209 protein-coding genes and 1 tRNA gene (2 of these 210 cut by a window edge) are annotated in these 227,533 nt (G+C 68.7%); 118 read left to right on the top strand and 92 right to left on the bottom strand.

Annotated features, from left to right (window positions below):
• From ABB55_RS03265 to ABB55_RS29510, 4 genes are all read left to right on the top strand, one after another.
• Positions 1-60 carry the 3' portion of an ATP-dependent nuclease gene (locus ABB55_RS03265; protein WP_054357528.1) on the top strand. It extends 1,965 nt beyond the left edge of the window, so the window shows 60 of its 2,025 coding nt (coding positions 1,966-2,025); its start codon lies beyond the left edge, outside the window; its stop codon occupies positions 58-60.
• Positions 57-2,375 (top strand): nSTAND3 domain-containing NTPase, encoded by a 2,319-nt coding sequence (locus tag ABB55_RS03260; protein WP_244471958.1) that lies wholly within the window; start codon positions 57-59, stop codon positions 2,373-2,375. Before ABB55_RS03265 ends, ABB55_RS03260 begins: the two co-directional genes overlap by 4 nt.
• Positions 2,376-2,902: 527 nt before the next feature.
• Positions 2,903-3,193: a hypothetical protein gene (locus tag ABB55_RS29515; protein ID WP_152981905.1), complete on the top strand. Its 291-nt coding sequence runs from the start codon at positions 2,903-2,905 to the stop codon at positions 3,191-3,193.
• Between the two features lie 554 nt (positions 3,194-3,747).
• Positions 3,748-5,106 carry a TolB family protein gene (locus ABB55_RS29510; protein WP_152981904.1) on the top strand — a complete coding sequence of 453 codons (1,359 nt, stop codon included), beginning with the start codon at positions 3,748-3,750 and terminating at the stop codon, positions 5,104-5,106.
• A 126-nt stretch (positions 5,107-5,232) separates the two neighbouring features.
• Here ABB55_RS29510 and ABB55_RS30180 read toward each other — a convergent pair whose 3' ends face one another.
• The 3 genes from ABB55_RS30180 to ABB55_RS03250 form a co-directional block, all read right to left on the bottom strand.
• Positions 5,233-5,397, bottom strand: coding sequence for a hypothetical protein (locus ABB55_RS30180; RefSeq protein ID WP_160321148.1), 165 nt, complete (start codon positions 5,395-5,397; stop codon positions 5,233-5,235).
• Positions 5,398-5,438: 41 nt separating this feature from the next.
• Positions 5,439-9,518 carry a bifunctional DNA primase/polymerase gene (locus tag ABB55_RS03255; RefSeq protein ID WP_160321147.1) on the bottom strand — a complete coding sequence of 1,360 codons (4,080 nt, stop codon included), beginning with the start codon at positions 9,516-9,518 and terminating at the stop codon, positions 5,439-5,441.
• Between the two features lie 267 nt (positions 9,519-9,785).
• Entirely contained in the window at positions 9,786-10,328 is a 543-nt protein-coding gene (locus tag ABB55_RS03250) for a hypothetical protein (protein WP_054357526.1), read from the bottom strand.
• A 529-nt stretch (positions 10,329-10,857) separates the two neighbouring features.
• Here ABB55_RS03250 and ABB55_RS03245 point away from each other — a divergent pair.
• From ABB55_RS03245 to ABB55_RS03210, 8 genes are all read left to right on the top strand, one after another.
• Positions 10,858-11,109, top strand: coding sequence for a hypothetical protein (locus tag ABB55_RS03245; protein ID WP_054357525.1), 252 nt, complete (start codon positions 10,858-10,860; stop codon positions 11,107-11,109).
• A gap of 87 nt (positions 11,110-11,196) precedes the next feature.
• Positions 11,197-11,484, top strand: coding sequence for a hypothetical protein (locus ABB55_RS03240; RefSeq protein WP_152981903.1), 288 nt, complete (start codon positions 11,197-11,199; stop codon positions 11,482-11,484).
• A 12-nt stretch (positions 11,485-11,496) separates the two neighbouring features.
• Positions 11,497-11,871: a hypothetical protein gene (locus tag ABB55_RS03235; RefSeq protein WP_054357523.1), complete on the top strand. Its 375-nt coding sequence runs from the start codon at positions 11,497-11,499 to the stop codon at positions 11,869-11,871.
• Positions 11,868-12,272 (top strand): hypothetical protein, encoded by a 405-nt coding sequence (locus tag ABB55_RS03230; protein WP_054357522.1) that lies wholly within the window; start codon positions 11,868-11,870, stop codon positions 12,270-12,272. The genes ABB55_RS03235 and ABB55_RS03230 overlap by 4 nt, the downstream gene beginning before the upstream one ends.
• Entirely contained in the window at positions 12,266-12,709 is a 444-nt protein-coding gene (locus ABB55_RS03225) for a hypothetical protein (protein ID WP_054357521.1), read from the top strand. Before ABB55_RS03230 ends, ABB55_RS03225 begins: the two co-directional genes overlap by 7 nt.
• Before the next feature lie 15 nt (positions 12,710-12,724).
• Positions 12,725-13,084: a hypothetical protein gene (locus ABB55_RS03220; protein ID WP_054357520.1), complete on the top strand. Its 360-nt coding sequence runs from the start codon at positions 12,725-12,727 to the stop codon at positions 13,082-13,084.
• Positions 13,081-13,767 carry a hypothetical protein gene (locus tag ABB55_RS03215; protein ID WP_054357519.1) on the top strand — a complete coding sequence of 229 codons (687 nt, stop codon included), beginning with the start codon at positions 13,081-13,083 and terminating at the stop codon, positions 13,765-13,767. The genes ABB55_RS03220 and ABB55_RS03215 overlap by 4 nt, the downstream gene beginning before the upstream one ends.
• Positions 13,755-14,294, top strand: coding sequence for a hypothetical protein (locus ABB55_RS03210; protein WP_054357518.1), 540 nt, complete (start codon positions 13,755-13,757; stop codon positions 14,292-14,294). The genes ABB55_RS03215 and ABB55_RS03210 overlap by 13 nt, the downstream gene beginning before the upstream one ends.
• 89 nt (positions 14,295-14,383) lie before the next feature.
• Here the strand turns inward: ABB55_RS03210 and ABB55_RS03205 are convergent.
• The 6 genes from ABB55_RS03205 to ABB55_RS03180 form a co-directional block, all read right to left on the bottom strand.
• Positions 14,384-14,458, bottom strand: a tRNA-Lys gene (locus ABB55_RS03205).
• A gap of 304 nt (positions 14,459-14,762) precedes the next feature.
• Complete coding sequence (locus ABB55_RS03200; protein WP_083463309.1) at positions 14,763-15,050, bottom strand: formate dehydrogenase subunit delta; 288 nt, start codon at positions 15,048-15,050, stop codon at positions 14,763-14,765.
• A gap of 8 nt (positions 15,051-15,058) precedes the next feature.
• Positions 15,059-17,917 carry a formate dehydrogenase subunit alpha gene (fdhF, locus tag ABB55_RS03195; protein ID WP_054357516.1) on the bottom strand — a complete coding sequence of 953 codons (2,859 nt, stop codon included), beginning with the start codon at positions 17,915-17,917 and terminating at the stop codon, positions 15,059-15,061.
• A gap of 245 nt (positions 17,918-18,162) precedes the next feature.
• The gene (locus ABB55_RS03190) at positions 18,163-19,719 is read right to left on the bottom strand and encodes a formate dehydrogenase beta subunit (protein WP_054357515.1); all 1,557 of its coding nucleotides are present in this window, start codon (positions 19,717-19,719) and stop codon (positions 18,163-18,165) included.
• A complete protein-coding gene (locus tag ABB55_RS03185) occupies positions 19,716-20,207 on the bottom strand; it encodes a formate dehydrogenase subunit gamma (RefSeq protein WP_054357514.1) in 492 nt (163 codons plus the stop codon). The genes ABB55_RS03190 and ABB55_RS03185 overlap by 4 nt, the downstream gene beginning before the upstream one ends.
• 143 nt (positions 20,208-20,350) lie before the next feature.
• A complete protein-coding gene (locus tag ABB55_RS03180; RefSeq protein ID WP_244471957.1) occupies positions 20,351-21,268 on the bottom strand; it encodes a LysR family transcriptional regulator in 918 nt (305 codons plus the stop codon).
• Positions 21,269-21,522: 254 nt separating this feature from the next.
• On the opposite strand from ABB55_RS03180, the gene ABB55_RS03175 reads away from it, so the two are divergent.
• From ABB55_RS03175 to ABB55_RS31085, 3 genes are read left to right on the top strand one after another with little or no spacing between them, the layout of a single operon-like run.
• The gene (locus ABB55_RS03175) at positions 21,523-22,563 is read left to right on the top strand and encodes a phosphotransferase family protein (protein WP_054361809.1); all 1,041 of its coding nucleotides are present in this window, start codon (positions 21,523-21,525) and stop codon (positions 22,561-22,563) included.
• 41 nt (positions 22,564-22,604) lie between these two features.
• On the top strand, positions 22,605-23,864 hold the full coding sequence (locus ABB55_RS03170; protein ID WP_054357513.1) for an acyl-CoA dehydrogenase family protein: 1,260 nt from the start codon (positions 22,605-22,607) through the stop codon (positions 23,862-23,864).
• Positions 23,864-24,592, top strand: a complete 729-nt coding sequence (locus tag ABB55_RS31085; protein ID WP_054357512.1) for a FadR/GntR family transcriptional regulator — start codon at positions 23,864-23,866, stop codon at positions 24,590-24,592. Before ABB55_RS03170 ends, ABB55_RS31085 begins: the two co-directional genes overlap by 1 nt.
• Before the next feature lie 108 nt (positions 24,593-24,700).
• On the opposite strand, the gene ABB55_RS03160 is transcribed toward ABB55_RS31085, so the two are convergent.
• Positions 24,701-25,471 carry an SDR family NAD(P)-dependent oxidoreductase gene (locus ABB55_RS03160; protein WP_054357511.1) on the bottom strand — a complete coding sequence of 257 codons (771 nt, stop codon included), beginning with the start codon at positions 25,469-25,471 and terminating at the stop codon, positions 24,701-24,703.
• Positions 25,472-25,742: 271 nt separating this feature from the next.
• Between ABB55_RS03160 and ABB55_RS03155 the strand changes: the two genes are divergently transcribed.
• The 13 genes from ABB55_RS03155 to ABB55_RS03100 all read left to right on the top strand — a co-directional run bounded on the left by ABB55_RS03155 (position 25,743) and on the right by ABB55_RS03100 (position 35,702).
• Positions 25,743-26,081, top strand: coding sequence for an FtsB family cell division protein (locus tag ABB55_RS03155; RefSeq protein WP_054357510.1), 339 nt, complete (start codon positions 25,743-25,745; stop codon positions 26,079-26,081).
• A gap of 222 nt (positions 26,082-26,303) precedes the next feature.
• A complete protein-coding gene (pdhA, locus tag ABB55_RS03150) occupies positions 26,304-27,308 on the top strand; it encodes a pyruvate dehydrogenase (acetyl-transferring) E1 component subunit alpha (protein WP_054357509.1) in 1,005 nt (334 codons plus the stop codon).
• 17 nt (positions 27,309-27,325) lie between these two features.
• Positions 27,326-28,702, top strand: a complete 1,377-nt coding sequence (locus ABB55_RS03145; protein WP_054357508.1) for a pyruvate dehydrogenase complex E1 component subunit beta — start codon at positions 27,326-27,328, stop codon at positions 28,700-28,702.
• Between the two features lie 95 nt (positions 28,703-28,797).
• Complete coding sequence (locus ABB55_RS03140) at positions 28,798-30,198, top strand: pyruvate dehydrogenase complex dihydrolipoamide acetyltransferase (RefSeq protein ID WP_054357507.1); 1,401 nt, start codon at positions 28,798-28,800, stop codon at positions 30,196-30,198.
• Between the two features lie 50 nt (positions 30,199-30,248).
• A complete protein-coding gene (locus tag ABB55_RS03135; protein WP_054357506.1) occupies positions 30,249-30,509 on the top strand; it encodes a hypothetical protein in 261 nt (86 codons plus the stop codon).
• A gap of 31 nt (positions 30,510-30,540) precedes the next feature.
• Positions 30,541-31,032: a hypothetical protein gene (locus tag ABB55_RS03130; protein ID WP_054357505.1), complete on the top strand. Its 492-nt coding sequence runs from the start codon at positions 30,541-30,543 to the stop codon at positions 31,030-31,032.
• Between the two features lie 31 nt (positions 31,033-31,063).
• Positions 31,064-32,500 carry a dihydrolipoyl dehydrogenase gene (gene lpdA, locus ABB55_RS03125; protein ID WP_054357504.1) on the top strand — a complete coding sequence of 479 codons (1,437 nt, stop codon included), beginning with the start codon at positions 31,064-31,066 and terminating at the stop codon, positions 32,498-32,500.
• Positions 32,501-32,588: 88 nt separating this feature from the next.
• Complete coding sequence (locus ABB55_RS30175) at positions 32,589-32,747, top strand: hypothetical protein (protein ID WP_160321146.1); 159 nt, start codon at positions 32,589-32,591, stop codon at positions 32,745-32,747.
• A gap of 7 nt (positions 32,748-32,754) precedes the next feature.
• Positions 32,755-33,003: a GlsB/YeaQ/YmgE family stress response membrane protein gene (locus ABB55_RS03120; RefSeq protein ID WP_054357503.1), complete on the top strand. Its 249-nt coding sequence runs from the start codon at positions 32,755-32,757 to the stop codon at positions 33,001-33,003.
• Positions 33,004-33,062: 59 nt separating this feature from the next.
• A complete protein-coding gene (locus tag ABB55_RS03115; protein WP_054357502.1) occupies positions 33,063-33,572 on the top strand; it encodes a hypothetical protein in 510 nt (169 codons plus the stop codon).
• Positions 33,573-33,822: 250 nt separating this feature from the next.
• Entirely contained in the window at positions 33,823-34,776 is a 954-nt protein-coding gene (gene lipA / locus ABB55_RS03110) for a lipoyl synthase (RefSeq protein ID WP_054357501.1), read from the top strand.
• A 22-nt stretch (positions 34,777-34,798) separates the two neighbouring features.
• Positions 34,799-35,251, top strand: coding sequence for a type II toxin-antitoxin system RatA family toxin (locus ABB55_RS03105; protein ID WP_054357500.1), 453 nt, complete (start codon positions 34,799-34,801; stop codon positions 35,249-35,251).
• Entirely contained in the window at positions 35,244-35,702 is a 459-nt protein-coding gene (locus ABB55_RS03100) for a GNAT family acetyltransferase (protein ID WP_054357499.1), read from the top strand. Before ABB55_RS03105 ends, ABB55_RS03100 begins: the two co-directional genes overlap by 8 nt.
• 84 nt (positions 35,703-35,786) lie before the next feature.
• Here the strand turns inward: ABB55_RS03100 and ABB55_RS03095 are convergent, their stop codons facing one another.
• Positions 35,787-37,043 (bottom strand): M23 family metallopeptidase, encoded by a 1,257-nt coding sequence (locus tag ABB55_RS03095; RefSeq protein WP_054357498.1) that lies wholly within the window; start codon positions 37,041-37,043, stop codon positions 35,787-35,789.
• Positions 37,044-37,237: 194 nt separating this feature from the next.
• The gene (locus ABB55_RS03090; RefSeq protein ID WP_054357497.1) at positions 37,238-37,702 is read right to left on the bottom strand and encodes a peroxiredoxin; all 465 of its coding nucleotides are present in this window, start codon (positions 37,700-37,702) and stop codon (positions 37,238-37,240) included.
• A gap of 195 nt (positions 37,703-37,897) precedes the next feature.
• On the opposite strand from ABB55_RS03090, the gene ABB55_RS03085 reads away from it, so the two are divergent.
• From ABB55_RS03085 to ABB55_RS03075, 3 genes are all read left to right on the top strand, one after another.
• Positions 37,898-41,320, top strand: a complete 3,423-nt coding sequence (locus ABB55_RS03085) for an AsmA-like C-terminal domain-containing protein (protein ID WP_054357496.1) — start codon at positions 37,898-37,900, stop codon at positions 41,318-41,320.
• Between the two features lie 338 nt (positions 41,321-41,658).
• On the top strand, positions 41,659-42,984 hold the full coding sequence (locus ABB55_RS03080; RefSeq protein WP_054357495.1) for a dicarboxylate/amino acid:cation symporter: 1,326 nt from the start codon (positions 41,659-41,661) through the stop codon (positions 42,982-42,984).
• A 123-nt stretch (positions 42,985-43,107) separates the two neighbouring features.
• On the top strand, positions 43,108-43,932 hold the full coding sequence (locus ABB55_RS03075) for a cytochrome c (RefSeq protein ID WP_054357494.1): 825 nt from the start codon (positions 43,108-43,110) through the stop codon (positions 43,930-43,932).
• 187 nt (positions 43,933-44,119) lie between these two features.
• Here the strand turns inward: ABB55_RS03075 and hppD are convergent, their stop codons facing one another.
• A complete protein-coding gene (hppD, locus tag ABB55_RS03070; RefSeq protein WP_054357493.1) occupies positions 44,120-45,232 on the bottom strand; it encodes a 4-hydroxyphenylpyruvate dioxygenase in 1,113 nt (370 codons plus the stop codon).
• Between the two features lie 128 nt (positions 45,233-45,360).
• Here hppD and ABB55_RS03065 point away from each other — a divergent pair, with 128 nt between their 5' ends.
• Positions 45,361-45,840, top strand: a complete 480-nt coding sequence (locus ABB55_RS03065; RefSeq protein WP_054357492.1) for an Lrp/AsnC family transcriptional regulator — start codon at positions 45,361-45,363, stop codon at positions 45,838-45,840.
• Positions 45,841-45,927: 87 nt separating this feature from the next.
• On the opposite strand, the gene ABB55_RS03060 is transcribed toward ABB55_RS03065, so the two are convergent.
• Entirely contained in the window at positions 45,928-47,670 is a 1,743-nt protein-coding gene (locus ABB55_RS03060; protein WP_054357491.1) for a SulP family inorganic anion transporter, read from the bottom strand.
• Positions 47,671-47,899: 229 nt separating this feature from the next.
• On the opposite strand from ABB55_RS03060, the gene ABB55_RS03055 reads away from it, so the two are divergent.
• The gene (locus tag ABB55_RS03055; protein WP_054357490.1) at positions 47,900-50,002 is read left to right on the top strand and encodes a 3-hydroxyacyl-CoA dehydrogenase NAD-binding domain-containing protein; all 2,103 of its coding nucleotides are present in this window, start codon (positions 47,900-47,902) and stop codon (positions 50,000-50,002) included.
• A gap of 34 nt (positions 50,003-50,036) precedes the next feature.
• On the opposite strand, the gene ABB55_RS03050 is transcribed toward ABB55_RS03055, so the two are convergent.
• Both ABB55_RS03050 and ABB55_RS03045 read right to left on the bottom strand, forming a co-directional pair.
• A complete protein-coding gene (locus ABB55_RS03050; RefSeq protein WP_054357489.1) occupies positions 50,037-50,528 on the bottom strand; it encodes a CinA family protein in 492 nt (163 codons plus the stop codon).
• 30 nt (positions 50,529-50,558) lie between these two features.
• A complete protein-coding gene (locus tag ABB55_RS03045; protein ID WP_054357488.1) occupies positions 50,559-51,764 on the bottom strand; it encodes a bifunctional 2-C-methyl-D-erythritol 4-phosphate cytidylyltransferase/2-C-methyl-D-erythritol 2,4-cyclodiphosphate synthase in 1,206 nt (401 codons plus the stop codon).
• 147 nt (positions 51,765-51,911) lie between these two features.
• Between ABB55_RS03045 and dusB the strand changes: the two genes are divergently transcribed.
• The 6 genes from dusB (at position 51,912) to ABB55_RS03015 (ending at position 58,724) form a co-directional block, all read left to right on the top strand.
• Entirely contained in the window at positions 51,912-52,967 is a 1,056-nt protein-coding gene (gene dusB / locus ABB55_RS03040) for a tRNA dihydrouridine synthase DusB (protein WP_420848222.1), read from the top strand.
• Positions 52,964-54,100, top strand: coding sequence for a two-component system sensor histidine kinase NtrB (locus ABB55_RS03035; RefSeq protein ID WP_083463306.1), 1,137 nt, complete (start codon positions 52,964-52,966; stop codon positions 54,098-54,100). The genes dusB and ABB55_RS03035 overlap by 4 nt, the downstream gene beginning before the upstream one ends.
• Before the next feature lie 53 nt (positions 54,101-54,153).
• Entirely contained in the window at positions 54,154-55,593 is a 1,440-nt protein-coding gene (ntrC, locus tag ABB55_RS03030) for a nitrogen regulation protein NR(I) (protein WP_054357486.1), read from the top strand.
• Positions 55,594-56,355: 762 nt separating this feature from the next.
• On the top strand, positions 56,356-57,126 hold the full coding sequence (locus tag ABB55_RS03025) for a motility protein A (protein WP_054357485.1): 771 nt from the start codon (positions 56,356-56,358) through the stop codon (positions 57,124-57,126).
• Positions 57,127-57,136: 10 nt separating this feature from the next.
• Positions 57,137-57,994: an OmpA/MotB family protein gene (locus ABB55_RS03020; RefSeq protein ID WP_054357484.1), complete on the top strand. Its 858-nt coding sequence runs from the start codon at positions 57,137-57,139 to the stop codon at positions 57,992-57,994.
• A 229-nt stretch (positions 57,995-58,223) separates the two neighbouring features.
• Entirely contained in the window at positions 58,224-58,724 is a 501-nt protein-coding gene (locus tag ABB55_RS03015) for a GNAT family N-acetyltransferase (protein WP_054357483.1), read from the top strand.
• 179 nt (positions 58,725-58,903) lie between these two features.
• On the opposite strand, the gene ABB55_RS03010 is transcribed toward ABB55_RS03015, so the two are convergent.
• Positions 58,904-59,335 carry a hypothetical protein gene (locus ABB55_RS03010; protein WP_054357482.1) on the bottom strand — a complete coding sequence of 144 codons (432 nt, stop codon included), beginning with the start codon at positions 59,333-59,335 and terminating at the stop codon, positions 58,904-58,906.
• Between the two features lie 232 nt (positions 59,336-59,567).
• Positions 59,568-59,849 carry a hypothetical protein gene (locus ABB55_RS30170; protein WP_054357481.1) on the bottom strand — a complete coding sequence of 94 codons (282 nt, stop codon included), beginning with the start codon at positions 59,847-59,849 and terminating at the stop codon, positions 59,568-59,570.
• A gap of 532 nt (positions 59,850-60,381) precedes the next feature.
• Here ABB55_RS30170 and ABB55_RS03000 point away from each other — a divergent pair.
• Complete coding sequence (locus ABB55_RS03000) at positions 60,382-60,651, top strand: SEL1-like repeat protein (protein WP_054357480.1); 270 nt, start codon at positions 60,382-60,384, stop codon at positions 60,649-60,651.
• 69 nt (positions 60,652-60,720) lie between these two features.
• Here the strand turns inward: ABB55_RS03000 and ABB55_RS02995 are convergent, their stop codons facing one another.
• Positions 60,721-61,248 (bottom strand): peroxiredoxin, encoded by a 528-nt coding sequence (locus ABB55_RS02995; protein WP_054357479.1) that lies wholly within the window; start codon positions 61,246-61,248, stop codon positions 60,721-60,723.
• 382 nt (positions 61,249-61,630) lie between these two features.
• Here ABB55_RS02995 and ABB55_RS02990 point away from each other — a divergent pair, with 382 nt between their 5' ends.
• The 5 genes from ABB55_RS02990 to ABB55_RS02970 are packed head-to-tail and all read left to right on the top strand — an operon-like array spanning position 61,631 to position 65,643.
• Positions 61,631-62,452: an IclR family transcriptional regulator gene (locus ABB55_RS02990; RefSeq protein ID WP_054357478.1), complete on the top strand. Its 822-nt coding sequence runs from the start codon at positions 61,631-61,633 to the stop codon at positions 62,450-62,452.
• A 1-nt stretch (position 62,453) separates the two neighbouring features.
• A complete protein-coding gene (locus ABB55_RS02985; protein WP_054357477.1) occupies positions 62,454-63,230 on the top strand; it encodes an ABC transporter permease in 777 nt (258 codons plus the stop codon).
• 38 nt (positions 63,231-63,268) lie between these two features.
• Entirely contained in the window at positions 63,269-64,246 is a 978-nt protein-coding gene (locus tag ABB55_RS02980; RefSeq protein ID WP_054357476.1) for an ABC transporter substrate-binding protein, read from the top strand.
• A 6-nt stretch (positions 64,247-64,252) separates the two neighbouring features.
• Positions 64,253-65,044, top strand: a complete 792-nt coding sequence (locus ABB55_RS02975) for an ABC transporter ATP-binding protein (RefSeq protein ID WP_054357475.1) — start codon at positions 64,253-64,255, stop codon at positions 65,042-65,044.
• 17 nt (positions 65,045-65,061) lie between these two features.
• Positions 65,062-65,643, top strand: a complete 582-nt coding sequence (locus ABB55_RS02970) for a DJ-1/PfpI family protein (protein ID WP_054361807.1) — start codon at positions 65,062-65,064, stop codon at positions 65,641-65,643.
• Between the two features lie 119 nt (positions 65,644-65,762).
• Here the strand turns inward: ABB55_RS02970 and ABB55_RS02965 are convergent, their stop codons facing one another.
• Together ABB55_RS02965 and ABB55_RS02960 are read right to left on the bottom strand one after the other, a co-directional pair.
• On the bottom strand, positions 65,763-66,050 hold the full coding sequence (locus tag ABB55_RS02965; protein ID WP_054357474.1) for a YciI family protein: 288 nt from the start codon (positions 66,048-66,050) through the stop codon (positions 65,763-65,765).
• Positions 66,051-66,082: 32 nt separating this feature from the next.
• On the bottom strand, positions 66,083-66,664 hold the full coding sequence (locus ABB55_RS02960; protein WP_054357473.1) for a TetR/AcrR family transcriptional regulator: 582 nt from the start codon (positions 66,662-66,664) through the stop codon (positions 66,083-66,085).
• Between the two features lie 422 nt (positions 66,665-67,086).
• Here ABB55_RS02960 and ABB55_RS02955 point away from each other — a divergent pair, with 422 nt between their 5' ends.
• The 6 genes from ABB55_RS02955 (at position 67,087) to ABB55_RS02930 (ending at position 73,622) form a co-directional block, all read left to right on the top strand.
• Complete coding sequence (locus ABB55_RS02955) at positions 67,087-67,806, top strand: LuxR family transcriptional regulator (protein ID WP_083463303.1); 720 nt, start codon at positions 67,087-67,089, stop codon at positions 67,804-67,806.
• A 76-nt stretch (positions 67,807-67,882) separates the two neighbouring features.
• Complete coding sequence (locus ABB55_RS02950) at positions 67,883-68,503, top strand: acyl-homoserine-lactone synthase (protein WP_054357471.1); 621 nt, start codon at positions 67,883-67,885, stop codon at positions 68,501-68,503.
• 272 nt (positions 68,504-68,775) lie between these two features.
• Positions 68,776-69,213 (top strand): hypothetical protein, encoded by a 438-nt coding sequence (locus ABB55_RS02945; protein ID WP_054357470.1) that lies wholly within the window; start codon positions 68,776-68,778, stop codon positions 69,211-69,213.
• Between the two features lie 161 nt (positions 69,214-69,374).
• Positions 69,375-71,513: a TonB-dependent siderophore receptor gene (locus ABB55_RS02940; RefSeq protein ID WP_054357469.1), complete on the top strand. Its 2,139-nt coding sequence runs from the start codon at positions 69,375-69,377 to the stop codon at positions 71,511-71,513.
• Positions 71,514-71,520: 7 nt separating this feature from the next.
• A complete protein-coding gene (locus ABB55_RS02935; RefSeq protein ID WP_054357468.1) occupies positions 71,521-72,354 on the top strand; it encodes a DJ-1/PfpI family protein in 834 nt (277 codons plus the stop codon).
• A gap of 275 nt (positions 72,355-72,629) precedes the next feature.
• The gene (locus tag ABB55_RS02930) at positions 72,630-73,622 is read left to right on the top strand and encodes an energy transducer TonB (RefSeq protein ID WP_152981901.1); all 993 of its coding nucleotides are present in this window, start codon (positions 72,630-72,632) and stop codon (positions 73,620-73,622) included.
• A gap of 105 nt (positions 73,623-73,727) precedes the next feature.
• Here ABB55_RS02930 and ABB55_RS02925 read toward each other — a convergent pair whose 3' ends face one another.
• Positions 73,728-75,137: an FAD-dependent oxidoreductase gene (locus tag ABB55_RS02925; protein ID WP_054357466.1), complete on the bottom strand. Its 1,410-nt coding sequence runs from the start codon at positions 75,135-75,137 to the stop codon at positions 73,728-73,730.
• A gap of 178 nt (positions 75,138-75,315) precedes the next feature.
• On the opposite strand from ABB55_RS02925, the gene ABB55_RS02920 reads away from it, so the two are divergent.
• The 14 genes from ABB55_RS02920 to ABB55_RS02855 all read left to right on the top strand — a co-directional run bounded on the left by ABB55_RS02920 (position 75,316) and on the right by ABB55_RS02855 (position 90,095).
• A complete protein-coding gene (locus ABB55_RS02920; protein WP_244471956.1) occupies positions 75,316-76,158 on the top strand; it encodes a GntR family transcriptional regulator in 843 nt (280 codons plus the stop codon).
• Complete coding sequence (locus ABB55_RS02915; RefSeq protein WP_054357465.1) at positions 76,155-77,360, top strand: ABC transporter substrate-binding protein; 1,206 nt, start codon at positions 76,155-76,157, stop codon at positions 77,358-77,360. The genes ABB55_RS02920 and ABB55_RS02915 overlap by 4 nt, the downstream gene beginning before the upstream one ends.
• A 102-nt stretch (positions 77,361-77,462) precedes the next feature.
• Positions 77,463-78,335 carry a branched-chain amino acid ABC transporter permease gene (locus tag ABB55_RS02910; protein ID WP_054361806.1) on the top strand — a complete coding sequence of 291 codons (873 nt, stop codon included), beginning with the start codon at positions 77,463-77,465 and terminating at the stop codon, positions 78,333-78,335.
• Positions 78,332-79,327 (top strand): branched-chain amino acid ABC transporter permease, encoded by a 996-nt coding sequence (locus ABB55_RS02905; RefSeq protein ID WP_054357464.1) that lies wholly within the window; start codon positions 78,332-78,334, stop codon positions 79,325-79,327. Before ABB55_RS02910 ends, ABB55_RS02905 begins: the two co-directional genes overlap by 4 nt.
• A complete protein-coding gene (locus tag ABB55_RS02900; RefSeq protein WP_054357463.1) occupies positions 79,324-80,097 on the top strand; it encodes an ABC transporter ATP-binding protein in 774 nt (257 codons plus the stop codon). The genes ABB55_RS02905 and ABB55_RS02900 overlap by 4 nt, the downstream gene beginning before the upstream one ends.
• Positions 80,090-80,791, top strand: coding sequence for an ABC transporter ATP-binding protein (locus tag ABB55_RS02895; protein ID WP_054361805.1), 702 nt, complete (start codon positions 80,090-80,092; stop codon positions 80,789-80,791). The genes ABB55_RS02900 and ABB55_RS02895 overlap by 8 nt, the downstream gene beginning before the upstream one ends.
• 5 nt (positions 80,792-80,796) lie before the next feature.
• Positions 80,797-82,170 carry an MmgE/PrpD family protein gene (locus tag ABB55_RS02890; protein WP_054357462.1) on the top strand — a complete coding sequence of 458 codons (1,374 nt, stop codon included), beginning with the start codon at positions 80,797-80,799 and terminating at the stop codon, positions 82,168-82,170.
• A complete protein-coding gene (locus tag ABB55_RS02885) occupies positions 82,167-83,036 on the top strand; it encodes an isocitrate lyase/PEP mutase family protein (RefSeq protein ID WP_054357461.1) in 870 nt (289 codons plus the stop codon). Before ABB55_RS02890 ends, ABB55_RS02885 begins: the two co-directional genes overlap by 4 nt.
• A complete protein-coding gene (locus ABB55_RS02880) occupies positions 83,033-84,787 on the top strand; it encodes a hydantoinase B/oxoprolinase family protein (RefSeq protein ID WP_054357460.1) in 1,755 nt (584 codons plus the stop codon). Before ABB55_RS02885 ends, ABB55_RS02880 begins: the two co-directional genes overlap by 4 nt.
• Positions 84,784-86,871, top strand: a complete 2,088-nt coding sequence (locus ABB55_RS02875) for a hydantoinase/oxoprolinase family protein (RefSeq protein WP_054357459.1) — start codon at positions 84,784-84,786, stop codon at positions 86,869-86,871. Before ABB55_RS02880 ends, ABB55_RS02875 begins: the two co-directional genes overlap by 4 nt.
• 1 nt (position 86,872) lies before the next feature.
• Complete coding sequence (locus ABB55_RS02870; protein ID WP_054357458.1) at positions 86,873-87,487, top strand: cysteine hydrolase family protein; 615 nt, start codon at positions 86,873-86,875, stop codon at positions 87,485-87,487.
• A complete protein-coding gene (leuC, locus tag ABB55_RS02865) occupies positions 87,484-88,893 on the top strand; it encodes a 3-isopropylmalate dehydratase large subunit (protein ID WP_054357457.1) in 1,410 nt (469 codons plus the stop codon). The genes ABB55_RS02870 and leuC overlap by 4 nt, the downstream gene beginning before the upstream one ends.
• A gap of 1 nt (position 88,894) precedes the next feature.
• Positions 88,895-89,515 (top strand): 3-isopropylmalate dehydratase small subunit, encoded by a 621-nt coding sequence (gene leuD, locus ABB55_RS02860; protein ID WP_054357456.1) that lies wholly within the window; start codon positions 88,895-88,897, stop codon positions 89,513-89,515.
• Positions 89,516-89,678: 163 nt separating this feature from the next.
• Positions 89,679-90,095 (top strand): DUF2267 domain-containing protein, encoded by a 417-nt coding sequence (locus ABB55_RS02855; RefSeq protein ID WP_054357455.1) that lies wholly within the window; start codon positions 89,679-89,681, stop codon positions 90,093-90,095.
• Positions 90,096-90,174: 79 nt separating this feature from the next.
• Here ABB55_RS02855 and ABB55_RS02850 read toward each other — a convergent pair whose 3' ends face one another.
• The 10 genes from ABB55_RS02850 to ABB55_RS02805 all read right to left on the bottom strand — a co-directional run bounded on the left by ABB55_RS02850 (position 90,175) and on the right by ABB55_RS02805 (position 99,136).
• A complete protein-coding gene (locus ABB55_RS02850) occupies positions 90,175-91,581 on the bottom strand; it encodes an FAD-binding oxidoreductase (RefSeq protein ID WP_054357454.1) in 1,407 nt (468 codons plus the stop codon).
• 14 nt (positions 91,582-91,595) lie between these two features.
• Positions 91,596-92,906, bottom strand: a complete 1,311-nt coding sequence (locus tag ABB55_RS02845) for a TRAP transporter large permease (protein ID WP_054357453.1) — start codon at positions 92,904-92,906, stop codon at positions 91,596-91,598.
• Between the two features lie 3 nt (positions 92,907-92,909).
• The gene (locus ABB55_RS02840) at positions 92,910-93,419 is read right to left on the bottom strand and encodes a TRAP transporter small permease (RefSeq protein WP_054357452.1); all 510 of its coding nucleotides are present in this window, start codon (positions 93,417-93,419) and stop codon (positions 92,910-92,912) included.
• A gap of 125 nt (positions 93,420-93,544) precedes the next feature.
• Positions 93,545-94,534, bottom strand: coding sequence for a TRAP transporter substrate-binding protein DctP (dctP, locus tag ABB55_RS02835; RefSeq protein ID WP_054357451.1), 990 nt, complete (start codon positions 94,532-94,534; stop codon positions 93,545-93,547).
• A gap of 38 nt (positions 94,535-94,572) precedes the next feature.
• Entirely contained in the window at positions 94,573-95,367 is a 795-nt protein-coding gene (locus ABB55_RS02830) for a cyclase family protein (RefSeq protein ID WP_054357450.1), read from the bottom strand.
• 25 nt (positions 95,368-95,392) lie between these two features.
• Positions 95,393-95,911, bottom strand: a complete 519-nt coding sequence (locus ABB55_RS02825; RefSeq protein WP_054357449.1) for a V4R domain-containing protein — start codon at positions 95,909-95,911, stop codon at positions 95,393-95,395.
• Positions 95,908-96,756 carry an HpcH/HpaI aldolase family protein gene (locus ABB55_RS02820; protein ID WP_054357448.1) on the bottom strand — a complete coding sequence of 283 codons (849 nt, stop codon included), beginning with the start codon at positions 96,754-96,756 and terminating at the stop codon, positions 95,908-95,910. The genes ABB55_RS02825 and ABB55_RS02820 overlap by 4 nt, the downstream gene beginning before the upstream one ends.
• Before the next feature lie 4 nt (positions 96,757-96,760).
• Complete coding sequence (locus ABB55_RS02815; RefSeq protein WP_054357447.1) at positions 96,761-97,300, bottom strand: flavin reductase family protein; 540 nt, start codon at positions 97,298-97,300, stop codon at positions 96,761-96,763.
• A 10-nt stretch (positions 97,301-97,310) separates the two neighbouring features.
• Positions 97,311-98,405 carry an LLM class flavin-dependent oxidoreductase gene (locus ABB55_RS02810; RefSeq protein WP_054357446.1) on the bottom strand — a complete coding sequence of 365 codons (1,095 nt, stop codon included), beginning with the start codon at positions 98,403-98,405 and terminating at the stop codon, positions 97,311-97,313.
• Positions 98,406-98,431: 26 nt separating this feature from the next.
• Positions 98,432-99,136, bottom strand: coding sequence for a GntR family transcriptional regulator (locus ABB55_RS02805; RefSeq protein ID WP_054357445.1), 705 nt, complete (start codon positions 99,134-99,136; stop codon positions 98,432-98,434).
• Between the two features lie 321 nt (positions 99,137-99,457).
• Here ABB55_RS02805 and ABB55_RS02800 point away from each other — a divergent pair, with 321 nt between their 5' ends.
• The 7 genes from ABB55_RS02800 (at position 99,458) to ABB55_RS02770 (ending at position 107,578) form a co-directional block, all read left to right on the top strand.
• Entirely contained in the window at positions 99,458-101,110 is a 1,653-nt protein-coding gene (locus ABB55_RS02800) for an ABC transporter substrate-binding protein (RefSeq protein WP_160321145.1), read from the top strand.
• The gene (locus ABB55_RS02795; protein ID WP_054357443.1) at positions 101,103-102,095 is read left to right on the top strand and encodes an ABC transporter permease; all 993 of its coding nucleotides are present in this window, start codon (positions 101,103-101,105) and stop codon (positions 102,093-102,095) included. The genes ABB55_RS02800 and ABB55_RS02795 overlap by 8 nt, the downstream gene beginning before the upstream one ends.
• Entirely contained in the window at positions 102,092-103,105 is a 1,014-nt protein-coding gene (locus ABB55_RS02790; protein ID WP_054361804.1) for an ABC transporter permease, read from the top strand. Before ABB55_RS02795 ends, ABB55_RS02790 begins: the two co-directional genes overlap by 4 nt.
• Positions 103,106-103,116: 11 nt before the next feature.
• Entirely contained in the window at positions 103,117-103,611 is a 495-nt protein-coding gene (locus ABB55_RS02785) for a GlcG/HbpS family heme-binding protein (protein WP_083463296.1), read from the top strand.
• Entirely contained in the window at positions 103,604-105,076 is a 1,473-nt protein-coding gene (locus ABB55_RS02780) for an amidase (RefSeq protein ID WP_054357442.1), read from the top strand. The genes ABB55_RS02785 and ABB55_RS02780 overlap by 8 nt, the downstream gene beginning before the upstream one ends.
• A 104-nt stretch (positions 105,077-105,180) precedes the next feature.
• Entirely contained in the window at positions 105,181-105,771 is a 591-nt protein-coding gene (locus ABB55_RS02775; protein ID WP_054357441.1) for a cupin domain-containing protein, read from the top strand.
• A gap of 37 nt (positions 105,772-105,808) precedes the next feature.
• The gene (locus ABB55_RS02770; RefSeq protein WP_054357440.1) at positions 105,809-107,578 is read left to right on the top strand and encodes a dipeptide ABC transporter ATP-binding protein; all 1,770 of its coding nucleotides are present in this window, start codon (positions 105,809-105,811) and stop codon (positions 107,576-107,578) included.
• Positions 107,579-107,644: 66 nt separating this feature from the next.
• Here ABB55_RS02770 and ABB55_RS02765 read toward each other — a convergent pair whose 3' ends face one another.
• The 10 genes from ABB55_RS02765 to ABB55_RS02720 all read right to left on the bottom strand — a co-directional run bounded on the left by ABB55_RS02765 (position 107,645) and on the right by ABB55_RS02720 (position 117,028).
• On the bottom strand, positions 107,645-108,244 hold the full coding sequence (locus tag ABB55_RS02765; protein WP_054357439.1) for a glutathione S-transferase: 600 nt from the start codon (positions 108,242-108,244) through the stop codon (positions 107,645-107,647).
• A 19-nt stretch (positions 108,245-108,263) separates the two neighbouring features.
• The gene (locus tag ABB55_RS02760; protein ID WP_054357438.1) at positions 108,264-109,976 is read right to left on the bottom strand and encodes an FAD-dependent oxidoreductase; all 1,713 of its coding nucleotides are present in this window, start codon (positions 109,974-109,976) and stop codon (positions 108,264-108,266) included.
• A gap of 2 nt (positions 109,977-109,978) precedes the next feature.
• Complete coding sequence (locus ABB55_RS02755; RefSeq protein WP_054357437.1) at positions 109,979-110,725, bottom strand: SDR family NAD(P)-dependent oxidoreductase; 747 nt, start codon at positions 110,723-110,725, stop codon at positions 109,979-109,981.
• On the bottom strand, positions 110,722-111,573 hold the full coding sequence (locus tag ABB55_RS02750; RefSeq protein ID WP_054357436.1) for an SDR family NAD(P)-dependent oxidoreductase: 852 nt from the start codon (positions 111,571-111,573) through the stop codon (positions 110,722-110,724). The genes ABB55_RS02755 and ABB55_RS02750 overlap by 4 nt, the downstream gene beginning before the upstream one ends.
• Positions 111,570-112,280, bottom strand: a complete 711-nt coding sequence (locus ABB55_RS02745) for an ABC transporter ATP-binding protein (RefSeq protein WP_140942442.1) — start codon at positions 112,278-112,280, stop codon at positions 111,570-111,572. The genes ABB55_RS02750 and ABB55_RS02745 overlap by 4 nt, the downstream gene beginning before the upstream one ends.
• Positions 112,273-113,046: an ABC transporter ATP-binding protein gene (locus tag ABB55_RS02740; RefSeq protein WP_054357435.1), complete on the bottom strand. Its 774-nt coding sequence runs from the start codon at positions 113,044-113,046 to the stop codon at positions 112,273-112,275. The genes ABB55_RS02745 and ABB55_RS02740 overlap by 8 nt, the downstream gene beginning before the upstream one ends.
• Positions 113,039-113,965, bottom strand: a complete 927-nt coding sequence (locus ABB55_RS02735) for a branched-chain amino acid ABC transporter permease (RefSeq protein ID WP_054357434.1) — start codon at positions 113,963-113,965, stop codon at positions 113,039-113,041. The genes ABB55_RS02740 and ABB55_RS02735 overlap by 8 nt, the downstream gene beginning before the upstream one ends.
• 4 nt (positions 113,966-113,969) lie before the next feature.
• On the bottom strand, positions 113,970-114,872 hold the full coding sequence (locus tag ABB55_RS02730) for a branched-chain amino acid ABC transporter permease (RefSeq protein ID WP_054357433.1): 903 nt from the start codon (positions 114,870-114,872) through the stop codon (positions 113,970-113,972).
• Between the two features lie 126 nt (positions 114,873-114,998).
• Entirely contained in the window at positions 114,999-116,213 is a 1,215-nt protein-coding gene (locus ABB55_RS02725; RefSeq protein ID WP_054357432.1) for an ABC transporter substrate-binding protein, read from the bottom strand.
• A gap of 47 nt (positions 116,214-116,260) precedes the next feature.
• The gene (locus ABB55_RS02720) at positions 116,261-117,028 is read right to left on the bottom strand and encodes an SDR family NAD(P)-dependent oxidoreductase (protein ID WP_054357431.1); all 768 of its coding nucleotides are present in this window, start codon (positions 117,026-117,028) and stop codon (positions 116,261-116,263) included.
• A gap of 113 nt (positions 117,029-117,141) precedes the next feature.
• Between ABB55_RS02720 and ABB55_RS02715 the strand changes: the two genes are divergently transcribed.
• Positions 117,142-117,837 carry a GntR family transcriptional regulator gene (locus tag ABB55_RS02715; RefSeq protein WP_200911995.1) on the top strand — a complete coding sequence of 232 codons (696 nt, stop codon included), beginning with the start codon at positions 117,142-117,144 and terminating at the stop codon, positions 117,835-117,837.
• A 178-nt stretch (positions 117,838-118,015) separates the two neighbouring features.
• Here the strand turns inward: ABB55_RS02715 and ABB55_RS02710 are convergent, their stop codons facing one another.
• Genes ABB55_RS02710 through ABB55_RS02690 form a run of 5 tightly spaced genes read right to left on the bottom strand, consistent with a single transcriptional unit; the run spans position 118,016 to position 122,921 of the window.
• Positions 118,016-119,695: a nucleotidyltransferase family protein gene (locus ABB55_RS02710; RefSeq protein ID WP_054357429.1), complete on the bottom strand. Its 1,680-nt coding sequence runs from the start codon at positions 119,693-119,695 to the stop codon at positions 118,016-118,018.
• On the bottom strand, positions 119,692-120,318 hold the full coding sequence (locus tag ABB55_RS02705) for a glycosyltransferase family 2 protein (RefSeq protein WP_160321144.1): 627 nt from the start codon (positions 120,316-120,318) through the stop codon (positions 119,692-119,694). Before ABB55_RS02705 ends, ABB55_RS02710 begins: the two co-directional genes overlap by 4 nt.
• A 26-nt stretch (positions 120,319-120,344) precedes the next feature.
• Complete coding sequence (locus ABB55_RS02700; RefSeq protein WP_054357427.1) at positions 120,345-121,361, bottom strand: phosphoenolpyruvate carboxykinase (ATP); 1,017 nt, start codon at positions 121,359-121,361, stop codon at positions 120,345-120,347.
• Positions 121,358-121,789, bottom strand: a complete 432-nt coding sequence (locus ABB55_RS02695) for a PqqD family protein (protein ID WP_054357426.1) — start codon at positions 121,787-121,789, stop codon at positions 121,358-121,360. Before ABB55_RS02695 ends, ABB55_RS02700 begins: the two co-directional genes overlap by 4 nt.
• Positions 121,779-122,921, bottom strand: a complete 1,143-nt coding sequence (locus ABB55_RS02690) for a glycosyltransferase family 4 protein (protein WP_054357425.1) — start codon at positions 122,919-122,921, stop codon at positions 121,779-121,781. Before ABB55_RS02690 ends, ABB55_RS02695 begins: the two co-directional genes overlap by 11 nt.
• A gap of 408 nt (positions 122,922-123,329) precedes the next feature.
• Between ABB55_RS02690 and ABB55_RS02685 the strand changes: the two genes are divergently transcribed.
• The 13 genes from ABB55_RS02685 to ABB55_RS02625 all read left to right on the top strand — a co-directional run bounded on the left by ABB55_RS02685 (position 123,330) and on the right by ABB55_RS02625 (position 139,607).
• On the top strand, positions 123,330-124,178 hold the full coding sequence (locus ABB55_RS02685; protein WP_054357424.1) for a fumarylacetoacetate hydrolase family protein: 849 nt from the start codon (positions 123,330-123,332) through the stop codon (positions 124,176-124,178).
• Entirely contained in the window at positions 124,178-126,265 is a 2,088-nt protein-coding gene (locus ABB55_RS02680) for a hydantoinase/oxoprolinase family protein (protein WP_054357423.1), read from the top strand. Before ABB55_RS02685 ends, ABB55_RS02680 begins: the two co-directional genes overlap by 1 nt.
• The gene (locus tag ABB55_RS02675) at positions 126,262-128,151 is read left to right on the top strand and encodes a hydantoinase B/oxoprolinase family protein (RefSeq protein WP_083463293.1); all 1,890 of its coding nucleotides are present in this window, start codon (positions 126,262-126,264) and stop codon (positions 128,149-128,151) included. The genes ABB55_RS02680 and ABB55_RS02675 overlap by 4 nt, the downstream gene beginning before the upstream one ends.
• 98 nt (positions 128,152-128,249) lie before the next feature.
• Positions 128,250-129,104, top strand: a complete 855-nt coding sequence (locus ABB55_RS02670; protein ID WP_054357422.1) for an IclR family transcriptional regulator — start codon at positions 128,250-128,252, stop codon at positions 129,102-129,104.
• A gap of 33 nt (positions 129,105-129,137) precedes the next feature.
• Positions 129,138-130,094 carry a dihydrodipicolinate synthase family protein gene (locus tag ABB55_RS02665; RefSeq protein WP_054357421.1) on the top strand — a complete coding sequence of 319 codons (957 nt, stop codon included), beginning with the start codon at positions 129,138-129,140 and terminating at the stop codon, positions 130,092-130,094.
• 71 nt (positions 130,095-130,165) lie between these two features.
• The gene (locus ABB55_RS02660) at positions 130,166-131,350 is read left to right on the top strand and encodes an ABC transporter substrate-binding protein (protein ID WP_054357420.1); all 1,185 of its coding nucleotides are present in this window, start codon (positions 130,166-130,168) and stop codon (positions 131,348-131,350) included.
• 147 nt (positions 131,351-131,497) lie between these two features.
• Entirely contained in the window at positions 131,498-132,373 is an 876-nt protein-coding gene (locus ABB55_RS02655; protein ID WP_054357419.1) for a branched-chain amino acid ABC transporter permease, read from the top strand.
• Entirely contained in the window at positions 132,370-133,350 is a 981-nt protein-coding gene (locus tag ABB55_RS02650) for a branched-chain amino acid ABC transporter permease (RefSeq protein ID WP_054357418.1), read from the top strand. The genes ABB55_RS02655 and ABB55_RS02650 overlap by 4 nt, the downstream gene beginning before the upstream one ends.
• Positions 133,347-134,069 (top strand): ABC transporter ATP-binding protein, encoded by a 723-nt coding sequence (locus tag ABB55_RS02645; RefSeq protein WP_054357417.1) that lies wholly within the window; start codon positions 133,347-133,349, stop codon positions 134,067-134,069. The genes ABB55_RS02650 and ABB55_RS02645 overlap by 4 nt, the downstream gene beginning before the upstream one ends.
• Entirely contained in the window at positions 134,062-134,757 is a 696-nt protein-coding gene (locus tag ABB55_RS02640; RefSeq protein ID WP_054357416.1) for an ABC transporter ATP-binding protein, read from the top strand. Before ABB55_RS02645 ends, ABB55_RS02640 begins: the two co-directional genes overlap by 8 nt.
• A 226-nt stretch (positions 134,758-134,983) precedes the next feature.
• Entirely contained in the window at positions 134,984-137,071 is a 2,088-nt protein-coding gene (locus tag ABB55_RS02635) for a hydantoinase/oxoprolinase family protein (protein ID WP_054357415.1), read from the top strand.
• A complete protein-coding gene (locus ABB55_RS02630; RefSeq protein ID WP_054357414.1) occupies positions 137,068-138,858 on the top strand; it encodes a hydantoinase B/oxoprolinase family protein in 1,791 nt (596 codons plus the stop codon). The genes ABB55_RS02635 and ABB55_RS02630 overlap by 4 nt, the downstream gene beginning before the upstream one ends.
• On the top strand, positions 138,855-139,607 hold the full coding sequence (locus ABB55_RS02625; RefSeq protein ID WP_054357413.1) for an SDR family NAD(P)-dependent oxidoreductase: 753 nt from the start codon (positions 138,855-138,857) through the stop codon (positions 139,605-139,607). Before ABB55_RS02630 ends, ABB55_RS02625 begins: the two co-directional genes overlap by 4 nt.
• Before the next feature lie 7 nt (positions 139,608-139,614).
• On the opposite strand, the gene ABB55_RS02620 is transcribed toward ABB55_RS02625, so the two are convergent.
• Positions 139,615-141,090, bottom strand: coding sequence for a 4-hydroxyphenylacetate 3-hydroxylase family protein (locus ABB55_RS02620; protein WP_054357412.1), 1,476 nt, complete (start codon positions 141,088-141,090; stop codon positions 139,615-139,617).
• Positions 141,091-141,341: 251 nt separating this feature from the next.
• On the opposite strand from ABB55_RS02620, the gene ABB55_RS02615 reads away from it, so the two are divergent.
• Positions 141,342-142,238, top strand: coding sequence for a polysaccharide deacetylase family protein (locus tag ABB55_RS02615; RefSeq protein WP_054357411.1), 897 nt, complete (start codon positions 141,342-141,344; stop codon positions 142,236-142,238).
• A 13-nt stretch (positions 142,239-142,251) separates the two neighbouring features.
• Complete coding sequence (locus tag ABB55_RS02610) at positions 142,252-143,142, top strand: NAD-dependent epimerase/dehydratase family protein (protein ID WP_054357410.1); 891 nt, start codon at positions 142,252-142,254, stop codon at positions 143,140-143,142.
• 34 nt (positions 143,143-143,176) lie between these two features.
• Here the strand turns inward: ABB55_RS02610 and ABB55_RS02605 are convergent, their stop codons facing one another.
• Both ABB55_RS02605 and ABB55_RS02600 read right to left on the bottom strand, forming a co-directional pair.
• Positions 143,177-144,655, bottom strand: coding sequence for a gamma-glutamyltransferase (locus tag ABB55_RS02605; RefSeq protein ID WP_054357409.1), 1,479 nt, complete (start codon positions 144,653-144,655; stop codon positions 143,177-143,179).
• Between the two features lie 39 nt (positions 144,656-144,694).
• A complete protein-coding gene (locus tag ABB55_RS02600) occupies positions 144,695-145,906 on the bottom strand; it encodes a M20/M25/M40 family metallo-hydrolase (protein WP_054357408.1) in 1,212 nt (403 codons plus the stop codon).
• Between the two features lie 98 nt (positions 145,907-146,004).
• Between ABB55_RS02600 and ABB55_RS02595 the strand changes: the two genes are divergently transcribed.
• Complete coding sequence (locus ABB55_RS02595; protein ID WP_054357407.1) at positions 146,005-146,781, top strand: SDR family NAD(P)-dependent oxidoreductase; 777 nt, start codon at positions 146,005-146,007, stop codon at positions 146,779-146,781.
• Positions 146,782-146,792: 11 nt separating this feature from the next.
• Here the strand turns inward: ABB55_RS02595 and ABB55_RS02590 are convergent, their stop codons facing one another.
• The 6 genes from ABB55_RS02590 to ABB55_RS02565 are packed head-to-tail and all read right to left on the bottom strand — an operon-like array spanning position 146,793 to position 152,542.
• Complete coding sequence (locus tag ABB55_RS02590) at positions 146,793-147,233, bottom strand: hypothetical protein (RefSeq protein ID WP_054357406.1); 441 nt, start codon at positions 147,231-147,233, stop codon at positions 146,793-146,795.
• The gene (locus ABB55_RS02585) at positions 147,230-148,834 is read right to left on the bottom strand and encodes a GMC family oxidoreductase (protein ID WP_054357405.1); all 1,605 of its coding nucleotides are present in this window, start codon (positions 148,832-148,834) and stop codon (positions 147,230-147,232) included. Before ABB55_RS02585 ends, ABB55_RS02590 begins: the two co-directional genes overlap by 4 nt.
• A 7-nt stretch (positions 148,835-148,841) precedes the next feature.
• Positions 148,842-149,396: a VOC family protein gene (locus ABB55_RS02580; protein WP_054357404.1), complete on the bottom strand. Its 555-nt coding sequence runs from the start codon at positions 149,394-149,396 to the stop codon at positions 148,842-148,844.
• 3 nt (positions 149,397-149,399) lie between these two features.
• Positions 149,400-150,533, bottom strand: a complete 1,134-nt coding sequence (locus ABB55_RS02575) for an acetoin dehydrogenase dihydrolipoyllysine-residue acetyltransferase subunit (protein ID WP_054361802.1) — start codon at positions 150,531-150,533, stop codon at positions 149,400-149,402.
• A complete protein-coding gene (locus tag ABB55_RS02570) occupies positions 150,530-151,543 on the bottom strand; it encodes an alpha-ketoacid dehydrogenase subunit beta (RefSeq protein ID WP_054357403.1) in 1,014 nt (337 codons plus the stop codon). Before ABB55_RS02570 ends, ABB55_RS02575 begins: the two co-directional genes overlap by 4 nt.
• 30 nt (positions 151,544-151,573) lie before the next feature.
• Complete coding sequence (locus ABB55_RS02565) at positions 151,574-152,542, bottom strand: thiamine pyrophosphate-dependent dehydrogenase E1 component subunit alpha (RefSeq protein ID WP_054357402.1); 969 nt, start codon at positions 152,540-152,542, stop codon at positions 151,574-151,576.
• 457 nt (positions 152,543-152,999) lie between these two features.
• Between ABB55_RS02565 and ABB55_RS02560 the strand changes: the two genes are divergently transcribed.
• Both ABB55_RS02560 and ABB55_RS31080 read left to right on the top strand, forming a co-directional pair.
• Complete coding sequence (locus tag ABB55_RS02560; RefSeq protein ID WP_054357401.1) at positions 153,000-153,860, top strand: ABC transporter substrate-binding protein; 861 nt, start codon at positions 153,000-153,002, stop codon at positions 153,858-153,860.
• Between the two features lie 168 nt (positions 153,861-154,028).
• Positions 154,029-155,843 (top strand): amino acid ABC transporter permease/ATP-binding protein, encoded by a 1,815-nt coding sequence (locus ABB55_RS31080; RefSeq protein ID WP_054357400.1) that lies wholly within the window; start codon positions 154,029-154,031, stop codon positions 155,841-155,843.
• Positions 155,844-155,866: 23 nt separating this feature from the next.
• Here the strand turns inward: ABB55_RS31080 and ABB55_RS02550 are convergent, their stop codons facing one another.
• Together ABB55_RS02550 and ABB55_RS02545 are read right to left on the bottom strand one after the other, a co-directional pair.
• A complete protein-coding gene (locus ABB55_RS02550) occupies positions 155,867-156,505 on the bottom strand; it encodes a helix-turn-helix domain-containing protein (RefSeq protein WP_054357399.1) in 639 nt (212 codons plus the stop codon).
• 95 nt (positions 156,506-156,600) lie between these two features.
• Entirely contained in the window at positions 156,601-156,996 is a 396-nt protein-coding gene (locus ABB55_RS02545; RefSeq protein WP_054357398.1) for a RidA family protein, read from the bottom strand.
• Positions 156,997-157,320: 324 nt separating this feature from the next.
• Here ABB55_RS02545 and ABB55_RS02540 point away from each other — a divergent pair, with 324 nt between their 5' ends.
• The 6 genes from ABB55_RS02540 (at position 157,321) to ABB55_RS02515 (ending at position 164,939) form a co-directional block, all read left to right on the top strand.
• Positions 157,321-159,378: a hydantoinase/oxoprolinase family protein gene (locus tag ABB55_RS02540; RefSeq protein WP_054357397.1), complete on the top strand. Its 2,058-nt coding sequence runs from the start codon at positions 157,321-157,323 to the stop codon at positions 159,376-159,378.
• 64 nt (positions 159,379-159,442) lie between these two features.
• On the top strand, positions 159,443-161,215 hold the full coding sequence (locus ABB55_RS02535; RefSeq protein WP_054357396.1) for a hydantoinase B/oxoprolinase family protein: 1,773 nt from the start codon (positions 159,443-159,445) through the stop codon (positions 161,213-161,215).
• Positions 161,216-161,236: 21 nt separating this feature from the next.
• On the top strand, positions 161,237-162,634 hold the full coding sequence (locus tag ABB55_RS02530; protein WP_054357395.1) for an aminotransferase: 1,398 nt from the start codon (positions 161,237-161,239) through the stop codon (positions 162,632-162,634).
• Between the two features lie 438 nt (positions 162,635-163,072).
• Positions 163,073-164,185: a mandelate racemase/muconate lactonizing enzyme family protein gene (locus tag ABB55_RS02525; protein WP_054357394.1), complete on the top strand. Its 1,113-nt coding sequence runs from the start codon at positions 163,073-163,075 to the stop codon at positions 164,183-164,185.
• A gap of 164 nt (positions 164,186-164,349) precedes the next feature.
• Positions 164,350-164,607, top strand: a complete 258-nt coding sequence (locus ABB55_RS02520; protein ID WP_054357393.1) for an AbrB/MazE/SpoVT family DNA-binding domain-containing protein — start codon at positions 164,350-164,352, stop codon at positions 164,605-164,607.
• On the top strand, positions 164,607-164,939 hold the full coding sequence (locus tag ABB55_RS02515) for a type II toxin-antitoxin system PemK/MazF family toxin (RefSeq protein ID WP_054357392.1): 333 nt from the start codon (positions 164,607-164,609) through the stop codon (positions 164,937-164,939). Before ABB55_RS02520 ends, ABB55_RS02515 begins: the two co-directional genes overlap by 1 nt.
• A gap of 60 nt (positions 164,940-164,999) precedes the next feature.
• On the opposite strand, the gene ABB55_RS02510 is transcribed toward ABB55_RS02515, so the two are convergent.
• The 3 genes from ABB55_RS02510 to ABB55_RS02500 all read right to left on the bottom strand — a co-directional run bounded on the left by ABB55_RS02510 (position 165,000) and on the right by ABB55_RS02500 (position 169,951).
• Positions 165,000-165,500, bottom strand: a complete 501-nt coding sequence (locus ABB55_RS02510) for an RES family NAD+ phosphorylase (protein WP_054357391.1) — start codon at positions 165,498-165,500, stop codon at positions 165,000-165,002.
• The gene (parS, locus tag ABB55_RS02505) at positions 165,497-165,970 is read right to left on the bottom strand and encodes a type II RES/Xre toxin-antitoxin system antitoxin (protein ID WP_054357390.1); all 474 of its coding nucleotides are present in this window, start codon (positions 165,968-165,970) and stop codon (positions 165,497-165,499) included. The genes ABB55_RS02510 and parS overlap by 4 nt, the downstream gene beginning before the upstream one ends.
• 273 nt (positions 165,971-166,243) lie before the next feature.
• Positions 166,244-169,951, bottom strand: coding sequence for a vitamin B12-dependent ribonucleotide reductase (locus ABB55_RS02500; RefSeq protein ID WP_054361801.1), 3,708 nt, complete (start codon positions 169,949-169,951; stop codon positions 166,244-166,246).
• A 707-nt stretch (positions 169,952-170,658) separates the two neighbouring features.
• Here ABB55_RS02500 and ABB55_RS02495 point away from each other — a divergent pair.
• Both ABB55_RS02495 and ABB55_RS02490 read left to right on the top strand, forming a co-directional pair.
• Entirely contained in the window at positions 170,659-171,402 is a 744-nt protein-coding gene (locus tag ABB55_RS02495) for a response regulator (RefSeq protein ID WP_054357389.1), read from the top strand.
• Between the two features lie 120 nt (positions 171,403-171,522).
• The gene (locus ABB55_RS02490; protein ID WP_054357388.1) at positions 171,523-171,930 is read left to right on the top strand and encodes an NADH:ubiquinone oxidoreductase subunit NDUFA12; all 408 of its coding nucleotides are present in this window, start codon (positions 171,523-171,525) and stop codon (positions 171,928-171,930) included.
• An 889-nt stretch (positions 171,931-172,819) separates the two neighbouring features.
• Here ABB55_RS02490 and ABB55_RS02485 read toward each other — a convergent pair.
• Positions 172,820-173,071 carry a hypothetical protein gene (locus ABB55_RS02485; RefSeq protein ID WP_054357387.1) on the bottom strand — a complete coding sequence of 84 codons (252 nt, stop codon included), beginning with the start codon at positions 173,069-173,071 and terminating at the stop codon, positions 172,820-172,822.
• Complete coding sequence (locus tag ABB55_RS29495) at positions 173,068-173,790, bottom strand: hypothetical protein (RefSeq protein ID WP_054357386.1); 723 nt, start codon at positions 173,788-173,790, stop codon at positions 173,068-173,070. Before ABB55_RS29495 ends, ABB55_RS02485 begins: the two co-directional genes overlap by 4 nt.
• A gap of 367 nt (positions 173,791-174,157) precedes the next feature.
• Between ABB55_RS29495 and ABB55_RS02475 the strand changes: the two genes are divergently transcribed.
• Positions 174,158-174,637, top strand: a complete 480-nt coding sequence (locus ABB55_RS02475; RefSeq protein ID WP_054357385.1) for a DUF2155 domain-containing protein — start codon at positions 174,158-174,160, stop codon at positions 174,635-174,637.
• Positions 174,638-174,661: 24 nt separating this feature from the next.
• Here ABB55_RS02475 and ABB55_RS29490 read toward each other — a convergent pair whose 3' ends face one another.
• The 5 genes from ABB55_RS29490 to ABB55_RS02455 form a co-directional block, all read right to left on the bottom strand.
• Positions 174,662-175,288 (bottom strand): hypothetical protein, encoded by a 627-nt coding sequence (locus ABB55_RS29490; protein ID WP_152981898.1) that lies wholly within the window; start codon positions 175,286-175,288, stop codon positions 174,662-174,664.
• Positions 175,289-175,411: 123 nt separating this feature from the next.
• Positions 175,412-176,083, bottom strand: coding sequence for a leucyl/phenylalanyl-tRNA--protein transferase (aat, locus tag ABB55_RS02470; RefSeq protein WP_054357384.1), 672 nt, complete (start codon positions 176,081-176,083; stop codon positions 175,412-175,414).
• 7 nt (positions 176,084-176,090) lie between these two features.
• Positions 176,091-177,449: an acetyl-CoA carboxylase biotin carboxylase subunit gene (gene accC / locus ABB55_RS02465; RefSeq protein WP_054357383.1), complete on the bottom strand. Its 1,359-nt coding sequence runs from the start codon at positions 177,447-177,449 to the stop codon at positions 176,091-176,093.
• 17 nt (positions 177,450-177,466) lie between these two features.
• Positions 177,467-177,934 carry an acetyl-CoA carboxylase biotin carboxyl carrier protein gene (accB, locus tag ABB55_RS02460; protein WP_054357382.1) on the bottom strand — a complete coding sequence of 156 codons (468 nt, stop codon included), beginning with the start codon at positions 177,932-177,934 and terminating at the stop codon, positions 177,467-177,469.
• Positions 177,935-178,341: 407 nt separating this feature from the next.
• Positions 178,342-179,115 (bottom strand): DsbA family protein, encoded by a 774-nt coding sequence (locus ABB55_RS02455; RefSeq protein WP_054357381.1) that lies wholly within the window; start codon positions 179,113-179,115, stop codon positions 178,342-178,344.
• Positions 179,116-179,389: 274 nt separating this feature from the next.
• On the opposite strand from ABB55_RS02455, the gene ABB55_RS02450 reads away from it, so the two are divergent.
• Positions 179,390-180,550, top strand: coding sequence for a pyridoxal phosphate-dependent aminotransferase (locus ABB55_RS02450; RefSeq protein WP_054357380.1), 1,161 nt, complete (start codon positions 179,390-179,392; stop codon positions 180,548-180,550).
• Positions 180,551-180,569: 19 nt separating this feature from the next.
• Here the strand turns inward: ABB55_RS02450 and ABB55_RS02445 are convergent, their stop codons facing one another.
• Positions 180,570-181,298, bottom strand: coding sequence for a GntR family transcriptional regulator (locus tag ABB55_RS02445; protein ID WP_244471954.1), 729 nt, complete (start codon positions 181,296-181,298; stop codon positions 180,570-180,572).
• Positions 181,295-182,545: an MFS transporter gene (locus ABB55_RS02440; RefSeq protein ID WP_083463288.1), complete on the bottom strand. Its 1,251-nt coding sequence runs from the start codon at positions 182,543-182,545 to the stop codon at positions 181,295-181,297. The genes ABB55_RS02445 and ABB55_RS02440 overlap by 4 nt, the downstream gene beginning before the upstream one ends.
• A 35-nt stretch (positions 182,546-182,580) precedes the next feature.
• On the opposite strand from ABB55_RS02440, the gene ABB55_RS02435 reads away from it, so the two are divergent.
• Positions 182,581-182,937 (top strand): hydroxyisourate hydrolase, encoded by a 357-nt coding sequence (locus tag ABB55_RS02435; RefSeq protein WP_054357379.1) that lies wholly within the window; start codon positions 182,581-182,583, stop codon positions 182,935-182,937.
• 93 nt (positions 182,938-183,030) lie between these two features.
• Here the strand turns inward: ABB55_RS02435 and ABB55_RS02430 are convergent, their stop codons facing one another.
• The 4 genes from ABB55_RS02430 to ABB55_RS02415 form a co-directional block, all read right to left on the bottom strand.
• Positions 183,031-183,834 carry an ABC transporter permease gene (locus tag ABB55_RS02430; RefSeq protein WP_054357378.1) on the bottom strand — a complete coding sequence of 268 codons (804 nt, stop codon included), beginning with the start codon at positions 183,832-183,834 and terminating at the stop codon, positions 183,031-183,033.
• A gap of 7 nt (positions 183,835-183,841) precedes the next feature.
• Positions 183,842-184,693 carry an ABC transporter permease gene (locus tag ABB55_RS02425; RefSeq protein WP_054357377.1) on the bottom strand — a complete coding sequence of 284 codons (852 nt, stop codon included), beginning with the start codon at positions 184,691-184,693 and terminating at the stop codon, positions 183,842-183,844.
• Positions 184,694-185,041: 348 nt separating this feature from the next.
• Positions 185,042-186,088 carry an ABC transporter substrate-binding protein gene (locus tag ABB55_RS02420; RefSeq protein WP_054357376.1) on the bottom strand — a complete coding sequence of 349 codons (1,047 nt, stop codon included), beginning with the start codon at positions 186,086-186,088 and terminating at the stop codon, positions 185,042-185,044.
• An 8-nt stretch (positions 186,089-186,096) separates the two neighbouring features.
• Entirely contained in the window at positions 186,097-187,197 is a 1,101-nt protein-coding gene (locus tag ABB55_RS02415; protein WP_054357375.1) for an ABC transporter ATP-binding protein, read from the bottom strand.
• Positions 187,198-187,351: 154 nt separating this feature from the next.
• Between ABB55_RS02415 and ABB55_RS02410 the strand changes: the two genes are divergently transcribed.
• The gene (locus ABB55_RS02410) at positions 187,352-188,791 is read left to right on the top strand and encodes an amidase (RefSeq protein WP_054357374.1); all 1,440 of its coding nucleotides are present in this window, start codon (positions 187,352-187,354) and stop codon (positions 188,789-188,791) included.
• Between the two features lie 20 nt (positions 188,792-188,811).
• On the opposite strand, the gene ABB55_RS02405 is transcribed toward ABB55_RS02410, so the two are convergent.
• Complete coding sequence (locus tag ABB55_RS02405; RefSeq protein WP_152981897.1) at positions 188,812-189,525, bottom strand: maleate cis-trans isomerase family protein; 714 nt, start codon at positions 189,523-189,525, stop codon at positions 188,812-188,814.
• Between the two features lie 164 nt (positions 189,526-189,689).
• On the opposite strand from ABB55_RS02405, the gene ABB55_RS02400 reads away from it, so the two are divergent.
• Together ABB55_RS02400 and ABB55_RS02395 are read left to right on the top strand one after the other, a co-directional pair.
• Positions 189,690-191,111, top strand: a complete 1,422-nt coding sequence (locus tag ABB55_RS02400) for an amidase (protein ID WP_054357373.1) — start codon at positions 189,690-189,692, stop codon at positions 191,109-191,111.
• On the top strand, positions 191,108-191,851 hold the full coding sequence (locus tag ABB55_RS02395) for an aspartate/glutamate racemase family protein (protein WP_054361798.1): 744 nt from the start codon (positions 191,108-191,110) through the stop codon (positions 191,849-191,851). Before ABB55_RS02400 ends, ABB55_RS02395 begins: the two co-directional genes overlap by 4 nt.
• Here ABB55_RS02395 and ABB55_RS02390 read toward each other — a convergent pair.
• The gene (locus ABB55_RS02390) at positions 191,779-192,864 is read right to left on the bottom strand and encodes a helix-turn-helix domain-containing protein (RefSeq protein WP_152981896.1); all 1,086 of its coding nucleotides are present in this window, start codon (positions 192,862-192,864) and stop codon (positions 191,779-191,781) included. The two genes, ABB55_RS02395 and ABB55_RS02390, sit on opposite strands and share 73 nt — an antisense overlap.
• Positions 192,865-193,167: 303 nt before the next feature.
• Here ABB55_RS02390 and ABB55_RS02385 point away from each other — a divergent pair, with 303 nt between their 5' ends.
• Together ABB55_RS02385 and acmB are read left to right on the top strand one after the other, a co-directional pair.
• On the top strand, positions 193,168-194,811 hold the full coding sequence (locus ABB55_RS02385) for a flavin-containing monooxygenase (protein WP_054357372.1): 1,644 nt from the start codon (positions 193,168-193,170) through the stop codon (positions 194,809-194,811).
• A gap of 126 nt (positions 194,812-194,937) precedes the next feature.
• Positions 194,938-196,131 carry a methyl acetate hydrolase AcmB gene (gene acmB / locus ABB55_RS02380; protein ID WP_054357371.1) on the top strand — a complete coding sequence of 398 codons (1,194 nt, stop codon included), beginning with the start codon at positions 194,938-194,940 and terminating at the stop codon, positions 196,129-196,131.
• A 79-nt stretch (positions 196,132-196,210) separates the two neighbouring features.
• Here the strand turns inward: acmB and ABB55_RS02375 are convergent, their stop codons facing one another.
• The 5 genes from ABB55_RS02375 to ABB55_RS02355 form a co-directional block, all read right to left on the bottom strand.
• Complete coding sequence (locus ABB55_RS02375; RefSeq protein ID WP_054357370.1) at positions 196,211-197,749, bottom strand: amidohydrolase family protein; 1,539 nt, start codon at positions 197,747-197,749, stop codon at positions 196,211-196,213.
• Entirely contained in the window at positions 197,737-198,648 is a 912-nt protein-coding gene (locus tag ABB55_RS02370; protein ID WP_054357369.1) for a carbon-nitrogen hydrolase family protein, read from the bottom strand. Before ABB55_RS02370 ends, ABB55_RS02375 begins: the two co-directional genes overlap by 13 nt.
• A 9-nt stretch (positions 198,649-198,657) precedes the next feature.
• Positions 198,658-199,461 (bottom strand): ABC transporter ATP-binding protein, encoded by an 804-nt coding sequence (locus tag ABB55_RS02365; RefSeq protein WP_054357368.1) that lies wholly within the window; start codon positions 199,459-199,461, stop codon positions 198,658-198,660.
• Positions 199,458-200,378 carry an ABC transporter permease gene (locus ABB55_RS02360; protein ID WP_054357367.1) on the bottom strand — a complete coding sequence of 307 codons (921 nt, stop codon included), beginning with the start codon at positions 200,376-200,378 and terminating at the stop codon, positions 199,458-199,460. The genes ABB55_RS02365 and ABB55_RS02360 overlap by 4 nt, the downstream gene beginning before the upstream one ends.
• Before the next feature lie 182 nt (positions 200,379-200,560).
• The gene (locus ABB55_RS02355; protein WP_054357366.1) at positions 200,561-201,613 is read right to left on the bottom strand and encodes an ABC transporter substrate-binding protein; all 1,053 of its coding nucleotides are present in this window, start codon (positions 201,611-201,613) and stop codon (positions 200,561-200,563) included.
• A gap of 405 nt (positions 201,614-202,018) precedes the next feature.
• On the opposite strand from ABB55_RS02355, the gene ABB55_RS02350 reads away from it, so the two are divergent.
• Entirely contained in the window at positions 202,019-203,560 is a 1,542-nt protein-coding gene (locus ABB55_RS02350) for an amidohydrolase family protein (RefSeq protein ID WP_244471953.1), read from the top strand.
• 1,278 nt (positions 203,561-204,838) lie between these two features.
• Here ABB55_RS02350 and ABB55_RS02345 read toward each other — a convergent pair.
• Complete coding sequence (locus tag ABB55_RS02345; RefSeq protein WP_054357365.1) at positions 204,839-205,957, bottom strand: mandelate racemase/muconate lactonizing enzyme family protein; 1,119 nt, start codon at positions 205,955-205,957, stop codon at positions 204,839-204,841.
• Positions 205,958-206,059: 102 nt separating this feature from the next.
• Between ABB55_RS02345 and ABB55_RS02340 the strand changes: the two genes are divergently transcribed.
• Both ABB55_RS02340 and ABB55_RS02335 read left to right on the top strand, forming a co-directional pair.
• Positions 206,060-206,740, top strand: a complete 681-nt coding sequence (locus ABB55_RS02340) for a GntR family transcriptional regulator (RefSeq protein WP_054357364.1) — start codon at positions 206,060-206,062, stop codon at positions 206,738-206,740.
• 106 nt (positions 206,741-206,846) lie between these two features.
• Positions 206,847-208,670, top strand: coding sequence for a M14 family metallopeptidase (locus ABB55_RS02335; RefSeq protein ID WP_054357363.1), 1,824 nt, complete (start codon positions 206,847-206,849; stop codon positions 208,668-208,670).
• Positions 208,671-208,734: 64 nt separating this feature from the next.
• On the opposite strand, the gene bktB is transcribed toward ABB55_RS02335, so the two are convergent.
• From bktB to ABB55_RS02295, 8 genes are read right to left on the bottom strand one after another with little or no spacing between them, the layout of a single operon-like run.
• Positions 208,735-209,916: a beta-ketothiolase BktB gene (bktB, locus tag ABB55_RS02330; RefSeq protein WP_054357362.1), complete on the bottom strand. Its 1,182-nt coding sequence runs from the start codon at positions 209,914-209,916 to the stop codon at positions 208,735-208,737.
• 37 nt (positions 209,917-209,953) lie between these two features.
• Positions 209,954-210,595 carry a transglutaminase domain-containing protein gene (locus ABB55_RS02325; RefSeq protein ID WP_054357361.1) on the bottom strand — a complete coding sequence of 214 codons (642 nt, stop codon included), beginning with the start codon at positions 210,593-210,595 and terminating at the stop codon, positions 209,954-209,956.
• A 14-nt stretch (positions 210,596-210,609) separates the two neighbouring features.
• Positions 210,610-211,218, bottom strand: a complete 609-nt coding sequence (locus ABB55_RS02320) for a 2-hydroxychromene-2-carboxylate isomerase (RefSeq protein WP_054357360.1) — start codon at positions 211,216-211,218, stop codon at positions 210,610-210,612.
• A 2-nt stretch (positions 211,219-211,220) separates the two neighbouring features.
• Positions 211,221-212,828, bottom strand: a complete 1,608-nt coding sequence (locus ABB55_RS02315) for an acyl-CoA carboxylase subunit beta (protein ID WP_054357359.1) — start codon at positions 212,826-212,828, stop codon at positions 211,221-211,223.
• 4 nt (positions 212,829-212,832) lie between these two features.
• On the bottom strand, positions 212,833-213,339 hold the full coding sequence (locus tag ABB55_RS02310) for an acyl-CoA carboxylase biotin carboxyl carrier protein subunit (protein WP_054357358.1): 507 nt from the start codon (positions 213,337-213,339) through the stop codon (positions 212,833-212,835).
• A 2-nt stretch (positions 213,340-213,341) separates the two neighbouring features.
• On the bottom strand, positions 213,342-214,862 hold the full coding sequence (locus ABB55_RS02305; protein ID WP_054357357.1) for an acetyl-CoA carboxylase biotin carboxylase subunit: 1,521 nt from the start codon (positions 214,860-214,862) through the stop codon (positions 213,342-213,344).
• Positions 214,859-216,685 carry an acyclic terpene utilization AtuA family protein gene (locus ABB55_RS02300; RefSeq protein WP_054357356.1) on the bottom strand — a complete coding sequence of 609 codons (1,827 nt, stop codon included), beginning with the start codon at positions 216,683-216,685 and terminating at the stop codon, positions 214,859-214,861. The genes ABB55_RS02305 and ABB55_RS02300 overlap by 4 nt, the downstream gene beginning before the upstream one ends.
• A gap of 8 nt (positions 216,686-216,693) precedes the next feature.
• Positions 216,694-217,476 (bottom strand): enoyl-CoA hydratase-related protein, encoded by a 783-nt coding sequence (locus tag ABB55_RS02295; protein WP_200911994.1) that lies wholly within the window; start codon positions 217,474-217,476, stop codon positions 216,694-216,696.
• 284 nt (positions 217,477-217,760) lie between these two features.
• On the opposite strand from ABB55_RS02295, the gene ABB55_RS02290 reads away from it, so the two are divergent.
• The 3 genes from ABB55_RS02290 to ABB55_RS02280 are packed head-to-tail and all read left to right on the top strand — an operon-like array spanning position 217,761 to position 220,310.
• Entirely contained in the window at positions 217,761-218,984 is a 1,224-nt protein-coding gene (locus tag ABB55_RS02290) for an acyl-CoA dehydrogenase family protein (RefSeq protein WP_054357354.1), read from the top strand.
• Positions 218,977-219,882 carry an SDR family NAD(P)-dependent oxidoreductase gene (locus ABB55_RS02285; protein ID WP_054357353.1) on the top strand — a complete coding sequence of 302 codons (906 nt, stop codon included), beginning with the start codon at positions 218,977-218,979 and terminating at the stop codon, positions 219,880-219,882. The genes ABB55_RS02290 and ABB55_RS02285 overlap by 8 nt, the downstream gene beginning before the upstream one ends.
• Positions 219,879-220,310 (top strand): MaoC/PaaZ C-terminal domain-containing protein, encoded by a 432-nt coding sequence (locus ABB55_RS02280; RefSeq protein WP_054357352.1) that lies wholly within the window; start codon positions 219,879-219,881, stop codon positions 220,308-220,310. Before ABB55_RS02285 ends, ABB55_RS02280 begins: the two co-directional genes overlap by 4 nt.
• Positions 220,311-220,468: 158 nt before the next feature.
• Here ABB55_RS02280 and ABB55_RS02275 read toward each other — a convergent pair whose 3' ends face one another.
• Together ABB55_RS02275 and ABB55_RS02270 are read right to left on the bottom strand one after the other, a co-directional pair.
• On the bottom strand, positions 220,469-221,197 hold the full coding sequence (locus ABB55_RS02275; protein ID WP_054357351.1) for a TetR/AcrR family transcriptional regulator: 729 nt from the start codon (positions 221,195-221,197) through the stop codon (positions 220,469-220,471).
• Positions 221,198-221,241: 44 nt separating this feature from the next.
• Positions 221,242-222,792, bottom strand: coding sequence for a class I adenylate-forming enzyme family protein (locus tag ABB55_RS02270; RefSeq protein ID WP_054357350.1), 1,551 nt, complete (start codon positions 222,790-222,792; stop codon positions 221,242-221,244).
• Between the two features lie 461 nt (positions 222,793-223,253).
• On the opposite strand from ABB55_RS02270, the gene ABB55_RS02265 reads away from it, so the two are divergent.
• The 5 genes in view from ABB55_RS02265 to ABB55_RS02245 are tightly spaced (at most 1 nt apart) and all read left to right on the top strand, a layout consistent with a single transcriptional unit that may run on beyond the window.
• The gene (locus ABB55_RS02265) at positions 223,254-224,042 is read left to right on the top strand and encodes an ABC transporter ATP-binding protein (RefSeq protein WP_054357349.1); all 789 of its coding nucleotides are present in this window, start codon (positions 223,254-223,256) and stop codon (positions 224,040-224,042) included.
• Complete coding sequence (locus ABB55_RS02260; protein ID WP_054357348.1) at positions 224,039-224,812, top strand: ABC transporter ATP-binding protein; 774 nt, start codon at positions 224,039-224,041, stop codon at positions 224,810-224,812. The genes ABB55_RS02265 and ABB55_RS02260 overlap by 4 nt, the downstream gene beginning before the upstream one ends.
• The gene (locus tag ABB55_RS02255; protein ID WP_054357347.1) at positions 224,809-226,653 is read left to right on the top strand and encodes an AMP-dependent synthetase/ligase; all 1,845 of its coding nucleotides are present in this window, start codon (positions 224,809-224,811) and stop codon (positions 226,651-226,653) included. Before ABB55_RS02260 ends, ABB55_RS02255 begins: the two co-directional genes overlap by 4 nt.
• Entirely contained in the window at positions 226,653-227,525 is an 873-nt protein-coding gene (locus ABB55_RS02250) for a branched-chain amino acid ABC transporter permease (RefSeq protein WP_054357346.1), read from the top strand. Before ABB55_RS02255 ends, ABB55_RS02250 begins: the two co-directional genes overlap by 1 nt.
• 1 nt (position 227,526) lies before the next feature.
• On the top strand, positions 227,527-227,533 hold the 5' end (the start) of the coding sequence (locus ABB55_RS02245; protein WP_054357345.1) for a branched-chain amino acid ABC transporter permease. Its footprint extends 1,040 nt past the window's final position; the window shows 7 of its 1,047 coding nt (coding positions 1-7); its start codon is at positions 227,527-227,529; its stop codon lies beyond the right edge, outside the window.

Raw genomic sequence — 227,533 nt, 5'->3', positions numbered from 1 at the left:
TTCCGCGACGAAGATCTTCCGAGCGAAGCCCCGCCGCAAGCGCCGGTAACTGCAGCATGAAAGTCGAGGAGGATTCCAGTGAGCGCGTGCCGGCGCATGACCGTCGCGCTCATGGCCCATGGAGCGATCTCGCGCTCCATACGATCGGGTGGCGAGCATTTCAGGACTTGTGTTCTCAGGTCTGTGAAGTCGTGCTGGGTCGTCCCGTTGAAATCTATCGGGAGGCCAAGGATGGCGGCCAGGACGCGGTATTCATTGTCCCTTCAGGATCGGATATGCCACCGATCGGCACGATTCAGTGCAAGCACTCGTCGGAGGCGGGAAAAGCGCTGAAGATTGGCGACCTCTCCGGCGAGATCCAAAACGTAGAGGAGTTGGTCAAGGCGGGTCAGGCCTACACCTACGCGTTCATGACGAACATGAGCGTGGATGCGCCTGTGGCCGCCGCGATGCGCGCGCGACTGCGCGCCCTTGGCGTGCGCAAGCCTCATATTCTGGGCCGCCAATACATTGTACGCGTGATCAGAAGCAGTGCACGTCTGCGCGCGCTCGTCCCACAGGTGTACGGCCTTGGCGATCTCACCTCGATCGTCGATGAGCGACTGAGCGAACAGAGCCGGGCGCTGCTTGACAGTTGGGTCCCCAAATTGCGGACCTATGTACCCACTAAGGCCCATCGCGACGCTGTCAACGCGATCTCGGAGCATGGAGTGGTGCTCCTCCTCGGCAATCCGGCGAGCGGCAAATCGGCGATTGGTGCCATCGTTTCCACGATCGCCTCAGAGAACCAAGACAATACCGTCCTCGCGCTGACGAGCCCGCGCGATTTTGAGGCTGGATGGAATCCGAACGATCCGGGCCGCTTCTTCTGGATCGACGATGCCTTTGGTTCAAACGTGCTGCGCGAGGACTACGTCCAAGACTGGGCTTCCGCATTTTCGAAGCTCCGCGCAGCGATCAATCATGGGAACCGCTTCCTCCTGACTTCGCGCAAGCACATCTATGAAGCAGCGCGACTCCGGCTCGGTCAGCGCAACCTCACTCAGTTTGCTGACCGCAGCGCCGTCGTCGACGTAGGCGACCTAACCTTCGAGGAGAAGGCGCAAATCCTCTATAATCATATTAATTTCGGCGGGCAGAGCCAAAGTTGGCGATCAAGCGTGAAGCTCCATCTCGCGGCCGTGGCCGCCGTCGAAAATTTTCTTCCCGGCATTGCCGAGCGGCTCGGAGACCCGAATTTCACCAAAGGGCTGGTGCCGCGCGAGAAATCGCTTGTCCGGTTCATGAAGGAGCCGACCGAACACCTCATCGATACGGTCAATGCACTGGACGACCGACTGCAAGCGGCGCTCATCCTCGTTTATGTTCATCAGGCTGGCTTCGATCCAGGCACTCACGATTCGCTGGCGGCACAGGCGGTCGCCGAACTCACCGGCTACTCAATCACGAAGATCCAGGATTGCTTCGCCGAGCTGAGGGGATCTTTCCTAAAGCTCTCCGGACCCAGATGGACCTTCGCACACCCGACAATCTCGGACGCGTTGACGGAGATCTTGCGGCAGAAACCGCATATGATGGCCGCGCTGATCCGTGGCGCGCCGATCGATACCATTCTGAATAGTTTCACCTGCGAGGGATCGCCGCTCATTCGAGACGCGCTCGTTATACAATCCGTACTTGACGATGCATTGGTCGCTCGCTTAGGTCGTACGCCGGACGAGGTGCATCGGAATTGGCTTTTATTCCACTTCCTGTCCTACCGCGCCAGCGAGGTTGTTTTCGCTAAGGCTATCAAGCAATTTCCAGATTTGCTCCGACGAGCTTGCTGGCGGACGGAGCTAATTGGCAATGACCCCCAGCTTGCCGCCTACTGCCGGGCAAGCCGCCTCCACTTGCTACCCACCGATCTGCGACTGGAGGCGGCGGATAGGCTTGAAACAGCTGCGCATTTGTCGCTAGACGTTTCCTTCTTCGAACAAGAGGACATGCTCGGCCTGTTACCGCCATTGCGCCTGGTTGGCATGGGAATGGCGTTACGCACGAGGGTCCTGCCATCGCTCGATAAGCGCATCGACGAAATTTCGGCAGCCGCCGATCTCGATGACGAGCCCGATAGCCACTTCAAAAAGCTCTTGGATCTTTTGGAACGCGTGGAGGCTATCGGGGTCGATGCTGACGCCGCGACGTTGATCGATGATGCGCGGGACCAAGTTAAGCGTTCGGTTGACGAAATCGAAGAGCGTAAGCGGGAGCGCGATGAAGAGGCGGACGGGGACACGGATTGGACTTATATCGTGACGCAGAAGAAGGAGGATTCAACTGTTTCATCTATTCCTCCAGCGACCCGCTCGATATTCGACGACGTCGACATATAGAGTTGGTCGGCTTCCGAATAGTGGTTGATGCATGGTTATCTGAGTGACTGTTCGCAACCTGCGTCCGAACGTCTGAACGCTGCCAAAGCACAATCGGCAAGACCGTGTTAGCGATCGAGCGACCTATCTGTGTCGGGCGGTTCATCGTTGAAAGTCCGCTTTGATGTGCATCTTCCCACCCCCAGTCAGTCCGCAATTGACCCCCAATCGGTCTTGGACCCAGCGCTGCAGCAAGGCCCCGACGCCCTTACCTCGGGCGTGGGGGCAACGTCCGCCTTCGGCGCGGAGCGGCTGTTTAATGGGCGGTCACATGGACTCTCCCCGCCTCCGCCTGAGCGGTACCGCATCCCCGCGCCACAGCATTCGGCAGGCGTACCACCTGACGGACTTCTCGCTCGCCCGTGCCCCCTCGATCTGCCGGTTCACCTCGTTATCAGACATGGTTTCGACTCTCGGCAACTCGCGCCAGGATAGTATAAGCGCTGTCGACCTTGACACCCGCGCCGTTTGTTCGCGATGTGTTCTCCATGCCGAACCCGCGAGAACCCGACCAGAAAACGCCCGATGCCTTCACCCTGCGCGACGTGGTCGAGCGCCGGCTGGCGATGGTTTTCGAGTGCGCCAACTGCCGGCGGGTCACCCAGGTCGATGTCCTCAATCTGGTCGCTCGGTTCGGCCCGGAGATGGCTGTCGAAGCGGTGCGCTTCAGAGCGCGGTGCCAGCGCTGCGGCAAGCGGCGTGCTCGGCCTCTATTCCGTGATCCGGCGATCCGAGGTGATCGGGCGTGGTGGCCGAAGCCGCCGGGCGCCACGAGGTGATGGGGGCAGTCGGTGCGCTGGATCGTATCCACGGACTTGCCGGCCTGTTCGGCGATTTTGGACGCGGCGCTATCGGCAAGCCCGAAACAGAATGCTCATTGAACTGGTCGATCAGGCCTCAATTCATCCGGCTAGGCGGCAATGCTGTTCCAAGCTGTCCAGGGGGGGGTGGAAAGGCCTGGACAGGGTCTTGCGGCCCGGAATTACTTCGGGCCGTGCGGCCCGTAGATGAGCCGCTCTCCAAGCCCCGCCAGCGAGCGGCCAAGCGAGACCAAGATTATCCAACCTAGGCCGGAACCTCATTCCAAGCCCGTGCGGTTGTTCAGGACAGGTGCGGGCGGGCCGGATGCGCAGAGGGCGGCCGGCATAAACGATGGTCTACGCACCGCTCACGCACTGCTGGCATCAAAAGCCGAACAACTGGACTGGGGACCACCCCGCTCAGCCATTAGCGGTTACCCGGAGCAGCAAACTAGAGTTGTAGTCTCGTTCACATTAGTCTTGAGTTATTGACCAATATCAATAATCTAGCTCGGACTCATTCTGGAGCTTAGATGATGCTGTTGCGCCCAACTTTCATGATCTCCGCTATTTCATTTTGCGTTTTCTCTGTGATATCGGCCTTTTCCGCCGAACAGAGTTTCGATGTTATTAGCAACAAGAAAGCAGGCATTACGGTTTCAGCAATCAAGCCAGGAGCAACTCTCCTTTCAACAATTCAATCAAACGACAATAATGCTAGCTCGATTTCGCCTGATGGGAAGTTGGTATCATTTTATGCGGGTGTTACAGATGATCCTATTTTACAGTACTCACAAGTGTACGTTAGGGCGTTTTCAGGGGGTGATACAAAGATAATAAGCACGTCATCCAGCAACGATATTGGTAACTATCCGAGTTTTGGGGGGCAATTTTTAACTGAAAGCAAAATAGTATTTACTAGTGCAGCAGGAAATCTTACTCAAAATTCAACACTTGGTGTGTATCAGATTTATTTGAAAGACCTCAACACTGGTCAAACGTCGTTGGTTTCGCAATCCGAATCTGGTCAGGCAGGAAACTCAAGCGTCGATACGTTTAGCGTTTCCCGATCAGGAAAATGCATAGCTTACACAAGCAGCGCATCAAATATCTATGGCGCCGATCTGAATAACAAAAAGGACGTCTTTCTCTATGATCTAGGTACTCAAAAATCAAAAATTGTTTCAACTACGCAATCTGGCGCTCAAGGAAATGGAGACAGTTACAGTCCATTTCCTAGTGATGATTGCAGGACAGTTATTTTTTCTAGCAACTCTACAAATTTCCCAGGAGGAGCGGCCAACTCTATCCCAAATCTATTTCTCAAGAATGTTAAAACTGGCAGCCTTGAAAGATTGCTGTCGAGTTTTGATTCGAAGGACATCAATGGCGCAGCGGAGCAGCCTATTTTGAGTTCAGATGGAAGGAGTATCCTGTTTCAAAGTCTTGCAACGAATTTGTCAAAGTCCACAGTGACTCCTGGATGGAATGTTTACATCTACAATATAAAAGAAAAGAAAACAGATATTGTTTCGACAAATGGAAATAAAGTGCCGTTCAATAATTGGAGTTTCAATGCTGGGTTTCTTGGAAATTCCAGTAATTTAGTCATGTTCTATTCCATGGCGACTAACGTCTCAAATTTTGCAGACATCAATACATGGGACCAGTATGGTACTGACTTATTCCTAAAGGATTTGAACTCAAATCAAATATTCAGACTTTCGGTTGGTATTTATGGACAGATCAATAGGCAAGTTGATTTTCAAGCTACAACCATTTCACCTCGAAACGGTTCGACTGTTATTTTCTCAACCAGGGCATCCAATGTCGTAGATGGAGATGCAAATGATCATCGCGATCTATTTTGGGTTGGGATAAAGACAAAATAGTAAATACAATGATCACTCCAATCTATTCGCACCATTCTTGATCGATGTCGACGGAGGCGCACACTTCTCAATCTGCTGTCACAACAGCCTCGAAGCGGCTCGGAAGAATTCTAGAGCACCCGCTCGCTATCGATCAGGCCAGCTCCAAGCCGACCGAATAAGCCCGAAGCTCCGGGCCAGCTCAGCGAGGGCGGCTTCATCCGCGCCGGCCTCCAGGGCGTCGGCCAGCGCCATGAACTGCGGAATGCCGGTGGCACGCAGGCCTTCGATGTCGTTGCGGTCGAGCTTCATCCCCGCCCGCGTCGGCACCAGACACCCGCTGTCCCACCAACTCACGCCGCCTCGACCATCAGCAGCGGATCGTAACCCCATGGCGTCCGGTCCCGCAGCCAGATCACCACGTTCTCGTTCAGGCCATGCGCCTGCAGCAGCTGACCAGCCAGGGCGGTGCCGTCGCCATGCTTCACCCGGAGAGGTTCCATTTCGGGGTGGATCTCCACATCGGCCGTGACGATGCCAGCGCGGCGGGTCAGGCGCGTCACCGTGGCCGCGTGCGGAACCCCAGGACCGGCCTGGACGGCCTCCAGCAGGATCGGGCGCCGCTTCTCGGGCTCGGGCGCCACGGGGCTCGGCTGGGGCTTGGGATCAATGGCCTTCGTGACCGGGGCCGGAGAGACGTAGATCTTGCCGACCGACAGAACGTCGGGGTGGCTGGCGATGGCCTCGAAGGTGCTGGCGACGGCATAGCTGATCTTGCCGGTCGGTCGACCACGGGCCGGCTTCAGGGTGACTTCCGCCACCCACTCACCGGGCAATTCGTCGGGCCATGCGATGGGGTCCTTCTTGGCGCGCCGCACGACATCCGACCACCGACCGTCGCTCTCCTTGGCTAGGATCGAGGGTGACAGGATCGCGACACCGTGCTCGGCGACGTGCTCGGCGAGGCGGTTGCGAAGGCTCATCACGTAGGCGCCGGAATCAACCGACCGCATGGCCGCGCCCGGCGACAGCTCGACGAACTCGATCGTATGGCCATTGACCTTCGACACCAGAACGGTCGGCGTCACGCGATTAGCCCGAGGTGGGTCCCCGAATGCCTTTAATGACTCTAAAAGGGAATCCGGGACCCACCTCGGGCTAATCCCATCACCCCCATTTCCAGCGTCAAACGGCAGCCGAGCGACGGCGCCCTCGGCCAACGCCTCAGCCAGCATCTCGGGCAGCTGATCGAGCGTCGGCAGCTCGTCGATGACGCCATCATGCAGCGGCGCCACCAGCTCCGGGCAGGCCGCATGGGCACTCCGGCGGTTCGCCGCCACGACATCCTTCGAGACCGTCAAGAAGTTTTCGGGCACGATCGGCAGGCCGTCCGTCAGCTCGTCAGGAACGAACCCGTCGAGCGGCCGGCACCCGACATGGATCTGCGCCAGCGGCTCGGCGGGATTATCGCGCCGGGTCGAGCGGGACCGGCCGATGGCCTGCAGCGTCCCGGCACGTTGCACGCGGTCGCGGATGGCGTCGGCGAGCGGATCGGGATGGCTGATGGCGACTCCGGGCATGTTGACCACACGCCCGTCGCTGAGCCGCTGGACATCGTTCGACCGCTCCCAGTCCCGAAGCTCGCCCGCCGGCCGGTAGCCGCGGATGATGGCCGCTTGCTGCTCGACGTCCGCAATGGTCGGAATCGTCTCGCCGACATTGACGTGGATCCGAACCCGTTCCCAGGTATTCAGGCCGGCGAGCGCGCCGCGGTGCCCGAGCATGATGCTCGGATGGATCAGCCCCTCCAGCGCCGTCTCGGTGGCCAGATCGGACGTCACCAGAATCGACTCGCCCCGCCGCGCCACCACGATGGCGTTCAAGTAGGACGCAAGGCCGAGCATGTTCGCGGTGTGCGAGGCGGTGCCTTGGGCCGGCTTCGCATCACGGCCATGCAACGCCGTCTTGCCGGCGGCCCGCCAGAACATGAACTCGCTGCGCACCTCCGGTCCGTCCTCAACTCGGATCGGGTCGGCAAGCACGATCTCGGCGCCTTCCGGCACGGCCTCGGCCAGCAACTCGGGGCGAACAAGCGTCGCGTCCATCAGGACGATGGCACCGGTCGTCAGCATCTTGTGCAGCCGCCGAACGCGCCAGATCGACACATGAAGCTGACGGTCCTTCACGAGATGCGTGACGCGACCCGACTCCTGTTCGTCTGCCAGTTCCCGAACGATCCGGCTCGCCTCCAGGCAGACCGCCATCACGCCGCGCACGGTCGGCAACATGGTCTCGGCACCAAGGGTGCGGTCACGGATGCGCTGAACGTCGCTGTCGAGCACGCCGACGCGGTGTTCCCGCTCGATGTTCTCGATGCGCTTCTGAGCCGTGCGGGCGATCAGGCTGATAACCCCCACCGGATCATGGATGCCGGCCGCGAGGAAGGCCGCGCGCAGCTCGCCGGCACGGATGTGGCGACCGGAGGCGAACGTCTGCGCAATGATCCCCCAGGAGACTGGCACGAATCCCAGGTTCGCGGCGTCGGCCACGTGCTGCGAGTAATTATCCTCTTCCTTGACGACGGCCTCGGCCGCTTCCTCGATCGAGAACGTGGTTCCGAACAGCGCTTCCTTCGAAATCCGGGCCTTCTCGTGAGCGATCGTCTTCGTGATGTCCTCATCAACGATCGTCATCACGATCTTGCGCTTCGCGATCAGTCGAAGGTAAGCCGAGTCCTTCAGCGCGGCGTGAGTCATGACGATGATCGAGGCGTTCTTCATCGCCATGGCTTCGGAGCGCTTGAAGCCGCACACGTCATGGAACGGGCACTTCGCGACCACCTCGGCCTTGACCTCGCCGTCGCCACCCTCGACGACCTTAGGCTTCCGTGTTGCTATGCAGCAGCTCCGATTGACGCTCAGGCCAGCCTGCTTGACGGCCTGGACCTTCTCGACCCGGCCGCACCAGCTCTCCTGCGGAACACTATCCGGCGCCTCGTCTCGCGGCGCCAGGATCGTGACGTGCTCGTCAAACCGCTCGCCGAGCCGGTCGCGCAGATCGGCTGCGAATTGGTCGCGCAGGGCGCGCGTCTCGGCCGCGTAGATCAGAACCTGGCGATCTTCTGACTCGTGCTCCCGGTTGGCATGGTCGACCGCATAGCCGAGGGCTGCGAACGTCTTGCCGCCGCCCGTCGATACCTGAACCCCCGTCACCTTGTTGACCGGTGCGGTATCGAGAACACGACGGACAGATGCAGAGGCCTCGCCGATAGGCGTGGCCGGCGGCAGCGGCTCAAGATCGGCCGGCGCCTCCTCGGGCACCACGGCCCGCCCCAGGCGCGCCAGGATGTTCTCCAGCTTGGCCTCGACGGGCGTGGCTTCGGTCGCCTTGTCCTCGACGAACATCTGAAGGCGCAGAAGGCCGGCTGCGTCGCGATCGACCATCGACCGCAGCTTCGACTCGATCAGAGCTTGATCGTAGGGCGCGCCGTTCGCGTTCGGCCGCGAAAGGTCGATCTCCTCCTGCGCCCGCGCCCAGAGCCATTCGCCCAGGGTCGACGGATCGCCGCCGGCCCGCTTCACCGTCGCGTATGCGTAGGCCATCAACGCGCGGATGTAGTCGTCGCGACCATCGGTCACGAGACCGGTCACCGGATCGCGGACCAGTTCGGCCTTGCCGCCGACATTCTGGGATCCGCCGCGGCGCCCGCCCGCGACGCGACCAAATTCCGGGTGCGCCTTACGCCACGCCAGTAGCTCGGCCGTGAACGCATCCCACCCGTCCGGCGTGATGACCGGCAGGCTGGTCGGCTTCATGTTCGTTGGGTCGAGGTCGTCCGGCCAGCGGTATGGGCGTCCGGTGTCGGCATGGTGAGCCAGGGCTACGGTCTGCGACCGGGCACCAAGGATGTCACCCACGCGCGCCATAGCCGCGCGCCGCGGAGTCGGCATGCCTTCCGCAAGCCGATACAGGAAGGTCACGCCCTTCTTGCCGGTCTTGGTCGGCGCGCGCCCGAGGTGCCGAATGGTCATCTCGACCAACTCGGCCAGGAGGTCGTCGCGTTCCGGCGGCAGGTCCCAGTCGATCGCGATGATGTTCCAGGCCGCGCCGGTCTGAATGCCGATGCCGGTCCAGTTCTCTCGGTTCCATTCCGAGAGATCGGATGACGTGGTCACATCCGTTCGCGCCTGCCAGCCCTTGATAGCCGGCATCTTCTTGCCGGCAAGGATCGGCAGCAGTGGCCATCCGAGCGAGGCAGCAAGCTGCCCGTAGGCGCGCAGCCAGTGCCCATCCTCCGGCTCGATGGCCGGCGGGCGCAAGGGCTCGATCTCAGGCCGGGAAGCCGAGAGGATGGCAGATGTCAGCGGGTAGCCGTCAAGCAGGAGGCCGGAGCACTCCTTGTTAACGTCCGCGTCAGTGGGATGGGAAATCATTGTTCGCCGCACGCTTGGTGCGGGAAAGGCCGTTGACATTCGGCGATATGTTCGCCATATGTTCGCTCAGAGGCGCCGGCTTTTCCGCACGCAGTTTTCCGGCACTTCAGAAGCCCTCACCGTTACCAGCGGTTCGAGGGTTTCGCCATTTCTAAGGCGGCCGGTGTCGGCGGGATGCCGACATGTTCCATATTTGTTCTCAGATGTATGACCGCAAGGTGGCGGCCACGCTTTTCGCCGCCGCCACCCCGCCACCCCGCCGCCCCGTCAGGCCGCGACCGCGCCGAGCATCTCCCGCGACCACCGGCCGCCATCGACGAAATGCCGGCGATGCCGCAGCCAGTTCGTTCGGCACCGCTCGCCGGCCGGCGTCCCCTTATGCCGCGCGCCCAGCGCCACGAGCGCATCCGGCGGCTCGTGCTCTGCGAACGCCTGGACGATTTCCTTCGCCGGAATGCCGGCCTCGTGCAGGCCCTGCCGGCAACACTCCAAAGCCGACGACCACGGCAGATGACGGAAGCCCGCGCTCCGCGACACTTCCGGCTCGACGGCTTCCAGGACGGTATCGAGATCGTGCGCGTTCGCCTCCAGGCGGCCCGTGCCCATCACCGAAATTTGGACCTGATCGTCCTCGCCCACGCGATGGTAATGCCGCGTTCCTGCCTGACCCGGTTCACCCCAGGCGAGCCAGACCGGCGCGGCGCCCAAACGGATGGCCATCCCGAGGCGGCGGTTGATGCGATCGACGGCGCCCTGGCCGATGTTGTGTGCTTCGACGGTGTACAGTTTCAGTTCGGTATTCTCGGCCATGACACGGCCCTCCTATCACGGTTTTGTGATCGAGGGCCGTATGTTCATGTTCTGTACCGACTGCTATAATCTCGCTGCCACACGAAATCTCTATGCGCGGACCAGAACCGGCCCTCGCCCCTGACATGGTCTGCGGATTTCCGCGGGTCCATATCGAAGTATCGGCATATCAATATGCTCGCCGCGACCATCCCCAGATCCTGCGCCATCGGTGGAGGCACCCGGCGCAGGGCTGAAAAGCGACCTATCAGAGGCCCCGAGGCTAAGTACCTGCGGGGCCTTTTCTTTTTCGCGGCAGTACATGCGCTAGTGGGGATGGCGGCCTCGCCGAGCTTCCGCGGGGTTCCGCGGAGTTGATGCCGTGAATAGCTGAGCCTCACCGGCAGGGGCATCCCGCCCCGCCGATAAGGATCACCCGAATGCGCAATCTCGCCCTGCATACCGCCTTCCAGGCCGCCGTGACCCTGCCGTGGGTCGTCGGTGTTTCCGTCCTCCTCTCCCACGCCCTCTGAGCGCGGGAGAACAGACAGTGAACACAGCAATCACCCTCGCCGAAGCCCTCGAAGCCGCCGGCATCGAGCCGCGCGCCGGCTACATCTCGGCCCGCGTCGACAGCTTCCTCGGCTCCCAGGTCGCCCTCTCGATCGGCGCGACCGTCCGCGTCGACCTGTCCGACCCGCTCGAAGTCGACCTTTCCGCTGATGAACTCCGCGTCGAAGGTGACCTCGACGTCGAAACCAACACGATCGCCGCCGCGAAGATCATCTCCTGGGCCGGCTAAGATGTCGCGCTTGCCATCGAGCACTTGGACGGCAGAGAAAGCTTCATAGAGGAACCCGGCGATGCCGGCTACATCTCGAATGCAGGCGTGGTCTACAGCGAAATCTTCGCGACCATGCTCGATGCCGGCGTCGAGCTGCGGACTGGCGTCATCCATGACGTGCAGGTCTTGATCCCGACCCCGGCCGGGTTTGCTGTCGGCAAGGCGCTCGATGCCGGCCATACGGCGCTCCTGCACGCCGCGTTTGCCGGCGCCCAGCCCGACCCCGGCCAGATCGGATCGGTCGAAATCCTCTCGATCAGCGCCGACCCGGTTCTCGACCCGACCGGCATCTGGGTCGGGCATGCCGTCGCCGTCTTCCACCCCGCCAACTGAGGAGCCATCGCCATGACCGGAATCGTCAACGTCACCCCGGCCGAGGGCCGTTTCTACCGCATCGACGCCGCTGCCGCCGGCCTCAACGTCGCCGCCATCGAGCGCGAGATGCGGCGCCTGGGCCGCCCGGTCGGCTGGCCGATCATCGCGAGCACCGCGGTTCACGCCCTGCGGCTCGACGCTGCCCAGGTCGCGGACGCCTGCCGCCGCGCCGACGCTCGCATCGAAGCCGGCCGGGAGTCCCTGATCGCCCCGATCGTCGAAGCCGAACGCCTTGCCGGCGAGCGTGCCGCCGAGGCCCGCCGGAAGGCCGAGCGCGAGGCCGAAGACCGGATCGCGATCAAGCGCGCTGCCGCCCAGGGTCTCGCGCCGGAGGCCGCGCAGTGAGCCACTCGTTCTCAGGCAAGCTGCTCTATGCGGCTCTCGACGTTGCGGAGGCCGGGCGCGTCCCGGTCTCCGTCGTCACCGCCATCGCCTCGAAGTGGCCGGCCTCCGGCTACCGCTTCGAGTCGAACCACCTCCGGCCCGACCGGCTGGTCATGCTCGACCTATCGTCGCTCGGCAGCTGCCGGACGTTCACCGACGCCTTGCCGGCCGACTTCGCCCAGCGCCTCGCCGCCCTCGACAAGCTCGACGCGCCATCCGGCCGGTTCGTGCCGTTGAACGGGGGCGAGGCCCAAGCCGAGCGCGCTCGCCTGAACCTGCCGCGCTATCCCGCGCTCGACTTCGAGCGGCCCGATCCGTCGCCCGCCCGCCAGCGCGACAGCCTCGGGAGGCTCGCATGGTGACCATCGGAGGCCGCCGCTTCACCTCGGCCCGCCATGCCGCCATCACGGCCGGGCTCGATCCCGTCGAGTTCGTCGGCTTGATGAACCTTGAGCCGAGCTGCGGGCTTCACTGGCCGCCGAGCTGGGAGTCAAGCGGCGATGAGGTTGCTGTTGCCGTCGATCGCCTGGGCGACCTCTTCGCCGCCGCTGGCGTGCCCGAGCACCGCGTCCGCGCCGTCATCGACCAGATCATCGCATCGTCACCGCCGACCCCCTGGCGCGGCACACCCGTCACACTCGATCAAACCCCGCCCGTCCGCAAGCGTCGCGACGCCTTCCTTCGCGAGCGATCGGAGGACGAAACCTTCACTCACCACCCCGAGAAGGCCGCCGGCCCGCGAGAGGCCTCCCGCGGCATCGGACTCGCGACGTTCGCCGTCGTCGGCAAGATACTCTAACGCAAGGATCACAACATGCAATCGCAAGATGCTGCCAATGTGGCAGCGACGTTCGTCAGCTTCATCGCCCGCCGCCGCGATGGTTCCGCCGTTCAGTTGATCGGCTCCGGCCCGGCCGTACAGGCCGAGGCAAACGCCCGCCTGCGCCCACGGTTGGTTGCCGTGTTCGATCGCCTGGAGTTGATCACCGCGCGCGGCTGGACCGGCTGGATGATCGACGGCTCCGGTTCGCGCTGGGATTTGGCCGAGCGGACCGTCGAGGCGGACCACGCCGCGGTGCTCCTGATCCGCGCGGCCGAGCATCGCGCCCAGCTTGGCGTGGCCGGCGCGGAGATCGTCGTGGTCGATGCCGAGGGCGAGGAGGCTGCGGCATGATCCAGACGGCCACCTTCACAGATCCCGATCTCGGCCGGTTGAACATCGACGCGGTGTCCTGGCGCTGCAACCTGCCGGCCACCATCCGCGATCTCTTCATCGGAAACGTGCCGAACATCCATCGCGGCGAGGATGTCCTAATCGGCGGCCGGCCGCACATCCTGGCGCAGCTGCAGCGGGACCACGGCTCGCTCCTCTGGCACGAGGTCACGCCTGCGCAGTACATCATCACGCGCAGCGACGGCCAGAGCGCCGGCTTCCGGCTCGCCGAGGCGGTCGTCCCGGCCGGCGCCCATGCCGAGCGTCGCGCCGTAGAGATGGCTGAGCGCTGCCGGTCGCCGCACCGTCGCGGCCAGATCCGACACGTCGTTGGCGGCGGCTTGTGCCTGCCGCATGGCGTCCGGCTCGACGGGCTCGGCCGGCCGAAGCGCGCCGTCACGGTCGACGGGATCGTGGTCAATTCGATCATCGACTCCGCAGTGGTCACCGGCCAGCCCTGGCTTGCCCTGGGCGGCTTCCTGCGGGACCACCCCGGCACGCCGCTCGCCGCCCTGCCGGTGCTCGCGAGAATCGCGCTGCAGTTCAGCGGCCGGGATTGGGCGGCCGATCTGCAGGGCGCCTCGATCGCCTCGATCGCCGCCTCGATCCGCTCTCATCAGGAGGTACTCCTTTGCAGCGCCTGAATTTCGTGCCCGACCGCATCTGCGCCGCGACCGCGCCGAGCAACATGCCGCTGACCACCATCGCCCAGGTCGTCACCTTGACCGGCCCCGAGGGCGAGTTTGCGCAGTTCTCTGGCGAACCCGACACCGTTCAGAACGCCGCGCTCGACTTCCTGGGCCAGCTCGCGCGCGATGGCCACGAGATGGTCGATCGGGCCGGCGTGACGTGGCGGTGTTCGGTCATCGAGGCGGTGCTGCCGTACAGCACTGGCGCCGACACGATGCTGGCCGAGGTCTGCACTCGGCTCCAGCGCGGCGCTGTCGACCCGGTCGTCGATGCCTACCCGGTCGGCCCGCACCACACGCGCGAGTGCTTTGATCCTGTCATCGGTGCCTGTCATCGGCTGAAGGTGTCGGAACTTCGCAATGCCGACCGGATCCGGCGGGTAGTCGGCGAAGGCGAGGTTGATCCTGTCATCGCCGAAGCCGGCCGCATCGCCGATGTTCTCGACGGGAAGTGCTGGTTTTCCGCGGCTTCTCGGCGCTGATTGATGACAGAGTCTGCTGACAGGGCTGAAATCGTGTCAGCAGTACATCGCTCGGCGCGGTGCTAGCATGATGTTTTCTTTGGGATTTTTGGTGAGCCGGGCGGGGATCGAACCCGCGACCACATGATTAAAAGTCACGTGCTCTACCACTGAGCTACCGGCCCAGCCGATGCTGGGAAGACGGGTTCGGGTGGGGTGGCGCGAGGCGTTGGAGGGCCTCGGGACCGACCGCTTCGTGGTGGCCGAACGCGTCTCCGCTGGAGGGGCGGGCCCTCCGGCGAAGCGGGCGGACCATAGGGGGAGGCGCCCGCGGGGTCAATATGCGCAGCGGCGCGGAAGCCGTCCGGGTGAAGGTCTATCCAGCGAAAACGCAAGCGCTTTGCCGCCGCCGATGCTGGGATGCGGTTGTGGGACCGAGGAAGCGGGCGCTTCCTCGTCCGCAATCCTCGCCGGTCTCGATCCGACCGCTCAGCCGAAGGCGCGGCGGATGCGGGCGTCGAGATCGGGGGCGGCGGCTGTGGCCAGCGCCTTCAGGCGCTCGCGCATGGCGCGCGTCCAGAACTTGCCGATATGCTCACGCATGGCCGTGATCGCCTTGTCCTCCGGCTCGAGCCGGAAGGCGGTGGCGATCTGGTTGGCCATGCGGATCAGGTGGGCGGCGTCGTCGTGCGGGATGGCGAGATCCTCGGCATGCACTGACCGGGGAGCCGGGTGGCCGGCTTGGGCCGCGTCCTGCGGCGTGGGGATGGGGGACATGGCGGGGCTCACTCGGCGGCTTCGGGCAGGGGGCGGGCGATCCGGCGCAGGTCGACATCCGATTGGGCGTTGCGCTCCTGCCAACCCGAATAGTGGTTGGTCCGGCGCACCTCGACGGCGGTGACCTTGTATTCGGGGCAGTTGGTCGCCCAGTCCGAATTGTCGGTGGTGATCACATTGGCGCCCGACACCGGATGGTGGAAGGTCGTGTAGACCACGCCCGGCTGCATGCGCTCGCTGACGGTCGCGCGCAGCACCGTCTCGCCGGCGCGGCTCTGGATCGCCACCATGTCGCCGTCGCGGATGCCGCGGCTCTCGGCGTCATGGGGATGGATCTCCAGCACGTCCTCCGGATGCCAGGCGGTGTTGTCGGTGCGCCGGGTCTGGGCGCCGACATTGTACTGGCTGAGGATGCGGCCGGTGGTCAGGATCAGCGGGAAGCGCGCCGTCACCTTCTCGTCGGTGGCGACATATTCGGTCATCATGAAGCGGCCCTTGCCGCGCACGAAGCGGTCGACATGCATCAAGGGCGTGCCGGTCGGGGCCTTCTCGTTGCACGGCCACTGGATCGAGCCGAGTTCGTCGAGGCGGTCGAAGGAGACGCCCGCGAAGGTCGGCGTCAGCCGGGCGATCTCGTCCATGATCTCCGACGGGTGGCGGTAGGCCATCTCGTAGCCGAGCGCGCGGGCGAGTTCGACCGTCACCTGCCATTCGGCCTTGCCGGACATTTCCGGCATCACCTTGCGCACGCGGCTGATGCGCCGCTCGGCATTGGTGAAGGTGCCGTCCTTCTCCAGGAAGGAGGAGCCGGGCAGGAAGACATGGGCGTATTTGGCGGTCTCGTTCAGGAACAGGTCCTGCACGACGATGCATTCCATGGCTTCGAGCGCGGCCTGGACATGCTGGGTGTTGGGGTCCGACTGGGCGATGTCCTCGCCGTGGACATAGAGCCCGCGGAAGCTGCCGTTGATCGATTCCTCGAACATATTGGGGATGCGCAGGCCCTGCTCGCCGGACAGCGGCACGCCCCAGAAGGTCTCGAACATCGCCCGGGTGGCGTCGTCGGAGACGTGCCGGTAGCCGGAGAATTCGTGCGGGAAGGAGCCCATGTCGCAGGAGCCCTGGACATTGTTCTGCCCGCGCAGCGGGTTCACGCCGACGCCCTCGCGGCCGATATTGCCGGTCGCCATGGCGAGATTGGCCATGCCCATGACCATGGTCGAGCCCTGGCTGTGCTCGGTGACGCCGAGGCCGTAGTAAATGGCCGCGTTGCCGCCGGTGGCGTAGAGCCGGGCCGCGGCACGCAGGTCGGCCGCCGGCACGCCGGTCACGGCCTCCATCGCCTCGGGGCTGTTGAGGTCCTGCGCGACGAAGCGCGCCCAGGCCTCGAAATTGTCCCACTCGCAGCGCTCGCGCACGAAGGCCTCGTCGACCAGGCCTTCGGTGACGATGACATGGGCGAGCGCGTTGATCAGCGCCACGTTGGTGCCGGGGAGGAGGGGCAGGTGGTAGTCGGCCGCGATATGGGGCGACTTGACCAGGTCGATGCGGCGCGGATCGGCGACGATCAGGCGGGCGCCGGCGCGCAGGCGCTTCTTCATGCGGCTGGCGAAGACCGGATGGCCGTCGGTCGGATTGGCGCCGATGACCAGGATCACGTCGGCCATCTCGACCGACTTGAAGTCCTGCGTGCCGGCCGAGGTGCCGTAGGTCTGGCTCAGGCCGTAGCCGGTCGGGGAATGGCAGACGCGCGCGCAGGTGTCGACATTGTTGTTGCGGAAGGCGGCGCGGACCAGCTTCTGGACGACGAAGACCTCCTCGTTGGTGCAGCGCGACGACGTGATCGCGCCGACCGATTCGGTGCCGTATTTGGCCTGGATGCGCTTGAACTCGGCCGCGGCATGGCCGATCGCCTCGTCCCAGGAGACCTCGCGCCACGGGTCGGTGATCTTGGCGCGGATCATCGGCTTGGTGATGCGGTCCTTGTGGGTGGCGTAGCCGAAGGCGAAGCGGCCCTTGACGCAGGAATGGCCCTCATTGGCCTTGCCGTCCTTGTAGGGCACCATGCGGACGATCTCGGAGCCCTGCATCTCGGCCTTGAACGAGCAGCCGACGCCGCAATAGGCGCAGGTGGTGACGGCGGAATGTTCCGGCTGGCCCTTCTCGATGACGCTCTTCTCGATCAGCGTCGCGGTCGGGCAGGCCTGCACGCAGGCGCCGCAGGAGACGCATTCGGACTCCAGGAAATCCGTGCCGCCGGGCGACACGAAACTGGCGAAGCCGCGCCCGTCGATGGTCAGCGCGAAGGTGCCCTGGGTCTCCTCGCAGGCGCGCACGCAGCGCGAGCAGACGATGCACTTGGCCGGGTCGAAGGTGAAGTAGGGGTTGGACTCGTCCTTCGCCTTGGCGACCGCCGGGGCGTGGTGGTTCTCGCCATCCATGCCGTAACGCACGTCACGCAGGCCGACCGCGCCGGCCATATCCTGCAATTCGCAGTCGCCATTGGCCGCGCAGGTCAGGCAGTCGAGCGGGTGGTCGGAGATGTAGAGCTCCATCACGCCCTTGCGCAGGCCGGCGAGGCGCGCCGACTGGGTCCTGACCTTCATGCCGTTCTCGGCCGGCGTGGTGCAGGAGGCCGGCGTGCCGCGGCGGCCCTCGATCTCGACCAGGCAGAGCCGGCAGGAGCCGAACGGCTCCAGGCTGTCGGTGGCGCAGAGCTTCGGGGTCTTGGTGCCGAGCTGCATGGCGGCGGCCATCACCGAGGTGCCCTCCGGCACGGTCACGCCGATGCCGTCGATCTCCAGCGTGACGGTCTTGTCCGCAACACGGATCGGGGTGCCGAAGTCGATTTCCTTGATGAGCGCCATGGGGTCTCTCCCGCTGCTCTTCTCGTTGCCGGCGGCGCCCGGGCCGGGCTGCCGATCCGCATTCATTCAGGTCGTCGCGCCCGGGGCGTCTCCCGTCCGCTGCCGCCTCCGGACCGGTTCCGGAGATCCGGCCTCTCCCTCCGTCGGGTCGGGCCGGATGGCCGGGAGCGCCCGGCCGCGAGCGGCGAGGCGCGAGCGGTGAAGGTCCGTCGCGCCGGGGCGGGAGCGGCGCCCCGCCGGGCCCGCTATTCGGCGGCGACGCGGGCCGGAGCCCGGTCGAAATCCTCCGGGAAATGCTCGATCGCGCTCAGCACCGGATAGGGCGTCAGCCCGCCCAGCGCGCAGAGCGAGGCGTCCGTCATGGTCCGGCAGAGATCGTCGACCAGCGACAGGTTGCGCTCGACCGCCTCGCCGCGGATCACCTTCTCGATCGTCTCGCGGCCGCGCGTCGAGCCGATGCGGCAGGGCGTGCACTTGCCGCAGCTCTCCTTGGCGCAGAACTCGAAGGCGAAGCGGGCCTGCTCGGCCATGTCGACGCTGTCGTCGAACACCACGATGCCGCCATGGCCGAGCATGCCCTTGCGGGCCGCGAAGGCTTCGTAGTCGAGCGGGGTGTCGAGATAGTCGGCCGGGAAATAGGCGCCGAGCGGGCCGCCGACTTGGACAGCGCGGATCGGCCGGCCGGAGCGCGTGCCGCCGCCGAAATCGTGGATCGCCTCGCCCAGCGTCAGCCCGAAGGCCTTCTCGACCAGGCCGCCGAACTTGATGTTGCCGGCGAGCTGGAAGGGCAGGGTGCCGCGCGAGCGGCCCATGCCGTAGTCGGCATAGGCCTTGGCACCGTCGGCCAGGATGGTCGGCACGGCCGCGAAGGAGAGCACGTTGTTGATCACGGTCGGCTTGCCGAACAGGCCCTTCAGGGCCGGCAGCGGCGGCTTGAAGCGGACCAGGGCGCGCTTGCCTTCGAGGCTTTCGAGCAGCGAGGTCTCCTCGCCGCAGACATAGGCGCCGGCGCCCATGCGCACCGTGATGTCGAAGGCCGGGCCGGTGCCGCCGACCTTGGCACCGAGGATGCCGGCGCGCCGGCAGGCCTCGACGGCGCGGGTGAAGGTCGCCACCGCGCGGGGATATTCCGAGCGGATATAGATCCAGCCCTGGGTCGCCCCGACCGCGAGGCCGGCGATCGCCATGCCCTCGATCAGGAGCATCGGGTCGCCTTCCATCAGCATGCGGTCGGCGAAGGTGCCGCTGTCGCCCTCGTCGGCGTTGCAGACGATATGCTTCTGGTCGCCGGCCGCGCCGAGCACGGTGCGCCACTTGATGCCGGTCGGGAAGCCGGCGCCGCCGCGGCCGCGCAGGCCCGAGGCGGTGACCTCCTCGACGATCGCGACCGGCGTCATGGCCAGCGCGCGTTCGAGCCCCTTGAAGCCGCCGCGGGCGCGATAGTCCTCGACCGAGACCGGGTCGATCGCGCCGCAGCGGGCGAAGGTCAGCCGCTCCTGGCGGGCGAGATACGGGATCGCGTCGGTCGGGCCGAGGCGCAGCGGATGGGCGCCGCCGTCGATGAGGCCGGCGGCGAGGAGGCCGGGGATGTCGGCCGGCGCGACGGGGCCGTAGGCGATCGGACCGCCGGCGGTCTCGACCTCGATCATCGGTTCGAGCCAGAACAGGCCGCGCGACCCGGTGCGCACGATGCGGGCGTCGAGCCCGGCGCGCGCGATCTCGGTCGCCAGGCGGCCGGCGACCTGGTCGGCGCCGACCGAGGCGGCGGCGCTGTCGGCGGGGACGTGGATTCGGACGGTCATGCGTGCCCCCGGGAACGGCTCATGGCGATCAGGGCGTCGAGCACATCGGGCGTGACCCGGCCGTGCAGTTCGCCGTCGACCTGGACGGCCGGGCCGAGCGCGCAATTGCCGAGACAGAACACCTCTTCGAGCGTCAGATCGCCGGCCGGCGAGGTCTCGCCGAGCGTGAGGCCGTGACGGCGCTCCGCGGTGGCGACGAGTTCGCGGCAGCCGACGGCCTGGCAGGCCTCGCCGCGGCAGATCTTGACCTGCGTGCGGCCGGCCGGTTCGGAGCGGAAGTCGTGATAGAAGGAGACGACGCCGTGGACCTCCGCGCGCGACAGGTTCAGCGCGTCGGCGATCAGCGGCAGGGCCGCGCGGTCGACATAGCCGAAGGTCTCCTGCAGTTCGTGCAGGATCGGCAGCATGGCGCCCGGCTCCTGCCGTCGCGCCTCGATGATCCGGCTCGCGACCGCCGGATCCCAACCCGAAACCTGACCTCTGTGCATCGGCCTCGTCCCGCTTCCACCCTGTTGTTTACGGGTTCGGGGACCCGCACCCTCAGTGATGCAGGCAGGTCATGCCTTGAGGCAAATCGTTTGTTCCGAATGAATGATCGATAAAATCTATCAAGGCAGGTCATAGTGATAGGCTATGACCTGCCTTGGTGCTCGGACAGGACGGTCATCCCGGCCTTCTCGGCGGCGGCGTGGAAGGCGGTGGAGAGCGGGCTGGCCGGGGCGCGGTCGGGAATGATCGCGCCGACGCGTTGCGAGCCATGAGGTTCGGTGAGGGTCAGCGCGCGGGCGCCGGGCGGTGCGCCATACTGGCTGACCAGGAGGCGCGGCACGACGCTCGCCCAGGCACCGACGCCGGCATGGGCCCAGAGATTGGAGATAGCGTTGGTCTCGACCTCGACGCGGGGGACGCAGCCGACGGAGCGGAACATCGCATCGACGATGCGGCGGTTCTGCATGTCGGGCGTCAGCAGGCAGAGCGGCAGGTCGGCGGCCTCGCGCCAGGTCACGCTGATCCGGTCGCGACCGAAGCGGCCGTCGTCGGGGCAGAGCAGGACATAGTCCTCCCGGTAGAGCGGGACCTTGCGGACGCGGTCCAGCGGCTCGAAATCGAGATAGGTGATGCCGCCGTCGAGTTCGAAGGCATCGATCCGGCGCTGGATTTCGACCGAGGTCAGCGATTGCACCACGATCGCGACCGCCGGGTGGCTCTCCCGGAACAGGCTGGTCAGCGACGCGACGACCGGCAGCGCCGTCGGGATGACGCCGAGCCGCAGCCGCCCGGCCAGTTCGCCGCGCAGCGCCCCGGCCTCCTGGCGCAAGGCGTCGCAATCCGACAGCACGCGGCGGGCATGGTCGAGGATGCTGCGGCCTTCGGGCGTGAAGCCGCGGAAGCGCTGGCCGCGCTCGACGATGGTGATGCCGAGCTCCTCCTCCAACTGCCGGATGGCGGCCGAAAGGGTCGGCTGCGAGATGGCGCAGGCCTCGGCGGCGCGGCCGAAATGCTGCTCGCGGGCGAGCGCGACCAGATAGACCAGTTGCTTGAGGATCATGACGGCTCCCCGGCGCGCCCGGCGGCAGACCCGAAGGCGCTCCCCACGGGCATGCCGGATCCCGGGCCGGAATGCCAGAGCCCCCAGGCGTGGCGAGGGGCGGCGGAAGGCGCCCGATCGGTCTCGATTCGCCCCGGCTGCGTGGCATCCGTGCCCGGACCGCGCTTGTGCAGACCGTCCGGCGCGTCGCTTCGGGTTGCTTGACAGGCGATGGATTTGCTGGTTTGTCGGACAAATCGAGCGGCGGGGATGTCATGAGCGCAGCCGGGCAGGGACAGATCGACTTCAGCGCGGACCGGCTTTCCGGCTATCTGGCCGGACGGGTGCCCGGTGGCGGCGGCGCCTTGGCGATCGAGCGGATCTCGGGCGGGCAATCCAATCCGACCTATTTCGTCACCGTCGGCGCGACCCGGCTGGTGCTGCGCAAGAAGCCGTCGGGCCCGATCCTGCCCTCCGCCCACGCGGTCGACCGCGAATATCGGGTCCTCTCGGCACTGGCCGGCACCGACGTGCCGGTGCCGCGACCGGTGCTCTACGAGCCCGACCCGGCGGTGATCGGCACGCCCTTCTATCTGATGGAGCGGCTCGAAGGGCGCGTCTTCCACGATTGCGCCCTTCCCGAAGCCGCGCGCGAAGAGCGGGGGCCGCTGTATCGGGCCATGGCCGAGACCATGGCGTGCCTGCATGCGGTCGATCCGGCCACGGTCGGCCTCGCCGATTTCGGCAAGGCTGGCAACTATTTCGAGCGGCAGATCGCGCGCTGGTCGCGGCAATGGCGCGAGTCCTCCTTCGGATCGGTGCCGGAACTCGATGCGCTCTGCGACTGGCTGGCGGAGAACCGCCCGCCGGACGGCGGCGTGACCGCCATTGCACACGGCGATTTCCGGGTCGGCAACCTGATGTTCCATCCGAGCGAGCCGCGCGTGATCGGCATCCTCGACTGGGAACTGTCGACGCTCGGCCATCCGCTGGCCGATCTCGCCTTCTTCACCATCGCCTGGCATTCCCGGCCCGACGAATATGCCGGCCTGCTCGGCCGCGACCTCGCGGCGCTCGGCATCCCGACCGCGGCCGACTTCGTCGCCGCCTACCAGGCCAAGGCCCGCCCGGCCGGCACGCTGCAGCCCTTCCACGTCGCCTTCGCGCTGTTCCGCTTTGCCGTGATCTTCGTCGGCATCGCCGACCGGGCGCGGGCCGGCTCGGCGGCCGGGGCCGATGCGGCCGAGATCGGCCATCTCGCCGTCAATTTCGCCCGCCGCGCCCTCGCCGTGGCCGAGGGGCGGGTCGGCATCTGACACCGTCTCAAGCAAAACAGACCAATCGCGGAGGAGCCGCCATGGATTTCGCCTACAGCCCCAAGGTCGAGGACCTCCGCCAGCGCCTCGCCGCCTTCATGGAGACGCGCGTGTTGCCGGCCAACCGGCGCTGGCATGCGCTGGCCGAGGCCGGTACCTATCCGCTCGAGGTGATCGAGCCGCTGAAGGAGCAGGCCAAGGCGGAGGGGCTTTGGAACCTGTTCCTGCCCGGCCTGAAGCCGGACGAGCCGGGCACGCGGCTGACCAATCTCGAATATGCGCCGCTCGCCGAGATCATGGGCCGGCTGCCCTGGGCCTCGGAGGTGTTCAACTGCAGCGCCCCTGACACCGGCAACATGGAAATCCTGCATCTCTTCGGCACGCCCGAGCAGCGCGCGCGCTGGCTGGAGCCGCTGATGAACGGCGACATCCGGTCGGTCGTCTCGATCACCGAGCCGGACGTGGCCTCTTCCGACCCGACCAACCTGCAGACCGAGATCCGCCGCGACGGCGACCACTATGTCATCAACGGCCGCAAGTGGTTCAACACCGGCGCCCTGCACCCGCTCGCCAAGGTGCTGATCGTGCTCGGCGTCTCGAACTTCGCCCCGGACGCGGCGCGCCACGAGCGGCATTCCTTCGTGCTCGTGCCGATGGACACGCCCGGCTTCGAGGTGGTGCGAAACGTGCCGATCATGAACCATCATTCGCCCGAGGGGCATTGCGAGGTGGTGTTCCGCAACGTGCGCGTACCGGTCGCCAATCTGCTCGGCGAGGAGAACAAGGGCTTCGCCATCGCGCAGGCGCGGCTCGGACCCGGCCGCATCCACCATTGCATGCGCACGATCGGGCAGTGCGAACTGGCGCTGGAGCTGATGGCGGCGCGCGCGCTGGAGCGCAAGGTGTTCGGCAAGGCGATCGCCGACTACGCCAACAACCAGGACGCCATCGCGGAATGCCGGCTGGAAATCGACCAGGCGCGGCTGTTGTGCCTCAGGACCGCCTGGGCCATGGACACCTTCGGCAACCATTCGGCGCGGGTCGACGTGTCGGCGATCAAGATCATCGCCGCCCGTATGCAGACCCGGGTGCTCGATCGTGCCATGCAGGTATTCGGGGCGATGGGGCTCTCCAACGACACGCCGCTCGCCTATCTGTGGACCTGGGGCCGGGCCTTGCGTTTCATCGACGGGCCGGATGAAGTGCATCTGCGCGTCGTCGCGCGCGACGAGATCGCCAAGGCCAAGGCGCGGACCGGAACGCTCGACCCCTATTTCACCCCGCCGGAAGCACATGCCTGATGGTCGCCTTCACGAAACTCGAGCTGCCCCCTGCCTACCGAGCCGTCTCCCTGGAAATCGAGCGTCTGATTCTCGACGGCACGCTGAAGCCCGGCGACGCGCTGCCGAGCGAGACCGATCTCGCCGGCCGCTTCGGGGTTCATCGTTCGACGGTCCGGGAGGGGATCCGGCAGCTTGAGACGGAAGGCCTGGTGCGGCGCGAGACGCGCAAGCGGCTGGTCGTGGCCGCACCGGACAGCGCCGATCTCGCCCCGCGTGCCAGCCGGGCCCTGACGCTGCAGCAGATCACCTTCCGCGAATTGTGGGAGGCCGCGATGGTGATGGAGCCGCTGTCCGCGGCCCTGACCGCGGCCCGGCGCACCGATGCCGTGCTGGCCGAGCTCGACGACAATCTCGCCCGCACCGAGGCGACGATCGTGGCCGGCCAATCGCCGGTGGCGCTCGACATGGAATTCCATTCGCTGATCGCCGCGGGCTCCGGCAATCGCGCGCTGATCCTGGCGCGCGAGCCGATCGGCCAACTGCTCTACCCGGCCTATGTGGCGATCCGCCCGCACCTGCCGCAATCGGCCGGTCGGCTGATGACCGCGCATCGGGCGATCGTCGAGGCGATCCGCGCCCGCGACGCCGACGAGGCGCGCATCTGGATGGCGCGCCATATCGAGGACCTCAATCGCGGCTGGGTGCTGTGCGGGCTCGATCCGGACATGTCGGTCGCCAATCTGTAGCCGGCCGAAGTCCGGAGCCGATCGAGGGTCGGAGCCGGCCGAAGTCCGGAGCGGGTCGAGGGGTTCGGCGTGCCCCGGCCGGTGGACCGGGGCAGGCCGTCGGTGCCGTCAGAGCGACGCGATGGTGTGGCCGCCGTCGACGGTGACGACGCTGCCGGTCATGTAGCGCGAGGCGTCCGAGACCAGGAGCAGGAAGGGGCCGTCGAGATCCTCGTACCGGCCGAGGCGGCGCATCGGCATGCGCTGGATCAGCGCCTTGCCGGCTTCGGTCTGGAAATGCTCGGCATTGATCGGCGTCGCGAAATAGCCGGGCGCCAGCGCGTTGACGCGGATGCCGAAGCGGGCCCACTCCATGGCGAGGCTCTCGGTCATGTGGATCAGCGCCGCCTTGGAGACCGAATAGGCGGCGAGGCCGTTCATGGCGCGCAGCCCGGTGATCGAGGCGATGTTGAGGATCACGCCGCCGCGCTTCGCCGTCCGCCAGCGCCGGGCCGCCGCCTGGGCGGCCAGCCAGGGGCCGCGCAGATTGACCGCCATGACCTGATCGTAACTGTCGACCGGTTGGTCGATCGCCGATGCCTGGACGCCGATGCCGGCATTGTTGACCAGGATGTCGAGGCCGCCGAAACGGTCGTCGATCGCCGCGAAACCGGCGTCGATCGAGGCCGCGTCCGACACGTCCATGCGCACGGCGAGGACATCGGCGGCGCCGGCGGCCGTCAGCTCGGCCGTCATGGCCTCCAACTCGCCGATCCGCCGCGCCGCAATGGCGATCCGCGCGCCCACCCGGGCCATGAGGCCGGCAAAATGCGCGCCGAAGCCGGACGACGCGCCGGTGATCAGCACGCTGCGGCCGCGTAGGGATTGGGACAGGTCCATGGGGTGGGGTCTCCGCCGATTTTCTTTTGAGTCGCAAGGCTTATCTCCCCGCGCGCGGCCATTTTACACCGCCCGGCCGGCGGGCGGCAGCGCCCCGGACGCCGGGCTCGGCGGCAATCTCGACGGATTTCGCGGGGCTCGTTCCCGGACCGTGCGGGTTCGTCGCCAAGGGCGGGCGGCATGCTGAATCTCTTGTTAACCCTGGGATGCTTGAATGACAGCGTCCCGGTCGGGATGCGTCCTTTGTTCCAGTGTCAGTTGCGTCAGGTCCATGTCCACGCGTCACCGCAAGAAGTCGCTGATCCGCCCCCTTCTGCTGCCCCTGGTGGCGCTGCTCTTTTCAGCCTATTTCGCCTGGCATGGCTGGCACGGCGCCTTCGGCATCGAAGCCCGCCGGGTGCTCGACACCGAGGCGGCCCGGCTGGAGGCGATCAAGGCCGAACTGAAGGCCGAACGCAGCGAGATCGAAAAGCGCGTCGCATTGCTGCGCCCGCAGAGCCTGGAAAGCGACATGCTCGACGAGCGGGCGCGCAACATCCTCGGTTTTGCCCAGCCCAACGAGATCGTGATCTACAAAAGCGCCACGCAGGCGGCCGTTAACAAGAAATGAGTTGAATTGCCGCGTTTAACCGCAATCCAGTAAACACAAAAATCTTTGCGGTGCAGCAATAGCTTGCGGCCGGCGGTCGCCTCCGGACCCCCGGCTTGATCTCGGTTGCGGCTCCGCTATCCTCACGCCCATCACGCCGCGCCCGAAGACGCGGTCCGAGCCGGAGCGACCCCACGGGATCGACCCCAAAGCCGGGGCGGCCCAACGGGATGGGAGGAGAGCATGGCCAAATCCGCCACCAAGTCCAAGGTCGAAGCGGGGCCGGCGCCCTTCACGGCCGATGAGGAACTGACCGCCTACCGGATGATGCTGCTGATCCGGCGCTTCGAGGAGAAGGCCGGCCAGATGTACGGCATGGGCCTGATCGGCGGTTTCTGCCATCTCTATATCGGCCAGGAGGCCGTGGTGGTCGGCATGCAGATGGCCATGGTCGAGGGCGACCAGACCATCACCGGCTATCGCGACCACGGCCACATGCTGGCCTGCGGGATGGAATCGCGCGGCGTCATGGCCGAGCTCACGGGGCGCCGCGGCGGCTACTCGAAGGGCAAGGGCGGCTCGATGCACATGTTCTCCGTCGAGAAGCAGTTCTTCGGCGGTCACGGCATCGTCGGCGGGCAGGTCTCGCTCGGCACCGGCCTCGGCTTCGCCAACCGCTATCGCAAGAACGGCAAGGTCTCGGTGACCTATTTCGGCGACGGCGCGGCCAACCAGGGTCAGGTCTACGAGAGCTTCAACATGGCGGAGCTGTGGAGCCTGCCGGTCGTCTACGTGATCGAGAACAACAAATACGCCATGGGCACCGCGGTCAGCCGCGCCTCGGCGCAGACCGACTTCTCCAAGCGCGGCGTCTCGTTCAACATTCCGGGCGAGCAGGTCGACGGCATGGATGTCCGCGCCGTGCGCGAGGCCGGCGCCCGCGCCCTGGAGCATGCCCGCTCCGGCAAGGGCCCCTACATCCTCGAAATGCAGACCTACCGCTATCGCGGCCACTCCATGTCCGACCCGGCCAAGTACCGGTCGAAGGAGGAGGTCCAGAAGATGCGCACCGAGCACGATCCGATCGAGCAGGTCCGCCAGCGTCTTCTCGGCGGCGGTCTGGTCTCCGAGGAAGACCTCAAGAAGATCGACGCCGAAGTGCGCGACATCGTCCAGGACGCCGCCGAGTTCGCCCAGACCGATCCGGAGCCGGATGTGTCCGAGCTGTGGACCGACATCGTCAAGTGAGGGGGGAGAATTCCGAGATGGCGACCCAGATTCTGATGCCCGCGCTCTCCCCGACCATGGAGGAGGGCAAGCTCTCGAAATGGCTGAAGGCCGTCGGGGACACGATCAAGTCCGGCGACGTGATCGCCGAGATCGAGACCGACAAGGCGACCATGGAGGTCGAGGCGGTCGACGAGGGGCGGCTCGCCGCCATCCTGGTCGAGGCCGGCACCGAGGGCGTGAAGGTCAACACCCCGATCGCCGTGATCGCGGCCGAGGGCGAGGACGTATCCGCGGCCGCGTCGAGCCCGGCGCCGGCCCCGGCCCCCGCAGCGCCGGCGCCGCAGCCGGCCCTGGCCGCGCCCGCGGTGGTGACCGCGCCGGCGAGCCCGCCGCCCGCCGCGCCGGAGGAGGACGAGTATCCGGCCGGCACCGAGATGGCCAACCAGACCGTGCGCGAGGCCTTGCGCGACGCGATGGCCGAGGAGATGCGCGCCGATCCGAGCGTCTTCGTGATGGGCGAGGAGGTCGCCGAATATCAGGGCGCCTACAAGATCACCCAGGGGCTCCTGCAGGAATTCGGGCCCGAGCGCGTCATCGACACGCCGATCACCGAGCACGGCTTCGCCGGCATGGGCGTCGGCGCGGCGCTGACCGGGCTGCGGCCGATCGTCGAGTTCATGACCTTCAACTTCGCCATGCAGGCGATCGACCACATCATCAACTCGGCCGCCAAGACGCTCTACATGTCCGGCGGCCAGATGGGCTGCCCGATCGTGTTCCGCGGCCCGAACGGCGCGGCCGCCCGCGTCGGTGCCCAGCACAGCCAGGACTATTCCGCCTGGTACAGCCAGATCCCCGGCCTGAAGGTGGTTCAGCCCTATACGGCGGCCGACTTCAAGGGCCTGCTCAAGGCGGCGATCCGCGATCCGAACCCGGTCGTGTTCCTGGAGAACGAGATCCTCTACGGCCAGACCTTCCCGGTGCCGAAGGGCGATTTCATCGTCCCGATCGGCAAGGCCAAGGTCGCCCGCCCGGGTCACGACTGCACCATCGTGTCCTTCGGCATCGGCATGACCTACGCCATGAAGGCGGCCGAGGAACTGACCAAGAAGCACATCTATTGCGAGGTCGTCGACCTGCGCACGCTGCGCCCGCTCGACATGGCGACGGTGATCAAGTCGGTCCAGAAGACCGGCCGCTGCGTGACCGTCGAAGAGGGCTGGCCGCAGTGCTCGATCGGCTCCGAGATCGCCTCGCGGCTGGTCTCCGAGGCCTTCGACTATCTCGACGCGCCGGTCCTCAAGGTCACCGGCAAGGACGTGCCGATGCCCTACGCGGCCAATCTCGAGAAGCTCGCCCTGCCGAACGTGCAGGAGGTCATCGACGCCGTCCGTGCGGTGACCTACCGCTGAAATCCCCCGCCGCGGCCGATCCGCGGCCCTCGTGACGCCGCCGGCTCGCCGAGCCGGTGGCGTGCCAGCCAGAGAGAAAACCCGAGGGGGAAGCAATGCCCGTGAACATTCTGATGCCGGCCCTGTCGCCCACGATGGAGAAGGGCAACCTCGCCAAGTGGCTGAAGAAGGAAGGCGATACGGTCAAGGCCGGCGACGTGATCGCCGAGATCGAGACCGACAAGGCGACCATGGAGGTCGAGGCGGTCGACGAGGGCCGGATCGCCAAGATCCTGATCGCCGAGGGCACCGCCGACGTGGCCGTGAACACGCCGATCGCCATCCTGGCCGGGGAGGGCGAGGATCTCGCCGCCGCGGCGGCCGGCGGCGGCGCCAAGCCGGCGCCCGCGGCCCAGCCGGCCCCGGCAGCCCAATCGGCGGCCACACCGGCGCCGGTCGCGACCGCCGCCCCGGTGCCTGCCGCACCCGTCGCGGCTCCGGCGCCTGCAGTCGCCCCGGCCGCGGCCACCGGCGCCAACCGCGTCTTCTCCTCGCCGCTCGCCCGCCGGATCGCCCGCGACGGCGGCATCGACATCGCCCTCGTCGCCGGCACGGGTCCGCGCGGCCGCGTCATCCAGCGCGACGTGGAGGCCGCCATCGCGGCCGGCACCGGCAAGGCCGGTTCCGCCCCGGCCGCCGCATCGCCGGCGCCGGCTCCGGTGGCCGCATCGGCCGCAGCCCCGGCCCCCGCGCCGAAGCCCGTCGCCGCGCCGTCGGGCCTCTCCGACGAGGCGATCCTCAAGCTGTTCGAGCCGGGCAGCTACGAACTCGTGCCCCATGACGGCATGCGCCGGACGATCGCGCGCCGGCTGGCGGAATCCACCCAGACCATCCCGCATTTCTACCTGACGGTCGATTGCGACATCGATGCGCTCTTGGCGCTGCGCGAGCAGATCAACGCCTCCGCACCGGTCAAGGACGGCAAGCCGGCCTTCAAGGTCTCGGTCAACGACTTCGTCATCAAGGCGCTGGCGGTGGCCCTGCAGCGCGTGCCGACCGCCAACGTCTCCTGGACCGAGGCCGGCATGCTGCGGCACAAGGATTCCGACGTGGGCGTCGCCGTCGCCATGCCGGGCGGGCTGATCACCCCGATCATCCGCAAGGCGCAGATGAAGACCATCTCGGCGATCTCCAACGAGACCAAGGACTTCGCCGCCCGCGCCCGGTCGCGCAAGCTGCTGCCCAACGAATATCAGGGCGGCACCACGGCGGTGTCCAATCTCGGCATGTTCGGGATGAAGCACTTCACGGCGGTGATCAACCCGCCGCATGCCACCATCCTGGCGGTCGGCGCCGGCGAGGCCCGGGCGGTGGTGCGCGGCGGCGAGGTCAAGGTCGTCCAGCAGATGACCGTGACGCTGTCCTGCGACCATCGCGCCATTGATGGCGCGCTCGGCGCCGAACTCCTGTCCGCCTTCAAGGACCTGGTCGAGAAGCCGATGTCGATGCTTGTGTGAGTGCGCCTGTTCACGTTATGGTCTCACAAGGCCTAACGGGAGTTGTGCCGATGAGCGAAGTGACGGACGTGATCCTGCCGGTCCTGCAGAAGATCCAGGCCGACCTCGCCAATTTTCGCCGGGAAACCAAGGCGGAACTGGTGGAGGTCAAGGAAATGCTGCTTGAGCAGGGCGACAAGGTGGACGTGCTGAACAGCTACGTCACCGTGTCGCTCGGCCATGTCAGCCGCCACGAGATCGACATCGACGAGATCAGGAAGCGGTTGACGGCCGTCGAGGCGAAGCTGCCGCCGCCGCCGGAAGCCGTCTGAGGGCGGTCCGGCGGACCGGGGGAATTCGACCATGTCGGGACAGTCATCCGGTCGGCCGCCGCTCCTCAGTCTGGTGACGCTCACGATCGCGGTCGCCTCGCTGTCGACGGCCATCTACCAGGGGTGGGTGCAGACGCGGAACCTGGAAATCGTGCAGCGGGATCTGGCCCGGCGGGAGCAGGTTCGAAGCTGCAAGGACGTGATCGAAGCCTATTTCGATGTGAAGCTCCGCATCGGCCTGATCGCCGATGCCGCGACAGGATCGCCGCCCGGCCTGCCGGACCCGGTGGTCCAGGCCAGAATGGCGGTCAGCCGCTTCGGTGCGCTGGGCACCTATCTCGCCAATTTCCAGGGCGAGGAGGCGCGCAGCCGCTATACGGCGCTGACCCGCGAGTTGGAACGCGTGACGGGCCTCGCCCGGACGGCGGCGGGTCCGAGCGGAATGGAAGCCCTGTTCGAGGCCGCGGACGGCCTCTTCTACGGAATGAACGAGGACTGCGCGCGCTCGGCACGGCAGGCCTGACGAACAATAAGGCAAGAGGAGCGGAGGACCCATGTCCCAGTATGATGTCATCGTGATCGGCGGCGGCCCCGGCGGCTACGTCGCGGCGATCCGCTCCGCACAGCTCGGCCTGAAGACCGCCGTGGTCGAGGGCAAGCATCTCGGCGGCATCTGCCTGAACTGGGGCTGCATCCCGACCAAGGCGCTGCTGCGCTCGGCCGAAATCTACCACTACATGACCCACGCCCAGAATTACGGCCTGTCGGCGCAGGGCGTCGGCTTCGACGCGGCGGCGATCGTCAAGCGCTCGCGTGGGGTCTCCGGCCAGCTCAACATGGGCGTGACCGGGCTTCTGAAGAAGAACAAGGTCGACGTGATCTGGGGCCGCGGCTCGATCCCCGCACCCGGCACCGTCAAGGTCGAGGCGGCGCGCGAGACCGAATACGGCAAGCCCAACCCGGCTCCGCGCGGTGCGCTCGGTGCGGGCGACTACAAGGCCAAGCACATCATCGTCGCCACCGGCGCGCGGCCGCGCGTGCTGCCGGGCCTGGAGCCGGACGGCAAGCTGGTCTGGACCTATTTCGAGGCCATGGTGCCGCCCGCCATGCCGAAATCGCTGCTGGTCGTCGGCTCCGGCGCGATCGGCATCGAATTCGCGAGCTTCTACCGCACCATGGGCGTCGACGTGACCGTCGTCGAGGTGATGTCCCAGGTCATGCCGGTCGAGGACGAGGAGATCTCGAAGGCCGCCCGCAAGCAGTTCGAGAAGCAGGGTCTCAAGATCCATACCGAGACCAAGGTCGTGAAGCTCGACCGCGGCGCCGACAGCGTCACCGCCACGCTCGAGTTCAAGGACGGCAAGACCCAGGCCGTGACCGTCGACCGGGTCATTTCCGCGGTCGGCGTGGTCGGCAATGTCGAGGGCATCGGGCTGGAGGCGCTCGGCGTCAAGCTCGACCGCGGCACGGTGGTCACCGACGGGCTCGGCCGCACGGCGGTCCCGGGCATCTATGCGATCGGCGACGTGGCCGGCCCGCCGATGCTCGCCCACAAGGCCGAGCACGAGGGCGTCATCTGCGTCGAGGCGATCGCCGGCAAGCATGTCCATCCGATGGACAAGGCCAAGATTCCCGGCTGCACCTACTGCCACCCGCAGGTCGCCTCGGTCGGGCTGACCGAGGCCAAGGCCAAGGCGGCCGGCTACGAGGTGAAGGTCGGGCGCTTCCCGTTCATCGGCAACGGCAAGGCCATCGCGCTCGGCGAGCCGGACGGTCTCGTCAAGACCGTCTTCGACAAGAAGACCGGCCGCCTGCTCGGCGCCCACATGGTCGGCGCGGAAGTGACCGAACTGATCCAGGGCTTCGTGATCGCCATGAACCTGGAGACCACCGAGGAGGACCTGATCCACACGGTCTTCCCGCATCCGACCCTTTCGGAGATGATGCACGAGAGCGTGCTGGATTCCGAGGGACGCGCCATCCACATCTGAGCAGGGCCATATCTCGGCGAGGCGACGTTCGGAGCCGGGCCCCCGCGGGCCGTCTCCGCGGCAGCCACCACATAGGGGCGGGGCAGTCATGCTGCAGTCAGGCAAGTGGTGGTTCCTGTTCGCTCTTTTGGTCGCCGTTGTGGCCGCCGTGGCCTATTTCAACGAAAGCGTCCGCACTATCGTCATCGCCCTGGGCCTGATCGCAGCCGTCATCCTGCTGGCCTGGAACTGGCTGACCAACCTGTGAGGCATTCATGGATACCCGCGCACTTCTCATCACGCTTGCCATCGGCCTCGTCGCCGGCTGGCTGGCCAGCTTCGTCGTCGGCGGCGGCAACATCCTGCGCTACCTGCTGACCGGCGTGATCGGCTCTGTCGTCGGCAGCTTCCTGTTCGCCAAGCTCGGCATCCATCTCGGCATCGGCAATGCGCTGGTCGAGCAGATTCTGGTCGCCACCGTCGGCGCGATCGTGGTGGTGTTGATCGCGCGCGCGTTGGCGTGATCGACTTCCCGGCCTCGCGCCGTATATGTGGATGCGAGGCCACAACAAGGAATGTGCACTTGAGTCCCGATCCAGCGTCCGCGCCGTCCGTCCAGCCCCCGTCCGCCGTGCGGGGGACGCCGGACCCGGCGGCGGGGCGTGAGCCGCCGGGTCCGCGCTGGGGCACCCGCCTGACGCTGGCGGCCTTCGCGATCGCGGCGGCCGTGTTCATCGCCGGGCCGATCGTCTGGATCCAGTGGAACGCGCGCGATTTCTGTCCGGCCGAGATCAAGGCCAAGGGGCGCTCCGCGGGTACCGACTGGGAGGTGGCGCGGTCGGATTGCGGCGGCGAGATCGGGGTGGTCTGGCAGGTCCGGATCATCCCGACCAAGGGCGTCTCCAATCTCGCCTTCGAGGCGCGTGGCGGTGGTCCCGAACCGGTCGGCTACGAGCAGAAGGGTTTCGAGGGGAAGGTGCTGCTTGCCGCGGCGCCGCCGGGCGAGACGGAGCGTTCGGTCGGCATCAGGCTCGACGAGCGCGGCCGTCCGGTCGCGCCGGTACGCTTTTCCGGCGGCAAGCGCGTCGACTGATGCGAAGGTCGTGGGCGGTGCGGCCAACGCGGCGCTTGTCGGGCCGCGGATCCGTCGCTACTTGCCTCGGCAGAGGATTGCAGCGTTGGCGCTGGCGCCGCGTCAGGCGGCGAATGGACGGGACGGTGGGTCGATCGATGCGGGCGATGCCCGTCCGTGTCGTGAATGCGAGCCGCCAAGGGTTTGATCGCGTGGCCGAAATCGTCATGGGCATGGGGCCCGGACCGATCGCCGCCACCGGGAGCAGGTCATGGTCACGGTGCTCGATACCGTCGGCGGCGTGAAGCCGCGCCATCCGGAGAAGGCGCATCGGCCGGACCAGCCGATCGCCCGCAAGCCGGACTGGATTCGCGTCAAGGCACCGGGCTCGCCGGTCTATAACGAGACCCGCGAGATCGTGCGCGAGAACAAGCTGGTCACGGTGTGCGAGGAGGCCGGCTGCCCGAATATCGGCGAATGCTGGTCGAAGAAGCACGCCACCTTCATGATCATGGGCGACACCTGCACGCGGGCCTGCGCCTTCTGCAACGTCAAGACCGGCGTGCCGGGCGCGCTCGATGCGGGCGAGCCGGACAGCGTGGCGATCGCGGTCGAGAAGCTCGGCCTCAGCCATGTGGTCATCACCTCGGTCGACCGCGACGATCTCGACGACGGCGGGGCTGACCATTTCGCCCGCGTCATCGGCGCGATCCGGGCGCGCTCGCCGCGGACCACGATCGAGATCCTGACGCCCGACTTCCTGCGCAAGCCGGGCGCGCTCGAAACGGTGGTCGCGGCGAAGCCGGACGTGTTCAACCACAATCTCGAGACCGTTCCGTCCAAGTATCTGAAGGTGCGGCCCGGCGCGCGCTATTTTCACTCGATCCGGCTCCTGCAGAAGGTCAAGGAACTCGATCCGGGCATGTTCACCAAGTCGGGCATCATGGTCGGGCTCGGCGAGGAGCGGAACGAGGTGCTGCAGCTGATGGACGACCTGCGCTCGGCCGAGGTCGACTTCCTGACCATCGGCCAGTATCTGCAGCCGACCCGCAAGCATCACGAGGTGATCAGCTTCGTCACGCCGGAAGCCTTCAAGGCCTACGAGACCATCGCGTATGCCAAGGGCTTCCTGATGGTGTCGTCGAGCCCGCTGACCCGCTCCTCGCACCATGCCGGCGAGGATTTCGCCCGCCTGCGCGCGGCGCGGGCCGCGGCCGGGCGTTGACAGGGGAGCACGGCGGGAGGCGATGCCCAAGTTCGAGACCCGGCACAAGGTCAGACACGCGGCGGCGGACATGTTCGCGCTGGTCGCCGATGTCGAGGCCTATCCGAAATTCGTGCCGCTCTGCGAGGCGCTGAAGGTGCGTGGCCGGCAGTCGCGCCCGGATGGCAGCAGCGTCCTGATCGCCGACATGACCGTCTCCTACAAGGTCTTCCGCGAGACCTTCACCAGCCGGGTCACGCTGATCCCGGCCGAGAACCGGATCCTGGTCGAGTATCTCGACGGCCCCTTCCGGCAGATGGAGAACCGCTGGACCTTCACGCCGCTGACGGAGAAGTCCTGCGAGGTCGGCTTCTTCATCGCCTACGAGTTCAAGAGCCGCACGCTCGGGGCGCTGATGGGGGCGGTGTTCGAACGCGCCTTCCACAAGTTTGCCGGTGCCTTCGAAAGCCGCGCCGACGAGGTCTACGGTGTCTGAACCCCATCCGGATTCGGCCGACGCGGTGCGGATCGCCATCCGTCCGGTCGAGGACGGCGACGTGGCGGCGGTGATCGATCTCTGGCACCGCGCCGGTCTCTACCGGCCCTGGAACCCGCCCGAACGCGACATCGACTTTGCGCGCCGCTCGCCGCATTGCGCGCTGCTGGTCGCCGATGTCGACGGGCGGCCGGTCGTCGCCAGCGTCATGGTCGGCGAGGACGGCCATCGCGGCTGGGTCTACTATCTGGCGGTCGATCCTTCCGCGCAGGGGCGGGGGCTCGGCCGGCGGATGATGGCGGCGGCCGAAGCGTGGCTGCTGGCGCGCGGCATCTGGAAGGTGCAGCTGCTCGTCCGGCGCGAGAACGGCGCGGTGCGCGGCTTCTACGATGCGCTGGGTTTCGAGACCGGCGACGTGGTCATGATGCAGAAGTGGCTGGAGCCGCGCTGAGCCAAGCGGTCGGGGCCGGCTCTGGTCATCGACGTTGGGGCCTTTGCGCCTTGCGCGGCTGCGTTCACCCAGCCCGTGAAGAGGTCAGTGCAGGACCGGGCGCAGCTTCTCGCCGGCGTCGAGCCAGGCGGCGGGATTGACGGCGTCGCCGTTGACCCGCGTCTCGTAGTGGACATGCGGGCCGGTCGAGCGGCCGGTCGAACCAGCATAGCCGATCACCTGGCCGGCGCGGACGGTCTGTCCGGCCTCGACGGCAATGCGCGAGAGATGGCCGAAGCGGGTCGAGATGCCGTTGCCATGGTCGATCTCGACCATCAATCCGTAGCCGCCCTGCCGGCCGGCCTCTTCGATCTGGCCGGGACCGGTTGCGATCACCGGATCGCCCAGGTCGGCCCGGAAATCGATGCCGGTATGCATCGCCAGCACGCCCAGGAAGGGATCGCTGCGGCCGCCGAAGCCAGAGGTGACCTGGGCATCGCCGCGCACCGGTACGCCGAGCGGCAGGGCCGCCGCATTGCGGCGCAGATCGGCCAGGCGGTCGAGAGCGGTCTCTGCGCGCCACGCCGCGACGGCGGGGTCGATCATCGGGACCAGCGGGCCGCCGACGCCGCCTTCCGCGGCGCGCGGCCTGGGCGCCGCGGACTTGTCGGCGGACGCGAGCGATCCGAAGCGCAGGCCGAGCTTGGCGACGACCGCCTCGATGCGGCCGGCATCGCGCTCGGCCATTTCGGCCAGGGCGGCCAGGGCGAGGGTCTGGCGCTGGGCCATCCGGTCGATCGAGGCCTCCGCCCGGTCGATCCGGGCGGTGACGCGGCCGTCCGTGCCGTCCGGCCGGCCGCCCGCCGGGGCGAACCAGGTCGAGGCCTTCAGCGGCTTGGACGGGCCGACATCGCCCTCCGTGGCGGCACTGGTCGGCAGCGGCAGTTTCATGCCCTGCTGGCGGGCCTTGTCGAGCACCGCGCCGATGCGGGATTCGAATTCGCGCAACCCATCCTGCCGCGCGGTCAGCCGGTCGATCCGCGCCTCGAAGGCACTCTGGTCGAGCACCTGCCGGGACTGGATCCGGTCGATCTGCGCACGCAGCGCGGCGATCCGATCCTCGTAGCCGTGCCGCATGTCGATCTGGCGGGTAATGGCGGCGCCGACCAGGTCGTCGCGGAACAGAAGATAGGCCGTCGCACCCAGATAGATCACGGTGAACAGGGCAAAGCCGCCGATCAGCGAGACGACCAGGGCCGGGTTCAAGGTCAGGGCGCGGACCTTGCCGTTCGACGTATAGGAAATGCGGGGTGGCTCGCGGCGTTTGCCGAAATCCTGATGAACTCGTGAACGCGTCGTCATGCGACCGACCCCAACTGACGCGCGATCCGCACCGATCGCTGGGGTCGATTACACATGGTTAGGGTTAACAAAGCCTCAGTGCCGTTACGTCCGCCCGGAATAGGGGCATCGCGCCAAGACCGGCGCCGGCGCCCGTCGCGCCGACGATGTCACCAGGGTCGGGGGCGAGGTCGGGGCCGGGGCGGTCGCGCCGGTCAAAGCGCTTTGACGGCAGCCAGGACCTCTTCGGCGTGACCCTCGACCTTCACCTTCGGCCAGATGCGGGCGACCTTGCCGTCGGCCCCGACCAGGACCGTGGTCCGCTCCACGCCCATATATTTGCGGCCATACATGCTCTTTTCGGCCCAGACGCCCCAGGCCTCGAGCATGGCGTGTGATTCGTCGGCCGCCAGGCGGACCTTGAGATCGTGCTTGGCGCGGAACTTGTCGTGGCTCTTGGCGCTGTCGGGCGAAACGCCGATCACCGGCACCTTGGCTTCGGCGAACGCATCGGCCAGGCACGAAAAGGAGATCGCCTCCTTGGTGCAGCCCGACGTGTCGTCCTTCGGGTAGAAATAGACCACGAATGGCCGACCGGCGAGGTCGGCGGACCGGACCGGCGTGCCGCCGTCGCCGGGCAGGTCGAAGGGGGGGATGGTGTCACCGATCGAGAGCGCCATGGGTCGCCTTCCTTTCGTCGCGTTTCATCGTCACAGCCAGAGCCGCGAAGTGTACGCTGCCAAGCCTTGGGCGGATGAAATCGAGTCGCAAGCGGAGGACCTTACAGTGATGCCGAGACGAGGACTTCGAATTTTCGGCTCATGATGGCGCGCGAACGAAGGACAGGTGAGGGGGCTCGCCGACGGGGACCGCGGATGCTTCGCATCTGTTTCGGCACAGGCGCCCTTGTCGTTCTTGTTTTGGTCCTAGCCTTCGGGGCGTTCGCGGTCCGCCTTGCCAGCGGCCCGCTCGAAGTTGCGACGATTGCGCGGATCGCCGAAGGCGTCGTCTCGGACGCGCTCGGATCGGGTCGCAAGACGGTGATCGGCAAGGCCGAGCTTGCCGGCAGCTTCAGCGCCGGGCTGTCCATCCGGCTGCAGGACGTGACGGTCGGCGAGCCGGGCACAGGTCTGACCGCGGTGGTGCCGCGGGCCGAAATCCGCCTGCAGAGCCTGCCCATCCTGCTCGGCCAGTTCAAGCCGGTGTCGCTCGACCTCGACGACGCCCAGGTGGTGTTCGATCTGCCCGCGCTCGATCGAGAGCGCCAGTCGCGCCCGCCGGACCTGGAAGAGACGTTCGTTCCCGCCCCCGGTCAGCCGAAGCCCGGCGTCGCGGCGGTCGAAGGGGCCACCACCGTCGCCCCGCGGGCCGACCGACAGGTGGTCGGCGCCTCGCTGCTTCTGACGCGGCTCGAGGCCTTCGGGCGCGCGCTGACGCGGAACCTGACGCTGGTTCGCGCCCAGGGGCTGGAGTCCATCACCACGCGGCGCGGCTCCATCGTGCTGATCCGGGCGGATGGCGACGGCAAGACCCGCAAGGTGGTCATTCCGGACGTGGAGGCGACCAGCCTGTTCCGGACCGCGGAGGGCGATATCGATCTCGGCTTCTCGGCGCGCGGCGAGGTCGGCCGCTGGTCGATGCGGCTGCGCCATCTGACCGCGGCCGACGGCGCCAGCCACAGCCTGGAATTCGGCGCCCGCGATGTGACCGTGAAGGATCTGTTCGGGGCCGGCGATCCGGACCTGAAGGTCGAGATGCCGATCTATCCTCACGCGCGGGTCGACTACGATGCCGCCGATCGGCTGCTCGGCGCGCGCCTCGACCTGCGCATCGGTGCCGGCCTGTTCCGGTTCGGCAAGGAGCCGGAGGACGAGATCGTCGTCGACGAGGGCCAGGTCGGCGTCTCCTGGGCGCGCGGCAAGGACAGCATCGCCATCGAGACGGCCTCGCTGCAGGTCGGGCCGACGCTGATCGCCCTGAAGGGGTCCGTGACGCCGCCGGTCCCCGGCAAGTCGGAGCGCTGGGAAACGGCGATCTCGCTCGATCGCGGCCAGGTCGCCCCGCGCGACGTTTCGGGCAAGCCGGTCGAGCTGAAGGCCGTGACCCTGGTCGGAGGCTACGAGACCGGCCGGCAGGTGTTCCATGTTGACGACCTGCAGATCCACTTCGCCGGCGGCGCCGCCCGGGCCGTCGGCCATCTCGATTTCGCCCAGCCCAAGCCGCTGGTCGTCGTCAATGTGGTCTTCACCACGGTCGAAGCCGCCACGGTGGCGAAGCTCTGGCCGCATTTCGCGGCGACCGGTGCGCGCGACTGGTTCATCAACAACGTCAAGTCGGGCCGGCTGCACGACGCGATCGCGCAGCTCCAGATCCCGCTGCTGGTCGATCCGCCGCTCTGGCCGCCCGAGGCCGTCCGCCTGTCGGCCCGCTTCGATGCGACCCAATCCAAGACCTTCGGGGATCTGCCGGATCTGATCGGCGCCGAGGGTCGCATCGCGATGGAGAAGAAGCGCTTCGAGGTGACCATCGACAAGTCGTCGGTCCTGACGCGGCATCCGCGCCGGCCGACGGTCGTCTCCTTCAAGCTCGACATCCCCGACGCCGTCCGCAAGAGCCCGCGCGCCTCGATGGAGATGCGCGTCGCCGGCGACAATCTCGCCCTCGGCGAGATCATCGAAGCCGAGCCGCTGGCGCTGCTGTCCGGGGCGGGCATCAAGCTCGACGGCCTCGCCGGCACCGGCGACGTGCGCGGCCGGGTCGACCTGACCTTCCACAAGCCGTTCGATCCGGCCTCGCTCGACTACAAGTTCGAAGGCACGCTCGACAAGTTCGGCAGCCCCTCGCCGATCCTCGGCCGCCGCTTCTCCGAAGGCGCGCTGAAGGTTGCGGTCGACCGTCGCGGGACGACCATCACCGGCAAGGCCAAGATCGAGGGCGTCCCGACCGACGTGAACATGTTCGAGCCGAGCGAGAGTTCGAGCGCGCAGGAGCGTCGCGATTTCGCCATGACGCTCGACGACGCGGCGCGCGCCCGCATGGGGCTCGATCTCGCCGGCATGGTCGCCGGCCCGCTCAAGATCGAGATCGGGCAGCCGGGCGCCAACGAGCAGGTGAAGCGGATCATCGCCGATATGACCGGAGCGCGGCTGTTCGTGCCGCAGTTCGGCTGGACCAAGGGGGCGGGCGTGCCCGCGCGCGCCAGTCTCGATCTCGTCGACGACGAGCGCGGCGGGACGCGGGTCGACAATTTCTCGATCGAATCGGAGGGCCTGCAGGTCAAGGGCTCGATGACGGTCGACAAGGACAAGCGCCTGGCGACGGCCGATTTCCAGCGCTTCGCCTTGCGCCGGGGCGACGATGCGCGCATCCGCCTGCAGCGCGGCGCCGATCAGGCGCTGGCGGTCAATTTCGAGGCCGGCAGCTTCGACCTGCGCAGTCTGCTCGCTTCGCTGAAGAAGCAGGGCGAACCGAACGAAGTCGATCCGAAGAAGCTGAGCGACCTGATCGTCAAGGCGCGGGCCGCCCGTCTGGTCGGCTTCAACGACGTGGCGCTGACAGACGTGCTGATCGACGCTCAGATCCGCAACCAGACGGTCATCCGCCTGCAGATGACGGCGCGCGCGCCGGGCGGCCGGTCGGTCGAGATCAGCATCCGGCCGGACGGAAACCGGCGCGTGCTGACGGTCAATTCCGACGATGCCGGCGCGGTGCTCGGCTTCCTGGATGTCTACGAGCGGCTGCGCGGCGGTTCGCTGCGGCTGTCGGCGGTGCTGTCCGGACCGGGTTCGGCCGACGGTGTCGTCAAGATCGTCGGCTTCGGCCTGCTGCCGCCGAAGAACGAGCGCGTCGCCTCGTTGCGCACCACCAATGACGGCCTGCGCGAGGTCGCGGTGCGCGACGTGCCCGTGACCGAGGATGCGAGCTTCGATCGCTTTCAGGTCAATTTCGCCATGCGCAAGGGCGTCATCACGGTTTCGGACGGCATCGCGAAGGGGCAGGCGACGGGCGCCACCATGAGCGGCCAGATCGATCTGGTGAACCAGCGGCTGAACGTGGCCGGCACCTTCATCCCGCTCTATGGCCTCAACAATCTGGTCAGCCGCATCCCGCTCTTCGGCGAGATCGTCGGGGCCGGGCGCAACGAGGGCCTGGTCGGCGTCACCTTCAAGGTGGTCGGCTCGGTCGACAATCCGGTGCTGCAGTTCAACCCGATCTCGGCCATTGCGCCGGGCATATTCCGGCGCATCTTCGAATACCGCGTCGACGACGGCCGCGTCGAACTGCCGCCCGAACGCTGAAACCGGCCCGCCGCCGCTGCCGCGGCGGCCGTTTCCGCTCCGGATCTCCCGACCGCACGCCATCCGCCCGTGCCGTCCCGTATTCGCGCGACGGCGCAGGCGCATGCCGGATTCGGCGATGAATCATCGTCCGGATTCCCCGACTGCCACCTCGAAAATCGTCGCGCCGAATGCAGACGCACCGCATTTCCGAAGTTGTTGCCCAGTATCATTCTTTGATGATTGAAATTATCAGCGAAATATCATCTTGAGAAAATTTTTCGATGCAACGATCTCGCGGTCTTGAACGGCTGTGGGACGTCACGTTATTGCCGGAGCTCGGGTCAGGGGAGGACAGCATGGCCACAATCACCGTCGCCGATGTTCCGCGTGCGCGCAAACCACTACTGAAATTGCTTTATGTGCAGGTCCTGCTGGCGATCGTCCTGGGCGGCTTGGTCGGCTGGCTCTGGCCGAGCTTCGCCACCAACGAGTGGATCAAGGCGCTCGGCGACGGCTTCGTGAAGCTGATCAAGATGGTGATCGCGCCGATCATCTTCTGCACGGTGGTGTCCGGCATCGCCCATATCCAGGATGCCAAGAAGGTCGGCCGGGTCGGCGTCAAGGCGTTGATCTATTTCGAGATCGTCTCCACCTTCGCGCTCGCCATCGGGCTTCTGGTCGGCAACATCCTGCAGCCGGGCGCCGGCTTCGGCGGCAAGGCGCCCGATGCCGCGGCGGTGGCGCAATACACCAAGCAGGCCGGCGAGATGAAGTCGGTCGACTTCGTGCTGAACCTGATCCCGGAAAGCGTCGTCGGCGCCTTCGCCAAGGGCGACATCCTGCAGGTGCTGCTGTTCGCCATCCTGTTCGGTTTCGCCCTGATGGCGCTCGGCGACCGCGGCCATACCGTCCGCTCGCTGGTCGACGACGTGGCGCATGCCATCTTCGGCGTGATCGCCATCGTCATGAAGGCCGCGCCCATCGGCGCCTTCGGCGCGATGGCCTACACGGTCGGCAAGTTCGGCCCGCAGGCGCTGTCCAACCTCGCCGGCCTGATCGCGACCTTCTACCTGACCGCCGTGCTGTTCGTGGTCGTGGTGCTGGGCACCATCGCGCGCATCGCCGGCTTCTCGATCTTCAAGTTCCTGGCCTACATCAAGGACGAACTGCTGATCGTTCTCGGCACCTCCTCGTCGGAGAGCGCGCTGCCGCAGCTGATGGAAAAGCTCGAGCGGCTCGGCTGCTCGAAGTCGGTCGTCGGCCTGGTCGTTCCGACCGGCTATTCGTTCAACCTCGACGGCACCAACATCTACATGACCCTGGCGACCCTGTTCATCGCCCAGGCGATGGGCGTGCATCTCGACTTCAGCCAGCAGATCACCATCCTGGTCGTCGCCATGCTGACCTCGAAGGGGGCGAGCGGGGTGACCGGCGCCGGCTTCATCACGCTGGCCGCCACGCTTGCCGTGGTCAATCCGGCGCTCGTTCCCGGCATGGCGATCGTCCTCGGCATCGACAAGTTCATGAGCGAATGCCGCGCCCTGACCAACATCACCGGAAACGGCGTCGCCTGCATCGTGGTCGCCTGGTGGGAAGGCGAACTCGACCGCGACAAGCTCGCCCGGGGGCTCAGCCGCCAGATCGATCCGTCCGATGTCGAGACGGCGGTGACAACCGGCTGACCGCCGATCGGATTTCCGTTCCCGGAGGGTCGGCGCAGCGCATGCCGGCCCTTCCGTTTTTCTGCTTATGCATGCAATCTCGCACCGTCTGTCGGGGGTGACGGATCAGGACGGGAGAACAGCATGAAATGGACTCTGGCCTTTGCGGCCGCGATCATCGCGGCCGGCAGCGCGTCGGCCATGGCGGAGACGTCGGTCGAGCGCGGCGCCTATCTGATGAAATCCATCGTCGCCTGCGGCAACTGCCACACGGTTCAGACGCCGAACGGCCCCCTGGCCGACCGGGACCTCGCCGGCGGCATGGAAATTCCCGACGAGGGCATGGTCGCCCGGGTGCCGAACATCACCTCCGACAAGGAGACCGGCATCGGCAAGTGGACCGAGGCGCAGATCATCCTGGCCATCCGCGAAGGCAAGCGCCCCGATGGCAGCATCATCGGCCCGCCGATGCCGATCGGCCAGTATCGCAAGATGGCCGACGAGGACGTGAAGGCGATCGTCGCCTATCTGCAGCAGACCAAGCCGGTCGCCGGCAAGGTGGCGGCCTCCGAGTACAAGTTCCCGCTGCCGCCCGCCTATGGCCCGCCGGTCGGCAAGGTGGAGGCGCCGAGCCGGTCCGACAAGGCCGCCTATGGCCGCTATCTGGTGACGGCGCTCGGCCACTGCATCGAGTGTCATTCGCCGATGGGCGCGCACGGGCCGGATACCGAAGGCAAGCCCTTCCAGGGCGGCGCGGTGTTCAAGGGTCCCTGGGGCGCCAGCGTCGCGCCGGCGCTCAACGCCTCGCATCTCGGCTCCTGGTCGGATGACGAGATCAAGCGGGCGATCACCACCGGCGTCTCGAAGGACGGACGCCGCCTGACCCCGCCGATGGGCTTCGGCTACTACAAGAACATGGCGGCGGCCGATCTCGATTCGATCGTCGCCTATCTGCGCACGCTGAAGTGAGCCCAAACGCCGCCCCGGCCGGGAGGGTCGGGGCGGCGCCGGGCCGATGCTGCCGTCGGTCGCCTCATACCGACGGTCATGGAATGATCGTCGGTATTCGATACGCGATTTTCTCATGCCTCTGACGCCTATGAGAAATTCGCGTTACTTCAATGGCCCGATGCGTCAGCATCCTGGGCCGTTGGTATCATTCGGCGGCCGACAGCACCCCGCGCCGGATCTGGTCTTCCTCGATCGATTCGAACAGGGCGCGGAAATTGCCCTCGCCGAAGCCGTCGTCACCCTTGCGCTCGATGAACTCGAAGAAGATCGGGCCGACCACGGTGCCGGAGAAGATCTGCAGGAGCACCTTGGTGGTGCCGCCGTCGACCACGCCCTCGCCGTCGATCAGGATGCCGTTGGCGGCCAGACGGTCGATGGATTCGCCGTGGCCGGGCAGGCGGTCGTCGATCTTCGCATAATAGGTTGCGGGCGGCGCCGGCATGAAGGGCAGACCGTTGGCGCGCAGCGCCTCCACGGACGCGTAGATGTCGCGGCAGCCGCAGGCGATGTGCTGGATGCCTTCGCCCTTGTATTCCCTCAGATATTCCTCGATCTGGCTCTTGTCGTCGGCCGACTGGTTGATCGGGATGCGAATCTTGCCGCAAGGGCTGGTCATGGCCCGGCTGGTCAGCCCGGTCAGCTTGCCCTCGATGTCGAAATAGCGGATCTGGCGGAAGTTGAAGAGCCGGGCGTACCAGTCGGCCCAATGGTCCATGCGGCCGCGATGGACGTTGTGGGTCAGGTGGTCGAGATAGTAGAGGCCGGCGCCCTCAGGCGCGGGGTCGCGTGCGCCGGTCCACTCGAAATCGATCTCCCAGATCGAGCCCTTGGCGCCGTAGCGGTCGACGAAATAGATCAGCGAACCGCCGATGCCCTCGATCGCCGGAATGGCCAGTTCACCGGGGCCGACGCGGGAGGCGACCGGGGTGGCGCCCAGTTCGACGGCGCGCTTCAACGCATGGGCGGCATCGACCACCCGGAAGCCCATGGCGCAGACGCAGGGGCCGTGGCGGCGCGCGAAGTCGGCCGCGAAGCTGTCCGGCTCGGCATTGATCACATAGTTCACGTCGCCCTGGCGCCAGAGCGTGACCCGCTTGGAGCGATGCCGGGCGACCGGCGCGAAGCCCATGCGGGCGAACAGGGCGGCCAGTTCGTCCGGGTTCGGGTGGGCGAACTCGATGAATTCGAAACCGTCCGTCCCCATCGGGTTGGCGGCGTCGATCACGGCAGCGGCGGCATCGTGCGGAAAGGGGCCCATCGCGGCATTCCTCCTCGTGAAACGGCGATGCACCAGTGTCGCGGGAAGTATGCGCAAGAGGCGTGCGAATTGCGGGCGAACCGATTAGATTATGCACGTTTCATGCATGATCGACCGGATACCCGCACATGATCGCACTGGATGGCTACGATCTGCGCCTGCTCGCCGCGCTCCAGACGGACGGTCGGTTGACCAACCAGGAACTGGCCGAGCGTGTGCACCTCTCCGCCTCGCAATGCTCGAGGCGCCGGCAGGCGCTGGAGGAGGCGGGCGTGATCCGGCGCTACCGAGCGGAGATCGACGGCGAGCGGCTCGGGCTCGGCGTGACGGCCTTCGTCAACGTGCAGCTGTCGCGCCATTCCGAACACAATGCGCGCCGCTTCCGCGATGTCATCGCCGATTGCGACGAGGTGCTCGAGGCCCACGCGCTGACCGGCGACATGGACTATCTGATCAAGATCGCGGTCCGCGACCTGAAGAGCTTCGCGGATTTCGTCAACACGGTCCTGCTCGCGCACGAGACCGTCGCCCATGTCACCTCGCGCATCGTGATCGAGACGCTGAAGAGCGGCGGCGCGCTACCGTTGCGCGCCGGGTCCGGCGGGTGAACCGTCGGGCCCCGGCCACACCCGACGATTTTCGGCCCGTCGGTCCGGGCCAATCAACCGAATGTCGGCCCGTCGGGCCGGGCCCGATCACTCGGCGGCCAGTTCCTGGTGGTCCATCTGGGCGAGGGCGATCTCGACGGTCGGGGCGGTCAGCACGCTGACCTCGGGCCGGCGGATGCCGAAGCGGACCAGGGACCGGCGCACCGGGCGCGACATGCCGGTCAGCACCACGTCGGCGCCGCGCTTGCGCATGTCCTCGACGACGCCGCGCAGCGTCGCGGCGCCGGTCGTGTCGACCAGCGGCACGGCCGAGAAGTCCAGCACCAGGCGCTTCGGGCGGGTGCCGATGCGCGACAGCGTGGTCGACAGTTGGTTGGCGGCGCCGAAGAAGAACGGTCCGCTGATCCGGTAGACGACCACATCCTCGCGGGTCTGCTGGCTCGGATCGTAGGGCCGGCCGTCGTCGTCGGCCTGATCGCGGCCGATCATCCCGCCGGGCAGCGCGCCGGCCTGGCCATGCGCCTCGACCGCCACCGCCTCGGCCATGTGGTGCATGAACAGGATGGCGGAGAGCACGACGCCGACCTCGATGCCGACCGTCAGGTCATAGAAGACGGTCAGCAGCATGGTGGCGGTCAGAACGACGCGGTCGCCCCAGCCGGAATTCTGCAGGAGCCGCCAGACGACATGCACCTCGCTCATGTTCCAGGCGACGATGGCCAGGATGGCGGCCAGCACCGCGAGCGGCACATAGGAGGCGAGCGGGGCGGCGACCAGCACGAAGACGAGCAGGAAGACGGCGTGCAGGACGCCGGAGATCGGGCCGGTCGAGCCGGACCGGATGTTGGTCGCGGTGCGCGCGATGGCGCCGGTCGCCGGCAGGCCGCCGATCAGGGCGGAACCGACATTGGCGAAGCCCTGGGCGACCAGCTCGCAGTTGGACCGATGCCGCCGGCCGGTCATGCCGTCGGCGACCACGGCCGACAGGAGCGACTCGATGCCGGCCAGGATCGCGATGGTGATCGCGTCGGGCAGCACCGCCTTGACGCCGGCCAGCGACAGGGCCGGGAATTGCGGCGTCGGCGGCACGCGCGGGATGCCGCCGAATTTGGAGCCGATCGTGACCACGTCGAGCGCGAAGACGGCGGTCGCCACCGAGGCCAGCACGACTGCGATCAGGAAGCCCGGCCATTTCGGCCGGTAGTGCCGGAGCCCGAGAATCAGCCCCAGCGAGATCGCCGACAGCGCCACCGCGAACGGATTGAGCGTCGGCAGCGCCGCCCACAGGGCCTCGACCTTGGCGACGAACTCGCCGGGCAGCTTCGCGGTGGTCAGGCCGAACAGGTCGGCCACCTGGCTGACGAAGATGGTGATGCCGATGCCGGCCGTGAAGCCGATCGTGACCGGGTAGGGGATGTATTTGATGTAGGTGCCGAGGCGCAGATAGCCGATCGCGATCAGGATCAGGCCGGCGATCAGCGTCGCCACGATCAGGCCGTCATAGCCGTGCGTCTCGATCGTCCGGTAGACGACCACGATGAAGGCTGCCGTCGGGCCGCCGATCTGGAAGCGGCTGCCGCCGAAGGCCGAGATGATGAAGCCGGCCACGATGGCGGTGAACAGGCCGCGATCGGGCGTCGTGCCCGACGCGATGGCGATGCCCATGGCCAGCGGCAACGCCACGATGGCGACCGTCAGTCCGGCCACCACGTCGGCGACGAAGCGCTTGCCGTCATAGCCTTCGCGCAGGCTGGTGACGAGCTTCGGCGTGAACAGCTCCGCGAAACTGTCCGGGCGAGGGCGGGGCTGCCGCAAGGCGGAATCGGTCATGGCTCGGCTTTCGTGCAGATGATTTGTCCGAGAAAAGAGAACACTAGCACGCGGGCTACGGGGTGCTGCCATAAGGGAAACTACGAAACGGGCGCCGGATTGCGCCCGGCTGGCGCAGACCACATGCGCCTGTCCCGCAGGTCTCGATGCCTTCGCACAATCCTCTGCGTTGTCGCGGGCGGCATCCTCGGCTACGACCCGTTGCGAGTTGATCGTGGGAGAAGCAGGCATGGCGTCGGGGCCGGTCGTGATCGAGGTTCGGGGGAAGGTCGCCATCGTGTGGGTCGACAACCCGCCGGTGAATGCGCTGTCGCAGGCCGTGCGCCAGGGGCTTAGCGATGCGGTCGCGGCCGTGGAGGCGGATGCGAAGGTCGCCGCCGCCCTGATCCTGTGCCGCGGCCGCACTTTCATCGCCGGCGCCGATATCCGCGAGTTCGGCAAGGGGCCGCTGGAGCCGCTGCTGACCGACGTGATCGCCCGGATCGAGGCCTCGCCGAAGCCCTGGGCCGCGGCGATCCACGGCACCGCGCTCGGCGGCGGCTTCGAAGTGGCGCTCGGCTGCTGCTGGCGGGTGATGGACTCGCGCGCCGAGGTCGGGTTGCCCGAGGTCAAGCTCGGCATCATTCCGGGGGCCGGCGGCACCCAGCGGCTGCCGCGCCTGACCGGCATTGCGACCGCCATCGAGGCGGTCACCTCCGGTCGGCGCATCGGTGCCGGTGAGGCGCAGAAGCTCGGCATCGCCGACGCGGTGGTCGATCTCGAGCCCGGCGAGGAGTTTGCCGACCGCGCCTTGGCGGCGGTCGAGGCCTGGCTCGCCGCCGGCACGATGCCGGTGCCGGTTTCCGCACGCCCGGTGCCGCCGCTCGATGCGGCCGAGGCCGAGAAACTGATCGCCAAGGCGGTCGAGCGCGCCCGCGGGCAGCTGTCGCCGGGCGAGGCCGCCCGCGCCGTCGCCGATGCGCTGACGCTCGACTTCGCCGCCGGCCTGGCCGCCGAACGGGCGCGCTTCCTGAAGCTCGTCGGCCATCCGCAGGCCAAGGCCCTGCGGCATGCCTTCTTCGGCGAACGGGAGCTCTCCAAGCTGCCGATGCTCGACGGCGTCAAGCCGCGCGCGGTTTCGACCATCGCGGTGGTCGGCGGCGGCACGATGGGGGCGGGAATCGCCGTCGCGGCGGCCGATGCCGGCTATACGGTCACGGTGCTGGAGACCGATGCGGCCGCCGCCAAGCGCGCGGCCGAGCGCATCCACGGCCTCTATCAGGGCTATGCGGAACGCAAGCGCATCCCGGCCGACGCGGTCGGCGTCAAGGCCGCCGCCATCGACATCACCACCGAGATCGGCGATCTGGGCACGGCCGATCTGGTCGTGGAGGCGGTGTTCGAGGATGCCGAGGTCAAGCGCGACCTGTTCCGCCGGCTCGACAAGGTCGTCCGTCCGGGCGCCGTGATGGCCACCAACACCTCCTATCTCGACCCCAACCGGATCGCCGCGGCGACCGGCCGGCCGGCCGAAATGTGCGGCCTGCACTTCTTCGCGCCGGCCAACGTCATGCGCCTGGTCGAGGTGATCGAGACCGCCGATACCGCGCCCGACGTGCTGGCGACGGCCTTCGCGGTCGCCCTGAAGCTCGGCAAGCTGCCGGTCTTTGCCCGGGTCTGCGACGGCTTCATCGGCAACCGCATCTGGGCGACCGTGCGCCGGCACTACGAGTTCCTGGTCGAGGACGGCGCCAGCCCGGCCGCGATCGATGCGGCGATGACCGCCTACGGCTTCCCGATGGGCCCCTTCGCGGTCTACGACCTCTCCGGCCTCGACATCTCCTGGTCCTGGCGCAAGCGCAACATGGCCGACCGCGCGCCGGACGTGCGCTATGTCGACATCCCCGACCGGCTCTGCGAGATGGGCCGGCTCGGCCGCAAGACCGGTGCCGGCTGGTACGACTACGCCTCCGGCAAGGCCAAGACGGATCCGGTGGTCGAGGCGGTGATCGCGGAGGAGCGGGCGCGCAAGGGCGTCACGGCCCGGCCGGTCGCGGCGGAGACGATCCAGCGCCGGGCGCTCGCCGTCATGGCCAACGAGGGCGCGCGCATCCTGGAGGAGGGCATCGCGCTGCGTCCGCTCGATGTCGACATGGTCATGATCCACGGCTACGGCTACCCGGCCTGGCGCGGCGGCCCGATGTTCGAGGCCGACGCGATCGGCCTGCCGACCGTGCTCGGCTGGATCGAGGAGGCCCACGCCGCCGGCGGCCCCGGCTTCGAGCCGGCCCGGCTGCTGGTCGAACTCGTCCAGCAAGGGCGCACCCTGGCCGACTGGGCGCAAAGCCGCTGAAGCGAGGCCGCCTTCCGGCCGCCCTCTCGCGCGGTCAGAAGGCGGCTTCGAACATTTCCAGGGCGGTGCGGATCGTGGCGAGGCGCACGGCCGAGCGGCCGATCGCGCCGTAGTGCATCTCGCGATGTTCGAGGGGCGCGCCGCGGCGCCCGGCGGCGAGATGGACGAGGCCGACCGGCTTTGCGGCCGAGCCGCCGCCCGGGCCGGCGATGCCGGTGACGGCGACGACCAGATCGGCGCGGGAATGCGCCAGGGCGCCCTCGGCCATGGCCAGGGCGGTCTCGCGGCTGACGGCGCCGAACTGGGCGAGGAGCCCCGGCGGCACGTCGATCAGCTCCATCTTGGCCTCGTTCGAATAGGTCACGAAGCCGCGCTCGACCACGGCGGAGGAGCCGGCAATCTCGGTCAGCAGCCCGGCGATCAGGCCGCCGGTGCAGGATTCCGCCGTCGCGATCATCAGGCCGGCCGCGGCCGCGCGCCGGATCAGGGCCTCGGCGGCGGGCAGGAGGGGGGCGAGATCGGTCATGGCAGGCTCTCCGACACGTCGCGGGCTCCGTCAGGTCGGGAAGGGCAGGCGCACCGTCGCGGTGGCGATGGCCGCGATGCCCTCGCGTCGGCCGATGAAGCCGAGTGCCTCGTTGGTGGTCGCCTTGACGCCGACCCGGTCGACCCCGATGCCCAGGATCGCGGCGATGCGCGCCCGCATGGCCTCGCGATGGGGGCCGATCTTGGGCGCCTCGGCGATGATCGAAATGTCGGCATGGGCGATGACGCCGCCGCGGGCTGCGACGCGCCGCGCCGCCTCGGCGAGGAACACCGCCGAATCGGCGCCGCGCCAGCGCATGTCGGAGGGCGGGAAATGCGTGCCGATGTCGCCCTCGCCGAGCACGCCCAGGATGGCGTCGGTCAGCGCATGCAGCGCCACGTCGGCGTCCGAATGGCCCTCGAGCTTCGCCTCGTGCGGGATGCGCACATTGCCGAGCACGACCGCGTCGCCGTCGGTGAAGCGGTGCACGTCGTAGCCGGTGCCGACGCGGACATCGCCGAGCGCCAGGAATTCCTCCATGCGGAGCCTCCGGTCGGCCGCTTCGAGATCGGCCAGCGAGGTGATCTTCAGGTTGCCCGGCTCGCCCGCCACGACGGCGACCGGCAGCCCGGCCCATTCGGCGACCGCGGCATCGTCGGTGAAGTCGGTGCGGCCTTCGGCGGCGGCCCGGCGATGCGCGTCGAGGAGGGCCGCGAACCGGAAGCCCTGCGGGGTTTCCGCCGCCCACAGCCCGTCGCGCGCCCGGGTGCCGATCACCCGGCCGTCGGCATCGGCGTGCTTCAAGGTATCGACCACCGGATGGGCAAGCAGGGCGGCCGGCACGGCCGCGAGCCGGTCGATCAGGCGGGCGATGGCGACGGGTGCGACGAATGGCCTCGCCGCATCGTGGATCAGGACGAGATCCGGTGCGAACGGCGCCAGGGCCTCCAGGCCCGCCAGCACGCTCGCCTGCCGGGTCGCGCCCCCGGCGACCGGTTCCGTGAGACGCGGATCGTCGGCCAGGCCGTCGATCGCCGTGCGGTATTCGGCCTCGAAGGCCGGGTCGATCACGCAGACGATCCGGCCGATCGCCGGCAATGCCATGAAGGCGCCCAGGCTGCGCGCCAGGATCGGCCGGCGTCCGATCGATCGATACTGTTTCGGCAGGCCGCCGGCGCGGGTTCCGGAGCCGGCGGCGACCACGATGACGGCAATGGACTGATCCTGGGGTTGCATTCGTGCTGTCATGCCTGTCGTTCAGGCCGCCGAGACGCCGGTGCATTCACCGATATTCGGGAAAACCCGTGTTGCAATGCGGGATGACGCTTGCTCTTCGGCCAGATTATGCCACATATATAATCAAACGCCACGAATGCACATTCGATGAGCAAAGCGATCGCCCCTGATTTCACCCTGTCCGCCGCAACTCCGAGCGGCGGTTTGGAAACCCGCGCCCTGTCCACCGACACCGCCACCCCTCTCGTTTACCTCGCTCCGATGTCCGGTGTCACGGATCTTCCGTTTCGCCGCATCGTCGCGCGGTTCGGCCCGGCGCGCGTGGTGACCGAAATGGTGGCGAGCGAGTCGCTGGCGACCGGCGATGCCGACATGGCCTTGCGCCTGGCCGGTGCCGGCATGGCGCCGCATATCGTGCAGCTGGCCGGCCGCGAGGCCCACTGGATGGCCGAGGCGGCGCGCATGGCGGAGGCCAACGGGGCCGACGTCATCGACATCAACATGGGCTGCCCGGCCAAGCGGGTGACGACCGGCTGGTCGGGTGCGGCGCTGATGCGCGATCTCGATCTCGCGATCGACCTGATCCGCGCGACGGTCGGCGCGGTCGCGGTGCCGGTCACGCTGAAGATGCGGCTCGGCTGGGACCGTCGTTCGATCAACGCGCCGGAACTGGCCCGGCGCGCAGAGGCCGAGGGGGTCCGGCTGATCACCGTGCACGGGCGGACCCGCGACCAGTTCTACGAAGGCCGGGCCGACTGGCCGGCGATCCGCGCCGTGGTCGAGGCGGTGACCGTCCCGGTCGTCGCCAACGGCGACGTGCAGAGCTTCGAGGACGCGGATGCGATCCTCGCACAATCCGGCGCCGCCGGCGTGATGATCGGCCGCGGAGCCCAGGGACGCCCCTGGTTCCCGGCCGCCGTGCAACGCTATCTGGCGACCGGGATACGGGAGGAAGGACCGCGCGGGGCGGCCCTCGGCGACCTCGTCGCCGAGCACCACGCGGCGATGATCGACCACTACGGTCCCGAGCGCGGCATCCGTGCCGCGCGCAAGCACATCGCCTGGTATTTCGAGGCGGCCGAAGCCCATCTCGCCGTTCCGGCAGGGCTCCGGACCGCCATCCTGACCTCCTTCGACGTCGAGGCCGTCGGGCGCATGCTGCGCGAGGCCTTCGACGACCGAGCTCCCAGGAGAGCCGCATGACCCCGATCCCGCTGAGGAGACGCGACATGGAACCGGCCACGGACGGCCCCGCTGCGGCGGTGCTCAACGCCCTGCCGAATCCGGTCATCATGATCGGCGCCAACGGCGTCATTCAGGAGGCCAACGACGCCGCCCAGAATTTCTTCCAGGCGAGCGCGGCCTTCATGGCCCGCCATTCGCTCGGCTATTTCGTGCCCTTCGGCAGCCCGCTTCTGGAACTGATCAACCAGGTGCGCGAACGCCAGGCCCCGGTCTCGGAATATCGGGTCGACGTGTCGAGCCCGCGCATCGGCACCGAGAAGATCGTCGACATCTATGCCGGCCCGGTGCTCGACGATCCCGGCGCGGTGGTGGTCATGCTGCAGGAGCGGACCATGGCCGACAAGATCGACCGCCAGCTGACCCATCGCGGCGCCGCCCGCACGGTGACCGGCTTGGCCGCCATGCTGGCGCACGAGATCAAGAACCCCCTCTCGGGCATCCGCGGCGCCGCGCAGCTGCTCGAACAGTCCTGCGACGACCAGGACCGCGCCCTGACCCGGCTGATCTGCGACGAGGCCGACAGAATCGTGAAGCTGGTCGACCGCATGGAGGTGTTCTCCGACGAGCGGCCGATCGAGCGCACGGCGGTCAACATCCACACTGTGCTCGATCACGTGAAGCGGCTGGCGCTGTCGGGTTTCGCCCGCAACGTCAAGATCGTCGAGGAATACGACCCGTCCCTGCCGCCGGTGCTGGCCAATCGCGACCAACTGGTCCAGGTGTTCCTGAACCTGGTCAAGAACGCCGCCGAGGCGATCAACGGACAGGCGGACGGCGAGATCGCGCTGTCGACGGCCTACCGGCCGGGCGTGCGGCTGTCGGTGCAGGGCTCGCGCGACAAGGTCACGCTGCCGATGGAATTCTGCGTGCGCGACAACGGCCCCGGCGTGCCCGAGGACCTGCTGCCGCATCTGTTCGACCCCTTCGTGACCACCAAGACCAACGGGTCCGGACTGGGGCTCGCACTCGTCGCCAAGATCGTGCGCGATCACGGCGGCGTGGTCGAATGCGAGAGCCAGCCCCGCCGCACCGTCTTCCGCATCCTGATGCCGGCCTTCGTCGCCGGCCCGAAGGACCCGCGCAACGCCTGAGCGCCCGGCTGCGGCCCTGACCCCGCAGCGGACCCGACCAACAAGGATACGTCATGCCGACCGGAAACATCCTCGTCGCCGACGACGACGCAGCGATCCGAACGGTGCTCAACCAGGCCCTCTCGCGGGCCGGCTACGAAGTGCGCCTCACCTCGAACGCGGCCACGCTCTGGCGCTGGGTCGCGCAAGGGGAGGGCGACCTCGTCATCACCGACGTGGTCATGCCCGACGAGAACGCCTTCGACCTTCTGCCGCGCATCAAGAAGCTCCGGCCGGAACTGCCGGTGATCGTGATGAGCGCGCAGAACACCTTCATGACGGCCATCCGCGCCTCCGAGCGCGGCGCCTACGAATATCTGCCGAAGCCCTTCGACCTGAAGGAGCTGATCTCCATCGTCGGCCGCGCCCTGGCGGAGCCGAAGCACAAGCGCATCCAGGAACCGGAGCCCGACGCCGAGGCGATCCCGCTGGTCGGCCGTTCGCCGGCCATGCAGGACATCTACCGCGTCCTTGCGCGGCTGATGCAGACCGACCTGACCGTGATGATCACGGGCGAGTCCGGCACCGGCAAGGAACTGGTCGCCCGCGCCCTGCACGACTACGGCAAGCGTCGCAACGGACCCTTCGTCGCCATCAACATGGCGGCGATCCCGCGCGACCTGATCGAATCCGAGCTGTTCGGCCACGAGAAGGGCGCCTTCACGGGCGCCGCGAGCCGCTCGGCCGGCCGCTTCGAACAGGCCGAGGGCGGCACGCTGTTCCTGGACGAGATCGGCGACATGCCGATGGACGCCCAGACGCGGCTGCTGCGCGTCCTGCAGCAGGGCGAATACACCACCGTCGGCGGCCGCACGCCGATCAAGACCGACGTGCGCATCGTCGCGGCGACCAACAAGGATCTGCGCCAGCTGATCAACCAGGGCCTGTTCCGCGAGGACCTGTTCTTCCGCCTGAACGTCGTGCCGCTACGCCTGCCGCCGCTGCGCGAGCGCTCGGAGGACATTCCCGACCTCGTCCGGCATTTCTTCGCGCTGGCCGAGAAGGAGGGCCTGCCGACCAAGCAGATCGAACAGGCCGCGCTCGACCGGCTGCGCCGCTATCGCTGGCCGGGCAACATCCGCGAGCTGGAGAACCTGATCCGGCGCCTGGCCGCGCTCTATCCGCAGGACGTGATCACCGCCAACGTCATCGACCAGGAACTGAGCCAGCCCGCCCTGGTTTCCGCGCCTGAGGAGAAGGCCTCCGACGAGGGCATCTCGGCATCGATGGAGAAGCACCTGACCGGCTATTTCTCCGGTTTCGGCGACAACCTGCCGCCGCCCGGCCTCTACCATCGCATCCTGCGCGAGGTCGAATATCCTCTGATCGGCGCCGCCCTCGCCGCCACGCGGGGCAACCAGATCAAGGCCGCCGAACTGCTCGGCCTCAACCGCAACACGCTGCGCAAGAAGATCCGCGACCTGGACATCCAGGTGATCCGCTCGTCGCGGTAAGGGACCCGGTGACGCGTCCGCTGCGGGTGCGGTGGCGCGACCCGGCGGGCGCGGTCGGATGGGTTTAGCGCCGGCGCCCGCGGCTGTCATCGGCTCGGCCCGAGCGGCGCGGCAGGGCGGCGGCTGCGGAGGTCCGCTGCGCCGATCTCGCGTCTCCTTCCCCTTCGCCCCCCGGAGGGGGGAGAAGGTGCCCGAAGGGCGGATGAGGGGGACGAGGCCGCGGACACGGGGCATCCTGCCGGTCCAAGTCGCGGCCCGGACCGCCGATTCGTCAAGGATTTCAGCATTCAGCCCCTCATCCGGCCTTCGGCCACCTTCTCCCCGGAGGGGAGAAGGAGAAGGAGCCGAGAGCGACGAAGCAGGCCGTGGGAGAGCCTGGGTACCTCTCGCGGCTTGACAACCGCGGCTCCGGACTGACGGCTGGCCCCGCTGGCCCCGCTGGCCCCGCTGGCCCCGCTGGCCCCGCTGGCCCCGCTGGCCCCGCTGGCCCCGCTGGCCCCGCTGGCCCCGCTGGCCCCGCTGGCCCCGCTGGCCCCGCTGGCCCCGCTGGCCCCGCTGGCTCTGCTGGCTCTGCGCCGCCCGCCGGCATCCTCGTCGCCTCGGCTCCGTCGCGGCTCCGTCTCCGCTCCGTCGCACCGCCGGCATGACGGTTCGCGGCCGTCGTGCATGCGAAGGTTCGCAGGGGTAACGCTTCCTTTCCGTCTTTCCTGCATTCTGACGGTCGCGAAGAACCCTTTTTGTACCGCGTCAGGTGCCGTTCACATGGATATTGCGACTTTCATCGGCATCGGCGGCGGTTTCGGCGTGCTGGTCATCGCCATTTTCATGGAGGGCTCGAAGCTCAGCCAGTTCATGGACCTGCTCGCCACCAACGTGGTCATCGGCGGCGCGCTGACGACCACCATGGCGCGGTTCACGCTCGGCCATTTCATCGCCGCCTTCACCACCGGCCTGAAGGCGGTGACCTTCTCGCATCACGGCTCGGCGCGCGACATGATCGACAAGATCGCCGAGCTCAGCGACATCGTGCGCAAGCAGGGCGCGCTCGGCCTGGAGGCCGTCGAGATCGAGGACGAGTTTCTCGCCAAGGGCATGCGCATGGTCGCCGACGGCTTCGATCTCCCGGTCATCCGCGAGAGCCTGGAGCGCGAGCGCGACCTGCATGTCGAGCGTCTGGAGGATGCCCACAAGCTGTTCAAGTTCCTGGGCGACGCCGCCCCGGGCATGGGCATGGTCGGCACCATCATCGGTCTGATCTCGATGTTCAGCCACATGGACGACCCGAAGAAGATCGGCCCCGGCATGGCGGTCGCGCTCTTGACGACGCTCTACGGCGCCGTGCTCGCCAACGTCGTGGCGCTGCCGATCGCCGACAAGTTGCAGCTGCGCGCCGCGGAGGAGAGCATCAACATGACGCTGGTCATCGACGGGGTCCTGATGATCCGCGAGAACAAGAGCCCGGCCGTGATCCGCGACATGCTGCTCAGCTACCTGCCGCAGAAGACCCGCGCGGCCATGATGGAAGCGGCCTGAGGAGCGACCGATGGCCAAGAAAAAGGGACATGGCGGCGGCGGGCATGGCGGCGCCTGGGTCATCACCTTCGCCGACCTGATGGCGCTGCTGATGGCCTTCTTCGTCATGCTGGTCGCCTCGGCCAACCAGGACAAGCAGAAGCTCGCCGACGCCGCCGGCAGCCTGCGCGAGGCCTTCGGCGTGCAGCCGGAATTCCGCCGCGCCGGCATGATCGAGCGCGACGGCCTGCCGGTCCGTCAGTTCCTGAAGGAATCCAACGTCGTCGAAAAGAAGCTCGACGCCTCCCATTCCGCCGAGCGCAACGACCGCTTCGAGAAGCAGGGGCCGGAGGCCAACACTCACAATTTCGAGCGCGCCGCCGAGGAGAAGCCGAAGCAGTTCCTGACCGCCGCGGCGTCTCTGCGCCAGGCGCTCGCCGACATGCCGGAAATCGCCGAGATCTCCAAGAACGTGATCTTCGAGGAGACCGACGAAGGCCTCAACATCCGCCTCGTCGACCAGGACGGCCGGTCGATGTTCGCCGAGGGCTCGCGCTCGCCCTACGAACATACCCGCCAGATCCTGATGCGCATCGCGCCGGTGATCGCGCGCATGCCGCATCGCATTCGCGTCACCGGCCACACCGCCGGCGGGCGCCGCTGGTCGGCGACGTCCGGCTCGCCGTGGGAGCTTTCCGCCGGCCGGGCCGCGGCCGTGCAGGAGGTCCTGGCCGGCTTTGGCGTCGGCTACGACCGGTTCGAGTCGGTGGTCGGCAAGGCCGATGCCGAGCCGCTGTTCCCGACCGAGCCGTTCCTCGCCGCCAACCGGCGCGTCGACATCCTGCTCGCCCATCAGGCGCCGCCGCTGCCGAATTCTCCGCTGAAGTGACCGTCCGGCCGGGCATGCGGCCGCCGGGGTTCGGCGTGCCGCGCCGACCGGCGCGAGCGGCCGGCGGGAGCGGACGGCGCCGGCGGGACCGGGCCGTTCCTGGGGGCGCCGGTCGAGGCGGGACGGTGATCGGGACAAGCGGGGCTGCGGCGCCGGGCTGCCGCGCGGGACGCGCACTTGCCGCCCTGCGGGACCCGGTCTATCGGGAGGCGGATCCGGGAGACCCGCCATGCCGATGCCGAACGACGCCGCCGAAGCCGAACCCCTCGTCATCCGCCCGGCCGAGGCCGCCGATCTGACCGGGATCGTGTCGCTCTTCGTCGACGACGAGACCGGCGGGCATGGCGACAGTCTCGACCCGGCCCTCGGCCCGCTCTACCAGGCGGCCTTCGCGCGGATCGAGGCAAGCCCGAACGACACCGTCTTCGTGGCGGTGCTGGGGGCGCGGATCGTCGGGACCTATCAGCTGACCTTCGTGCCGACCATCGTCCACCGCGGCCGTTTGCGGGCGATGGTGGAGTCGGTGCATGTCGATTCCCGCCTGCGCAGCCGCGGCATCGGGGCGGCCATGATGCGCCATGCCGAGGCGGCCGCGCGGGCCGGAGGGGCCGGCATCCTGCAACTGACATCGAACAAGAAGCGCCTCGACGCCCACCGCTTCTACGAGCGCCTTGGCTTCGCCAAGAGCCACGAGGGCTTCAAGATGGACCTCGACACCGACACGCCGTGACCCGGCGCCGCGCCAGCCGGCATTGTCGCCAATCCGCACCGCCGACAGCCCGGGGCCGCCCCGACGGCATCGGGGCGGACCCGGGCCGAAGGCGAGACCGTTCGGCCGTCACGCTCGCGCCGGGACGCAAGGCCGTCGTGTGGCGGCGGAGCCTCCACCAGGAAGGCTCCGGGCCGGCCTCACTCTTCTTCGCCGAAGAACATGTCCTCGTCTTCGTCCGACGGCTGGTAGATCGGCGAGGGCGAGGTCTGGCTGTAGTTCGCCGGCGGGCGCGGCGGCGAGGCCGGGGCGGCGGGATAGAGCGCGGCGAGCTGGGCGCCGACGCAGGCATGGACGAAATCCTTGAACTCGGCGGTCCGCTTCACGTAGCCGCGCGATTTGGCGTCCTTGTTGCACGCCTTGCGGAACGGCTTGGTGCGCGCCTTGATGCAGATCCGGGTCTGAACCGGGATCTGGTCGGCGGTGACGCCGCGGGAGATGGTCTCGGCGCGGCACTCGCCGCCGATGATATACATGGCCGGCGTCGCCTTGAACTTCACGGTCTGGGCTTCGGCCGCGACCGGAGCCAGCAGGAACGCGACCGCCAGGGCCGGAGCGAAACGACGGATCATTCTCGACACTCCCTCGGGCACCGCGTGCCCCTCAACTCTTGTCTATCCCCCGGTCCGACATCCGGGCCGGCAGGGTTTGGGTCGTCGGGTCTCGGGCGAACGGCGCGGAAGGCCATGGGCTGCCGCCGTTTCCGAGCCGAAACCGGCCTGACTGCGGCGCTTGCGCCGCGCGGGGCGGCCTGACTGCGGCGCTTGCGCCGCGCGGGGACGCAAGCGCCGACCGCCAAGGCCGTTACATGCACTTGGCCATGTAGGTGAAATAGGCCTTCCAGCCCTTGGCGCCGGTCTTTTCCTTCTCGGTCTTCCACTTGGCGTCGCAGGCCTTCTTCTGCTCGGCCGACGACGGCTCGTCCTCGTCGTCCGCCTTCGCGGCGGCCTTGGAGGCGGCCGGCTTGGCGGCGGGCTTCGTCTCGGTGGTCGCGGCGGGCTTCGTGGTCGTGGCCTGGGCGAAGGCCGCGGCCGGAGTGAAGGCGAGGGCGCCGGCGATCAATGCGGCAAGGATGCGATCGGTCATGTGTCCTACCCCGTTCTATCCGGTCCGTGCCGGAACGCCTCCCGTCCAGCCTACGGTCCGTCATTACCGCGAGCAGAAGGTGTCGAACTCGTGACGAATCGATCTGCCCGGGCCGCTGATATTATGCGTCCGCGCAGCCCAAACGGCACTCCGCTACCCTCCCGTCCGATCGCGCACCGCCGCCGGCCCGCCGGTCGGCTGCCGTTGCGGCACGGGCCGGAACCGGCCGAGACGGGCCCGGCGTCGCGGGCCGGCGGCCGAGAGGGCCGAACCTTTCCGCGCCTCCTCGTTTCACGGTGAATCGGCGGTTACCGGCATCCCGACACGATTTCGCGGGAGGGATTGATTTTATTGCGTTTTTCGCCGTCGAAGGGTGAATCCTTCATGAAGTTAACGAGTGGTTTTCACCGTGTTGTGAGCTTCTTAAGCCTGCTGATTCACCTTCGGTTCAGCCGGCTCCGGCAAATTTCTCCTCAAGGGCGGTGCAAACCCGCCAGGACATTCCGAGGCTCAGAAAGTATAGGAGAGCAACATGGCCCGCTTTGAAGTCCGCGACAGTGAAATCGCCACGATGGGACAGCAGAACGTCTCCGGCGATGTCTTCTTCCAGCTCGGCATCACCTATTCGGTCGGCCGCGGCGTGAAGCCCGACATGGTCGCCGCGCACAAGTGGTTCAATCTCGCCGCCGCCCGCGGCAACCGCGAAGCGGCCCGTCATCGGCACGAGATCGCCGGAGAGATGAGCGCCGCCGAAGTCGCCGAGGCACAGCGCCAGGCGCGCGAATGGATCCGCACGCACTGAACCTGAGCCCGCCCGCCACGCGGTCCGCGCCGCATTGCGCGATCCGACCGGTTCGGACGGCAGCGCCCGTCAGCGCGACCGCAGATAGTCCAGCATGGTCTCCGCATCCGAGACCTTGACGCCGACGCCCGCGGGATCGTCGCCGAAGCCCGGCTCGACGAACATCTTGCGGATGACCCGATCCTCGACATGCATGGCGTAGCGCCAGCTGCGATAGCCCATGCCCTGGGCCGTGCGGCGCACCAGCATGCCCATCAGCCGCGTGAAATCGCCGTTGCCGTCCGGCAGCATGACGACCTTCTCGACCGTGCGGCTCTTCGCCCACTGGTACATGACGAAGGCGTCGTTGACCGAGACGCAGGCGACCAGATCGACGCCGAGCGCCGCGAAGGCCTCGTGATTTCGTTCGAAGCCGGGCAGGTGACTGTCCGAGCAGGCCGGGGTGAACGCACCCGGCACCCCGAACACGACCACATTGCGCCCGCCGAACAGCTCCGCCGTGGTCACGTCCTTCCATTCGAACGGATTGTCGCCGCCGAGCGCCGGATTGCGCACGCGGGTGTGAAAGACGACGTCGGGGACGGTTGCGGGGGTCATCAGACGTTCGGGCTCCCAATTTCGGTATCGATGCGGCGCCGCCTGCCGGCGGGATCGACTCTCTCCCGATCGCCGCAAGGCGGCCGCTCGAAACGCGGGCCAGACCTCCGCCCGGCCCGCATCGCCCGATCCTCATGCAAACCCGTCCGCCGGTAAAGCCGTCCGTCCGGCATGGCCCCCGCCCACATGGGCGGTGCCTGCCGTTCCGCGAGCCCGCGAGCCCGCGAGCCAGCGAGCCAATGAGCCCGCGAGCCAGCCAAACAATGAGCCCGCGTGCCAGCGCGCCCCCGGGGACGGCTGGGATCCGCCGACCGCCATCGAGGCTTGACAGGCGGCAGGGCGCCATCGAGTATAAAAGCGAAATGGCGTTCCGGAAATTTTCATGCGCTCTGCCGTCGACCGCATCTTCGATCTCCTGGAAGCGATCGCGACCCGACCGGCGGGCGCGGCGCTGAACGAACTGGCGGCCGCCGCACAATTGGCCAAGCCGACCGCCCATCGCCTCCTCGCCGACCTGATCGCGCGCGGCCTGGTCCGCCAGGACGGGCCTAACGGCGACTATTCGCTGACCCTGGAGATCGCGCTGCTCGGCTTCCGGCATCTCGCCGGCACCGGTTTCCTCGACATCTGCCAGCCGGCCCTCGACCGGCTCGCCGGCACGGCGGGCGAATTGATCCGGCTGTCCTGGCTCGACGGCGAGCGGCTGGCGATCGTCGCCGAATCCCAGGGCGCGAAGCCCGGCTTGCGGTTCGACGCCAATCTCGGCCGCCCGGTGGTCCTGCACAGCATGGCGGTCGGCAAGGCCTATCTGGCCAGCCTGACCGATGCCGAGGCGCTGGCCCGGGTTCGCGCGCAGGGGCTGCTCGGCAAGGCCGAGGCCGGCGCCTCGCCGATCCGGACCGAGGCGGATCTGCTCGCCGAACTGGAGCGTGTCCGCCGCTGCGGCCATGCGCTCGCCTACAACGAGGCCGATCCGGGCGCCGGTGCCGTGGCGGTGCCGATCAAGGCTGCCGATGGCGGCGCCTTCCTGGGCGCCATTGCGGTGGTGGTCCCGACCGCACGCTGGACCCGCGAGGCGCTGGCCGGTCTGGTGCCGGACTTGCGCGAGGCGGCCAGGGACATCGCCGGCAAGGCGGTCGTCGCGCCTTATTGCCGAAAGGGCGCGCAGGTGCTGCGCCGGCCCGCCAACAGCAAGGGATCGTGAGATGTTCGAGAAGAATGGCGGCGCGCTCTCGTCGATCGCGACGGCGATCGCCCTGCTGGTCGTCTGGGAAGGCGCGACGCGCCTTCTCGGCATACCGACCTATCTCCTGCCGGCGCCCTCGGTGATCGCGTCCGATTTCGCCCGGAACTGGCCGCGGATCGCCGACAGTTCGTGGATCACCACGCTCAACATGGTCGCCGGCTTCGTGCTCAGCGTCCTGGTCGGCATCCCGCTGGCGATGGCGCTCGCCTACTCGCCGCAGGTCGAGCGTTCGATCTACCCGATCGTGGTCTTTCTCCAGATCCTGCCCAAGATCGCCATCGCGCCGCTGTTCATCGTCTGGTTCGGCTTCGGCACCATGCCGAAGGTTCTGCTGGTCTTCCTGCTGACCTTCTTCCCGATCGTGGTCAACACCGTGGTCGGCTTCAAATCGGTCGATCCGGGCGTGATGGAACTGGCCCGCTCGACCGGCGCGGGCGCGCTGCGCACCTTCTACAAGATCCGCTTTCCGAGCGCCCTGCCGTCGATCTTCGTCGGCCTGAAGATCGCCGCCGCGCTCGCCTCGACGGCGGCGGTGGTGGCCGAATTCGTCGCCTCCGACAGCGGGCTCGGCTACCTGATCATCACCTATAACGGCCAGCTGGCCACCCCGATGGTCTTCGCCACCATCATCGTGCTCGGCGTCATCGGGCTGGTCTTCTACTTCCTGATCGAATTCGTCGAACGGCTGGTCGTGCCCTGGCACGTCTCCATGCGCGCCGATCAGGCAGGTGCATAACAGAACCTGAAAACAAGAACGCCACGGGAGGAATGACAATGGCAAGATTTGGAAAGCTCGGCCTGATCGCCGGTCTCGCCGCGATGCTGGTCTCGGCCGCGACGGCGCGCGCCGACGATGCCGTCAGTCTGCGGCTGAACTGGCAGATCCTCGGCTTTCACGCCCCGTTCTACTACGGGGTCAAGAAGGGCTTCTACAAGGAGGAGGGCATCGATCTGACCGTCAACGAGGGCCGCGGCGGCGCCGCGACCGCGCAGGCGATCGGCGCCAGCAGCGATACCTTCGGCGTTGTCGATGCCGGCACGGTGATCGTCAGCGTCACCCGCGGCATCCCGATCCGGACCGTCATGTCGGTGATGAACAGCGGCATCTTCGCCGTCGTCGCGCGCAAGGACGCCAACATCGTCCGGGCCGCCGATCTGGAGGGCAAGACCATCGCGGTCACCGCCGGCGACGCGCTGACCCAGCTCTTTCCGGCCGTGATCAGCGCCAACAAGCTCGACGAGAAGAAGATCCGCTTCGTCAATGTCGATGCCGCCAGCAAGGTGGTCGCCGTTCTCGAAAAGCGCGCCGACGCCACGCTCGGCAGCGTCGATGCGCAGTCCTTCGTCATGGAGGCGCGCGGCGTCGCGGCCTCGGTGCTCAGCTACGACGATCTCGGCGTCAAGCTGGTCGGCCTGACCGTCGTCGCCAACGAGAAGACCATCGCGGCCAGCCCCGACCTGATCCGCCGCTTCGTGCGCGCGACCCGCAAGGCCTTCGTCGAGGCGCAGAAGGACCCGGACGGCGCGATCGCCGCGACGGTCGCGTCCAAGCCCGAACTGGACGGCAAGGTGCTGCGCCAGCAGATGGACGTGTCGCTGGCCAAGCTGACCTCGGCCGCCACCGCCGGCCTGCCGCTCGGTATCGGCGCGGCGTCGGATTGGGACAATACCGTCACGCTCCTGAAGACCTACCAGTCGCTCGCCACCGACAAGCCGGGCTCCGCCTTCTTCACCAACGACTTCGCCAAGTAGGCGGCGATGGCTGAGGCTCAGATCGTCCTCAAGGGCGTCGGCAAGACTTTCGTGCGCGGCCTGCAGCGCACGACGGCGCTCGCCGGCGTCGACATCGAGATCGCGCGCGGGGCCTTCGTCGCGGTGGTCGGCCCGTCCGGCTGCGGCAAGAGCACGCTCCTGCGGCTGGTCTCCGGGCTGGTCATGCCGAGCGAGGGCTCCGTCCGGGTCGCCGGCGAGCCGGTCGTCGGGCCGCGCGCCGATACCGGCATCGTGTTCCAGAAGGCGACCCTGGTCGACTGGCGCGACATTCTCGGCAACGTGCTGCTGCAGCTGGAGATGCGCGGCATCGACGGACCGGAGGCCCGCGAGCGTGCGCGGACGCTCCTCACGGCCGTCGGGCTCGGCGGCTTCGAGAACCGCTATCCGCACGAACTGTCCGGCGGCATGCAGCAGCGGGCGGCAATCGCCCGCGGCCTCGTCCACCAGCCCGGCATGCTGCTGATGGACGAGCCCTTCGGCGCGCTGGACGCGCTGACGCGCGAGCAGATGCGGCTCGACCTGGAGGCCTTGTGGCTGCGCGAGCGGATGACCGTCTTCTTCATCACCCATTCGATCGACGAGGCCGTGCTGCTCGCCGACCGGGTCATCGTCATGAGCCAGCGGCCGGGAACGGTCGACCACGTCTTCGACGTCGACCTGCCGCGCCCGCGCGGCCTTGCCGCCCGTAACGATCCGCGCTTCGCCGCGCTGACCGACGCCATCACCCGCATCTTCCTGTCGCGCGGCGTGCTCGACGAGCAGCGCCTCGCGCTTTGAATCCGAAGGAGATTTCCGTGCAGTCCGACAAGGCGCTCATCATCGTCGGCGATGCGTCCGAGACGCTCGACACGCTCTACCCCTATCTCCGTCTGCAGGAGGACGGCTTCCAGCCGGTCGTGGCGGGTCCCGAGAAGCGGGCCTTCCAGATGGTCCTGCACGAGGTCCGGCCCGGCTGGACGATCACGCGCGAGTGGGAGGGCTACATCATCGAGGCCGACACGGCCTTTCGAGATGTCGACCCGGCCGACTATGCCGGCATCTTCTTCTCCGGCGGGCGGGCGCCCGAATATATCCGCGACGACGAGGATCTGATCCGGATCACCCGGCACTTCTTCGACACCGGCAAGCCGATCGCCAGCGTCTGCCACGGTGTGGAAATCCCGGCGCGGGCGGGCTGCGTGACCGGGCGCCGTATGTCCTGCGTGCGCAAGTGCCGCTTCGACCTGGAAATCTGCGGCGGCATCTTCGTCGACGCGCCGCTGGTCGTCGACGGCAACCTGGTCAGCGGCCGGACCTGGCACGATCACGGGCTGGTCATGCGCGAATGGATGCGCCAGCTCCGCGCCAACCGCGACGGCGCGCGCGCGGCCGCCTGATCCGGCGAACCGAGTGCGCTGGCGGATAGGATCCGTCCGCCCGATCGGCGACGCTCGGGCCGGCGCGTCCTAAGCGGTCACGGTCCCAGAGGTTCGCGACGGCGTGGCGGCGCCCGCCGTCACGCCTTCAGAAAGTCGAGGCGCGCGTCGGTGCGTCCGGGTGCGATCTCCAGGATGGTCGGGCTGACCACGTTCTCGGCGACGAACGGATCCTCGCCGAGCCGGGCTTCCAGGGCCGGGCGCGTGATGTTGTGGGCGATCACGACCCCGCCGGCGGCCGGCTGAAGGCTGCCGGTCATCAGGAAGATGCCGTCTTCGAAGCCGCGCCGGATCCAGGCATTGTGACCGTCCATATGCTGCGGCGCCTCGGCCTTGTTGGCGGCGAAGCTGAGCGTGACGACGAACATCGATCGATCTCCTCATCGATAAGGGGGGCGGTTCAGGGGCGGGCAGGGGCCTGCGGCAGGTCGTCGAGCCACGCCTCCAGGGCCTCGACTTCGCGGTCGATGAAGGCCTCGTCGTGCAGCGCCGTCGCCAGAGCGGCGATGCCCTGGCTGCGCATCAGGGCGTGGAGCGCCAGCGCATCCGCGTCGGCGCCGTGGCCGAGGGCGGCGAAGCGGTCGGCCAGCCAGGTCCGGAACAGGGTGAAGATGGCGGCCGCGTCGCCTTGCGCGGCATGATCGAGCTTGGCCAGTTCGGCGCACAGCGTGCCGACCGGACAGCCGTGCCGCATGATCTTGGCGCGGTTCGCGACCAGCATGCCGATGAAGCTGCGAATGCCGTCCGCAGGGCCCGCCGCGGCGGCCGCCCAGGCGTCGAGCGCGGCCCGGGTGGTCTCGACCCGGCGCGCGATCACGGCCGCGAGGATCTCGTCCTTGCTTTTGAAGTGATAGTAGAAATTGCCGCGCGACAGGTTCACGGCCGCGGCGATGTCGGCGAACGACGTCGCTTCGAAGCCGCGTTCGTAGAAGAGCCTGTCCGCCGCGGCGGTGATCTGGTCGCGCGTGGTTCCGGCCGCCATGGTTCCCGATCCTCGGTCCTCGTCCTGCCCGTTGCCGATCGACGGAAGCGGTACAACCTGACGGCTTAGGTCAATCGTCCTAGAGATGATTAGGACGATTGACCTAGTGCTGTCAAGTCTGCCATCCATGGATGATGTCGGGTGAGCTTGTCTGACATTTCAGATTGGCCGGAGTCTTGGCGTGGTCGGGTCGACGCGTTCGGGGGCAATCCAGCACAAACCGTCGCTCTCCCGGTGAGGTCGGCAAGGGACGTGCCCTCGGTGGCGGCGATCGATGGCCGCCGGAACCCTGGCCGAAACCGCGCGGCCTTGTTTCGGGTTCGTAAAACGACTTTGGTCGGTCTTTCCCTGCTTTCTGGGTCTTGCATATTTCATGCAAAGAGTTTGAATCGAAGCCGCGAGATCGGCGATCCGGGTGCAGCATGAATGCGGAACAATATGCGCTCGACGTAGTCGAGCGATTACGGACGAGCAAGGACTATCCCTCGGTCATCGGGGAGCTTTCCAAGGTCATGTCCGACTTCGGATTCAATTCCGTCGTCGTAACCGGGTTGCCCCGACCCGGAGAAATGCTCGACACGCTGTTGCTGTCGGCGAATTGGCCGGAGGCATGGGGCGAGCGATATTTGGCCAAGAAGTACGATCAGGTCGATCCGACCGTCAAACGTGTCCGAATGTCTCTGCAACCGTTTCGCTGGAGCGACGTGCGCGAGCAGACACTGAGCGCCGTCGAAAGGAAGATTCTCGACGAGGCGACCGAGTTCGGTCTCAATGACGGTATTGCGGTACCGATCCACGATCTGAACGGATTGGAAGCCGGGGTGTCCTTCGGCACCGACCAGCTATGCATCGATTCGCGCGCCCAGGCGGCGCTGCATCTGATCAGCATCTACGCCTACGAGTGCCTCCGGCGGCAGGCGCCGGATCGCTCCGGCGGGCAGAAGCCGGTCCATCTCTCGCGCCGGGAACGCGAGTGCATTCAATGGACTGCGGCTGGCAAGACCTCCTGGGAGATCGGCCAGATCATCGGTGTTTCCGAGGCCACCGTGAACGAATATCTCTATGCGGCGGCGCGTCGACTGAACACGCGGACACGGCCGCAACTGATCGCCCGTTGCATGAGAGAAGGTTTGATCAACTAGGCAACCCCTGAGGGCTACGGGATATGCCTGGATAGGGCTCCTGGTCATCCTCCTACCGCAAGGTAGGAGGGTGCAGATGAAGGTGCTCACGCTCAAGGGCAAGGATGAATGGAAATATCCTGAACTGTTCGATGAGGCCTTTCGTCTCAGGCACAAGACGTTCGTCGAAGAAATGGGCTGGGAAGCCGTCCGCAAGTCCGACGGCCGCGAAAGAGACCAGTTCGATCACGAAGATGCCGTGCATTTCATGATGCTCGATGGCGGCAAGCTGGCGTCCTACAGTCGCCTGCTTCCGACGACCCGTCCGCATCTTCTCTCGGACATCTATCCGCATCTGGCGCCGCGCGGCTATCCGAAGGGCGACCATGTCTGGGAATGGACCCGCTGGACCACGGCATGGCCCTATCGCCGCCAGGGCCTGTGGTCCTTCGAGGGCGGGGCGATGCTCCACACCGTCGCGCAGTATGCCCTGCAGGCGGGCATTCGCGAACTGTCCCTGCAGGGACACCCGACCTGGATCACCCGCTTCCTGCAGGTCGGCTACATGCCGCGTCCGCTCGGCATTCCCGAATCCGTCGATGGCGAACCCGTCGTCGCCTTCGTCCTGCCGCTGACGCCGGCGCTCCTGCAGAGCCTCGAGGACCGGGTCGCGCAGCGTACCCGTCAGGACAATTTCGCGCTTCTCGGCGCGGTCTGAGTTTCAGCAGCAAGACCCTTTGAGATACCCGGCTTTTCAAGTATCCCTAGTCTCGATCCAAGGCCGCGTCCCTCCGGGATGCGGCCTTGTTTCGGTGTTCCGGCCGGCCTGCACGATACCGGAGCCGCAAGCCGGCCACCGGGATGCGTCGCGCGGCGCCCCGAGAACGCATGGCTTGCGCAATTGCAACACCGGCCGCTTCCCGATCCGCGGACCCGAAAACGGCCATGATTGACGTTTCGGAACCGCGCCTGTCCCGCTAGCGTGCATTCATGTTCGGGAGGATCTCAGGTCTGCGGCCGTCGCGCTTCGTCGCCGTGGTCGTCTGTTGCCTGATTCTGGCCGTTTCCGGTCTCGTCAGCCGCGCCGCCGGACCGGGGCCGTCGCTCCGGACCCTGGGCGGTCCGGCCTCCGAAGCGATCGCGCTGCTGGGCACGATCTGCACCCATGACGGCGGCACTGCCGATCTGTCTTCGTCCGGCCTGCCGGCCGATCCCGAACGGGGCGGATGCGATCATCCCTGCTGTTTCAGCGCGCATTCGCGAATTTCGATCGATCAACCGGCCCTCCGGCCGGTCTCGCCATGCGACGGGCTTCCCCAACCGGCGCCGCGCCGCATCGCCTTCGACGTCATCGAAAGGGTCGTGCCGCGGCCCGATCTGGCGCCGGCCCGACACGGCGCCCGCGCTCCCCCTGTCCTCCCGGTTTGAGCCGCCCCTAGAGCCTGTCCCGTCCGGATCGAAGCGATCCGGATGAAGGGGACCGGCTCAAGGCATTGAACCTGGAGCATTCCTTGTCGGACGGATGGTTCCATCCGATCGCCAAGGAAACGCTCCAGGGGCCAAAACCAGGACCTGACAGGAGACGCTTCATGCGCAACGCCGTGATTTGCGGCGCGGTGGCCGTGTCGGCCGGGATGCTTCATCCCGCGACCGCCGGAGCCCAGACCGCCGCCCAACCCGATTCCGCCGTCATCGAAGTCAATGTCGACGCGCCCCGCGACGGGGTCACCAAGACCAGCGCGGGCCCGGTCCGCGGCTGGCAGGCCCTGACCAGCGCCAGCGCCACCAAGATCGAAACCCCGCTCCTGAACCTGCCGCAGGCCGTCACCGTGCTGCCGCGCCAGGCGATCGAGGCGCAGGGCGCCGTCAGCCAGAGCGAGGCGATGCGCAACGTCTCGGCGGTGCAGCCGCCGCAGACCACCGCCCTCGGACAGGTCTATCCGTCCGTCCGCGGCTTCAACGGCGAACGCTTCGTCGACGGCCTGCCGAACTATTACGACAACGGCGATCGCGACAGCCTGGCCAATGTCGAGCGCATCGAAGTCCTGAAGGGACCGGCCAGCATCCTCTATCAGGGCGGCCCCAATCCGGTCGGCGGCGTCGTCAACGTCGTCTCCAAGATGCCGTCGCTGATCCCGTCCTATCAGTTCGGCGTCACCGCCGGCGGCTACGGCAAGCTCAATCCCTGGTTCGACCTGAACGTTCCGGTTTCCAAGGATAGCACGGTGCTGTTCCGCGTCACCGGCAGCTACGAGCGGACCGGAACCCAGATCGACGGCCTCGACCGGCGCAGCTACGAACTCAATCCGACCCTGGTCCTCACCAATAACGAGGGCACCAAGCTCACGCTGCAGGCCCGGCTCAGCCATCGCGAGCAGCAGGATTATGCCGGCCTGCCGGCGGTCGGCACGCTCGACCGCTCGACCTTCCGGATCGATCCGTCGCTGTTCTCCGCCGATCGGGACCTTCCGAACGGCCGAACCGACTACAAGGCGGTGACCGGCCGCATCGACCATACCTTCAACGAGGTCTGGAGCGCCTTCGCCAGCGTCCGCGCCAGCCGCTCGGATTTCCACGAGCCGACGCAGTTCGTCCTCGGCCAGACGCCGAGCCTGCCGCCGTCGACCTTCCTGGTCTGGAACGGCTTCCTCGGCGAACGCAACACGGAAGTGTCCGCCAATGCCAATCTGGCCGGCAAGTTCGATTTCGGGCCGATCCGGAACCGGGTCCTGTTCTCGGCCGACATCAACCGCGTGACCGATGTCGGCCGGCTTGACGGAACGCCGGCGGCTTTCGTCGACTTCACCAATCCGAACTTCCCGGCCTATGTGAAGCCCGTTCCGGGACCGTTCACGACCTTCACCGACATCGACAACGTCTATGTCCAGAGCGGCCTGACCGCACAGTGGCAGGCAAGCCTCTGGGAGCGGGTCCATCTGCTGACCGCCTTGCGCCTCGCCGAGGTCGATATCCGGTCTCGGGAACTGACCACCGCGTCGAGCTTCCACACGCAGGAAAGCAAGGTGCTGCCGCGGATCGGCGCCTCGGTCGAGGTCGTCAAGGGCGTCTCGGTCTTCGCCGACTATACCGAGGGCCTGCGCGCCGTGCCGTTCTTCAACGGTCCGACCGCTCCGCGCCCCGAGCAGAGCCGCCAGAGCCAGGCCGGCGTCAAGCTCGATCTGCCCTATGGCTTCAGTGCCAGCTTCGCGCTGTTCGACCTGCGTCTGACCGACGTGCCGACGGCCAATCCGATTGTGCCGGGCCAGCAGATCCAGTCCGGCGAGCAGCGCTCGCGCGGTTTCGAGGCCGACATGGTCTGGCAGCCGAACGCGAACTGGTCCTTCCTCGGCAGCTATGCCCGCGTCGACGCGCGCTACACCCGCAACACCGTCATCGCGGAAGGCAATGTCGTGGAGGGCGTGCCGCGGGATTCCGGGCGGCTGTGGGGCACCTACCGGGTGACCGACGGCCGGTTCGCCGGACTTTCGGTCGGTGCCGGCTTCCAGGCGCAGAGCCGGGTCGCGATCACCAATGCCAACGACTACTTCGCCCCCGGCTTCGCCACGGTCGACGCCCGGATCGGCTACGACCGCGACACCTGGTCGGTAGCTTTGACCGGCAAGAATCTGGGCGATCGCTTCTACTGGGTGCGGCAGCCCTATCTCGACGGTCGCGTGGCGCCCGGCGAGGGACGCACCGTCTATCTCTCGCTGACCGCGCGGATGTGAGGCCGTCATGCCGCACCCGACGCGACGCGACCTCGGTACGGGACTGGCGGCGCTCGCGCTGGCGCTGGCGGGGGGAACCCCGCCGGCGGCCGGTGCCGAGGCGCCGCCGCCAGCCCATGACATGACCGAGATGCCGGCCTCCTGGATGGGCCGGGAACAGATTGCGATGCTCGTCTATCCGGGCTTCACGGCGCTCGATCTGGTCGGGCCGCACTACATGCTGACATCGCTGATGGGCGCCACCACCCATGTGGTCGCGCGCAGCCGGGACCCGGTCGTCAGCGATACCGGCCTGACCCTGGTGCCGTCGGCGACATTCGCCGAGGTGCCGGCGGACCTCGACATCCTGTTCGTTCCGGGCGGGACGAGCGGCACGCTCGCGGCGATGCGCGACCCGGCGACGATGGATTTCCTGGCCGATCGCGGCCGCAGCGCGCGCTTCGTCACGTCGGTCTGCACCGGCTCGCTGCTGCTCGGGGCGGCCGGCCTGCTCGACGGCTACGAGGCGACCTCGCACTGGATGACGCGTTCGCTGCTGCCGATCTTCGGGGCGAAGCCGGTCGACCGCCGGGTCGTGCGCGACCGCAACCGGATCACCGGCGCGGGCGTCACGGCCGGCGTCGATTTCGGCCTCGCCATGGTGGCCGATCTGCGCGACCGGCTCTATGCGGAATCGGTCCAACTGCTGGCCGAATATGCGCCGGATCCGCCATACCGGTCGGGTTCGCCCGACACGGCACCGCCGTTGGCCCGCAAGCTTCTCGAGGACATGCTCGCCGGGTTCCTGCAGCGCGCCGAGGAGACCGGCCGGGCCGCCTTCGCCGCGCGGAGGCCGGGGTGAGGGTTGGGGCGGGCGCGTCGGCCGCCATCGTCCCTTCGGAACCCATCTCAGCATCGCCGCGTGCCGGCGCCCTCCGCGTGGCGCCGGCACGCGGGGGCGACCGGCTGCGCCTCGGTGCGGCCTTCGTGCTGTCGGCGCTTCTGCACGGCCTCGTGCTGGCCGTCGCGCCGGCAGGCCTGCCGCCGATCGAGACGCCCTCGGACGAGATCGCCATCGAGGCCGAGATCGTGGCGACAGCGCCGGAGATCGTCGCGGAGGTCGAGGATCGGTCGGCCGTGACCACCGAACAGTCCGCCGCCGCGGACCGGCCGGGCGATCCCGTCCTGTCGGAGGCGGTCGTCGCGGTTCGGGATGGGCAGGAGGCCGGGCCGGCCGAGACCGCGGCGTCGGACCCGCCTCCGCCTGAACCCGACCGACCGCCTGGCGATGTCGTCCCGCCGGCGACACAGCCGCCGCCTGTCGAGGCCTCCGCGCCTGAGCGCTCCGAGACGGGGTATGCCGATCGGCCGCCCGTGTCGGACCAGACCGTGCCTGAAGTCCGCCCGGTGGCAGATTCGGAGCCCGAACCGCCCAGCCCGGCGGCCATCGATGCGGCGCCCGTCCGGCTTGCCGAGGCCGATCCGATGCCGCCCGCTGTCCCGCCACCTGCTGTCCCGCCACCCATTGGCCCGCTGCCCGCCGTCCCGCCGCCGGAGACCGTCGAAGCCGCGCCGCCGGTCGCGGTACCGCCGGTCCTCGAAGTGCAACCGTCGGCCGTCGCGGTTGGCTTGGCCGTCAGGCTCGAGCCGGCCGCGCCGGCGCGCGCCACGCCCCGGCCGGTTCCGGCAAGGCCGACGCCGCAGGCTGTCCGTCGGCCTCCCGTCGCGTCTCCGCCTCCGCCGGCTCGCCGGCCGGTCGCGACCCGACCGGCATCCGAGAGCCGGCCGGCGTCCGGGGCGGGGTCGAGAACGGCGGTCGGGGAGGCGGTCGGGTTCCGCGCACGGCCCGCCGCCGAGCAGGCCGCCGACTACCGTGCGATCGTGGCCGCCGAGATCAATCGCCGGAAGGCCTATCCGCCGGCCGCCCGGCAGGCCGGCCTCAGCGGCCGCGTCGTGCTGCGGTTCACGGTCGGACCGGGCGGACGGGTCGGCGGCGCGGCCGTCGTCCAGTCGTCCGGGCATGCCAGCCTGGACGATGCGGCGCGCAGCCTCGTCGGCAGTCTTTCGTTGCCGCCGCCGCCGGGCGGACAGTTCTCTGTGACGACGGCGGTGAACTACCGCGCCGAGTGATGCGCTCGATCACCACCCATGGAGCTCGATATTCGGCGCGCGACGTCCGCGTGCCGCCGTCGGGCATGAGACATTCGTGCTGCGCCGTCGGCCTGACGTTTCCTCTCAGGCCGGCACGCTTGCGCCGGCGGCGCGCGCGGCACCGAGACCGGCGAGGGCGCCGTAGGCGAAGGCGGTGAGCAGGCCGTTGCCGGAGAGATAGCCGCCGGCGTCGGCCCCCGAAACCCCGCAGGCCGCACCGCCGGCCGCGAAGAGCGTCTCGAACGGCCGCCCGTCCCGGCGCATCACCCGGGCGCGATCGTCGACGACCAGCCCGCCCTGGGTATGGAACAGCGCGCCGGTGACCTTCACGGCCGCATAGGGCGGCGCGAGTTGCGCCACGCCGGCGAAGTCGCGGCCGAAGCGATCCGTCGCACCGGCGGTCTTCAGCGCGGCGATCTCGCCGAGCGTCGCGGCGAGGGCGGCCTCCGGGACATGCATCCGGCCCGCCAGCCCGGCGATGGTATCGGCCGTCAGCACGGCGCCGGCGGCCTCCGCGGCGCGGAAATCCTCGAACTGCCGGGCGATCGCGGCGATGCGGCCGTCGAAGATCGTGAAGGCGATCCCGTCCGGCTCGGCGATGACCGCGGCGGCCGATTCCGAATAGCCGCGCGCCTCGTTGGCGAAGCGGACGCCGTCCCGGTTCACCTGGATGCCGCCTTCGGTGATCGTCGCCCAGGTGATCAGGATGCCGTGCGGATGGGCGACCGATCCGTGACCCTGGTGGCCGGAGAGATGGCGGGTCGCCGCACCGAGCGCCTCGCCCCACAGAAGCGCGTCGCCGCGATTGCCGGGATGGCCGAAATAGAGCGCGTCCTTCAGCGCCGGGATATGGGCCGCGACCAGGTCCGGGTTGCCGCCATAGCCGTTGCAGGCGAGCACCAGCGCCTTGCAGCCGATCCGGTCCGTGGTCCCGTCCGGCCGCACGAGGCCGGCGCCGACGATCCGGTCGCCGTCCGCAAAGAGCGTGGCGGCGGTCGCCTCGGTGACGATGTCGATGCCGGCCGCTTCCGCGGCGGTGCGCAGGCGGTCCATCAGTTCGGCGCCGGAGCGGCTCGGCAACCCGTGCATCCGCCGCGCGGAATGGCCCGGATAGGTGAAGTTGTCGATCACCGAGAAGGGCAGGCCGTGCCGGTCCGCCAGCCATTCGAGGACGCCGCCGACCTGGTCGACCACGAGCGCGACGGCTTCGGGGTCCGGCTCGCCATGCGCCTTGGCCAGGATGTCGGCCGCAAAGCCCGCCTTGCTGTCGGCAATGCCGGCCTCGCGCTGGAAGCGCGTCTCCGCCGCGGGAATGAGGCCCGCCGACAGCGCCGTCGAGCCGCGCGCGACCGCATCGCGCTCGACGACCAGCACCGTCGCGCCGGCCTCCTGCGCCTTCAGGGCCGCGATCAGGCCGGCCGCGCCGGCGCCGATCACCAGCACGTCGCAGCCGGCCTCGAAGCCCGCCCCGTCCACCGCTTCGATCTCCGCCACGGCCGCCTCCTGAGATGTTAGCCTGTCTGATCTTGACGACAGGCACATGTCCCATTTTTAATACCGACACAATGAGCGGTCGGGCAAGTCCGGCGGTTCGGTCGGGGGGAGGCGGTCCGCCTTCCGTCCGTGAATCCGAACCGCGATGTTCCGACGGCCAGCGGCGGAGGCGCGGCTCTTGGACGCCGTCGAATCTTCGAAGACCCATCGGCTCTATCTGCTCCTGAAGGAGCGGATCCAGACCGGTGTGCTGGCACCCGGCGACCGTCTGCCCGGCGAGCCCAGCCTGGCGGCGACGCACGGCCTGTCGCGCGTCACGGTCCGGCGCGCGCTCGACGGCCTGTCGCGCGACGGCCTGGTGACGCGGCTGCCCGGTGCCGGGACCTTCGTCACCGAGCCGAACGGGCGTCCGCCCGTCGTCGCCGATCTCGCCAACATGTTCGCCCATCTGGTCGCCATGGGTCGGGCGTCCAAGGTGCGTCTCCTGTCCTTCGCCTATGTGGTCCCGCCGCCGGCCATCGCGGCCGCGCTCGGGCTGGGGCCGGGCGAGCGGACGCAGGCCTCGCTGCGCGTGCGCTCCTTCGACGACGTGCCCTTCTCGTATCTCGCCACCCATGTGCCCGAACGCATCGGCGTGACCTATTCGGAGGGCGATCTCGCCAACCGCCCGCTGCTCGAACTTCTGGAGCGTTCCGGCGTCGTGGCCGACCGGGCCGAGCAGACCATCTCGGCGACGCTGGCCGGCCCGGATGCGGCCGCCGCGCTCGGCGTCGAGATCGGCTCGGCGCTGATCGCGCTGACGCGCGTGGTGCGCGACGGCGAGGGGCGGGGCATCGAGCATCTTTCCGCGCTCTATCGCCCGGATCAGCACGCCTTCCGCATGGAACTCGTGCGCGCCGGCGACGGCGAAGACCGCCACTGGCGGCCGACCACGCGCCTGAAGGTGCCCGCGGCCCATCCGAACGCCACGGGTTCCGAAGTGAACGAACGCCCGAAGACACGACAGAGGAGAAAGCCATGACCGAGCTTACGCGCCGTACCCTGCTCCAGACCGGTGCCGCCGTTGGTGCCCTGGTCTCCATGCCGGCGATCCTGAGGGCGCAGGCCGCTCCGGTCCGCATCGGCATCCTGCAGCCGGTCACCGGGGCGCTCGCCCAGGACGGCGAATATGGCCGCCTCGGCGCGCAGATCGCCCTCGACGAGATCAATGCCGCCGGCGGCATCAAGGCGCTCGGCGGGGCCAAGCTCGAGGTCGTGTTCGGCGACGCCCGCTCGAACCCGGAGGGCGGCACCCAGGAGGTCGAGCGGATGGAGGCCGAGAAGGTCTCGGCCATCGTCGGCGGCTTCGCCTCGCCGATCGTGCTCGCCGCCTCGCAGGCCGCCAGCCGCTACAACATTCCCTATATCTGCGATGTCGGCGTCTCCGACCAGATCGTCAACCGCGGCCTGACCAACACCTTCCGCTTCGGCCCGGGCTTCGGCATCGTCACGTCGACGGCGCTCGAAAACCTCGTCAAGCTGAACGAGGCCGCCGGCAAGCCGGCCAAGACCGTGGTGGTGGTGCATGAGGACGGCCTGTTCGGCTCCGGCATGGCCAAGCTCCTGCAGGCGCAGCTGCCCGGCCGCGGCTTCGAGATCCTGGAGACCATCGCGCATCCGACCCCGTCGCGCGACATGTCCAACGTGGCGCTGCGCATCCGCGCGCTGAACCCGGATCTGGTCATCCCGTCGAGCTACTACGCCGAATTCGTGCTGCTCGCCCGCACCATGCAGCAGCAGCGCATCCGCCCGAAGGGCATCTACGCGATCCTCAACGGCGCGGCCTCGAACTTCCGCTTCGTCAAGGAATTCCCGGACGCGGCCAATCTGGTCATGGACTGCAACCACTGGGCCGATCCGCGCAAGCCGAAGACCGCCGAGGTGCGCCGGCTCGCCGAGGCCGGCGGCCGTTTCTGGCTCTACAACACGCCGCTCAACTATTCCTGCGTGAAGCTCCTCGCCGACGCGATCGAGCGGGCCGGATCGAGCGACCGGGCCAAGATCACCGAGGCGCTGGCGAGCTCCACCTTCGCCGACCACATCATGCCCTACGGCCCGACCAAGTTCGTCAACGGCCAGAACCAGGGCGCCGCCCCGGTCAACACCCAGGTCCAGAACGGCGACATCAAGGTGATCTTCCCGGACGCCTTCTCGGACGCCAAGCCGATCTTCCCGGCCGTCTGATCCGACCCGCCACGAGACCCGCCCGCCGCGCCGGCCGCAAGGCCTCTCGCGGCGGGCGGCCGCCCCTCCCGCATGCCGTTCCAACCGGGCTGCCGCCGCCTGATGCTCCAGATCGACATCCTCCTGTCGGCTCTCGCCAACGGCCTGATGACCGGGGCCGTCTATGCGCTGATCGCGCTCGGGCTGACGCTGGTCTACGGCGTGCTGCACGTCATCAACTTCGCCCATGGGGCGACGCTGACGGCGGCCATGTTCGCGGTCTGGGCGGCCCATGACGGGCTCGGCATCGATCCCTATGTGGCGATCCTGATCCTGACGCCGCTGTTCTTCGCGCTCGGCTACGCGCTGCAGCGCTTCGTCATCGGCCCGGCCAGCCACGGTTCGGACAGCAACATCCTCTTGGTCACGCTCGGCCTGTCGATCGTGATCGAGAACGCCCTGCTGGCCGCCTTCCGGTCGGACACGCGCTCGATCGACGTGCCCTACGGCTTCTCGGTGATCGAACTCGGCAACCTGTTCCTGCCGCTGCCGAAGGTGATCGCCTTCTTCGCCTCCTTCCTGGTCGCCGCGCTCTTGTGGGGGCTGATGGCCCATACCGACATCGGCAAGGCGATCCGCGCCGTGTCGCGCGAGAAGACCGGCGCGGCGCTGTCGGGCATTCCGGTCGAGCATGTCTACGCGGTCACCTTCGGGCTCGGCGCCGCCTGCCTGGCGGTCGCGGCCTGCCTCCTGATGCCGACCTTCCTGGTCAATCCGCGGGTCGGCAATGCCTTCGTGCTGGTCGCCTTCACCATCGTGGTGCTCGGCGGCATGGGGTCGGTGCCCGGCGCGCTGATCGGCGGGTTGATCATCGGCGTCGTCGAGAGCCTGTCGGGCCTCTATTTCGGCGAGAGCCTCGGCCAGATCGGCATCTTCCTGATCTTCATCCTGGTTCTGCTGGTCCGCCCCGCCGGCCTGTTCGGGGCGCGCGCATGACCGGTTCGGCGCGCCTCCCGATCCTGATCGCCGTGATCGTCCTGGCGCTGCTGCCGCTCGGCGCCACCTCGAACACGCTTCTGAATTTCATGACCTTCGCGCTGATCGTCGCGCTGGCCGCGCAGGGCTGGAACCTGCTCGGCGGCTATGGCGGCCAGTTCAGCTTCGGCCATGCCGCCTTCTTCGGCACGGGCGCCTACGCGATGGGGCTCCTGCAGGTGCGCTTCGGCCTCAATCCCTGGGCCGCCATGCCGGTCGCGATGCTGCTCGGCGCGGCGGTCGGCTGGGCGATCGGCTTCCTCGCCTTCCGGGCGCGGCTGCGCGGCGCCTATTTCGCGCTGGTGACGCTCGCCTTCGCCGAGGTGTTCCGCATCCTGGCCAATGCCTGGGCCTTCACGGGCGCGGCCGCCGGCCTGCTGGTGCCGCTCAAACTGCAGGCCGCCAACATGCAGTTCGAGGACAAGCGCCTGTTCTACTGGCTGGTGCTCGCCTTCGTCGCCGGCGCTCTGGTGCTGACCGCCGAGCTCGCCCGCTCGCGCTTCGGCGCGCGCCTCGTCGCCCTGCGCGAGAACGAGGATGCCGCCCGCGCGCTCGGCGTCGACACGCTGCGCGTCAAGCTCGCCGCCATCACGCTCTCAGCCGGGGTCACGGCGGCAGCCGGCGGGCTCTATGCGCAGAAGTCGCTCTATCTCGACGCGGCGATCGCCTACGGACCCTGGATCTCCGTCGACGCCCTGCTGGCGCCGATCGTTGGCGGGCTCGGCACGGTGTTCGGGCCGCTGATCGGCGCGCTGGCGCTGCTCGGGCTCGGCGAGCTCAGCAAGATGGCGCTCGGCAATCTGTTCGGCGGCGCCGTGCCGGGCATCGACCTGATCGTCTTCGGCATCCTCCTGATCCTGGCCGTGGCCTTCGCGCCGCGCGGCCTGCTCGGCCTGTTCGATCGGCTCATCCGCCGCCCAAGGCCCGCCGAGGGCGGGGAGGCGACGCCATGACCGCGCCGCTCCTCGTCGTCGAGGACCTGACCAAGCGCTTCGGCGGGCTGACGGCCGTCGACCGGGCCGCGCTGACCGTCCGGGCGGGCACGATCGCCGGCCTGATCGGCCCGAACGGCGCCGGCAAGACCACGCTCTTCGCGATGATCTCCGGCTTCGAGACGCCGACCTCGGGCGCGGTCCGCTTCGAGGGCCGCGACGTGACCGCGCTGCCGGCGCACCAGCGCACCGCCGCCGGCATCGCCCGGACCTTCCAGATCGTGCAGCCCTTCGCCGGGCTTTCCGTGCGCGAGAACATCGCCGTCGGCGCCTATCTGCGCCGGGCCGGCCGGACCGAAGCGCTCGCCCATGCCGATGCGGTCGGCCGCGCGGTCGGGCTCGGCCCGCAGCTCGACCGGCCGGCCGGCGAGATGACCGTCGCCGGGCGCAAGCGGCTCGAACTGGCCCGCGCGCTCGCCACCGACCCGAAGCTCCTGCTGCTCGACGAAGTCCTGGCCGGGCTCAACCCGTCCGAGATCCGCGACATGATCCCGGTCATCCGCCGCATCCGCGAGGGCGGCGTGACCATCCTGATCGTCGAGCACGTCATGCAGGCGGTGATGAGCCTCTGCGACGAAGTCCATGTCCTGGCGCAGGGGCGCATGATCGCATCGGGACCGCCGCTCGCCGTCGCCCGCGACCCGGCCGTGATGGAGGCCTATCTCGGCCATGGCGCGGCCGCGCGCATCGCCGCGTCCGCCCGCAACCCGGGGGCGCCCGACCATGCTTGAGATCCGCGATCTGGTCGCCGGCTATGGCGGCGTGCCCGTGCTGCGCGGCGTCTCGCTCGATGTCCGTGCCGGCGAGATCGTCGCCGTGCTCGGCGCGAACGGGGCCGGCAAGACCACCCTCAACCGGGCCATCTCGGGCCTGATCCGCCCCGACGGCGGCTCGATCGGTTTCGAGGGCCGCGCGCTCGCCGGGCTCTCGGCGCCCGACATCGTCGCGCTCGGCCTCGTCCATGTGCCCGAGGGCCGCAAGATCTTCCCCAACATGAGCGTGCGGGAAAATCTCGAGCTCGGCAGCTACCGAAGGGCGAAGGCCAACCGCGCCGCCAATCTGGAGCGCGTCTTCGCGATCTTCCCGCGGCTGAAGGAACGCACCGGCCAGTCGGCCGGCACGCTGTCGGGCGGCGAACAGCAGATGCTCGCGATCGGCCGCGGCCTGATGGCCGAACCGAAACTCCTGATCATGGACGAGCCCTCGCTCGGCCTGTCGCCGCTCCTGGTCGAGGAGATGTTCGCGCTCGTCGCCCGCATCGCCGCGGACGGCCTGGCGGTGATGCTGGTCGAACAGAACGTCGTCCAGTCGCTCGATCTCGCCGCCCGCGCCTATGTGCTGGAGAACGGCGCCATCGCCATGGCGGGCGCCGCCGGCACGCTGAAGCGCGACCCGACTCTCATGACCACCTATCTGGGGCTCTGACGCCGATGGCCATCACCACCCCGGGGGTCGTCCCGGCCTCCGTTCTGGTCACCGGGCACACGCCCGGCTGGCTGACCACCTTCGCCCGCTTCGCCCGCCGCACGCGCTACGAGGATCTGCCCGAGGAGGTCGTCGCGCGGACCCGGCTGGTGATCCTCGACTGCATCGGCGCGATGCTGGCCGGGCGCCGGGAACCGGAGGTCGCCGAGGCCGAGCGTCGGCTGGGCCGCACGGGCCGGTCGGGCTCGAAGCTGTTGCGCGCCTTTCTCGGCGGCACGGCCGGGACCATGCTGGAGATCGACGAGGGCAACCAATATGCCCGCGGCCATCCCGGCATCCATGTCGTGCCGGCCGTCCTGGCGCTCGCCGCCGACCGCAAGGTGACGGGGGCGTCTGCGATCCTGGCGACCGCCCTCGGCTACGAGATCGGCGCGCGGATCGGCATCGCCTCGAAGCTGCGGGTGACCATGCATCCGCACGGCACCTGGGGCACGGTCGGAGCCGCGCTGGCGGTCGCGCGCCTGCGCGGCGCGGGTGCGGGGGAGATTGCGGAGACGATCAACGTCGCCTCCTCGCTCGGCCTGACCACCAGCCGCCGGACGATGCTCGAAGGTGCGACCGTCCGGAACACCTATGCGGGCTTCTCCAACATGCTCGGGATCATGGCCCATGACCTGGTCCGATCCGGCTTCACCGGCGAGGTGGACGGCGTCGGCTCGGTCTATGGCGGCATCGCGGCCGACGACTGGCGGCCCGAGGAGATGGTGCGCGACCTCGGCACGCGCTGGGAGATCGCGCGCAACTACTTCAAGCGCCATGCCGCCTGCCGCTACAATCACGGTGCCCTCGACGCCCTCGCGCGCATCGTCGCGGAGGCCGGCGGCCGGCTCGACCCCGAGGCGATCCGCGCCATCGAGGTCAAGACCTATGTCTGGGCCGCCCAGCTCGACCATCCCGAGCCGGCCAGCATGCTGGCGGCGAAATTCTCGATGCCCTTCTCGCTCGCCACCTTCATCGTGAACGGCGGCGCCACGCTCGACGCCTTCCGCGATCCGGCCCGCGAGGATGCCGTCACGCGGGCGCTGGCGCGGCGGGTCCGCGTCGACGAGGACCCGGCCCTGACCGCCATGCTGCCCGGCCTCAGGCCCGCCCGCGTGACGGTCACGCTCACCGACGGCCGGGTCTTCACCGCCGAGGCGCTGACCAACAAGGGCGACACCGAGGACCCCTACGCCGCAACCGAGGTCGAGGCGAAATTCATGGAGGTGGCGGCGCCGGCCATCGGCACGGACGCCGCCGGTGCCGTCGCCCGGGCGGTCCTCGGCCTCGACAAGGCCGCCACGCTCGGCGGCATCCTCGAACTGATCGACATGAAATGACCCAATCGCTGAAGGCCCGCCTCGCGGCCAAGCCGATCCTGCTGGCGCCGGGCGTCTACGACCCGCTGACCGCACTCCTGGCCGTCAAGGCCGGCGCCGAGGCGCTCTACGTCTCCGGCGCGGCGATATCCTATACGCGGCTCGGCCAGCCGGATATCGGGCTGGCCGCGATGACCGAGGTCGCCGACACGGTTCTGATGATCCGCGACCGGGTCGCCGCGCCGCTGATCGTCGATGCCGACAACGGCCACGGCAACGCGCTCAACATGCAGCGGACCATGCGCCTGTTCGAGCGCGCCGGCGCCGATGCGCTGCAGATCGAGGACCAGAGCTATCCCAAGCGCTGCGGCCATCTGGCCGAGAAGCGCCTGGTTTCGACGGCCGAGATGGCCGGCAAGATCGCCGCCGCGGTCGACGCGCGCCACAGCGCCGAAACCCTGGTCATCGCCCGCACCGACGCGATCGCGGTCGAGGGCTTCGCGGCGGCGATCGACCGGGCCGGGCGCTATGCCGAGGCCGGGGCCGACGCACTCTTCGTCGAGGCGCCCGGCTCGCGCGCGCAGTTGGCCGCCATCGCCGAGGCGCTTGGCGGCCGGCTGCCGCTGATGGCCAACATGGTCGAGGGCGGGCGGACCCCGATGATGGCCGCCGCCGAACTGGAGGCGCTCGGCTTCGCGCTGGTGATCTTCCCCGGCGGGGTCGTGCGCGCCGTGGCGCGGGCGGCCGAGGACTTCTACGCGACGCTGCTGCGCGACGGCGGCACCGACGCCTTCCGCAACCGGATGTTCGATTTCGACACCCTCAATGCCGTGATCGGGACGCCCGAGATCCTGGCCCTCGGCAAGCATTACGAAGGCGACGCATGACCGCCCCGACCGCAGCCGGCCTCGATCCGGTCGTCTTCTCGATCCTGACCGGCCGCCTGGAGCAGGTCGCCGACGAGATGGACGCGACCCTGTACCGCTCGGCCTTCAACCCGATCATCGCCGAGGCGCGCGACGCCTGTCACGGGCTCTATCACGCCGAGACCGGCGCGACGCTGGTGCAGGGTTCCAAGGGCCTGCCGATCTTCGTCGGCGCGATGGCCTTCGCCGTGAAGGCGGTGATCGACAAGGTCGCGGCCGGGGCGGGCCTGGAGGCCGGCGACACCTTCATCTTCAACGATCCCTATGCCGGCGGCACGCATCTCAACGACTTCCGGCTGGTCCGGCCGCTGATGCGCGGCGGCCGCTTGTTCGCCTGGCTCGCCTCGGTCGGCCATTGGCTCGATATCGGCGGCAACGTGCCCGGCGGCTACAATCCGCAGGCCACCGAATGCTTCCAGGAGGGCGTGCTGATCCCGCCGGTCAAGCTGTTCAGGGCCGGGGTGCTGCAGCAGGACATCGTCGACGTGCTGCAGGCCAATTCGCGCCTGCCGCGCTCCAACTGGGGCGATCTCAACGGCCAACTCAATGCGCTCGATCTCGGCGAGCGGCGCTTCCATGCGCTGATCGACGAATATGGCGAGGCGACCGTCGCCGCCGCCCTGGACGCGGCCTCGGCCCGCGCGGCCGCGCTGATGCGCGAGAATATCCGCGCCCTGCCGGACGGCACCTACAGCTTCGTCGACCATCTCGACAATGACGGCATCGTCGACGAACCGCTGACCATCGCGCTCGACCTGACGGTCGCAGGCGAGACGCTGACGCTCGACTTCTCGCGCTCCTCGCCGCCTTGCCGGGGGCCGGTCAACATCGCCCGCTCGACGGCGGTTGCGGCCTGCTATGTGGCCCTGAAGCATGTCTTCACCGGCGTGCCGGCCAATGCCGGCTGCCTCGATCCGATCCGCTTCGTCATCCCCGACACGACCTTTCTGGGCGTCTCGGCGCCGCGCCCGGTGGCCGGCTACACGGAAACCATCCTGCGCATGATCGGCGTCGTCTTCGGCGCGCTCGCGGCCGCCGATCCGGCCCGCGCCACGGCCGCGCCCTTCGGCACCATCAACGCCCTCTCGGTCGCCGGCCACCGGGCGAGCGGCGAGCGCTTCGTGCTGTTCTCCTTCTTCGGCGGCGGGCTCGGCGGCAATCCGGCTTCCGACGGCCTCAACCATGCCAACAACCCGATCTCCACCGCCACCATGCCGCCGGCGGAGATCCTGGAAGCGGCGCATCCCGTGATGTTCACCGAATGGGGCCTTAGGCCCGACAGCGCCGGTCCCGGCCTGCATCGCGGCGGCCTCGGCGCCGTCTATGCGCTCGAAGTGCTGGCGCCGGACGGGGCTGACGTCTCGCTCCTCGGCGAGCGCGGCCGCTACGCGCCGTTCGGCGTCGCCGGCGGCCATCCCGCCGCGCTCAACCGTTTCGTCTACGACAGTCCCGACGGCCCCAAGGAGCCGCCGATGGCCTCCAAGGTGACCGGCGTGCGGCTGAAGGCTGGCGAGCGGTTGCGGCTGGAGACGCCGGGCGGCGGCGGCTGGGGCGATCCCTGGCGGCGCGATCCTGACGCGGTCGCGCGCGATGTCCGCCGCGGCTTCGTCTCGGTCGCGAAGGCGGCGGCCGACTACGGCGTCGCCGTCGCGGCGGACGGCGCGATCGATGTCGCGCAAACGGCGGCGCTGCGCGCCGGGAGGCCGGCATGACCAGGATCGTCGGGGTCGATGTCGGCGGCACCTTCACGGATCTCGCCTATTTCGACGAGGAGAGCCGCAGCTTCCGGACCGCCAAGGCGCCGTCGAACCGGGGCGACGAGGCGGTCGGCTTCATGGACGGGCTGACCCGGCTCGGGCCGGTCGCCGCGCTTGACGCGATCGTGCACGGCACCACGGTCGGCACCAACGCGCTCCTGGAGCGCAAGGGCGCCCGGGTCGGCATCATCACCACGCCCGGCTTCCGCGACGCGCTGGAGATGCGCCGCCGCGACCGCCCGAACACCTGGGGCCTGTGGGGCGATTTCGAGCCGGTCGTGCCGCGCGACATGCGCCTGGAGGTGCCCGAGCGGACGCTCGCCGACGGTACCGTGCGCCTCGCCGTCGATCTCGACGCCGTGCGGGCGGCAGCCGCCGCCCTGCTTGCGCGCGGGGCGGAGGCGCTCGCCATCGTCTTCGTCAACGCCTATGCCAACCCGGCCAACGAACGCGCCGCCTTCGAGGCCGCCCGCGCGGTCTGGCCGAATGCCCATATCGCCCATTCGGCGCAGGTCCTGCCCGAGATCCGCGAGTTCGAGCGGACCTCGACGACGACCCTCAACGCCTATCTGCAGCCCGTCGTCGCCAGCTATCTGGGCAAGCTCGACGAGGCCCTGGCGGCCGGGGGCTTCGCCGGCTCGTTCCACATCGTCCAGTCGAACGGCGGCGTGATGTCGACCGCCACCGCGCGAAGACTGCCGGTGCGCACCGCCCTGTCGGGTCCGGCGGCGGGCGTGATCGCGGCCGCGGCGATCGCCGGGGCGGCGGGCCATGCCGACATCGTCACGGCCGATCTCGGCGGCACCTCCTTCGACGTGTCGCTGGTCGCCGGCGGCAAGGCGGCGCTGGCCGCCCAGACGGTGATCGATTTTGGTCTCGTCGTGCGCACGCCGATGATCGAGATCACCACCATCGGCGCCGGCGGCGGCTCGATCGCCCATGTCGATGCCGGCGGGCTGATCGCGGTCGGTCCGGAAAGCGCCGGCTCGCGGCCCGGCCCGGTCGCCTACGGCCAGGGCAACACCCGTCCGACCCTGACCGACGCCAACCTGGTGCTCGGCCGGATCAATGCCGACCGGCCGATCGGCGGCAAGCTGGCGCGGCTCGACGTGGAGGCCGCCCGCGCGGCGCTCGACGCGGCCATCGGCGCACCGCTCGGGCTCACGCCGGAGGCCGCCGCGGAAGCGGTGGTGCGGGTCGCCAATGCCAAGATGGCCGGCGCGATCCGGCTCGTCTCGATCGAACGCGGCCACGACCCGACCCGCTTCACCGCCGTGCCCTTCGGCGGCGGCGGAGCGCTGCATGTCGGGGCGCTGATCCGCGATGTCGGGCTGAAGGGCGCGCTGGTGCCGCGCTATCCGGGCATCACTTCGGCGCTCGGCTGCATCATCGCCGATATCCGCCACGACCAGGTCGCCACCGTGAACCTGTCGCTGGACGGGCTCGATGCCGCCCGGCTCGATGCGCGCATGGTCGAGGCCGGCGGCGAGGCGCGCGCGGTCGTCGCCGGGGCCGGGCTCGCCGTCGAGGCGGTCGACGTGGTCTACGAACTCGACATGCACTACCAGGGCCAGACCCACACGGTCGCGGTCCCGCTGCCGGTCACGCTGGACGGCGCGGGGACGGGCGGTGCGACCGGCAGCGCAACCGGGCAGGAGACCACCGGCGTCACCGAGGCGATCGTGCGGGCCGCCTTCGAGGCCGCCTATTCGCAGGCCTTCTCGCGGCTGCTGCCCGGCATCCCGGTGCGCATCGTCAACCTGCGCACCGCCGCGATCGGACGCCGGCCGGCCTTCGACCTGATGGCGCTGGCGCCCGCACCCGACGCCTCGCTGGACGCCGCCCGCCGCGGCACCCGGCCGGTCTGGTTCGACGGCGGCTGGCATGACGCGACCATCTGGGACCGGCTGGCGCTGCCGGTCGGCGCCGCGATCGCCGGTCCGGCCATCCTGGAGCAGCCCGACGCCACGACCGTGGTCGATCCGGGCCTCGTCGCCCGGGTCGATCCCTTCGGCAACCTGATCGTGGAGCGGTCCTGACATGGCCCACAGTCCTCTCGACATGGCCGCGACGGCGCTGCTGACCGTCGACCTGCAAAACGACTTCCTCGATCCGAAGGGCGCCTATGGCCGGGCCGGCCAATCGGCACCTGAGATCGCGGCGCTGCCGGAGCGGCTGAAGCCGCTGGCGGAGGCGGTCCGCGCCAAGGGCGGGCTGGTCGTCGCGACCCAGTTCACGCTGGTGCCCGGACGCGGCGGCGAGCCGATCATCTCCCCGCATCTGAAGGCGCTGCGGCCCTTCCTCGGCCGGGGCGATTTCGCGCCCGGGTCCTGGGGCAATGCCACCGTCGACGCGCTGCAGCCGGTCGACGTGGTGATCGAGAAGCTGGCCTATTCGGCCTTCTACATGACCCGGCTGGAATGGGTCCTGCGCAAGCTCGGCATCACCCGGCTGATCGTCGGCGGCATCGTCACCAATGGCGGCGTCGCCTCCACGGTGCGCGACGCCCATGTCCGCGACATCGACGCGATCGTGCTCGAGGACGGCTGCGCCGCCTTCTCGGTCGAGACGCACCGCACCGCGATCGAGGCGCTGCGGCCGGTCGCCCGCGTCGCCTCGATCGCCGCCATGCGGGCCGAGGTCGAAGCCGCATGACCGGCGCGCGGACCCTGTTCGACAAGCTCTGGGACGCCCATGTCATCCTCACCCGCGAGGACGGCGAGAGCCTGCTGTGGGTCGACCGCCACTTCGTCCACGAGGGATCGCACCACGCCTTCCGTACGCTCGACCAGCGCGCCGCGACGGTCGCCGAGCCGGCGCTGACCTTCGGCGTCGCCGACCACTATGTGCCGACGCGCGGCCGGCCGGTGATCGCCGATCCGGAGATCGCCGGCATGGTCGCTAGGCTTTCCGACAATGCCGCGCGTCACGGCTTCCGCCTGTTCGGCCTCGACGATCCGAGCCAGGGCATCGTCCATGTGGTCGGTCCCGAGCAGGGTCTGACCCTGCCGGGCCTGCTGATCGTCTGCGGCGACAGCCACACCTCGACCCACGGCGCCTTCGGCGCCTATGCGTTCGGCATCGGCGCCTCCGAGGTCGCCCATGTGCTGATGACCCAGACGCTGTGGCAGAGGAAGCCGAAGCGGATGCGGATCACCGTCGACGGGCACCTCGGCGCCCATGTCGGCGCCAAGGATCTGGCGCTCCACGTCATCGCCGCGATCGGGGCGGACGGCGCGCGCGGCCATGCGGTCGAGTATCAGGGCGCGGCGATCCGGGCCCTGTCGATGGAGGGGCGGCTGACGCTCTGCAACATGTCGATCGAGGCCGGCGCGCGCTGCGCCATGGTGGCGCCGGACGAGACGACCTTCGCCTATCTGCGCGGCCGGCCGTTCGCCCCGGCCGGTGCCCTGTTCGACCGCGCCGTCGCTGCGTGGCGCGGCCTGGCCGGCGATCCGGACGCCGTGTTCGACCGGGACATCCGCCTCGACGCGGCTGCGGTCGCGCCGACCGTGACCTGGGGCACAAGCCCGGAGGAGGCGCTGCCGGTAACCGCCACGGCCCCGTCGCCGGAGGCCGGCGACCCGGCCCGCGCCGCGACGGTGGCGGCGGCACTCGACTATATGGGCCTGACGCCCGGCATGCGGCTCGACGCGATCGCGGTCGACCGGGTCTTCATCGGCTCCTGCACCAATGGCCGGCTGGACGACCTGCGCGCCGCCGCCGCGGTCCTGAAGGGGCGGCGGGCGGTGGTGCCCGGGCTGGTCGCGCCGGGCTCGCTCGCCGTCAAGCGCGCCGCGGAGGCCGAGGGGCTCGACCGCATCTTCATCGAGGCCGGACTGACCTGGGCCGATCCCGGCTGCTCGATGTGCGTCGGCATGAACGGCGACATCGTGCCGGCCGGCGAGCGCTGCGCCTCGACCACCAACCGCAATTTCCGCGGCCGCCAGGGACCGGGCTCGCGGACGCATCTGATGTCGCCCGCCATGGTGGCGGCGGCGGCGGTGACCGGACGGCTGACCGATGTCCGGGACTTGACCGAACCCGATCGCGAGGCCTGACATGCAGCCCTTCACCCGCCTGGAGGCGCGTGCCTGTCCGCTCGGCCTCGCCAATGTCGATACCGACCAGCTGATCCCGGCGCGTTTCATGAGCCGCCCGCGGACCGCCGGCTATGGAACGTTCCTGCTGCACGACCTGCGCTTCGGCCCGGACGGCGCGCCGGTGCCGGGCTTCGTGCTCGACGATCCGCGCCGCGCCGGTGCCCGCATCCTGGTCGCGCGGCGCAATTTCGGCACCGGCTCGTCACGCGAGGCCGCCGTCTATGCCCTGGTCGACTACGGCATCGCCTGCGTGATCGCGCCGTCCTTCGGCGATATCTTCGCCTCCAACGCGGTCAAGAACGGCCTCCTGCCGGCGACGGTGACCGAAGACGACGCCGAAAGCCTGCTGGCCGCGATCGAGGCCGAGCCGGAGACCCCCGTCTGCGTCGATCTTACCGCGCAGACGATCGCCGCCGGCGACCGCGCGATCGCCTTCGCGATCGATCCGGTGCGCCGCCTGCAGCTCCTCAACGGCTGGGACGATATCGATCTGACGCTCCGCCACGCCGCCGAGATCGCCGCCTTCGCCCGCACCCGCCGCACCGAGGCGCCCTGGATCGTCCCGGGCCACGGCGGGTGATGCCGGCCGCACCAGACCGCGGCCCGCGCGTCCATCGTTGCCGGGTCCGGATCCCGGCTCCGATCGTCCGCCGCCGCGTCAGCCGTTCTCCGCGGGTGACGAACCGAGGCATGATCGGGCAAACTTCAGGGTGCCGGTCAAACCCTCATAGGTCCGTCCACCCATGCCCATGCCGATGGACTACAGGCTCGCCGCGCAGGACTTCGACCGGTTCCTGATGGAGGTGGTCGAGGCGACCGGCCTGACGACACGAAACCAGGCCTATACGACCATCCAGGCGGTGCTGATCTGCTTCCGGCGGCGGTTGACCCTCAGGGAGGCGATCGTCTTCGCCCAGGTCCTGCCGGCAATGCTCCGCGCCCTGTTCGTAGAGGACTGGGATCCGGACGCGCCGCAAGCCACATCCTGGGACCGCGCGACGATGACCGAGGAGGTCAAGGCGCTGCGGATCGACCACAACTTCTCGCCCGATACCGCAATCCACGACGTCGCGAGCGTCCTGCGCCGCCATGTCGAGGCGGAGGCCTTCGAGCGCGTTCTCACCCGCCTGCCGGCGCCGGCGCGGGACTTCTGGTCGTAGTGCCGTCGCCCCGTGGCGGACGTTTCCCCCCGGGGCGCGCGATCAGCCGGCTCGCCGAAGTCGCCAGGGCCGGTCGCCCCTACGGATCGGGCAGCAGCTTGCCCGGATTGAGCATTGCGGCCGGGTCGAGCGCGCGCTTGATCCGGCGCATCACGTCGAGGGCCTCGGGCGAGCGGGCGAGATGCAGGTAGGGCTTCTTGAGGGTGCCGATGCCGTGCTCGGCCGAGATGGTCCCGCCGAAGCGCCCGGTCAGCGCGTAGACGATCGCGTCGACCTCGTCATGCGGCTGGTGCAGGCCTGCGGAGGGCACGTTGACCACGACATGCAGGTTTCCGTCGCCCACATGGCCGTAGCAGAGCGTCCGGGCATCCGGGAAGCGCGCCGGGATTTCGGTCTCCAGGGCCACGACCAGCGCCCCCATGGCATGGATCGGGACGCCGAGATCGTAGCCGAGGATGCGGCCGAGGATGCGGCCATATTCGGAAACGCTCTCGCGGACGGTCCACAAATCGCGCGCATCGCGCTCCGAGGCTGCGATCACCACGTCCTCCAGGACGCCGGCCTCGATCAGATCGGCGAGCGCCACTTCCAGGCGGTCCTGGATGGTCTCTTCGCCGAAGCCGCTCGCCTCGACCAGCACATAGGCGCCGTGCGGCCTAGCGAAGGGCTTGCGTGCAAGCGGCAGCGCGTCGGCCATGAAATCGTGGAAGCTCGGCCACATGCCTTCGAACACCGTCAGCGCGGGGCCGAGCCGGCGGCGCAACTGTTTCAGGAGCGCCGTGACGGCGTCGAAGTCCGGCAGGGCGCAGAGCGCGGTGGCGACCGTCGTCGGCTTCGGCTGCAGCCGGAGCACCGCGCGGGTGATGATCCCGAGCGTGCCTTCGGCGCCGATCAGCATCTGCTTCAGGTCGTAGCCGGCATTGTTCTTGATCATCGTATTGAGGGTATCGACGACCGTGCCGTCGGCGAGCACGAATTCCAGGCCGAGCACGTTCTCGCGCGTCATGCCGTAGCGGATCACGCGGACGCCGCCGGCATTGGTCGAGAGATTGCCGCCGATCGTGCAGGAGCCGCGGGCGCCGAGATCGACCGGATACTGGAGCCCGACGGCGTCGGCGGCGGCCTGCACGGCGGCGAGCGGGGTGCCGGCCTCGACCGTCATGGTCAGCCCGATCTCGTCGATCGCCACGATGCCGTTCATGCGTTCGAGCGACAGCGCGACGGCCCCGGCCGACGGATGGGCACCGCCGGCGAGGCCGGTCATTCCGCCCTGGGGCACCACGGCGAGGCCGAGCCGTCCGAGCGCGACGAGCGCGGTGGAGACCTCGGCCGTCGAGCGCGGCCGGAGAAGCGCCAGCGGCGGCACCGGATCCTGATCGCTCCAGTCGTGCCAGTGCGCTTCGCCGATCGCCGCGCCGGTCGACAGAATGCCGGCGGGCAGGGCGGCGGCGAGGGCGGCGAGCGTTGCGGCCGGGTCCTGGGTCATGGATTGCACTCCGATCACAGCAGCCGCGGCAGAAACAGGGCGATCGCCGGGAAGAACGCGATCAGGACGATCAGCAGCATCGTGCACAGGATGTAGGGCAGGGCGGCGAGCGAGACCGTCTTGAGCGTCGTGCCGGGAGGCGCCACGCCGAGCATGATGAACAGCAGGAGGCCGAAGGGCGGCGTCGTGAAGCCGACCTCGTAGGAGAGGAGCAGGAGAAGCCCGAACCAGACCAGGTCGAAGCCGAACTGGTTGGCGATCGGGATGAAGACCGGCAGCGTGATCAGCATCATCGACAGCTGATCCATGAACATGCCGAGGATCAGGATGATGCCGATCATCACGAACAGCATCGACATCGGCGGCAGATCGAAGGACAGGAACCACTGGATCATGCCGTTCGAGGCGCCCGAGAAGGCCAGTGCCTGCGCGAAGGTGGTCGAGGCGGCGATGATCAGGAAGGTCATGCCCGAGACCTTCATGGCATCGTCGAGCGACTTCCAAATCACGCCCCACGAAAAGCGCCGGTAGCCGAGCAGCAGACCGAGCACGCCGAGACAGCCGAGCGCGGCGGATTCGGTCGGCGAGGCGATCCCGGCGATGATCGAACCGATCACCATCAGGACGATGACGCCCATCGGGATGACGTTCGCCACGATCGCGCGGAGCTTCTCGGCGGTCGTGGCGACCGGCGTGTCGTAGTTCGGCGCCGCATCCGGGTCGATGGTCACCTGAGCGGTGATCAGGGCCATGTACATGACGGTGAGCAGGATGCCGGGCAGGAAGCCGGCGATCAGCAGGGCGCCGACATCGATCTGGGCGAGCGAGCCGAGCAGCACGGCGAGCGAGGAGGGCGGGATGATCACGGCCAGCCCGCCGGCGCCGAGGATCGGGCCGAAGCTCATATGCGGCTTGTAGCCCCGCTTCAGCATCTCCGGCACCATGGCGGAGCCCATCATGCCGGTATTGGCGATGCTCGATCCGGACAGCGCCGCAAAGACCGCGCCGGACAGCACGACGATATAGGAGAGCCGCGCCCGGACCTGGCCGATGCACAGGTCGACGGCGTGGAAGACGTTGTCGCCGAGGCCGGAGCGGAAGAACAGGCTGCCCATGATCAGGAACAGCGGCAGCGGCGTCAGCGCGTAGATCGACACCGCCTCGCCGAAATTGGCGACCATCTGGCGGATGCCGAGGCCGCCGCCCATGAACAGGAAGATCGACACGATGTTGGTCGCGAAGAAGGCGAAGGCGACCGGCACGCCGAAACCCATCAGGGTCAGGATCAGGCCGATCATCACGGCGAGGGCGACATACCATTCCATGGCTCAGAACCCCTCGATGTCGCGCGCGTCGATGGCGTAGAGGGAATCTGCGCCGGTCAGGAAGCGGATGAACTCGATCACCGAAAGCCAGAGCCCGATCACCATCGGCAGATAGATGGTCCAGCGCGGCACGTCGAAGGAACGCACGTCGTAATCGCCGGACTGCAGGTTTTCGAGCAGAAGCTGGAAGGCGACGAGGCCCAGATAGGCGCAGATGCCGATGCACAGCAGGCAGACGAGCTTCTCGGCGCCGCGGCGGGCGGCATCCGGCAGGGCGTGGCGCAGGAAGTCGGCGCAGACATGCCCCTTATGGCGCACGAGCGCCGGCATCGGCAGGAAGGCGACGTAGATCAGAAGGATCTCGATCGCCGAGGCGCTCCATGCGATCGGCCGGGCCAGGTTGCGCGCGGCCACGTCGTAGAGGACCAGCAGCACGATGACGCCGAGTATCACCCGGGTCACGTGGGCCAGAAGCGAAGCGGCCAGACCGCTCAAGTCGAAGAGTTTCTGCAACGCATCCTCCGGAAACGGCATGGGCGCGCGCTGAGCGCCTCGCCGGAGGCGTCCAGTCGACAACGGCAAACGGCAGTGGCGGTGTCGAGGGGCGGCACGGACGGCAGGCCGTCCGTGCCTGCCGGTCAGCCGAACTTCGCGCGCAGCGCCGCGATGTTGGACGGATCGCGCTTTTCGAGCCGCGACCAGCTGGCCTGAATGGCGGTGTCCAGGAACAGCTTCTTCTGTGCGTCCGGCATGGCGACGACCTTCATGCCGCCGTCGATCAGGGCCTTGCCCTCGTCGGCGGTGGTCTTCAGGCTGGCGGCGATGCTCTCCGCCTCGTACTCGATCGCCACCGTCTGCAGGATCGTCTTGGCCTCCGCGGGCAGCGAGTCCCACTTCGCCTTGTTGATCGAGATCAGCACGTCGGTCTGGAAGAAGCTCGGGTCGATCCGGTACTTGGTGAACTTGTTCCAGCCGAAGCCGGCATAGCCGGCGATCGAATAGGCGTTGGCGTTGACGAGGCCGCGTTCCAGCGAGGTGTAGACCTCGCCGGGACCCTGGACCACGATGCTGGCGCCGAGCTTTTCCAGGAAGTCGCGGTAGAGCGCAGCGCTGCGGATCTTCAGCTTGGAGAAGTCGATCGATCCGTCCGCGGTCCGGGCCGGCTCATCGACGGTGAAGATGTGGAAGCCGGCGCCGCCGTCGACATGGGCGAGCACGAAGGCATTGCCCTTCTTGCCGTAGATCTCGTTGATCAGCGCGAAGCCGCCATTGGCCCTGAGTTCCGCCGGGGTCTTCGAGGTGGCCGAGAACACCTCGCCCTCCGGCACCAGGTTCAGATAGGGGCCGGCCGGGCAATTGATGATGTCGACGAGACCCGACTTCTGCGCGTCGCCGAGCTGGCCGAGCGGCAGGATTTCCGGGCCGCCGCGGACCTTGATCTGCACCACGCCCTTGCCACGCTCGTTGAGCTTGGCGACGAAGGCGAGAAAGCTGCGGGCGTAGCTGACCTGGGCCGGCGTGAAATGCACCGCGTTCAGCGTGATCTCGGCCGCGCGCGCCGGGCGGGCAATGCCGACGCCGGCCAGCGCCAGCGCGGATTTGGCGAAAGTTCTCCTGGTGATGCTCATGGCTCGATCCCCTCGTCCTCGATGCTTAACCGTCGATCTCAGTCGTCATCCCGATCGTCGACCAGCGCCAGCACGCGCAGCGGGCTGCCGGAGCCGTTCTCGATCTTGAGCGGCGCGGTGATCAGCACCGCGCCCGTCGCCGGCAACTGGTCCAGATTGCACAGGCTGGCCAGACCAAACTTGTTCGCTCCATGCATCAGGGCATGAGCCGGGAAGGGCGGCTCGAAGGCGAAGGCCTGCCCCGCATCCGTGCCGACCGCCTCGACGCCCCAGCCATGCACATCCCGTTCCTCGATCAGGTAGCGGACGGCATCCGGCCCCGGACCGGGCACATGCGGGCCGTCCTCCTTCATGTTCAGAAAGGCAGCCGGGTCGGTGCGCTTCGACCAGTCGGAGCGCATCAGGACCCAGGATCCGGCCGGGATCTCGCCGTGCTTCTTCTCCCAGGCCTTGATGTGCTTCGGCGTGACCAGGAAGCGCTCGTCGCGGGCGCATTCGGCCGAGAAGTCGAGCACGCAGGCCGGCGCGATGAAGCGCTGCGGGTCGATCGTGTGGGTCGCCCCGTCGGTCAGATGGCGGCCGGAAATCCAGTGGATCGGCGCGTCGAAATGGGTGCCGGTATGCTCGCCGCAGGCGATGTTGTTCCAGTACCAGGCCGGTCCGCGGTCGTCGTAGCGCGAGATCTCGGAGATGGAGAACGGCGCCGACGGCGCGAAATTCGGCGGAAGCTGAATGACCGGCGTCGAGGGCTTCAGCAGTTGCGTCAGGTCGATCACCCGGATCCTGTGCTTGGCGATGTCCCTGGCCAGTTTCTCGAGGCTGCTCTTGCCCATGTCGAACCCTCCGCTGTGAATGCCGCTATTGCGCCGCCGGCCCGTCTGCCGGCCGGGCCTCGAACCTGCAGTCCGGTGCCCCCATCGCCGCACAAGCCGTCTCGACGACCGTGACAGGCCGGTCGAGCACCATCTCGCCGACCGCCGCCATCATGCCTCTGATCGGATGGCAGACGGGCACGTCCGACGGGCCGTAGCCGGCCGCAAACGGGCTGTTGGCGACCGTGAGACGCAGCATCCCCGGTTCCAGGCTGAACTGCCAGCGGCCCCAGCCGAGCTGCGGTGCGGTCGATGCCACGATATCGAGCAGGCCGGCGCCTTCGCCGCCCATCGCCCGATAGGCGCGCGCGCTGTCGGCGCCCTGGCGGGTGATCGAGCGGGCGAGCGCCGCGAAGGCCTCGCCGCGGCGATCCGCCGGCAGCTCGCGGAAGATGCCCATCAGCGCGTCCGGGCGGATCAGCAGGTAGCGGCGGCTCTGGTCCCACCAGGCGCCCTCGGCCTCGTCGAGGATCAGGCGGTCCCTGAAGCTCTGTGTCGCGCTCATGCGTCGCCCTTCCGCTTGTTCTCGAGCGCCGGACCGGAACCGGCCGGCAGGCTGGCGGTCCCGGCGGCTGGGACCTGGGTAACGGCCGGCGCGGGCGGATCGCGGAAGCGCTTGGCGGCCTCCACGAAGCTGCGCTGGACCATGTCGATGTCGTTGGCGATGGTCACCAGGCGGTAGCCCTGGCCGCGCGCGACGGTCGCGAATTCCGGCCGTCCGGTGAAGATGCCGCACGGCATGTAGCCAGCCCGGCAGGCCTTGTGGATGTCCGCACAGGCGACCGTGTGGTCGTGGCGATGGATCGGGAAGGCGCCGAGCGACAGCGACAGGTCGCCGGTTCCGATGAACACCATGTCGATGCCGTCGACCGCGATGATGTCCTCGGCGGCGTCGAGGCCCTTCTCGGTCTCGATCATCACGATCACGGCGATGCCGTCGGCGCCGGCGACATAGCTCTGGAAATCCTTCAGCGGCCGGACGCCGCCGCCGGAGCGGTTGCCATGCGGCGGATAGAGCGCGTGGCGGACGGCCGCCCGGGCCTCCTTGGCGGATTCGACCAGCGGCACGATCACGCCCTCGGCGCCGGCGTCGAGCGCGGTGCCGATGGCCAGGGCCGTGTTCTCGGCGACCCGGACGATCACCGGAATCCGGCTCGGCACCATGCCGATCACGGCTTCCAACTCGCGCCGGTCCCACAACCCGTGCTGCATGTCGATGACGATGGCGTCGGGCTCGCTCTTCAGCGCCAGCTCGACCAGCGCGGCCGAGCCGAGCGAGAACCACGCCGCACCGATGCAGCGTCCGGAGGCGATCATGGTCTTCAGCGTCGGTCGCTTCGGATCGAACATCGGTTCAGGTCCCTGGCGTGAGCGGGCGGATGACCTTGTACTCGCCGTCCGCATAGGCGAGGGGGCCGGCCTCGGCATCGAAGAAGTGGATGTCGGCGACGGTGCCGATGACGATGTGGTGGGTCGCCCAGTCGTGCAGGTCGGCGACCACGCATTCGAAGGCGACCCGGCAGCCGTGCAGCAGCGGCACCTCGCTGTCGGCGGACCGCAGCCAGTTGCCGAAGGCGAAGCGGCTCGTTCCGCGCACCGGGCGCTGGCCGCCGAAGGCCTGGGCGACGTCGGTCTGCGCCTCGGTCAGGACGTTGACCGAGAAGGCCGCGCCGGCGACCAGCGCGGCCGCGATCGTGCTCTGACGGTTGACGCAGACCAACAGGGACGGCGGATCGGCCGACAGCGACGAGACCGCCGTTGCGGTCAGCCCGACCGGATGCCCGTCGGTGCCGTGAGCGCCGATGACCGTCACGCCGCCGACCAGGGAGCGCATGCCGAGCTTGAAGCGGGCGCTTCCCGAGGTCCGGCCGGCGACGCGGGACAGGGCGGTCATCGGGTGCTCCTCAGGCCACGCGCAGCCCGGCCTGCTTCATCAGAGGCAGGACGCGGTCGCAGAAGAAGGGCAGTTCATAGGCGTAGTTGACGAAGGTCAGCGCCGCGCCGGCATAGCCCTCGCGCGAGATCTTCAGCATCTCGTCGACGATGAATTCCGGCGTCCCGACCAGCGGATAGGAACCGGCGCCGCCGGCGAAGCGCTTGCGGTAGAGGTCGAAGGCGTGCCGGTCGTGCGAATTGGCGAACTCGACCTTCTGGCTCATGTGCTGGTCGACGGCGGCGTGGTCGGCCTCGGCGACCGCATAGCGCTCGTAATAGTCCTCGGCCTCCTTCTGCGTCTCGCGGGCGACGACATGGCAGACCGTGTAGACGCCGACCTCGCGCTGGTAGGCCTTCGAGCGCTCGCGCATGTCGGCGACATGCCGGCCACCATCCTCGATGTCGGTGAAGGTCGAGAAGAGATAGTCGCAATGGCGGGCGGCATAGTCGCGACCGGGCGGGCCGAAGGCGGCGTTCATGGTCACCGGACGCGGCGACTGGATGCTGGCCGGGCGCGAGACGACTTGCTTCAGCTTGTAGAACTGGCCGTCGAAGTCGAAGGGCTGCGCGGTGCCGTAGCAGCGCTCGATGATCTCGATCCACTCGCCGGCGCGGCTGTAGCCGTCGCCGCCGAGCTCGATGCCGAACATGCCGAATTCGGACGGGTTCCAGCCGCAGACGATGTTGAGACCGGCGCGGCCGCCGGAGATGTGGTCGACGGTGGCGAGCGCCTTGGCGGCATAGACCGGATGCACGATCGGCACATGCACGGTCATGAAGAGGCCGATCCGCTCGGTGGATGCCGCCAGACCGGCCGCCCAGGTGAAGGTCTCGAACGACCATTCGCGCACCCGGTTCTTGCCGCCGAAGCCCTTCCAGCGCGCGATCGGGAGAAAGAATTCCAGGCCGGCCCGATCGGCGATGCCGACGGCGGTCAGATTGTCGTCCCAGCCCGCCCGCCAGCGCTCGGGCACGTCGGTGATCGCCAGGCCGCCGTCGGCATTGGCGGAGAAGACGCCGAGCTTGAACTTGTTCGGTCCCTTGAGCGGATGCGGCTTGTTCACGAGCGACCTCCTTGTCGCGACGGTCCCTAGGATTGTGCCGGCCCGTCTTGGGGCCCCTCGACCCCGGCGGCGCGGAAGAAGGCGGCCTGCGCGTCGTCGACGAAGCGACCCATGCAGGCGGAAGCGCGTTCGGGATCGCGGGCCTGGAAGGCCGCGTGCAGGCGCCCGAGCCCGTCGACCACGATCGCGCGCGTGTCGCGGTGGCGCAGCGTGGCGAGGCGGACGGCCTGCACGTGATCGACGAAGCGGAAGATGGTTTCGGCCAGCCGGCGGTTGGCGACGCGGCCGAGCCAGGCGGCGCGGAAGGCCATGTTGGCGACGATCATGGTGTCGATGTCGTCGGCGCCATGCGCCCGCCGGCACTCGGCCAGCGCGGTGCCGAGGGCTTCGAGGGCTTCGTCCGACATGGCGCCGGCCGCCGAGGCGGCCGCCTGCGGTTCCAGGAGGCGGCGGATCTCGAAGATGTCGCGCACGTCCTGGGAGCCCAGCGCCGGGACCTTGAAGCCCCGGGTCGTGCCGATGAGATAGCCTTCGGCGACGAGCCGCAGAAGGGCATCGCGCACCGGCATGCGCGACAGCCCGTAGCCGCGGGCGAGTTCGACGTCGACCAGCCGCTGGTCCGGCGCGACCCGGCCATGGCGCAGCTTGCCGAGCAGGTCCGCATAGACCTGCTCGGCGAGGCTGTCGCGGCGGCCGATGCTCTCGACGGGGGCTGCGCTACAGAGGATCATTCTGGCCTCGCCGGCTAACTGTATACTGTATTTTGTTTGAGCCTATCCGCGCCGTCTTGAGCCTGTCAATGGCCCTGGTGCGCCATCCTGCCCGAACCTTAGGCCCGCCCGTCGAACGCCAGGACGGTGCCCAAAGGATCGGCGCATCGCACAAGAAACATGATCATAAATCATGCAGCTTGCGTTCGGCCGTCCTGATGCGTCCACTGGGTTTTGCATTGCTTGGCGGAAATGCGCCGTTCGTCCGGGGATCGTGGCTTTGGCATGGAACTTGATTATCAGGCATGTCTCGTGAACCAGAATGTCGACCCGGAGGGTGCCATGTCGAAAGTCGGTTGGATGCCAGCAATGTCGCGGCGGAGCCTGATGCAATCCGGCGCAGCCGCGGGTGCAGCCCTGCTGCTGCCCGGCGGTCTCGGCGGCGCCATGGCGCAAACGCGCGCCAAGACGCTGGCGATCGCCGCGCCCGCGACCCCGCTCAGCCTCGATGTCGAAAATTCCCTGAGTCTCGGGACCATCGACACGGTCGGGGCCTTCTACGACTACCTGATCGAGTTCGACACGATCCCGGACCCGAAGGCACCGGGCGTGCTGCGCGAGAATCTCGCCGCCGACAAGTCCAAGCCAGGCGGCTACAATCTCCGCGGCAAGCTGGCGGAGAAGTGGGAATTCTCCGCCGACGGCAAGACCGCGCGCTTCCACCTGCGCAAGGGCGTGACCAGCAATCACGGCAATCCGCTGACCGCGGCAGACGTGAAATACACCTTCGACCGCAAGTTCGAGGTCAAGGGCGCGGGCGCCTTCATGACCGGCGTGATGGGCCTCGCCTCCAAGGACCAGGTCAAGGTCGAAGGCGACCACACGGTCTCGTTCAACATCGACAAGCCGAACCCGATCCTGATGATCGTCTGCGGCCATCTCGCCAATCCGATCTTCGACGCCAAGAAGTGCAAGGAGATGGCGACCGCCGACGATCCCTGGGCGCGCAAGTATCTCGACACCAACGTCGCCGGCTTCGGCCCCTATGCGCTGAAGGAGATCACCCGCGGCCAGCAGCTCGTGGCCACGGCCCGGCCGGACTATTACGGCCCGAAGCCCTATTTCGAGACCGTGATCTTCCGCGAGGTGCCGGCCTCGGCGACGCGGCTGTCGCTGCTGAAAGGTGGTGCGGTCGACATCGCCCAGTATCTCTCGCCGACCGAGATGAAGAGCCTGGCGGGCGATCCGAAGGCGACGCTGACCACCGTCGACGCCTCGCAGATGCTGTGGATCATCCTGAACAACAAGTTCAAGCCGTTCGACAATGCCAAGATCCGGCAGGCGATGAACTACGCCATGCCGCGCGATGCGATCATCGCCACGATCCTGCAGGGCTTCGGCGTCAAGCAGACCGGCCTGATGCCGCCCTTCTATCCGGGCGCGACCGACAAGTTCTTCACCTACGACACCGACATCGCCAAGGCGCGCGCGCTCCTCAAGGAAGCGGGCCTGCCGGACGGCTTCTCGACGGTGCTGGCCTACAATGCCGGCAATCCGATCGAGGAGCCGATCGCGATCATGTACCAGACCGCGCTGAAGGAGATCGGCATCAAGCTCGAGCTGAAGAAGCTGCCGGCCGGCACCTTCTTCGACAGCCTGACCAAGCGCACCGAGCCGATGATCTTCAGCCTCGACGCGCCCTGGACGCCCGATCCCGGCTTCTCGCTGAACCTCTATTTCAAGTCCACGTCCTTCGTCGACTTCGCCAACTATGTCAGCCCGGAAGCCGATGCGCTGATCGACCAGAGCCTGTCGACGCTGGTCGAGGCCGACCGCATGGCCGCGGTCACCAAGGCGCAGGAGGTGATCATGCGCGATGCGCCCTGGGCGATGATCGCCTATTCGGGCTACCAGCTGGCCCATGCCAAGGACATCAAGGGCCTCGTCTACTACACCTCCAACCGCCTCTCCTTCCAGGATTTCGCGCGTGGCTGAACCAGGGCCGCTCCCGCCCTCCCGTGATCCCGCGCCGGCCGAGGCCGGCGCGGACTTCCTCACCTTCGTGCGCCGCCGGCCGGTCTACCTGGCCGGCTACCTGATCGTCGGCGCGGTCGTGGCCATGGCGGTCGTCGCGCCGCTGCTACCGCTGCGCTCGCCGGTCGATGCCAATGCCGGCGTCTATCTGGTCGCGCCGAGCCTCGCCTATCCGATGGGTACCGACACGGCCGGTCTCGACATCTTCAGCCGGGTCCTCCATGCCCCGCGCGTCGATCTGGCCATCGCGCTGTTCTCGACCCTGCTCGCCGCGCTGGTCGGCGGGCTTCTCGGCGCGCTTCTCGGCCTGTGGGACGGGCGGCCGGGCCTGAAGGGCCTCGTCGCCATTCTGGCCATGCGCCTGTCGGATATCGTGCAGGCCTTCCCGGTCTTCGCGCTGGCGCTGGTTCTGGTCGCGGTGCTCGGCCAGGGCGTTCCGTCGATCGTGCTGGCGATCGGCATCGTCAACATCCCGGTCTATCTGCGCCTGATGCGGACGCAGACGCTGACCATCCGGACGCAGCCCTATTTCGAGGCCGCGACGCTGGCCGGCGCCGGCGACGCCTATGCGCTCGCCCGCCATGTCGTGCCCAATGCGCTCGCCGTGCTGCTCGCCCAGGTCGCCGGCGGCATCGGCGCCGCGGTCCTGCTGACGGCCGGCCTGAGCTTCATCGGCGCCGGCGTGCGCGCGCCGACGCCCGAATGGGGCGGCATGATCGCCAACGGCTTCCAGAACGTGATCACCGGGCAATGGTGGCCGTCGGTGTTTCCCGGCCTCGCCTTGGCTCTGACCATCTTCGGCTTCAGCGCCATCGGCGCCAGCATCGAGGCTTGGTGCAATCCGCGCGAGCGGACGCGCACCTCCCGGCGCGAATGGGCCGCCTTCGTCGCCGCGCACCGATCGCGGCGGTCCGCGGATGCCCGACCCGGAGCGGCGACGCCATGACCGTGCTCGGACCGATCCTGTTCCGGCTGATCGCCTTCGTGCCGCAGCTTCTGGGCGTCATCCTGGTCAGCTTCCTGCTCCTGAAGCTGATCCCGGGCGACCCGGCGCCGATGATGCTCGGGCCGCTGGCGACCACCGAGGCGATCGCGAAACTCCGCGCCGAACTCGGCCTCGACCAGGCGCTGCCCGTGCAGCTCTGGCAGTATCTCGTGCGTCTCGCCCACGGCGATCTCGGACGCTCCTGGCAGACCACCAATCCGGTCCTGACCGATCTGGCGATCCGCATCCCGGCGACGCTCGAACTAGTCACGCTCGGCCTCGCGCTGGCGCTCGCCATCGGCGTGCCGCTCGGCCTCGCCGCCGGGCGCAACGCCCACGGCCGGGTCGCGCGGCTGGCCGACGGCTACGGGCTCGGGGCGGGCGCGATGCCGGATTTCTGGATCGCGCTCTTGCTGATCTACGTCTTCTACACGCTGCTTGGCTGGGCGCCGCCGCCGCTCGGACGGCTCGATTTCGCCGTGCTGCCGCCCGACCGCATCACCGGCTCCTATCTCATCGACGCGCTCATCGCCGGCGACGGCGCCACGGCGCTGGCCGCCCTCGGCCAACTCGCGCTGCCGGTCGCGACGCTCGGGCTGACCAGCGCGGTGCCGATCCTGAAGATGACCCGCACCACCGTCGAACGGCTGCAGGACAGCGATTTCGTCCGCTTCGCCGACGCCAAGGGCCTGTCGCCCGCCCGGGTCTCGGCGCATGTCCTGCGCAACGCCCTGCCGTCCGTCGTCACCGTCGTCGGCACGCTCTACGGCACGCTGCTCGGCGGCGCGGTGCTGATCGAGGTCGTCTTTTCCTGGGGCGGGGCTGGGCAATATGCCGTCTCCGCCGTGCTCAACGCCGACATCAACGCCGCGCTCGGTTTCGTCGTCGTGACGGCCGCGCTCTCGCTCGCCGTCCATCTTGCCGTCGATCTGATCTCCTTCGCGCTCGATCCGCGGCTTCGCCTCACCTGACAGGACCCACCATGGCCGATCTCAAGGATGCCCGCATTCTGACCCTCTCCGGAGCCTTGAAAGTGCTCGATGCGGCGATCGCGGAGGCCGAGCGGATCGGCCAGCCGATGTGCATCGCGGTCGTCGATCTCGGCGGCAATCTCCTCGCCTTCGGGCGCATGGACGGTTCCAAGGCGCTGAGCGTGATCTCGTCGACCTGCAAGGCGCGCACGGCGGCGCTCTCCGGCGAGCCGACCGGCGGGGCGCATGCGGATGTCGAGATCCAGATCGCACTCGCCTCGGACAGCCAGTGGACCAACCTGATCGGCGGATTGCCGATCAAGGTCGGCGGCCTGGTGGTCGGCGCGGTGGCGGCCGGGTCGGGAAGCGGCGCGCAGGACCTCGCCGTGGCGCGCGCCGGCGCGGCGGCGATCCCGGGGGCCGACATGTTCGCGGATTTCACCCCGATGGGGGCCGAAGATACCGGCATCGTGCGCGGCTCGCATCCGGAGAAGATCCGTGGCTGAAGCCGACAGCCGCCGCGGCGCCGTCCTCGAGACGGCCTCCTCCCTCGCGCGCGCGATCCGATCGCGCAGCCTGTCCGCCCGCGAAGCCGTTGCGGCCGCCTTCGAGAGCATCGACGCCGTCGACGGAATGCTGCATGCCTTCTGCACCCTCGACAGGGATGCCGCCTTCGCCCGGGCGGATGGGATCGACGCGCAATTGGCGCGCGGCGAAGCGGTCGGCCCGCTCGCCGGGGTACCGATCGCCGTCAAGGACCTGATCGCGACCCGTGGCCTGCGCACGACCTTCGGCTCGCCGCTCTATGCCGATTTCGTGCCCGACGAGAGCGATGTCGTCGTCGAGCGGCTGGAGGCGGCCGGCGCGATCGTGGTCGGCAAGACCAACGTGTCCGAATTCGGCTACGGACCGGTCGGCCACAACCCGCTCTTTCCGACCACCCGCAATCCCTGGAATCCGGCGCTGACCTCCGGCGGCTCCAGCGCCGGCACGGCGGCCGCCGTGGCCAGCGGCATGGTTCCCTTCGGCCTCGGCAGCGACGGCGGCGGATCGATCCGCATTCCGGCCGCACTCTGCGGCGTGTTCGGCATGAAGGCGTCCTGGGGACGCGTGCCGCTCTATCCCGGCTGTCGCGACGAACGCTATCCGGGCGCCTCCGGTTGGGAATCGCTCGAACATATCGGCCCGCTGTCCCGGACCGTCGCCGATGCGGCGCTGGCCCTCGCCGTGATGGCCGGGCCGTCGCCCAACGATCGCCACTCGATCCCGGCCGAGGCCGCCGCCTTCCGGATCGCGGCGCCCGACGCTCTCCGCGGGCTGAGGATCGCCTTCAGCGCCGATCTCGGCTTCGCCGCCGTCGACCCGGAAATCCGCCGCCTCACGACCGCTGCGGCGCTCCGCTTCGCGGACGCGCTGGGATGCAGCATCGAGGCGGTCGATCCGCCTCTTCCCGACCCGCAATCCGCCTTCGAGGCCATCGTGGCACTGGACACCGATCGTGCCGGACTGCGTCAGCTCGCCGAGGCGCAGGGCTACCGTTTCACCGGTCCGCTCGGGCGGCTGCTGGAGGGCGCCTGGAGTGCCGACGATTTCACGGCGGCGATCATGGCCCGGAAGGGCATCGTCAATGCCATGAGCCGCTTCATGTCCCGTTTCGACCTGCTCCTGACGCCGACCACGTCGGTGGCCGCCTTCGAGGCCGATCGGGAAGGGCCGGACCGGATCGACGGCCGGCCGGTTCCGGCGAGCGCCTGGACGCCCTTCTCGTCGCTCGCCAACCTGACCGGCCAGCCGGCGGCCACGGTTCCGGCGGGCTTCACGCGGGCCGGCCTGCCGGTCGGCCTGCAGATCATGGGCCGCCACCTGGACGACGCGACGGTCCTGTCCGCCTCGGCCGCATTCGAACAGCTGTTGCCCTGGGGCGATCGGCGTCCGCTGGTCGCGGTCGGCGCGAGGTTCGCCAATGCATGATTTTCAATCATGGACGGGATTGCCAATCGGGGAGCGTTCCGGTCAAGGATCATCCGACAGGATGCGGACCCGAAACAGGCGACCGCACAGCAGCGGATCTGACCATGGCCGGCGACAGCAGCAAGCAGAAGTCCAACGATCTCCAGATCGGCGCCCGGGTGAAGCATGCCCGCATCCTGGCCGGCATCCGCATGCGCGAACTGGCCGAGAAGGTCGGCTGCACGGAGAGCTCGATCTCCAAGATCGAGAGCGGCCGCGTGATCCCCTCGGTGCCGATGCTGCAACGGCTGGTCGAGGCGCTCGACCGCGATCTCGCCTCCTTCTTCGGCGCCGACATCTCCTCGCCGGGCATCATCCAGCGTGCGGGCCAGCGCACGGTGACCACGACCGACCCGATCCGCGGCGGAACCGGGGTCAGCTACGAGCGGCTGGTGCCGTTCGGGGCCGGCAACCTCTTGGAGGGCAACATCCATGTCGTCGAGCCGGGGGGATCGAAGGAGGACATGATCACCCACCAGGGCGAGACGCTGGGCTTCGTCATCGAGGGACAGATCGAACTGACCATCGACGCGACCACCTACAGCCTGTCGGCCGGCGATTCGTTCTTCTTCAAGAACCACCTGACCAACAGCTACCGCAACACCGGCACGATCCCGGCACGCGTCATCTGGGTGAACACGCCGCAGGTGCATTGACGCGATCGACCGGTACAGCCGGCGCGGGGAGGGCGGCATGACCCCGGTCCCGACACCTGCCGACGCGGTGCCTGCCGACGCGGTGCCTGTCGAAGCGATGCCGCCGCTGCTCGATGTCCGCGCCCTTTCGACCGAGGTGCTGACCCCGGCCGGCCCGCGCCGCATCCTCGATGCGGTCTCCTTTGCGGTCGCGCCCGGCGAGGCGCTGGCGCTGGTCGGCGAGTCCGGATCCGGCAAGAGCATGGCCATGCAGGCGATCGTCGGCCTGATGGCGCGTCCGGCGCTGGTCACGGGCGGAACCGCCCTTTTCGAGGGGCGCGACCTGCTCGCCTGTTCGCAGCGCGACCTGCGCGCGATCCGCGGCAACCGGATCGGCATGATCTTCCAGGAGCCGATGAGCGCCCTGAACCCGCTCATGCCCGTCGGCGACCAGATCGCCGAGGCCCTGGTCGCCCATCGCGGGCTCGGCTGGAGCGCCGCGCGCGCCGAAAGCGTGCGCCTGCTCGACCTGACCCGGGTCGCCGAGGCCGGACGGGTCGCCCAACTCAGGCCGCACCATCTGTCGGGCGGCATGCGCCAGCGCGTGGTCATCGCCGCCGCGATCGCCTGCAAGCCGGCGCTGGTCATCGCCGACGAGCCGACGACGGCGCTCGATGCCACCGTGCAGGCCGAGATCATGCTCCTGCTCGGGCAGCTGCGCCGCGAGGTCGGCTGCGCCATCCTGCTGATCTCGCACGACATGGGCCTGGTCGGGGCGTTCGCCGACCGCGCCGCCGTCATGCTGCGCGGCCAGATCGTCGAGAGCGGGCCGACGGCCGCCCTGATCGCCGGGCCCCGCTCGCCCTATACGCGCACGCTGGTCGCCGCCAGCCTGCCGTCGGCGACCGCCCGGGCACGGCCGGTTCCGGCCGGAGAGCGGCCGGCCGCGCTGGAGGTGCGCGACCTGACCGTCTCCTTCCCGGTTCGGGAGGGGCTGCTGTCGGTCGGCCGGGCGCGGCACCTGTTCGCCGTCGACGGCGTCGGGCTGTCGCTTGGCCAGGGCGAGACCTTGGCGGTGGTCGGCGAAAGCGGCAGCGGCAAGACCACGCTGGCCCGCGCGATCCTCGGACTGACCCCGATCGCCGACGGCGGCGTCTGGATCGCCGGGGCCGACCTGCGCGATCGCAGTGCCGAGGCCCGCGCGCGCATCCAATATATCTTCCAGGACCCGCAGGCTTCGCTCGACCCGCAATTCAAGGCCTGGCGTTCGGTCGTCGAGCCGCTCGCCTTGCGGGGCGAGACGCGGCGGGAGGTGCTGCGGAGCCAGGCCGAGGCCCTGCTCATCGAGGTCGGCCTCGATGCCCGCCATCTCGACCGGCTGCCGCACGAACTGTCCGGCGGCCAGCGCCAGCGGCTCGGCATCGCCCGCGCACTGGCGACCCGGCCGCGCGTCCTGATCGCCGACGAGGCGGTTTCCGCGCTCGACGCCACGACCCGGCTGCAGGTGCTGCAACTGTTCCTGGACCTGCAGGCGGCCCAGGGGCTTTCCTATCTCTTCATCACCCACGACCTTGCCGTGGTCGCCCGGATTGCCCATCGCGTCGCCGTGATGCGGTTCGGCCGGATCGTCGAGATCGGCCCGGTCGATCGGGTGCTGGCCGATCCTCAGCACCCCTATACCCGGGCGCTGGTCGCGGCCGGCGCCGAACACAAGGCGCAGTCCATGCCGGATCCGGGCATGGCGCGTCACCGGACCGGTCCGGCCGGAAGCTCGATCGCATGGCGATACCGGGCCTGCGGGGACGGCCATCTCGTCCTGGAGACGTGACCGGGCCCGCGCCCACGCAAGCACCGCACGGCGGCCGGCCGCCGGCGCGGCGCTTGCGATGAGGCTTCAGGCGAGCCGCGTCGCCGCCATGGACGGACGCTGCTCGAAGGCTGCGTACCAGGCGGCGAGCGCCGGGCAGCTGTCGCGCCAGCCATGGTCGGGGAAGCGGAAGTCGAGATAGCTGAGCGCGCAGGCGAGCGCGATGGTCCCGACATCGATGCGCGCGCCCGGCGGGTTGGCCTCGAAATGGGCGAGCGTGGTGCGGACCTTGTCCCACTGTCCGGCGACCCATTCCGGCCACAGCCGTTCCGCCGGCCGCGCGGCCGTCTCGTAGCGCACCAGAAGGGCGGCGACGGTGATGCCGTCGGCGAGCGACTGGTCGATCTCGGCCCGCAGACGCGCCTTCGGATCGGCGGGCAGCAGCGTGCCGCCGGCGAGGTCGTTCAGGTAGGAGAGGATCACGCGGCTGTCGGCCACGACGGTACCGTCGTCGGCGATCAGGGTCGGGACCTGGCCGAGCGGGTTCGACGCGATGATGGTCGGATCCCGGTTGATCGGGTGGGCCGCCGAGGCGAGCTTCTCGATGCGGTCGCCGATGCCGAGTTCCAGGGCGGCGACCAGAACCTTGCGAACGTAGGGCGAGGTCGGGGAGAAGAAGAGCTGCATGGATGTCGTCCTCCGACGGTCAGGGCGTGGCGGATGCGAGGTCGAGACCCGCGATATAGCCGAAGGTGAGGGCCGGGCCGAGGGTTATACCGGCGGACGGGTAGGTTCCGGCCATGATCGAGTTCATGTCGTTGCCGCAGGCCCAGAGGCCCGGGATCGGCTGCCGGTCGGCGCCGAGCACGCGGGCGTGCGGGTCGGTTTCCAGGCCGGCGGCGGTGCCGATGTCGCCCGGCCAGACCCGGACCGCATAGAAGGGCGCGGTGCGGATCGGCCCGAGGCACGGATTGGGCCGATGTCCGGCATCCCCGAGATAGCGGTTGTAGGCGGTCGATCCCTTGCCGAAGTCCGGATCGGTCCCGGTCTCGGCATACCGGTTCATGCGGGCGACGGTGTCGGCGAGCGCGGCCGGATCGACCGCCATGGCGCGGGCGAGCGCCTCGACCGTCTCGCCCTTGACGAGGTAGCCGGACTTCAGGAACCGGCCCAGCGGACGCAGGCCGGGGCGGACCAGGCCGAGGCCGTAGCGGCGGACGAAGGCGGCATCGCAGACGAGCCAAGCCGGGATCGCCGGGCGGGTCTCCTGCGCCAGATGCATCGCCTCGACGAAGTCGTGGTAGGAATTGGCCTCGTTGACGAACCGCCGGCCGGTGCCGTCGACGGCGACGAGGCCGGGCTTGGCGCGATCGAGGATCAGATGCGGGAAGCGCGTCTCGGTGCCGTCGGCTTCGCGCATCACCGAAACGGGCGCCCAGAAGGCATTGCCGACATTGTCGGTTCCGATCCGGCCGCCGACGCCCTGTGCGAGCCGGATGCCGTCGCCGCCATTGCCGGCCGGCGCCATCGAATAGTGCCGGTCGGCATGGGGCAGCAGAGCCTGCCGCATGGCCGCGCTGCCCGGAAAGCCACCCGCGGCGAGCACCACGCCACGGCGCGCGCCGATCCGCCGGGGGCCGGACGGCCCCTCGACCACCAGGCCGACGATGCGGCCATTCTCGACGATCAGGTCGCGCGCCGCATGGCGCTCGCGGATCGGGATGGCGCGGTCGAGCGCCGACTTGAACAGCCGGGCGGCGAGCGCATTGCCCATCAGGAGCCGTGTGCCGCGCTTCTGGGAAAGCCGGTCGCGCGCGAAACGCAGCACGAGCGCGGCGCTGCCGAGGAAGGCGCCCGGCGACCGGGTCGCCGACAGCAGCGTGTCGATGTCCTTGCGGTTGACCATCATCCCGCCGAAGACCAGGAACTCCTTCAGCGGCGCGCGCAGCCGGGCGAAGTCGCGGCCGAGCGCGCGTCCGTCATAGACGACCGGATCGAGCGTGCGCCCGCCGGCGGCGGCGCCGGGCAGGTCGGGCTTGTAGTCGGGCGAAACCGCGCGCGGCGCCAGCCGCAGGGCCGTGTGCCGCTCCAGGAAGTCGATCATCTCCGGACCGCGGTCGAGAAAGGTCTCGATCATGTCGATGCGCAGGCGGTTGCCGAGATGCGCGCGCAGATAGTCGATCACGGCGGCGCGGCTCTCGGTCAGACCGACCTCGCCGAGATGCGAATGGCCCGGCACCCAGACGGCCCCGCCGGAAATCGCTGTGCTGCCGCCGATCGTGTCGGCCTTCTCGACGACCAGAACGGAAAGGCCGCCGATCGAGGCGGTCAAAGCCGCGGCGAGGCCGGCGGCGCCGGAGCCGACCACGACGGCGTCGAAGACCTCGTCGAAGCCGACGGAGGACGAAGCGGTCGCCATGATCAGATCCCCATCCCGCCGCCGAGCGACTTGCCGCCGTCGACCAGAAGGGTCTGGCCGGTGACGAAATCCATCCGCGGCGCGGCCAGGAAGGCGACCGCATTGGCGATGTCTTCCGGCCGGCCGGCCTTGCCGGTCGGCTGCAGGGCGAGCTGCGCGGCCATGCGCTCCGGCGTCAGCGCCTGCAGGAGCGGCGTGTCGATCAGGCCGGGGGCGACGGCATTGACCAGGATGCCGCGTGCGGCGAGCTCCATCGCCATGGCGCGCGTCAGCCCGACGACGGCGGCCTTTGAGGCGACATAGTGGGCATGGTTGCGCGCGCCCAGGAAGGCGCGCGAGGCGATGTTGACGATCTTCGCGCCGGGCATCATGCGCCGCGCGGCGGCCTGCGAGAGCGCGAACAGGGCCACCAGATTGACGTCGTACATGCGCCGGAAATCCTCCAGCGACAGGTCGAAGAAGGCGCGCTCGTCGAAGATGCCGGCATTGTTGACCAGCGCCGCGAGCGGGCGTTCCGCCTCCGCAAACGAGGCAACCGCACCCGAATCCAGGAGATCGAGCGCCACCGCCCGCGCCCGGCCGCCACCGGCGACGATCTCTGTGGCGGCACGCTCGGCGGCCGCGCCGTCGCGGTCGAGCACGACCACCTCGAAGCCGTCGGCGGCCAGGCGTCCGGCAATGGCGCGACCGATGCCGCGCGCGGCGCCGGTCACGACGGCGAGGGGAAGAGACTGAGGTTCGGCGGTCATGGGCGGTTCTGCTGTCCGGGAGCGGGTGGGGACGGGATGGTGCGGGAGGCGAAATCGGCGCCGTTGCGTGCGGTCAGGAAACCGGCGGTCAGTCCGCCGTCGACCTCGACGACCGCCCCGTTGACATAGGAGGCGTCCGGCCCGAGCAGGAAGGCGATCACGGCGGCGACCTCCTCGGGGCGGGCGAGCCGGCCGAGCGGGGTGCGGTCGAGCATGACGCCGTCGAGGAAATCGGGCGGAATGCCGTCGCGGATCATCGGCGTGTCGACACCGTTCGGCGCCACCGCGTTGACCCGGACGCCGCGTCCGCCCCATTCCAGCGCCAGCGTCTTGGTCAGCCCGACCAGCCCCCATTTCGAGGCCGCATAGTTGGCGCGGCCGGGCTGGCCGCCGCGCGCCGTGATCGACGCGACCGTGACGATGGCGCCTTCGCCGCGCGCGAGCAGGACGCGGCCGACGGCCCGGCAGGTATAGAAGACGCCGGTCAGGTTGATGCCGAGCACGTCCGCGAAGGCGGCGTCCGTCATCTCTTCGGCGCGGGCCGCCCGCGCGATGCCCGCGCAGGGAACCGCGCCGTCGAGCCGGCCGAAGCGCTCGACCGTCTCGGCGACGAAGCGGTCGGTGGCGGCGGAGTCCCGGCTGTCGAACCGGCCGGTCAGGACGGCGGTCCCGGTCGCCTCCAGATCCGCGGCGAGGGCGGCGAGGCCGTCCGCGTCGAGGTCGGCGGCGGCGATCGCCGAGCCCTCGGCGGAAAGCCGGCGGGCGACGGCCGCACCGATGCCGCGGGCCGCGCCGGTGATCAGATGGACGCGCCCCTCCAGGCGTCGGGCGGGTGCGGCGGCCGTCATCCGATATAGGTCCTGCGCACGGAATCGTCGTGGCGCAGGTCGGCCGAGCGGCCCTCGACCGCGACCTCGCCATTCTCCAGGATGTAGGCGTAGCTCGAGGCGCCGAGCGCCACCGAGGCGTTCTGCTCGACGAGCAGGATGCCGAGGCCGTCGGCATTGAGCCGGCGGATGATGGCGAAGATCTTCTCGACCAGCACCGGCGACAGGCCGAGCGAGGGCTCGTCGAGCAGGAGAAGGCGGGGCCGGGCCATCAGCGCGCGGGCGATGACCAGCATCTGCTGCTCGCCGCCCGACAGGGTGCCGGCCTTCTGCTGCAGGCGCTCCTTCAGGATCGGGAAATAGTCGAAGGCGCGGTCGATGTCCTGGCGGATGCCGGCGCGGTCGGAGCGGCCATAGGCGCCCATCTCCAGGTTCTCGCGCACGCTCATGTCGCGGAACACCTCGCGCCCCTCGGGCACCTGAGAGATGCCGGCGCGCACGACCGCATGCGAACTGGCGCGCTCGATCGGACGGCCCTCGAACAGGATCGAGCCGGCGGTCACCGGCACGAGCCGCGAGATGGTGTTGAGCGTGGTCGTCTTGCCGGCCCCGTTGGCGCCGAGCAGCGCGACCACGGCCCCGTCCGGAACCGAAAGAGTGACGCCGGCGATCGCCTGGATGCGGCCGTAGGAGGCGGAGATGCCCCGGATTTCGAGCAGATCAGCCATGGAGCGCAGTCTCCTTGCCGAGATAGGCCTCGACCACGGCCGGGTTCGACTTCACCTCCTGCGGCGTGCCCTCGGCGATCTTGGTGCCGAAATTCAGGACCGTGACCCGGTCGGAGATCGACATGACCAGCTGCATGACATGCTCGACGAGCAGGATGGTCAGACCGTCGCGGCGCGCGAGGTCGGTCAGGAGCCCGTCCAGGATGGCGATCTCGCGGTTGCGCAGGCCGGCGGCCGGCTCGTCGAGCAGAAGCAGGCGCGGCCGGATGGCGAGGGCCCGGGCCAGTTCGAGCAGCTTCTGGTGGCCGAAGTCGAGATTGCAGGCCTTCGTCTCGCGATAGGCGCCGAGACCGGTGCGCTCGATGATCCGATCGATCTCGGCGGCGAGATGCGGCGGGCGGGCGGACAGGCGGTCGCGCAGCGAGGCACCGCAATGGCAATGCGCGCCGATCAGGATGTTCTCGTAGACGGTCAGCTCGTTGAAGAGCTCCAGATTCTGGAACGAGCGGGCGATGCCGAGACCGGCCATGGCGGAGGAGGGCAGGCGGGTGATGTCCTGTCCGTCGAACAGGATCCGGCCGGCATTCGGCCGGTAGAGGCGCGAGATGCAGTTGAAGGTGGTCGACTTGCCGGCGCCGTTCGGCCCGATCAGGGCATGGATGGTGCCCGGTGCGACCGCGATCGAGAAGTCGCGCACCGCGACGAGGCCGCCGAAGGCGATGGTCAGGTTCTCGACCGACAGGAGCGGGGTCCGAAGCTCAGGCATGCCGCGCCCCCCGGAAGCGGTCGGCCAGGAAGGCGAACAGGCCCTTTGGCGCATACATCATGAAGACGATCAGGATCGCCCCATAGGCGATCTCCTGGAAGGACGGCGCCTGGCGCAGCAGTTCCGAGATCAGCCCGAAGGCGATCGCACCGCCGACCGCCCCGCCGATCGAGCCGAGGCCGCCGACGACCACCATGGTCAGGACCAGGATGGTGGTCTGGAAGCCGAGACTGTCTGGGTGGATATAGGTCGAGAACAGCGTGAACATGCCGCCGGCGATGCCGGCGAAGAAGGCCGAGATGCCGAAGGCGACGACCTTGGTGCGCCGGACCGGGACGCCCATCGCCTGCGCGGCGATCTCGGATTCGCGCACCGCCCGGAAGCTGCGGCCGAGCCGGGCGCGCGCGACGATCACGGTCAGCACCAGCATGGCGATCGCGGTGGCGACCACGAACGGATAGGCATCCTTGTCGGTCACCAGCTCCAGGCCGAAAAGCCGCGCCGGCGCGATGCGCAGGCCGTTCGGCCCGCCGGTGACGGCATTCCAGTTCAGGAACACCCATTGCATCGCCTCGCCGAAGGCGAAGGTGGCCAGCGCCAGATAGATGTCGCGCATGCGCAGCGCGACCATGCCGATGACGAAGCCGATCGCCGATGCGGCAAGGCCGCCGATCAGGATGGAGACCGGGAAGGGCGTGCCGAAGGTGGTCCCGGCGATCCCGGCGGCATAGATGCCGATGCCGTAGAAGGCGGCATGGGCAAGCGAGAACTGGCCGGTCTCGCCGATCACGATATGCATGCCGAGGCACAGGACCGTGAAGGTGAGCAGGAGATTGGCCAGATAGACCACGTAGCCGGTGGTCACGAGCGGCAGCGCGATCAGAACCGCGGCCGCGACGGCAATGGCGAGGAACCGCATCGGCTCAGACCTTCTTGATGGCGACGCGGCCGCCGAACAGGCCCTGCGGCCGGACGATCAGAACGAGCATGATGGCGACGAAGGGCGCGACCACGATGGCGCGCGACGAGATGAACAGGCCGACCAGGTTCTCGGCGATGCCGATGACGAAGCCGCCGACCACCGCACCCGGCAGGCTGGTGAAGCCGCCGACGATCGCGGCCGCGAAGGCCATGGTGACGATGCCGCCCATTTCGGCGGTCATCAGGATCTTCGGCGAGATCAGCAGGGCGGCAATGGCGGAGACAACGGCCGACAGGCCCCAGACCAGCATGTGGATGCGCTGGAGGTCGACGCCCATCAGCCGCGCAGCCTTCGGGTTCATTCCGACCGCGCGCATCGCCCGGCCGACCTTGGTGTAGGCGAAGAGGCAGAAGAGAAAAGCCATGACCGCCAGCGCCGTCAGGAAGATCGCGACGTCGAGCCGGGTGATGCTGGCCTGGCCGATCATGACGCCGTCGGTGGAGACCAGGGCCGGGAAGGAGCGCGGCGTATCGCCGAAGCCGGTCCGGCGGACGAGGCCTTTGAGCACATAGGAGAGCCCGAGCGTGGCGATGACCAGATTGACCGGGCTGCCGCTCGCCCGCGAAACCTGGGTCAGCACGACGCGCCGGAACAGGGCGGCGCCGGCAAAGGCGACCACCAGCGTCAGCGGCACGGCGAGCCAGACCGGGGTCGCCTGGAAGACCAGCAGGAACAGCGCGCAATAGCCGGCCGCCATGAAGATCTCGCCCTGCGCGAAGTTCGGCACTTCGGAGGTCTTGAAGATCATCACGATGGAAAGGGCCAGCAGGGCGTAGACGCTGCCGACCACCATGCCGGAGACGATGCCCTGCTGCAGGAAGAGGAGGATGAGGTCTTTATCCATCGATCGCGCGGGTCCTGGCTCAGGCGTGGCATGGACGTGCAACGGGGCGGCGGCAGCGCAGGTCAGCGCCGCCGCCCGACGGTCCGGCGCGGGGAGGCGCGCGCCGGCTTCCGGTCCCCGGGAGGATCAGCCCTTGAACTTCCAGCGGCTGGAATAGACGCCGGGCTGCAGGGTCTGGTTGGTGCCGTCGAACTTGATGAAGATGGTCGCCTTGTTGGCGGCCCGCTCGCTCGGTCCGAACACGACCGGACCGGCCATGACGCCGGAATCGAAGTTCAGCGTCTTCATCGCGTCGAGCACCTTCTCGCGCGTCGGGTTCGGCCCGGCCGCCTGCAGGGCCTTGACGATGCTCATCGCGGACGGAATGCCATAGGGCATGTAGGCCTGCGGATGGTCCGGCTTGGCGGCCAGGTCCGGATAGGACTGCTTGTACATGTCGTAGACCCACTTGATCTTGGGTCCGCCCGGCAGGTCGGCGAGCACGTCCTGGAAGTAGAAGTTCTTCAAGGCGTCCGGACCGCCGACATTCTGCATCAGCTGCGACAGGTTCGCGGTCCCGGTGACCGACAGGATGATCGGCTTGTTGAAGCCCATCTCGGCCGCCTTCTTGATCATCAGCGCCGCCGGACGCGCATAGGTGACGATCAGCAGGGCATCCGGGTTGGCGGCGCGCAGCTTGAGGAAGGGCGCGGTCACGTCGTTGATGGTCGGATTGACCGATTCCACCGCGAGGTCGACCTTCGAGGCCTCGGCATCCGCCTTGGCGCCTTCGAGGTTCCAGGCGCCGTAGGCGTCGTCGTGGTTGACGTAGGCGATCTTCTTGGCGCCGAGGGTCTTGGCCGCGAAGTCGATCATCGCGCCGCCGACGGCATATTGCGAGATCGAGAAGGCGCCGAAGATGTAGTCGGTCGGCGGATACAGCGCGCCGTCGCCGGATGCGTTGAGCATCACCAGCGGCACCTTGTTGCGCACGACATATTCCTTGGCGGCCACCACGGCTGCCGAGCAGGAACCGCCGTTGAGGATAAAGACCTGATCCTGTTCGACCAGCTTCTTCACCGCCGCGACCAGATCGTTGGCGTTGCAGCGGTCATCCTCGAGGACGACCTCGATCTTGCGGCCGTGGATGCCGCCTTCCTTGTTGATCTTGTCGTAATACATCTTCGCCGCATTCGCGACGTCGAAGCCGTAGGCCATGTTGGCGCCGGACAGAGGCGCGAACATCCCGATCTTGATCGAGGTCGGCGTCAGGCCGGGCTCCTGCTGGGCCGCGGCCGGGCCGGTGCCGAGCAGCGCCGCGGCCAGGCCGGCGGCGAGGACGGTACTCTTGGTGACGGTCATGCGTTTCCTCCGTGTTGGCTTCGATTTCATCCGGCTCTTCGGGCCGGTTACTGCATGCGGTAGCCGCCGTTCACGTCGATGGTGCAGCCGGTGACATAGGCGGCATCGGCGGAGACCAGGAAGGCGACGGCGCCGGCGACATCCTCGGGCGTGCCGAGCCTGCCGAGCGGAATGTTGGCGGCGGCGCGGGCGTCGTCGGCGGGATCGAGCGAGAGACGCAGCATCGGGGCGTCGATCAGGCCGGGGGCGACGGAATTGGCGGTCACGCCGAAGGGGGCGAGTTCGCGCGCAAGGCCCTTGGTCAGTCCGATGACCGCCGATTTGCTGGCGATATAGGCGCTCGACGAGCGGTAGCCGCCGAGCTGGGCGGCGACCGACGAGACGGTCACCACGCGGGCGCCCTCGCGCGGTTCGGTCACCCGGCGCGCATAGGCGCGGCAGAACAGGAAGGTGCCGGTGGCGTTGACCGCTTGGGTGCCGTGCCACTCCTCCAGCGACGTTTCCGCAACCGCATTTCGATTGCCGTCGGGTCTGAGGACCAGAATTCCGGCCGCGGTCACCAGGACGTCGATCGGACCGAGCGCCGCCTCCGCGGCCGCAAAGGCCGCCTCGGCCGCGGCCTCGTCGGAGACGTCCGCGCCGAGGCCGATATGTCCGCTGCCGGGCAGCATCGCCGCCAGGGCCTGCGCCGCCGCGCCGTCCCGGTCGAGCACGGCGACCACCAGCCCGTCGGCCGCCAGGCGCCGGCAGATGGCCGCGCCGATCCCTCCGCAGCCGCCCGTGACGAGCGCCCTCCGGCCCTTACCAGTCTGCACCGCGTTTCTCCCGGAACGTCATTTTGGATAAATTCTATGAGGGGATTCCCTATCAGGTCAATCTTCTTGCCGTCAATGCGGGAATAATTTATCCAAAATGCATGAAGCCCCCTGTGACGACGACAACTGCGGAATTGGTCGCCCTGCTGCGCGAGCGCATCCTCGCCGGCGAGTTCGCGCCGGGATCGCGCATGCATCAGGTGCAGTTGTCCGAATCCTTCGGCATCTCGCGCACGCCGCTGCGCGAGGCGTTGGCGCAGCTCGCCAATCTCGGCCTATTGGTCTACGAGCCGAACCGCGGCTATGCGGTGCGCGGCTTCTCGGTCGGGGAGATCGATGCCGCCTTCGCGGTCCGCGCCCGGCTGGAAGGCCAGGCCTGCGGCCTGTGCGCTCGTCACGGGCTCGGTCGGGATGTGATCGCGCGGCTGGAGGATTGCGTCCGGCGCGGCGACCGCGTGCTCGGCAAGGGGTTGCTCGATCCGGACGACCTGGCGCCCTACCGGCAGATGAACGTCGAATTCCACGAGACGATCCTGCAGGAATCGCGCAATCCGTTCCTGCTCGATTTCGTCCGCCAGTGCCACAACGTGCCGCTCGCCTCGGACCGCGTGTTCGATTGGCGCGACCACCGGGTGATCCTGCGCTCGCACGACGACCATCACCGCATCCTGCGCGCCATCGTCGAACGGGATGCCGAGCGCGCCGATGCGCTCATGCGCGAGCATGTGCAGTTCGCCGGTCAGGTCCTGATCCGGATGCTCAGGGAGACGAGCGTCGTCCTCACCGCCGAACCGGCCCCGGTCGCCTAGAGCATTTCCCGATTGGATGAAATCATCCAATCGCCAAGGAAGTGCTTCAGATTCAATGGCTTGAGCCGGTCCTTTTCGGTCAGATCGTTTCGATCTGACCGGGACAGGCTCCAGGAAGGGCGCCGGCGGACGGACGGGACGTGGGTGCCGGGCGCCGGGACGCGGCCGGTTCAGTGCCCTACCAGCGACGGCCCTCTTCGCGGCCGTGGTTGAGGTAGTGGTGGTAGGGATCGACCTCGTGCTCGAACAGGTCGGCATAGGCGAGGACATAGGCGAGCCCGTCGAAGCCGGTCGGAAGCGCATCGTTCTGGCGGTCCGGGGACGCGGCCATCTTCTGCCGGATTCGGCCGAGCTTGGCCGCCTTGCGCTCGTCGCCGTTCAGGATGTCGCGGGCGAGGCCGCCGGGAGGCATCTCGCTCAGCCGTTCGACGAGACGGTCCGAGTCCAGGATCTCGATCCGGCTGGCCGCGATGGTGCGGCGGTGGTGCAGGCTGTCGCGGCGCTCGTCGGCATAGCGGACGGGACGGATGGCGAGTTCCACCCAGGCGCCGTGCAGCATGTAGGCGCGGATCGGCAGCAGGACTGCCGTGCGGCCGTCATCGCCGCCGCGGGCGATCTCGTGGCCGTTGGCGAAGACGCGGAAGCCCGGATTGGGGCCGCTGGCGTGGTTCGGGCCGAGAACCAGCACCAGCCATTGATCGGCACGGGCGGGCAGCGGCAGCAGCAGGCGGGCATCGGCCCGGTCGGCCCAGCAGCAGGTATGCTCCGGTTCCGGCCAGCCCCAGCCCGGTCCGCCGACCGCATCGACGGTGGCGCAGTCGCGCAGATCGATCTTGTCCTGCGTGGCCGCGAGCGGCTGCAACGGGCGCGACAGGGGGCCGAGCCAGCGCAGCAGCGGTCTCTCGATCGCGGCGGAGTGCCCCAGGGCCGCCCACAGCCGATAGATGCGCGGGTGGCGGACCAGACCGTCCTCGCGCTCGAGCGGCCAATGCGGGGTCGACGCCGAGCCGGGCAGGGGCGGCAGGGCGGTGTCCGCGCCCACCTCCTGGAGCGTGCTGCGCATGATCTCGTAGGTCTTGCCGACCTGAGCGCGCTGGGCGATGTCCAGGAACCGGGTGCGGTCGGCGCGCGCGAGCCAGTCCGGCGCATCGACGATCATCTGCATCACATCGGAGGACAGGCCGTGCGCGGCATGGCGCAGGGCGGCGAGCAGCGAGGCTTCGGGCGAGGGAACGAGGACCGGCAGGCCGCGGAACGCGACCGTGCGCGCCTCCCGCCAGACGGCGTCTTCCAGCCAGGCCTCGCGCGGATCGTTGGAGACGCGCCAGTGCAGGTCGATGTTGCCGGCGCCCTTGGTGAAGTTCCAGCTCTCGCGCCGGATGCGCACCCGCGAGCGCAACGCCGCCCAGGTCATCCCGTAGCAGGGCTCCCAGCCCTCGGCCTTCAGGACCTCCAGGGCCCGGTCGAGAGCGGACTCCCACACCGTGATGTCGATGTCGCCCATGGTGCGCCGGGCGAAGGACTGGAACTGCAGGCAGTGGGTGAAGCCCTTGGAGACCAGCACCGGCACGCCGGCCGTGTCGAGCGCCCGCAACAGGTCATAGGCAGCCGCCGCCAGAATGCTGTTCTGGGTGAAGGTGGCCCGGGCTGTGCCGATCAGCTTCTGCGGCAGCGGCGGCAAAGGGCGGATGCGGGCGAGCCGCGCATGCACGGCCGGCAGGATGCGCAGTTCGGCGTGCGGGGCCGCTTCCATGGCGATGGCCGACGACCATTCCTGCCATGCGGCCAAGGCCTTGGCGTCTTCGACGGCGAGGGTCGCCGTCAGCAGAAGCCGTTCCCGAGCGGTGAGGGCGGTCATGACCCGCTCCGTGCCTTGTGATCGCGCAATATCTGGAACAGATCGCGCATGGCCTTGGGTCTGCCGGTCACGCCCAGATTGCTGTCATGGATGCGCCGTTGCAGCACCAGCGCATCGATCGGCGCAAAGCGGATGCCGGCATGGCTAGCCCGAGCGGCCCAGTCGATATTGCTGCCATGCGTGATGTCGGTCCGGAACGGGCCGATCCTGTCGGCGATCGAATGGTGCAGCAGGCTGGCGGTGATCAGCCGCGCCGGCTGCGGCACGCCCAGCGGGCGCAGCACGGCGTCGCAATTGACGGCCTGGCCGAAGATCCATTCGCCGGCACCGGCTTCGGCCGCCGCCCAAAGAGCGCGCATGCGGCCCGCCGGCCAGACGTCGTCGCAGTCGATATGGGCGACCCACGTGCCGCGCGCCTCGGTGAGCGATTGGTTGAGAGCCTGCGGGTGGCCTTTCGCGCGCTGGCGCAGGATGCGCGGGGCCAAGGCGTGGCGGCGGGCGATCGCGACCGTGTCGTCGGTGGAATCGCCGTCGAGGATCAGCACTTCCATGTCCGGCATCGCATTCAGCGCGATGCTGTCGAGCGCCTCCTGCAGGTAGCGCGCGCCGTTCTCGACGCACATGACCACCGAGATCGTCGGCCTATCCGTCATGGTCCCTCTCCGATCGCATCTCGCAACAGGGCGACCACCCGCGCGAGATCCGGCGCCAGGCGCAGACGATAGACCGGCAAGCGCCGCGCCAGGCGGAGGATGTGGCTCGGCGTGCCGGCCGTCCCGCCCATCAGGCCACCGACCGTGCTCGGCAGCAGCGCATGGATCGCCTCGGCCGGGGTGGCGCGGACCAGACCGGCCACGCCATCGTCGGCGACGGACGGCAGGATCAGGCAGCGGAGCGGTGCGGACGCGACCAGGTCCAGTTGGCCCGGCTTGAGGAAGATGACGCCCTTCTCCTCGGCCATGCGGTCCGGATTGACGATCCAGCGTCCGAGCGCGGGCAGCAGGCGCAGGGTCGACGGCAGCACCTTGGCGGTCCGATAGACCATATGCACCCGCAGCGCCGCGGAATCGACGGCGCAATAGTCGTCGCCGACATAGCCGAACCCGGCCAGCGCGGCGGCCAGCGCCGTGGTCGACTTGCCCGATCCGCCGTCGCCGCAGAGGAGCGCCGCGCCGCCGCCCCAAGATACCGCCGCGCCGTGCACCATCTGCAGGCCGCGGTCGGCCAGGGCCCAGGAGAGCGGAATGCGGAAGGGAGAGGCCTTGGCCCAGGCCGGCAGGGTCGCGATCTGAGGATACCAGGTGCAGGCGCGCCGGCCGGCCAGATCGGCGACGATCAGCGATTGGGTGTGCAGGTCGTAGGCGCAGCGCTGCGTCTCGTCGCTGAATGCCGTCACGATGCCGAGCGGCTCATGGGCCGTGTCGCCCCAGGGACGCGGCGGCGGCAGGCGTCCGGGTTCGTTGCCGTCCCAGGCGGTGAGTTGCCAATCCGGCGCATCGGTCGCGGTCTCCGGCAGGGCTTCGATCACCTGTCCGGCGTCGCGGGCCGCAATGGTCACGCGGATGCCGGCGGAGCCGATGCCGAAATCGTGCCGAAAGCAGGGACCGGCCGCCAGGGCATCGGCTTGCGCCCCGATCGCGGCCAGGAATGCCGCCGGCGCGGTCAAGTCCGGTGCTCGGGCGGTGCAAAGGGCCAGCCGGCCTCGCCGACCTCATGGATCGGGTCGAGCTGGATGAGATCCCACATGTCGGTATATTCCGCGAAGCTCGGGGCCTGCCATTCGGCGCGGGGAAGATCGGGCAGGCTCCAGCCGTCGGGCGCCTCGCGGTCCGGCGCCTCCCGGATCAGGCCCTTGGCGAGCAGGTGGCCGATGCTGTCGCGAATGCCGGGCAGAATCGTTTCGGCACTCTCACCGAAGGTCTCGGAAAGATGCGCGGCGGCGTCCTCGGTGCTGGCGCCCTGGGCGAGGAGGCTCCACAGATCGGCGAAGCTGCCCGAACCGGAATAATAGGCGCCCGACACGACATTGATGATCAGGACTTCTTCGTTCAGCCTTTCATGCGTGACGCGCTGGGCGTCGATATCATAGCGCACGCCGCTTCTCCCCCAGATGATCCGCATAGAACCGGACATAACCCTCGACGCATGCGTCGTGGCCGAACGTGGTGACGACCCGTTCGCGCGCCTGGGCGCCGAGGTCCCGCCAATGGCCTTCGCTCCGAAAGAGCCGCAGCAGGGCATCGGCCAGCGCGTCGGCATCCTCGCGCGGGACGACAAGGCCGCTCCGGCCGTCGATCACAACCTCGGACAGGCCACCGGTCTTGGCCACGATCGCCGGGACGCCCATGCGGCCGGCCTCCGCGACGACCAGGCCGAACCCTTCGCGCATGCGGGAGGGGGCGAGCAGCGCATGGGCGCGCGCCATCTCGGCTGCGACCAGAGAGGGGGCCAACTCGCCCAGAAAATCCACCCGGTCGGCGATGCCGAGCCGTGCGGCCAGGGCGCGGAAATTGAGCTCCTGCTCGCCGCGGCCGATGATCGCCAGCCGGCCGTCGAAGCCGCGCGCGACCGCGATCGCCAGCGCCGCGATGGCGAGATCGTAGCCCTTCTCCAACTGCAGGCGGCCGACGCAGAGCAGGCGTGCCGTCTCGCCCTGCCGCCAGGGTGCGCATCGGAGATCGGTGTCCGGAATGCCGTTGTAGATCAATTGCCGGGCAGACCCGGCAGGCAGGAAGGGAGCGGCGGAGTCGAGGCAGGCCTGCGAGACGCCGCTGACCGCGCGGGCGCCGGCGAGCAGGCCGCGAACGACCTGCAGCTGATCCTCCGTCTCGAGAGCTCCGTGCAGCGAGACGAGATAGGGCAGGGCTCCGCCCTGGGAGAGAAGCCGCTCGACATAATAGGCCGCCGCCTGCGCCACCGAATGCAGATGCAGGGCGTCCGGCCTCTCCTCGGCGACGATGGCGCGCAATTGCTGCATCACCCGGAGCGGTTCGAGCGCATTGCGTGACCGGACGGCGCCGGACAGCGGCAGCCGGTAGACGCGCGTCCCGTCCATTTCCTCGCGTGAGGCCAGTCCCTCGGCGCTTTCGGTCACCACGGCAGTCTCGATTCCACGTTGCCGGAGGGCCGGCAGGAGCGTCCGAAGCAGGATCTCGATCCCCCCGAGAAAGGGCAGGAAGAGCGGCGAAAAGGCCAGCACCCTGAGTCGTGGCGTGGCGACGGTCATTCGGCGGAGATTCCCAGCGTCATGGTTGTTTGATGACGCAAACCTCCCCCATGCGCAAGGGAAGGTCCCGCGCCGATCCGGTCGCCAAGGACGGCCGAACACAACCTGAGGAAGGCGCATGATGGATCGTGCCGCGGCCGGACCGCCGCCCTCTGCGGCAGCGACAGCGGCGACGAACCACGGCCGTGACGAGCCGGACCGTGCTCCCGTCGGGTGCGGCCGTCAAGGTTCCGAAACCGGCGGTCCGGACCGCCGGTCCCGCCCGCCTTCCGAGACCCGCCGAATGGCCTGACCCGTTACTTGACAGCTCCCGGCTCTCTGATCAGCATTGGGTTACACCGTTACCATAACGACGTTAGCTTCCTGCGGCGAACCATCGAAGCGCGGGAGGCAGGGGAGGCCAGAGGCATGCGCATTGCCCGAATTCAGTTTGAAGGATCCGACCGGCTGGCGATCGACGCCGGCGCCGGTCTCCGGCTCGTCGTCGATATCGGCCTGCCGGACGATCCGCTGGCGATCCTGGCCGACCCGGCCCTGAGCGCGCGCGCCGTCGCGGCCGCGACCGGCCCGGCCATCGACGAGGCCGCCGCGGCCTTCCGCCTGCCGCTCGCCGTGCCCGGCCGGATCTTCTGCGTCGGCCTCAACTATGCCGACCACGCCAAGGAAAGCCCCTACGAGAAACCGACCTATCCGGTCTATTTCCTGCGCGTGGACACCGGCCTGATCCCGCATGGCGCGGCGATCGTCCGTCCGCTGGTCTCGACCCATCTCGATTTCGAGGGCGAGATCGCCGCCGTCATCGGCACGGGCGGGCGCAACATCCCGATGGACACCGCGCTCGATCACGTCGCCGCCTACACGATCTTCAACGACGGCTCGATCCGCGACTACCAGTTCAAGGGCCCGCAATGGACCCTGGGCAAGAATTTCGACGAGACCGGCCCGCTCGGCCCCTGGCTGGTGCCCGCCGCCGACCTGCCGCCCGGCATCAAGGGCCTGCGCCTGCAGACCCGGCTGAACGGCCAGGTCGTGCAGGAAGCCAACACCGACGACCTGCTCTTCCCGGTGGCGGAAGTGATCGCACGGCTGAGCGAGGCGGTGACGCTGAAGCCCGGCGACGTGATCGCCACCGGCACGCCGGCCGGCGTCGGCTTCGCCCGCAAGCCGCCGCTGTTCATGAAGCATGGCGACGTGGTCGAGATCGAGGTCGAGGGCATCGGCATCCTGCGCAATCCCGTGCGGGACGAGGTGCGCTGATGGGCGCCGCCAGCACTGCCGCGACGCTGCGGATCGCTGCCGATGTCGGCGGCACCTTCACGGACGTGGCCATCTTCGACGAACAGACCCGCCGCATCCGCCTGGGCAAGACGCTGTCGACCCCGGCGCGTCTGATCGACGGCATGGCGCATGGCGTCACCAAGGCCGAGGGGTCTTTCGCGGATGCCCATCTCTTCCTGCATGGCACCACGGTGGCGATCAATGCTCTGTTGGAGCGCAAGGGCGCACGGACGGCGCTGATCACCACCAAAGGCTTCCGCGATATCTACGAGATCGGCCGGATCAACCGGCCGGAGGCCTACAATCTCTTCTTCCGCAAGCACCAGCCGCTGGTCGAGCGCGCCCTGCGCATCGAGATCGACGAGCGGATGACGGCGGACGGCGCGGTACTGCGCGAACTCGACGACGCCGAGATCGAGGCGGCGGCCGATCGCCTCGCCGCCGAGGGCGTCGAGGCGGTGGCGGTGCTGTTCCTGCATTCCTACTGCAATCCGGCCCACGAGGAGCGCGCGCAGGCGATCCTGCGCCGCCGCCTGCCGGGCGTCTTCGTCACCGCCTCGCACGAACTCTCGAAGGAATATCGCGAGTTCGAGCGCACCTCGACGGTCGCCGCCAACGCCTATGTGGGGCCGCGCGTCCAGCACTATCTGTCGGAATCCAATGCCTTTCTGGCCGAGGCCGGCTTTCCGGGCACCTTCCTGATCGTGCAGTCGACCGGCGGCCTTTACGATGCCGCGCAGGCGAGCCGCGAATGCATCCGGATGCTCGAATCCGGTCCCGCCGCCGGCGTCATCGGCACCCGCCGGCTATGCGCCGCGATGGGGCTCGACAATGCCATCGCGTTCGACATGGGCGGCACCACGGCCAAGGCCGGCGTGATCGTCGACGGGGTCGAACTGACCTCCAGCAACGTCCTGATCGGCGGCTATGCCGAAGGTCTGCCGATCCAGATCCCGATGATCGACATCGAGGAGGTCGGCACCGGCGGCGGCAGCATCGCCCGTGTCGTGGCCGGCCATGCGCTGCGGGTCGGGCCGGAAAGCGCCGGCGCCCAGCCCGGCCCGGTCTCCTACGGCAATGGCGGCACCCTGCCGACCGTCACCGACGCCAATGTGGTGCTCGGCCGGCTGGCGCCCGATCTCTTCCTCGGCGGCGAGATGCCGCTCGATCGCGACGGCGCGGCGGCGGCGATCGCCGAGCATGTCGCCGGCCCGCTCGGCATCGACACGATCCAGGCCGCCGACGGCATCGTCCGCATCGCCGTCAGCCAGATGGCCAACGTGGTCAAGCGCGTCACCACCGCGCGCGGCCTCGACGTGCGCGATTTCGCCATGGTCGCCTATGGCGGCGCCGGCCCGCTGCACGCCACCCTGGTGGCGCGCGAGCTGCAGATCGGCCGGGTCGTCATCCCGAACGCGCCGGGGCATTTCTCGGCCTACGGCATGCTGGTCTCCAATCTCCGCCGCGACTTCGTCCAGACCCTGTTCGCCCGGCTCGATCAGGCGCCCTTCGACGCCTTCGACACCGTCTTCGCCGGCATGCGCGAGCGCGGCGAGGCCGAGATCCGGGCGGCGGCGGGCGGGCCGGTCGCGGTCGATTTCGTGCAGTCCGCCGACATGCGCTATGTCGGCCAGGAACATGCGGTGGAGGTGACGATCGCGCGCGATCTTTTCGACGCCCGCGACATCGCCGGCATCAAGCGGCGTTTCGACGAAGTCCACCAGCAGCGCTACGGCTACGCCTCGCCTGACGAACGCGCCGAGATCGTCAGCCTGCGGGTCTCGGTCGTCGGCGAGATCGACAAGCCGAACCTCGCTCCGATCGAGCGGGCCGGCGATCCCTCGCCGGAGGTGGCGCTGATCGACCGGCGTCCGGTCGAATTCGGCGTGCTCGGCGGGCGCATCCTGACGCCGATCTACCATCGCGACCGCCTGACCGCCGGCCATGTCGTCGAAGGCCCCGCCCTGATCCAGGAATATGCCTCGACCACCGTCGTCGCGCCCGGCGACCGGGTCACCGTCGACGCCCTCGGCAACCTGCAGATCGAAGTCGAGACCAAATCATGACCCAGGCCACCGCCGCCGACCCGATCGTCACGGAGATCATCCGGAACGGATTCATCGCCACCACGGAGGAGATGAAGACCAACCTGATGCGCACCGCCTACAACATGATCATCTACGAGGCGCTCGACTTCACCGTCGGGCTGTTCGATCCGGACGGCAACACCATCTCGATCGGCATCGGCCTGCCGATGTTCATCCGCGGCATGAGCGAGACCATCAAGGCCAAGATCCGGCATTTCGGCAAGGACGGCCTGGAGCCCGGCGACGTGCTCCTGACCAACGACGCCTACACGACCGGCAGCCATCTGAACCACATGACCTTCTCGGTGCCGATCTTCGCCGACGGCGAACTGATCGGCTTCGCGGCCTGCATGGCGCATTGGCAGGATATCGGCGGCACGCTCGACGGCATGACGCGCGACATCTATTCCGAAGGCCTGCAGATGCCGATCGTGAAGGCCTGGCGGCGCGGCGTGCCGAATGAGGAGATCCTCTCGATCATCCGCATGAACGTGCGCATGCCCGAGCGCGCCATGGGCGACCTGAAGGCCCAGGTGGCGGCGGTCCGCACCGGCGAGAAGCGCTTCCTCGAACTCGTCCGCAAATACGGCAAGGCGACCGTCGCCGACGCGATCGCGTCGATCTTCGACCAGTCCGACGCGCTCGCCCGGGCGAGCGTCGCGCGCATCCCGGACGGCACCTACGAGGCGGAGTCCTTCATGGACGACGACGGCGTCGAGCTCGGCCAGCGCATCCCGATCCGCGTCAGCGTGACGGTCGCGGGCGAGCGGATGACCGTCGACCTGACCAACGTCTCCGAACAGGTCAAGGGCTTCTACAATTCCGGCGAGACGGCCGGCCGCTCGGCCGCCCAGGTCGCCTTCAAATGCATCACCTCGGGCCTCGACCTGCCGATCAACGACGGCACCTTCCGCTCGCTGGAGGTGATCCTGCCGTCCGGCAAGGTGGTCAGTGCCGAGCGGCCGGCGCCGATGCGCTGGTGGATGACCTATCCGATGACCATCGTCGACACGATCTTCAAGGCGCTCGCGCCGGCCGTGCCGACCCGCGTCATCGCCGGCCATCACGCCGACCTGGTCATCGCGATGATCAACGGGCGCCATCCGCGCGACAATGGCTTCTACGTCTATCTCGGCGGGCTGATCGGCGGCGGCTGGGGCGCCAAGTATAACGAGGACGGCATGAGCGCCACCGTCGCCATCAACGATGGCGATACCCATAACGGGCCGAGCGAGCAGGTCGAGGCGAAATATCCGCTGATCGTCGAGCGCTATGCGCTTCGCCAGGATTCCGGCGGCGCCGGCAAGCAGCGCGGCGGGCTCGGCACCGAGCAGGTCGTGCGGGCGCTCGGCGACATCATGTTCAACGCCCAGATCGACCGCGTCGACTGCCGGCCCTGGGGCCTCTTCGGCGGTCTCTCGGGGCACGGCAACGAGGTCGGGCTCGAGCGCGACGGCGAACCGGTCCGCTATCCGACCGGCAAGGTGCTCGCCCAGCATCTGAAGAAGGGCGATGTCTATACCCTGCGCTCCGGCGGCGGCGGCGGCTACGGCAACCCGCTCGATCGCAAGCTCGAGGATGTCGAGCGCGACGTGGCGCAGGGCTATGTCGGCGCCGAGGCGGCGCGCGAACTCTATGGCGCGGTGCTCGATCCGGCGACCGGCCGGGCCGACCGGGTCGCCAGCGCGGAGCTCCGGGCCCGGATGCGCCGGGCCGGGCTGCCGCACGACAAGCCCTTCGCCCGGGACGACGACGGACCCTGCGGCTGCGCCCGCTGCCTGGTCTGGCCGAGCCCGGACCGGACCGCCGAGGCGGTCAACCATGCGGTCGCGGCGGCGGGTCTCGGCGGCTTCCGCTGCTGTTGACGCTGCCGACGGCCGCCGCCGGAGACCGCGCCGTTGCCGGCAGGCAAGGGGAGGCGGCAGGATGCACCACCCTGCCGCCTGACGAAGAGAGGATCGACATGCCGACCGCCAGCCCATTCCGACCCGGTGCGAGCGAGAAGGTGTCCGAGGACATCATCGTCTCGGTCGAGCGCGCCTTCCGTATCGTCGAGATCATGGCGGATTCGACCGTCGGTCTGGGCATCTCGGAAGTCGCCCGCCAGCTCGGCGTGAACAAGGCGATCGCCGTCAAGCTGCTCGATACGCTGTCGCATCTGGAACTGGTCTGGCGCGACGAGGTCAGCCAGACCTACCAATTGACCTACCGGATCAGCAATCTCGGCCTGCGCCAGTTGCAGAAGAGCCGCCTGCTCGACCAGTCGGCCGTGCCGCTGAAGCAGCTCGCCGAGCATTCGGGCGAGCTGGTGCGGCTGGCCATCGTCGAGACCACCGAGCGGTTGACCTGGATCTATGCGGTCGCCGGCCAGACCCGTTCGGTGCGGATCGACCCGAACTATTCGCTGGAGATCGTCCTCAACGCCCATGCCATCGGCAAGGCCTGGCTCTCGACCATGCCGTTCGAGCGCGCCTGGGGACTCCTGGAACGGCAGGGCCTGACCCGGCTGACGCCCAATACCAAGATCACCCGCACGGACCTCAAGGCCGATCTGGAGCTCTCGCATGCGCGCGGCTTCGCCACCGCCTACGAGGAGCAGGAACTCGGCGTCGGCGCCATTGCGGCCCCGATCGTCATCCCGTCGCTCGACGGTTCGCCGGAATGCGTCGGCGCCGTCAGCCTCGCCGCGCCGACCAACCGCATGACGCGCGAGGCGCTCGAAGCCTTCGCGCCGGTGCTGATCGAGACGACCGAAAAGCTCGGCCGCATCTGGCCGCTGGAGCGTCGCAGCCTGCGCCCGGCCTGGCGGAAGATCTGAAGTGAGAACAAGAGGATGAAGGGGGGAGCCAGGATGGCAAGGCGTCACGACTACCGGCCGCACGGGGTGATCCCCGCGGTTCTGCTGCCGTTCCACGACGATCTCTCGATCGACGAGGCGAGCTTCCGGTCGCATCTCGCCGATGTGGCGGCGACGCCCGGTCTCTCGGCGATCACCATCAATGCCCATTCGACCGAGGTCGCCTCGTGCAGCTTCGACGAACAGCGGCGGGTGCTCGATGTCGCGCTCGACGCGATCGGCGACCGCATGCCGCTCGTCAACGGCATCTGGGCCGACGGCAGCCTGCAGGCCGCCGAGATCGCCCGCATGGCGACCGCCGGGGGCGCCTCGGCCCTGCTGGTCTTCCCGCCCGCGCCGTTCACGCTCGGCCAGTCGGCCGACATGGTGGTCGAGCATTTCAAGCGCATCGCCGATGCCAGCGACCTGCCGATCATCGCCTTCCAGTATCCGCTCGCCACCGGCCAGGGCTATCCGCGTGACACGCTGATGCGTCTCGTCGCCGAAGTGCCGAGCGTGGCGGCGATCAAGGACTGGTGTGCCAACGTCCAGCAGCACGAGATGCATGTGCGCCTGCTGCAGTCGGCAGCGCGTCCGGTCAACGTGCTGACGACCCATTCAGCCTGGCTGCTGAGCTCGCTCGTGCTCGGCTGCAACGGGCTCCTGTCGGGCAGCGGCAGCGTCATTCCGGATCTGCAGGCGCAGCTCTTCGAGGCCGTCCGGGCGAACGATCTCGCCCGCGCCCGCGCCCTCAACGACCGCATCCATCCGCTCGCCAGCGTCTTCTACGCCGAGCCCTGGGTCGACATGCACAACCGCATGAAGGAGGCCCTCGTGCTGCTCGGCCGCCTGCCGCGCGCCGTCGTGCGGCCGCCGTTGGTGAAAATCCGCGCGCCCGAGATCGAGCGCATCCGCGGCGCGCTCGTCCAGGCGGGCCTTCTGGACGGGGCGACCGGCCGGCCGCTCGGCTAGCCGGGCGACCAGACCCAACAAAACCAACAAGACCAAGAAGTCCGAAAATCGGCTCAACGGGAGGAAATCACATGAACAGAACCATCGTCGCCGCCGGCCTCGGGCTGGCGCTTGTCACGCCGCAGACGGCGGCTGCCGCCGACCAGGAGTCCGTCAAGGTCGGCTTCGTCACCGAACTGACCGGACCCTGGTCGTTCTTCGGGACCGCCTGCGTGGCGGGTCTGAAATTCGCCGAGGCGACGCTCAACCCGCCCGGCAAGCGCAAGATCGAGTTCATCCAGATCGACAACCAGACCCAGCCGACCCAAGCGGTCGCGGCGGCGCGCAATCTCGACATCCAGAGCAAGGTGATCGCGCTCAGCGGCCCGACCAGTTCGGATACCGCGCTCGCCATCTACGGCTATGCCGAGCAGAACAAGGTGCCGTTCCTGGTCCCGGTCGCCGCCTTCCCGCAGTTGACCAAGCCCGGCACGCGCTATTCCTTCCGCATCGAGCCTAATGCCGCCGGCTGGGGCTACGCCATCGCCGAATTCGTCGCCAAGCAGAAGCCGGGCGCCAAGATCGCGTTGATGCATTCCGACTTCGCCCTGATGCGTGCCATCTCGGCCGGCCTCAAATACCAGGCCGCCAAGAAGGGCCTGAAGATCGAGCCGGAGATCGTGTTCCCGCAGGGCTCAAACGACGCCACCGTCCAGGCCGCCCAGGTGCTCGCCGCCAATCCCGACTATGTCGTCGTGGTCGGCGCCGGCGGCTTCGACAACACGATCACCAACCAGCTGCTCGATGTCGGCATCAAGCCGGAGAAGATCATCCACCCCTACGGCATGGCGACCCAGGTCAAGGGTTGGGGCAAGCGCAGCGTCGGCTCGCTCTACGGCACCTTCTTCGATGCCAACCTCGACACCGTGACCGCCGAGGGGCGCAAGTTCATCGACGACTTCAAGGCCCAGAACAAGCGCCTGCCGTCCTATGTCGAGAACTACTGCTACGTCACCTCGCAGATCATCCGCGAGGTGATCGATGCCGACCCGAAGGCCGGCGACGATCGCGAGGTCTTCCGCAATACGCTCTCCGCGCTGAAGAGCAAGGAAGTCACCTCCGGCATCCCGATCGAGTTCGACAAGAACGGCGCCCGCAAGGAATACATCTACTTCATGCAGATCCAGGACGTGGGCGAGGTCGAGTACAAGTCGAAGCCGGTCTTCACCACCAACTGGGACCCGGAAATCATCCCGGTCTACGATCTGGTCAAGTGACCGGGTGGTCGTTCCGCGCGTGAGGGGAGGCGGCCGCGGCGACGCGGCGGCCCGACCCATGCGGCAAGTTCCGTCTTCAACGCGGCGGGTCCTTGGGCCCGGTCGCGGGGCTCCGAGCCCCGCCGCCGGACCGGACCGGGGGTGTCCATGCCGACCGAACTCGTCCTGATCTCCACGCTCTTCACCGGCCTGATGCTCGGCGTCATCTTCTCGCTCGTGGCGGCGGGGGTGACGATCATCTACGGCTCAATCTGGATGCCGAACGCCGCCAACGGCCAGTTCTTCCTGCTGGCCGCGCTCGCCCTCTGGTCGGCCGCGGTCTCCTGGGGGCTGCACCCGGTCGTCGCCGCGCTCCTGGTGATCGGCGCGAGCGTGCCGGCCTCGCTGCTGCTCGAACAGATGCTGATCCGGCGCTTCTACGACGTGCCGAACCGCAACGTCTCCTATTTCGTGCTCAGCCTCGGCATCACGCAGATCCTGGCCGGCCTGTTCTCGGTTACCTACGGGGTCTGGAGCGACCAGTTCCAGATCCCGCCCCTGATGGCCGGCATCACCTTTCTCGGGCCCTTCCCGGTCTCGAACAGCCGCCTCGCGGCTCTGGTGACCGGCGTGGCCCTGCTGGCGGCCCTGTTCGCGCTGCTGCGCTATCACAAATATGGCCGTGCCATCCGGGCGGTGTTCCAGAACCGCGATGCCGCCTCGCTGCGCGGCGTCAACGTCCGGGCGATCTACCGGCTCTCCTTCGTGCTCGGCAACCTGGTCGTGGCGGCGGGCGGCGTGCTCTACGCCTTCGCCTATTCGTTCGACCTCTCCGTCTCCTGGTCGATGTCGATCACCGCCTTCGCGATCATGATCATCGGCGGGCCGGGCTCGGTGGTCGGCGCGGTCGCGGTCGGCATGGTGTTCGGCTTCACCCAGGCGATCGTCAGCGCCTTCGCCAGCCCGACCGTCGCCACCTTCTCGTATCTCGGCGCGATGCTGCTGATCCTGCTCATGAAACCCTCGGGGCTCTTCGCACGATGACCGACGCCCTCCGCAAACATGGCCGCGGCCTCCTGGTCTTCGCCGTCGCCGCCTATGCGCTGCCGCTGCTGCTCGCCGGCAACCGCTACTTCGCCTTCATCGGCGGGATCGCGCTCCTGCATGTCGTGTGGACCGCCGGCATGAGCCTGCTCTACGGCTATGCCGGCCTGATGCCGCTGATGTTCGCCGGCATCGCCGGCATCAGCGCCTATGCGGCGGTCGGGCTGATGGCGGCGGGCTTCGCCTTCTGGACGGCGCTGCCGGTCGCAGCCCTGTTCGCCGCCCTGGTCGGCGTCGGGCTCGGCCTGCCGGCGCTGCGGCTGAAGGGCTTCTACTTCACGCTCTGCTCGCTGGTGATCCAGACCGTGATCACGCTGGCCTTCGTCTATTTCGTCAACCTGACCAACGGCGACACCGGCATCTCGCAGATCGCGCCGCCGGCCTGGTTCGGCGGGCCGCTGCAGGGGGTCGGTTTCGACCTCGTCCTGGCGACGCTAGCGGTCGGCGCCATGGTGGCGCTGGTGCTGATCGTCGAGGCGCCGTTCGGCCGCCGCCTGGTGGCGGTGCGCGAGGACGACGAACTGGCCGAAATGCTCGGCATCGACGTGGTCCGCCAGAAGCTCGCCGCCTTCTTCGTCGGCTCGCTCTTCGCCGCCGTCGGGGGCGCCTTCTACGCGCCCTATGTCGGTTTCGTCTCGCCGCGCAGCTTCGACGTGCTGCTCAGCCTCAACATCTGGCTGATGGTCGCCTTCGGCGGCCGCGGCACGATCTGGGGCGCGGTGGTCGGGACCGTCCTGCTCGCACCGCTGCCGTTCCTGCTGCAAGACTACTACAAGGTGAAGGACGTGATCTACGGCCTTCTGATCATCGGCGTCATCGTGCTCCTGCCGGGCGGCATCCTGGGCGGCCTCGGCAGCCGCGCCGCGGCCGGAACCGGCACCCAATCCCCCGGACTCAGACGCAAGGAGGCCGCATGACCGGCCGCGTTCCCCTGTTCGAGGCCGAAGGCATCGTCATGCGCTTCGGCGGCGTGGTCGCCCTGCGCAAGGTCAGCGTCACCCAGTTCGAGGGCGAGACGCTCGGCATGATCGGGCCGAACGGCTCCGGCAAGACGACCTTCGTCAACGTCGTCACCGGCCATCTGGCGCCGCAGGAGGGCCGCGTCCGCGTCGCCGGCGCCGAGGTGACGGGCTTCCGCCCCCACCGCATGGCGGCGGCCGGCATCACCCGCACCTATCAGGCGGTGCGGGTGTTCCGCGAACTGACCGTCGCCGACAACATCGCCACTGCGACCGTCGACGCGCCGAACCGGATGGATGCCGACGAGATCGCCGCCACGCTCGACTGGCTGCAACTCGGCCACCGGCTCGCCGTGCCGGCGGGATCGCTGACGCTGTTCGAGCAGCGGCGGCTGGAGATCCTGATGCGGCTCGTCCAGCGCGCCCGATTGATCATGCTCGACGAACCGGTCGGTGGGCTCTCGGCGACCGAGGTCCGGGCGATGCTGCAGGTGCTCGGCGACCTGCGCCGGCGCACCGGCCTGTTCGTCATCGAGCATGCCATGAAGGTGATCCGCGAACTCGCCGACAGCGTCGTCGTCATGCTGGCGGGCGAGAAGCTGATGCAGGGGACGCCGGCCGAAATCCTCGCCGACAAGCGCGTCGTCGATCAATATCTGGGACGGGCGCATGCTTGAGATCAGCGGCTTGACCATTCGCTACGGCGCCTTCCTGGCGGTCGGCAGCCTCGACATCGTCATCGGCAAGGGCGATATCGTCGGCCTGATCGGTCCCAACGGGGCCGGCAAGACCTCGACCGTCAAGGCGCTCGGCGGCCTCATCAAACCCGCCGCCGGGCGCATCGCCTTCCGCGGCCGGGACCTCGCCGGCGTGCCGGCGCACGAACGCATCACGCTCGGCCTGTCGATCGTGCCGGAGGGCCGGGGCATCTTCGCGCGCATGTCGGTGGAGGAGAACCTCCTCATGGGCGCCTATGCGTTCGACGGCGCCGACAAGGCGGCCCGGATGCGCCGGGTCTACGATCTGTTCCCGATCCTGGCGGAGCGCCGCTGGCAGGCGGCCGGCACCATGTCGGGCGGCCAGCAGCAGATGCTCGCGGTCTCCATGGGGCTGATGGCCGAGCCCGAGATGATCGTCCTCGACGAGCCCTCGCTCGGCCTCGCGCCGATCGTCATCGAGGAGATCGGCAAGGCGCTGATCCGGCTGCGCGAGGCCGGCGTCACCGTGTTCCTGGTCGAGCAGAACGCCACCCTGACCGCCGACGTCTCCGACCGCATCTATGTGATGAGCAACGGCACCGTGCTGCATCACGGCACCGCCGAGGAGATCACCCGCAACGAGGACATGCTCGGCGCTCTGCTCTGAGGGGGCCGGTCCGGCAGCCGGTCTTGGCGATGCGTCCTGCGATGCAGGGGGCGAAGCCGGGGCGGCGCGCCCAAGGAAGCGGCGATCTGCCGAAGGATCGATCGTCCCGCGAACGGCCGGCCGGCGCAGGCCGGGCGGCGACGGCCCCGTGCGCCGCGGTTCCGCGCGCCTCCTCGATGGCACGATGCATGCTTGTTGCATGGCATGCAAGTCGGGAGGTGGGAGCATGGCCTGTCGGATCGCCGTTGACATTGGCGGCACGTTCTCGGACGTGGCCATCGAGTTCGAAGATGGATCGATCGCGATCCACAAGGCGCCGTCGACGCCGGACGATCCGGTCGCGGGCGTCCTCGCCGCGCTCGATGCGGCCGCGGCCCGGAACGGCACCAGCCGCCGGGCGATCCTGGCGGCGGCCGAGGTCTTCATCTACACCAGCACCAAGGCGATCAACGCGATCGTGACGGGCAGCGCCGCGCGAACCGCCTTCGTGACCACGGCCGGCCATCCCGACATCCTGCTCCTGCGCGAAGGCGGCCGGACGGAGCCTTTCGACTACACCGTGCCGTTCCCGGCCCCGCTGGTGCCGCGGCGTCTGACCTTCCAGGTCACGGAGCGGATCGATGCCGCCGGCCGCATCCTGACGCCGCTCGATCCCGCCGGGTTGGAGCGGCTGGCGGAGGCGGTCAAGCGCGAGCGCATCGAGGCGGTCGCGGTCTGCCTGCTGTGGTCGATCGTCAATCCGGCGCACGAACAGGCGGTCGGCCGCTTCCTGGCCGAGCGCTTCCCGGATCTTCCCGTCACGCTGTCGCACGAGCTCAATCCGTGCCTGCGCGAATATCGGCGCGCCTCCTCGGCCTGCCTCGACGCGGCGCTGAAGCCGGTGATGACGGCGCATCTCGCCGACTTCGAAGCCCGCCTGCGGCAGGAAGGGTTCGACGGGACCGCGCTGGCCGTCACCTCCCAGGGCGGCGTCGTCCCGATCGCCGCGATGGCGCGGGCACCGATCCATGCGCTGAATTCCGGTCCCGCCATGGCGCCGGTCGCGGGGCGCGCCTTCGCCGCGGCCGATGCCGGCAGCAATACCGCGGTCGTGATCGACACCGGCGGCACCACCTTCGACGTCAGTCTGGTCGCCGACGGCCGGCTGCCGGCGACCCAGGAACTGTGGATCGGCGGGCGCTATCGCGGCCACATCACCGGATTTCCCTCCGTCGACGTGTCGAGCGTCGGTGCCGGCGGCGGCTCGATCGCCGCGGTCGACGAAGGCGGCCTGCTGCAGGTCGGCCCGGCCAGCGCCGGCGCCGTGCCGGGGCCGGCCTGCTACGGCCGGGGCGGCACGGCCGCGACGGTCACCGATGCCGCGCTGGTCCTCGGCTATCTCGATCCCGCCGGGTTCCTGGGCGGGCGCATGCCGCTCGACCCCGCCCTTGCGCGGACCGCGATCGAACCGCTGGCGGCCGCATTGGACATCGGCATCGAGGCGGCGGCCGCGGCAATCCTGGAGGTCGCCGGCGAGCAGATGGTCCAGGCGATCGAGGAGGTCACCATCCGGCGCGGCGTCGATCCGGCGCGTGCCGTCCTGGTCGCCGGCGGCGGTGCGGCCGGGCTCGGCGCGGTCGAACTGGGCCGGCGCCTCGGCTGCCGGGCGGTGCTGTTTCCGTCCATGGCTCCGGCCATGAGCGCGGTCGGCGCCCTCCTGTCCGACATGCTGCGCGAGGTCCGGGTCACGCGTTTCGCCCGGCTCGACAGCCTCTCGGCTGCGGATCTCGAGCGCATCGGTGCGGACCTGTCGGCGCGGCTCGCCGCCGAGACTGCGGGCGACGGTGCCGGCGCGGCGCTCGAATATTTCCTGGAGGGTCGCTACGAACGGCAGATCTGGGAGATCGAGATCCCGCTCGGCGCCGGCATACCGGGCCCCGGCGAGATGGCGGCCGTCCGCGCCGCCTTCGACGCGACGCATGCCCGGCTCTTCGGCATCGGCGATCCGCGCTCGGCCGTGGAGGTGGTCTCCTGGGGGCTCCGGGCCCGCACGGTGCAGCGCGCCGGGCGCGAACTGCCGCGGGCCGAAGCCGAGCCGCCGCGCCCCGGACCCCGCCGCCGCCGCGCGGTCTTCGCCGGTGTCGGGGCGGTCGCCGTGCCGGTGCTGACGCCGGCCGATATCGGCAGCCCGGTGCCCGGGCCGCTGATCGTGGAATCCGCCTACACCACCATCGTGGTCCCGCCCGGCGCCGAGATCGGCGTGACGGCGCATGGACTGATGGCGACCATCCGCCGGGCAAGCGGCGAAATCGGACCCCGGGAGGCCGCAGCATGACCACCACACCGCTCGTCCGCCGCCACCATCGCGACCCGGTCGCGCTCGCCATCCTGAAGAACCGCTTCGAGGCGATCGCCCGCAAGATGGCGCACACGCTCCTGAAGACCGGGCGCTCCGGCGTGCTCAACACGGCGCGCGACTTCTCCTGCGGGATCCTCACCGCCGACGGCGAACTGGTCACCGGCGCGGAGTGCTATCCGATCCATGTCCTGCGCGGGCCGGACCTGATGCACGCCACCATGAAGGCCTTCCATCCGGATCTGCGCCCCGGCGACGCCGTGCTGCACAATTCGCCCTATCACGGCAACACCCATGCGGCCGACCACGCCATCATGATCCCGGTCTTCGACGACCGGGGCCGGCACCGGTTCACCACGCTGGTCAAGGCGCACCAGGCCGATTGCGGCAACTCGATCCCGACCACCTATGTCGGCACCGCGCGCGACGTCTACGAGGAGGGCGCCGTGATCTTCCCCGCGGTGCTGGTGCAGCGCGACTACCGCGACATCGACGACATCATCCGGATGTGCGAGATGCGCATCCGCGTGCCGGAGCAGTGGCGCGGCGACTATCTCGCGTCGCTGGGCGCCGCGCGCATCGGCGAGCAGGAGCTTCTGGAACTCGGCGCCGAGCGCGGCTGGGATGCCCTGGAGGACCATACGCGGGCCTGGTTCGACTATTCGGAGCGCCGGATGGTCTCCGCGCTCGGCCGCCTCGCCTCCGGGCGCGCGGTCGCGCACGGCACCCACGACGCCATCCCGGGGACGCCGCCCGACGGCATCCGGGTGCAGGCCGACGTGACCATCGACGCGGCGGCGGGGCGCGTGTCGATCGACCTGACCGACAATCCGGACTGCATGCCGAACGGCCTGAACTTGTCGCAGGGCTGCGCGCTGTCGGCCGCGATCGTCGGCATCTTCAACTGCATCGACCACACCGTGCCGCCCAATGCCGGCAGCCTGCGCCGCATCGAGGTGAAGCTGCGCGAGAATTGTTGCGTCGGCATCCCGCGCCACCCGACCAGCGTCTCGGTGGCGACGACCAATCTGTCGGACCGGCTGAGCTGCGCGGTCCAGCGCGCCGTGGCCGCGATCGATCCGCGCTTCGGCATGGCCGACGGCGGCCCCCCGTTCCCGCCCGTGGCCGGCGTACTGTCGGGCTTCGAGCCGGATACCGGCGCGCCCTACTGCAACGGCATCCTGTTCGCCGGCAGCGGCGGTCCCGGCAATCCCTATACCGACGGATGGGTGACGCTCCTGTCGATGGGCAATGCCGGCATGCCGCAGATGCACTCGATCGAGGTCGCCGAGATCCAGCACCCCATCGTGATCCACGATCGCGCCATCGTGCCCGATACCGGCGGCGACGGACGGCGCCGCGGCGCGCCGGGCACGCTGACGCGCTTCGGTCCGACCGCGGCACCCGTCGAGGTCGGCTATGTCAGCGACGGCACGGTGCATCCGGCCGAGGGGGTCGGCGGCGGCCTGCCGGGCGGGCCCTCCCGCCAATGGCGGGTCAGGGCGGACGGCAGCGAGGAGATCCTGCCGACCTACGGACAGGTGGTGCTGCAGCCGGGCGAGAGCCTGATCTCGATCACGGCGGCGGGCGGCGGCTGCGGCGACCCGCTCGAGCGCGAGGTCGAGCGGGTGGCGGAGGACGTCGCCGAGGGTTGGGTGACGCCGGCGCGGGCGCGGGCCGTCTATGCCGTCGTCTGCGCAGCCGACGGGACGATCGATCCGACCGCGACCGCCGCGGAGCGGGCTGCCCGGAGGGCCGCGGCATGAGCGGCCGTCTGGCAGGGCGCATGGCGCTCATCACAGGCGCGAGCCGCGGCATCGGCGCCGCGACGGCGCGCGCCTTCGCGGCCGAGGGCGCGGACGTCGCCTTCTGCCATGACGACGACGACGAGGGTGCCGAGGCGGTCCTCGCCGCCATCGCGGCGGCGGGGCGACGCGGTTTCGCCTGGCGGATCGACATCGGATCGGAAGACGCCTGCCGCGACCTCTTCGCCAAGGCGGAGGCCGCGCTCGGACGGGTCGACATCCTGATGAACAATGCCGGTGTGAGCGAGGAGGCCCTGGTCGAGGACATCTCGATGGCTTCGCTGCGCTGGATGCTGCGGGTCCATCTGGAGGCCACCTTCCTGCTGTCGCAGCTCGCCTACCGGTCCATGAAGCCGCGCGGCATGGGGCGGATCATCAACGTCACCTCGCAGCTCGCCTACAAGGGCGCGCCCGGCCTCGCCCACTACAGCGCCGCGAAAGCCGGCGTAGTCGGCTTCACGCGCGCCTTCGCGCAGGAGGCGGCCCCGCACGGCGTCCTGGTCAATGCCATCGCGCCGGGCCCGATCGACACCCGCCTCAACGACACCCTCTCGCCGGAATGGAAGGCCTGGAAGATCGGCGGCCTGCCGCTGCGCCGCTTCGGCCGGCCGGAGGAGATCGCGCCGACCGCCGTGATGCTGGCATCCGCGGACGGCGACTTCTATGTCGGCCAGACGCTGTCGCCGAATGGCGGCGACGTCTTCCTCTGACCGTCGCCTATTCGGCGGCGGCCCGCGCGGGCCAATCCGGGCGGGGCGAAAGGGCGAGGGCCGCGTCGGCAAAGGCGGTCGCGCCGGCCCAATCGTAGGTTCGGTTCATGTTGGCGTGGTTCACGTAGGGCGCCCCGGCATAGAACATCTCGTACTGCACGTGCCGCGATGCGAATTCGGAACCGAGCGCGTCCCAGGCGAGCTTCATGACGCCGACGCGACCGACCGCATCGGTCGCCGAGGAGACCTGCGTCGCCTCGACCAGGGCGCGGATCTCGGGGTCCTCCAGGTCGCGCAGCGACGAGGGCAGCATGATCACCCCGCCGCCGGCGAGGTCCCGGATGGTGTTGACGAAGCGCGGGTAGAGCTCCTGCGTGTAGGTCTGTGCCGCGTAGAGGAGATGGGCGGACGGCACCCAGTAGGGGCCGAAGCGGCGGCCCGCCGCTTCCATGCCGGCGACCATGCCCTCGACGATCGACGCCTCGACCGCGAGCCGCGCCAGCGTGCCCTCGATCTGCGGCATGCCGGCCGACCCGTTGACCTCGGCGATCCGGCGGGCGAGCCCGACCAGGAAGCGGAGCTTCACCGCGAGGCGGATCTGCGACTGGTAGTTCTGATAGACATGCGTCGGCGTGCCGTGCCATTGCGTCCGCGCGGCGTCGACATCGCCATGCACGAAGACGCGCTCCCACGGCACCTTGACCTGGTCGAAGACCACGACGGCGTCGTTCTCGTCGAACCGGCTCGACAGCGGATAGTCCCAGGCCGTGGTGACGCCGGCCTCGTAGGAGCGGCGCGACAGGAGCACGATGCCGGGCGTCGCCATCGGCATCGCGAAGCTGAGCGCATAGGCGCCTTCGCCGGCCTTCAGCGGCTGGATGTTGCCGACGAAGATCTCATCCGCCATGACCGAACTGGTGCCGAGCATCTTGGCGCCGCTGACGGTGATGCCGTCGGCATCCTCGTCGACGGCGTGAAGCACGAGATCGCGCGCCTGGGACGATGCCGACTTGGACTTGTCGGCCTGCGGGTTCTGGATGACATAGGTGACGAAGAGGTCGCGGTCGCGCGCGTAGGCGAAGTAGTTGCGGAACGCGGCGGCGCGCCGGGCGTCATGCTGCGCCATCACGTCGTGACCCATCATCAGGCCGGAGAGCGCGGTGGCCAGATGGTCGGGCGAGCGGCCGAGCCAGCCGAAATTGAGCGCCGACCAGGCCTCGATGGCGCGTCGGCGGCGGACGAGATCGTCGGGCGACTGGGGCAGGTGCCAGGCCCGGTTGACCCGCGCCCCGGTCGGCGTCTCGAAGGTCATCAGGTCCCGGTTCTCGGGCGCGGCCTGGAAGTCGTAGAGGCGGGCGAAGGACGCCACCGTGCCGCGATAGGCCGGGTCGGCGGTCACGTCGGCGACGCGGCGGCCGTCGAGATGGATGCGGCGACCGTCCTTGAGGGCGGCGAGATAGGCGGCGCCGTTGCGGATGGGCATGAGGGTCTCGATCCTTTGCTGCTTCGCGTCCGAAACAAGGAGGCTAGCGCGAATTGAGTGTTATGCAAGTAACTTGCATGACTGAATATCGATCATTCGTGCCGCCACCAACAGGGCCGGTCGTCCCGGGCAGCGTCGGCGACCGCCGGGCGCCCAAGCGGTGGCCAATCCGCCTCTGAAAGCGGCTTGCTTACGATGCAATGGCGCTTAGGCTTTGACGCGAGAGCGACATCCGACCGGAGCCAGCGCCCATGATCGACGACCGCGACTATGTCGGCTATGCCGACGATCCGCCGGACCCGCACTGGCCGGGAGGCGCGCGCATCGCGGTCAACATCAATCTCAACTACGAGGCCGGCGGCGAGCGCTCGCTGATGGACGGCGACGGCGTTTCCGAAGGCGTGCTCAACGACATCGGCCAGCCCTCGCTGGACGGCCTGCGCAGCCCGCTGGTGGAATCCGTCTTCGCCTATGGGTCGCGCGTCGGCGCCTGGCGGCTGCTGGAATTGTTCCGGCGGTTCGACGTGAAGGTCTGCCTGCTCGCCGTCGCCCGGGCGGCGGCGCGCAATCCGCGGCTGGTACGCGCCTATGCGGCGGAGGGCCACGAGATCGTCAGCCACCACTATCGCTGGCTCGACTACCAGGTGATGCCCGAGGCCGAGGAGCGCGAGCATATCCGCCTCGCCTTCGAGACGCTGGAGCAGGTCGCCGGGGTCGCCCCGGTCGGCTGGATGACCGGCCGGCCGGGCGCCAACACCCGGCGCCTCCTGGTCGAGACCGGCCGGCTCCTCTACGACCGCGACTCGCTCGCCGACGAGTTGCCCTATTGGGTCACGGTCGCGGACCGCAGGCATCTGGTCGTGCCCTATTCCTTCGAGACCAACGACAACCGGTTCGACCAGAATCACGGCTTCTCGACCGGCGACGACTTCGCCCGCTACATGATCGACTGCTTCGAGACGCTCTATGCCGAGGGTGCCGACCGGCCGAAGATGATGTCGCTCGCCCTGCACGACCGCCTGATCGGACGGCCGGGGCGGATCACCGGGCTGGTCCGGTTCCTCGATCATATCCGCAGCCGCGACAAGGTCTGGGTCGCGACCGGCAAGGACATCGCGGAACATTGGATGCGGGTGCATCCGGCCTGAGGGAGGGACGACCGTGCGGCTATGGCTCACCGGCGCGGCCGGTTTCGTCGGGCGGCACCTCGCCCGGCGGCTCATGGAGGACGGGCACGAGATCATCGGCACCGATCTTTCCGCCGACCCTTCCGGACGCTGGACCGGGCTCGACCTGCGCGACCGGCCGGCGGTGATCGCGGCATTGGCCGAAGCCCGGCCCGACCTCGTCGTCCATGCCGGCGCCATTTCCGGCCCGATGCTGGCGCGCGGCGAACCCGCGCTGATGTTCGACGTCAACGTCACCGGCACGCTGTCCGTCCTGGAGGCCATGCGCCGGGCAGCCGTGCCGCGGCTCGTTCATTTCTCCTCCAACGCGGTCTATCGCGACCGGGAGGATCGCCTGCCCGTCGGCGAGGACTGGGCGATCGGCAAGACCGATCCCTATGGCGCCAGCAAGGTCGCGGCCGAAGCGATCGTCGCCTCCTATGCGGCCAGCGCCGGGATCGACGCCTGGATGCTGCGGATCGCGTCGATCTACGGGCCGGGGCGGACCTCGCCCTACCTCGTCTCGGACCTGATCGCGGCAGGGCGCACCGGCGGATCGGTCGTGGTCACGGACGAGCGGTCGAACATGCGCCAGTTCGTGGCGGTCGAGGACGTGGTCGAGGCGGTCGCCGCGGCGGTCGGAACGCCTGCGGGCGGATGCGTGCCCGTCAACATCACCGGCGGGGAATATCTGTCGGAAGCCGCGATCGGCGCGATGGTGCAGACCCATCTGCCGGCGCTCCGGCTCGATGTGGTTGCCGACAAGGGCGAGAACGGCGACGGCGCGATCGGCCCGCTCGATCTTACCCGCGCCCGCGACCGTCTCGGCTACCGTCCGGCGATCCCGATCGCGGCCGGGATCGCCCGTCTCGTCGGCGCGGCGTGACGCCGGCGGCCGGCGTGCCGGTGTCGCGGACGCGTCAGACGGCGCCGCTCCAGTTCTCGCGCCGGAAGTCCGAGACCGCATACGGCATGGTGCCCTTGAGGCCGGCGCAGACGCCGCCGCCGCCGCGGATGTCGCCATAGGGCATCTCCACGACCGCATGCCCGAGCGCCTTCAGGGTGTCGAAGGCCGGATGGCCGGCCTCGACCAGCAGCTTGCCGTTCTCCGACCGCCAACGCTGGCGGTCGATCGCGCTCGGCAGGTCGATCCCCTGCAGCACCGTCGCGGCGAGGATCTGCAAGAGGGTCTGCACCTGTCCGTCGGCGCCCGGCGTCGAGATCGCGACGGCTTCGCCGTCATGCTCCATCAGCATCGGGGCCAGCGTGTGGACCGGGAGCTTGCCGGGCGCGACCTCGTTCGGCGCCGCGGTGAAACTGCCGGCGCGATTGTTGAGCACGAAGCCGCCCTCGGGCACGTAGATGGCGGACCCGAAATTGTCGAAGACCGAGAACAGCGACGAAATCACCATCCCGTCGGCATCCGCGACCGCGACGCCGGCCGTATGCAGGTAGCCGCGCGGCCCGCCGCGACCGGAGGCCCGGTCGAGGTCGACCGGCAGGTCCACGGCGAGCAGCGCCGCGCCTTCCGCGCAGCGGTCGCGATAGGCGAACGAGCCTTCGGTCAATTCCACCGCGGCATGCTCGACGCGGTCGGGCGGCACGGCGCCGAGCTTCTCGAAGCCGTTCAGCGCCATGGCGAGCAGGATGCCCTGCGACATCGGCGGCTGGACGTGCACGGTCCGCCCGGCCCAGGCGACCGAGATCGGCGCCGTGACGGTCGTCTCGTGGCGGGCCATGTCGGCGGGGGTCATCAGGCCGCCGCGCGCCGCCACCGCGTGCGCCACCGCGGCGCCGACCGGGCCGCCGTAGAACCAGTCGGCGCCGTCCTGGGCGATGCCGGCGAGCGTGGCGGCGAGTGCGGGCTGGCAGACGAGGTCATGCGCCTTGGCGTCGAGGAAGACGGACGCCTCGGCGCCGCCGCGGACCAGCCGGTCGCGCTGCTGGCCGACGGTGCGGACGAGACGCGGCCGGACGCGCATGCCGTCGCGCGCGATCCGGATGGCGGGTGCCAGGCTTTGGGCGAGCGGCAGCCGGCCGAAGCGGCGGGCGAGTTCCGCCCATCCGGCGACGAGCCCCGGGACGTTGACGGAGGTTCCGTCGTCGCGGATCGCGTCCGGCACGCCGGATGACGGCGCGGCGCCGGCGGCATTGATCGCCGTCACCTGCCCGGGCGCGGTGCGGACCAGGAAGAAGCCGTCACCGCCGACGCCCCCGGCCTCGGGAATCAGGACGCCGATCACCGCCTGGGCGGCGACGGTCGCATCGGCCGCGTTGCCGCCCTGCTCGATGATCGCCTGGGCGGCCGCGGTCGCGAGCGGATGCGCGGCCGAGATGGCGGCCCGAATGCCGAGCACGGCCGGGCGGGACTTGGAGGAGAAGGGATCCGGCAGAAGCATGGTCGGGCCTCGGATGGTCGGTTTCGGCAGATGCCGGGGTCAGGTCGGTTCGGACAGGAAGGCGAGGGCGGCGCGCGCATAGATCTTGGCGCAGTCGACGACGTCCCGAGCATAGACCCAGTCGTCGACGCCGGAGACCCGATCGGCCTGCGGACCGTAGCAGACGGCCGGCACGCCGAGACGGCGCCAGCGGCTGGCATCGCTCGCCGGCAGGCGGACGACCGGCACCGCCGCCTCGCCCCGCACCGCGCCGTGGGCGGCCGCCACGGCGGCGACGATCGGGCTGGAGGCGGCGGTCCAGTTCGGCTCCCAGCCCTTGAGGCGCCGGCGCGACAGGCCTTCGATCCGGCCGATCACCGCGTCGACGCGGGCCTCGATGTCGGCGATGGTCAGGCCCGGCGGGATGCGGAAATCGATCTCGGCGGTGGCCCGGGTCGCCGACTGGCTGACGAAGCGGCCGCCCGCGATGGTGCCGGCATTGACCGAGAGCCGAAGGCCGTCGCGCTCGGGATGGTCCGCGACCGCGGCGATCTCGGCAGGCGGCGCCGCCGTCGTGTCGTTCCAGCGGTCGATCTCGGCGATCGCGGCGGCGAGGCGGGTGACCGCGGAGGAGAGCGGACGCGCCAGCATGCCCTGGGCGGACGGCGCAACGGCGTCGAGCGCCAGCCACAGGAGCCCCTTCTCGGCAAGCGCGAGCGCCATCGCGCCGGGTCCCTCGCCGCAGATCATGGCGTCGCCGGTAAGGTCCGGCTCGGTTTCCAGCAGAAAACCCGCCCCGTCCGGCCCGAACACCGTCTCGTCGGCGACGGCCGTGAAGGTGATGCGGCCGGACCAGGCCTCCGGATGGGCCGCCAGGAGCTCGAAGGCGAGCGTCTGGGCCGCCACGGCGCCCTTCATGTTGCCGACGCCGAGGCCGAAGATCCTGCCGTCCCGGTGCGTCGCGGCGTGCAGCGGCACCGACCAGTCGGCGACTTCGCCCGGATGCACGGTGTCGAGGTGGACGTTGAAGACGAGATGCCGGCCGGGGCCGCGACCCTCGGCGACGGCAATGACGTTGGGCTTCTCCGGCACCTGGCTGACGATGCGGGCGGCACGTCCGGCCGCCGCCAAGTGATCGACGACGAGGCCGGCCACGGACCGGGTGTCGCCGGGCGGGTTGGCGCTGTCGGCGGCGACCAGCCGATCGAGGAAGGCGAGGAGCGCCGGGGCGGCGGCCTCGACGGCAGCGTCGAACGCGAGCGGGACGGTCATGGCCTGGACTCCGGGAGGCGCAGGAGGCTGGCATGTCGTTTGCGTGGGATGCAAAGGGATTGCGGATGGACGCAGGCCCGAAACCGGAAGGAGACGACATGGCGGGACTGTTGCAGGACAAGGTGGCGCTGGTCACCGGCGGCGCGCAGGGGATCGGGCTCGCGGTTGCGCGCGCCTTCCTGGCCGAGGGCGCCGCCGTGGCGATCGCGGACGTGCGCGCCGATGTGCTGGAGGCTGCGGCGGCGGGACTGCCGGGCCGGGTCCTGCCGGTCACCCTCGACGTGACCGACGAGGCGGCGACCGAAGCGGCGGTCGCGCGGATCGAGGCGGAGCTCGGCCCGCTCGCGATCGCGGTGCCCAATGCCGGCATTCTGGTCCTGAAGCACGGGGTCGACACCGGGGTCGACGAGTTCCGCCGGGTGCTCGACGTCAACCTGACCGGCGCCTTCGTGACCGCCAAGGTGGCGGCCCGGCGCCTTCTGGCGCACGGCAACGGTGGCCGGATCGTGTTCACCTCGTCGCTGTTCGGCTTGCGCGGCGGGCGCGAGAATTCGGCCTACTCGGCCTCGAAATTCGGCATGATCGGCGTGATGCAGAGCCTGGCGGCGGAACTGGCGCCGGCCGGCATTCTCGTCAACGCCGTCTGTCCCGGGCAGATGGATACCGAGATGATCCGCCAGCTGTTCCGCGACCGCGCCGCCATCCGCGGCGTGCCGGAGGCGGAGGTCCGGGGTGCGCTGGAAGGCCGGATTCCGGTCGGCCATCTCGGCCCGCTCGATCATCTCGCCGGCACCTATGTCTACCTGGCCTCGGACCTGTCGCGCTATGTGACCGGCCAGTCGATCACCGTGGACGGCGGCTGGCAGATCGACTGAACCCGGAGACCTCATGGTGCGCTCGCGGTTGGAACCTCGGGCGCCTCCGGATGGACCGGATCGCGCGGATCGCGCCAGCGCGGCGCCGCCGCCATCATGGCGACGGCCTCCTCCTCGGCCCCAAAGCCGTCGCGCGGCAGGGAAAGGGCCTGCTGGCCGTCGTAGCCGATGGCGCGGCGGACGGCGGGGCTGAGGAAATAGGCGCCGAACACGAGTTCGAGCAGGGCTTCGAAGCCCGCCGGGTCGGCGGCCGCGCAGGCCTCGATGTCGTCCGGCCCGAAGGCTTCCGGCAGGGCGGCCAGGATCCGGTCCGGAGCGCCGGCGAGGTCCGGCCGGATTGTGAGGACGCGGGCGATCAGGGCTCCGCCGGGATCGGCGGCCGAGAAGGCCGGGCTCGGCCCGCGGCCGGGCACGAGCCAATCGAACAGCTGCGTCCGGCGCGGGTCGGTCATGCGGCGCTCCGGATGTCGCGGCGCCCGGCGACCAGCCTGTCGGCCGCCCGCAGCGCGAGAGCCGCGGTGGTCAGCGCGGGATTGACCGAAGAGCCGGTCACGAAGGTGCTGCCGTCGACGATCATCAGGTTGGGGACGTCGTGGACGCGGTTCCAGCGGTCGACCACCGAGGTCTCCGGATCGTCGCCCATGCGGGCGGTGCCGAGCAGGTGCCAGCCGAGATCCGGGATCAGGCCGGTCGCCTCGGTCCGGTAGGCGCCCGCCTCGCGCAGCGACTGCTCGGCCTTGGCGGTGTTGAAGGCCAGCATCCTGTGGCAGTCCTCGGAGACGCGATAGACCAGCCGCGGCGCCGGCAGCCCGTCGGAATCGGTCAGGGTCGGATCGAGCTCGACGCGGTTGTCCGGATCGGGCAGGTCCTCGCAGGACAGTCCCCAGATCGCCGTCCGGCCGAGCCAGGCGGCGACATGGTCGTGGACGGCATCGCCCCAGCGCCGGCCGTCGCGCCAGGGAAACAGCGCCGCCGAGAGCGGGCCGCCCGACGGGCCGAGATTCCATTTCGCGCCGCGCACGAAGCCGCGGGAGGGATCGGATTCGGCGAATTCCATCGAGTAGAGGCTCTGGCCCCAGTGGCCCTGCCAGCTCTGCATGGGCTCGTCGAAGAAGCCGACGACCCGCCCGAACGGGTGCATCATCAGCCGCCGCCCGACCTGGCCGGAGCGGGCCGCCAGGCCGTCCGGGTGGCGGCCGGAGCGCGACAGCAGGAGCAGGCGCGCGCTGCCGAGCGCATTGGCGGCGAGGATCACGAGCGCTGCGCGGATCCGGTGGCGCTCGCCGTGGCGCACATAGACGGCGCCGTCCGCCCGGCCGGCGGCGTCGAGGGTGATCTCGGCGACGCGGGCATGATCGAGCACCCGCGCCCCGAGCGCTTCCGCGCGCGGCCAGTGGGTCAGGTCGACGGAGGCCTTGGCGCCCTCGTTGCAGCCGTAGCCGCAGGTCGAGCGCTGCACGCAGGAGCGTCGACCGTCATAGGGGCGCGAGGCGATCGAATTCGAGCCGGGCCACCAGTGCCAGCCCAGGCGCTGGTGAGCGGCGGCGACCTTCGTGCCCCAGGCGCCGACCGGCAGTTGCGGCAGCGGATAGTCCGGACGCGGCGGGTAGGCCGGGTCGCCGGCGAGACCGGACGCGCCGAAATCGCGGTCGATGCGGTCGTAGAAGGGTTCGAGCTCGAAATAGTCGATCGGCCAGTCGTCGGCGACGCCGTCGAGCGACCGGACCCGAAAATCGGACGGCAGGAAGCGCATCCAGTGGGCGCCGTAGAGGATGGTCGAGCCGCCGACGCCGTGGAAGAGCTGCGGCTTCATCTCCGCGTCGGTGTCGTCGACCGGCGTGTCCTCCGGCCGTCCGCGGCGGTTGGGATGGGCGTGCCAGGGGCCGAGCCCGGCGACCTCGACGACGTCGTGGCGGCCGCGATAGTCCTCGCGGTCATGGCGTCCGCCCTGTTCCAGGCAGGTGACGGCGATCCCGGCCTCGGCGAGGCGGCGGGCGACGACGGCTCCGGACAGCCCGGCGCCGACGATCAGGACATCGGTCGTTTCCACCATGGCGGCCTTACTCCGCCGGCCGCTTCGGGTGCCAGAGGCGGACCGGCGCGTCGGCCTCGTAGGCCTTGCCGCGCGGCGCCGAGCAGAGTTCCATCTGCAGGCCCCAGGGCGCGAGAAAATAGACCCAGGACGCGCCGGCCGAGTTGCCCGTCGTGATCGTCATCGGCTCGCCGAGAATGCGGACGCCATGGGCCTTCAGGTGGGCGACGGCGGCATGAATGTCGTCGACATAGAGCGCGATATGGTGCCCGCCCCAATCGCTGTTGCGGGGTCGCGCGCGGACCTGATCGGGGGCGGAATATTCGAACAGTTCGAGGTTGAGCCCGTTGCGGCATCGCAGGAAGGAATAGCGGCAGGTCGCCTTGGGGTGGACGTCGAGCGCCTCGGCCATGAAGGCCTCGTCCTCGGGCCGTCCGCCGATGGCGTCGCCGGCATAGACGAAGTCGGCGCCGATCACCTCGACGAAGAAGGCCACGGCGGCATCGAGGTCCGGCACAGTCAGGCCGACATGGTCGAGCCCGGCGAGGCCGGGGATGCCGCGGACCGCGGTCGGCGCGACCATCGCTCAAGCCCCTGCGCGCGCGAAGCCGTCCCGCAGCGCGCGGACGACCTCCGCCGGCGCTTCGAGCTGCGGCATGTGGCCGGCGCCGGCGATCCGCGTCACTGTGAACCCGGTCGGCAGCTCTTCGGTATGGGCGATCGGGATGATCCGATCCGCCTCGCCCCAGACGACCGCGACCGGACAGGCGAGGGACGCGGCGTCGGCACGCAGGTCGACGGCCTGCCGCCCGTCGGGGAACAGGGCGGCGGCGATCGTGGCCAGCGCCTCGGGCACGCCGTCGCGGCGCTTCATGCGCAGCACGTCGTCGATCATCCGGCGCTCGACCGCATCGGCGTCGGCGAAGAGCCGGCCGAGAATGTCCTTCAGATCCTTCCGCCGCTCGGCCGCCAGGAAGCCCGCAATGTAGGTGCCGTCGATCTCGGGACCGAAACCGACCGGCGCCAGAAGCGAGAGCGAGGCGACCGCCTCCGGCCGTGCGGCAGCCGCCGCAAGCGCGACGGCGCCGCCCAGCGAATGGCCGACGAGATGCGCGCGCGGCAGATTCAGGGTGTCCATCAGGCCGGTCACCGCCGCGGCAAGCGTCGCCAGGGTGCCGTCGCCGATCTCCGTGCCGGAGGCGCCGTGGCCGGGCAGATCGAGCGCCAGGACCGGGCGCTCCGCGGCCAGTCGGGTCTCGACGAACATCCAGTTGTCGCGGTCGCCGCCGAAGCCGTGGATCAGCACCACCGGCACGGTGTCGGACGACCCCGCCCCCGGCGTGCGGCGCAGGGCGATCGACAGGGCGCCGACCGGGACGACCTCGTCGACCGGGCCCGCATCCGTGTCGGCTGCGTCGTCGACCAGCGCGGACTGCGTCGCCACGACCGCGTCGATCTCGGCATCCGGGACGCCGGCGTCCGCGATCACGCCGATCAGCGTGCCGACGGGCACGATCCGACCGGCCTCGACCACGGCGCGGCGGAGCACGCCGGCAACCGCGGCCGTCTCCACATTGGTGATCTTGGTGGTCTCGATCTCCGCCAGATCCTGACCCGCCGCCACCGTCTCGCCCGGCGTCACCAGCCAGCGGGCGACAGCCCCCTCCGTCATGGTCATGCCGTAGCGCGGCATGCGGACCGGCGTCACGGCGGCGCTCATCGGGTCCACCCGACGGCCTTGCGGACCGCCGCCTCGATCTTCTCGACGCTCGGGATGTAGGCGGCTTCCAGTTCCGGCGCATAGGGCACCGGGGCATGCGGCGGCGTGACCTTCTGGATCGGCGCCTTGAGCAGGCCGAAGGCCTCCTCGGCGACGATGCCGGCAATGTCGGAGGCCATGCCGCAGCGCGGATAGGCCTCGTCGACGATGACCAGGCGGCCGGTCTCCTCGAGCGTCTCGACGATCGTGTCGATGTCCAGGGGCGAGGTCGTGCGCGGATCGACCACCGTCGCCTCGATGCCGTCGCGGGCGAGCCGGGCCGCCGCCTCCATGGCGCGGCCGACCATGCGGCCATAGGCCACGATGGTGACATCGCCGCCGTCGCGCAGCACGCCGGCCTCGCCGAACGGGACCACATAGGCGCCGTCCGGCACCTCGCCCATGTCGTCGTACATCGCCTTGTGTTCGAGGAAGATGACCGGGTCGTCGTCGCGGATCGCCTGGATGAGGAGCCCCTTGGCGTCGTAGGGCGAGGACGGCACGACCACCTTCAGGCCCGGAATGTGGGTGAAGAGCGGGTAGAGCGCCTGGCTGTGCTGGCTGGCCGACCGCGTGCCGGCGCCGAAGGTGGCGCGCAGCACCATGGGGGTGACCGCCTTGCCGCCGAACATGTAGCGGAACTTGGCGGCCTGGTTGAAGATCTGGTCGAAGCAGACGCCCATGAAGTCGACGAACATGATCTCGACGACCGGCCGCAGGCCCGTCATCGCCGCGCCGGCCGCGGCGCCCACGAAGGCGCTCTCGGTGATCGGCGTGTCGCGGACCCGCTCGGGGCCGAATTCGGCGAGGAGCCCCTTGGTGACGCCGAAGGCGCCGCCCCAGGCGTCCTGCTCGCCGGACGCGCCCTTGCCGCCGGCGACATCCTCGCCCATGACGAAGACACGCGGATCGCGTCGCATCTCCAGCCGCATCGCCTCGTTCAGCGCCTGTCGGAACGACTTCCTCGGCATGGCTGGGTCTCCGTCGCGTGTTCGCGGGCTTCAGGGATAGGAGACGTAGACGTCGGTCGCGACGGTGGCGGGGTCCGGCCGGGGTGCGGCGCGGGCCGCCACGACGGCGCCCTCGACGGCGGCCGTCGCCTCCGCATCGATGGCGTCGAGTTCGGCCTCGTCGATCAGACCGGCCGGGACGACCTTGGCGCGGAACACCTTCAGGCAGTCACGCTCGGATCGCATCGCCTGCTTTTCCGCGCTCGACCGATAGGTATCGGCATCGCCGCTGAAATGGCCGAGATAGCGCGGCACCGTGATGTGCAGCACCGTCGGTCCTTCGCCGGCGCGACCGCGGGCGACCGCACGGCCCGCCGCTTCGTGGACCGCGAAGACATCGGTGCCGTCGACCCGCTCGGCCGGGATGCCGTAGCCGGCCGCCCGGACGACGATGTCGCCGGCGACGGCCCAGCTCGACGCCGTCGCTTCCGCGAAGCCGTTGTCCTCGATGGCGAAGATCACCGGAAGGTCCCAGACCCGGGCGAGATTGAGCGATTCCGCGGTGGTGCCCTGGTTGAAGCCGCCGTCGCCCGTATAGGCGACCGCCACGGCCCCGGAGCCGGTCAGCTTGGCGGTCAGGGCCGCGCCGCAGGCGAGGGGAGGGGCGCCGCCGACGATGCCGTTGGCACCGAGCATGCCCTTGTCGAGATCGGCGATGTGCATCGAGCCGCCCTTGCCGTGGCAGATGCCGGTGGCGCGGGCGAAGATCTCGGCCATCATGCCGTCGACATCGCATCCCTTCGCGATCGAGTGACCGTGGCCGCGATGGGTCGAGGCGACGCGGTCGATGTCGGTCAGATGCATCGAGATGCCGACCGCGGACGCCTCCTGCCCGGCATAGAGGTGGGTCGAACCGGGAATGTCGCCCGACGACATCTCCCGCTGGACCCGCTCCTCGAAGACGCGGATCAGCGCCATGGTTCTGTAGGCCTTCAGGAGGTCTGCCCTGGCCAGCTGCATGGGTCTCCCCGCCGTCTAGGGACGCAAAGGCGTCGCGAAACCAAATCTAGTGAACGTCAATTGCGTGGTAAAGAAGTGACTTGCATTGAATTCGGGCACAGGGCGGTCTGATTTTCGGCAGCCCGCCGGGTGGCTGCCGCATCCCGCTGCGGGCCGGCAAATGCCCGCGTCACGCCATGGAAGAGACGGGATTGAGCAAGTTTCGGGCATGTGCCGCAGAAACCAGCGGCTCTTTGCCGCGAAGGTCGCATCGAGTCCCCGGATGCGCAGGAGTTCCGGCGCGGCGGCCTTGGCACGCGGCTTGCTAATTTACCTCGGCGCAAGAGACTTGATCGGTGCGCACTTGGTTGTGCGAACGGATCCCGGCTCCTGCCTGGTGCGACCCGCAAGCGGGATGTGTCCCGGACCGCAGTCTTCGGGCGGCACCTCTTCGTCAGCGAACTCGAAGGATACCGACATGACGGCCAAAGGATGGACTTCCGCAGTCGCATTCGCTCTCGCGCTCGGCGTGGCCGGCGAGGCGCTGGCCCAAGCCCCGGCCTGCGAGCCGGCGAAGTTGGCCACCAAGTATCCGAGCCTTGCCGGAAAGACGATCAAGTTCGGCGCCGATCCGCAGACCCCGCCCTACACGATGCGTGATGGCGCGGACTTCAATAAGATCATCGGCGCCGATACCGATCTGGCCCGGGCAGTGTTCGATTGCCAGGGCATCAAGTACGAGATTTTCCTCGGCGGCTGGTCCGGCCTGCTGCCGGCGACCATATCCGGCCAGATCGACGTGTTCTGGAACAATCTCTACTATACCGCCGAGCGCGCCAAGCAGGTCGACTACGTGCTCTACATGCAGGCCGGGACCGGCGCGCTGACCCAGGCGGGCAATCCCAAGAAGATCGGCGGGCTCGATCAGACCTGCGGCACGACCGCGGCGGCCGGCCTCGGCACGGTCGAGGATGCCGCGCTCAAGAAGGAAGACGAGAAGTGCAAGGCGGCCGGCAAGCCCGGCGTCACCGTGATGACCTATCCGGATCTCGCCGCCGGCATCCGTCTCGTCCAGACCGGACGCGCCGACATCATGATGACGGACCTCGCGATCGTGGAATCGCTCGCGATCGACAACCCGCAGACCTATGCGCGCGCCTTCAAGATCCTGACCGGCTTCACCATCGGGGCGGCGGTCAAGAACGGCAACGACGAACTGCTCAAGGCCATCTACGAGGGCCTCGTCGCCGTGCAGGCGAGCGGCGGCCAGAAGGCGATCTTCCAGAAATACAAGATCGATCCGGATCTGCAGGTCGCAGCCGAAATCAAGAAGGACTGACGCCGGCGCTCGCCGAGAAGGGCACCTGTCCGGTGCCGTCGCGGACGGGCGGGGCTTGCAGCCTCGCCCGCCGCACTCCGATGAGACATGCGCGGATGCGGAGCCGACTGAGGCTCCCCGCGCTCCCCGGGTGAAACAGATGGCGGCCGCTGCGGCCGGGTGTGGCGAATGCAGATCTGGCTCCGACGGTTCACCGGCCTGTTTTCCCTGGCATTGATCCTCACGCTCATGCTGTCCGCCTGCGGCCCGGACGCCGGCACGCAGAATACCTCCACGCTCGACAATCTCGCGGGCGGCGGGAGCATCACCAAGAGCGGGCCGCCGCCGTTCCTGCTCGAGGTCTGGGGCTATTTCGTCTCCGGCTTCCTGTGGGAAGGGGCCTGGATCGCGGTCAAGATCACGGTCTGCGCGATGTCGGCCGGCCTTCTGCTCGGGCTCGGGCTCGCGCTGATGCGGCTGTCGGGCCTGGCGGCCGTGCGTGCGACGGCGTGGTTCTACATCTGGGTGGTGCGCGGCACGCCGCAGCTCCTGCAGCTCGTCTTCCTGTTCGACGCGCTGCCGGAACTGGGCATCAAGCTCGATCCGATCACCACGGCGATCATCGGCTTCGCTCTGAACGAGGCGGCCTTCAGCGCCGAGATCATTCGCGGCGGCATCCTGTCGGTCAACCGCAACCAGTCGATCGCGGCCGACAGCCTGGGCATGGGCAAGTTTCTGACGCTGCGGCGGATCATCCTGCCGCAGGCGATGCGGGCCATCCTGCCCGGCGTGTCCAACGACACGATCGGCATGCTCAAGCTGACCTCGATCGCCTCGATCGTCTTCGTCAACGAACTGACCTTCCGGGCCCAGCAGATCGTCGGTCAGAACTTCCGGTTCTTTCCCGTCTTCATCGCCGCCGGGGCGATCTATCTGGTGATGACGAGCGCCATCTCGCTGTTCCAGGCCTGGCTGGAAGCCCGTTACGACCTCGAGACGGACCGGACGCAGCGCAAGGGCGCCAACCTGATGGCCCGATTGACCGGTGGCCTGATCGGCGGCTGGGACCCGGCTCCTCCGGCCGAACCCGCCCCGCCGCGCGCCGGCGAGGACGATGCGCCGGCCCGGCCGATGCCGGTTCCCCGCCGGCAGCTCGACGAAGCCTGGCTCGCCCGCATCGCTGCGGCGGCCGATGTCGAGGCGCCGATAGGCGAGCCCTTCGTGGTCGCCAGGAACGTGCAGAAGGCCTATGGCGGACGCGAGGTGCTGGCCGGTATCGACCTGACCGTCAACCGCGGCGAATGCGTCGTCATTCTCGGACCCTCGGGCTCCGGCAAGAGCACCTTCCTGCGGATGATCAACCATCTCGAAGGCCTGGACTGGGGCGAGATCAGGGTCGACGGCCACACCGTCGGCTACGACTACGCGGCCGGCCGTCCCCGTGCCGTCCGCAACCTGGCCGCCGCGAAGGCCGCGGCCCGGATCGGCATGGTGTTCCAGTCGTTCAACCTCTTCGGTCACCTGACGGCGCTTGAGAATGTCGTCGAGGCCCCCGTCCGGGTGCACGGCATTGCGCCCGCGGAGGCGGAGTCGCTCGCGCGGGAACTTCTATCCAGCGTCGGCCTGGACGCACATACGGAGCATCTTCCGCACCGGCTCTCGGGCGGTCAGCAGCAGCGGGTCGCGATCGCCCGTGCGCTCGCCATCAAGCCGCGGCTGATGCTCTTCGACGAGCCGACGTCGGCGCTCGACCCCGAACTGGTCGGCGAGGTCCTGAATGTGATGCGCCGGCTTGCGGCTGCCGGCATGACCATGATCGTGGTCACCCACGAGATCCGTTTCGCCCGCGACGTGGCCGATCGGGTGATCTTCATGGACGAAGGCCGGATCATCGAGCAGGGGCCGCCCGAACAGGTCATCGACGCTCCGGTGCACGAACGCACCCGTCGCTTCCTGCGCATGGTCGAACAGGCCGGAACCGACGACGAAGCGATGCCGGCGTGAGCGGGGCGACGGGTCTCGACCGCTCAGAAGGTCGGCGGCGTGTTGATCCAGACCACCAGGGCGCTGGACGGACCGGACGCCCGGTAGCTGTGCGGGCGGTCGGATTCGAAGAAGAAGGTCGACCCGGCCGGGACGATGAAGATCTCGCCCTCGACGGTCAGCTCGACCGCGCCCTCCACGACATAACCGACCTCCTCGCCGGCATGGCGGAACGGTCCGCAAAGCGGCCCGCCCGCCGGAAGGGTGATCATCAGCCCTTCGAGGCGGCGCTTCTCGTCGACCGGAATGATGCTGTCTGCGGTCGAGCCGTCCCCCTCGGCCTCGTCGCCGCGCAACAGGCGCGGCCGGTCGTTCGGGCCGTAGACCGTGCAGATCTTCTCCTCGACCGGCTCCAGCAAGGTCGAAACGTTGATGCCGAGCGCCTGGCTCAACCGGTGCAAGGTGGTCAGCGACGGCGTCACGAGGCCGTTCTCGATGCGCGACAACAGGCTTTCCGAGCAGCCGGCCTTGACGGCGAGGTCCTTCAGCCGCAGCCGCCTGATCCGGCGCTGCAGACGCAGCCGCGGTCCGACGGCCGGCAGCGCGGCGCCGGCTTTGGCCGGGGCCGCGGCGGTTTCGGTGGCTGCGGGCTGTACGGTGGCGGGGGAGGCTTCGTCGGTCATGGCGGCCTAACGATACCGTTCGGGCTCGATCGTCAAGTCCGTGGAACAAGCAGTCTGCCGTCGAATGCGCCGCCGCGCCAGCGAGGCTCCGCCGCTCATGGTCGCACATAGGCGATGGCTTCGATCTCGACCAGCATTTCGGGCTCGGCCAGCGCGGCCTGGACGGTGGTGCGCGCCGGCGGATCCTTGGGAAAGAACTCCGCGAAGACGGCGTTCATGGCCGCGAAAGTGCGGATGTCGGCGAGGTAGACGTTGCATTTCAGCACGTCGTCCATGGTCGCCCCGGCCTCGGCCAGGATCGCGCGGATGTTGGTGAGCACCTGGTGGGTCTGCGCCGATACGTCGCCGATGCCGACGAGTTCGCCCGTCGACGTCCAGGCGACCTGTCCGGCCGTGAAGACGAAGCCGGCCGCCGCCGTTCCGGGCGAATAGGGATAGGACGGGCGCGGCTGGAAGGAGAGGCTGGCGGGAACGAGAGTGGTCTTCGGCATGGATTGGGCCTCCAGGGTGATGGCCCCCGCCCGGTGCAACGGGCGTGCCGTCCCGAGTTCATGAAACGGACTTGCAGGCCACGCATGCGATGCCAGGGCGCTGCGGGCTCGGATGCCGGCCACCGGTGCGGATGCCTCGATCCGAATGCCCAACAAGCGGGCATAAGACTCCCAAAGAGGCATGAAAAAATTGAGAGGTGGCGTCGTCCCCGCGGTTCGGTGGCGGCCTCCCGGCATCGAATGCTGGCCTGCAACTTGCTTGCATGAGCCGCAAGTGCATGATGAGGCCATCGGCGCAATGCCGGTCACGCAAGGGGAACACGGATGCGGCTTTCGATCGACGTGGGCGGAACCTTCACGGACTTGGTCGTGGACCGCAACGGCGTGCTGTCCCTGCACAAAGCCTCGACGACCTATCCGGACCCGGTCGACGGCATCCTCGATGCCGTCGCGGTCGCGGCCGAGCAGATGGGGACCAGCGTCGCCGCGATCCTGTCCGAGACCGACCTCCTGTTCCACTCGACCACGCGGGCCATCAATGCGGTCGTGACCGGGCGGACCGCCGCCACGGCGCTCATGGTCTCGGAAGGCCATCCCGACATCCTGGTCATCCGCGAGGGCGGCCGCACCGACCCGTTCAACTATCAGGTCCCCTATCCCGACCCCTATATCCCGCGCTCGCGCACCTTCGAGGTGCCCGGCCGCATCTGGGCCGACGGGCGCGAACTGGTCCCCTTCGACGAGGCCAAGGTGGTCGCCGCGATCGAAGACATGAAGGCGGCCGGCATCGAAGCCGTCGCCGTGTCGCTGATCTGGTCGATCGTCAATCCGGCCCATGAACTGGCGGTCGCGGCCCTGCTCGATGCGCATATGCCGGGCGTGCCCTACACGCTGGCGCATCAGCTGAACCCGACGGTGCGCGAATACCGCCGCACCTCCGCGACCGCGATCGACGCCTCGCTGAAGCCGATCATGCAGGGCTACATGCACGCCCTGAAGACGCGGCTGACCGCGGCCGGGCTCAAGGGCCGGATCTTCGCCGTGACCTCGCAGGGCGGTCTGGTCGACGTTGACGACCTCGCCGAACGCCCGATCCTGGCGCTCAACTCCGGGCCGTCGATGGCCCCGGTCGCCGGCCGCTACTTCGCCGCCGAGGAGGGCTGGACCGCGGCCATCGTCACGGATGCGGGCGGCACCACCTACGATGTCAGTCTGGTCAAGGACGGCATCATTCCCTGGACCCGCGACACCTGGCTCGGCCCGATCTACCGCGGCCACCTGACCGGTTTTCCGTCGGTCGACGTGAAGAGCATCGGTGCCGGCGGCGGCTCGATCGCGCGGGTCGATGCCGCCGGTCTGCTCCATGTCGGGCCGGAAAGCGCCGGCTCGACACCCGGGCCGGTCTGCTACGGGCGCGGCGGCACCAAGCCGACCGTGACCGATGCGGCGGTCGTGCTCGGCTATATCGACCCGTCCTTCTTCCTCGGCGGACGCATGGGCCTCGCCCTCGACGCGGCGCGGGCGGCACTGAAGCGCGACGTGGCCGATCCGCTCGGCCTCGGCCTGGAGGACGCAGCGCTCGCCGTCATCGATCTCGCCACCGAGCAGATGGTCAATGCGATCGAGGACATCACCGTCAAGCAGGGCATCGATCCGACCGGTGCCGTCATCATCGCCGGCGGCGGTGCGGCGGGCATCAACGCCGTGCTGATCGCCCGCCGGCTGCGCTGCGATACCGTGATCGTCCCGGATGTTTCCGCCGCGCTGAGCGCCGCCGGCGCGATGATGTCGGAACTGACCCGCGACTTCTCGATCACCGCCTTCATGCCGACCCGGCGCTTCGACGCGGACCGCGCGGCGGCGATCCTGGCCGACCTGACGGCGCAGGCCGAGACCTTCTTCGCCGCGGCAGGGCCGGACGCCTTCGCCAAGCGGATCGAACTCGCCATCGAGGGCCGCTATCCGAGCCAGGTCTGGGAGATCGAGGTCCCGGTCACGGCGGCCGACATGGCCGCGCCCGACGCGGTCGCGAGGCTGGTCGCGGCCTTCCATGCCCGCCACCAGGACCTGTTCAGCTTCCGTGACGACGGCGACGACGTCGAGATCATGAACTGGCGTGCCGTCGCCCGCTGCCGGGTGGCCGAGGAGAGCCGGGCGCATCTTGCGCCTCGCGCCGGGCACGGCCCCGGGGTCGAGCACCGGACCATGACGTTCCGCCGGACCGGATCGGTCGAGGCGCCGGCATGGCGCTGGGACGATCTGGCGCCGGACATGCCGGTCGAAGGGCCGGCCGTGATCGAGTCGAGCTTCACGACCGTCGTGGTCGATCCGGGCGCGACGGCGGTCAAGCGGCCGGCCGGCCATCTGATCATCACCCTGTGAGCGCCCGAACGGTCCGGGACGCCCGGCCCCATCCTGCTGCACGAGACGCCGAGGAGATTGCCGCATGACCGCCACCGAGACCCGCCCCAAGCCCGACGGCGTCCGCCTCGCCATCACGCAGAAGCGCTTCGAGGGCGTGACCCGCAAGATGGCCAACACCCTGCTGCGCACCGCGCGTTCGGGGGTCATCAACACCGCGCGCGACTTCTCCTGCGCGCTGGTCACGGCCGATTGCGAACTGCTGACCGCCGCCGACAGCTACCCGATCCATGTCATCGGCGGCGCCGACCTGATGGCGCGGGCGATGCTCGACATGCACCCGGACCCGAAGCCAGGCGACGCGTTCCTGCACAACTCGCCCTATCACGGCAACAGCCATGCGGCCGACCACACCATCCTGGTTCCCGTCTTCGACGACGACGGCCGCCACCGCTTCACGGTTCTCGCCAAGGCGCATCAGGCCGACTGCGGCAACTCGCTGCCGACCACCTACATGGGCAATGCGCGCGACGTCTACGAGGAGGGCGCGCTGATCTTCCCGGCCGTGAAGGTGCAGACCGGCTACAAGGACATCCAGGACATCATCAACATCTGCATGATGCGCATCCGCGTGCCCAACCAGTGGCGCGGCGACTACCTGGCGACCGTCGGGGCGGCCCGGATCGGCGAGCAGGCGATCGTCCGGATGGGGCGCGAACTCGGCTGGGACGCGCTGACGCAGCATGCCCAGGACTGGTTCGACCTGTGCGAACAGCAGATGATCGCGTGCATCCGCGGCATCAAGGCCGGGCGGGCGCGGGCGACCTCGATGCACGACCCGCTGCCGCGCACCCCGCCCGAGGGCATCCCGGCGACCGCGGACGTCACCGTCGACCCCGAGGCGGCGCTGATCACGGTCGACATGACCGACAACATCGACAGCCTGCCGGTGGGCGTCAATCTCTCCCATGCCTGCGCGCGCACGGCGGCGCTGGTCGGCGTCTTCAACAGCCTGCCGACGCCGATGCAGCCCAATGCCGGCAGCCTGCGCCGCATCGTCGTGCACCTGCGCGAAGGCTGCGTCGTCGGCATCCCGAGCCATCCGACCTCGACCTCGGTCGCCACCACCAATCTGGGTGACCGGGTGACCAATGCGGTGCAATGCGCGCTCGCCGCCATCGATCCGACCATCGGCATGGCGGAAGGCGGCGCCGCCATTCCGCCGGCGGCGGGTGTCATCTCGGGCGTCGATCCGCGCAACGGCCATGCCTTCGTCAACGAGGTCATCCTGGCCGCGGCCGGCGGCGCCGGGACCCCGACCCAGGACGGCTGGCTGTCGCTGTTTTCGATGGGCAATGCCGGCATGCCCTTCTACGACAGCGTCGAGGTCGACGAGATGCTGCACCCGATGATGATCGGCACGCGGCGGCTGGTCGCCGATAGCGAGGGCGCCGGCATGCATCGCGGCGCCCCCGGCATCCTGACCGAATACCGTCCCGTCGATTGCGACTTCGAGCTCGGCTACTGCTCGGACGGCACCGTCAACGCCGCCAAGGGCACGCGCGGCGGTCTCGACGCCCAGCCGGCGCGGCAGTGGCTGGCCGCCGACGACGGCACGATCACGCCGCTCGGCACGTCCGAGCAGGTGCTGGTGCGCCGCGACCAGACGGTCGTCTCCTATTCGACGGCCGGTGGCGGCTACGGCGACCCGGCAACGCGGGACCCCGAGCGGATCGCCAAGGACGTGCGGGAGAAGTGGATCACGCGCGAGCGCGCCCGGGATGTCTACAAGGCCGTCATCGCCCCGGACGGCAGCGTCGACACCGCCGCCACTGCCGCGCTGCGCGCCGCCCTCTGACCGTCCACCCAGGAGAGGCCCATGTTCGACGACCAGACGCCACCCCCGGCCAACTCCGACAGCGCGCGCGATCGCGCCGGCGTCATCCACCCGATGACGGACCTGCAGCGGCACGACCGCGAGGGACCCCTGCTGATCACCCGCGGCGACGGGGTCATGGTCTATGACGAGGACGGCAAGGCCTATATCGAGGGCGTTTCCGGCCTCTGGTCGGTCTCGCTCGGCTTCGCGCAGAAGCGGCTCGCCGATGCGGCGTATCGGCAGCTCCTCGAACTGCCGAGCTACCACCTGTTCCGCCACAAGAGCCACCCGAAGGCGATCGAACTGGCCGAACGGCTGCTCGGCATCGCGCCGGTGCCGATGTCCAAGGTGTTCTTCGCCAATTCGGGCTCCGAGGCGAACGACACCGCGATCAAGCTCGCCTGGTACTACAACAACGCGCTCGGCCGGCCGGAGAAGAAGAAGATCATCGGCCGCATCGGCGGCTATCACGGCATCACGGTGGCGTCCGGCAGCCTGACCGGTCTCGCGCGCAACCATGCCGACTTCGACCTGCCGCTGCCGCGCTTCCTGCATACCGACTGCCCGAGCCATTGGCGGCACGGGCTTCCCGGCGAATCGGAGACCGACTATGCGGCCCGCCTGGCCGCCAACCTGGAGGCCCTGATCCTCAAGGAGGGGCCGGAGACGATCGCGGCCTTCTTCGCCGAGCCGGTGATCGGCTCGGGCGGCGTCATCGTGCCACCCCAGGGCTATTTCGACCTGATCCAGCCGATCCTGAAGAAATACGACATCCTGTTCGTCGCCGACGAGGTGATCTGCGGCTTCGGCCGGCTCGGCGCGATGTTCGGCTGTCAGGTCTATGGGCTGGAGCCGGACATGATCGCGATCGCCAAGGGGCTGTCGTCCGGCTACGTGCCGATCTCGGCCGTCCTGATGAACGCGAAGATCTGGGACGCCTGCTACGCGCAGTCCGGCAAGCTCGGCGTCTTCGGCCACGGCTTCACCTATTCGGGCCACCCGGTCGCGGCGGCGGTGGCGCTCGAGGCGCTCGATCTCTACGAGGAACTCGACATCGTCGGCAACGTGCAACGGCTGGCGCCGATCCTGCAGGCGGGCGTCCAGAGCCATGCCGGCCACCCGCTCGTCGGCGAGGCGCGCGGGATCGGATTCCTGGGCGGCTGGGAGCTGGTGGCCGACAAGGCCACCAAGGCACCGTTCCCGTCGCCCGGGATGGTCGGTCTGATGGCCGAACGCCATTGCCAGGCCCGCGGCGTGATCCTGCGTGCCCTCGGCGACACCCTGACGACGGCCCCGCCGCTGGTGGCGACCGCCGAAGACATCGCGCGCATCATCGCGGTCGTCGGCGAGGCCCTCGACGCGACCCTGGCCGATCTCAAGGCCGGGGTGACGATCTGACCGTCCGCCGCGCTCGCGCGGCGCCATGGCGGGCTGCATCGGCGGCCGGCCGACATTGGACCGCGGGGGCAGGGCAGGGCCTCCCTCCCGATCTGCGGCCCGCTGACAATCGACCGGGAGCGTCGCGCTTGCCGCCGATCCCGCAAGTCTGCGCCGCGGCCGTCGGTATCCGTGTCACGGGCGCCGATCGGGCATGCAGCGGCGACACCCGCCTCGGGGTGCACTCGTCGATCGAATCGAAGAAGATGCCGGGCAAGCCCGGGGCGATGCAGCCTGTCCCGGCCGGATGCTGTCGTCCGGGCGGGGCGGAGACAGCCTTTGCACTCAGGGCTCGAGCCGCACCCCGTCCGGTCGATCGCGCCGATCCGACCGGGACGGACCCCGCGCCGACCACGCTGAGGCGCCACAATCAAGACCGGGAAACCCGGGAGGAACGTCATGGCCCGCATCGTCCGGATCGAAGCCGGAATGGTCGACATCGCGCCGAAGGTGAAGCGCACCGACGCGATCCAGAGCTTCGTCAGCCAGGAGACCCCGATCGTCCGGATCACGGACGCCGACGGCGTCACCGGCATCGGCTATTCCTACACGATCGGCACCGGCGGCCCGTCGGTGATGAAGCTGATCGAGAAGACGCTCGGGCCGCTGCTGATCGGCCGCGAGGCGCTGGAGATCGAGCGGCTGTGGCGCGACATGCTGTTCGTCACCCACGCCACCACGGTCGGCGCGATCACGGCGCTGGCCATGGCGGCGCTCGATACCGCATTGTGGGATCTGAAGGCGCGCAAGTTCGGCGAGCCGCTGCACCGGCTGGCCGGCGGCGCGCAGGCGAGCCTGCCGCTCTATACGACCGAAGGCGGCTGGCTGCATCTCGAACCCGCCGCCCTGGTCGAGGATGCGCTGAAGGCCAAGGCCGACGGTTTCGGCGGCGCCAAGATCAAGATCGGCCGGCCGCATGTCAGCGAGGACGTCGCCCGGCTCGCCGCCGTGCGCGACGCGGTCGGCCCGGCCTTCGAGATCATGACCGACGCCAATCAGGCCTTCACGGTCGATGAGGCCGTGCGCCGGGCCCGCCACTACGAGGCCGTCGACATCGCCTGGTTCGAGGAGCCGCTGCCGGCCGACGATCTCGCCGGCCATGTCCGCCTGGCGCGCTCGACGACCATCCCGGTCGCGGTCGGCGAGAGCCTCTACAGCCCGCTGCATTTCCGCGAATACATGCAGGCCGGCGCCTGCTCGATCGTGCAGGTCGACGTGGCGCGCATCGGCGGCATCACGCCCTGGCTCAAGGTCGCCCACGCGGCCGAAACCTTCAACCTGCCGGTCTCGCCCCATTTCCTGATGGAACTGCATGTCGCGCTGTGCTGCGCCGTGCCCAATGCGCGCTGGGTCGAATACATCCCCCAGCTCGACAGCCTGACCACCAGTCCGATGCGCATCGAAGCCGGCCGCGCCTACCCCTCCGACGCCCCTGGCCTCGGCATCGCCTGGGACCTCGACGCCGTCGACCGGACGACGGTCCCGGGCTCGCGATTCGTGCTGAGGGCGTGAGGGCGCCGGCATCGTCGAGCGTTGGGATCCGCTTCCGCACGCGACGCGAAATTCGCCTCGGAAGGCCGGTCCTGAGTCAAGCCGCATCCTTGGGCATGGCTTGCCGCACCTTGCAGGGGTACGCTGTCGATGTTATATTTCAATATAACATCGACGAGGGGCTCATGCATACGACCAATCTGCGCAAGGTCGGCGGTTCCGTGATGCTTGCCGTACCGCCGGCGCTGCTCGATGTTCTGAATCTATCGGCTGGCGCCCGGGTCGGGCTTTCGGTGGACAATGGCCGGCTGGTCATCGAGCCGAACATGCCATTCCGCTACACGCTGGACGAACTGCTGGCCCAATGCGATCCCGTCGCCGAGTCGGACGGCGAGGATCGCGCGTGGCTCGACGACGAGCCGGCCGGTCGCGAACTGCTCTGATGGAACGCGGCGACATCTATCTCGTCTCCCTCGATCCGACAGCCGGTCACGAGCAGCAGGGCATGCGCCCGGTGCTGATCGTCTCGCCCGGTGCGTTCAACAGGCTGACCAGGGTCCCGGTGGTGCTGCCGATCACGAGCGGCGGCAACTTCGCCCGCATGGCCGGCTTTGCCGTCTCGCTGATGGGTGCCGGCACCCAGACGACCGGCGTGGTGCGGTGTGACCAGCCGCGTGCCCTGGACATCGGCGCCCGCCGCGGTCGCAAGCTGGAATCCGTCCCCGACGCCATCATCGACGAGGTCATGGCGAGGCTCGCGACGATCCTGACATGACAGCACCCAATCAGTGCCGGCATCGCAGGTATATATGGCCGCCACGCCAGCAGATTGATTTCACGCCGGCGGATGCAGGCGGGTATCGAGGGCAAAGCGCTCCTGGAACAGGACTTCGTAAGTCCCGGCCGCCCGTTCGGGATCGAAGACAACGTTCCAACTGAACGGGCAGACCGCGCTCGGCAGAGCCACGAGCTTGTGCCGGCCGATCAGGTCATTGCCGAAAGCCTGCTGGCCGGCGCTCGGGATGCCCGGTCGAAGCCAGTTCGGATTGGGCAGGCCGGCCGGCTCGACGATGTGGATTTGCGCGGGATCGAGAATGCGGGCGGCCGTCAGAATGTGGGCGACCGTATCGAGCGTCGTGAAGCCCTTGTGGACGGCGACTTCCAGGATCGCCGTCGAGGCGTCGAGCGAACTGTACACGGCCCGCGTTCCTCGGCTGTTCCAGCGCCCGCCGACGCGATAGGCGCCTTCGCCCGTGTTCCAGGTCGGCGCATGGCGTTCGAGGTCGAGGCGCCAGAGGATGACCTCGCCGCCGAGCGCCGCCGGAACGACCGTCACGTGTAGACCCCGTATTCGAGGCGGACCAGATGGTCGTCGACCATTTCGGCTCCGGCGAGCGTGCTGAGGAGATCGAGCGGCCGGTATCCGTCGAAGGCCAGGGCGGGGCGCTCCAGCCAATGTTCGGCCTCTTCCTGGGATCCGAAAATGTCGGTGGCGCGCGTCAGGATCTCGGCGAACTTCCAGGCGCGACCGCTCTGTTCCCGCCCCAGCGGTTTGGACAGATCGGCCCGGCGGCGCTGATGCGTCCGGATGCTCATGCCGACCGCTTTCTCGAGGGACTCCGTCCGCCCGAGGACGCGCAACTGATCGACGAGATGGTCGAGGGCCGAGGCCGGCAGTCCCTCAAGGATCAGCTCGTGCAACTCCAGCGTGGTGGAGACGCGCTTCGACAGCACCTCGGCGCCGCCGAGCAGTTCGCTCACGCGTTGAAGATTGTCGCTTCTGACCGATACCGAAGCCGTCGCCATCGCAGCACCTTGTGTCAACTGTCGCAAAATATACGACATGTGACGCGGCATTCAAGCCCGGGCTCGCCGGCTGCGTGTCATACCGACGGTCATGGAATGATCGTCGGTACTCAATACGAGAATTTCTCATGCCTCTGACGCCTATGAGAAATTCGCGCTCCTTCAACGGCCCGATGCGTCAGCATCCTGGGCCGTTGGTATCAGGCGGCCCATCGCAAAAGAAAGCGCCCCGGGCTTTCGTCCGAGGCGCTATCGTCGGGTTTATGGGCGAGATCAGCTGCAGCCGCTGGTGCCGCCGCAGGTGTCGCATTTCAGGCAGGTGCCGTTGCGGACCATGGTGAAGTTGCCGCATTCGCTGCAGGCTTCGCCTTCGTAGCCCTTCATGCGGGCTTCCGCGATGCGGGCGCCGATGGCGGGCTGCGGGCGCTCCTCGGCCTCGGTGCGGCCGGCCGGGACGCTGCGCGTCTCGGTGGCGGCGCCGGCCTTCAGCGCGGTGGCGCCGAAGACATTGGCGAAGGCGGTGACCACGGCCGGGCCGGACGCGGTCGGGGCGACGTTGGCGGACCCGCGCGGGCCGCTGTCGACCACCTTCAACCGCTCCTGCACCTTGCCACGGACCAGGCCACGCGAGACCACGGCTTCCGGACCCGGCGCCGGCTTGGCGACACCTTCGACCACGCCGGAGCCCATCGCCGTCGCCCCGATATCCTCGGGGCGGACATGGGCCAGATCGTGCCGCGACAGGTAGGAGACCGCCAGTTCGCGGAAGACGTAGTCGAGGATCGAGGTCGCGTTCTTGATCGCCTCGTTGCCCTGCACCATGCCGGCCGGTTCGAACCGGGTGAAGGTGAAGGCGTCGACATATTCCTCCAGCGGCACGCCATATTGCAGGCCGAGCGAAACCGCGATGGCGAAATTGTTCATCAGCGAGCGGAAGGCGGCGCCTTCCTTGTGCATGTCGATGAAGATCTCGCCGATGCGGCCGTCGTCATACTCGCCGGTCCGGAGATAGACCTTGTGGCCGCCGACGATCGCCTTCTGGGTATAGCCCTTGCGGCGGTTCGGCAGCTTCTCGCGCTCGCGGATCGCCCGCTCGACGATACGCTCCACGATCCGTTCGGCCGCCATCGTGGCCCGGGCCGGAGCCGGAGCCGCGATCATCGCCTCGGCCGCATCCTCCGCCTCGTCCTCGTCATCGGCGAGAAGCTGCGAATTCAGCGGCTGCGACAGCTTGGAGCCGTCGCGGTAGAGCGCGTTGGCCTTCAGCGCCAGGCGCCAGGACAGCGTGTAGGCGTTCTTGGCGTCCTCGACGGTGGCGTCGTTGGGCATGTTGATGGTCTTGGAGATCGCCCCGGAGATGAAGGGCTGCGCCGCGGCCATCATGCGGATGTGGCTTTCCACCGACAGGAAGCGCTTGCCCGTGCGGCCGCACGGATTGGCGCAGTCGAACACCGCCAGGTGCTCGGCCTTCAGATGCGGCGCGCCCTCGACCGTCATGGCGCCGCAGATATGGATGTTGGCGGCCTCGATCTCGGCCTTGGAATAGCCGAGCGCGGTCAGCATGTCGAAGGACGGGCTGTCGAGATCGGCGGCGGTGAAGCCGAGCACCTTGGTGCAGAACTCCTCGCCGAGCGTCCACTTGTTGAAGGCGAACTTGATGTCGAAGGCCGACTTCAGGCCGCCCTGGATCTTGGCGATCGCCTCGTCGGTGAAGCCGCGCGCCTTGAGCGAGGACGGGTTGACGCCCGGCGCCTGGGCGAGCGAGCCGTGGCCGACCGCATAGGCCTCGATCTCGGCAATCTCGCTCTCGCGATAGCCGAGGCTGCGCAGCGCCTGCGGCACCGACTGGTTGATGATCTTGAAGTAGCCGCCGCCGGCCAGCTTCTTGAACTTGACCAGCGCGAAGTCCGGCTCGATGCCGGTCGTGTCGCAGTCCATGACCAGACCGATCGTGCCGGTCGGCGCGATCACGGTGACCTGGGCGTTGCGGTAGCCGAACTTGGTGCCGAGCGCGAGGGCGTCGTCCCAGGCCTTCACGGCCGCGGCCAGCAGCGCCTTGTCGGGGCAGGCGCCATGGTCGAGCGGAACCGGCGAGGTGTTCAGCTTCTCGTAGCCGTCATGCTCGCCGCGCGCCGCCCGGGCATGGTTGCGCATCACGCGCAGCATGGGATCGGCATTCTCGGCATGGCCCGGGAAGGGGCCGAGTTCCTTGGCCATCTCGGCCGAGGTCGCATAGGCCGTTCCGGTCATGACCGCCGACAGGGCGCCGCAGATGGCGCGGCCTTCCGGGCTGTCATAGGCGATGCCCGACGACATCAGCAGGCCGCCGATATTGGCGTAGCCGAGGCCGAGGGTGCGGAACTTGTAGGAAAGCTCCGCAATCGCTCGCGACGGGAACTGCGCCATCAGGACCGAGACTTCGAGCACCACGGTCCACAGCCGGCAGGTATGGATATAGGCCTCGACGTCGAAGCTGCCGTCGGCCCGCCGGTAGGGCAGCAGGTTGATCGAGGCCAGATTGCAGGCCGTGTCATCGAGGAACATGTATTCCGAGCACGGATTCGAGGCGACGATCTCGCCGGACGCCGGGCAGGTGTGCCAGTCGTTGATGGTCGTGTGGAACTGGATGCCCGGATCGGCCGAGGCCCAGGCGGCGTGACCGACGGTCTCCCACAGGTCGCGGGCACGCAGGGTCTTCTTGATCTTGCCGGTCTGACGGTATTTCAGGTCCCACTTGCCGTCCTGCTCGACGGCGCGCAGGAACTCGTCGGTGACGCGCACCGAATTGTTCGAGTTCTGGCCGGAGACGGTCAGATAGGCTTCCGAATCCCAGTCCGTGTCGTAGGTCGGGAATTCGATGTCCTTGTAGCCCTGGCGCGCGAACTGGATCACGCGCTTGATGTAGTTCTCGGGCACCAGGCTCTTCTTGGCGGCGCGGATCTCGCGCTTCAGCGCCGGGTTCTTCAGCGGGTCGTAGCAATCCTCGCCCGAGCCGTCGCAGTTGACGCAGGCTTTCATGATCGCGCTGAGATGCCGGGAGACGATCTTGGAGCCGGTCACCAGCGCGGCGACCTTCTGCTCCTCCTTCACCTTCCAGTTGATGTAGTCCTCGATGTCGGGATGGTCGATGTCGACCACGACCATCTTGGCGGCGCGGCGGGTGGTGCCGCCCGACTTGATCGCGCCGGCGGCGCGGTCGCCGATCTTGAGGAAGCTCATCAGGCCGGACGAGCGGCCGCCGCCGGAGAGCCGTTCGCCCTCGCCGCGCAGCTTGGAGAAGTTGGAGCCGGTGCCGGAACCGTATTTGAACAGGCGCGCCTCGCGCACCCACAGATCCATGATGCCGTTCTCGTTGACGAGGTCGTCGTCGACGGACTGGATGAAGCAGGCATGCGGCTGGGGATGCTCGTAGGCGGTCTCGGAGCGGGTCAGCTTGCCGGTCCGGTAGTCGACATAGAAATGGCCCTGGCTCGGGCCGTCGATGCCGTAGGCCCAGTGCAGGCCGGTGTTGAACCATTGCGGGCTGTTGGGGGCGACGAGCTGCATCGCCAGCATGTAGCAGAGCTCGTCATGGAAGGTGCGGGCGTCGGCCTCGGAGTCGAAATAGCCGCCCTTCCAGCCCCAATAGGTCCAGGTGCCGGCGAGCCGGTCGAAGACCTGGCGGGCGTCGATCTCCGAACCGGTCCGCTCGGATGCGGGCAGGGGGGCGAGCGCGGCCTCGTCGGCCACCGAGCGCCACAGCCAGGAGGGAACCGTCTCCTCCTCGACGCGCTTCAGGCGGGTCGGCACGCCGGCTTTCCGGAAATACTTCTGGGCGAGAATGTCCGCCGCCACCTGGCTCCACTGCGCCGGCACCGCAATGCCGTCGAGCTTGAAGACGACCGAACCGTCAGGGTTGCGGATCTCGCTCGTCGTGGTTCGGAATTCGATCGCTGCATACGGCGAAAGTCCCGCCGTCGTGAAGCGCCGCTCGATGCGCATCGTGTCGACCCCCAATGGTGATCGGACCTCACGAGCCCGATCCTAGCATGATGGAGGCGCCCTGTCGGGTCGCCATCCTGTCCCCGCCCGTCGGCCGTTCCGCCGCAGGCCCTATCGTTCTTCTTCTTCCGCCCCGATGGACGCGGCCGGTCGGATCGGTCCGACTCTGGCTTCGAATCGCCGCGTCGCGTCTCTATGTAGTGTCTCAGGCTCGGTCTGGCCACTAAATATAGTATTAATGCCCGACCGTTTACGCAGCCCCCTGAAACACGCGCAAAAATCGGCTGGGCGCCGATCCGGAAGATCCGCGACCCGATCCGATTTCAGTACATTTTCAGGAACTTATGCCGGATCTTTCACCCGCCGGACGGGCCGCGATCCGATGGCTTCGAAGCTAGTCCGAGTCTGTTTGGGAGGTCAAGACTTGGGGGCGTCGGTGCCCTCAGCCGGCTATATGTTGCGTCGGGGCGTGTGGATAACGGGGAGAGCGGCGAATTCGCCAATCGGGCCGGGCCGTTGCCGGCAAAGCTCGGCCGGTCCGCGGGGCGATTGCGACAATTCGATCGAAACTCGCCCGGGCACGGCAACCGACACTTAAGCCGACCGTGGCAGGATCGCGACAGGTCGGCCGGGTCCCTCGGATCGCGGGCCAAATCGTTTGCAGCGCGCGCGAACCCGCGGCGGATGCGACGATGGCGAGGTAGCCCATGCGGCATCATCGGGCCTTCGGGCTCGCTCTCGAATCGCTCGATGTGGTCGTGGTCGACGATTCGCGTCCGATGCAGGCGATCCTCCGGTCGATTCTGCATGGCTGCCGTGTCGCACGCGTGCGCTGCTTCGACAGCGCCGAGGACGCGCTCGTCGCCATGGCGGTCGAACCACCGCATCTCGCCATCATCGATTGGCGCATGAAGCCGACCAGCGGGCTGAAACTGGTGCGCACCATGCGCCAGGCCAAGGCCGGGGCGCTGGCGCTGGTGCCGGTCATCCTGGTCACCGCCCATCCGACCCTGCGCCTGATCCGCCACGCCATTCTGTGCGGCATCCAGTCGGTGATCGCCAAGCCCTTCGCGCCGAACACGCTGGTCACCCGGATCCTGTCCATCCTGGCGGACGACCGCCGGTTCGATCTCGACGAAACCGGCAGCGTCTTCCATCTGGAGGGCACGCTCCGTCTGCTCGCCACCCAGAAGACGCGCTGGAACGCCCTGCGCGGCCTGCCGGAGGACGACGACACGCTGGTGCTCGGCACCCCTTCGGAGCGCCGCCGGCCGGCCGCGGAGGTTCCGTATCGACCCCATCCGGTTGCGCCCGATCCGCATCTGGCCGATCCCTACCGGCCCGCGGACGGGCAGGGCGCCGCGGCGTCCGGCTCCCGTTCGGCCTTTGCGGCGGTGCGCCGGCGCTCCGACGATCGTGCGACTGGACAGGCCGGCGCCGAGGCGCCATAAACGCCCCGTTCCTGGTGTTCCGCCACGGCTTGCGGGCGGCGCACCGACACCCATGCCGGCACCGGGACCGCGGCGAGACAGCCCGCCGCCCCGGCATCCGGCGCCCGGGATGCGCGCGCGATGATCGATTTCCTGCTGAAGCTCTTCACCTGGTGGAACGGGCACACCATCGGCACGATGGTGCATACCCGCCGCAACGGCGAACTGGTCGGTCACGACGAGTTCGGCAACGCCTATTACCGGACCAAGGGCGGGGCGATCGATCCGACGCTCGGCGTCCAGCGGCGCTGGGTGATCTATGCCGGCTATGCCGAGCCGACCACCATCCCGCCGGGCTGGTTCGGCTGGATGCATCACCGCACCGACGTGATCCCCAGCCGCGACGGCCACCGCGTGCGCGAATGGGAACTGCCGCATCAGCCGAACCTGACCGGGACGCCGGGCGCCTACCGCCCGAAGGGCTCGATTCTCGGGGCTGCCCGGCGCGCGAGCGCCTCGGCCGACTATCAGGCCTGGCAGCCGAAGTGACGGCTGCGGCCTGACCGGTCGGTCAGGTCATCCTGAAGCGTCCGGATGGGTGCCCTGTCTGCGAGCGGCAAAGGCTTGGCGCGGGCGCCCGGCGAAAGCGGGGAGATCCGGCCGCTCTGGCGTGATCGCTGAAAGCAAAGTGCGATTGCGAAGGCAGGGCCGGATCAGCCCTGCCTTTTGCATGTCGGGCGCACAGGTTGACGATAACCGCCGCTTGGCGCGGAGTTGACCCGCCAGCGAAGCGCGGCCCATAGGGTCGGCCGGGGTGAGAAGAATAAAAATAAAGTGGTAAGGAAGGTGTGATCTGTGTGACTAAAAGGTAGTATTGAGATGGGAAAAATTTTCAACTTCCTCATGAATACACCGGTCATCATTCTTGCTGCTACGAGATTTGGTATACACTATAATCTTCTTATGTTTACTTGGTATTTGGTCGACCAGATAAGTCGATGGCATTACATCGATATTGAAATATCTATCTATGTCTTACTCATACTGGTTGTATATAATTATTTGTGCTTTATGATTGTTTATGTGAATCGTATTCTGCTCCGAGCTCAAACTGTTTCACTGACAAGTCGACTAACATATAAAGAGGCGCAAAGTACTTTCTATGATATTGAATAATGCTATCAAAAGAAATTGTGAAACGGAATTTTATGTTCAATGAATCTTGAATACTTTGAATATCGGTGCTGCCACGCGGTGTTACAAGGTGCGCGTCTATGAATTTCCACTCGCTTGATCAAGGATCAGACATCAAGTGACGAAGCCGTCCCCTGTCGGGAAGTATTTGACACCATTTGTCTTCGAGCGAAGTACTCAGTAGAGCAAAAGGATTACTAACCGACGCTGAGGCCGGGATGCCCGCTTCGCACGTTCGCCTCGATCAATGCACCGTGCTGCGCGGCCGTTCGATGGCGCCGGGCGTGCCGTCCGGCAGCAGCCAGCGGCGATAGGTTCCGTCGCCGTCGGGTTCGATCGGTGCCCGGCAGACGCGTCCGATCGGGTCGACCCAGGTGGCGAAGGCGGTGTACTCGTCGAAGGAGAGCAGGTCGGAATCGCGGTCGACCGCCGCCGTGCGGGCGGCGCGCGGCAGGATGTTGACGCCCGGACGCAGGCGGGGACGGTTGGTGCTCATCGGATCACCCGGAGACGTTCGCCCGGCGTCGCACCGCGCAGCAATGCGGTCGCGTCGGGGGCGGGACTCGATCCGGCACAGCGGATCAACGTGAAGGCCTTGGCCAGCATCGCCCGATCCTCCTCGGGGCCGATTTCCCGGCCGTCGCGTTCGCGATAGCCGGCGAGCGGCCGGCCGCGTTCGTCGGTGGCGTCGGCGAAGCGCACGAAGCCGGGTTCGGCCAGATTGAGCGTGACCAGGAGGCGGCGCCGGCCGAGGCTGGTCTTCTCCTCGAGCCGCAGCCGCACCCGGTCTGCGGCGTCCGCGTGCCACTCGATCACCGTGAAGGCGGCGTGGTGCCACGCGCCGGCCGTGACCTCGATCGCATGCGGTTTCAGCGACAGCTTCGCCTGGCTCTCGCGGCAGCCGACATTGCGCGCCGGCAGCCAGCGGCCACCATCGGCCCAGATCCAGGTCCCCTCGACGGGGAAGCGGCGACCGGTGGGGGCGGCGCCGGCTGGGACGATTCCGGTGGGGGTGGTCGCCGGCTGCGCGGCGGCAGGGGAACGGTCGGCAGGCGGGGCGGCCGCCGGGCCGGCGCTTTCCGCGGTGGCGGCGGCTGCGGCGCCGGCAAATCCGGTCTCGTCCGAGCAGCCGGCCAGAGCGGCGCCAAGAAGAACGGACAGGCAGAAGCGCACCGGCATGACGCCGAACCCCGGATGAAAGAGCCTTGCGTGCACCCGACCCTCCCGTCGCCACCCGCTTTCGAGGGCCATTGGGACCGCGCACGCTTAAGGCCCGCTCAAGGGGCAGGGTGAATCGGGCGTCAAGGTTAAGGGGGCGCTGACGGCATCCGGTCGATCCCGATGCGGGCCGGTCGGGAGGCCGGCGGAGCATCATCCCCGCGCTGCCCGAATCTCGCCTTCTCGCCCCGCTAGACGCGTGATATGGGACCGACGCCGCCGGAAGCCCGCAAGCGGGCGACCGGTGCGGCCGGCCGCGGGGCCGAGTCGACCGCTTCCGGGCGGTCGGCCGCCGGGTCGAGATTTCTCAACGGGGCACGTCCGGCGGGGCATTTCCGGCAGGGCAGGGACAAGCGGACGCGGCATGACGGGCGGACGGACTCTTCGGGCGCATATCCTGGTGGCTGCCCTTGCGGCCGGAACCATCGCCCTCGGCGGGGCCGCCTATGCGCAAAGCCAGGGCCGCCGCCAGCCGCCCCCGCCGCCGTCCCCCGACGACGGCACCAAGATCTCGCAGCCGATCGCCAATTTCTCCGGGCTCGACAAGATCACCGGCCGGATCATCGCCTTCGACGTGGCGATCAACGAGACGGTCCAGTTCGGCGCCCTGCAGGTGACCCCGCGCGTCTGCTATTCGCGCCCGCAGACCATCGCGCCGCTGACCACCACCTTCGTCGAGGTCGACGAGATCACGCTCGACAACAAGATCCGCCGCATCTTCACAGGCTGGATGTTCGCCGACAGCCCCGGCCTGCACGCCGTCGAGCACCCCGTCTACGACATCTGGCTGACCGCCTGCAAAGCCACGTCGAACGACGTCCCGGCGACTGCGGTGAAGCAGTGACAGGGCCAGGTTATTGAGTCCGCGCTAAATGATCCCGTCGACTCCGTACCCGATCATAACAACGCCAGGCCAGTAATTTTGATTTGATCCTTTGGTCATAAGGTTGGAATTTGGAAAACTCCAAGCCAAAAAGCCAGCACCGGAGAATTCAGAATTCAGTGCTTTTATGTATGTCTTAATCGTCGTTCGAGGGTTTTCCAAAAATTCTTTATGACGCTTTGACTCACATTCTGGAGCGATAAAAGTTATAGCGACTTGCAAGCCCTCGTCGACATTTCTGGCATCACGTATGCACTCTTTTATTTTATTTCTAATGAGTATTGATCGTTTTGGGGCATGTATGTTGTCCCAGCAATGTTTTGCTTCGACCGAAAAGCATTGATTGTCAGCCTGAATGTAAAGATCAGCTCGGCCGTTGTAAGTATCCATATCTTGCCCTTTCTCAAGGGCGTATTCTTCTATCGAAACCGCTCCTGCGATCCAGCTAGCAGCATTTAGAATCGAAACATTTGTTCGCTCTCCAAAATAATATGCTGCATACTTACCGCAATGCCGATCAGAGTAGATTGCGATGCATCGACTCCATTTTCTTAAGATGGGCTTCAAAGGAAGAAATTCTGGGGAACGTACAACTCTACCACAGATATCCATGAGAATATCTCCAAATACATCACTTGCGATGTGGTGTCTTTTGTCGTGAACTGAAAATTCAAAAGATCGTAAGATTCTAGACGAGTTCGCTTTGGGTGAAGGAGTCCACGAACAGGCTCCGCGTTACGTGCGAATCAAAGCATCCATCACCTCAGCCCCCGTCACCCCAGTCTTCGGCAGGGCGGCGAAATTCGCCTCCAGGACGATGGCGCGTTCGAGCAGGCGCTGGTACTCGCGGCGCGAGACCTCGACGGCGCCGAAGCCGGACAGGTGTTCGGTGACGAACTGGGTGTCGAGCAGGGTGTAGCCGCCGGCCTTCAGGCGGGCGACGAGGTGGACCAGCGCGACCTTGGACGCGTCGGTCTCGCGCGAGAACATGCTCTCGCCGAAGAAGGCGCCGCCGAGCGTGACGCCATAGAGACCGCCGACCAGCTCCTCGCCCATCCAGGATTCGACCGAATGGGCACAGCCCATATGGTGCAGGGCTGTGTAGAGCTCGCGGATGCGGGCGTTGATCCAGGTCTTGCGCCGGCCCGGGGCGGGCGCGGCGCAGCCGTCCATCACTCCTGCGAAATCGCTGTCGCAGCGGATCTCGAACTTGTCGGCCTTGACGGTGCGGGCGAGGCGCCGGCCGACATGGAAGCCGTCGAGCGGGATGATGCCGCGCCGCTCCGGCTCGACCCAGAACAGGCCCGGGTCGTCGGCCGATTCGGCCATCGGGAAGATGCCGACCGCATAGGCGCGCAGCAGGATGTCCGGGGTGATGTCGACGCTGGACCCGCTCCGGCCGGCCATCGACGCGTCAGGCCCCGTCGGCGAAAGGCTTGGACGCCAGGAAGCGCTCGAGCCAGTGGATGTCGTACTGGCCGTTGGCGATGTCCTGGTTCTCGACCAGTTTGCGGAACAGCGGGATCGTCGTCTCGATGCCGTCGACCACGAACTCGTCCAGGCAGCGCCGCAGCCGCATCATGCACTCGACGCGGTTGCGGCCGTGCACGATCAGCTTGCCGATCAGGCTGTCGTAGTAGGGCGGGATCGAATAGCCCTGGTAGACGCCCGAATCGACCCGCACGCCGAGCCCGCCGGGCGGGTGGTAATAGGTGATCCGGCCCGGGGACGGCGTGAAGGTGGCCGGGTTCTCGGCGTTGATCCGGCACTCGATGGCGTGGCCGTTGAACTTCACGTCCTCCTGGCGCACCGACAGCGTCGCGCCGGAGGCGACCCGGATCTGCTCGTTGACGAGGTCGATGCCGGTGATCGCCTCGGTCACCGGGTGCTCGACCTGCAGGCGGGTGTTCATCTCGATGAAGTAGAACTCGCCGTCCTCGTAGAGGAATTCGATCGTGCCGGCGCCGGCATAGCCGAGATCGGCGATCGCCTTGGCGACGACGCCGCCGATGCGGTCGCGCTCCTCGGCATTGAGGGCGGGCGAGCCGGCCTCTTCCCAGATCTTCTGGTGGCGGCGCTGCAGCGAACAGTCGCGCTCGCCGAGATGGATGGCGTTGCCCTTGCCGTCGCCCATGACCTGGATTTCGATATGGCGCGGCCGACTGAGATATTTCTCGATATAGACCGAATCGTCGCCGAAGGCGTTGCGGGCCTCGGTGCGGGCGGTCGAATAGGCCTCGACGAGGTCGTCCTCGGTCTTGGCCACCTTCATGCCGCGTCCGCCGCCGCCGGCGGCCGCCTTGATCAGCACCGGATAGCCGATCTCCGCCGCGACCCGGAGCGCGTCCTGCTCGCTCGACACGCCGCCGTTGGAGCCCGGCACGACCGGAATGCCGAGCTTCTCGGCGGTGCGCTTGGCCTCGATCTTGTCGCCCATGATGCGGATATGCTCCGCCGTCGGGCCGATGAACTTGACGCCATGCGCCTCGACGATCTCGGCGAAGCGGGCATTCTCGGACAGGAAGCCGTAGCCCGGATGGACCGCGTCCGCGCCGGTGATCTCGCAGGCGGCGACCAGCTGCGGGATGTTCAGGTAGCTGTCGCGCGCGGGCGGCGGGCCGATGCAGACGCTCTCGTCGGCGAGGCGGACATGCATGGCGTCGGCATCCGCGGTCGAGTGGACCGCCACGGTCTTGATGCCGAGCTCCTTGCAGGCGCGCAGCACGCGCAGGGCGATCTCGCCGCGGTTGGCGATCAGGATCTTGTTGAACATCCGCGCGGGTCCTTGGCTCACTCGATCACGACCAGGGGCTCGCCATATTCCACCGGCGCGGCGTCGTCGAACAGGATGGCGGTGACCGTCCCGGCGCGCGGGGCCGGAATCTGGTTCATGGTCTTCATGGCCTCGACGATCAGCAGGGTCTGGCCCTCGCGCACCTTGGAGCCGATGTCGACGAAGGGGGCGCTGCCCGGTTCGGCGGCGCGATAGGCGGTGCCCACCATGGGCGACTTGACCAGCCCCGGATGGCCGGCGAAGTCCGAGACCGGCGCGGCCGTGCCGGGCGCCGAGGTCGGCACCGGCGGCGCATAGCTCGGGGCCGGCGCCATATGCACCGGCGCCGTGATGGTCACGTTACGGGCGACGCGGATCTTCAGGTCGCCATGGGCGACTTCGATTTCGGTCAGGTCCGTCTCGGCGATCAGCATCGCGAGATCGCGGATCAGATCGGTGTCGAAGGGTTTCTTCGTGGTGGCCATTACGTTACTCGAGCCTTTGAGGGCCGGCGCGTCCGCTCCGGAGCGGGCACCGCGCCGGATCAGGGGAGGCGACCTCGGCGGCATCGTTCCCGCAGGCACCGAAAGCCGGCCAGGGCTGGCCGGTCGGCGACGGGGAAACGACACTCGGCGAAGACTGGGATCGACATGTCCATCCTGGGCCGTGCCGGCGGCCGATCCGCCCGGAGGATCCGGTAGAGCCTCGCAAGGCTCCCGCCGCCCGGGTTGCGGCCCCGCTTCGCGATCGCCGGAGCGGCCGAAGCCACCCCGAGTCGATCCCGCTCGGGGGCCGGCTGCAGGCGCGCTTTATAGGGGCTCGGGCCGGCCAGGAAAAGCCCCCATCGGGCTGGCCGGCGAACGTGGCGCGGGATGAGGCGTCGGACCCGATCTCAGCAGGTCGTCGTGCCGCAACGGGCCTGGGACACGAGCTGCTTCAGCTGGTCGTAGCCGACGGCGCCCGGCACGACGGTGTTGCCGATCACGTAGGAGGGCGTTCCGGTCAGGCCGAGCCCGTTGGCAAGGGCGTAGCTCTCGTCCAGCGTCGCCTCGATCTCCGGGCTGCCCATCTCGGTTTCGAGACGCGCCTTGTCGATGCCGATCGCAAGCGCAACCTCGGTCGCGCGCGCCAGGTTGGCTTCGCCGCGGCCGAGCAGGAGCTTCTGGTGGAAGTCGGCATACTTTTCGGGTGCGATCCGGCTGACCGCCACCGCCACCCGGGCGGCCTCCTTCGAGGCCGGGCCGAGCACCGGGAACTCCTTCAGCACGAAGCGGATCTTGCCATCTTCCTTGAGGAGGGCCGCCATGTCGGAATGCGCGCGCTTGCAGTAGCCGCAGCGGTAGTCGAAGAACTCCACGACGGTCACGTCGCCCTTCGGATTGCCGAGCACGACCTGCCGCGCCGAATTGAACAGGATGCCGGCCTTCTCGGAAATGATCTGGTTGCGGGCCAGCGCAGCCTCGTCGGCACGCTTCTTCTCGAGCGCCGTCATGACCTCTTCGAGCAGTTCGGGATGTTCCAGAAGATAGCTGCGGATCAGGCCTTCGACGGCCGTCTTCTGTTGCGCCGTCAGCGCCTCGGCGGCGACGGCCGGCCGGGTCGCCCAACCCGCGAAGGGCAGGACGAGGGCGGCGAGGAGGGCAAGGACGGCGAGGCGCAGCTTCATCGATCGCGAACTCCGGTTCGGCCGGACCGCAGCCCAGGCGTGATCAGCCTTATAGGATATCGGCGCCGATCCGCGAAGCCGGGCTCGCGATGCCGGTCTCACATCTGCTTGAGGGACGGCGGCTTGAGGGAGGGCGGCCCCGTCCGGGGCTGCCGCTGCCGGGTTCCGGCACAGCGCGCTCCAAATTGCCGCTCGAGGCTGCGGCACGGGGCCTTGTCTCAGGGCTGCGACCTGATAGAGCGTCGCGCGCAAGCGCCCGACACCGGAGACCGCCATGCCGTTCCAGCCGTCCAATCGCAGCCGCGTCGAGCCTTTCATCGCCATGGAGGTGCTGGCGGCGGCCGTCGAGCGCGAGCGCCAGGGCCACCGGGTCGTGCGCATGGAGGTCGGCCAGCCCGGTGCGCCGGCGCCGAAGCCGGTCGTGGCCGCGGCCCAGGCGGCGATCGCCTCGGGCCGGCTCGGCTACACCGAGGCGATGGGCATCCGTCCGCTGCGCGAGGCGATCGCGGGTCACTATGCCGGGGCCTATGGGCTGGACGTTTCGCCCGACCGCATTGCCGTGACGGCCGGGTCCTCGGGCGCCTTCAGTCTCGCCTTCCTGGCCGCCTTCGATGTCGGCCAGCGCGTCGCCATGCCGACGCCCGGCTATCCGGCCTATCGCAACCTGCTCGGCGCGCTCGGCATCGAGGCGGTCGAGATCGAGACCGGCGCGGACACCCGCTGGGCGCTGACGCCGGACATGATCCGCCGCGCCCATGCCCAGAAGCCGCTGCACGGCATCCTGATCGCCAGCCCGGCCAACCCGACCGGCACCATGTATTCGCCGGAAGCGCTCAAGGCGCTGGTCGAGGTCGCCGACGAACTCGGCCTGTGGTTCATCTCGGACGAGATCTATCACGGCCTCGTCTTCGCCGGCGAGCAGCGCAGCGCGCTCGAATTCTCGCCGCGGGCGATCGTCGTCAACAGCTTCTCGAAATATTACTGCATGACCGGTTGGCGTATCGGCTGGATGGTGCTGCCCGAGATGCTGGTCCGCCCGGTCGACCGGCTGGCGCAGAATCTCTACCTTTCCAACAACGAGATCTCGCAGCGCGCCGCCGTCGCCGCCTTCGACCCGGCCTCCGCGGTGGAACTCGACGCCACCCGGGCGGTCTATGCGGCCAACCGCGCGGTCCTCATCGACCGGTTGCCGCGGATCGGCTTCGACGAGTTGCTGCCGGTCGACGGCGCCTTCTACGTCTATGCCTCGGTCAAGCGGTTCTCCAACGACAGCCTCGAATTCGCCCGCCGGATGCTGGTCGAGGCTGGAGTCGCAGCGACGCCGGGGCCGGATTTCGACGCCGCGCGCGGCCACGGCTTCATCCGCTTCTCTTTTGCTGGCACCGAGACCGACATCGTCGAGGCCGCCGACCGTCTGCAGGCCTGGCTGAAGTGACCCGAGCCTGACGGCGCCGTCACCGCGCGGAGCGGCGGCGGGCGGCGCCGGGCTTGCGTTCGGCGCAGTGGCGGGCGACCAGCTCGCCGGTCCGCTCGACGTGAGCGGCGAACAGCGTGCGTGCGCGTTCGGCATCGCGCGCCTGCAGGGCGGCCAGGATCGCCCGATGCTCGGCGATCGATTCCTCCATGCGACCGGCTGCCGTCAGGCCGACATTGCGTGCCCGGGCGAGGCGGCCGAGGATGCGCGCATGGGTCTCGGCGAGGGCCGGGTTGTCGGCGCCGGCGACCACGGCGGAATGGATGCGCTGGTTGACGCGGATATAGCCGGCCCAGTCGCCGGCCTGGTGGCGGTCCTCGAGCTGGACCTGCAGGCGGGCGAGCTGGTCGAGCGCGGCCTGGCTCATGCGGGTCGCGGCAAGCAGGGCGGCGTGGCTCTCCAGGGCCACCTCGACCTCGAACAGGTGATGCAATTCGGCCTCGTCGAGCGGCGCGACGACGGCGGCGCGGTTGCGGCGCAGGATCACCAGGCCCTCGGCGGCGAGCAGCTTCAGGGCCTCGCGCACCGGCGTGCGCGAGGCGCCGAGGATTGCGGTCAGATGCGGTTCGCTGAGGACCGCTCCCGGAGCGATCTCCAGGAGCACGATCATGTCCCGCAGGCGCGCGACGGCCTGATCTGACAACGAGGCGGGCGGCTGGCGCGGCCGGGGCGCGGGACGGCGCGGGGTCAGGTCGACGACTTCGCTCAAGGACGGCCTCCCGCAATCAGCGCCAGCGTGCCGAGCATCGAGACGCCGGCGAGCACCAGGAAGCTCAGGCCGAGACCGCCGGCCGCGGCGGTCGCGGCCACCAGCCCGGGACCGGCGAGCAGTCCGAGATAGGTGACGGTCAGGACGGCGCCGGTCGTCTCGGCGACCCGGCCGGGCGGGGCGAGGCGCGCCATCTCGGCGACGAAGAGGCCGTTCCAGCCGCTGGCCGTGGTGCCGAACAGGGCTGCCAGCAGCACCAGCGCCCAGAAGGGCAGGGCCGGGCCGGCCAGCGCCAGCGTCGCGGCGGCGACCGACATGCCGATGCCGAGCCCGGCGATGACGCCGCGCGGCGTGCCGACCCAGCCGACCGCCGCCCCCCAGCCGAGCCGTCCGACCAGCCCGGCGATCTGCGCGACGCCGAGGGCAATACCGGCAGCGACATGGGGGTGACCGAGGCCGGTGACGGCGTGGCTGACGAAGAAGGTATTCAGCCCGAGCTGCATCGCCCCGAAGGCCGCGGAGGCCAGCGCCAGCGTTCCGAGCGGGCGGGAGCGGAACAGGTCGGCAAGCGGCATGCGGGCGGACGCCCCCGTGGCGGCCACGGTGCGATCGTAACGCGGCGCCATGCGCCAGCAGAGGACCGCGACCGCGCCGGCCAGAACCGCGACCAGCCCATAGCCGAGCCGCGGCTCGACGACCGCGACCAGCGCCGGCAGCGCGACCGAGCCGATCGCGGCGCCGATCTGGTTGCCGGTCTGGCGCACCGAGAAGACGAAGGAGCGTCGGGCCGGCGGCGTCAGCCGGCCGAGCAGCGTCGTGCTGGCCGGGGTCTCCGGGCCGAAGGCGAAGCCGATCAGCGCCCCGGCCACGAGCAGGCCGGCGAGCGATCCGGCACAGGCTGCCAGCATGGCAAGCGCCGTGGCGAGGCAGCAGGCCGCCACCACGCCCATCGGCCCGAGCCGCGCGACCATCGCGCCGCTCTTCGGCGCAGCCAGGGCGGCAACCGCGAAAACGACGGTCGAGAACAGCCCGAGCGTCGACGGATCGAGCCCGATGCGCGGCGCGACCACGCCGGGGGCGAAGACCGCCATCGAGATCACCGCCTGCACCGCCATCATGGTGGCGAGCGCCGGCACCAACGGGGGATCGGCGGGTGGCGGGTCGGCGGGCGGTGGGCCGGCCGTGTGCGGGGCGATCGGTGCGGCCGTCGCGGCTGCGCTGGCATTCCGGTCCGGGGCCGCTACCATGGCGCCGTCTCCGGAGCGGCAGAGGGAGTGACGGCATGGCGGCGGGCGGCGTATCGATCCACGGCGTGGACATCGCGCGGGGTATCGCGGCAGAGGGACTGTTCGTCGAACTCTGCGCGCTGGAGCCCGAGCGCCGCGTGATCGCCGCCGGCCGGCTCGGCGCCAACGGCCAGCTCGACCATCCGAGCGTGCGCGGCGAGGGCATCGCCGCCGGTCCGCACGAAGTCCTGTTCCATCTCGGCGACTGGCTCAGGGCGGCCGGCTACTCGGCCCGCGAGACGGCCTTTCTCGACCTGGTGCCGTTCCGCTTCGTGATCGGCGATGTGGCGCAGCACTACCATCTTCCGTTCAAGTTCACGCCCTGGGGCATCCAGCTGTTCCGCGGTGTCTGAACCGCGCCGGCTGTCGCGCGCCATCTGTCACGAAGCCCGACCGGCCGGCAAGGCGGGCGGCCGGGTGTCTCGCGCCGGGCCGCCGCCGATCCGTCAGGCCAGCCGGCGCGACAGCCCGGTCAGCCGCTCCATCACCATGATCAGCGCAATGGTGACGACGATCAGTACGCCCGAGAGCGCCGCGATCGTCACGTCGAGCTTGCCCTCCAGGTCCTGCCACATGCGGATCGGCAGCATGTCGGTGGCGGCATCGCGCAGGAACAGCGAGACCGGGACATTGTCGAAGGACGACATGAAGGCGATGAAACCGCCGGCCAGGATACCGGGGAGGATCAGCGGCAGCGTGATCCGGCGGAAGGTGTAGAGCCGGTCGGCGCCGAGGCTGGCCGAGCATTCGAGCAGGCTCGGATCGAGCTGCGACAGCGCCGCCACGGTGTTGCGCACCAGATAGGGCACGCAGACGACGGTGTGGCCGATGATCAGCGTCATCGGCGAGACCGGCAGGCCGAGGGCGGAGAAGAACATCAGCCCGGCCAGCCCGAAGGCCAGTGCCGGCAGCACCAGGGGCGACATGAAGAAGCTGTCGAGCAGCTTCGCCGACCATTTCGGCGAGCGCGCGATGGCGAGCGCCGCCATGGTGCCGAGCACCACCGACAGGCCGGTCGTCCAGGCCGCGACCTTCAGGCTGTTCATGGCGGCGAAATGCAGCTGCCAGGCATCGAGCAGTTCGCCGTACCAGCGCAGCGAATAGCCGGGCGGCGGGAAGCGCAGCGAGAAGCCGCTGGTGAAGGAGACGATGATCACCACCGCGGTCGGGGCGACCAGCAGCACCAGGGCGACGAAGGCGACGAGGCCCATCGCCAGGCGGAAGGACAGGGCTTCCCAATCGACCCGCATGGCGGCCTCACGCGTTGGCGTAGCCGCGCGACAGGCGGCCGAGCAGGTTGAAGAGGGTGACGACGGCCAGCACGGCGACCAGGAAGATGATCGAGATCGCCGCCGCGAAGGGCCAGTTCTGCAAGGTCGAGGCCTGCTGGTAGAGATACATCGGCATGAACAGCATCTGCCCGCCGCCGACCAGGCTCTGCGTGATGAAGGCGGTGATCGAAGCCGCATAGGTCAGCATCGCGCCGGCGATGATGCCGGGCAGCGACAAGGGCAGCATGATCTTGACGAAGGTGCGCCACTGGCCGGCGCCGAGCGAGGCGGAGGCGTCGCCGAGATTGGGATCGATCCGTCCGATCGCGGTGATCAGCGGCAGGATGGTCAGCGGCATCTGCACCTGGGCCAGCGCCACGATCAGGCCACCTTGCGTGTAGAGCAGCTTGAGCGGCGTCTCGGCCAGCCCGAGCGAGAGCAGCGTCGAATTGACGATGCCCTGACGACCGAGGATGACGATCCAGGCGAAGGTGCGCACCACGACCGAGGTCAGCAGCGGCAGGAGCACGATCAGGATGATCAGGCTGCGCACCTTCGGCCCCGAGCGGGTGTAGATCCAGGCGACCGGATAGCCGAGCAGCAGGCAGAGCGCGGTGACTTCCAGCCCGAGCAGAAGCGTCGAGCCGAGCACCCCGAGGCTGAACAGGTCGCCGAGGAAGTTGGTGTACTGGATCAGTCCGTAGGCGCTGCCCTTCGGGTCGACCTGCAGGCTGAGCAGGAAGAGGATCGCCAGCGGGGCGGCGAAGAAGGCCGTCAGGAAGCCGGCCAGCGGCAGGGCCAGCTTCATGTCATAGGCGGTCGGACTGGCAGACGACATATTGGCATCCTGACGTGGCGATGGCCGGAACGCAGACGTTCACCATTGGAATTGCAAGGGATTCCATTCGCGCCACGCACCGCGATCCTTGAGGTCTCGCTGGATTGCCGGGACGAGCCCGGCAATGACAGAGAGGCTGGGCGGTCGTGCCGTATGACGGACGTCGCCGCATCGCTGCGGCAACGCCCCCTGCTTCTGTCATGCCGGGGCTTGTCCCGGGCATCCAGGCTTTCGATCCTGCAACCCCTGAAGGTCCCGCTGGATTGCCGGGACGAGCCCGGCAATGACAGAAGGTATTGGCAGTCGCGAGCCCCCACCGAGACTCAGACCGCGATCTCGAGCAGTCCGTCAGATCTTGATCTCGCGGTTGAATTTCTCGATCCAGGCCGAGCGCTGCTCGTTGATCTTCTTCCAGTCCTGGAACACGAACTTCTTCTTGAGATCGTCGGTATCCTTGGCCAGCACCTTGGCGATCTCGCCACCCATCTTGACCTTGGTGTTGGTCGGCACGATCAGGTAGGGGCTGTCCATCAGCTTGGCCTGGACCTCCGGCGACAGGGCTGCCTCGATCAGCTTGAAGGCGAGTTCCTTGTTGGGCGAGTTCTTGACGATGTGGATGGTCGTCTTGAACGCGATCGCACCTTCCTTCGGGGCGACGAACTCGACCGGCACGCCCTTGGCCTTGAGGATCTGGATGGCGTTGAAGTTGCCGGGCGAGATGTCGATCTGGCCCTGCTGAAACAGCGTCGCCAGGGCGCCCGGATTGGCGGCCACGGCGGCGAGGTTCGGCTTCAGCTTCTCGATCGCCGCGAAGGCCGGGTCGATATTGGCTTCCGAGCCGCCATGCATCTTGGCGATCTCGACCATGAAGCCGGTGCCGAGCGTCGAGTTCATGTTGGTGATGCCGACGCGACCCTTGAATTCCGGCTTCCAAAGATCCGCCCAGGAGGTCGGCGGCGTCTTGATGACCTCCGGATTGTAGGTCAGGCCGACCACCTGGAAGAACGGCGCCGGGCCGGTGTCGACCTGCGCTTCCGAGATCAGGTCCTTGTAGTAGGCGCTTTTCTCGACCGGATAGGGCTCGACCAGGTCCTGCCCGATGGCGACCAGCGCCGGCCCGGGATCGTGCAGCATCACGTCGATCGGCGGGTTGGCGCGGGCGGCATTGACCTTGGCGATCTGGTCGACCGACAGCATCGGGTCGAGCACGATCTGGGCGTCCGCAGTCGCCTTGCGGAAGGCCGGGACCAGGACGGCCTTGTGGGCCTCCTCCCAACTGCCGGTGAAGGTGGCGAAGACCAGCGGGCGCGCCTGCGCCCAGGTCAGGCCCGGGAAGGCCTGCATGGCGCCGAGGGCGAGGGCGGTCTTCAGGAGATGACGGCGATCCAACGACATGGCAATCCTCACGAAGGCAGGAGGGGATAGGCGGAGGCGAGGCCCGGCGCCGCCACGCGGACGCGGACCGGGGTTCCGGGGGCGCGCAGTTCGGTGCCGGCGCGGCGCGGCTCCGCGACCTTGACGCCGAGGCCGTCGGCGGTGCGGACCTCGTGCACGACGGTCGGCCCGAGCGGCAGGCCCATCTCGACGACCGCGGCGAAGCCGGCCGGGTCGTCGCAGAGCTCGAGATGCTCGGGCCGGATGCACAGGGTGGCGCGCGCGGCCGGGCCGAGGCCGCCGGCGGGCGCCTGGGCGATGATGTCGGCGCCGGCATCCAGCCGGATGGCGAAGCCGTCGCCGGCCGGCCCGGTGACCACGCCGGGCATCTGGTTCGAGGTGCCGACGAAGGTGTTGACGAACAGCGTCTGCGGCCGGTCGTAGATGTCGAGCGGCGAGGCGAACTGCTCCAGCCGGCCCTGGCTCAGCACCGCGACGCGGTCGGCCATCGAAAGGGCTTCCTCCTGGTCGTGGGTGACCATGACGGTCGTCACGCCGGAGAGCCGCTGCAGGCGCTTGATCTCGATCTGCATGTCGAGGCGCAGGTTCTTGTCGAGCGCCGCGAAGGGTTCGTCGAGGAGCAGGATGCGCGGCTTGATCGCCAGCGCCCGGGCGAGCGCGACGCGCTGCTGTTGGCCGCCGGACAATTGCCGCGGCAGCCGGTCGGCGAGATGGCCGAGCCGGACCAGTTCCAGCACCCGCTTCGCTTCCGCCTCGCGCGCCGCCTTCGCAACGCCTTGCGCGGCCGGCCCGTAGGCGACGTTCTCGGCGACCGTCATGTGTGGGAACAGGGCGTAGTTCTGGAACACGATGCCGATCTGGCGCCGGTTCGGCGGCAGGTCGTCGACGATGTCGTCGGCCAGGATGATGCGACCCTCGGTCTGCCGGACGAAGCCGGCGATGATCCGCAGCAGCGTGGTCTTGCCGCAACCGGAGGGGCCGAGCAAGGCGACCAACTCGCCCGCGCGGATGTCGAGATTGATGTTCTGGACCGCCACACTGGTCCCGTAGCGATGCGTCACCGCATCGACCACCAGGGACCGTCCGCCCATGCCTTCACCCTGCACCATCGCACCCGTCCGGCATCCGTCTTGCACCACATGACTTCAGCAATGGGCATGCCAGATTGGTGAATCCTGTGATAAATCATCGTATTGAATGGTTCGAAGTCGACCGCGAATGCGGCCGCCGCCCAACAATGAGGCAGACGCACGGGGTCGCTGCATGAAAAGCCGACAATCCGGACCTGGAGCCGCCGAGGGGCCTGACGATGCCGTCACATTGGCCGCCCGCCTCGCGGCGCGGCAGGTTTCGGCCGAGGCGGTCGTGACGGCAGCGCTCGATCGGATCGCCCGGTTCGATCCGGCACTGAAGGCCTTCGTCACGGTCGATCGCGAGGGAGCGATCGCCGCAGCGCGCCGGCTCGATGCGTCCGACCGGCCGGTCGGGCCGCTGCATGGCCTGCCGGTCGCCGTCAAGGACGTGATCGATACCGCGGATCTCAGGACCACGCGCGGCTCCCTGCTCTTCGCCGACCATGTCCCCGCGACCGACGACCCAGTGGTGGCCCGCCTGAAGGCGGCCGGCGCGGTCGTCGTCGGCAAGACCAACACGCCGGAATTCGGCTTCGGCGCGGTCTGCACCAACCGCATCCAGGGGCCGACAGCCAACCCCTACGACCTGCGCCTGACCTCGGGCGGCTCCTCGGGCGGGTCGGCCGCAGCGGTGGCGGCCGGGCTGGTGCCGCTCGCCCAGGGCACCGATTTCGGCGGATCGGTCCGCACCCCGGCCGGCTTCTGCGGCATCGTCTCGGTGCGTCCGACGCCGGGCCGGATCGCCGAACCGGGCCGCGACCTCGCCTGGACCGGGCTCGCCAGCCACGGTGTCATGGCCCGCACCGTCGCCGATGCGGCCCTGATGCTCGCCGCGATGGCGGGTCCCGATCCGGCCGATCCCTTGTCCTGGACCGTCTGGCCGCCGCTCGCCGCGCCGGAGTCGAGTCTTGCACCGGCGGCCAGTATGCTTCGCGTCGCCGCCTCCGCCGATTTCGGTGTCGCGCCGATCGCCGACACGGTCCGGCATCGCTTCGACGCGGCCGTCGCCCGCATCGCCGCCGTCGCCGGCCCGGTCGAGCGTGCGCATCCCGACTGCGCGGAAGCCCCCGCCGCGTTCCGGACCCTGCGCGCCGCCCAGATCGAGCGCGGCCTGGCCGATCTGGTCGCCGGGCGCGAGGATCTTCTGACCGACCCGGTGCGCTGGAATCTCGGTGCCGGCCGCGGCCTGACCGCGCGCAGCTATCTGGAGGCCGAGGCGGCGCGGGCGCGGCTCTCGCGCCGGTTCGTCGCCTTCTTCGCAACCCGCGACGTGCTGGTCGCCCCGGCGGCTTCGGTGATGCCCTGGCCGAATGCCGACGGCGAGGTTCTGGCGATCGACGGCCGGCCGCTCGCCGATATTCTCGACTATCTGACCGTGACCTTCGTGGTCACGCTGGTCGGCTTTCCGGTCGTCACGCTGCCGGCACCGTCCGACGATCTGCCCTTCGGCCTGCAACTGATCGGCCGGCCGGGCGAGGAGGCGCGGCTCCTCGCCTTCGCGGCCCGATTGGAGGCCGAGGCGGGCTTCGCCTGGCGGGCGCCGCCGCCATCGATGGAGATCGGGCCGTGAGCGCGCCGGGGCGCCGTCTGTCAGGCGAACAGCCGGCCCCAGCGCGGCGCCTGCAGGCCCGGGCGGCCGGCGGCGCGGAGGGCGCCGTCGAGCGTGACGACGCAACTGTCGGCGATCGCCACGCCATGCTCGGCTTCCCAGCGGGCGGCATGCGGTGCGCCGGCGACATTGGTACACAGGATCACGATCGCATCGGGCTTCGCTGCCGCCACAGTTGCGACCTGGCCGTCGAGCGTCGCCGCATCGACGGTACCGAAGGTGAAGTTGTCGCGGATGCCGAGATGGCTTTCGGCGACGACGCGGATGCCTTCCCGCCCGTAAACGTCGGCGATGCGCGTCTGGACATCGGCCGTGTAGGGCGTGACCAGCCCGATCGAGCGGATGTTCGTGCGCGCGAACAGGTCGAACAGCGCGAGCACGCAGGTGCTGGCGCGGGCGCCGGCCGCGGCAGCGAGCCGGTCGGCCAGGGCGCGGTCGCGATCGAGGCCGAGCCAGCTGGCGCTGGTGCCGTTCCAGGTCACCACGTCGACATGGGCATGGCCGAGCAGTTCGGCCGCCGCCAGCATCGGCTGGTCCTCGAACTGGCCGAGCGCGGCCCGGTCGAGCGCGATCTCGGTGACCTTGAAGCGCGAGAAATGCGCCGTCACGTCGGCAAGGTCGCGGACCATCGCGGCCGTGACCGGCTCCAGGACGGTGTTGGACGACGGGGTCAGCATGCCGATGCGCAGGGTCATGTCCGGAAGGCTCCGCGGAGATCACGTTCGGGCACGGTGGTAGCGGGAAGGCGGCGAGCGCGCATGCCGCAATTTCGGGCAGACGGCCCCGGCCCGAACGGCGCCATCTGCGGCATCCATCCCGTTCGCAGCAGCGGCCGGCGACATTCAATGAGGGAAACGGCATGACGATCGATGAGGAAACCGGCGCGGTGGCGATCGCCGCGGCGGTTGGAGCGGGCGCGGTATCGGCGGCCGAGGTCGCGGCCGATGCCGCGCGCCGGATCGAGGCGGCGGCGGATCTGGTGGCGGTGGTCGATTTCGATCCCGACGAAGGCCGGGTCGCGGCAGAGGCCGTCGATGTCCGGCTGGCGGCCGGCGAAAGACTGCCGCTCGCCGGGGTGCCGATCCTGGTCAAGGACAATCTCTGGGTCGCCGGCCGGCGCGTGACGCAGGGATCGCGGCTCTTCGCCGATTTCCGCCCGCCGGCCGACGCGATCGGCATCGCCCGCATGCGCGCCGCCGGCGCGGTCGTGATGGGCATGGCCAATTCGTCCGAATTCGCCTGCAAGGGCATGACGACCAACAAGGTCTATGGCACGACGCGCCATCCGCAGGACCCGCGCCTGACGCCGGGCGGCTCCTCCGGCGGTCCCGCCTCCGCCGTGGCGGCCGGGCTCGTGCCGGTCGCGCTCGGTACCGACGGCGGTGGGTCGAGCCGGCGACCGCCGGCCCATGTCGGCGCGGTCGGCTACAAGCCCTCCTACGGCGCCGTGCCGCGCGGGCCCGGCTTCGCGAGCCCGTTCGGCGGGCTCTCCTGCATCTCGCCGATCGCCAATGCGGTCGCCGATATCCGCCTGGTCATGGCGGTCCTGGCCGGTCCCGACCCGCGCGATGCCGAAAGCCTGATTGCGCTCTTCGACGGCCGGGACGGCCCTGCCGCCCCGCGCATCGCCTGGTCGCCGAAACTCGGGCTCGACGTGCCGGTCGACGCCGCCGTGGCCGAGGGCCTCGAGACGGCGGTCGCCGCCCTTCAGGCTGCCGGACTGACGGTCGAGCGGCGCGATCCCGTCTGGCCGGAGGGGCTGACCGAGCTGTCGCTGATGCCGATCCAGTTCGCCGGTCTGGCGGCGATCCATGGCGAGGCCTGGATGCGCGACCCGTCCCTGTTCGATCCCGATGTCGGCCGGCAGATCGAGCAGGGGCTGGCCATGGACGGGCCGACCGTCTCGCGCGCCTTTCTCCTCTCGCAGGATATCCGTCGCGCGGTGGCCCGCTTCTTCCTGGATGTCGATTTCCTGCTCGCCCCGACGGTGCCCTGCTGCGCCTGGCCGAACGACCGGCTCGGGCCGGAGACGATCGGCGGCGTCGCCGTCGCCCCGCGCGCCCATGCGGTCTTCACGCCCTTCTTCAACCACGCCCAGGTCCCGGCGATCTCGCTGCCGGCCGGCCGCAATGGCGACGGCCTGCCGTTCGGATTGCAGGTCGCGGCCGCACGCGGCTGGGATTTCCGTCTGATCGGCTTTGCGGAGCGGATCGAGGCCGTCCTCGATGTCGCCGGGCTTTGGAAGGCCGGCCGGCCTGCGGCACCGTGGGGGCGTGCATGAGGATCCTGGTCGCCAATCCCAACACCAGCGAGAGCGTCACCGAGCGCCTGCTCGCGGTCGGCCGCAGCGCCGCCGCGCCCGGCACGGACCTGGTCGGCGCCACCGCGCCGCGCGGCGTGCCCTATATCTCCAGCCGCATCGAAGCCCAGATCGGCGGCGCCGTCCTCCTGGAGACGCTGGCCGAGCGGGCGGCCGGCTTCGATGCCGTCATCGTCGCCGCCTTCGGCGATCCCGGCCTCGGCGCGGCGCGCGAACTGCTCGACATCCCGGTCGTCGGCTATGCGGAGGCGGCGATGGTCACGGCGCTGATGCTCGGCCGTCGCTTCGCGGTCGTCACCTTCACGCCGGCGATGGAGCCCTGGTACCAGGAATGCATCGAGGCCAACGGGTTGCAGGGCCGCGCGACCGGCGTGCGTTGCCTGGATCGGGCCTTCGCGTCGATCGACAGCGTGCAGGCCGAGATGGAGGATCATCTGGTCGCCCTGGCCGGCCGGGCGATCGGCGAGGACGGGGCCGACGTGATCGTGCTCGGCGGCGCGCCGCTGGCCGGGCTGGCCGCCCGGGTGCGCGACCGCGTGCCGGTGCCCTGCGTCGACGCCATGGTGGCGGCGGTCAAGCAGGCGGAGGCGCTGGTCGCGCTGGATCCCGCCAAGCCGACGGTCGGCAACTATCGGCGCCCGGCCGCCAAGCCGAGCACGGGCCTCGCGCCGGCCCTCGCGCGGCGGCTGGCCGAAGGGTAGCGCGGGGGCCAGAAGGGATGGGCGGCCAGAAGGGATGGGCGGCCGGCTGCGGGCCAATATGGCCGCGCTGCGGCGGCGCCGGATAGCCGGTCACACGCGTCGGGGCGACCCGTCGCGAGCGCAATGGTGCTGCGCTGGTCGCGGCGGTAGTCGGCCGGCGTCGTGCCCATTTCCTTGCGGAAGATGCGGGTCAGGTGGCTCTGGTCGGCAAAGCCTGTCAGGAGCGCGATTTCCTTGATCGACAGGGCGCCGCGCCGCAGATGCGCCGCCGCCGCCTCGACGCGCATCTGCGTCACGTAGCTATGCGGCGGCACGCCGAAATAGGCGCGGAACTTGCGCGCAAAGGCATCCGGCGCAAAGCCGGTGACCGCGGCCAGTTCGGCAAGCGAGACGTTCCGGCCAAGATTGTCGCGCAGGAATTCGGCGATGCGCTGCGCGTGGCAGCGCGACAGCGGCCCATGCGCCGGCGGGCGCCGAAAGGTGATCGAGGCATAGTTGCGCAGAATGTGGATATTGGCCTGCAGCGCCAGCGCATCGACGAACAGCCGCCCTCCGGCCTCGCCCGCCGCCACTTCGTGAGCCGCCTGACGGGCGATCAACTCCAGGACGCCATCGTCGGCGCGCAGGACGTCGCGCAATTCCAGACGCTCGGCCGGCTGGTCGAAAACCTCGTTGGCGGTGCGGATCATGCTGGATGGCGAGATATAGAAATGGGTCACCTCGACCCGGTCGCCCCAATGCCAGTGCGAATTCTCGGCGCGGGTCAGCAGACTGACCACGCCGCGCCCGACCCGGTCCTGCCGCCACGGCCCGGTGACCCGCCGGTTCATGGCCGTTTCGCCCTGGCGGTAGATGACCACGAGATAGTCGTCGAGCGGCGGAATGTCGACGTCGAGCGGTGCGTAGTCGAAGATGCGGAGCCGAAAATCCGAGCATGCCCAAGACGAGCTGTCGAGGACGAGCCGGCCGGGCACGTAAGTCGGCAGTGACATGTAGTTGATGGTGCTGCTCATCGCGCAAGGGTCCGAGAAGCGTCAGGTTTGCTTACGTTGCCATGCCGCATGATTTGTGCGGTGCACAATATGGCCCATACGTTTATCAACGCATAGACATCGCCTTTTGTCGAGCCGATGCGCCGGCAATCGCCCCGACTGTCGGATCCGTTCCAAATTTTGCAGGAAGGCTTCAAGACCGGCTCGACGGTTTCGGGCGAGCCTCCGGGCATCCGACAAGGATGGGCTGCGCTGCCGGGAGGGCGCGCGCTCGAGGTGCGTTTGCGACAGGCGCCCCTCAGGGACGGACCATGGGAGGACGATATGGCCGCTTCGGTCACGAACAATCATGCCGGCAAGGCAACGGACGGTGCGACCCGGCTCGATGCGATGATCATCGGTGCTGGTGTCGCCGGTCTCTACCAGCTTCACATGCTGCGCAACCAGGGTCTCACGGTGCGCGCCTACGACAATGCCGCGGGTGTCGGCGGAACCTGGTACTGGAACCGCTATCCGGGCGCCAAGTTCGACTCCGAGGCCTATATCTACCAGTATTATTTCTCGGAAGAGCTCTTCAAGGACTGGTCCTGGAGCGAGAAGTTCCCGGCCCAGCCGGAAATCGAGCGCTGGCTCAACTATGTCGCCGACCGGCTCGACCTGCGCAAGGACATCCAGTTCGAGACCACCATCGAAGCCGCCCACTATGACGAGGCGACGCGCCGCTGGACGGTCCGGACCGGGGCCGGCGAGGTCATCGACACCCAGTATCTGATCACCTGCTGCGGCATGCTGTCGGCGCCGCTGACCGAGGTCTTCCCGGGCCAGGCCAGCTTCAAGGGCCGCATCTTCCACACCAGCCGCTGGCCGCGCGAGCCGATCGATCTCTCCGGCAAGCGGGTCGGCGTCGTCGGCATCGGGGCGACCGGCATCCAGGTGATCCAGACCATCGCCGACACGGTCGGCCATCTCGATGTCTTCATCCGGACGCCGCAATATACCCTGCCGATGAAGAGCCCGGCCTATGGCCCCGATGAGGTCCAGGCCTACAAGGAGCGCTTCGAGGACCTGCGGCAGACCCTGCCGCATACCTTCACGGGCTTCGAATACGACTTCCAGTATACCTGGGCGGACCTGTCGCCGGCCGAGCGCCGCGCCGTCCTGGAGGACATCTATGCGGACGGCTCGCTGAAGCTCTGGCTGGCCTCGTTCGGCGAGATGTTCTTCGACGAGGCGGTCAGCCAGGAGGTGTCCGAATTCGTGCGCGAGAAGATGCGCGCGCGCCTGAAGGACCCGCGGCTGTGCGATCTCCTGATCCCGAGCGACTACGGCTTCGGCACCCATCGCGTGCCGCTCGAGCGCAACTATCTGGAGGTCTATCACCGGCCGAACGTCACGGCGGTCAGCGTCAAGGACAACCCGATCGTGGCGGTGGTGCCCGAGGGCCTGCGCCTTGCCGACGGGACCGTCTACCCGCTCGATGTGATCATCCTGGCGACCGGCTTCGATGCCGGCACCGGCGCTCTGACCCGGATCGACATCCGCGGCAAGGGCGGGCGCTCGCTGACGGAGGATTGGGGCCGCGACATCCGCACCACGATGGGGCTGCAGGTCCACGGCTATCCGAACCTGTTCACGACCGCCGTGCCGCTCGCCCCTTCGGCCGCGCTCTGCAACATGACCACCTGCCTGCAGCAGCAGACCGAGTGGATCAGCGCCTGCATCGCCCACCTCAGCCAGCAGGGCAAGACCGTGATGGAGCCGACGGCGGAGGCCGAGGAGGCCTGGGTCCGGCACCACGACGAGACCGCCGGGGCGACGCTGATCGCCAAGACCAATTCCTGGTATCTTGGCTCGAACGTGCCCGGCAAGCCGCGCCGCGTGCTGTCCTATACCGGCGGGGTCGGCACCTATCGGCGCAAATGCGACGAGGTCGCGGCCGGGGGCTATCCCGGCTTCGTCATCCAGTAGCGGCGAAGACCGCGCGAGGCACGGAGCGGGCAGGTTCGGAGCCGGTCCCGATCCCGACACGGGTGCGGCGGGCGGCACCGGACTGCCCGCCACGCAGCGATGACGAAAAGAACAAGGGAGGAAGCGATGCAGAATGGCTTTTCCGCGTCCGCGGACGCGATCCTGAACGGCGTGGTCGAGACCGCGCCGCATGTGCCCGGCGTCGTCGCCATGGCGACCGACCGGACCCAGACCATCTATCGCGGCGCCGCCGGCAAGCGGCGGATCGACCGCGACCAGCCGATGACCACCGACACGGTGTTCGCGATCTTCTCGACCACCAAGGCGGTCACCGGCACGGCCGTGCTGCAGCTGGTCGAGGAGGGGCGGCTCGATCTCGATGCCCCGGCCAAGATCTATGCGCCGGCGATCGGCGAGTTGCAGGTGATCGAAGGCTTCGATGCGGCCGGCGAGCCCCGGCTCAGGCCGCCGAAGCGGGAGATCACCACCCGCATGCTGATGCTGCACACGGCCGGCTTCGGCTACGATTTCTTCAACGCGACCTACAATCGGCTGGCGATCGAGAAGGGGCAGCCGAGCGTCGTGACGGCGTCGTTGGCCTCGCTCACGACGCCGCTCCTGTTCGATCCGGGCGATCGCTGGGAGTACGGCACCAATATCGACTGGTGCGGCCAGGTGGTCGAGGGCATCACCGGCGAGCGGCTCGGCGAGGTATTCAAGCGCCGCATCTTCGAGCCGCTCGGCATGACCGACACCGGCTTCGAACTGACCGAGAGCATGCGCAGCCGGCTCGCCGGCATGCATGCGCGCGGGGCCGACGGCTCCCTGACCGCGCTCGACTTCGAACTGCCGGCCACGCCGGAGGTGCATATGGGCGGCCACGGCCTGCACAGCACCGTCGAGGACTACATGCGCTTCATCCGCATGTGGCTGAATGACGGTGCCGGCCCGCACGGCCGCGTGCTGAAGCCGGAAACCGTCCGGATGGCGGCGCAGAACCAGCTCGGCGACAAGAAGATCTGCATGCTGCCGGGCGTCATCCCGTCGCTGTCGAACGATGCCGAGTTCTTCCCCGGGCTGTCGAAATCCTGGGCCTTCACCTTCATGGTCAACGACGATATCGCCCCGACCGGTCGCCCGGCCGGTGCGCTCGGCTGGGCCGGCCTCGCCAACCTGTTCTACTGGATCGACCGCGAGAACGGCTTCGGCGGCTTCTGGGCGACGCAGATCCTGCCCTTCGCCGATGCCGCCTCGTTCACCGGCTACATGGCCTTCGAGACGGCCTTCTATGACGCCCTGGCGCAGAAGAACGCCGCCTGAATTCCAGGTCTCCTGAACCGTACGATCCCGGGCGAAGTCCTGCGACAGGACTTCGCCCGGCTTCTTTCCGGCCCTCGGATCAGACCGACGAGGAGGCCTCGTAGAAGGGCTTGCGCGGCTCGTCGCGGATATAGCCCTCGTAGAACTTCTTCACATGCGGGAACACGTCGAAGCCGAGCTGACGGCGGGCGATCTCGTCCTCGGTCCGCGGCTGGGCCAGGATGTCGTGGATCTCCTTCAGCACCGCGTCGCGGTCGATCTTGGTGAAGCGGCCGTCTGCATAGACCACCTCGCCGTCGACATAGACCGCCGAGACGTGGCGGGCATGGGCGCGCTGCACCAGGGCGTCGAGCAACGGGATGTCGGTATCCTGGTAGGGATAGAAGGCGGCATCGATGTCGATCAGCACGGCGTCGAAATGGCGGCCCGGATCGAGCCGGCCGATCTCGCTGCCGAAGGCGGTCGTCTTGGCGCCGCCCTCGCTCGCCATGCGGAAGATTTGCGTCGGCGTCGGCACGTCGTCGTCCATGCCGGGGGTGCGGTGGACGCGCAGCGCCAGCTTCAGCTCCTGCAGCATGTCGCGGTCTTCGTTGATGCCGGCCTCGTCGAGACCCATGCCGACATTGATGCCCTTCTTCTCCCAGACATTGAGCGGGGCGAGGCCCGAGCGCAGGCGGAAGTTGGACGAGCAGTTGTGGCAGATGCAGGTGCCGGTATCGGCCGCGATGTCGATATCCTCGGCATTCAGCCAGACGCCGTGGCCGAGCGTCATGTGCGGGCCGAGCAGGCCGAGATCGTAGAGATGGCGCATGGCGGTCTTGCCGGTGCGGCGATAGGCATATTCCTTCTGCAGCGCGGTCTCGAGCAGATGCATGTGCATCGGCACGTTGGCCGAGCGGGACTTCTCCTGCAGGGCGAGCAGGCCGTCGTCGGAGACCCAATGCAGGTTGGCCGGCGCCAGCTGGATGCGGGTCAGGCGCTGGCCCTGGTTCTCGGCGTGCAACTGGTCGAACAGGCGCATGAAGTCCGAGAAGGGCATGGCCTGGGACTTCAGATAGGGCAGCAGACGGTCGGCGAGATCCTTCGGCAGGCGGGCGCAGAAATCCTCGTCGGCCTCGTAGACGAGGCGGTTCTGCTCGCGCACGGCGTAGCAGTAGGAGGCGCGCATGCCGATGTTGCGGTAGCCGTTCAGCACCTTGGTGGCCGCGCCGTGGATGGCGTCGTAGCCGCCCTGCATCCAGCCCTGGATATGCTGCACGGTGGTGATGCCGGAGGCGATCATCTCGAAGGCCGAATAGAGCGTGTCGAGATAGAGGTCGAGCCGGCGCGCCGGGATGCGGCTGGCGAACCACAGTTCCAGCGGATGGTCCGGCGAGCCGTGCTGCAGCGGCGTGATGCCGACATGGTGGTGGGCGTTGACGAAGCCCGGCAGCATGGCGTGCTTCGGATAGGTCTTGACCGGCGCGGTCGGCGCCAGCGCGACCATCTCGTCGAGCGTGCCGGTCGCCACCACGACGCCGTCGCGGGACAGGACCGCGCCCTTGTCGATGACGACCGGGTTGTGGCGGTCCGCAGCGCCGGTGATCAGCGTGCGGGCCTGGACGATCAGTTCTGCCATGGCTTTTCTCCTTGGGGGGCGTTCTTGAGCGGAAGGCGCAGGCGCGCCGCGGTCGGGTTCGCGGCCCGGGCGGCGGCGAGCGCGGCGGGATCGATGTCGATCAGGACAATGGGACCCGGCCGGCCGTCCGGCGCGGACGAGCCCTGTGGGGACGGGGGCCCGTCGGCGACGGCCAGGACGGCGCCGTTCGGCGAGATCGCGGCGGTCGCGCCGTCATGCAGGACGGCTCGGCCGGTCACGGTCTCGGCGCCGAAGCGCGCGGCGGCCAGCGCATAGACGGCGTTGGCGCGAGCGTGCGTCGCCAGTTCGCCGAGATAGAGCGGGGCCGGATCGGCCGGCGCCGGTCCGGCGACCAGCACGGCGACGCAGTCGGCGCCCCCGGCCGCGGCGGCGCGCCAGCATTCCGGGAAGCGCCGGTCGTAGCAGATCAGCGGGGCGACGCGGATCGGGCCGATTTCCAGCACCCGGACCGTGGCGGCGCCGGGCGTGAAATGATCGGCCTCGCCGAAGGCGTCGCCGTCGCCCGGCGGCGGCAGGTGGATCTTGGTGGCGGCGATCTCGATGCGGCCGTCGGCCCGGGCCAGCAGGGCGGCGTTGAACGGCGGCGCCCCGGCCGCCCCGGCCAGCGGCGCGCCGTACAGGATGGCGACGCCGAGGTCGCGGGCGAGATCGGAGGCCCAGCGGGCGGTCGGGCCGTCGATCGCTTCGCCGGCGAGCGGGAAGCGGGCCGGATCTTCCGCAGCCGTATAGGGCCAGGCAAAGAGCTCCGGCAGCAGGACGAGGTGGGCGCCCGCGGCCGCCGCCTGCCGGATGCCGGCCTCGGCCTGATGGCGCGCGGACGCAGGATTCCCGTCGGCGGGGCCGGTCCCGACCGCGCCTAGTCTGAAAGGCGTGCCCATCGGATGGCCTCAGGCCGCTTCCTGTTCGGCGAAGGCCCGATCGACCTCGGCGGCGAGAAGCTCGGTGAACATGTCGCGATACTCGTGGTAGCGCGGGTCGCGGGTCGGCCGCGGGCGGGGCAGGTCGATCGGCACGATGGTCTTCACGCGGCCGGGTCGGGCGGTGAACACCACCACCCGGTCGGCGAGCGCGATGGCCTCGTCGATCGAATGGGTGACGAGCAGGATCGAGGCGCCGCTGTCGCGCCAGATCTGCAGGAGGAAGTCCTGCATGCGCGAGCGCGTCTGCACGTCGAGCGCCGCGAAGGGCTCGTCCATCATCAGGACCTTCGGCTTCATGGCCAGCGCCCGGGCGCAGGCGGCGCGCTGGCGCATGCCGCCGGACAGTTCGTCCGGCTTCTTGTCGAGCATATCGCCGAGGCCGACGCGCTTCAGCATCTCGATGGCGATCTCGCGCCGGCGCACCGGCAGCACGCCCTGGATCGACAGGCCGAAGGCGACGTTGTCGGCGATGGTCAGCCAGGGAAACAGTGAGGCCTCCTGGAAGATCAGGCCGCGCTCCGCCGAAGGCTCGGTCACCGGCAGGCCGTCGCAGACGATCGAGCCGCCGCTGACCCCTTCGAGGCCGGCGATCATGTAGAGCAGCGTGGACTTGCCGCAGCCCGACGGGCCGAGCAGGACGACGAACTCGCCCGGCGCCACGTCGAATTCCAGGCCGCGCAGGGCCTCGACCGGGGTCCGTCCCTCGGGCGTCCAGATCTTGTCGACGGCCTTGATCGACACGGAGGGGCGGGCGGAGATGGGGCGGTTCATCGGGAGGCTCCCTCGCCGGGGGCGACCCACCAGAGCGTCTTGCGCTGGAATTCGCGCAGGGCCCAGTCGCTGAGGAAACCCAGCGCTCCGATGATCGCCATGTTGAAGAAGACGAGCTTGGCGTTGAAGGTCGCCCTCGCCATGTTGGTGATCTGGCCGAGCCCGGAGCCGACGCCGACCGTCTCGGCGACCAGAACGACCATCCAGGCGCCGAGCAGGTTGAGGCGCACGGTCATGAACAGGCTCGGCAGAATGGCGGGCAGGATCACCCGCCAGAAGGTCTGCCGCTCGGTCGCCCCCATGATGCGGGCGACATGCAGATAGTTCTTCGGCACGCTGGCGATCTGGGCGCCGGTCGACAGGACGATCGCGAAGAAGACCGTGATGAAGACCAGGAAGATGGCCGGCACGTCGCCGATGCCGAACACGAAGATGGCGACCGGCAGCCAGGCGACCGGGGAGATCGGCGCCAGCAGAAGCACCGTTCCGAGAGCCAGATTGCGGAAGGTTTTGATGTAGTGGATGAGCGCGCCGACGGCCGTGCCGAGCACCAGACCGAGCGCCAGACCGGTGAAGACGCGGAACATGGTCCAGCCGGCGGTGGCCATCAGGGCGGTCGCGCCGCCGCCGGTCGCCATGTGGCCGACCTTGTTGGAGCGGTCGAAGAATTTCAGCGTGCCGGGAATGTCCTGCAGGAACATGTGCGGCGGCGGCAGCAGGAGCGGATTGGCGACTTCGACATACCAGAGCAATTCCCAGATCGCGGCGAACAGGCCGACCGAGACCAGCCCCCAGAACAGCGACGTGAGCCGTCTCTTCGCGGCCGGCGACGGAAAGCTCCGGACGGGAAGCTTGCCGCCGCCGAGCGAGCCTCCGAGTGGGCTGCCGGAAGGAACCGATTGTGCGCTCATGGTCATGGCTACTCGTCGCGTTTTCGAACGGAGAGGACTGCGGAGAGGGGCGCGGGGATGCGGCACCCTGCCGGAACGGGAACCCCGGCGGGTGCCGCATTGCCGTCCATTCGGGTCCGGGCGATCAGGCCGTTCGGCGCGGTCGCGCGGAGAGAGGAGGGGGCCGCCTGCGGGAGCGGCCGCCCCGATCAGGCGGACTTCAGCTTCAGGCCGTCGTAGAGCGGCTTGTTCTCGGCGATGACGGCCTCGAGCAGCGACCAGTCGAAAGCGCCCTTGTCGGGGGACTTCTTGACGTAGCCGAGTTCCTGCATCGAAAGACCGCGATCGATGATGAACTGGGTCTGGTTGCGCTGGTCGACCACGATCGGCTGCTTGGTCGAAGCGTCCATGGCGGCTTCCATGGAGGTCTTGTAGTATTTGCCGACCGTGTCCTTGAGGGCCGCGGTCTTGTCGGACTCGGCCTGGGACTGGGCGACCATCAGCGCCTTGATGACCGCCTTGACGGCGGCCGGGTTCTTCTCGATCAGCGGGGTGCGGACGGCGAGCACGCAGTCCGAATAGCCCTTGCCGTAGAGATCGGTGCCGTCGGACAGCACGGTCGCGCCCTTGCGGCCGATGACGCACTGGGTGGCGTAGGGCTCGATGTGGCAGATCGCGTCGATCGCGCCGGCGATGAAGGCCTGGGCCAGTTCCGGCGAGGTGTCGAGATACTTGATCTGCACGTCCTTGAAGGACAGGCCGGCCTTCTTCAGGTAGTCGTAGGGCAGGACTTCAAGCGTGTCGGCCTGGAAGGTGCCGAAGGTCTTGCCCTTCAGGTCGGCCGCGGACTTGATGCCCTCCTTGGCAACGATGATGCAGCCCTGCACGCCGCCGCCGGCGACGATCTTCACCGGCGCGCCGGCATCGTAGAGCGTCATGAAGTTTGAATAGGGGATCATCGAGATGTCGACGAGACCCGCGCCGAACATGGTGGTGATCTCGGTATTCGACGGGGTGACGACGAATTCGAGGTCGACGCCGTCGGCCTTGGTCAGACCGCGCTCCTTGGCGAGGAAGATGCCCATATTGCAGAAGCCGGACCCATGCGTCGCCTTGACGGTGGTGGCGGCAAAGGCGGGCTGCGGCATCAGCATGGAGGCGAGCGACGCGGGCAGCGCCACGGTCGCAGCGCCCGCGGCGGTCGACTTCAGGAAGCCGCGCCGGGAGAAATTCCGATAAAAAGTGCCATCACGATCGCACATGGTCCCCTCCGGTTCTTTGGAACCGAACTGGACCCCGTCCTGGCTCGAACCACCGTTGAGCCGGCGGATCGAGAGGCACGCGCAGCGCCCCACGATCCCTGCACGGGATCCCGACGATGGGCACGCCAACCCGAAAGAGCCTGACGCTCTGCGCTGACCCCCTATGAGCAAGCGCCATGCCAATGCGGCGCCGGCCGAGAGGGCCGCACGAATGCTAACGATGCCGAATGTTACGATATAACATACGATTGGCAACCCGGATGGCTGCCCAAATGTGAGGCACCGGCCGGGTGCGGAATGCCTTGATCCGAAGCGTCATCGTCGGCAAGTTCGCGCGGCTTCTCCAACATCAAGCGCAAGCGGGCGGTTTTCGCTCCGGCTGCGCCCCCAATCCCGGTCCGAACCATGTCCCCCACCGCACAAAATGCGGGCGGCCGCGCCGCCGCTCCGACCGATATCCTGATCCGCGGTGGGGAGATCCTCGTCGAGACGGGGCAGGGGCGCCGGCGCGAGACGGCCGATCTTCTGGTGTCCGGCGACCGGATTGCGGCGATCGGGACGGCGCTTCAGGCGCCGGCCGGATGCGCGATCGTCGAGGCGGCCGGCCACCTGGTCATGCCGGGGCTGATCAACGCGCATTTCCATTCGCCCGGCAATTTTATGAAGGGCATGCTCGACGGCCTGCCGCTCGAACTGTTCATGCTCTACGAGGTGCCACCGCTGGCGCAAGGCGCCGATTCCGGCCGGCTCGCCCATGTCCGCACGCTGCTCGGCGCGCTCGAAATGCTGAAGCTCGGCATCACCTCGGTGATGGACGATGCCTTCCATGTCCCGATCGCCACGCGCGACAGCGTCGACGGCATCATGGCGGCCTATCGCGAATCCGGCATGCGCGCCCGCGTCGCTATCGACCAACCGAACGTGGTCGAATACGACAAGTTCCCGTTCCTCGCCGACCTGCTGCCGCCCGAGATGCGCGCCGCCATGGATGCCGCGCCGCGCCAGAGCGGGGAGGAACTGATCGAACTCTACCGCCATCTGATCGACACCTGGGACGGCGCCGCCGACGGCCGCCTGTCCGCCGCCCTGTCCTGTTCGGCGCCGCAGCGCGTGACGGTGCCCTATCTGGAAGCCTTGTCGCGGCTCAGCCGCGAGCGGCACCTGCCGTTCAACATCCACATCCTGGAGACCAAGCTGCAGCGCGTGCTGGGCGATGAGAAATACGGCCGCTCGCTGGTCCGCTACGCCCATGACAACGGCGCGCTGTCGCCCGACACCGTGGTGATCCACGCCATCTGGGTCGACGACGACGACATGCGCATCCTGGCCGAGACCGGCGTCACCGTCGCCCACAATCCGGTCTGCAACCTGCGCCTCGGCAGCGGCATCGCGCCGTTCCGGGCCTGGCGCAACGCCGGCATCCAGGTCTGCCTCGGCACCGACGAACTGATCGCCGACGACAGCGCCAATCTCTGGGGCGCCATCAAGGGCATGGGGCTGGTCCACACGCTCGCCGATGCCGATCCCGCCACCTGGCCGGCCGCGCCGGAAATTCTCGATACCATGTGGCACGGCGGCGCCCGCGCACTCGGCCTCGAAGGCCGGATCGGCCGGCTCGCACCCGGTGCGCTCGCCGACCTCGCGGTGGTCGATCTCGACACCTTCGCCTTCACGCCGCTCAACGATATCGAACGCCAGCTCGTCTATTGCGAGACCGGCTCCTCGGTGCGCCACGTCATGGTCGCCGGCCGCTGGGTGGTGCGCGACGGAAAGGTGACGACGGTCGACGAGGTCGCGCTGCGCCGGGAAGCCCGCGCCATCATGGCCGAAGCCGCCCCCGGCATGGCCGCCGCCCGCGAGGCCGGCGCCCGACTGGACCCCTACTACCGCGCCATGGTCCGCCGCGCCCACGCCCGCGACGTCGGCCTCCGCCGCCGCCTGGACTGAGGGCGTCAGGATTGCGACTTTGGGGGATGGAGAGGGACGGGGTATCGCCGGATAGTTTCCAATCTCCCAACGGATCCCCGGCCGAAGCGTCAGCGGAGAGCCGGGGCCTACTCTCTCGGCGACTTGCCGCGATGCCCCAGTTCACTCGTGATCTTGACGCGGCTGCGATGCGAGTAGGTCCCGGATCGGCGGCCCTTCGGGCCTTGTCCGGGATTGCGGTTTGAGGGGATGGCGCCGCGGGGCTGGGCGGTGCGGAGCGGGAAGCCGCTGGTTGGTTTCGAATCTCTCGACGGATTCTCGAATCTCTCGACGGATCCCTGATCTCTCAACGGATCCCCGGCCGTAGCGACAGCGGAGAGCCGGGGCCTACTCCCATGGCGGCTCGCCGCGACGCCCAGCATCCGCGCGTGATCTTGACGCGGCTGCGACGGGAGTAGGTCCCGGATCGGCGGCCCTGCGGGCCTTGTCCGGGATTGCGGTTTGGGGGATGGGGAGGGGCTGGATGGCCCGGCGCGGGAAAGCCGCCGGATGGGTCCGAATCTCTCAACGGATCCCGGGATCTCTCGTCGGATCCCCGGATCTCTCAACGGATCCCCGGCCGGAGCGTCAGCGGAGAGCCGGGGCCTACTCCCATGGCGGCTTGCCGCGATGCCCCGCATCCGCGCGTGATCTTGACGCGGCTGCGATGCGAGTGGGTCCCGGATCGGCGGCCCTTCGGGCCTTGTCCGGGATTGCGGTTTTGGGGGGCGGCGAGGGGCGGGACGGTGCGGAGCGGGAAGCCGCTGGATGGTTTCGGATCTCTCGACGGATCCCTGATCTCTCGACGGATCCCCGGCCGGAGCGGCAGCGGAGAGCCGGGGCCTACTCTCACCGCAACTTGCCGCGAAGCCCCGAAGTCACGCGCGATCTTGATGCGGTTGCAATGCGAGTAGGTCCCGGATCGGCGGCCCTGCGGGCCTTGTCCGGGATTGCGGTTTGGGGGAGCGGCGAGGGGCTGGACGTGCGGAGCGGGAAGCCGCTGGTTGGTTTCGAATTTCTCGACGGATCCTCGAATCTCTCGACGGATCCCAGATCCCTCGACGGATCCCCGGCCGGAGCGGCAGCGGAGAGACGGGGCTTACTCTCACTGCGGCTTGCCGCGACGCCCCGAAGTCACGCGTGATCTTGATGCGGCTGCGATGCGAGTGGGTCCCGGATCGGCGGCCCTTCGGGCCTTGTCCGGGATTGCGGTTTGGGCGGGGGGCGAGGGGCGGGCGAGCCCCGAGGGCGCCTGCGGGATCAACCCAGGCTCTGGCCGTGCGCTTCCAGGCTGGCGGCGAGGGGGGTGGTGCCGGCGCCGGGCTGTTCGGGGCGGACGTAGCGGCCGTCCTCGACCCGGATCGGTTCGGCGAAATGGTCCTTGATCCAGGGGATGTATTCCAGGATCGAGGAGGCCGGGTGCCAGAAGCTCAGATGGACGTGGACTTGGCTCATCTCGCCGGCATGCGGGGCGACCGGCAGGCGGTGGGCAAGGGCGAGGTCGGCGACCTCGATATATTCGGTGATGCCGCCGAGCCGGGTCACGTCGGGCTGGACGAAATGCACCGCCCCGGCATCGAGGAAGCTGCGGAAGGCGTCGAGCGTATAGAGCTGCTCGCCGAGCGCGACGGGGATGCGGCTGGACCGGGCGAGCGCGGCATGCGAGGCCACGTCGTCGTACCAGAGCGGTTCCTCGAACCACAGGATATCGAGCGGTTCGGCGGCGCGGGCGAAGCGCAGGGCGGTCGGCAGGTCCCATTTGCCGTTGCCGTCGATGGCCATGGTTACGTCGGGGCCGATGGCGCGGCGCACGGCTTCCAGCCGGCGCACGTCGCGCATCGGATTGTCGTGGCCGACCTTGACCTTGATGCGCCGGAAACCCTCGTCCTCGACGGCCTTGCGGCAGAGATCGACCAAGAGGTCGTCGCCGAAGGAGAGCCAGCCGATATCGGTGTTGTAGGCGTCGAGATGCTCGCGCGTCGCCCCGCCGAGATGGCGCCAGAGCGGCAGGTCGGCGCGTTTCGCGGCCAGATCCCAGAGCGCGATGTCGACCGCCGCCACCGCCAGATGGGTGATGCCGGCGCGGCCGACCCATTGGGTTGCCGGGTTGCGGGCGAGTTTCTTCCAGAGCCGGCGATGGTCGCGTGCGTCCTCGCCGAGGAGCAGCGGGGCGTAGCAGTCGCGGATGCAGGCGGTGATCAGCCGGTCGGAGGCGAGATGGGCATGGGTGCCGGTGAAGCCCCAGCCTTCCAACCCGTCCTCGCTGCGGATTCGCGTTCCGACGACGCCCCAATGGGTGATGGAATGGGTCGAATCCGCGATCGAGGACGCCGTCAGCGGCAGATGCATGATGAAGGGATCGACGGCGGTGATCTTCATGGCGAGGCGCACTCCATTTTGCCGGAGAGAAACATCGGCCGCGGGGCTTGGCAATAAAAAATTTTCTGTTTTCTACTTTCATGGGCAGACGAGGAGATCGCCGTGAGCCTGAGCAGAGCCACCCTAGCCGACCGGGCCTATACGGAACTGCGCGACCGGATCCTGTCCGGCCGCCTCGGCGGTGGACGCCGGCTGCTGCCGGAGGAACTGGCGGTCGACCTGGACATCAGCCCGACGCCGATCAAGGAGGCGCTGATCCGGCTGGAGGCCGATGGGCTCGTCGAAAGCCCGTTGCGCAAGGGCGCCTTCGTGCGCCGCTTCACGGCGCGCGTGGTCGAGGAATTGTGCGAGGCGCGCATGATGATCGAGCCGCCTTCGCTGCTGAATGCCTTCGTGTCGGGCGGCATCACCGGCGAAATGGTCGCCAGCCTGCGGCGCAATCTCACTCTCCATGCGCGCCACGCGGAGGGGGGCACGCTGGACGACCTGCAGATGGCGCTGGCGCTCGACCGCGAATTCCACGAGACGCTCGTCGCGGCGGCCGACAACGAGACGGTCAGCGCCTGGCACGCGAAGCTGCTCTGTCAGACCCATACGGTGCTGGTCTGCCGCAACGATTCCTATGCAAGCGCGATCGGGGAACATGCGGCGATCGTGGATGCGATCGCCGAAGGCCGCCCGCAGGAGGCTGCCGAGGCATTGCACAGGCATCTGCACGAGGCGATGGCCAACATGCTCCGCGCGGTCCGGCTCTACGAGGAGCGCTCGACGCGCCGCGGGTGAGCCGAGCCGTCTCGTCCGTGCCTGTGGGATGCGCCGCATCCGGCATTCCCAAGCCCTCGTCAGGGGCATTAGTGTCGAGGCCAACCGAAACCAGCGCGGGGCCGCCATGCCGCTTCCCTTCCGGCAGACCTTCGCCCGCACGCTCGATCGGCTGGTCGCCGAAGCCCGGCCGGGTGAGACGATCGAGGCCTGGACCTTCGACGATGCGGCGGCGCGTCGGGCTGCGGAACGGCAGGTCGCCGAGGCCGGCGGCATGGCCCGATTCCGGAGTGCCTACAAGCCTCTCGTAACCTTCTTTCGCGAGGAACTGGAACTCTCCGGCTGCCGCGGTGTCACGGTCCGGTATCCGGTCCACCCGGCCGCGCCCGAGGCCCGCTTCCGGCTCGAGGCCTATCCGGTTGCCGCCATGCTGGCGCCGATCCCGGTGCGCCTGGAGCCGCTCCCGCCGGGAGAGGACCTGAAATACCGCGTAGAGATCGAGCGGGACGGCGGGATCGAGCATCATCGCGTGTTCGCCCCGAATCGGATCGCCGTCGACCATCTCGGCACCGAGTGTCTGACGCCGACCGGCTGGCTGCGGCGGATACCGGCGCCGGCAGGCGGCGAGGACAGGGACGGGGCGGGGGCCAATGACGAGGAGGACGGCGGGGCTCGGGATAAGACCGGAGACCCGCCGGGCGCTCGGCTCGCGACCGACTACGAGACGCTGTTCGCGGCGGCCATGGCGGCGGTGGCCGGCCATCCCTGGCCGGAGGCCGAGCCCCATTTCGAGGAGCTGCTCCTACGCGTCCGCATCCCCGCGGCCGACGCGCCGCTCGGCGTCGGCCACGAGAGCCTGAGCCTCGCCGAGGCTATGCACGAGGATCTCTATTTCTCGATCCTGGAATGGTTCGGCGCCCGGTCCGGGCGCGCGCCCGGCGACCGGCGGCTGAAGCCGGGCCAGATCGTGCCGGAGGTGTCGGTCGGGGCCGGCCCGCCGGGATTAGAGGTCGCGCTCCGGTCCTTCGCGGCCGACGCAGCGGAGGCGCCCGGCCGTTTCGACGAGGCCGACGACGGCCCGCCGTCGCCGGCAACCATCGCGGCCGAACTCGACCGGCTCGGCGGCACCGCGTTCCACGTCGCCAGCCGGGCCGGGCGTACGGTCTGGGCGCGCCATGTCGCCGGTTCGGATGCGGCCGTGATGATCTCCGCCGCTCAGCACGCCAACGAGACCACCGGCATCGCCGGCGCGCTCGCCGCGGCGCGCGTGATGGCCCCCTGGCCGGAGCGGCATTTCACGCTTTGCCCGCTTGAGAACCCGGACGGCCATGCGCTGCACCGACGGCTGTGCCGCGAGCAACCTGCCCACATGCACCATGCCGCCCGCTATACCGCCCTCGGCGACGATCTCGAATATCGCGAGGCCGGGCCGGACGGCACCGGGCTCTACGAGACGGCGATCCGCCATGAGGCCGTCCGGCGCTCGGGCGCGCGGCTGCATGTCAACCTGCACGGCTACCCGGCGCATGAATGGACGCGGCCGCTGACCGGCTATATCCCGCGCAACTTCGCGCTCTGGACCATCCCGAAGGGCTTCTTCCTGATCCTGCGCCATCATGCCGGATGGGCGGGGGCGGCCGAGGCGCTGCTCGACCGGGTGACGCGGGACCTCGCCGCGCTCGACGGGTTGGTCGCCTGGATCGCGGCGCAGAGGCGGCAGTTCGAATTTTATGCCGGCGCCGTCGATGTCCGCATGGTCAACGGCCTGCCGTGCCACGTCTCCGCCGACGATCGCGGCGTGGTGCCGGTCACGCTGATCACCGAATATCCCGACGAGACCATCCGCGGCGACGCCTATCGCCGCGGCGTCGCCGTGCAGAAGGCGACGGTGCTGGCCGCCTACCGGGCCTGGCAGGCGGTTTCGGGCACCGGACTTCTGCCCGGGGCCTGACCTGCCCCCGGGCGCCGAATGCCCGCCCGCGCCGGATGTCGGTCCGGCGCCGGAAGACGCGGGCTCAGATCCGCTCGATCGCCAGTGCGATGCCCTGGCCGCCGCCGATGCACATGGTGATCAGCGCCCGGCGGCCGCCGGTGCGGTTGAGATGCGAGATCGCCTTCACGGTCAGGATGGCCCCGGTGGCGCCGACCGGATGGCCGAGCGCGATGGCACCGCCGTCCGGGTTGGTCTTCGCGGGATCGAATCCGAGATCGCGGGAGACGGCCAGCGCCTGGGCCGCGAAGGCCTCGTTCGATTCGACCAGGTCGAAATCCTCGATGGTCAGGCCGGTCCGGGCGAGCAGGCTGCGCACCGCCGGCACCGGGCCGATGCCCATCAGGCCCGGCTCGACGCCGGCATGGGCATAACCGATGATCCGGGCGAGCGGGGTCAGCCCGGCGGCGGCCGCGCGGCGCTCGGAGGTCAGCACCACCGCGCCGGCGCCGTCGTTGATGCCGGAGGCGTTGCCGGCCGTGACGGTGCCGCCCTTCTTGAAGACGGTCGGCAGCTTGGCGAGGCTTTCGGCCGTGGTCTCGGGCTTGGGATATTCGTCGACCGCAAAGGCGACGGTGGCGCGGCCCTTCTGCACCTCGACCGGGAGGATCTGGTCGGCGAAGCGGCCGTCGGCGAGCGAGGCCGCCGCGCGGCGCTGGCTCTCGGCCGCGAAGGCGTCCTGCTCGGCGCGCGAAATGCCCCATTTCTCGGCGACGTTCTCGGCCGTGATGCCCATGATGCCGCTGCCGAACGGGTCGGTCAGCACGCCGGTCAACCCGTCGGCGAGCGTGGTGTCGCCGAGCCGCTGGCCGAAGCGCCCGGAATTCAGATAGTGCGGCGCCCGGCTCATCACCTCCGCGCCGCCCGCCACGGCGACCTCGACATCGCCGAGCATGATCGATTGCGCCGCGGAGACGATCGCCTGCACGCCGCTGCCGCAGAGCCGGTTCAGCGTCATGGCCGGGGTCGATTTCGGGATGCCGGCCTCAATGCCGGCGACGCGGGCCAGATAGGCGTCCTGCGGTCCGGTCGGGATGACGTTGCCGAAGACGACATGGCCGACCTGGTCGGCTTCGACCTTCGCGCGCTTCAGCGCTTCCGCCGCCACCTTGGCGCCGAGCCCGGCCGGGGTCTCGCCCGAAAGACTGCCGCCGAAACTGCCGATCGCGGTCCGTGCCGCGCCGACGATCACCACATGTTCGGTCATTCCGCCCCTCCTGAGTCTGTCGTTTTCGTGCCGCGGTTCAGGTCCGCTCGGCGATCGAGGCGGCGACCAGGCGTGGATAGTGGGACCGCATCTCGGCCGCGAAGGTCTCGATCGGCATGTCGTCGTAGCTGCCGCGGTCGAGCACATAGTCCATGTGCCGGCGACCGTCGGGATCGAATTCGTGGAAGATCGAGTCGCTGCGGCCGTCGAAATCGAGCGGCTTGACGTTGAACTTCCGGCAGAAGGCCAGATCGAAGGCCGGCGTCGCCTTGACCCATTGTCCGTCCAGATGCAGCACCGTGAAGGCGTGCCAGTAGAACACGTCGGTGCCGATCAGTTCGAGCATGCGCGGCGTCGAGAGATGGTTGCGCACGTCGGCGAAGCCGATCCGGGCCGGAATGCCGGCGGCCCGCGCGGTTGCGGCGAGCGCGATCGCCTTCGGCACGCAGAAGGCCGCCGGCGCCGCCAGCACGTTGGAGGCGACGAAGAGATGCGGCTCGATGCCGAAATGGCGCATGTCGTAGGGGATGGCGTCGCGCATCGCGTAGTAGAGGCGGATCGCCCGCTCGCGGTCGCTGCCCGTGCCGGCATGCCGGTCCACGAAGTCGCGAACCGGCTCGGACTGCGAATCGATGAAGGCCGTCGGCTGCAACGCCGCGTTTCCGTCCGCCTCGCTCATCACGCCTCTTTCCCTCACGCCGGGGTTTTGCCGCCGCCGAGCCGCCAGTCGATCTGCGGCAGCCGGTCGGCCCCGAAGAAGCCCTCGCCGTCGACGACCGCATAGGGCGAGCCGATCACGCCGATGCCGGCCGCCTCCTCGATCGCCGCCGCCAGCCGGCCGCGACCGTCGGCTCCGTCGATCATCGCCTGAACCGCTTCTGCGCCGAAGGCTAGCACGCTCGGCAGGCCGGCCAGCACTGCCCGATCGGCTATATTGAGGCCATCGACGAAGAAGGCACGGAAGATGTCGCGGGCGAGCGGCAGCGCCAGGTCGGGACGCTCGGCGATCGCGGCGTGATGCAGCCGCGCGGCGAGATGGGCCGAGATCTGCAGGGGATCCGGCATGCGGAACGGAACGCCGTGGAAGGCGGCCGAGCGCGGCACGTCCAGGTCGAAATAGGCGCGCCGGGCCGGCTTCTCGAGCGGATTGCCGACGCCCTGGCCCTTGAAGACCGCCCACAGCAGGATCGGCCGCAGTTCCAGCGTCCGACCGTGGCGTGCCGCCAGCTCGGCCAGCGGGTCGAGGGCGAAATAGGCATAGGGCGAGGCGAAGTCGAAGTAGAGGCGGATCGGTTCGGACATGCTCAGAACCTGAAGACGCCGTAGCCCGGAGGTCCGAGCGGGGCATTGAGGGAAGCCGAGAGGGCGACGGCGAGGGCGTTGCGGGTGTCGACCGGATCGATGATGCCGTCGTCCCACAGTTCCGAGGTCGAGTAGTAGGCGGAGAGCTGTTCCTGGTAGGCCTTGCGCGTCTCCTCCCAGACCTGATCGACGGCCGCCTGATCGACGGTCCCGCCGGCCCGCTTCATCTGGTTCGCCTTGACCTCGGCCAGCGTGTTGGCGGCCTGATCGCCGCCCATGACGCCGATCTGGTGGTTCGGCCAGGCGAACAGGAAGCGGCCGTCGAAGGCGCGCCCGCACATGCCGTAATTGCCGGCGCCGAAGGAGCCGTTGCACATCACGGTGAATTTCGGCACCCGCGAGCAGCTCTGCGCCATGATCATCTTGGCGCCGTCCTTGGTGATGCCGCGGCGCTCGTATTCGCGGCCGACCATGTAGCCGGTGATGTTCTGCAGGAAGACCAGGGGCGTGTTGTTCTGATTGCAGAGCTCGATGAAATGCGCGCCCTTGAGCGAGCTGTCGTTGAACAGCACGCCGTTGTTGGCCAGGATGCCGACCTTGTAGCCCCAGATGTTGGCATAGCCGCAGACCAGCGTGGTGCCGTAGTTGGGCTGGTACTCGTGGAAGCGGCTGCCGTCGACCATGCGGGCGATGATCTCGCGCATGTCGAAGGCCTTCTTGATGTCGTCGGGCACGATCCCGTAGATGTCCTGCGGATCGTAGAACGGATCCTCCGGGGCCTCGCGCTGCAGTGCCCAGCGCTCCGACCGGTCCCATTGCGAGACGATCTCGCGGCCGATCGCGATGGCGTGCTCCTCGCTGTCGGCGGGATAGTCGCAGGTGCCGGACACGCTGGTATGCATCTCGGCGCCGCCGAGATCCTCGACCGAGACATCCTCGCCGGTCGCCGCCTTGACCAGCGGCGGCCCGCCCAGGAACACCGCACCGGTGCCGCGCACGATCACGCTATAGTCCGAGAGACCCGGAATGTAGGCGCCGCCCGCGGTGCAATGGCCGAACACCAGCGACAACTGCTTGACGCCCATCTTGGACAGGAGCGACTGGTTGCGGAAGATGCGGCCGGCCATGTAGCGGTCGGGGAAGACTTGGCTTTGCAGCTGCAGGAAGCCGCCGGCGGAATCGCACAGATGCACGACCGGCAGGCGGTTCTCCATGGCGATGTCGAGCGCCCGCACGATCTTCTTCGCCGTCAGCGGATACCAGGCGCCGCCCTTCACGGTCGGATCGTCGGCGCGCACGACCACCTCCCGGCCGGAGACGATGCCGATGCCGACGATGGAGCTCGCCGACGGCGCCTCGCCGCCATAGGCCATATTGGCGGCGAGCGAGGACAGTTCCAGGAACGGCGTGCCCGGATCGAGCAGCTTCTCGATCCGCTGGCGCGGGGTCAGCTTCTTCTGCCGGGCGAGCCGGTCGAGATCGCGCGGCGGCCTGAGATGGCGGGCGGCCTCCTGCTTCTCGCGGAACTCCGCGACCAGGCGCCGGTTGTGCGCCTCGTTGCGGCGGAACTCGGCCGAGGCGGTGTTGATGGAGGATTCGATCCGTCGCATGGGGTCAACGCTCCTCGGCCGCCGGCTGCAATCGCGCCAGGACGGCATCCTTGTCGAAAACGTCGCCCTCGCGCACCGCGACCTCGGCCAGGAGGCCGTCGCGCGGGGCGGCGAGGGCCATCTGCAGCTTCATGCTCTCGATGGTGATGATCGCCTCGCCGCGGCGGACGGCGTCGCCGGCCTGCTTGTGCACGACCACGACGGCGCCGGGCATCGGTGCCCGGACGCGGTCGGAACCGGCGCCGCTCGCCGCCGCCTCGGCGGCCGGGTCGAAGGGGCGTGCCTCGTAGGTGCGTCCGTCCAGGCGGACATCGACGCCGCCGCCGGCGCCGGGCGCGCGGGTGAAGGCGACCGGCTGCCCGTCGATGCGCAGGCTCTGCGGGCCGGACCGGCCGTCGCAGAGATCTTCGACCCGGTAGCGGTGGCCGCCGATCTCGACGATGAGATGCGGGCGCCGGGCCAGGATCGCGACGCCGTGGACCTGGCCGTCGATCATGATCTTGAAGGTCATGGTCAGTTCCTCCAGGCGCCGATCGAGGCGTGCGGTTCCGGCACGTCGAGGACGAGCGAACGGAATTCGCGCAGGCCCAAAGCCGCGGCGATCAGGGCGGCGTGGAGCCGGCCGGTTTCGGGTTCGCGGGCGGCCAGCGCGTCGCGGTGCTCGACCACGAAGCCGGTATGAAGATCGCCGGCGCGGAAGGCCGGGTGGTCGAGCACCCGGGCCAGATAGTCGGTGTTGGTCGTGACCCCGAACAGCGCCAGATCGCCCAGTGCGGCGATCGACCGGTCGATCGCCGCGGTCCGGTCGGCGCCATGGGCGACCAGCTTGGCAAGCATCGGATCGAAGTCGGCCGTTACCTTCTGGCCGCGGTCGAGCGCGTTCTCGAAGCGCAGATAGGAGGCTTCGGGCACGGCCAGATGCTGGATGGTGCCGGTCTCGGGCAGGAAGTCGCGCTCCGGATTCTCGGCGCAGATGCGGCACTCGACGGCATGGCCGCGGGCAACCACGGCGTCCTGGCCGAAGGGCAGGCCGTGGCCGGCGGCGATCTCCAGCTGCAACCGGACGAGGTCGAGCCCGGTGATCATCTCGGTGACCGGATGCTCGACCTGGAGGCGGGTGTTCATCTCCAGGAAGAAGAAGCGGCCGTCGGCCCCGAGGATATATTCGACCGTGCCGGCATTGCGGTAGCGCGCCGCGGCGGCGAGGCGCACGGCGGAGGCGCAGATCTCGTCGCGCAGGGCGCCCGGCAGGTTGGCGGCCGGCGCCTCCTCGATGATCTTCTGGAAGCGGCGCTGCACCGAGCATTCGCGCTCGAACAGGTGGATCGCGCCGCCCTCGCCGTCGCCGAAGACCTGCACCTCGATATGGCGCGGCCGCTCGACGAAGAGCTCGGCATAGACGCGGCCGTCGCCGAAATAGCGCTGCGCTTCGCTCGAGGCGATGCGCGCGGCGCCTTCCAGTTCGTCCGCCGAGCGGACGATGCTCATGCCCTTGCCGCCGCCGCCGGCCGCCGCCTTGATCAGGAGCGGGAAGCCGATCGCCTCCGCGCGGCGGACGAAATCGGCCAGATCCGCGGTCGGCATGACCGAGGGGGCGACCGGCACGCCATGCTGGTCGGCGAAGTTGCGCGCCGAAATCTTGTCGCCCATCAGCGCGATCGAGGCCGCATCCGGCCCGACGAAGACGAGGCCCGCCTCCGCCACCGCGCGCGCGAAACCGGCATTCTCGGACAGGAAGCCGTAGCCCGGATGGATCGCGTCCGCTCCGGTGGCGAGCGCCGCCGCGACGATCTGACGGACGTCCAGATGCGCCGCGACCGGGGTGTCGCCCTTCAGTTCGACCGCCTCGTCGGCGAGCCGGACATGCTGGGCCCGCGCCTCGACGGCGTGATGCACCGCCACCGCGGCGATGCCCATCTCGCGCAGCGTGCGGATGATCCGGCAGGCGATCTCGCCGCGATTGGCGATCAGGACCTTTCGGAACGGAACATGCCGTGACGACGGCGCGGCGGGGCCGGTGGAGGTGAGGCTCATCGATCGTTTTCCATGGCGGCGACGCCGTCGAGGCGGCCGCCGGGTTCGAGCCAGGCGGCGGGCACCGGCACGGGCATGTCCATCAGCACTTGGGCCATGGCCTTGCCCTGCGGGTCGTAGCGCAGCGACGCGATGCCGCCGCCGCCGAGTGCGCGGTGGAGGAGGAAGTTGAAGCCGTCGAGGCCCGGCCAGTCGAACCGCTCGACGGGCCCGCGGACGTGATGGGCGAACCAGCCGCGCACGGCCTCCGCGGTCAGCGCGCGGGCGATCGGCGCCACGAAGTCCGGGTGCCGTGCCATCACGCCGATATTGGCGATGTCGCCCTTGTCGCCGCTGCGCGCCGTGGCCAGCGCGACCAGCGGAACGGCGACGGTCGGCTCAACCTGAGAGGGTGGCGTCGCGACCGCGCCGGGGGCGATCGCTGGGAGGAAGCGCTCGGCCCCCGGCGCAGTCGCAACCTCGATCACGGCATCGCCGGACTTCACCGAGACGGTGATGTCGCGCTTGTCGATCAGGAAGGAGAACAGTCGCACCACCGGCTGCGGTTCGGGCCGGCCGCCGGCAAAGCCGGTCAGGCTCTGCGCCATCGCGGTGGCGGCCGGATAGATCTCGCGGGCGAAGATCTGCAGCGCGTCGCGGCTGGCATGTCGCACGCCGACCTTCAGGATCACTTCGCGCGCCGGCGAGGCGGCGGGTGTCACGCCGTAGCTGGTCTCGGATCCCAGGATCTCGATCGACGTCTCCGCGAAGGCACCGAGCCCGGCGGCCCCGATCAGCCGTTCGGATCGCGCCAGAATGGCCGCACCGACCTTCTCGGCGCGGGCGGCGGCGTCGCGGCCGACGATCATCATGGTAGCCGTGCAGCGCCAGCCGTCCGCATAGGTGGCGCTGACCTTGTAGCTCGGCGTCGGCGGCAGGCCGCGGGCGCCGCTGACACGGACCCGGTCCGGCCCGACGCTCTCCAGCCGGACGTCCGACCAGTCGCAGGTGACATCGGGAAGCAGGTAGGCCGCCGGATCGCCGACCTCGTAGACCACCTGCTCGGCGATCGTCTGCGGCGTGATCCGTCCGCCGGTTCCGTCCGGCTTGCCGACCTCGAAGCTGCCATCCGGCCGGCAATCGGCGAAGGGGAAGCCCATGTCGGCCCAGTCGTCGGCGACCTCGCGCCAGTCGGTCGTGATGCCGCCGGTCGCCTGCGCGCCGCATTCCAGGATGTGACCCGCGAGGCTGCCGGCCGAGAGCCGATCGTAGTCTTCCGGCGTCCAGCCGAACTCGTGGATCAGCGGCCCGAGCACGACGGCGCTGTCGACGCAGCGGCCGGTGACCACGACATCGGCGCCGGCATCCAGCGCGGCGGCGACGCCGAAGGCGCCGAGATAGGCATTGATGCTGGCCGTCTTCGCCGGGAAGGGCGCGCCCGAGAACATCTCGGTGACCCCGGCGGCACGGAACTGTTCGGCCCGGTCGGACAGGTCGTCGCCGGTCACCACCGCAACCTTCAGGTCGACGCCGACCTCTGCGAAGGCGGCCAGCAGCGCGTCGCGGCAGGCTTCCGGATTGACGCCGCCGGCATTGGTGACGACGCGGATGCGCTTCTCCGCGATCTCGCGGGCGAGCGGCTTCATGACCAGCGACACGAAATCGGTGGCATAGCCGAGCGTCGGCGTCTTGGCCTTCATCCGGGCCAGGATCGACATGGTGATCTCGGCCAGATAGTCGAGCACCAGATAGTCGATCCCGCCGGAGCGGACGAGCTGGCGTGGGCCTTCCGGGCTGTCGCCCCAGAAGCCGGCGCCGCAGCCGATGCGCACGATGTCCCGCATGGTCGACCTCACTTGCCGGTCCACACCGGCGGGCGCTTTTCGGCGAAGGCGGCAAAGCCTTCGCGGGCGTCCTCGGTGCGGGCCATGTTGGCCAGCATGAATTGCGCATATTCCAGCGCGGCGTCGGTCGACATTTCGCGGATCTTGGCGAGCGCCTGCTTGCCGAGGCGGATTCCGGTCGGCGACTTGTCGACGATCCGGCCGAGCAGCCAATCGGTCTTGGCATCGAGCTCGGAGGCCGGCACCGCGTAGTTGACGATCGAGGCGGCCTCGGGATCGCCGGCGCGGATCAATTCGCCGGTGATGCACAATTCGGTCAGGCGCCGATAGGGCAGCACGCGCAGCAGATAGGGCAGGATCATCATCGGGAAGAGGCCGACCTTGACCTCCGTGACGCCCATCAGCGCATCCTCGCGGGCGACCACCAGGTCGCAGGCGCAGACCAGGCCGAAACCGCCGGCCAGCGCGTGTCCGTTGACCCGCGCCACGATCGGGAGCCGACAGGCATCCATCCGGCGCAGCAGCCGGCTGACATAGTGGCGCGGATCGGCGGCCTCGATGGTGAAAGGCGTGCCGTCGGCGCCGGGCTTCAGGTCGCCGCCGGCGCAGAAGGCCTTGTCGCCGGCGCCGGTCAGGACGACGGCGCGGACGGCCGTATCCGCCTCGGCGGCGTCCAGGGCCGCCACGATGGCGGCAGCGACGGATTCGTTCAGTGCGTTGCGGCGGCTTTCACGGTCGATGGTGACGACCATCGCAGCGCCTTCGCGACGGGTGGTGACGGCGTCGGTCACGATTCCTCCCAGGTCGGTGGTCCGTCCGGCGTCCGAAACCGCGGCCGGCGAACTCTTCGCCTCGTAAATGATTTCAGTTCATTTGTGCTGTCAATATGCCTTCGCGGCCAATCTCTCGCTTCCCGTGTTGATTTCGCGAGTACGCCCAAATGGGCGGGAAAACGGGTGTTGACACCATGGTCGGGGCGCTGATGAAATACGCTCACTAATAACGGTTGGAACGGCCGCGTTCGCCGTCGGCGCCGGATCGGCCCGACGGCCTGCCGTCCCAGGGAGGAGATACGATGAACGCCGCCAGCGCAGTCGGGGCCGGGACCAATCAGGCCATGGCCTTCGGCCTCGATGAAGACCAGCGCGCCATTCTGGATCAGGCCGACCGCTACGGCCGCAACGAACTCTATCCGCTCTGCCGTCGCATGGACGACGAGGAATGGTGGCCGGAGGAGGCCTTCCCGAAACTCGGTGAGGCCGGCTTCTTCGGCGCCACCATCCCCGAGCAATATGGCGGGGCCGGCCTCGACCTGCTCGCCGCCGGATTGGTGCTGCAGGGCTTCAGTCGTTGGAACCACGCCATGGCGCTGTCCGTGGCGGCCCACGACAATCTCTGCGCCAACAACATCTATCGCAATGGCAACGAGGATCAGCGCCGGCGCTATCTGCCCGATCTCTGCGCCGGACGCACCATCGGGGCGCTCGGGCTGACGGAGCCGGGCGCAGGATCCGACGCGCTCGGTTCGATGCGCACCACGGCGCGCCTCGACGGCGACCACTACGTACTCAACGGCTCGAAGATCTACATCACCAACGGCCCCGTCGCCGATGTCCTGCTGGTCTATGCCAAGACCGACAAGGAGCGCGGCGCGAAGGGCATCTCGGCCTTCATCGTCGAGAAGGACTTCCCCGGCTTCCGCGTCGCGCAGAAGCTCGTGAAGATGGGCTATCGCGGCAGCCAGACCGCGGAACTGGTGTTCGAGGATTGCCGCGTTCCGGTCGCCAACCGGGTCGGCGAGGAGAATCAGGGCGTCGCGATCGTGATGAGCGGCCTCGATCTGGAGCGGGCGATGATTTCGCCGATCTGTCTCGGCGTCGCCGAGCGGGCGCTCGAGCTCTCGATCGACTATGCCAAGACGCGCCAGCAGTTCGGCAAGCCGATCGGCTCCTTCCAGATGGTCCAGTCGATGCTCGCCGACATGTATGTGCTGGTCGAGACGATGCGCAGCTTCACCTACCGGGTGCTCGCCGAGGCCGCCCCGCTGGAGATCGGCGGCGGTGGGCGCGGCGACATCCACATGCTGACCGCCGCCTCGGTCATGTATGCGGCGGAGGCCTGTCACCAAGTGCTCGACAAGGCCGTCCAGGTCCATGGCGGCAGCGGCTACATCTGGGAATCGGAAATCAACCGCCTGTTCCGCAGCACCAAGCTCCTGGAGATCGGCGCCGGCACGACCGAAGTGCGCAAGATGATCATCGCCGGTGAACTCCTGAAGGGCATGTCGCGGAATGGCTGAGACCGGCAGCGGACAGACACCCGAATTCGGCCTCGACGATGCCGATCTCGCCATCGAGCCGACCGTGTTCGGCCCCAGCGCCTTCGCCGGCAAGACCGTTCTGATCTCGGGCGGCGCCGGTGGCATCGGCCGGGCGACGGCCTGGCTGATGGCCCGTTGCGGCGCGGCCGTCGTGCTGACAGGGCGCGACGCGGCCAAGCTCGACGCGGCCGTTGCGACGCTGCGCGCGGCGGGGCTCGATGCCTCGGCGAAGCCCTGCAACGTGCGCGATCCGGCCTCGATCGCCGCGCTGCACGACTGGATCTGGGACGAGGTCGGCGGGCTCGACATCCTCGTCAACAGCGCCGGCGGCCAGTTCCCGCAGGCGGCGATCGACTTCTCGGTGAAGGGCTGGAATGCCGTCATCGACACCAACCTGAACGGCACCTGGTACATGACCCAGGAAGCCGGTCGGCGCTGGCGCGATGCCGGACGGCCGGGCAGCATCGTCTCGATCGTGGTCGTCACCCGGCAGGGCCTGCACGGGGTCGCCCATTCGATCGCGGCGCGGTCCGGCGTGATCGGGCTGACCCAGGCGCTGGCGGTGGAATGGGCGCCGCTCAACATCCGGATCAACTGCGTCGCGCCCGGGTCGATCGAGACGCCCGGCTGGCGCGTCTACGATCCGAGCGTGATCGGCGCCTATCCGCGCTCGAACCCGATGATGCGCACGGCGACCAGTTGGGAGGTGGCCGAAGCCTGCGCCTATCTGTCCGGGGACGGGGCGCGCTACGTCACCGGAGAGGTGCTGAACGTCGCCGGGGGCGGCCAGCTCTGGGGCGAAACCTGGACGATTCCGCGTCCGGACTATTTCAATGGCCCCGGCCGCACCCTGCGGCAGAAGGACGAAACGCCATGACCCAGCCGCCGCTCGAAGTCGGCAAGACCTACCTCACCCCCGGCCGCACGGTCGGGGAGAGCGACATCACCCTGTTCGCAGGCCTGGTCGGGGATTTCACGCCCGTCCATATGGATGCGGAATATTGCAGCCGGACGAGCTTCGGCAGCCGGATCGCCCACGGTCCGCTGACCATGTCGACCGCCATCGGCCTGTTCACCCATGTCGGCGTCCTCGGCGAACGGGTCGTGGCCCTCCTGAACCTGAACTGGGACTTCTCCGCCCCGGTCCGCATCGGCGACACCATCCGGGCCGAAGTCACCATCGAGGCGCTTCGCCCAACCTCGAAGGGCGGCCGCCATGTCTGCACCCTGTTGTTCCGCGTGCTGAACCAGACCGGTGCCGAAATCCAGCGCGGCACCATGAAGGTCCTGCTGCAGGGGCTCTGACGTCCGCGTCCGGCATGTGCCGCGAGGCAGGTGCCGCCCGGTCGTCCGAACCCGTGAACGCTTTGATCCCGCGGTTCCTTCCCCTTCTCCCCCGGCGGGCAGAGGGGAGAAGGGCTGCGGGAGGTTCCATGCGGGCGGCTTCAGAGGCTGCCGGCCGCTCATGCCGTCTTGCGGGCCCGCTTTTTGGTCTGGGGTTCGGTGATCGCTTCGAGGCGCTGGGTGGCGGCGTCGAGGCGGGTGAAGAGGGTGTCGAAGGTGACGGCGCCCTTCCGGTCGGTGGCGAGGCCGCGATAGACCATGTTGGTGATCTGGTCGGCGATCTGATCGGGATCGAAATCGCCTTCGTTGCGCAGGAAGGCCCAGGTGCGATGCTCGATCGCGCCGAAGACCATGTCGCGGACCAGACTGGGCGACGTGTCGGAGCGCAGTTCCCCATTGGCTATCGCCGCTTTGACGACATCGATCAGCCGGTGGGTATAGGCCTGATTGAGCTTGAACAGCCGCGAACCGCGATAGTCGGGTGTCGGGCGAATTTCCTGGAACATCAGGCGCGACAGGGCCGGATCGCGTCGGATCGACAGGAGATGCGTATGGACGATGAAGCGGATCTGGTTCCAGACGCCGCGAATGCCCGCGAACTGCTCGGCATCCTGGATCAGGAGTTCCTCGAACCAGAGTTCGACGACCTTGACCAGCAATTCGCGCTTGTTGGCGAAGAAGCGATAGATGCTGCCTTCGACGACGCCGGCCCTCACGGCAATATCCGTGATCAGGGCTTCGCTATAGCCCTTCTCCGTAAAGACATCGCGCGCCGCCTTCATGATGTCGGAGATCCGGCGTTCCGGCGGCAGCCGGTTGACCTGTCGTTTGACGGCGCTGCGTGCCATTCCGCTCCCTTTCCGGTGGTGTCGGGAAATGCCTGCGTCGGAGTTCAAATGAGGAGATCTTTGTAGAGCCGTTCCATTTCGTGCCGCAAAATCTTGCCGGTGGTGGAGCGCGGAAAGTCCTCGAAACGGATGAAGTGGATCGCCTTGGGGCGCTTGTAGCCGGCCAGATGTTCCTTGCAGAGCCTGTCGATCTCTTCGGCGCCGAGATTTTCGTCGGTGCGGGCCACGAAGGCGACTGGGACTTCGCCCCAGCGGCTATCCGCACGGCGCAGCACGATGGCATCGCCGATGCGTGCGTCGGCCAGCAGCACCCGCTCGATCTCGGCCGGATAGATGTTCTCGCCGCCGGATTTGATCATGTATTTGGCGCGGTCGACGAAGTCGTAGCTGCCGTCCGGATTGCGCCGGAACAGGTCGCCCATGCGGAAATAGCCGCCGGCGAAGTCCCGGGCATTGGTCGCCGCGGCGTTCCAGTAGCCGGAGAACACGGTCGGCCCGCGCACCGCCGCCTCGCCGGGCTCGCCGTCGGGCACGTCGTTGCCGTCCGGGTCGACCAGGCGCAGGTCGCACATCGAACTCTTCCGCTTCGAAAGGCGCTCCGGGATCGTGCCCGGCGGGATCAGCATGGCGGACGCGGGGGGCAGGCCGGTCTCGGTCGAACCGAAGCTGTTCAGGTACGGCGCGCCGGTCAGGCCAGACAGTTCCGCCATCAGCTTCAGGGGGACGAGGTCGGCCATGGCGCCGACCGCACGGATGCCGCGCGGTCGGATGCCGCGCGCTTTCAGCAGTTCGACCACCGGCTCGATCGAGCCCGGCATCAGCAGCAGCCAGCCGAGCAGGTGATGTTCCATGATCGCGACGATGCGTTCGGCGTTGAAGCCGTCGACCACATGCACGGTCGAGCCTGACATCAGCGCGCCGAGCACCTGGTCGGTCGAGCCCATATGGAACATCGGCGCCCAGGCGACGAAGCCGTCGGCTTCGGTGGCGCGCATGTCCATGCGCAGCACCGCGTTGCGGGCGATCTCGGCGCGGTGGCTGATGGCGGCGCCCTTGGGCAGGCCGGTCGTCCCGCTGGTGTAGAGGACGATCAGCGGATCTTCCGGCTCGGCGGCGACCGGCGGGACTTCGTTCGGGGCGGCGGCGATCAGATCGGCGTAGTCGCGTTCGATCACCAGCCTCGGGACATCGATGTCGAGCGCCGCGGCGGCCTCTGCGAAGCGTTGCGAGGCGATCAGCAGTGCGGGGCCGACCAGGGCGACGCAATGGGCGAGTTCCGTCCGGCTGAGCCGCCAGTTCTGGCAGGCGACCACCGCGCCGAGACGGGCCGCCGCGAGCTGGATCTCGGCATATTCATGCCGATTCTCGGACAACAGCGCGATCACCGAGCCGCGTCCGAGGCCGCGGGCGGCGAGGGCCGCCGCGAGACGGCGCACACACCCGTCCAGTTCGGCATAGGTGATGGCGATGTCGCCTTGCAGAATCGCCGTGGCCGACGGCCGGTCGCGCGCCTGCGCGGCGAAAAGCTCGTAGACCGTCAGCCCGCCGGCCCGACCGATCGCCGCGCGTGTCGCGTCCGCCGTCGCTTCGTTCATTCCAACCTCCCGATCGTCTTCTCGTTCATTCCGGTTCCGCGGCCGTGCAAGGGGCACCGGATCCTGCCAGAATAGTGCCGGCCGAGGCGGTGCGCGAGCCGCCGCAGACGGGCATGGCGGACCGGCCGAAAGGCATCTCGGGCGCTCCCGCAAAGCCATGACGGTCGGCTCGAATTAGGCCGCCAACCGCATTGACAAAGCGACCTGGGTCGCCACTAATAAACATCATTCATCATCGCTCGATGCGATGCAAGTGCCTCGAAAGAAGGCACGCTATCGGGAGAGAACCGGCGTGAACAGGCGCAAAATTCGTTCAAGGCAGAGCCCCATCCGGGCTTGTCGGTGTGAATTCGGCGCCGGTCTACGCTCGATTGGGACGAGCGGGGGTGGTCGTTGATAAGTCTCGTTCATTTAGCACGTGCAGCATGGCGTCTTGCCGCGCTGCGGGACGGGATGGCGGCATGCTCACGCTGACCAACCTGCAGGTCCTCTACGACCGCTCCATCCAGGCGGTGCGCGACGTGTCGCTGACCGTGCCGAAGGGCAAGGTGGTGGCTCTGCTCGGCTCCAACGGGGCGGGCAAGTCGACCATCCTCAAGGCGATCTCCGGCGTGCTCGGCCAGGAGGACGGCGAGGTCATCGGCGGCGACATCCGCTTCGAGGGCGACAGTCTGGTGCATGCCGCCCCGCGCGCGATCATCGAGCGCGGCCTCCTTCAGGTCCCCGAGGGGCGCGCGCTGTTCGCGACGCTGACCGTCGAGGAGAACCTGATCATGGGCGGCTATACGCGGTCGCCGGCCGAGACGCGCGAGGGGTTGGAGCGCGTCTATGCGATGTTCCCGCGCGTCAAGGAGCGGCGCAAACAGATCTCCGGCTATCTCTCGGGCGGCGAACAGCAGATGGTCGCGATCGGGCGGGCCCTGATGGGGCGGCCGCGGCTCCTGATGCTCGACGAGCCGTCGCTGGGCCTCGCGCCGCAGATCGTGGAGACCATCTTCGAGACCGTGCTGGCGCTCAACCGCGACACCGGGCTGACCGTGCTGCTGGTCGAGCAGAATGCCCAGGTCGCGCTGAAGGCGGCAAGCTACGGCTACATCATCGAGAATGGACGCATCGTGCTCGACGGACCGGCCGACAAGCTCGCCGCCAACGACGACGTGCAGGAATTCTATCTCGGCTTTGCGGCCGGCGAGCGGAAGAGCATGCGCGACGTGAAGCACTACAAGCGTCGCAAGCGGTGGCTGTCATGAGCAGGATTCTCGAACTCGAGGGCGTCAGCAAGCGCTTCGGCGGTCTGACGGCCGTCAACGAGGTCAGCCTCTCCGTCGAGGAGGGGCAGATCTACAGCCTGATCGGCCCGAACGGCGCCGGCAAGACGACGCTGTTCAACCTGATCAGCGCGGTCCTGGCGCCGACCTCCGGCCGGATCGTGTTCGACGGGCGCGACATCACGCGCATGCCGACCCACGCGCTGGCGCGGCTCGGCATCGCGCGGACGTTCCAGAACCTGGCCGTGTTCAAGCACGAGACCGTGGTCAACAACCTGCTGGTCGGCCTGCACACCCATCTCGGCGCGGATCCGATCTCGGCCGCCTTCTTCTGGGGGCGGGCGCGCCGGGAGGAACTGAAGGCGCGCGAGCGGGTCGAGGAGATCATCGACTTCCTGGAGATCGAGGATCTGCGCGACCATGTCGTCGGCACGCTCTCCTACGGCCAGCAGAAGCGCGTCGAGCTCGGCCGGGCGCTCGCCATCGGGCCGCGCCTCTTGCTGCTCGACGAGATGGTCTCGGGCATGAACCAGGAGGAGCGCGAGGACATCGCCCGCTTCATCCTGGACCTCAAGGAGGAACTCGGAATGACCGTGTTCATGGTCGAGCACGACATGGGCATCGTCATGGACATCTCCGACCATGTCTGCGTCGTGAACCACGGCCGCAAGATCGCCGACGGAACGCCGGCCGAGGTCGCCGCCGACCCGGCCGTGATCGAAGCCTATCTCGGGACGAAGCAGGCAGCATGACCTCGGCCGACCTCATCACGACCCGGACCATGCCGCAGATCCTGGCCTGGCGGGCGGACCACATGCCGGCTGCCCTGGCGCTGCGCGAGAAGGTGCGCGGGCTCTGGCGGCAGACGACTTGGCACGACTATTTCGAGCGCACCCGGGCCTTCGCCATCGGCCTCCATGCGCTCGGCTTCCGGGCAGGCGACCGGCTCGCCATCGCCGGCGACGACTGCCCGGAATGGTTTCTGGCCGATCTGGCCGCCCAGATGCTCGGCGGTGCCGGGCTCGGCCTCTACCCGACCAATCCCTGGCCGGAGATGCAGTATATCCTGCGTCATTCCCGCGCCCGCTTCGTCGTCTGCGGCGACCAGGAGCAGACCGACAAGGTGCTCGACGCCCGCCGTCTCGACGGCGGACTGCCCGATCTGGAACAGATCATCACCATCGACCGGAAGGGCATGCGCCGTTACGCCGAGCCGGGGCTGACCGCCTTCGAGACGGTCATGCAGCTCGGACGGGATCAGGCGGCGAGCCTCGGGCCGATCGTCGATGCGGCGCTGGCGGCCGGTCGGCCGGACGATACCGCGATCATCGTCTACACCTCGGGCACGACCGGAAATCCGAAAGGGGCGATGCTCAGCCATCGCAACATGCTGCATTCGGCCGGCGAGGTGGCCCGCATTCACGGTCTCGATGCGAAGAGCTATTCGGTGCTCTGCTATCTTCCGCTCTGCCATGTCGCCGAGCGCAGCTTCTCGACCGTGATGCAACTGGTCACCGGCTGCACGGTCAGCTTTGCGGAATCGATCGACACCGTGGTGGTCAACCTGCGCGAAGTGGCGCCGAAGGGCTTCCTCGGCGTGCCGCGCATCTGGGAGAAGATGCAGCAGAGCATCTTCTATCGGCTCAAGGACGCGACGCCGTTGCAGCAGCGGGTGCTGGCCCGGAGCCTCGCGCTCGGGCGCGGCATCGCCGAACGGCGGATGGCCAATGGCGGCCGCTTCGCCTCGCTCGGCGACCGGCTGACCTACGCGGCGCTGTGGCTTGCCTGCTTCCGGGGCCTGCAGACCTTCCTCGGGCTCGACCGGGTCCGCGCCGGCTTCTGCGGCGGGGCGACCGTCTCGCCGGAGGTGCTGCTGTTCTTCTGGACCATCGGCGTTCCGGTCTACCAGATCTACGGGATGACGGAATCCGCGGGCGTCTGCCACACGCAGCGCCCCGGCGCGACCACGCTCGGATCCTCGGGCACGAAGATCGACGGCATCGACGAACGGATCGCGGCCGACGGTGAAATGCAGATCCGCGGTCCGAGCGTCTTCAAGGGCTACCTGTTCGACGACGAGGCGACGGCGCGCGCCGTGCATGACGGCTGGCTCCTGACCGGCGACATCGTCGAGATCGGGCCGACCGGCGAGATGACCGTGCTCGACCGCAAGAAGGACATCCTCATCACGTCCGGCGGCAAGAACATCACGCCGTCGCTGATCGAGAACGCCCTGAAGGATTCGCCCTTCATCCGCGAAGCGATCCTGCTCGGCGACGGGCGCAACTTCCTGGCCGCGCTGATCCAGATCGATCTCGACACGACCGGGCAGTGGGCGCAGGCGCGCAACATCGCCTACACGACCTATCCGACGCTGGCCGCCCACGAGCAGGTCTACGACCTGATCCGCGACGAGGTTACCCGCGTCAACGAGCGCTTCGCGCGCGTCGAGAACATCCGCAAGTTCGTGATCCTGAAGAAGGAACTCGACCATGACGACGGCGAGCTGACCGCCACCATGAAGGTTCGCCGCAAGGCCATCGAGGCCAAGTTCGGGGCCGAGATCGAGCAGATCTACGGGAGGGCCGGCTGATGGATTTCTTGGTTCTCCTGATCGCCACCGGCCTCGTCGCCGGCGCCACCTATGGGCTGATCGCGATCGGCTTCGCGCTGATCTACAAGGCGACCGGCGTGGTCAATTTCGCCCAGGGCGAGCTGGTCATGCTGACCGCCTATATCGGCTACTCGCTGGCCGGTGCCTTCGGCCTCACCTTCATCCCTCTGCTGCTGGTCGCCGTGCCGATCTCGATGGCGGTGGGCCTGGTGCTGGAGCGGATCTTCATCCGCCCGATGCTCGGCGAGCCGCCCTTCGCGATCGTCATGGTCACGGTCGGACTGGCCGTCATCCTGCGCGGCCTGATCATCGTGGTCTGGGGCTCGCAGCCGGCCAATTTCGATGCCGGCATCCCGACCACGGTCATCCGCCTCGGCAATGTGCCCTTCTATCCGGCGCAGCTGATCATGATCGCCGCGCTCGGGCTGGTGGTGCTCGCCATGTGGGCCTTCATGCGCTTCAGTCGCTACGGCATCGCCATGCGGGCGGTCGCCGCCAACGAGACGGCGGCGCTTCTGACCGGGGTCAGCGTCAGCCGCATCCACGCGCTCGCCTGGGTGCTGTCCTCCGGCATCGCCGCGATCGCCGGCATGCTGTTCGCGGCCAATTTCAAGCTCGCACCGGACCTCTGGTTCCAGGGCCTGAAATCCTTCCCGGCCGTGATCCTCGGCGGCATGGACTCGATCGTCGGCGCGGCGGTCGGCGGCATCGCCATCGGCCTGATCGAGAGCCTGTCGCAGGGCTATATCGGCGAGGGCATGCGCGAGATCGCCGGCTTCATCGTCATCATTCTGGTCCTGATGGTGCGTCCCTACGGGCTGTTCGGCAGCCGAGATATCGAGCGGGTTTGAGATGCGGA

The organism is Prosthecodimorpha hirschii (assembly GCF_001305515.1).
In the GTDB taxonomy this organism is placed as follows: domain Bacteria; phylum Pseudomonadota; class Alphaproteobacteria; order Rhizobiales; family Ancalomicrobiaceae; genus Prosthecodimorpha; species Prosthecodimorpha hirschii.
This window is presented reverse-complemented; position numbering and strand designations above follow the sequence as displayed.

Bases quoted from the DNA above. Each gene is read 5' to 3' on its own strand.
- lpdA (WP_054357504.1), top strand. From the start codon at position 31,064: ATGTCCCAGTATGATGTCATCGTGATCGGCGGCGGCCCCGGCGGCTAC.
- ABB55_RS02880 (WP_054357460.1), top strand. From the start codon at position 83,033: ATGACCGCCCCGACCGCAGCCGGCCTCGATCCGGTCGTCTTCTCGATC.
- ABB55_RS02635 (WP_054357415.1), top strand. From the start codon at position 134,984: ATGGCCTGTCGGATCGCCGTTGACATTGGCGGCACGTTCTCGGACGTG.
- ABB55_RS02290 (WP_054357354.1), top strand. From the start codon at position 217,761: ATGAACGCCGCCAGCGCAGTCGGGGCCGGGACCAATCAGGCCATGGCC.
- ABB55_RS02355 (WP_054357366.1), bottom strand. From the start codon at position 201,613: ATGTGCGATCGTGATGGCACTTTTTATCGGAATTTCTCCCGGCGCGGC.
- pdhA (WP_054357509.1), top strand. From the start codon at position 26,304: ATGGCCAAATCCGCCACCAAGTCCAAGGTCGAAGCGGGGCCGGCGCCC.
- ABB55_RS02790 (WP_054361804.1), top strand. From the start codon at position 102,092: ATGACCGTGCTCGGACCGATCCTGTTCCGGCTGATCGCCTTCGTGCCG.
- ABB55_RS03090 (WP_054357497.1), bottom strand. From the start codon at position 37,702: ATGGCGCTCTCGATCGGTGACACCATCCCCCCCTTCGACCTGCCCGGC.
- ABB55_RS02525 (WP_054357394.1), top strand. From the start codon at position 163,073: ATGGCCCGCATCGTCCGGATCGAAGCCGGAATGGTCGACATCGCGCCG.
- ABB55_RS02775 (WP_054357441.1), top strand. From the start codon at position 105,181: ATGGCCGGCGACAGCAGCAAGCAGAAGTCCAACGATCTCCAGATCGGC.
- ABB55_RS03180 (WP_244471957.1), bottom strand. From the start codon at position 21,268: ATGATCCTCAAGCAACTGGTCTATCTGGTCGCGCTCGCCCGCGAGCAG.
- ABB55_RS02885 (WP_054357461.1), top strand. From the start codon at position 82,167: ATGACCCAATCGCTGAAGGCCCGCCTCGCGGCCAAGCCGATCCTGCTG.
- ABB55_RS02615 (WP_054357411.1), top strand. From the start codon at position 141,342: ATGATCGACGACCGCGACTATGTCGGCTATGCCGACGATCCGCCGGAC.
- ABB55_RS02645 (WP_054357417.1), top strand. From the start codon at position 133,347: ATGACCGGCCGCGTTCCCCTGTTCGAGGCCGAAGGCATCGTCATGCGC.
- ABB55_RS02950 (WP_054357471.1), top strand. From the start codon at position 67,883: ATGAAGGTGCTCACGCTCAAGGGCAAGGATGAATGGAAATATCCTGAA.
- ABB55_RS02745 (WP_140942442.1), bottom strand. From the start codon at position 112,280: ATGGCTGATCTGCTCGAAATCCGGGGCATCTCCGCCTCCTACGGCCGC.
- ABB55_RS03160 (WP_054357511.1), bottom strand. From the start codon at position 25,471: ATGGACCTGTCCCAATCCCTACGCGGCCGCAGCGTGCTGATCACCGGC.
- ABB55_RS02415 (WP_054357375.1), bottom strand. From the start codon at position 187,197: ATGGTGCAGGGTGAAGGCATGGGCGGACGGTCCCTGGTGGTCGATGCG.
- hppD (WP_054357493.1), bottom strand. From the start codon at position 45,232: ATGGGCCCCTTTCCGCACGATGCCGCCGCTGCCGTGATCGACGCCGCC.
- ABB55_RS02955 (WP_083463303.1), top strand. From the start codon at position 67,087: ATGAATGCGGAACAATATGCGCTCGACGTAGTCGAGCGATTACGGACG.
- ABB55_RS02730 (WP_054357433.1), bottom strand. From the start codon at position 114,872: ATGGATAAAGACCTCATCCTCCTCTTCCTGCAGCAGGGCATCGTCTCC.
- ABB55_RS02550 (WP_054357399.1), bottom strand. From the start codon at position 156,505: ATGACCGACGAAGCCTCCCCCGCCACCGTACAGCCCGCAGCCACCGAA.
- ABB55_RS02755 (WP_054357437.1), bottom strand. From the start codon at position 110,725: ATGACCGCCGAACCTCAGTCTCTTCCCCTCGCCGTCGTGACCGGCGCC.
- ABB55_RS02425 (WP_054357377.1), bottom strand. From the start codon at position 184,693: ATGTCGTCTGCCAGTCCGACCGCCTATGACATGAAGCTGGCCCTGCCG.
- ABB55_RS02990 (WP_054357478.1), top strand. From the start codon at position 61,631: ATGCGCTCTGCCGTCGACCGCATCTTCGATCTCCTGGAAGCGATCGCG.
- ABB55_RS02300 (WP_054357356.1), bottom strand. From the start codon at position 216,685: ATGCGGGACATCGTGCGCATCGGCTGCGGCGCCGGCTTCTGGGGCGAC.
- ABB55_RS03225 (WP_054357521.1), top strand. From the start codon at position 12,266: ATGGTGACCATCGGAGGCCGCCGCTTCACCTCGGCCCGCCATGCCGCC.
- ABB55_RS02255 (WP_054357347.1), top strand. From the start codon at position 224,809: ATGACCTCGGCCGACCTCATCACGACCCGGACCATGCCGCAGATCCTG.
- ABB55_RS02630 (WP_054357414.1), top strand. From the start codon at position 137,068: ATGACCACCACACCGCTCGTCCGCCGCCACCATCGCGACCCGGTCGCG.
- ABB55_RS02560 (WP_054357401.1), top strand. From the start codon at position 153,000: ATGACGGCCAAAGGATGGACTTCCGCAGTCGCATTCGCTCTCGCGCTC.
- ABB55_RS03255 (WP_160321147.1), bottom strand. From the start codon at position 9,518: ATGATTTCCCATCCCACTGACGCGGACGTTAACAAGGAGTGCTCCGGC.
- ABB55_RS03060 (WP_054357491.1), bottom strand. From the start codon at position 47,670: ATGACCGATTCCGCCTTGCGGCAGCCCCGCCCTCGCCCGGACAGTTTC.
- ABB55_RS02335 (WP_054357363.1), top strand. From the start codon at position 206,847: ATGCCGCTTCCCTTCCGGCAGACCTTCGCCCGCACGCTCGATCGGCTG.
- ABB55_RS02435 (WP_054357379.1), top strand. From the start codon at position 182,581: ATGGCGGCGGGCGGCGTATCGATCCACGGCGTGGACATCGCGCGGGGT.
- accB (WP_054357382.1), bottom strand. From the start codon at position 177,934: ATGGCCACCACGAAGAAACCCTTCGACACCGATCTGATCCGCGATCTC.
- leuC (WP_054357457.1), top strand. From the start codon at position 87,484: ATGACCGGCGCGCGGACCCTGTTCGACAAGCTCTGGGACGCCCATGTC.
- ABB55_RS02665 (WP_054357421.1), top strand. From the start codon at position 129,138: ATGGCAAGGCGTCACGACTACCGGCCGCACGGGGTGATCCCCGCGGTT.
- ABB55_RS02910 (WP_054361806.1), top strand. From the start codon at position 77,463: ATGCTCCAGATCGACATCCTCCTGTCGGCTCTCGCCAACGGCCTGATG.
- ABB55_RS03020 (WP_054357484.1), top strand. From the start codon at position 57,137: ATGGCCAAGAAAAAGGGACATGGCGGCGGCGGGCATGGCGGCGCCTGG.
- ABB55_RS03260 (WP_244471958.1), top strand. From the start codon at position 57: ATGAAAGTCGAGGAGGATTCCAGTGAGCGCGTGCCGGCGCATGACCGT.
- ABB55_RS03045 (WP_054357488.1), bottom strand. From the start codon at position 51,764: ATGCAACCCCAGGATCAGTCCATTGCCGTCATCGTGGTCGCCGCCGGC.
- ABB55_RS02440 (WP_083463288.1), bottom strand. From the start codon at position 182,545: ATGGTAGCGGCCCCGGACCGGAATGCCAGCGCAGCCGCGACGGCCGCA.
- ABB55_RS02815 (WP_054357447.1), bottom strand. From the start codon at position 97,300: ATGACCGCCCTGTCCCGCGTCGCCGGCCGGACCTCGGGAAGCGCCCGC.
- ABB55_RS02495 (WP_054357389.1), top strand. From the start codon at position 170,659: ATGCGGCATCATCGGGCCTTCGGGCTCGCTCTCGAATCGCTCGATGTG.
- ABB55_RS03250 (WP_054357526.1), bottom strand. From the start codon at position 10,328: ATGGCCGAGAATACCGAACTGAAACTGTACACCGTCGAAGCACACAAC.
- accC (WP_054357383.1), bottom strand. From the start codon at position 177,449: ATGTTCAACAAGATCCTGATCGCCAACCGCGGCGAGATCGCCCTGCGC.
- ABB55_RS02285 (WP_054357353.1), top strand. From the start codon at position 218,977: ATGGCTGAGACCGGCAGCGGACAGACACCCGAATTCGGCCTCGACGAT.
- ABB55_RS02660 (WP_054357420.1), top strand. From the start codon at position 130,166: ATGAACAGAACCATCGTCGCCGCCGGCCTCGGGCTGGCGCTTGTCACG.
- ABB55_RS02400 (WP_054357373.1), top strand. From the start codon at position 189,690: ATGACGATCGATGAGGAAACCGGCGCGGTGGCGATCGCCGCGGCGGTT.
- ABB55_RS03075 (WP_054357494.1), top strand. From the start codon at position 43,108: ATGAAATGGACTCTGGCCTTTGCGGCCGCGATCATCGCGGCCGGCAGC.
- ABB55_RS02905 (WP_054357464.1), top strand. From the start codon at position 78,332: ATGACCGGTTCGGCGCGCCTCCCGATCCTGATCGCCGTGATCGTCCTG.
- ABB55_RS03175 (WP_054361809.1), top strand. From the start codon at position 21,523: ATGAGCGCAGCCGGGCAGGGACAGATCGACTTCAGCGCGGACCGGCTT.
- ABB55_RS02820 (WP_054357448.1), bottom strand. From the start codon at position 96,756: ATGTTCGATCCGAAGCGACCGACGCTGAAGACCATGATCGCCTCCGGA.
- ABB55_RS31085 (WP_054357512.1), top strand. From the start codon at position 23,864: ATGGTCGCCTTCACGAAACTCGAGCTGCCCCCTGCCTACCGAGCCGTC.
- fdhF (WP_054357516.1), bottom strand. From the start codon at position 17,917: ATGGCGCTCATCAAGGAAATCGACTTCGGCACCCCGATCCGTGTTGCG.
- ABB55_RS02350 (WP_244471953.1), top strand. From the start codon at position 202,019: ATGTCCCCCACCGCACAAAATGCGGGCGGCCGCGCCGCCGCTCCGACC.
- ABB55_RS02710 (WP_054357429.1), bottom strand. From the start codon at position 119,695: ATGACCGCCCTCACCGCTCGGGAACGGCTTCTGCTGACGGCGACCCTC.
- ABB55_RS03035 (WP_083463306.1), top strand. From the start codon at position 52,964: ATGACCCCGATCCCGCTGAGGAGACGCGACATGGAACCGGCCACGGAC.
- ABB55_RS02420 (WP_054357376.1), bottom strand. From the start codon at position 186,088: ATGTCGTTGGATCGCCGTCATCTCCTGAAGACCGCCCTCGCCCTCGGC.
- ABB55_RS03135 (WP_054357506.1), top strand. From the start codon at position 30,249: ATGAGCGAAGTGACGGACGTGATCCTGCCGGTCCTGCAGAAGATCCAG.
- ABB55_RS02360 (WP_054357367.1), bottom strand. From the start codon at position 200,378: ATGACCATGAGCGCACAATCGGTTCCTTCCGGCAGCCCACTCGGAGGC.
- ABB55_RS02785 (WP_083463296.1), top strand. From the start codon at position 103,117: ATGGCCGATCTCAAGGATGCCCGCATTCTGACCCTCTCCGGAGCCTTG.
- ABB55_RS02935 (WP_054357468.1), top strand. From the start codon at position 71,521: ATGCCGCACCCGACGCGACGCGACCTCGGTACGGGACTGGCGGCGCTC.
- ABB55_RS02980 (WP_054357476.1), top strand. From the start codon at position 63,269: ATGGCAAGATTTGGAAAGCTCGGCCTGATCGCCGGTCTCGCCGCGATG.
- ABB55_RS02370 (WP_054357369.1), bottom strand. From the start codon at position 198,648: ATGGGCACGCCTTTCAGACTAGGCGCGGTCGGGACCGGCCCCGCCGAC.
- ABB55_RS02875 (WP_054357459.1), top strand. From the start codon at position 84,784: ATGACCAGGATCGTCGGGGTCGATGTCGGCGGCACCTTCACGGATCTC.
- ABB55_RS02995 (WP_054357479.1), bottom strand. From the start codon at position 61,248: ATGACCCCCGCAACCGTCCCCGACGTCGTCTTTCACACCCGCGTGCGC.
- ABB55_RS02500 (WP_054361801.1), bottom strand. From the start codon at position 169,951: ATGCGCATCGAGCGGCGCTTCACGACGGCGGGACTTTCGCCGTATGCA.
- ABB55_RS02250 (WP_054357346.1), top strand. From the start codon at position 226,653: ATGGATTTCTTGGTTCTCCTGATCGCCACCGGCCTCGTCGCCGGCGCC.
- ABB55_RS02735 (WP_054357434.1), bottom strand. From the start codon at position 113,965: ATGCGGTTCCTCGCCATTGCCGTCGCGGCCGCGGTTCTGATCGCGCTG.
- ABB55_RS02605 (WP_054357409.1), bottom strand. From the start codon at position 144,655: ATGCTTCTGCCGGATCCCTTCTCCTCCAAGTCCCGCCCGGCCGTGCTC.
- ABB55_RS02565 (WP_054357402.1), bottom strand. From the start codon at position 152,542: ATGCAGCTGGCCAGGGCAGACCTCCTGAAGGCCTACAGAACCATGGCG.
- ABB55_RS29490 (WP_152981898.1), bottom strand. From the start codon at position 175,288: ATGGATATCTGTGGTAGAGTTGTACGTTCCCCAGAATTTCTTCCTTTG.
- ABB55_RS02640 (WP_054357416.1), top strand. From the start codon at position 134,062: ATGCTTGAGATCAGCGGCTTGACCATTCGCTACGGCGCCTTCCTGGCG.
- ABB55_RS03200 (WP_083463309.1), bottom strand. From the start codon at position 15,050: ATGTCCCCCATCCCCACGCCGCAGGACGCGGCCCAAGCCGGCCACCCG.
- ABB55_RS02535 (WP_054357396.1), top strand. From the start codon at position 159,443: ATGACCGCCACCGAGACCCGCCCCAAGCCCGACGGCGTCCGCCTCGCC.
- ABB55_RS02680 (WP_054357423.1), top strand. From the start codon at position 124,178: ATGGGCGCCGCCAGCACTGCCGCGACGCTGCGGATCGCTGCCGATGTC.
- ABB55_RS02320 (WP_054357360.1), bottom strand. From the start codon at position 211,218: ATGTCCGAACCGATCCGCCTCTACTTCGACTTCGCCTCGCCCTATGCC.
- ABB55_RS02890 (WP_054357462.1), top strand. From the start codon at position 80,797: ATGGCCATCACCACCCCGGGGGTCGTCCCGGCCTCCGTTCTGGTCACC.
- parS (WP_054357390.1), bottom strand. From the start codon at position 165,970: ATGGCGACGGCTTCGGTATCGGTCAGAAGCGACAATCTTCAACGCGTG.
- ABB55_RS02540 (WP_054357397.1), top strand. From the start codon at position 157,321: ATGCGGCTTTCGATCGACGTGGGCGGAACCTTCACGGACTTGGTCGTG.
- ABB55_RS02765 (WP_054357439.1), bottom strand. From the start codon at position 108,244: ATGCAGCTCTTCTTCTCCCCGACCTCGCCCTACGTTCGCAAGGTTCTG.
- ABB55_RS02655 (WP_054357419.1), top strand. From the start codon at position 131,498: ATGCCGACCGAACTCGTCCTGATCTCCACGCTCTTCACCGGCCTGATG.
- ABB55_RS02455 (WP_054357381.1), bottom strand. From the start codon at position 179,115: ATGAAGCTGCGCCTCGCCGTCCTTGCCCTCCTCGCCGCCCTCGTCCTG.
- ABB55_RS02770 (WP_054357440.1), top strand. From the start codon at position 105,809: ATGACCCCGGTCCCGACACCTGCCGACGCGGTGCCTGCCGACGCGGTG.
- ABB55_RS02575 (WP_054361802.1), bottom strand. From the start codon at position 150,533: ATGAGCGCCGCCGTGACGCCGGTCCGCATGCCGCGCTACGGCATGACC.
- ABB55_RS02940 (WP_054357469.1), top strand. From the start codon at position 69,375: ATGCGCAACGCCGTGATTTGCGGCGCGGTGGCCGTGTCGGCCGGGATG.
- ABB55_RS02410 (WP_054357374.1), top strand. From the start codon at position 187,352: ATGAAAAGCCGACAATCCGGACCTGGAGCCGCCGAGGGGCCTGACGAT.
- ABB55_RS02345 (WP_054357365.1), bottom strand. From the start codon at position 205,957: ATGAAGATCACCGCCGTCGATCCCTTCATCATGCATCTGCCGCTGACG.
- ABB55_RS02580 (WP_054357404.1), bottom strand. From the start codon at position 149,396: ATGGTCGCGCCGACCGCGGTCCGCGGCATCCCCGGCCTCGCCGGGCTC.
- ABB55_RS31080 (WP_054357400.1), top strand. From the start codon at position 154,029: ATGCAGATCTGGCTCCGACGGTTCACCGGCCTGTTTTCCCTGGCATTG.
- acmB (WP_054357371.1), top strand. From the start codon at position 194,938: ATGCAGAATGGCTTTTCCGCGTCCGCGGACGCGATCCTGAACGGCGTG.
- ABB55_RS02830 (WP_054357450.1), bottom strand. From the start codon at position 95,367: ATGGGCAAGAGCAGCCTCGAGAAACTGGCCAGGGACATCGCCAAGCAC.
- ABB55_RS03235 (WP_054357523.1), top strand. From the start codon at position 11,497: ATGACCGGAATCGTCAACGTCACCCCGGCCGAGGGCCGTTTCTACCGC.
- ABB55_RS02900 (WP_054357463.1), top strand. From the start codon at position 79,324: ATGACCGCGCCGCTCCTCGTCGTCGAGGACCTGACCAAGCGCTTCGGC.
- ntrC (WP_054357486.1), top strand. From the start codon at position 54,154: ATGCCGACCGGAAACATCCTCGTCGCCGACGACGACGCAGCGATCCGA.
- ABB55_RS02475 (WP_054357385.1), top strand. From the start codon at position 174,158: ATGACGGGCGGACGGACTCTTCGGGCGCATATCCTGGTGGCTGCCCTT.
- aat (WP_054357384.1), bottom strand. From the start codon at position 176,083: ATGGCCGGCCGGAGCGGGTCCAGCGTCGACATCACCCCGGACATCCTG.
- ABB55_RS03140 (WP_054357507.1), top strand. From the start codon at position 28,798: ATGCCCGTGAACATTCTGATGCCGGCCCTGTCGCCCACGATGGAGAAG.
- ABB55_RS03010 (WP_054357482.1), bottom strand. From the start codon at position 59,335: ATGATCCGTCGTTTCGCTCCGGCCCTGGCGGTCGCGTTCCTGCTGGCT.
- ABB55_RS02975 (WP_054357475.1), top strand. From the start codon at position 64,253: ATGGCTGAGGCTCAGATCGTCCTCAAGGGCGTCGGCAAGACTTTCGTG.
- ABB55_RS02670 (WP_054357422.1), top strand. From the start codon at position 128,250: ATGCCGACCGCCAGCCCATTCCGACCCGGTGCGAGCGAGAAGGTGTCC.
- ABB55_RS02305 (WP_054357357.1), bottom strand. From the start codon at position 214,862: ATGAGCCTCACCTCCACCGGCCCCGCCGCGCCGTCGTCACGGCATGTT.
- ABB55_RS02690 (WP_054357425.1), bottom strand. From the start codon at position 122,921: ATGACCGTCGCCACGCCACGACTCAGGGTGCTGGCCTTTTCGCCGCTC.
- ABB55_RS02260 (WP_054357348.1), top strand. From the start codon at position 224,039: ATGAGCAGGATTCTCGAACTCGAGGGCGTCAGCAAGCGCTTCGGCGGT.
- ABB55_RS03185 (WP_054357514.1), bottom strand. From the start codon at position 20,207: ATGCACAGAGGTCAGGTTTCGGGTTGGGATCCGGCGGTCGCGAGCCGG.
- ABB55_RS03000 (WP_054357480.1), top strand. From the start codon at position 60,382: ATGGCCCGCTTTGAAGTCCGCGACAGTGAAATCGCCACGATGGGACAG.
- ABB55_RS29510 (WP_152981904.1), top strand. From the start codon at position 3,748: ATGATGCTGTTGCGCCCAACTTTCATGATCTCCGCTATTTCATTTTGC.
- ABB55_RS02740 (WP_054357435.1), bottom strand. From the start codon at position 113,046: ATGCCTGAGCTTCGGACCCCGCTCCTGTCGGTCGAGAACCTGACCATC.
- ABB55_RS02515 (WP_054357392.1), top strand. From the start codon at position 164,607: ATGGAACGCGGCGACATCTATCTCGTCTCCCTCGATCCGACAGCCGGT.
- leuD (WP_054357456.1), top strand. From the start codon at position 88,895: ATGCAGCCCTTCACCCGCCTGGAGGCGCGTGCCTGTCCGCTCGGCCTC.
- ABB55_RS02530 (WP_054357395.1), top strand. From the start codon at position 161,237: ATGTTCGACGACCAGACGCCACCCCCGGCCAACTCCGACAGCGCGCGC.
- ABB55_RS30180 (WP_160321148.1), bottom strand. From the start codon at position 5,397: ATGAAGCTCGACCGCAACGACATCGAAGGCCTGCGTGCCACCGGCATT.
- ABB55_RS29515 (WP_152981905.1), top strand. From the start codon at position 2,903: ATGCCGAACCCGCGAGAACCCGACCAGAAAACGCCCGATGCCTTCACC.
- ABB55_RS02725 (WP_054357432.1), bottom strand. From the start codon at position 116,213: ATGACCGTCACCAAGAGTACCGTCCTCGCCGCCGGCCTGGCCGCGGCG.
- ABB55_RS02915 (WP_054357465.1), top strand. From the start codon at position 76,155: ATGACCGAGCTTACGCGCCGTACCCTGCTCCAGACCGGTGCCGCCGTT.
- ABB55_RS02390 (WP_152981896.1), bottom strand. From the start codon at position 192,864: ATGAGCAGCACCATCAACTACATGTCACTGCCGACTTACGTGCCCGGC.
- ABB55_RS02310 (WP_054357358.1), bottom strand. From the start codon at position 213,339: ATGACCTTCAAGATCATGATCGACGGCCAGGTCCACGGCGTCGCGATC.
- ABB55_RS03065 (WP_054357492.1), top strand. From the start codon at position 45,361: ATGATCGCACTGGATGGCTACGATCTGCGCCTGCTCGCCGCGCTCCAG.
- ABB55_RS02750 (WP_054357436.1), bottom strand. From the start codon at position 111,573: ATGACGGCCGCCGCACCCGCCCGACGCCTGGAGGGGCGCGTCCATCTG.
- bktB (WP_054357362.1), bottom strand. From the start codon at position 209,916: ATGACCGAACATGTGGTGATCGTCGGCGCGGCACGGACCGCGATCGGC.
- ABB55_RS03130 (WP_054357505.1), top strand. From the start codon at position 30,541: ATGTCGGGACAGTCATCCGGTCGGCCGCCGCTCCTCAGTCTGGTGACG.
- ABB55_RS02375 (WP_054357370.1), bottom strand. From the start codon at position 197,749: ATGGCAGAACTGATCGTCCAGGCCCGCACGCTGATCACCGGCGCTGCG.
- ABB55_RS02800 (WP_160321145.1), top strand. From the start codon at position 99,458: ATGTCGAAAGTCGGTTGGATGCCAGCAATGTCGCGGCGGAGCCTGATG.
- dusB (WP_420848222.1), top strand. From the start codon at position 51,912: ATGAGCAAAGCGATCGCCCCTGATTTCACCCTGTCCGCCGCAACTCCG.
- ABB55_RS02280 (WP_054357352.1), top strand. From the start codon at position 219,879: ATGACCCAGCCGCCGCTCGAAGTCGGCAAGACCTACCTCACCCCCGGC.
- ABB55_RS02855 (WP_054357455.1), top strand. From the start codon at position 89,679: ATGCCCATGCCGATGGACTACAGGCTCGCCGCGCAGGACTTCGACCGG.
- ABB55_RS02405 (WP_152981897.1), bottom strand. From the start codon at position 189,525: ATGACCCTGCGCATCGGCATGCTGACCCCGTCGTCCAACACCGTCCTG.
- ABB55_RS02620 (WP_054357412.1), bottom strand. From the start codon at position 141,090: ATGCCCATCCGCAACGGCGCCGCCTATCTCGCCGCCCTCAAGGACGGT.
- ABB55_RS02520 (WP_054357393.1), top strand. From the start codon at position 164,350: ATGCATACGACCAATCTGCGCAAGGTCGGCGGTTCCGTGATGCTTGCC.
- ABB55_RS02430 (WP_054357378.1), bottom strand. From the start codon at position 183,834: ATGCGGGTCGATTGGGAAGCCCTGTCCTTCCGCCTGGCGATGGGCCTC.
- ABB55_RS03105 (WP_054357500.1), top strand. From the start codon at position 34,799: ATGCCCAAGTTCGAGACCCGGCACAAGGTCAGACACGCGGCGGCGGAC.
- ABB55_RS02385 (WP_054357372.1), top strand. From the start codon at position 193,168: ATGGCCGCTTCGGTCACGAACAATCATGCCGGCAAGGCAACGGACGGT.
- ABB55_RS02485 (WP_054357387.1), bottom strand. From the start codon at position 173,071: ATGAGCACCAACCGTCCCCGCCTGCGTCCGGGCGTCAACATCCTGCCG.
- ABB55_RS02965 (WP_054357474.1), bottom strand. From the start codon at position 66,050: ATGTTCGTCGTCACGCTCAGCTTCGCCGCCAACAAGGCCGAGGCGCCG.
- ABB55_RS02870 (WP_054357458.1), top strand. From the start codon at position 86,873: ATGGCCCACAGTCCTCTCGACATGGCCGCGACGGCGCTGCTGACCGTC.
- ABB55_RS03055 (WP_054357490.1), top strand. From the start codon at position 47,900: ATGGCGTCGGGGCCGGTCGTGATCGAGGTTCGGGGGAAGGTCGCCATC.
- ABB55_RS02895 (WP_054361805.1), top strand. From the start codon at position 80,090: ATGCTTGAGATCCGCGATCTGGTCGCCGGCTATGGCGGCGTGCCCGTG.
- dctP (WP_054357451.1), bottom strand. From the start codon at position 94,534: ATGAGCATCACCAGGAGAACTTTCGCCAAATCCGCGCTGGCGCTGGCC.
- ABB55_RS02960 (WP_054357473.1), bottom strand. From the start codon at position 66,664: ATGGCGGCCGGAACCACGCGCGACCAGATCACCGCCGCGGCGGACAGG.
- ABB55_RS03190 (WP_054357515.1), bottom strand. From the start codon at position 19,719: ATGACCGTCCGAATCCACGTCCCCGCCGACAGCGCCGCCGCCTCGGTC.
- ABB55_RS02270 (WP_054357350.1), bottom strand. From the start codon at position 222,792: ATGAACGAAGCGACGGCGGACGCGACACGCGCGGCGATCGGTCGGGCC.
- ABB55_RS02590 (WP_054357406.1), bottom strand. From the start codon at position 147,233: ATGACCGACCCGCGCCGGACGCAGCTGTTCGATTGGCTCGTGCCCGGC.
- ABB55_RS03050 (WP_054357489.1), bottom strand. From the start codon at position 50,528: ATGACCGATCTCGCCCCCCTCCTGCCCGCCGCCGAGGCCCTGATCCGG.
- ABB55_RS02545 (WP_054357398.1), bottom strand. From the start codon at position 156,996: ATGCCGAAGACCACTCTCGTTCCCGCCAGCCTCTCCTTCCAGCCGCGC.
- ABB55_RS02850 (WP_054357454.1), bottom strand. From the start codon at position 91,581: ATGACCCAGGACCCGGCCGCAACGCTCGCCGCCCTCGCCGCCGCCCTG.
- ABB55_RS03085 (WP_054357496.1), top strand. From the start codon at position 37,898: ATGCTTCGCATCTGTTTCGGCACAGGCGCCCTTGTCGTTCTTGTTTTG.
- ABB55_RS02705 (WP_160321144.1), bottom strand. From the start codon at position 120,318: ATGTGCGTCGAGAACGGCGCGCGCTACCTGCAGGAGGCGCTCGACAGC.
- ABB55_RS03170 (WP_054357513.1), top strand. From the start codon at position 22,605: ATGGATTTCGCCTACAGCCCCAAGGTCGAGGACCTCCGCCAGCGCCTC.
- ABB55_RS03215 (WP_054357519.1), top strand. From the start codon at position 13,081: ATGATCCAGACGGCCACCTTCACAGATCCCGATCTCGGCCGGTTGAAC.
- ABB55_RS02325 (WP_054357361.1), bottom strand. From the start codon at position 210,595: ATGAGCGAGGCGGACGGAAACGCGGCGTTGCAGCCGACGGCCTTCATC.
- ABB55_RS03025 (WP_054357485.1), top strand. From the start codon at position 56,356: ATGGATATTGCGACTTTCATCGGCATCGGCGGCGGTTTCGGCGTGCTG.
- ABB55_RS02760 (WP_054357438.1), bottom strand. From the start codon at position 109,976: ATGGCGACCGCTTCGTCCTCCGTCGGCTTCGACGAGGTCTTCGACGCC.
- ABB55_RS02395 (WP_054361798.1), top strand. From the start codon at position 191,108: ATGAGGATCCTGGTCGCCAATCCCAACACCAGCGAGAGCGTCACCGAG.
- ABB55_RS02845 (WP_054357453.1), bottom strand. From the start codon at position 92,906: ATGGAATGGTATGTCGCCCTCGCCGTGATGATCGGCCTGATCCTGACC.
- ABB55_RS02985 (WP_054357477.1), top strand. From the start codon at position 62,454: ATGTTCGAGAAGAATGGCGGCGCGCTCTCGTCGATCGCGACGGCGATC.
- ABB55_RS02825 (WP_054357449.1), bottom strand. From the start codon at position 95,911: ATGAGCGCGACACAGAGCTTCAGGGACCGCCTGATCCTCGACGAGGCC.
- ABB55_RS30170 (WP_054357481.1), bottom strand. From the start codon at position 59,849: ATGACCGATCGCATCCTTGCCGCATTGATCGCCGGCGCCCTCGCCTTC.
- ABB55_RS30175 (WP_160321146.1), top strand. From the start codon at position 32,589: ATGCTGCAGTCAGGCAAGTGGTGGTTCCTGTTCGCTCTTTTGGTCGCC.
- ABB55_RS02315 (WP_054357359.1), bottom strand. From the start codon at position 212,828: ATGCGACGGATCGAATCCTCCATCAACACCGCCTCGGCCGAGTTCCGC.
- lipA (WP_054357501.1), top strand. From the start codon at position 33,823: ATGGTCACGGTGCTCGATACCGTCGGCGGCGTGAAGCCGCGCCATCCG.
- ABB55_RS02945 (WP_054357470.1), top strand. From the start codon at position 68,776: ATGTTCGGGAGGATCTCAGGTCTGCGGCCGTCGCGCTTCGTCGCCGTG.
- ABB55_RS03145 (WP_054357508.1), top strand. From the start codon at position 27,326: ATGGCGACCCAGATTCTGATGCCCGCGCTCTCCCCGACCATGGAGGAG.
- ABB55_RS03120 (WP_054357503.1), top strand. From the start codon at position 32,755: ATGGATACCCGCGCACTTCTCATCACGCTTGCCATCGGCCTCGTCGCC.
- ABB55_RS02490 (WP_054357388.1), top strand. From the start codon at position 171,523: ATGATCGATTTCCTGCTGAAGCTCTTCACCTGGTGGAACGGGCACACC.
- ABB55_RS03155 (WP_054357510.1), top strand. From the start codon at position 25,743: ATGTCCACGCGTCACCGCAAGAAGTCGCTGATCCGCCCCCTTCTGCTG.
- ABB55_RS02570 (WP_054357403.1), bottom strand. From the start codon at position 151,543: ATGCCGAGGAAGTCGTTCCGACAGGCGCTGAACGAGGCGATGCGGCTG.
- ABB55_RS03220 (WP_054357520.1), top strand. From the start codon at position 12,725: ATGCAATCGCAAGATGCTGCCAATGTGGCAGCGACGTTCGTCAGCTTC.
- ABB55_RS02600 (WP_054357408.1), bottom strand. From the start codon at position 145,906: ATGACCGTCCCGCTCGCGTTCGACGCTGCCGTCGAGGCCGCCGCCCCG.
- ABB55_RS02625 (WP_054357413.1), top strand. From the start codon at position 138,855: ATGAGCGGCCGTCTGGCAGGGCGCATGGCGCTCATCACAGGCGCGAGC.
- ABB55_RS03095 (WP_054357498.1), bottom strand. From the start codon at position 37,043: ATGACGACGCGTTCACGAGTTCATCAGGATTTCGGCAAACGCCGCGAG.
- ABB55_RS02685 (WP_054357424.1), top strand. From the start codon at position 123,330: ATGCGCATTGCCCGAATTCAGTTTGAAGGATCCGACCGGCTGGCGATC.
- ABB55_RS02595 (WP_054357407.1), top strand. From the start codon at position 146,005: ATGGCGGGACTGTTGCAGGACAAGGTGGCGCTGGTCACCGGCGGCGCG.
- ABB55_RS02265 (WP_054357349.1), top strand. From the start codon at position 223,254: ATGCTCACGCTGACCAACCTGCAGGTCCTCTACGACCGCTCCATCCAG.
- ABB55_RS02365 (WP_054357368.1), bottom strand. From the start codon at position 199,461: ATGAACCGCCCCATCTCCGCCCGCCCCTCCGTGTCGATCAAGGCCGTC.
- ABB55_RS02450 (WP_054357380.1), top strand. From the start codon at position 179,390: ATGCCGTTCCAGCCGTCCAATCGCAGCCGCGTCGAGCCTTTCATCGCC.
- ABB55_RS02650 (WP_054357418.1), top strand. From the start codon at position 132,370: ATGACCGACGCCCTCCGCAAACATGGCCGCGGCCTCCTGGTCTTCGCC.
- ABB55_RS02585 (WP_054357405.1), bottom strand. From the start codon at position 148,834: ATGGTGGAAACGACCGATGTCCTGATCGTCGGCGCCGGGCTGTCCGGA.
- ABB55_RS02675 (WP_083463293.1), top strand. From the start codon at position 126,262: ATGACCCAGGCCACCGCCGCCGACCCGATCGTCACGGAGATCATCCGG.
- ABB55_RS02275 (WP_054357351.1), bottom strand. From the start codon at position 221,197: ATGGCACGCAGCGCCGTCAAACGACAGGTCAACCGGCTGCCGCCGGAA.
- ABB55_RS03015 (WP_054357483.1), top strand. From the start codon at position 58,224: ATGCCGATGCCGAACGACGCCGCCGAAGCCGAACCCCTCGTCATCCGC.
- ABB55_RS02805 (WP_054357445.1), bottom strand. From the start codon at position 99,136: ATGATCCTCTGTAGCGCAGCCCCCGTCGAGAGCATCGGCCGCCGCGAC.
- ABB55_RS03080 (WP_054357495.1), top strand. From the start codon at position 41,659: ATGGCCACAATCACCGTCGCCGATGTTCCGCGTGCGCGCAAACCACTA.